The 228,049-nt window shown below is 69.0% G+C and carries 207 protein-coding genes and 1 pseudogene (1 of these 208 running past the window's edge); 78 read left to right on the forward strand and 130 right to left on the reverse strand.

Annotated elements, in window-relative coordinates; all coding sequences use genetic code 11:
- Window positions 1–38: 38 nt before the first annotated feature.
- Both E6C64_RS05455 and E6C64_RS05460 read left to right on the forward strand, forming a co-directional pair.
- Window positions 39–365, forward strand: a complete 327-nt coding sequence (locus E6C64_RS05455) for a PadR family transcriptional regulator (RefSeq protein ID WP_136426643.1) — start codon at window positions 39–41, stop codon at window positions 363–365.
- Window positions 366–367: 2 nt separating this feature from the next.
- Window positions 368–979, forward strand: a complete 612-nt coding sequence (locus E6C64_RS05460) for a tripartite tricarboxylate transporter TctB family protein (protein ID WP_136426644.1) — start codon at window positions 368–370, stop codon at window positions 977–979.
- Between the two features lie 45 nt (window positions 980–1,024).
- Here E6C64_RS05460 and E6C64_RS05465 read toward each other — a convergent pair whose 3' ends face one another.
- Together E6C64_RS05465 and E6C64_RS05470 are read right to left on the reverse strand one after the other, a co-directional pair.
- A complete protein-coding gene (locus E6C64_RS05465; RefSeq protein WP_136426645.1) occupies window positions 1,025–1,498 on the reverse strand; it encodes a GNAT family N-acetyltransferase in 474 nt (157 codons plus the stop codon).
- Between the two features lie 199 nt (window positions 1,499–1,697).
- Entirely contained in the window at window positions 1,698–1,994 is a 297-nt protein-coding gene (locus E6C64_RS05470; protein WP_136426646.1) for a putative quinol monooxygenase, read from the reverse strand.
- Window positions 1,995–2,108: 114 nt separating this feature from the next.
- Here E6C64_RS05470 and E6C64_RS05475 point away from each other — a divergent pair, with 114 nt between their 5' ends.
- A complete protein-coding gene (locus E6C64_RS05475) occupies window positions 2,109–3,170 on the forward strand; it encodes an LLM class flavin-dependent oxidoreductase (protein ID WP_136426647.1) in 1,062 nt (353 codons plus the stop codon).
- Window positions 3,171–3,236: 66 nt separating this feature from the next.
- Here the strand turns inward: E6C64_RS05475 and E6C64_RS05480 are convergent, their stop codons facing one another.
- From E6C64_RS05480 to E6C64_RS05535, 12 genes are all read right to left on the reverse strand, one after another.
- Window positions 3,237–4,754: an NAD-dependent succinate-semialdehyde dehydrogenase gene (locus E6C64_RS05480; protein ID WP_136426648.1), complete on the reverse strand. Its 1,518-nt coding sequence runs from the start codon at window positions 4,752–4,754 to the stop codon at window positions 3,237–3,239.
- A gap of 191 nt (window positions 4,755–4,945) precedes the next feature.
- Window positions 4,946–5,653 carry a GntR family transcriptional regulator gene (locus E6C64_RS05485; RefSeq protein WP_136426649.1) on the reverse strand — a complete coding sequence of 236 codons (708 nt, stop codon included), beginning with the start codon at window positions 5,651–5,653 and terminating at the stop codon, window positions 4,946–4,948.
- A gap of 57 nt (window positions 5,654–5,710) precedes the next feature.
- Window positions 5,711–6,658, reverse strand: a complete 948-nt coding sequence (locus E6C64_RS05490; RefSeq protein ID WP_136426650.1) for an NAD(P)-dependent oxidoreductase — start codon at window positions 6,656–6,658, stop codon at window positions 5,711–5,713.
- Window positions 6,651–7,073 (reverse strand): carboxymuconolactone decarboxylase family protein, encoded by a 423-nt coding sequence (locus E6C64_RS05495; RefSeq protein WP_136426651.1) that lies wholly within the window; start codon window positions 7,071–7,073, stop codon window positions 6,651–6,653. Before E6C64_RS05495 ends, E6C64_RS05490 begins: the two co-directional genes overlap by 8 nt.
- Window positions 7,070–7,474 carry a cupin domain-containing protein gene (locus E6C64_RS05500; RefSeq protein WP_136426652.1) on the reverse strand — a complete coding sequence of 135 codons (405 nt, stop codon included), beginning with the start codon at window positions 7,472–7,474 and terminating at the stop codon, window positions 7,070–7,072. The genes E6C64_RS05495 and E6C64_RS05500 overlap by 4 nt, the downstream gene beginning before the upstream one ends.
- Window positions 7,471–8,382 carry an NAD(P)-dependent oxidoreductase gene (locus E6C64_RS05505; protein WP_136426653.1) on the reverse strand — a complete coding sequence of 304 codons (912 nt, stop codon included), beginning with the start codon at window positions 8,380–8,382 and terminating at the stop codon, window positions 7,471–7,473. Before E6C64_RS05505 ends, E6C64_RS05500 begins: the two co-directional genes overlap by 4 nt.
- On the reverse strand, window positions 8,379–9,236 hold the full coding sequence (locus tag E6C64_RS05510; protein ID WP_136426654.1) for an SDR family NAD(P)-dependent oxidoreductase: 858 nt from the start codon (window positions 9,234–9,236) through the stop codon (window positions 8,379–8,381). Before E6C64_RS05510 ends, E6C64_RS05505 begins: the two co-directional genes overlap by 4 nt.
- The gene (locus tag E6C64_RS05515; protein ID WP_136426655.1) at window positions 9,233–10,087 is read right to left on the reverse strand and encodes an N-acyl homoserine lactonase family protein; all 855 of its coding nucleotides are present in this window, start codon (window positions 10,085–10,087) and stop codon (window positions 9,233–9,235) included. Before E6C64_RS05515 ends, E6C64_RS05510 begins: the two co-directional genes overlap by 4 nt.
- A gap of 22 nt (window positions 10,088–10,109) precedes the next feature.
- A complete protein-coding gene (locus tag E6C64_RS05520; RefSeq protein WP_136426656.1) occupies window positions 10,110–11,762 on the reverse strand; it encodes a GMC family oxidoreductase in 1,653 nt (550 codons plus the stop codon).
- Window positions 11,759–12,322: a gluconate 2-dehydrogenase subunit 3 family protein gene (locus E6C64_RS05525; protein ID WP_136426657.1), complete on the reverse strand. Its 564-nt coding sequence runs from the start codon at window positions 12,320–12,322 to the stop codon at window positions 11,759–11,761. Before E6C64_RS05525 ends, E6C64_RS05520 begins: the two co-directional genes overlap by 4 nt.
- A 131-nt stretch (window positions 12,323–12,453) precedes the next feature.
- Window positions 12,454–12,933: a gluconate 2-dehydrogenase subunit 3 family protein gene (locus E6C64_RS05530; protein WP_158437749.1), complete on the reverse strand. Its 480-nt coding sequence runs from the start codon at window positions 12,931–12,933 to the stop codon at window positions 12,454–12,456.
- Window positions 12,930–14,555, reverse strand: a complete 1,626-nt coding sequence (locus tag E6C64_RS05535) for a GMC family oxidoreductase (RefSeq protein ID WP_136426659.1) — start codon at window positions 14,553–14,555, stop codon at window positions 12,930–12,932. The genes E6C64_RS05530 and E6C64_RS05535 overlap by 4 nt, the downstream gene beginning before the upstream one ends.
- A gap of 160 nt (window positions 14,556–14,715) precedes the next feature.
- On the opposite strand from E6C64_RS05535, the gene E6C64_RS05540 reads away from it, so the two are divergent.
- The 6 genes from E6C64_RS05540 to E6C64_RS05565 all read left to right on the forward strand — a co-directional run bounded on the left by E6C64_RS05540 (window position 14,716) and on the right by E6C64_RS05565 (window position 21,061).
- On the forward strand, window positions 14,716–15,165 hold the full coding sequence (locus E6C64_RS05540; protein WP_136426660.1) for a GlcG/HbpS family heme-binding protein: 450 nt from the start codon (window positions 14,716–14,718) through the stop codon (window positions 15,163–15,165).
- The gene (locus E6C64_RS05545; protein ID WP_136426661.1) at window positions 15,162–15,920 is read left to right on the forward strand and encodes an SDR family NAD(P)-dependent oxidoreductase; all 759 of its coding nucleotides are present in this window, start codon (window positions 15,162–15,164) and stop codon (window positions 15,918–15,920) included. The genes E6C64_RS05540 and E6C64_RS05545 overlap by 4 nt, the downstream gene beginning before the upstream one ends.
- Before the next feature lie 403 nt (window positions 15,921–16,323).
- Window positions 16,324–17,460, forward strand: coding sequence for a substrate-binding domain-containing protein (locus E6C64_RS05550; protein ID WP_136426662.1), 1,137 nt, complete (start codon window positions 16,324–16,326; stop codon window positions 17,458–17,460).
- A 36-nt stretch (window positions 17,461–17,496) separates the two neighbouring features.
- A complete protein-coding gene (locus tag E6C64_RS05555) occupies window positions 17,497–19,062 on the forward strand; it encodes an ATP-binding cassette domain-containing protein (protein WP_136426663.1) in 1,566 nt (521 codons plus the stop codon).
- Window positions 19,059–20,057, forward strand: coding sequence for an ABC transporter permease (locus E6C64_RS05560; RefSeq protein WP_136426664.1), 999 nt, complete (start codon window positions 19,059–19,061; stop codon window positions 20,055–20,057). The genes E6C64_RS05555 and E6C64_RS05560 overlap by 4 nt, the downstream gene beginning before the upstream one ends.
- The gene (locus E6C64_RS05565) at window positions 20,054–21,061 is read left to right on the forward strand and encodes an ABC transporter permease (RefSeq protein WP_136426665.1); all 1,008 of its coding nucleotides are present in this window, start codon (window positions 20,054–20,056) and stop codon (window positions 21,059–21,061) included. Before E6C64_RS05560 ends, E6C64_RS05565 begins: the two co-directional genes overlap by 4 nt.
- 59 nt (window positions 21,062–21,120) lie before the next feature.
- Here E6C64_RS05565 and E6C64_RS05570 read toward each other — a convergent pair whose 3' ends face one another.
- From E6C64_RS05570 to E6C64_RS05585, 4 genes are all read right to left on the reverse strand, one after another.
- Window positions 21,121–21,981 (reverse strand): SMP-30/gluconolactonase/LRE family protein, encoded by an 861-nt coding sequence (locus tag E6C64_RS05570; protein ID WP_136426666.1) that lies wholly within the window; start codon window positions 21,979–21,981, stop codon window positions 21,121–21,123.
- Window positions 21,982–22,180: 199 nt separating this feature from the next.
- Window positions 22,181–22,540: a hypothetical protein gene (locus E6C64_RS05575; protein ID WP_136426667.1), complete on the reverse strand. Its 360-nt coding sequence runs from the start codon at window positions 22,538–22,540 to the stop codon at window positions 22,181–22,183.
- Window positions 22,541–23,051: 511 nt separating this feature from the next.
- A complete protein-coding gene (locus E6C64_RS05580; RefSeq protein ID WP_158437750.1) occupies window positions 23,052–23,885 on the reverse strand; it encodes an SGNH/GDSL hydrolase family protein in 834 nt (277 codons plus the stop codon).
- 20 nt (window positions 23,886–23,905) lie between these two features.
- On the reverse strand, window positions 23,906–24,967 hold the full coding sequence (locus tag E6C64_RS05585) for a TolB family protein (protein WP_158437751.1): 1,062 nt from the start codon (window positions 24,965–24,967) through the stop codon (window positions 23,906–23,908).
- 239 nt (window positions 24,968–25,206) lie between these two features.
- Between E6C64_RS05585 and E6C64_RS05590 the strand changes: the two genes are divergently transcribed.
- Together E6C64_RS05590 and E6C64_RS05595 are read left to right on the forward strand one after the other, a co-directional pair.
- Window positions 25,207–26,826, forward strand: a complete 1,620-nt coding sequence (locus E6C64_RS05590) for a sensor histidine kinase (RefSeq protein WP_158437752.1) — start codon at window positions 25,207–25,209, stop codon at window positions 26,824–26,826.
- A complete protein-coding gene (locus E6C64_RS05595) occupies window positions 26,823–27,488 on the forward strand; it encodes a response regulator transcription factor (RefSeq protein WP_233255489.1) in 666 nt (221 codons plus the stop codon). The genes E6C64_RS05590 and E6C64_RS05595 overlap by 4 nt, the downstream gene beginning before the upstream one ends.
- A gap of 156 nt (window positions 27,489–27,644) precedes the next feature.
- Here E6C64_RS05595 and E6C64_RS05600 read toward each other — a convergent pair whose 3' ends face one another.
- From E6C64_RS05600 to E6C64_RS05615, 4 genes are all read right to left on the reverse strand, one after another.
- Window positions 27,645–28,481, reverse strand: a complete 837-nt coding sequence (locus E6C64_RS05600; RefSeq protein WP_136426671.1) for an alpha/beta fold hydrolase — start codon at window positions 28,479–28,481, stop codon at window positions 27,645–27,647.
- Window positions 28,482–28,506: 25 nt separating this feature from the next.
- Window positions 28,507–29,220, reverse strand: a complete 714-nt coding sequence (locus tag E6C64_RS05605) for an alpha/beta hydrolase (RefSeq protein ID WP_136427160.1) — start codon at window positions 29,218–29,220, stop codon at window positions 28,507–28,509.
- Window positions 29,221–29,422: 202 nt separating this feature from the next.
- The gene (locus E6C64_RS05610; protein ID WP_158437753.1) at window positions 29,423–30,244 is read right to left on the reverse strand and encodes a helix-turn-helix domain-containing protein; all 822 of its coding nucleotides are present in this window, start codon (window positions 30,242–30,244) and stop codon (window positions 29,423–29,425) included.
- 91 nt (window positions 30,245–30,335) lie between these two features.
- Complete coding sequence (locus E6C64_RS05615; RefSeq protein WP_136426673.1) at window positions 30,336–30,908, reverse strand: TetR/AcrR family transcriptional regulator; 573 nt, start codon at window positions 30,906–30,908, stop codon at window positions 30,336–30,338.
- A gap of 65 nt (window positions 30,909–30,973) precedes the next feature.
- Between E6C64_RS05615 and E6C64_RS05620 the strand changes: the two genes are divergently transcribed.
- Window positions 30,974–31,279: a hypothetical protein gene (locus tag E6C64_RS05620; protein ID WP_136426674.1), complete on the forward strand. Its 306-nt coding sequence runs from the start codon at window positions 30,974–30,976 to the stop codon at window positions 31,277–31,279.
- Window positions 31,280–31,497: 218 nt separating this feature from the next.
- Here the strand turns inward: E6C64_RS05620 and E6C64_RS05625 are convergent, their stop codons facing one another.
- The gene (locus E6C64_RS05625; RefSeq protein ID WP_158437754.1) at window positions 31,498–31,962 is read right to left on the reverse strand and encodes a GNAT family N-acetyltransferase; all 465 of its coding nucleotides are present in this window, start codon (window positions 31,960–31,962) and stop codon (window positions 31,498–31,500) included.
- 204 nt (window positions 31,963–32,166) lie between these two features.
- On the opposite strand from E6C64_RS05625, the gene E6C64_RS05630 reads away from it, so the two are divergent.
- Window positions 32,167–32,796, forward strand: coding sequence for an alpha/beta hydrolase (locus tag E6C64_RS05630; RefSeq protein ID WP_158437755.1), 630 nt, complete (start codon window positions 32,167–32,169; stop codon window positions 32,794–32,796).
- A gap of 80 nt (window positions 32,797–32,876) precedes the next feature.
- Here the strand turns inward: E6C64_RS05630 and E6C64_RS05635 are convergent, their stop codons facing one another.
- The 10 genes from E6C64_RS05635 to E6C64_RS05680 form a co-directional block, all read right to left on the reverse strand.
- Window positions 32,877–33,830, reverse strand: a complete 954-nt coding sequence (locus E6C64_RS05635; protein WP_136426677.1) for a VOC family protein — start codon at window positions 33,828–33,830, stop codon at window positions 32,877–32,879.
- Window positions 33,831–33,903: 73 nt separating this feature from the next.
- A complete protein-coding gene (locus E6C64_RS05640) occupies window positions 33,904–34,944 on the reverse strand; it encodes a branched-chain amino acid ABC transporter permease (protein WP_136426678.1) in 1,041 nt (346 codons plus the stop codon).
- Window positions 34,941–35,810, reverse strand: a complete 870-nt coding sequence (locus E6C64_RS05645) for a branched-chain amino acid ABC transporter permease (protein ID WP_136426679.1) — start codon at window positions 35,808–35,810, stop codon at window positions 34,941–34,943. Before E6C64_RS05645 ends, E6C64_RS05640 begins: the two co-directional genes overlap by 4 nt.
- Window positions 35,807–36,505 carry an ABC transporter ATP-binding protein gene (locus E6C64_RS05650; RefSeq protein WP_136426680.1) on the reverse strand — a complete coding sequence of 233 codons (699 nt, stop codon included), beginning with the start codon at window positions 36,503–36,505 and terminating at the stop codon, window positions 35,807–35,809. Before E6C64_RS05650 ends, E6C64_RS05645 begins: the two co-directional genes overlap by 4 nt.
- Window positions 36,498–37,259 (reverse strand): ABC transporter ATP-binding protein, encoded by a 762-nt coding sequence (locus E6C64_RS05655; RefSeq protein ID WP_136426681.1) that lies wholly within the window; start codon window positions 37,257–37,259, stop codon window positions 36,498–36,500. The genes E6C64_RS05650 and E6C64_RS05655 overlap by 8 nt, the downstream gene beginning before the upstream one ends.
- Window positions 37,259–38,587, reverse strand: a complete 1,329-nt coding sequence (locus E6C64_RS05660; protein WP_136426682.1) for an ABC transporter substrate-binding protein — start codon at window positions 38,585–38,587, stop codon at window positions 37,259–37,261. Before E6C64_RS05660 ends, E6C64_RS05655 begins: the two co-directional genes overlap by 1 nt.
- Window positions 38,588–38,700: 113 nt before the next feature.
- Window positions 38,701–39,600, reverse strand: a complete 900-nt coding sequence (locus E6C64_RS05665) for a dioxygenase family protein (protein ID WP_136426683.1) — start codon at window positions 39,598–39,600, stop codon at window positions 38,701–38,703.
- Window positions 39,597–40,682: a maleylacetate reductase gene (locus E6C64_RS05670; protein WP_136426684.1), complete on the reverse strand. Its 1,086-nt coding sequence runs from the start codon at window positions 40,680–40,682 to the stop codon at window positions 39,597–39,599. The genes E6C64_RS05665 and E6C64_RS05670 overlap by 4 nt, the downstream gene beginning before the upstream one ends.
- A complete protein-coding gene (locus E6C64_RS05675; RefSeq protein WP_438941842.1) occupies window positions 40,679–42,493 on the reverse strand; it encodes an FAD-dependent oxidoreductase in 1,815 nt (604 codons plus the stop codon). Before E6C64_RS05675 ends, E6C64_RS05670 begins: the two co-directional genes overlap by 4 nt.
- A gap of 100 nt (window positions 42,494–42,593) precedes the next feature.
- Window positions 42,594–43,634 (reverse strand): helix-turn-helix domain-containing protein, encoded by a 1,041-nt coding sequence (locus E6C64_RS05680; protein WP_136426685.1) that lies wholly within the window; start codon window positions 43,632–43,634, stop codon window positions 42,594–42,596.
- 169 nt (window positions 43,635–43,803) lie between these two features.
- Here E6C64_RS05680 and E6C64_RS05685 point away from each other — a divergent pair, with 169 nt between their 5' ends.
- The 4 genes from E6C64_RS05685 (at window position 43,804) to E6C64_RS05700 (ending at window position 49,119) form a co-directional block, all read left to right on the forward strand.
- Window positions 43,804–44,781 carry a ring-cleaving dioxygenase gene (locus tag E6C64_RS05685; protein ID WP_136426686.1) on the forward strand — a complete coding sequence of 326 codons (978 nt, stop codon included), beginning with the start codon at window positions 43,804–43,806 and terminating at the stop codon, window positions 44,779–44,781.
- Entirely contained in the window at window positions 44,778–45,422 is a 645-nt protein-coding gene (locus E6C64_RS05690) for an alpha/beta hydrolase (protein WP_136426687.1), read from the forward strand. The genes E6C64_RS05685 and E6C64_RS05690 overlap by 4 nt, the downstream gene beginning before the upstream one ends.
- Window positions 45,423–45,643: 221 nt before the next feature.
- On the forward strand, window positions 45,644–48,013 hold the full coding sequence (locus E6C64_RS05695) for a putative Ig domain-containing protein (protein ID WP_158437756.1): 2,370 nt from the start codon (window positions 45,644–45,646) through the stop codon (window positions 48,011–48,013).
- A gap of 140 nt (window positions 48,014–48,153) precedes the next feature.
- A complete protein-coding gene (locus E6C64_RS05700) occupies window positions 48,154–49,119 on the forward strand; it encodes a S66 peptidase family protein (RefSeq protein WP_136426689.1) in 966 nt (321 codons plus the stop codon).
- Between the two features lie 48 nt (window positions 49,120–49,167).
- Here E6C64_RS05700 and E6C64_RS05705 read toward each other — a convergent pair whose 3' ends face one another.
- The 5 genes from E6C64_RS05705 to E6C64_RS05725 form a co-directional block, all read right to left on the reverse strand.
- Entirely contained in the window at window positions 49,168–49,386 is a 219-nt protein-coding gene (locus tag E6C64_RS05705; protein ID WP_199240967.1) for a hypothetical protein, read from the reverse strand.
- Between the two features lie 98 nt (window positions 49,387–49,484).
- Window positions 49,485–52,379 carry an FAD-binding and (Fe-S)-binding domain-containing protein gene (locus tag E6C64_RS05710; protein ID WP_136426690.1) on the reverse strand — a complete coding sequence of 965 codons (2,895 nt, stop codon included), beginning with the start codon at window positions 52,377–52,379 and terminating at the stop codon, window positions 49,485–49,487.
- Between the two features lie 89 nt (window positions 52,380–52,468).
- Window positions 52,469–53,638 carry a substrate-binding domain-containing protein gene (locus E6C64_RS05715; RefSeq protein ID WP_136426691.1) on the reverse strand — a complete coding sequence of 390 codons (1,170 nt, stop codon included), beginning with the start codon at window positions 53,636–53,638 and terminating at the stop codon, window positions 52,469–52,471.
- A gap of 113 nt (window positions 53,639–53,751) precedes the next feature.
- Complete coding sequence (locus E6C64_RS05720; RefSeq protein ID WP_136426692.1) at window positions 53,752–54,864, reverse strand: ABC transporter permease; 1,113 nt, start codon at window positions 54,862–54,864, stop codon at window positions 53,752–53,754.
- Window positions 54,857–56,371 carry a sugar ABC transporter ATP-binding protein gene (locus E6C64_RS05725; protein ID WP_136426693.1) on the reverse strand — a complete coding sequence of 505 codons (1,515 nt, stop codon included), beginning with the start codon at window positions 56,369–56,371 and terminating at the stop codon, window positions 54,857–54,859. The genes E6C64_RS05720 and E6C64_RS05725 overlap by 8 nt, the downstream gene beginning before the upstream one ends.
- A gap of 196 nt (window positions 56,372–56,567) precedes the next feature.
- Here E6C64_RS05725 and E6C64_RS05730 point away from each other — a divergent pair, with 196 nt between their 5' ends.
- Together E6C64_RS05730 and E6C64_RS05735 are read left to right on the forward strand one after the other, a co-directional pair.
- The gene (locus tag E6C64_RS05730) at window positions 56,568–57,812 is read left to right on the forward strand and encodes an LVIVD repeat-containing protein (RefSeq protein WP_136426694.1); all 1,245 of its coding nucleotides are present in this window, start codon (window positions 56,568–56,570) and stop codon (window positions 57,810–57,812) included.
- Window positions 57,813–57,842: 30 nt separating this feature from the next.
- Window positions 57,843–59,013: pseudogene (locus tag E6C64_RS05735) on the forward strand (MFS transporter).
- A gap of 29 nt (window positions 59,014–59,042) precedes the next feature.
- Here E6C64_RS05735 and E6C64_RS05740 read toward each other — a convergent pair.
- Complete coding sequence (locus E6C64_RS05740; protein ID WP_332908218.1) at window positions 59,043–59,837, reverse strand: GntR family transcriptional regulator; 795 nt, start codon at window positions 59,835–59,837, stop codon at window positions 59,043–59,045.
- A gap of 103 nt (window positions 59,838–59,940) precedes the next feature.
- Here E6C64_RS05740 and E6C64_RS05745 point away from each other — a divergent pair, with 103 nt between their 5' ends.
- The 6 genes from E6C64_RS05745 (at window position 59,941) to E6C64_RS05770 (ending at window position 65,956) form a co-directional block, all read left to right on the forward strand.
- Complete coding sequence (locus tag E6C64_RS05745) at window positions 59,941–60,489, forward strand: TetR/AcrR family transcriptional regulator (RefSeq protein ID WP_136426696.1); 549 nt, start codon at window positions 59,941–59,943, stop codon at window positions 60,487–60,489.
- Between the two features lie 75 nt (window positions 60,490–60,564).
- The gene (locus tag E6C64_RS05750) at window positions 60,565–61,989 is read left to right on the forward strand and encodes an MFS transporter (protein ID WP_136426697.1); all 1,425 of its coding nucleotides are present in this window, start codon (window positions 60,565–60,567) and stop codon (window positions 61,987–61,989) included.
- A 62-nt stretch (window positions 61,990–62,051) separates the two neighbouring features.
- Window positions 62,052–62,471 carry a hypothetical protein gene (locus tag E6C64_RS05755; protein ID WP_199240968.1) on the forward strand — a complete coding sequence of 140 codons (420 nt, stop codon included), beginning with the start codon at window positions 62,052–62,054 and terminating at the stop codon, window positions 62,469–62,471.
- A 145-nt stretch (window positions 62,472–62,616) separates the two neighbouring features.
- Entirely contained in the window at window positions 62,617–63,729 is a 1,113-nt protein-coding gene (gene nagA / locus E6C64_RS05760) for an N-acetylglucosamine-6-phosphate deacetylase (protein WP_136427164.1), read from the forward strand.
- Window positions 63,730–63,811: 82 nt separating this feature from the next.
- On the forward strand, window positions 63,812–65,458 hold the full coding sequence (locus E6C64_RS05765; protein WP_158437757.1) for a beta-N-acetylhexosaminidase: 1,647 nt from the start codon (window positions 63,812–63,814) through the stop codon (window positions 65,456–65,458).
- Between the two features lie 267 nt (window positions 65,459–65,725).
- Window positions 65,726–65,956 (forward strand): hypothetical protein, encoded by a 231-nt coding sequence (locus tag E6C64_RS05770; RefSeq protein ID WP_136426699.1) that lies wholly within the window; start codon window positions 65,726–65,728, stop codon window positions 65,954–65,956.
- Between the two features lie 36 nt (window positions 65,957–65,992).
- On the opposite strand, the gene E6C64_RS05775 is transcribed toward E6C64_RS05770, so the two are convergent.
- The 7 genes from E6C64_RS05775 to E6C64_RS05805 all read right to left on the reverse strand — a co-directional run bounded on the left by E6C64_RS05775 (window position 65,993) and on the right by E6C64_RS05805 (window position 75,923).
- Window positions 65,993–67,873 carry a CASTOR/POLLUX-related putative ion channel gene (locus E6C64_RS05775; RefSeq protein WP_136427165.1) on the reverse strand — a complete coding sequence of 627 codons (1,881 nt, stop codon included), beginning with the start codon at window positions 67,871–67,873 and terminating at the stop codon, window positions 65,993–65,995.
- Window positions 67,874–67,997: 124 nt separating this feature from the next.
- Entirely contained in the window at window positions 67,998–68,915 is a 918-nt protein-coding gene (locus E6C64_RS05780; protein WP_136426700.1) for a LysR family transcriptional regulator, read from the reverse strand.
- A 41-nt stretch (window positions 68,916–68,956) separates the two neighbouring features.
- A complete protein-coding gene (locus tag E6C64_RS05785; RefSeq protein WP_136426701.1) occupies window positions 68,957–69,796 on the reverse strand; it encodes an ATP-binding cassette domain-containing protein in 840 nt (279 codons plus the stop codon).
- Complete coding sequence (locus E6C64_RS05790; RefSeq protein WP_136426702.1) at window positions 69,793–71,505, reverse strand: dipeptide/oligopeptide/nickel ABC transporter permease/ATP-binding protein; 1,713 nt, start codon at window positions 71,503–71,505, stop codon at window positions 69,793–69,795. The genes E6C64_RS05785 and E6C64_RS05790 overlap by 4 nt, the downstream gene beginning before the upstream one ends.
- Window positions 71,502–72,443 carry an ABC transporter permease gene (locus E6C64_RS05795; protein WP_136426703.1) on the reverse strand — a complete coding sequence of 314 codons (942 nt, stop codon included), beginning with the start codon at window positions 72,441–72,443 and terminating at the stop codon, window positions 71,502–71,504. The genes E6C64_RS05790 and E6C64_RS05795 overlap by 4 nt, the downstream gene beginning before the upstream one ends.
- A 78-nt stretch (window positions 72,444–72,521) precedes the next feature.
- The gene (locus E6C64_RS05800) at window positions 72,522–74,084 is read right to left on the reverse strand and encodes an ABC transporter substrate-binding protein (RefSeq protein ID WP_136426704.1); all 1,563 of its coding nucleotides are present in this window, start codon (window positions 74,082–74,084) and stop codon (window positions 72,522–72,524) included.
- A gap of 63 nt (window positions 74,085–74,147) precedes the next feature.
- Window positions 74,148–75,923, reverse strand: a complete 1,776-nt coding sequence (locus E6C64_RS05805; protein ID WP_199240970.1) for a CocE/NonD family hydrolase — start codon at window positions 75,921–75,923, stop codon at window positions 74,148–74,150.
- Window positions 75,924–76,103: 180 nt separating this feature from the next.
- Here E6C64_RS05805 and E6C64_RS05810 point away from each other — a divergent pair, with 180 nt between their 5' ends.
- On the forward strand, window positions 76,104–76,574 hold the full coding sequence (locus tag E6C64_RS05810) for a DUF3237 domain-containing protein (RefSeq protein WP_233255491.1): 471 nt from the start codon (window positions 76,104–76,106) through the stop codon (window positions 76,572–76,574).
- Between the two features lie 39 nt (window positions 76,575–76,613).
- On the opposite strand, the gene E6C64_RS05815 is transcribed toward E6C64_RS05810, so the two are convergent.
- The 11 genes from E6C64_RS05815 to E6C64_RS05865 all read right to left on the reverse strand — a co-directional run bounded on the left by E6C64_RS05815 (window position 76,614) and on the right by E6C64_RS05865 (window position 89,554).
- Window positions 76,614–77,912, reverse strand: a complete 1,299-nt coding sequence (locus E6C64_RS05815) for a low temperature requirement protein A (protein ID WP_136426706.1) — start codon at window positions 77,910–77,912, stop codon at window positions 76,614–76,616.
- Window positions 77,913–77,999: 87 nt separating this feature from the next.
- Window positions 78,000–78,470 carry a MarR family winged helix-turn-helix transcriptional regulator gene (locus E6C64_RS05820; RefSeq protein ID WP_199240971.1) on the reverse strand — a complete coding sequence of 157 codons (471 nt, stop codon included), beginning with the start codon at window positions 78,468–78,470 and terminating at the stop codon, window positions 78,000–78,002.
- Window positions 78,471–78,487: 17 nt separating this feature from the next.
- Window positions 78,488–79,720 (reverse strand): 2-hydroxyacyl-CoA dehydratase family protein, encoded by a 1,233-nt coding sequence (locus E6C64_RS05825; RefSeq protein ID WP_136426708.1) that lies wholly within the window; start codon window positions 79,718–79,720, stop codon window positions 78,488–78,490.
- Entirely contained in the window at window positions 79,717–80,847 is a 1,131-nt protein-coding gene (locus E6C64_RS05830; protein WP_158437758.1) for a 2-hydroxyacyl-CoA dehydratase family protein, read from the reverse strand. Before E6C64_RS05830 ends, E6C64_RS05825 begins: the two co-directional genes overlap by 4 nt.
- Complete coding sequence (locus tag E6C64_RS05835; protein WP_136426710.1) at window positions 80,844–82,088, reverse strand: CaiB/BaiF CoA transferase family protein; 1,245 nt, start codon at window positions 82,086–82,088, stop codon at window positions 80,844–80,846. The genes E6C64_RS05830 and E6C64_RS05835 overlap by 4 nt, the downstream gene beginning before the upstream one ends.
- Window positions 82,085–83,266 carry a CapA family protein gene (locus E6C64_RS05840; RefSeq protein ID WP_136426711.1) on the reverse strand — a complete coding sequence of 394 codons (1,182 nt, stop codon included), beginning with the start codon at window positions 83,264–83,266 and terminating at the stop codon, window positions 82,085–82,087. Before E6C64_RS05840 ends, E6C64_RS05835 begins: the two co-directional genes overlap by 4 nt.
- Window positions 83,263–84,114, reverse strand: a complete 852-nt coding sequence (locus tag E6C64_RS05845; protein WP_136426712.1) for an alpha/beta fold hydrolase — start codon at window positions 84,112–84,114, stop codon at window positions 83,263–83,265. Before E6C64_RS05845 ends, E6C64_RS05840 begins: the two co-directional genes overlap by 4 nt.
- Window positions 84,111–84,974, reverse strand: a complete 864-nt coding sequence (locus E6C64_RS05850; RefSeq protein ID WP_136426713.1) for an ATP-binding cassette domain-containing protein — start codon at window positions 84,972–84,974, stop codon at window positions 84,111–84,113. Before E6C64_RS05850 ends, E6C64_RS05845 begins: the two co-directional genes overlap by 4 nt.
- Window positions 84,971–86,926, reverse strand: a complete 1,956-nt coding sequence (locus E6C64_RS05855; protein WP_136426714.1) for a dipeptide/oligopeptide/nickel ABC transporter permease/ATP-binding protein — start codon at window positions 86,924–86,926, stop codon at window positions 84,971–84,973. The genes E6C64_RS05850 and E6C64_RS05855 overlap by 4 nt, the downstream gene beginning before the upstream one ends.
- Window positions 86,923–87,864 (reverse strand): ABC transporter permease, encoded by a 942-nt coding sequence (locus E6C64_RS05860; protein ID WP_136426715.1) that lies wholly within the window; start codon window positions 87,862–87,864, stop codon window positions 86,923–86,925. Before E6C64_RS05860 ends, E6C64_RS05855 begins: the two co-directional genes overlap by 4 nt.
- 109 nt (window positions 87,865–87,973) lie before the next feature.
- Window positions 87,974–89,554: an ABC transporter substrate-binding protein gene (locus E6C64_RS05865; protein ID WP_158437759.1), complete on the reverse strand. Its 1,581-nt coding sequence runs from the start codon at window positions 89,552–89,554 to the stop codon at window positions 87,974–87,976.
- A gap of 108 nt (window positions 89,555–89,662) precedes the next feature.
- On the opposite strand from E6C64_RS05865, the gene E6C64_RS05870 reads away from it, so the two are divergent.
- A complete protein-coding gene (locus tag E6C64_RS05870) occupies window positions 89,663–91,078 on the forward strand; it encodes an alpha/beta hydrolase domain-containing protein (protein WP_158437760.1) in 1,416 nt (471 codons plus the stop codon).
- An 84-nt stretch (window positions 91,079–91,162) separates the two neighbouring features.
- On the opposite strand, the gene E6C64_RS05875 is transcribed toward E6C64_RS05870, so the two are convergent.
- Window positions 91,163–91,723: a MarR family winged helix-turn-helix transcriptional regulator gene (locus tag E6C64_RS05875; protein ID WP_136426718.1), complete on the reverse strand. Its 561-nt coding sequence runs from the start codon at window positions 91,721–91,723 to the stop codon at window positions 91,163–91,165.
- Window positions 91,724–91,922: 199 nt separating this feature from the next.
- On the opposite strand from E6C64_RS05875, the gene arfA reads away from it, so the two are divergent.
- Window positions 91,923–93,437, forward strand: coding sequence for an arabinosylfuranosidase ArfA (gene arfA / locus E6C64_RS05880; RefSeq protein ID WP_136426719.1), 1,515 nt, complete (start codon window positions 91,923–91,925; stop codon window positions 93,435–93,437).
- Window positions 93,438–93,485: 48 nt separating this feature from the next.
- On the opposite strand, the gene E6C64_RS05885 is transcribed toward arfA, so the two are convergent.
- Window positions 93,486–93,791, reverse strand: a complete 306-nt coding sequence (locus E6C64_RS05885; protein ID WP_136426720.1) for a hypothetical protein — start codon at window positions 93,789–93,791, stop codon at window positions 93,486–93,488.
- Between the two features lie 14 nt (window positions 93,792–93,805).
- Window positions 93,806–94,243, reverse strand: coding sequence for an Hsp20/alpha crystallin family protein (locus E6C64_RS05890; protein WP_136426721.1), 438 nt, complete (start codon window positions 94,241–94,243; stop codon window positions 93,806–93,808).
- Between the two features lie 124 nt (window positions 94,244–94,367).
- Between E6C64_RS05890 and E6C64_RS05895 the strand changes: the two genes are divergently transcribed.
- Window positions 94,368–94,682: a MerR family transcriptional regulator gene (locus E6C64_RS05895; protein WP_136426722.1), complete on the forward strand. Its 315-nt coding sequence runs from the start codon at window positions 94,368–94,370 to the stop codon at window positions 94,680–94,682.
- Here the strand turns inward: E6C64_RS05895 and E6C64_RS05900 are convergent.
- Window positions 94,636–95,325, reverse strand: coding sequence for an NAD(P)-dependent oxidoreductase (locus tag E6C64_RS05900; protein WP_136426723.1), 690 nt, complete (start codon window positions 95,323–95,325; stop codon window positions 94,636–94,638). The genes E6C64_RS05895 and E6C64_RS05900 overlap by 47 nt on opposite strands.
- A 340-nt stretch (window positions 95,326–95,665) precedes the next feature.
- On the opposite strand from E6C64_RS05900, the gene E6C64_RS05905 reads away from it, so the two are divergent.
- From E6C64_RS05905 to E6C64_RS05915, 3 genes are all read left to right on the forward strand, one after another.
- Window positions 95,666–96,493: an HpcH/HpaI aldolase/citrate lyase family protein gene (locus tag E6C64_RS05905; protein WP_136426724.1), complete on the forward strand. Its 828-nt coding sequence runs from the start codon at window positions 95,666–95,668 to the stop codon at window positions 96,491–96,493.
- Between the two features lie 170 nt (window positions 96,494–96,663).
- Complete coding sequence (locus E6C64_RS05910) at window positions 96,664–97,293, forward strand: PadR family transcriptional regulator (protein WP_199240972.1); 630 nt, start codon at window positions 96,664–96,666, stop codon at window positions 97,291–97,293.
- Window positions 97,294–97,525: 232 nt separating this feature from the next.
- On the forward strand, window positions 97,526–98,749 hold the full coding sequence (locus E6C64_RS05915; RefSeq protein WP_136426725.1) for an FAD-dependent oxidoreductase: 1,224 nt from the start codon (window positions 97,526–97,528) through the stop codon (window positions 98,747–98,749).
- Window positions 98,750–98,796: 47 nt separating this feature from the next.
- Here the strand turns inward: E6C64_RS05915 and E6C64_RS05920 are convergent, their stop codons facing one another.
- Both E6C64_RS05920 and E6C64_RS05925 read right to left on the reverse strand, forming a co-directional pair.
- On the reverse strand, window positions 98,797–99,378 hold the full coding sequence (locus E6C64_RS05920; protein WP_199240973.1) for a VanZ family protein: 582 nt from the start codon (window positions 99,376–99,378) through the stop codon (window positions 98,797–98,799).
- A 103-nt stretch (window positions 99,379–99,481) separates the two neighbouring features.
- The gene (locus E6C64_RS05925; RefSeq protein WP_136426726.1) at window positions 99,482–100,141 is read right to left on the reverse strand and encodes an SDR family NAD(P)-dependent oxidoreductase; all 660 of its coding nucleotides are present in this window, start codon (window positions 100,139–100,141) and stop codon (window positions 99,482–99,484) included.
- Window positions 100,142–100,240: 99 nt separating this feature from the next.
- Here E6C64_RS05925 and E6C64_RS05930 point away from each other — a divergent pair, with 99 nt between their 5' ends.
- Both E6C64_RS05930 and E6C64_RS05935 read left to right on the forward strand, forming a co-directional pair.
- Window positions 100,241–100,696, forward strand: a complete 456-nt coding sequence (locus E6C64_RS05930; protein ID WP_136426727.1) for an NUDIX hydrolase — start codon at window positions 100,241–100,243, stop codon at window positions 100,694–100,696.
- Entirely contained in the window at window positions 100,693–101,796 is a 1,104-nt protein-coding gene (locus tag E6C64_RS05935) for a 5-methyltetrahydropteroyltriglutamate--homocysteine S-methyltransferase (protein ID WP_136426728.1), read from the forward strand. The genes E6C64_RS05930 and E6C64_RS05935 overlap by 4 nt, the downstream gene beginning before the upstream one ends.
- Before the next feature lie 49 nt (window positions 101,797–101,845).
- On the opposite strand, the gene E6C64_RS05940 is transcribed toward E6C64_RS05935, so the two are convergent.
- A complete protein-coding gene (locus tag E6C64_RS05940; protein WP_158437761.1) occupies window positions 101,846–103,297 on the reverse strand; it encodes an HNH endonuclease signature motif containing protein in 1,452 nt (483 codons plus the stop codon).
- A gap of 302 nt (window positions 103,298–103,599) precedes the next feature.
- Here E6C64_RS05940 and E6C64_RS05945 point away from each other — a divergent pair, with 302 nt between their 5' ends.
- Entirely contained in the window at window positions 103,600–104,235 is a 636-nt protein-coding gene (locus E6C64_RS05945) for a hypothetical protein (protein WP_136426730.1), read from the forward strand.
- A 206-nt stretch (window positions 104,236–104,441) separates the two neighbouring features.
- Here the strand turns inward: E6C64_RS05945 and E6C64_RS05950 are convergent, their stop codons facing one another.
- The 8 genes from E6C64_RS05950 to E6C64_RS05985 all read right to left on the reverse strand — a co-directional run bounded on the left by E6C64_RS05950 (window position 104,442) and on the right by E6C64_RS05985 (window position 114,386).
- The gene (locus E6C64_RS05950) at window positions 104,442–107,171 is read right to left on the reverse strand and encodes a family 78 glycoside hydrolase catalytic domain (RefSeq protein ID WP_136426731.1); all 2,730 of its coding nucleotides are present in this window, start codon (window positions 107,169–107,171) and stop codon (window positions 104,442–104,444) included.
- A gap of 31 nt (window positions 107,172–107,202) precedes the next feature.
- Window positions 107,203–108,441, reverse strand: coding sequence for a family 1 glycosylhydrolase (locus E6C64_RS05955; RefSeq protein ID WP_136426732.1), 1,239 nt, complete (start codon window positions 108,439–108,441; stop codon window positions 107,203–107,205).
- Window positions 108,442–108,494: 53 nt separating this feature from the next.
- Window positions 108,495–109,403, reverse strand: coding sequence for an alpha/beta hydrolase fold domain-containing protein (locus tag E6C64_RS05960; RefSeq protein ID WP_233255492.1), 909 nt, complete (start codon window positions 109,401–109,403; stop codon window positions 108,495–108,497).
- The gene (locus tag E6C64_RS05965; RefSeq protein WP_136426733.1) at window positions 109,396–110,346 is read right to left on the reverse strand and encodes a flavodoxin family protein; all 951 of its coding nucleotides are present in this window, start codon (window positions 110,344–110,346) and stop codon (window positions 109,396–109,398) included. Before E6C64_RS05965 ends, E6C64_RS05960 begins: the two co-directional genes overlap by 8 nt.
- The gene (locus E6C64_RS05970) at window positions 110,343–111,155 is read right to left on the reverse strand and encodes an ATP-binding cassette domain-containing protein (protein ID WP_158437762.1); all 813 of its coding nucleotides are present in this window, start codon (window positions 111,153–111,155) and stop codon (window positions 110,343–110,345) included. Before E6C64_RS05970 ends, E6C64_RS05965 begins: the two co-directional genes overlap by 4 nt.
- A 1-nt stretch (window position 111,156) precedes the next feature.
- Complete coding sequence (locus E6C64_RS05975) at window positions 111,157–112,266, reverse strand: ABC transporter permease (protein ID WP_136426735.1); 1,110 nt, start codon at window positions 112,264–112,266, stop codon at window positions 111,157–111,159.
- A gap of 86 nt (window positions 112,267–112,352) precedes the next feature.
- Window positions 112,353–113,357, reverse strand: coding sequence for a sugar ABC transporter substrate-binding protein (locus tag E6C64_RS05980; RefSeq protein WP_136426736.1), 1,005 nt, complete (start codon window positions 113,355–113,357; stop codon window positions 112,353–112,355).
- Between the two features lie 138 nt (window positions 113,358–113,495).
- On the reverse strand, window positions 113,496–114,386 hold the full coding sequence (locus tag E6C64_RS05985) for a LysR family transcriptional regulator (RefSeq protein WP_136426737.1): 891 nt from the start codon (window positions 114,384–114,386) through the stop codon (window positions 113,496–113,498).
- Between the two features lie 107 nt (window positions 114,387–114,493).
- Between E6C64_RS05985 and E6C64_RS05990 the strand changes: the two genes are divergently transcribed.
- Together E6C64_RS05990 and E6C64_RS05995 are read left to right on the forward strand one after the other, a co-directional pair.
- Window positions 114,494–115,081: a quercetin 2,3-dioxygenase gene (locus tag E6C64_RS05990; RefSeq protein WP_136426738.1), complete on the forward strand. Its 588-nt coding sequence runs from the start codon at window positions 114,494–114,496 to the stop codon at window positions 115,079–115,081.
- 11 nt (window positions 115,082–115,092) lie between these two features.
- Window positions 115,093–115,947, forward strand: a complete 855-nt coding sequence (locus tag E6C64_RS05995; RefSeq protein WP_136426739.1) for an alpha/beta hydrolase — start codon at window positions 115,093–115,095, stop codon at window positions 115,945–115,947.
- Window positions 115,948–116,199: 252 nt separating this feature from the next.
- On the opposite strand, the gene E6C64_RS06000 is transcribed toward E6C64_RS05995, so the two are convergent.
- Genes E6C64_RS06000 through E6C64_RS06015 form a run of 4 tightly spaced genes read right to left on the reverse strand, consistent with a single transcriptional unit; the run spans window position 116,200 to window position 119,647 of the window.
- Window positions 116,200–117,045 (reverse strand): fumarylacetoacetate hydrolase family protein, encoded by an 846-nt coding sequence (locus E6C64_RS06000; RefSeq protein ID WP_136426740.1) that lies wholly within the window; start codon window positions 117,043–117,045, stop codon window positions 116,200–116,202.
- 10 nt (window positions 117,046–117,055) lie between these two features.
- Complete coding sequence (locus tag E6C64_RS06005) at window positions 117,056–117,931, reverse strand: fumarylacetoacetate hydrolase family protein (protein ID WP_136426741.1); 876 nt, start codon at window positions 117,929–117,931, stop codon at window positions 117,056–117,058.
- A gap of 49 nt (window positions 117,932–117,980) precedes the next feature.
- Window positions 117,981–118,778: an SDR family NAD(P)-dependent oxidoreductase gene (locus tag E6C64_RS06010; RefSeq protein ID WP_136426742.1), complete on the reverse strand. Its 798-nt coding sequence runs from the start codon at window positions 118,776–118,778 to the stop codon at window positions 117,981–117,983.
- A gap of 56 nt (window positions 118,779–118,834) precedes the next feature.
- Window positions 118,835–119,647 carry an SDR family NAD(P)-dependent oxidoreductase gene (locus E6C64_RS06015; protein WP_199240974.1) on the reverse strand — a complete coding sequence of 271 codons (813 nt, stop codon included), beginning with the start codon at window positions 119,645–119,647 and terminating at the stop codon, window positions 118,835–118,837.
- A gap of 115 nt (window positions 119,648–119,762) precedes the next feature.
- Here E6C64_RS06015 and E6C64_RS06020 point away from each other — a divergent pair, with 115 nt between their 5' ends.
- From E6C64_RS06020 to E6C64_RS06030, 3 genes are all read left to right on the forward strand, one after another.
- Window positions 119,763–120,560: an IclR family transcriptional regulator gene (locus tag E6C64_RS06020; protein WP_136426743.1), complete on the forward strand. Its 798-nt coding sequence runs from the start codon at window positions 119,763–119,765 to the stop codon at window positions 120,558–120,560.
- A complete protein-coding gene (locus E6C64_RS06025; RefSeq protein WP_136426744.1) occupies window positions 120,557–121,108 on the forward strand; it encodes a carboxymuconolactone decarboxylase family protein in 552 nt (183 codons plus the stop codon). The genes E6C64_RS06020 and E6C64_RS06025 overlap by 4 nt, the downstream gene beginning before the upstream one ends.
- A 101-nt stretch (window positions 121,109–121,209) precedes the next feature.
- Window positions 121,210–121,983, forward strand: coding sequence for an IclR family transcriptional regulator (locus E6C64_RS06030; protein WP_199240975.1), 774 nt, complete (start codon window positions 121,210–121,212; stop codon window positions 121,981–121,983).
- Window positions 121,984–122,024: 41 nt separating this feature from the next.
- Here the strand turns inward: E6C64_RS06030 and E6C64_RS06035 are convergent, their stop codons facing one another.
- The 4 genes from E6C64_RS06035 to E6C64_RS06050 all read right to left on the reverse strand — a co-directional run bounded on the left by E6C64_RS06035 (window position 122,025) and on the right by E6C64_RS06050 (window position 127,040).
- Window positions 122,025–123,518 carry a GH39 family glycosyl hydrolase gene (locus tag E6C64_RS06035; protein WP_136426746.1) on the reverse strand — a complete coding sequence of 498 codons (1,494 nt, stop codon included), beginning with the start codon at window positions 123,516–123,518 and terminating at the stop codon, window positions 122,025–122,027.
- A gap of 37 nt (window positions 123,519–123,555) precedes the next feature.
- Window positions 123,556–124,719, reverse strand: coding sequence for an FAD-dependent monooxygenase (locus tag E6C64_RS06040; RefSeq protein ID WP_136426747.1), 1,164 nt, complete (start codon window positions 124,717–124,719; stop codon window positions 123,556–123,558).
- Window positions 124,720–124,839: 120 nt separating this feature from the next.
- Window positions 124,840–126,141, reverse strand: coding sequence for a C-glycoside deglycosidase beta subunit domain-containing protein (locus E6C64_RS06045; protein ID WP_136426748.1), 1,302 nt, complete (start codon window positions 126,139–126,141; stop codon window positions 124,840–124,842).
- A gap of 116 nt (window positions 126,142–126,257) precedes the next feature.
- Window positions 126,258–127,040: a nuclear transport factor 2 family protein gene (locus tag E6C64_RS06050; RefSeq protein WP_136426749.1), complete on the reverse strand. Its 783-nt coding sequence runs from the start codon at window positions 127,038–127,040 to the stop codon at window positions 126,258–126,260.
- Between the two features lie 121 nt (window positions 127,041–127,161).
- Here E6C64_RS06050 and E6C64_RS06055 point away from each other — a divergent pair, with 121 nt between their 5' ends.
- Entirely contained in the window at window positions 127,162–127,773 is a 612-nt protein-coding gene (locus tag E6C64_RS06055) for a TetR/AcrR family transcriptional regulator (RefSeq protein ID WP_136426750.1), read from the forward strand.
- 2 nt (window positions 127,774–127,775) lie between these two features.
- Here E6C64_RS06055 and E6C64_RS06060 read toward each other — a convergent pair whose 3' ends face one another.
- The 5 genes from E6C64_RS06060 to E6C64_RS06080 all read right to left on the reverse strand — a co-directional run bounded on the left by E6C64_RS06060 (window position 127,776) and on the right by E6C64_RS06080 (window position 134,032).
- Complete coding sequence (locus E6C64_RS06060; protein WP_136426751.1) at window positions 127,776–128,666, reverse strand: ThuA domain-containing protein; 891 nt, start codon at window positions 128,664–128,666, stop codon at window positions 127,776–127,778.
- Window positions 128,667–128,737: 71 nt separating this feature from the next.
- Window positions 128,738–130,351 (reverse strand): GMC oxidoreductase, encoded by a 1,614-nt coding sequence (locus tag E6C64_RS06065; protein ID WP_136426752.1) that lies wholly within the window; start codon window positions 130,349–130,351, stop codon window positions 128,738–128,740.
- Complete coding sequence (locus tag E6C64_RS06070) at window positions 130,348–131,967, reverse strand: MFS transporter (RefSeq protein WP_136426753.1); 1,620 nt, start codon at window positions 131,965–131,967, stop codon at window positions 130,348–130,350. The genes E6C64_RS06065 and E6C64_RS06070 overlap by 4 nt, the downstream gene beginning before the upstream one ends.
- Before the next feature lie 167 nt (window positions 131,968–132,134).
- Entirely contained in the window at window positions 132,135–132,971 is an 837-nt protein-coding gene (locus E6C64_RS06075) for a hypothetical protein (protein WP_136426754.1), read from the reverse strand.
- The gene (locus E6C64_RS06080) at window positions 132,968–134,032 is read right to left on the reverse strand and encodes a Gfo/Idh/MocA family protein (RefSeq protein WP_136426755.1); all 1,065 of its coding nucleotides are present in this window, start codon (window positions 134,030–134,032) and stop codon (window positions 132,968–132,970) included. Before E6C64_RS06080 ends, E6C64_RS06075 begins: the two co-directional genes overlap by 4 nt.
- Window positions 134,033–134,161: 129 nt before the next feature.
- On the opposite strand from E6C64_RS06080, the gene E6C64_RS06085 reads away from it, so the two are divergent.
- Window positions 134,162–135,427 (forward strand): ROK family protein, encoded by a 1,266-nt coding sequence (locus E6C64_RS06085; RefSeq protein ID WP_136426756.1) that lies wholly within the window; start codon window positions 134,162–134,164, stop codon window positions 135,425–135,427.
- Window positions 135,428–135,459: 32 nt separating this feature from the next.
- Here the strand turns inward: E6C64_RS06085 and E6C64_RS06090 are convergent, their stop codons facing one another.
- The gene (locus tag E6C64_RS06090; protein ID WP_136426757.1) at window positions 135,460–135,870 is read right to left on the reverse strand and encodes a hypothetical protein; all 411 of its coding nucleotides are present in this window, start codon (window positions 135,868–135,870) and stop codon (window positions 135,460–135,462) included.
- A gap of 74 nt (window positions 135,871–135,944) precedes the next feature.
- Between E6C64_RS06090 and E6C64_RS06095 the strand changes: the two genes are divergently transcribed.
- A complete protein-coding gene (locus tag E6C64_RS06095; protein WP_136426758.1) occupies window positions 135,945–136,931 on the forward strand; it encodes an apurinic/apyrimidinic endonuclease family protein in 987 nt (328 codons plus the stop codon).
- Between the two features lie 33 nt (window positions 136,932–136,964).
- Here the strand turns inward: E6C64_RS06095 and E6C64_RS06100 are convergent, their stop codons facing one another.
- The 9 genes from E6C64_RS06100 to E6C64_RS06140 form a co-directional block, all read right to left on the reverse strand.
- Window positions 136,965–137,969 (reverse strand): Gfo/Idh/MocA family protein, encoded by a 1,005-nt coding sequence (locus E6C64_RS06100; protein WP_136426759.1) that lies wholly within the window; start codon window positions 137,967–137,969, stop codon window positions 136,965–136,967.
- Window positions 137,970–138,105: 136 nt separating this feature from the next.
- Window positions 138,106–139,113, reverse strand: a complete 1,008-nt coding sequence (locus E6C64_RS06105) for a sugar phosphate isomerase/epimerase family protein (RefSeq protein ID WP_136426760.1) — start codon at window positions 139,111–139,113, stop codon at window positions 138,106–138,108.
- 70 nt (window positions 139,114–139,183) lie between these two features.
- Window positions 139,184–140,371, reverse strand: coding sequence for a Gfo/Idh/MocA family protein (locus E6C64_RS06110; RefSeq protein WP_438941843.1), 1,188 nt, complete (start codon window positions 140,369–140,371; stop codon window positions 139,184–139,186).
- Window positions 140,368–140,766 carry a C-glycoside deglycosidase beta subunit domain-containing protein gene (locus E6C64_RS06115; RefSeq protein WP_136426761.1) on the reverse strand — a complete coding sequence of 133 codons (399 nt, stop codon included), beginning with the start codon at window positions 140,764–140,766 and terminating at the stop codon, window positions 140,368–140,370. The genes E6C64_RS06110 and E6C64_RS06115 overlap by 4 nt, the downstream gene beginning before the upstream one ends.
- A gap of 25 nt (window positions 140,767–140,791) precedes the next feature.
- Window positions 140,792–141,877, reverse strand: coding sequence for a sugar phosphate isomerase/epimerase family protein (locus E6C64_RS06120; protein WP_136426762.1), 1,086 nt, complete (start codon window positions 141,875–141,877; stop codon window positions 140,792–140,794).
- Window positions 141,878–141,918: 41 nt separating this feature from the next.
- Window positions 141,919–143,055, reverse strand: a complete 1,137-nt coding sequence (locus E6C64_RS06125; RefSeq protein ID WP_136426763.1) for a sugar phosphate isomerase/epimerase family protein — start codon at window positions 143,053–143,055, stop codon at window positions 141,919–141,921.
- The gene (locus tag E6C64_RS06130) at window positions 143,052–143,447 is read right to left on the reverse strand and encodes a C-glycoside deglycosidase beta subunit domain-containing protein (RefSeq protein WP_136426764.1); all 396 of its coding nucleotides are present in this window, start codon (window positions 143,445–143,447) and stop codon (window positions 143,052–143,054) included. The genes E6C64_RS06125 and E6C64_RS06130 overlap by 4 nt, the downstream gene beginning before the upstream one ends.
- A 96-nt stretch (window positions 143,448–143,543) precedes the next feature.
- Complete coding sequence (gene carA / locus E6C64_RS06135) at window positions 143,544–145,058, reverse strand: c-glycoside 3-oxidase CarA (protein WP_136426765.1); 1,515 nt, start codon at window positions 145,056–145,058, stop codon at window positions 143,544–143,546.
- Window positions 145,055–145,849 carry a TIM barrel protein gene (locus tag E6C64_RS06140; RefSeq protein ID WP_136426766.1) on the reverse strand — a complete coding sequence of 265 codons (795 nt, stop codon included), beginning with the start codon at window positions 145,847–145,849 and terminating at the stop codon, window positions 145,055–145,057. Before E6C64_RS06140 ends, carA begins: the two co-directional genes overlap by 4 nt.
- A gap of 182 nt (window positions 145,850–146,031) precedes the next feature.
- On the opposite strand from E6C64_RS06140, the gene E6C64_RS06145 reads away from it, so the two are divergent.
- Window positions 146,032–146,964, forward strand: a complete 933-nt coding sequence (locus tag E6C64_RS06145) for a LysR family transcriptional regulator (protein WP_233255493.1) — start codon at window positions 146,032–146,034, stop codon at window positions 146,962–146,964.
- Between the two features lie 43 nt (window positions 146,965–147,007).
- On the opposite strand, the gene E6C64_RS06150 is transcribed toward E6C64_RS06145, so the two are convergent.
- From E6C64_RS06150 to E6C64_RS06205, 12 genes are all read right to left on the reverse strand, one after another.
- Window positions 147,008–147,952 (reverse strand): alpha/beta hydrolase, encoded by a 945-nt coding sequence (locus E6C64_RS06150; protein WP_136426768.1) that lies wholly within the window; start codon window positions 147,950–147,952, stop codon window positions 147,008–147,010.
- A complete protein-coding gene (locus tag E6C64_RS06155; protein ID WP_136426769.1) occupies window positions 147,949–148,965 on the reverse strand; it encodes a Gfo/Idh/MocA family protein in 1,017 nt (338 codons plus the stop codon). Before E6C64_RS06155 ends, E6C64_RS06150 begins: the two co-directional genes overlap by 4 nt.
- Window positions 148,962–150,593: a DUF5597 domain-containing protein gene (locus E6C64_RS06160; RefSeq protein ID WP_136426770.1), complete on the reverse strand. Its 1,632-nt coding sequence runs from the start codon at window positions 150,591–150,593 to the stop codon at window positions 148,962–148,964. The genes E6C64_RS06155 and E6C64_RS06160 overlap by 4 nt, the downstream gene beginning before the upstream one ends.
- An 11-nt stretch (window positions 150,594–150,604) precedes the next feature.
- Window positions 150,605–152,077, reverse strand: a complete 1,473-nt coding sequence (locus E6C64_RS06165) for a C-glycoside deglycosidase beta subunit domain-containing protein (RefSeq protein WP_136426771.1) — start codon at window positions 152,075–152,077, stop codon at window positions 150,605–150,607.
- Between the two features lie 74 nt (window positions 152,078–152,151).
- Entirely contained in the window at window positions 152,152–152,988 is an 837-nt protein-coding gene (locus E6C64_RS06170) for a carbohydrate ABC transporter permease (RefSeq protein WP_136426772.1), read from the reverse strand.
- Between the two features lie 2 nt (window positions 152,989–152,990).
- Window positions 152,991–153,944 carry a carbohydrate ABC transporter permease gene (locus tag E6C64_RS06175; RefSeq protein WP_136426773.1) on the reverse strand — a complete coding sequence of 318 codons (954 nt, stop codon included), beginning with the start codon at window positions 153,942–153,944 and terminating at the stop codon, window positions 152,991–152,993.
- A gap of 68 nt (window positions 153,945–154,012) precedes the next feature.
- A complete protein-coding gene (locus E6C64_RS06180) occupies window positions 154,013–155,308 on the reverse strand; it encodes an ABC transporter substrate-binding protein (RefSeq protein ID WP_136426774.1) in 1,296 nt (431 codons plus the stop codon).
- Between the two features lie 163 nt (window positions 155,309–155,471).
- A complete protein-coding gene (locus E6C64_RS06185; protein ID WP_136426775.1) occupies window positions 155,472–158,684 on the reverse strand; it encodes a glycosyl hydrolase in 3,213 nt (1,070 codons plus the stop codon).
- A gap of 14 nt (window positions 158,685–158,698) precedes the next feature.
- On the reverse strand, window positions 158,699–160,894 hold the full coding sequence (locus tag E6C64_RS06190) for a glycoside hydrolase family 3 N-terminal domain-containing protein (RefSeq protein WP_136426776.1): 2,196 nt from the start codon (window positions 160,892–160,894) through the stop codon (window positions 158,699–158,701).
- Between the two features lie 13 nt (window positions 160,895–160,907).
- Window positions 160,908–162,500 (reverse strand): family 43 glycosylhydrolase, encoded by a 1,593-nt coding sequence (locus E6C64_RS06195; protein ID WP_136426777.1) that lies wholly within the window; start codon window positions 162,498–162,500, stop codon window positions 160,908–160,910.
- Entirely contained in the window at window positions 162,500–162,877 is a 378-nt protein-coding gene (locus tag E6C64_RS06200; RefSeq protein WP_136426778.1) for a nuclear transport factor 2 family protein, read from the reverse strand. Before E6C64_RS06200 ends, E6C64_RS06195 begins: the two co-directional genes overlap by 1 nt.
- A gap of 91 nt (window positions 162,878–162,968) precedes the next feature.
- Window positions 162,969–163,988, reverse strand: a complete 1,020-nt coding sequence (locus E6C64_RS06205) for a VOC family protein (RefSeq protein WP_136426779.1) — start codon at window positions 163,986–163,988, stop codon at window positions 162,969–162,971.
- A gap of 326 nt (window positions 163,989–164,314) precedes the next feature.
- Here E6C64_RS06205 and E6C64_RS06210 point away from each other — a divergent pair, with 326 nt between their 5' ends.
- Entirely contained in the window at window positions 164,315–165,544 is a 1,230-nt protein-coding gene (locus E6C64_RS06210) for an MFS transporter (protein ID WP_233255494.1), read from the forward strand.
- Between the two features lie 77 nt (window positions 165,545–165,621).
- On the opposite strand, the gene E6C64_RS06215 is transcribed toward E6C64_RS06210, so the two are convergent.
- Window positions 165,622–166,503 carry a LysR family transcriptional regulator gene (locus tag E6C64_RS06215; protein ID WP_233255495.1) on the reverse strand — a complete coding sequence of 294 codons (882 nt, stop codon included), beginning with the start codon at window positions 166,501–166,503 and terminating at the stop codon, window positions 165,622–165,624.
- A gap of 230 nt (window positions 166,504–166,733) precedes the next feature.
- Between E6C64_RS06215 and E6C64_RS06220 the strand changes: the two genes are divergently transcribed.
- The 4 genes from E6C64_RS06220 to E6C64_RS06235 all read left to right on the forward strand — a co-directional run bounded on the left by E6C64_RS06220 (window position 166,734) and on the right by E6C64_RS06235 (window position 171,044).
- A complete protein-coding gene (locus tag E6C64_RS06220) occupies window positions 166,734–167,744 on the forward strand; it encodes a VOC family protein (protein ID WP_136426780.1) in 1,011 nt (336 codons plus the stop codon).
- A gap of 73 nt (window positions 167,745–167,817) precedes the next feature.
- Entirely contained in the window at window positions 167,818–168,834 is a 1,017-nt protein-coding gene (locus E6C64_RS06225) for a cyclase family protein (RefSeq protein ID WP_438941844.1), read from the forward strand.
- A gap of 81 nt (window positions 168,835–168,915) precedes the next feature.
- The gene (locus E6C64_RS06230) at window positions 168,916–170,049 is read left to right on the forward strand and encodes an FAD-dependent monooxygenase (RefSeq protein WP_136426782.1); all 1,134 of its coding nucleotides are present in this window, start codon (window positions 168,916–168,918) and stop codon (window positions 170,047–170,049) included.
- Complete coding sequence (locus E6C64_RS06235; protein ID WP_136426783.1) at window positions 170,046–171,044, forward strand: fumarylacetoacetate hydrolase family protein; 999 nt, start codon at window positions 170,046–170,048, stop codon at window positions 171,042–171,044. The genes E6C64_RS06230 and E6C64_RS06235 overlap by 4 nt, the downstream gene beginning before the upstream one ends.
- Window positions 171,045–171,136: 92 nt before the next feature.
- Here E6C64_RS06235 and E6C64_RS06240 read toward each other — a convergent pair whose 3' ends face one another.
- The 3 genes from E6C64_RS06240 to E6C64_RS06250 form a co-directional block, all read right to left on the reverse strand.
- The gene (locus E6C64_RS06240) at window positions 171,137–172,315 is read right to left on the reverse strand and encodes an alpha/beta hydrolase family protein (protein ID WP_136426784.1); all 1,179 of its coding nucleotides are present in this window, start codon (window positions 172,313–172,315) and stop codon (window positions 171,137–171,139) included.
- A 208-nt stretch (window positions 172,316–172,523) separates the two neighbouring features.
- Entirely contained in the window at window positions 172,524–173,360 is an 837-nt protein-coding gene (locus E6C64_RS06245; RefSeq protein ID WP_136426785.1) for an SDR family NAD(P)-dependent oxidoreductase, read from the reverse strand.
- Window positions 173,357–174,193: an SDR family NAD(P)-dependent oxidoreductase gene (locus tag E6C64_RS06250; protein WP_136426786.1), complete on the reverse strand. Its 837-nt coding sequence runs from the start codon at window positions 174,191–174,193 to the stop codon at window positions 173,357–173,359. The genes E6C64_RS06245 and E6C64_RS06250 overlap by 4 nt, the downstream gene beginning before the upstream one ends.
- Before the next feature lie 261 nt (window positions 174,194–174,454).
- Between E6C64_RS06250 and E6C64_RS06255 the strand changes: the two genes are divergently transcribed.
- The 10 genes from E6C64_RS06255 (at window position 174,455) to E6C64_RS06300 (ending at window position 183,926) form a co-directional block, all read left to right on the forward strand.
- Window positions 174,455–175,642: a 4-hydroxybenzoate 3-monooxygenase gene (locus E6C64_RS06255; protein ID WP_136426787.1), complete on the forward strand. Its 1,188-nt coding sequence runs from the start codon at window positions 174,455–174,457 to the stop codon at window positions 175,640–175,642.
- Entirely contained in the window at window positions 175,639–176,493 is an 855-nt protein-coding gene (gene pcaH, locus E6C64_RS06260) for a protocatechuate 3,4-dioxygenase subunit beta (RefSeq protein ID WP_136426788.1), read from the forward strand. Before E6C64_RS06255 ends, pcaH begins: the two co-directional genes overlap by 4 nt.
- On the forward strand, window positions 176,486–177,160 hold the full coding sequence (gene pcaG / locus E6C64_RS06265; RefSeq protein ID WP_136426789.1) for a protocatechuate 3,4-dioxygenase subunit alpha: 675 nt from the start codon (window positions 176,486–176,488) through the stop codon (window positions 177,158–177,160). Before pcaH ends, pcaG begins: the two co-directional genes overlap by 8 nt.
- On the forward strand, window positions 177,157–178,527 hold the full coding sequence (locus tag E6C64_RS06270; RefSeq protein WP_136426790.1) for a lyase family protein: 1,371 nt from the start codon (window positions 177,157–177,159) through the stop codon (window positions 178,525–178,527). The genes pcaG and E6C64_RS06270 overlap by 4 nt, the downstream gene beginning before the upstream one ends.
- Window positions 178,524–179,720 (forward strand): bifunctional 3-oxoadipate enol-lactonase/4-carboxymuconolactone decarboxylase PcaDC, encoded by a 1,197-nt coding sequence (gene pcaDC / locus E6C64_RS19555; protein ID WP_136426791.1) that lies wholly within the window; start codon window positions 178,524–178,526, stop codon window positions 179,718–179,720. Before E6C64_RS06270 ends, pcaDC begins: the two co-directional genes overlap by 4 nt.
- Window positions 179,720–180,523, forward strand: coding sequence for a CoA transferase subunit A (locus E6C64_RS06280; protein ID WP_136426792.1), 804 nt, complete (start codon window positions 179,720–179,722; stop codon window positions 180,521–180,523). Before pcaDC ends, E6C64_RS06280 begins: the two co-directional genes overlap by 1 nt.
- Complete coding sequence (locus tag E6C64_RS06285; RefSeq protein WP_136426793.1) at window positions 180,523–181,185, forward strand: CoA transferase subunit B; 663 nt, start codon at window positions 180,523–180,525, stop codon at window positions 181,183–181,185. The genes E6C64_RS06280 and E6C64_RS06285 overlap by 1 nt, the downstream gene beginning before the upstream one ends.
- The gene (locus E6C64_RS06290) at window positions 181,182–182,396 is read left to right on the forward strand and encodes an acetyl-CoA C-acetyltransferase (RefSeq protein WP_233255496.1); all 1,215 of its coding nucleotides are present in this window, start codon (window positions 181,182–181,184) and stop codon (window positions 182,394–182,396) included. The genes E6C64_RS06285 and E6C64_RS06290 overlap by 4 nt, the downstream gene beginning before the upstream one ends.
- Window positions 182,397–182,489: 93 nt before the next feature.
- On the forward strand, window positions 182,490–183,392 hold the full coding sequence (locus E6C64_RS06295; RefSeq protein ID WP_158437763.1) for a DMT family transporter: 903 nt from the start codon (window positions 182,490–182,492) through the stop codon (window positions 183,390–183,392).
- Between the two features lie 45 nt (window positions 183,393–183,437).
- Entirely contained in the window at window positions 183,438–183,926 is a 489-nt protein-coding gene (locus tag E6C64_RS06300; protein ID WP_136426795.1) for a hypothetical protein, read from the forward strand.
- 193 nt (window positions 183,927–184,119) lie between these two features.
- Here the strand turns inward: E6C64_RS06300 and E6C64_RS06305 are convergent, their stop codons facing one another.
- The 3 genes from E6C64_RS06305 to E6C64_RS06315 all read right to left on the reverse strand — a co-directional run bounded on the left by E6C64_RS06305 (window position 184,120) and on the right by E6C64_RS06315 (window position 186,945).
- Window positions 184,120–185,580 (reverse strand): HNH endonuclease signature motif containing protein, encoded by a 1,461-nt coding sequence (locus tag E6C64_RS06305; protein ID WP_136426796.1) that lies wholly within the window; start codon window positions 185,578–185,580, stop codon window positions 184,120–184,122.
- A 133-nt stretch (window positions 185,581–185,713) separates the two neighbouring features.
- Window positions 185,714–186,064 (reverse strand): gamma-glutamylcyclotransferase family protein, encoded by a 351-nt coding sequence (locus E6C64_RS06310; protein WP_136426797.1) that lies wholly within the window; start codon window positions 186,062–186,064, stop codon window positions 185,714–185,716.
- A 29-nt stretch (window positions 186,065–186,093) separates the two neighbouring features.
- Window positions 186,094–186,945, reverse strand: a complete 852-nt coding sequence (locus E6C64_RS06315) for an SDR family oxidoreductase (RefSeq protein ID WP_136426798.1) — start codon at window positions 186,943–186,945, stop codon at window positions 186,094–186,096.
- Window positions 186,946–187,071: 126 nt separating this feature from the next.
- Here E6C64_RS06315 and E6C64_RS19195 point away from each other — a divergent pair, with 126 nt between their 5' ends.
- Both E6C64_RS19195 and E6C64_RS06330 read left to right on the forward strand, forming a co-directional pair.
- A complete protein-coding gene (locus E6C64_RS19195) occupies window positions 187,072–188,049 on the forward strand; it encodes a helix-turn-helix transcriptional regulator (protein WP_199240976.1) in 978 nt (325 codons plus the stop codon).
- Window positions 188,050–188,129: 80 nt separating this feature from the next.
- Window positions 188,130–188,735 carry a nucleoside deaminase gene (locus E6C64_RS06330; RefSeq protein ID WP_136426800.1) on the forward strand — a complete coding sequence of 202 codons (606 nt, stop codon included), beginning with the start codon at window positions 188,130–188,132 and terminating at the stop codon, window positions 188,733–188,735.
- On the opposite strand, the gene E6C64_RS06335 is transcribed toward E6C64_RS06330, so the two are convergent.
- Window positions 188,732–189,613 carry a helix-turn-helix transcriptional regulator gene (locus E6C64_RS06335; RefSeq protein ID WP_136426801.1) on the reverse strand — a complete coding sequence of 294 codons (882 nt, stop codon included), beginning with the start codon at window positions 189,611–189,613 and terminating at the stop codon, window positions 188,732–188,734. The genes E6C64_RS06330 and E6C64_RS06335 overlap by 4 nt on opposite strands.
- A gap of 100 nt (window positions 189,614–189,713) precedes the next feature.
- Between E6C64_RS06335 and E6C64_RS06340 the strand changes: the two genes are divergently transcribed.
- From E6C64_RS06340 to ectB, 3 genes are all read left to right on the forward strand, one after another.
- A complete protein-coding gene (locus E6C64_RS06340; RefSeq protein ID WP_136426802.1) occupies window positions 189,714–190,457 on the forward strand; it encodes an SDR family oxidoreductase in 744 nt (247 codons plus the stop codon).
- 5 nt (window positions 190,458–190,462) lie between these two features.
- Window positions 190,463–191,110, forward strand: a complete 648-nt coding sequence (locus E6C64_RS06345; protein ID WP_199240977.1) for an MBL fold metallo-hydrolase — start codon at window positions 190,463–190,465, stop codon at window positions 191,108–191,110.
- 117 nt (window positions 191,111–191,227) lie between these two features.
- Window positions 191,228–192,532, forward strand: a complete 1,305-nt coding sequence (ectB, locus tag E6C64_RS06350; protein ID WP_136426803.1) for a diaminobutyrate--2-oxoglutarate transaminase — start codon at window positions 191,228–191,230, stop codon at window positions 192,530–192,532.
- A 106-nt stretch (window positions 192,533–192,638) separates the two neighbouring features.
- Here ectB and E6C64_RS06355 read toward each other — a convergent pair whose 3' ends face one another.
- Entirely contained in the window at window positions 192,639–192,992 is a 354-nt protein-coding gene (locus E6C64_RS06355; protein ID WP_136426804.1) for a biopolymer transporter Tol, read from the reverse strand.
- 57 nt (window positions 192,993–193,049) lie between these two features.
- On the opposite strand from E6C64_RS06355, the gene E6C64_RS06360 reads away from it, so the two are divergent.
- From E6C64_RS06360 to E6C64_RS06375, 4 genes are all read left to right on the forward strand, one after another.
- Complete coding sequence (locus tag E6C64_RS06360; protein WP_136426805.1) at window positions 193,050–193,427, forward strand: RidA family protein; 378 nt, start codon at window positions 193,050–193,052, stop codon at window positions 193,425–193,427.
- Between the two features lie 84 nt (window positions 193,428–193,511).
- Window positions 193,512–195,026, forward strand: a complete 1,515-nt coding sequence (locus tag E6C64_RS06365; protein WP_136426806.1) for a cryptochrome/photolyase family protein — start codon at window positions 193,512–193,514, stop codon at window positions 195,024–195,026.
- 26 nt (window positions 195,027–195,052) lie between these two features.
- A complete protein-coding gene (locus tag E6C64_RS06370; RefSeq protein ID WP_136426807.1) occupies window positions 195,053–195,367 on the forward strand; it encodes a hypothetical protein in 315 nt (104 codons plus the stop codon).
- Window positions 195,368–195,424: 57 nt separating this feature from the next.
- Entirely contained in the window at window positions 195,425–196,309 is an 885-nt protein-coding gene (locus tag E6C64_RS06375; protein WP_136426808.1) for a helix-turn-helix transcriptional regulator, read from the forward strand.
- Window positions 196,310–196,329: 20 nt separating this feature from the next.
- Here the strand turns inward: E6C64_RS06375 and E6C64_RS06380 are convergent, their stop codons facing one another.
- Window positions 196,330–196,707 (reverse strand): DUF2255 family protein, encoded by a 378-nt coding sequence (locus tag E6C64_RS06380; protein WP_136426809.1) that lies wholly within the window; start codon window positions 196,705–196,707, stop codon window positions 196,330–196,332.
- Complete coding sequence (locus E6C64_RS06385; RefSeq protein ID WP_136426810.1) at window positions 196,704–197,690, reverse strand: aldo/keto reductase; 987 nt, start codon at window positions 197,688–197,690, stop codon at window positions 196,704–196,706. The genes E6C64_RS06380 and E6C64_RS06385 overlap by 4 nt, the downstream gene beginning before the upstream one ends.
- A 220-nt stretch (window positions 197,691–197,910) precedes the next feature.
- Between E6C64_RS06385 and E6C64_RS06390 the strand changes: the two genes are divergently transcribed.
- Together E6C64_RS06390 and E6C64_RS06395 are read left to right on the forward strand one after the other, a co-directional pair.
- The gene (locus E6C64_RS06390; RefSeq protein ID WP_136426811.1) at window positions 197,911–199,206 is read left to right on the forward strand and encodes an O-acetylhomoserine aminocarboxypropyltransferase/cysteine synthase family protein; all 1,296 of its coding nucleotides are present in this window, start codon (window positions 197,911–197,913) and stop codon (window positions 199,204–199,206) included.
- On the forward strand, window positions 199,203–199,802 hold the full coding sequence (locus E6C64_RS06395) for a CoA-binding protein (RefSeq protein ID WP_136426812.1): 600 nt from the start codon (window positions 199,203–199,205) through the stop codon (window positions 199,800–199,802). Before E6C64_RS06390 ends, E6C64_RS06395 begins: the two co-directional genes overlap by 4 nt.
- Before the next feature lie 82 nt (window positions 199,803–199,884).
- On the opposite strand, the gene E6C64_RS06400 is transcribed toward E6C64_RS06395, so the two are convergent.
- Entirely contained in the window at window positions 199,885–200,799 is a 915-nt protein-coding gene (locus E6C64_RS06400; protein ID WP_136426813.1) for a sulfurtransferase, read from the reverse strand.
- A 215-nt stretch (window positions 200,800–201,014) separates the two neighbouring features.
- Between E6C64_RS06400 and E6C64_RS06405 the strand changes: the two genes are divergently transcribed.
- On the forward strand, window positions 201,015–201,581 hold the full coding sequence (locus E6C64_RS06405) for a hypothetical protein (protein ID WP_136426814.1): 567 nt from the start codon (window positions 201,015–201,017) through the stop codon (window positions 201,579–201,581).
- Between the two features lie 115 nt (window positions 201,582–201,696).
- Here the strand turns inward: E6C64_RS06405 and E6C64_RS06410 are convergent, their stop codons facing one another.
- Entirely contained in the window at window positions 201,697–203,076 is a 1,380-nt protein-coding gene (locus E6C64_RS06410; RefSeq protein WP_136426815.1) for an NAD-dependent succinate-semialdehyde dehydrogenase, read from the reverse strand.
- Window positions 203,073–204,467 carry a flavin monoamine oxidase family protein gene (locus E6C64_RS06415; RefSeq protein WP_136426816.1) on the reverse strand — a complete coding sequence of 465 codons (1,395 nt, stop codon included), beginning with the start codon at window positions 204,465–204,467 and terminating at the stop codon, window positions 203,073–203,075. Before E6C64_RS06415 ends, E6C64_RS06410 begins: the two co-directional genes overlap by 4 nt.
- 167 nt (window positions 204,468–204,634) lie before the next feature.
- Here E6C64_RS06415 and E6C64_RS06420 point away from each other — a divergent pair, with 167 nt between their 5' ends.
- Window positions 204,635–205,384 (forward strand): class I SAM-dependent methyltransferase, encoded by a 750-nt coding sequence (locus E6C64_RS06420; protein ID WP_136426817.1) that lies wholly within the window; start codon window positions 204,635–204,637, stop codon window positions 205,382–205,384.
- Between the two features lie 54 nt (window positions 205,385–205,438).
- On the opposite strand, the gene E6C64_RS06425 is transcribed toward E6C64_RS06420, so the two are convergent.
- Together E6C64_RS06425 and E6C64_RS06430 are read right to left on the reverse strand one after the other, a co-directional pair.
- Window positions 205,439–206,659 (reverse strand): MFS transporter, encoded by a 1,221-nt coding sequence (locus tag E6C64_RS06425; RefSeq protein ID WP_136426818.1) that lies wholly within the window; start codon window positions 206,657–206,659, stop codon window positions 205,439–205,441.
- An 85-nt stretch (window positions 206,660–206,744) separates the two neighbouring features.
- Window positions 206,745–209,351, reverse strand: a complete 2,607-nt coding sequence (locus E6C64_RS06430) for a phosphoenolpyruvate carboxylase (RefSeq protein WP_233255530.1) — start codon at window positions 209,349–209,351, stop codon at window positions 206,745–206,747.
- A 241-nt stretch (window positions 209,352–209,592) separates the two neighbouring features.
- Here E6C64_RS06430 and E6C64_RS06435 point away from each other — a divergent pair, with 241 nt between their 5' ends.
- Complete coding sequence (locus E6C64_RS06435) at window positions 209,593–210,528, forward strand: aldose 1-epimerase family protein (RefSeq protein ID WP_233255497.1); 936 nt, start codon at window positions 209,593–209,595, stop codon at window positions 210,526–210,528.
- Window positions 210,529–210,557: 29 nt separating this feature from the next.
- Here E6C64_RS06435 and E6C64_RS06440 read toward each other — a convergent pair whose 3' ends face one another.
- Window positions 210,558–210,905 (reverse strand): hypothetical protein, encoded by a 348-nt coding sequence (locus E6C64_RS06440; protein ID WP_136426820.1) that lies wholly within the window; start codon window positions 210,903–210,905, stop codon window positions 210,558–210,560.
- Between the two features lie 219 nt (window positions 210,906–211,124).
- Here E6C64_RS06440 and E6C64_RS06445 point away from each other — a divergent pair, with 219 nt between their 5' ends.
- Complete coding sequence (locus E6C64_RS06445) at window positions 211,125–211,394, forward strand: CBU_0592 family membrane protein (RefSeq protein ID WP_199240978.1); 270 nt, start codon at window positions 211,125–211,127, stop codon at window positions 211,392–211,394.
- 61 nt (window positions 211,395–211,455) lie between these two features.
- A complete protein-coding gene (locus E6C64_RS06450) occupies window positions 211,456–214,467 on the forward strand; it encodes an aminotransferase (protein WP_136426821.1) in 3,012 nt (1,003 codons plus the stop codon).
- A gap of 110 nt (window positions 214,468–214,577) precedes the next feature.
- On the opposite strand, the gene E6C64_RS06455 is transcribed toward E6C64_RS06450, so the two are convergent.
- A complete protein-coding gene (locus tag E6C64_RS06455) occupies window positions 214,578–214,874 on the reverse strand; it encodes a Dabb family protein (RefSeq protein WP_136426822.1) in 297 nt (98 codons plus the stop codon).
- An 80-nt stretch (window positions 214,875–214,954) separates the two neighbouring features.
- On the opposite strand from E6C64_RS06455, the gene E6C64_RS06460 reads away from it, so the two are divergent.
- Window positions 214,955–215,485, forward strand: coding sequence for a hypothetical protein (locus E6C64_RS06460; protein ID WP_136426823.1), 531 nt, complete (start codon window positions 214,955–214,957; stop codon window positions 215,483–215,485).
- A gap of 76 nt (window positions 215,486–215,561) precedes the next feature.
- On the opposite strand, the gene E6C64_RS06465 is transcribed toward E6C64_RS06460, so the two are convergent.
- From E6C64_RS06465 to E6C64_RS06480, 4 genes are all read right to left on the reverse strand, one after another.
- A complete protein-coding gene (locus tag E6C64_RS06465; protein ID WP_136426824.1) occupies window positions 215,562–217,133 on the reverse strand; it encodes an alpha/beta hydrolase in 1,572 nt (523 codons plus the stop codon).
- A gap of 149 nt (window positions 217,134–217,282) precedes the next feature.
- Window positions 217,283–219,679 carry an NAD-dependent DNA ligase LigA gene (gene ligA, locus E6C64_RS06470; RefSeq protein WP_136426825.1) on the reverse strand — a complete coding sequence of 799 codons (2,397 nt, stop codon included), beginning with the start codon at window positions 219,677–219,679 and terminating at the stop codon, window positions 217,283–217,285.
- A gap of 83 nt (window positions 219,680–219,762) precedes the next feature.
- A complete protein-coding gene (mnmA, locus tag E6C64_RS06475) occupies window positions 219,763–220,884 on the reverse strand; it encodes a tRNA 2-thiouridine(34) synthase MnmA (protein WP_136426826.1) in 1,122 nt (373 codons plus the stop codon).
- Window positions 220,885–221,148: 264 nt separating this feature from the next.
- A complete protein-coding gene (locus tag E6C64_RS06480; RefSeq protein ID WP_136426827.1) occupies window positions 221,149–222,348 on the reverse strand; it encodes a cysteine desulfurase family protein in 1,200 nt (399 codons plus the stop codon).
- A 20-nt stretch (window positions 222,349–222,368) separates the two neighbouring features.
- Here E6C64_RS06480 and glgX point away from each other — a divergent pair, with 20 nt between their 5' ends.
- Window positions 222,369–224,438 carry a glycogen debranching protein GlgX gene (glgX, locus tag E6C64_RS06485; protein ID WP_136426828.1) on the forward strand — a complete coding sequence of 690 codons (2,070 nt, stop codon included), beginning with the start codon at window positions 222,369–222,371 and terminating at the stop codon, window positions 224,436–224,438.
- A gap of 83 nt (window positions 224,439–224,521) precedes the next feature.
- Entirely contained in the window at window positions 224,522–226,639 is a 2,118-nt protein-coding gene (locus tag E6C64_RS06490) for an alpha/beta hydrolase (protein WP_136426829.1), read from the forward strand.
- A 97-nt stretch (window positions 226,640–226,736) separates the two neighbouring features.
- Here E6C64_RS06490 and glgP read toward each other — a convergent pair whose 3' ends face one another.
- Window positions 226,737–228,049, reverse strand: partial view of an alpha-glucan family phosphorylase gene (gene glgP / locus E6C64_RS06495; RefSeq protein ID WP_136426830.1) — the 3' portion only. 1,258 nt of this gene lie beyond the right edge of the window; 1,313 of the gene's 2,571 nt are visible here — the last part of the coding sequence; the start codon falls outside the window, past its right edge — the gene reads right to left on this strand; it ends in the stop codon at window positions 226,737–226,739.

Below are 228,049 nucleotides of genomic sequence, written 5' to 3' on the forward strand. Positions count from 1 at the left end.
AACTGCACTAGCGTGCATCGCATGCTATCTTGCAATGCATGACAGCCGAGCTGAGTCCGCAGCTGCGAAAGGGCGTGGTCGAGTACTGCGTGCTCGGCCTCATCAGCACACGACCGATGTACGGCTGGGAGCTGGCGGATCAACTGCAGACCGCGGGTCTCATCTCCAGCATCGGCACCCTCTATCCCGTCCTCTCCCGCCTCCGCGAGCGAGGAGACATCACCATGACGGAACTGCAACAGGGCCCAGGTCCCGCCCGCAAGTACTACGTGCCCACCAAGACGGGCGCGCAGCGACTATCCACCTTTCGTGCTGACTGGGGTCAGCTCGTTCACCAGATCAACCTGATCGTCGGCGAGGAATAGACATGGAATCCGACAGAACATCCACGGCCGTCAGCGACTACCTTCGCCGGCTCGACGAAGAACTCGAGCGCGTCCCGGAGCCACTTGCGTCGCAGATCCGCGAGGGCGTTGCCGAGGAGCTGCGATCGGTCAGTGACGAGGACGCGCTGACTCGGATCGAGCAGCTCGGCGATCCCGCGCACATCGCCGCGGAAGCGAGCAGCGACCTAACCGCGCCCACGCCTACCGCGAACGGCAGGGGAAGTTCGCGGGCCTACGTGGCGGCCACAGTGGCGCTGCTGACGGTCGGCGGATTGATCTTCCCCATCCTCGGCTGGATCGTGGGCCTGATCCTCCTGTGGAGCGGCGCCGCGTGGAAGACGTACGAGAAGGTGATTGCCACCCTGTCGCCGCTGATAGCCGTAGGCCTGATCTACGCGATGTTCTGGCTCTTCAGCTTGAGCTCTTCCGGTAGCGAGCCGGCCCCCGACAACTCAGGAAGCAATCCCCTCCTTCCCGCATCCACGTTCGCCCACTGGAATGCCTTGATAGTTGCCGTCGTCGTCAACGTGGCCGTGGCCGCCTGGCTGCTCATCGTCGGATTGCGGCGAACGGGCCATATTGAACCTCGATAGATCACTCCCAACAACAAAGTCGTCACTGATCGGTCCGGCGGCTTGCTACTTCGGGATGTTCAGGTCCCGGGACCGAAGCAGCTCTGAGGCTTTCAGCCCGGCACGGTCATAGGCCGAGACGGCTCCCGGGCTGCTGTGCACCGTCAGCCGTTCTGCTCCACTGGATGCTGCAGCTCGAACGACCGCCTCGATGAGGAGCGATCCGATGCCCTGATTACGCAGCTCTGGTGACACGTAGACGCTCTGGATGCCCGCGGTTCGCCGATTCAACGAACGCGGGCTCGGCACCCGGTCCGTGACCGCAAGCCAGGCCATGCCTACGACCGCACCCTCCACCTCCGCTACGAAGCACTGGTGAGTGGCCGCATGCTGATCGGCCCAGTCCACGAATTCGGCTATGAAATCGTCGCGTGACAACGAGCTGGAGCCCGCCTGCTCCTCCATGACCCACGCCCACCTCAAGGCCGCGGCCAGGCGGACATCCGCGAGATTGGCCTGTCGAACAGTCGCTCCGCTCATCGCTCAGAGCACCCTTCTCTCTACCGTCCGCAATTTTCGTGCGTCACCTGAGAGCAGCAGTAGCCTCGGCTGTTGAAGGCCGCGCTGCTCCCAGATTCGCGCCGCGGGCCATGGACGCAGGAGCCGTGCGACGCCCAGCATCACCGTCGCTGTCTCAGCTGGGCGGAGCGGCGAGCGCCGTCGTCATGGGCGCCCGGCGCTAGAAGGTGGCGCTCGTGTCGCAACGCCAGAGCCGCGGCGGCTCGGAAAGGATCTCCGCTAGGCCGGATGATCCCTCGGGCGTCGCCCGCCAAGCGCGGTAGGCATCGTCGTCGGCAATGCTCTCCCAACGCTCCACCAGGGTGAGGTGGGTTGGGTCGGTGATGTCATTCAGCACCTCGACTCCGAGCGATCCAGGACGATTCCGGGTCACCCTCAAAATGCGGTCGAGCACCCCTGCTGCCGTCTCGACGGACTCGGCGCGCAGGCGCAGGTCGAGTAAGGCGGTGATTGCCACGAGGGCTCCTTCATTCGTTGTTCCGGGTGACGTCGGCGGCTTTCTTGTCGCCACCGTCTTCGTCCGCGGCTACGCTCGATTCTGACAGATCGTCATACATTCGAAGGAGAATGCATGCAATTCGGAATCGCCTTCCCAGCCTCGCCTGCAGCGCGAGACGATGTCGCCGCGGCAGAAGCTCTTGGCTTCAGTCACGCCTGGCTGGACGACTCGCAGATGCTGTTCTCGGACCCCTACATCAGCCTCGCACTGTGCGCCGAGCGCACGTCCACCATTCGCCTCGGCGTCGGAGTGACCAATCCCGCCTCTCGAATCGCCCCCTCGACAGCCAACTCCATCGCCACCGTCAACAAGCTCGCACCCGGCAGGACGATGCTCGGCATCGGCACCGGGAACACGGCGCGGCGCACTCTGGGCATGCCCGCTGCACGGCTGAGCGCCCTGGAGGACCATGTGCGGATCGTCCGCGCCCTCTTGGCAGGCGAGACGACGGAGTACACCGAGGGGGATCGCACGCGTGACATCCGCTTCCTGTCAGATGGCGACCGGTGGATCGACCTGAAGACCCCCATTCCCACCTACATCGCAGGGAGTGGGCCGAAGGTCCTGGAACTGGCCGGTCGGATGGCGGACGGAGTGATCCTCTTCGGCACTGTCGACCCCGACCTGATCGCCATGGCGCTGAAGCGAGTCCGCATCGGGGCGGAGCAGGCGGGCCGCGATCCAGATTCGCTGTCCATCATGTGCATGACGGCCTTCTGCCTCACCGAGCCCGGAGAGAGTCTCGAGAGTGCGAGGGTTCGATCGATGGTCGGCCCGTTTGTCTCGTCATGCGCGAATATCTTCGCCCTGTCCACTTCAGACCCGGCGTTCTTCCCCGATCATCTTCGGCGCGACATCCTCGCCTTCCGAGACATTTTCGTGACACCCGACGGCCCGGTCCGGTCGCGTCACCTGGAGCTCTACGGCGGTTACGCGGTAGCGCTCCGAGACGACGTGGCTCCCCTGGTGACCGAACGGATGATCCGCGCCACGACCCTCACCGGTACGTCGTCCGAGATCGCCGCGTCCGTAGCGGCGATGGAGGAAGCGGGGATCGACATGGTGGCGATCAGGCCGGTGATCGATCACCGAGAGACGATGGAGACGTTCTCTCGCGAGATCATCCGCGGGTGACCTGCTCCCAGAGCGAAAGCCCGGGGAGCAGGTCGGTCGGTCCCGATCAACCCGGCTCCGTCTTCGTCACACTCCGTTCATCGCTACATACTTGATCTCCAGGTACTCGTCGATGCCCTCGCTGCCTCCCTCGCGGCCGAAGCCGCTGGCCTTGATACCGCCGAACGGCGCGGCGGGGTTCGACAGCACACCGCGGTTGAGGCCGACCATGCCCGATTCGAGCCGCTCGTACACCCAACGCGCGCGGCGCTCGTCTGCGGTGAAGACATAGGAGGCCAGTCCGTACTCCGACGAGTTGGCGATCTCCATCGCCTCCGCATCGGTGTCGAAGGCGACGATGGGCGCGACCGGGCCGAAGATCTCCTCAGTGACCACGCGCGAGTCGCGGCCGACGCCGGTGAGCACGGTGGGCGCGGACCAGTGGCCCGGCCCGGTGGGGACCTCTCCTCGATAGGCGACCGTCGCACCCGCCTCGACAGCCGCGTCGACGAGCTCCTGCACCTTGTCGACGGCTACGCGATCGATGAGGGGGCCGAGCGTGACGCCGCTCTCAGAGCCGCGGCCCACTCGTACCCGCTCGAAGCGCTCGACGAGCGCTGCCGAGAATTGCTCGACCACCGAGCTGTGCACGAGGAACCGGTTGGCTGCCGTGCACGCCTCCCCGTTGTTGCGCAGCTTCGCAAGCATGGCCTGATCGGCGGCATGCTCGATGTCCGCGTCATCGAAGACGATGAACGGTGCATTGCCGCCGAGCTCCATCGAGACCCGCAGAAGCGAGGCCGCCGACTGCTGGATGAGCACTCGGCCGACCTCGGTTGACCCGGTGAACGAGAGCTTGCGCAGTCGAGGGTCGTCGATGATGGCCGAGACGATCTTCGAGGACCTCGAGGTGGTGATCAGAGACAGGACGCCGGCGGGGAGTCCTGCCTCCTGCATGATTCTGGCGACGGCATGCATCGACAGCGGCGTCTGCTTCGCGGCCTTGACGATGACCGTGCAGCCGGCGGCGATGGCAGGCCCGACCTTCCGTGCGGCCATGGCGAGCGGGAAGTTCCACGGCGTCACGAGCAGCACCGGGCCGACCGGCTGCTTCAAGGTGAGAATGCGGGCGGCTCCGTCGGGCGAGGAGCTGAAGCGGCCGCCGAAGCGCACCGCTTCCTCGGCGAACCAGCGGAAGTAGTCAGCGGCATAGGCGACCTCCGCCCGGGATTCGGCGAGCGGCTTTCCCATCTCGAGCGTCATCAGCAGGCTGAGTCGGTCGATGTCCGCCATCATCAGCTCGTAGGTGCGACGCAGGATCTCGGATCGCTCGCGTGGCGCCGACCTTCCCCACTCCCCCTGCACGCGCACCGCCGTGTCGAGCGCCCGCCGGGCGTCATCCTCAGAAGCGTCAGCGACGTGCGCGAGCGTCGCTCCGGTCGAGGGGTCCTCGACGGGGAACGATCCACCTGTCGAGGACCCGGTCCATGTGCCGTCGAGCAGCAGGTCGGTCGGCGCCGCGCTCAGCGCGTCCCGCTCGGCGGCGGTCAGCTCGGGGACGCTGTCGGTCTCTGGGGCGTCGGCACCGGGGAGTGTTGTCGTCATCGGTCGTTCTCCTTCTCGATCAAGTAGGGCTGCCAGGTTCGTGCAGAACATATTTCGTGCAGAGCGGGGTGCGCGGAGCGGGTTCACGCGAGGTCCGGTGGGTGTAGAGGGCCCTCAGGGTGTGCTGAGGGTGCACGGAACGACTCCGTCCGACAGGACGGGCTCGTGCCCACAGCCGGGCTGGTGGGGCGTCAGGCCTGCTGCTCGGCGCGCAGGTGCGACAGAGCGGTGACGGATGCGGCGCGAATGTGCGCCGCGCAGCGTGCGGATGCTTCCTCAACGTCGCGGCGACGGACTGCCTCCACGATGCCGCGGAGCTCGCGCACGACCTCGAGAGGTCGGCCCGCCTCGGACATCGAGGTCGCGCGAAGCACCTGGACCCGTGCCTGGATGCTTTCGAGCAGCTGCTGCAGCGCGGCGCTGCGAGCGCCCTCGATCAGCACGACGTAGAAGCGGTCTTTGGCCCGCAGCACCTCGCGGATTGCCGTGGTCGCGGTAGTGACCGACTCGAGGTAGTCGACCGCACCCGAGAGGCGCTCGACCTGATCGTCTGACGCACGCTCGACGAAGCGCTGGACCACCAGCGATTCGAGCGACGCTCGAACCTCGTAGAGGTCGACGGCGTCCTCGAGAGACGGCGCCGTGACGATCGCGCCCTTCTGGGGCACCACGGTGACGAGTCCTTCGGCGGAGAGCTCCCGGATCGCTTCGCGGATGGTCGTGCGCGACACGGCAAGGCGCTCGATGAGCTCGCGCTCGACCAGGCGCTGGCCTGGCTGGAGGGAGAAGTCGAGGATCGCCTGTCGGATCGAGTCGGTCACCTGCTCGCGCAGAGGCGCAGCGACGCGGCCGAGTGGCTCGGCCGTCCAGGAACCGGACAGCGAGTTAGTCGTCGTCATGGGGTTCTCCCTCGAATCCGGCGCGGCAGCCTGGCCCGTAACCTACACCGTCCGCGATCACGCATCGGCATCCGCGCCTCCCCACGGGCGGGGCGCGGCGTATCCAGCCCGCTCCCCCGATCCCATGGCCGCGACCCAGCGGGCGACCTCCGTGTGGTCGGCGCCCGGGGGCAGCTCGGCAGCCGCCGTCGACCAGAGCTCGACGGCGCGCGAGCTGAGAGCATGCGGCGCGTGGGTGGAGTCGGCGAGGCCGAGGGCGATCTTCATGTCCTTGAGCATCAGCGCCAGGCCGAAGCCCGAGTCGTAGCTCCCGGGGAGCACGAAGTTCGGCCACTTGTTCTGGGTCGATCCGCTGCGTCCACTCGAGGTGTTGAACACCGCGAGCATGACCTCGGGATCGAGGCCGAAGGCGACACCCGTCTCCATCGCCTCGGAAGTCGCCCAGAGGTGCGTTGCCGAGAGCAGATTGTTGAGCGCCTTGATCGCATGTCCCGAGCCGACGGATCCGGTGCGGACGGGCTTGCCAAGCTCGGAGACGATGGGAAGAACCTGCTCGACGGCCGCGTCGTCGCCCCCGACCATGATCGTCAGAGTGCCGTTCACAGCGCCGGTCACGCCGCCCGAGACGGGTGCGTCGACGAGAGCGATGTCGAAATCGGCCAGTCGCGCAGCCAGTGCACGGGTGGCGAGCGGCTCGGACGAGCTCATGTCGACGATCACCGACCCGGCGACGGCGTCGGCGGCCAGCAGGTCGTCGACCACGGACTGCACGATCGCCGAGTTGGGCAGCATCAGGATGATGACCCCCGCGTCCGCGGCGGCGGCCGCGGCACTCGCCGCTCCCGACGCGCCTATGCCCTCGAGCCGTTCCACCGCGTCGGGCGACACGTCGAAACCGTGAACGTCGTAACCGGCGGAAACAAGGCGCGACACCATAGGGAAGCCCATGTTGCCGAGGCCCACGAAGGCGACGGAGGGCAGCGCGCCCGCTGTCGGCTCAGCCATGGGCGGGAATCGCCTCGAGCTCGGTGAGCACCTTTTCGGCGACGCGGAAGGACTCGAGAGCAGCGGGCACTCCGACGTAGATCGCGGTCTGCATCAGCGCCTCCTGGATCTCATCAACCGTGACGCCGTTGGTGATCGCGCCGCGCACGTGCACTCCGAGCTCGTGCGAGCGGTTGAGCGCGGTGAGCATGACGATGTTGAGCAGGCTGCGCGTCTTCGGCGGCAGGCCGTCCCGGGTCCAGACCTCACCCCAGCAGTACTCGGTGACGAGCTCCTGGATCGGTCGGGAGAACTCGGTGACCTTGCCGAGGCTGCGGTTCACGTGCTCGGCTCCGAGCACCTGGCGCCGCATCGCGAGCCCGGCCTCGTAGGTCTCCGAGTGGGTCGTCTCGCCGTGGGTGGAGTCCTGTGTCATCGCTGTTCCGTTTCGTCGGTGCGGGGGTCGTACTCGGAGTCCGCGACTTCCTGATCCCAGTTGGTGGGGCCGAGCGAGATGGCGGTATGGGTCATGAACGAGTCGGGGGCGGCTCCGTGCCAGTGGCGCTCTCCGGCGGGCACCCAGACGGTGTCGCCCGCGACGATCGAGACGGCTGGGCCGCCCTCGGACTGGACCAGCCCGCAGCCGGCTACGACCTCGAGGATCTGGCCGTCGGTGTGGCTGTGCCAGAACGTGCGGGCGCCGGGATTGAACGTCACCGTGTTGATGACGATGCCGTCGGTTGCGGGCATCGTCAGGTAGTTGAAGACCTGCCCGGTGAACTGCGAGCCTGTCTTACCCGAAGTGCCGGAGCGCTCTGCGGCGCGGATGAGCCTCATGCCGCGTCCCCTTCCGCTCCGTTGTGCACGCGCACACCGCCGGAGAGATCGCCCAGCACGTCGACGACGGTGTTGCTGATCTCGGTCGTGCGGCCTGTCGCCATCGCTGCGCCGAAGCTCGCGAGCGGGCCCGCGGCGTGGACCCCGGCGACGCCGAGCCCCGCGATCAGCTCGGTGTAGAGCAGCACATCCTTCATCATCAGCGCGTTGGTGAGACCGCCCTTGAGGTAGTCGCCGTGCACGATCTTCGGGAACCGGTTGAGGGTGGCGAAGTTGACGCCCGAGCTGGTGTTGAGGACACCGAGAAGGGCGTCCATGTCGAGACCGGCCTTGCGTCCGGCGACCATCACCTCGGAGGTCGCCGAGAGGGCGACGGCGTTGAGGAAGTTGTTGAGCAGCTTCGTGGTGTGACCTGCGCCGGACGCCCCCATGAAGAAGACGTTCGAGGCGAAGTGCGCCATCGCGGGACGGACCGCGTCGAGAGCCGCCTCATCGCCGCCCACCATCAGGGTGAGCACGCCCTTCTCCGCGGCGGCAGCTCCGCCGGAGATGCCTGCGTCGAGGTAGAGGGCGCCCTTCTCCGCGAGCGCCGCGGCGATGCCGCGGGTCGACTCGGGATTGGCGGTGCTCAGGTCGACGATGATCTGTCCGCTCCTGGCGTGCGCCAGCAGGCCGTCGTCGCCGAGCACGACCGCCTCGACGACGCGGCTGTCGGGCAGCGAGAGGAATATCACGTCGGCTCGGTCGGCGACGTCGCCGGCGGATGCGGCCGCAAGAGCGCCCGCGCCCTCGATGTTCGGCGCGTGCGCGTCGAAGCCGAGGACCTCGATCCCCTTGCCTGTGATGCAGCGGGTCATCCGCCCGCCCATGTTGCCGAGGCCGATGAATCCGATGGTCGGTTCCGTCATCGTGTCGCTCCCTTCCAGTTGTCTCCGTAGAGACCGCGATCGACGCGGTCCGTGTCCCATGCACCGGCGCCGCCCGAGGGGCGGACGGTGTTGACGATCGTCGCTCCGCCGTCGGCCGAGACGATCTGCCCCGTCATGTACGAGGCGTCGCTCGAGAGCAGGAAGGCGGCGACCGCCGCGATCTCCTCCGGTGCCCCTGCCCGCCGCAGCGGTGTGGTCGCCGCACGCTGGACCATGTCGTTCTTGCCGCCCGACGCGCTCGCCGCCGCGGCGAACAGGTCGGTCGGCACGATGCCGGGCGCGACGCCGTTTACGCGGATGCCGAGAGGGCCGCCATACATGGCCGCGCTGTGGATGAGGCCGGCGACGGCGTGCTTCGAGGTGACGTACGGCAGCAGGTCGGCGCTGCCGGTCAGGCTGGCGATGGATGCCGTGACGACGATCGAGCCGACGCTCTGCTGCTCGCGGAAGAGCCGGAAGGCGGCGCGCAGGCCGAGGAATTGGCCGCGCACGTTGACGGACATGACCTTCTCGAAGTCCTCGAGGGCGAGGTCGGGCAGGGCGTCGAAGCTGCCGAAGATGCCGGCGTTGAGATGATGCAGGTCGATCCGGCCGTACTCGGCCAGTGCCGCGTCGATGTATGACTGCACGCCGTCCTCGGTCGAGATGTCGGCGTGCACCGCGATCGACGGTCCGGCGAGGCCGGCAGATACCTGTTTCGCGGACTCGCCGTTGATGTCGACGAGGACGACGGACGCGCCCTCTTCGGAGAGGCGTTGCGCCGACGCGCGGCCGAGGCCGTTGCCTGCTCCCGTTACGACGGCGATCGCGCCGTCGAATCTCCTGCTGGTCATCGTGCGGACTCCTTCTGAGCGTCGCTGTGCGCGCCGGATGCGGGTGGATGGGCGGCCCCGATGGTCGCGGCGATCCCCTCGAGGGCGCCCGTGGCCGGGGTGAAGCGGCCGAGGGTGGACGGGTCGTGGCCCGAGACCACGTGGTCGACCTCACCGGATGCGACGAGCTCGCGGATCAGGGCGAAGCTGTCGTACATCTCGACGAGGTCGGCGACCGAGGTAAAGATCTTGTCGGTCTCGTACTCCTCGTAATAATGCACGGCGTCCGACGCGAGCAGCACCGTGCCCTCGCTCGTCTCGACGAAGATGATGCACTGGCCGGGCGTGTGCCCGCCGATCTCGAGCAGCCGGATGCCGGGCGCGATGTGCGCCTCGCCCTCGATGAAGGTGACCCTGCCCCGCTCGACCGCATCACGGAGGTGGGCGAGCTCGTCGGCCTCGACCGAGTGCGCGAACAGCGCCTTGTCGGCGTGCGGGCCGTTCCAGAAGTCGTACTCCTTGCGCGACATGGTGAGGTCGGCATCCGGGAAGACGCTGAGGTTGCCGATGTGGTCGAAGTGGCCGTGGGTCACGATGATGCGCGGCGCACTGCCGGGCTCGATACCCGCGAGCCGGAAGGCGTCGGCGGGCTCGGTGAGCATCGTTCGACGGCGGCGGTCACCGCCGATCCGCGAGAACCCGGTGTCGACGAGGATCGTCTCCTCCTCGCTGCGGAGCACCCAGAAGAAGTAGTCCATGTCGATCGGGCCGTCTTCCTGGTGGTACGCGTGGTAGTTGAGGAAGACCTCGGCGCGGCGGGTGCTGCGGGTGCCGTACTTGACGATCGTCACCTCCCACACACGATCGGACACGGCGGCATCGGACTCTGGTGCGTCAGGCACTGCGCGCCTCCCAGATCTTGTCGGCGGCGCGGAGCGCAAGCGCCTGGATCGTGTGCGTCGGGTTGACTGCGCCGCCAGTGGAGAAGCTCGATCCATCGACCACATAGAGGTTCGGCACGTCGTGAGCGCGGTTGTTGGCGTCGACCACCGAGTTCGCCGGGTCGGAGCCCATCCGAGCGGTGCCGAGCAGGTGCCAGCCGAGGATCGAGTCGAATCCCGTCGTCCGCACCGAATCGGCGCCCGCCGCGTACGCGAGCTCCGTCGCCCTGCGCACGCCGTCCGCACCGAGACGCTTCGAGTTCTCGCTCAGCGTGTAGTAGGTCCGAACGCCCGGCAGGCCGAAGTCGTCGAGGTTCTCCTCATCGAGCTCGATCCGGTTGTGCTCCTCCGGTGCGTCATCGCCGCAGACCCAGATGGTCGCCTCGTGATTGAGGTGGTGCTCGAGCGCCTCGTGATGGCCCTCGCCCCACGGTGCGGTCGCGAGGGCCGTGTTGAGCGGCGAGTAGCCGCGCATGGCGACCATGGTGAAGCCGCGCTTGTAGTCGTTGTCGGGGTCGGTCTCGTAGAAGTGCCGTGACGAGACCGTGCCGCCCCACGCGCCGTGGTCCGCGTCGGTGGGGTCCTCGAAGTGGCCGATCACCATCGTCTGCACGTGCGGCATGAAGTTCCTGCCGACCTGGCCGCTGCTATTGGCGAGCCCGTTCGGGAACCTCGGCGACTTCGACATCAGCAGCAGACGCGGGGTTCCGACACCGTTTCCGCTGATCACGACGGTCTTCGCCGTGACGGAGCGCAACCGCCCATCCTCGTCGTAGTAGCGGGCGCCCGTCGCCTCGCCGTCCTCGCCGACGGTGACCTCCCGCACCCGGGCGTGCGTGCGCAGCCGGGCACCGGCGGCGATCGCCTCGGGCCAGTAGGTGTTGGAGGGCAGGGCCATGGCGCCGCTCGGGCAGCCGAAGGCGCAGAAGCCGCGGTTGACGCAGGCGGGGCGGCCCTTCCAGTCCTCGGACAGAATGGCCTGGCTCTGCGCCCACCAGTACCAGCCGAGCTTGTCGAACCCGTCGATCCAGCGATCGCCCTGGCGGCCGATCGGCATCGGCTTCAGCGGTACGGAGGGCCGTCCGGGCTGCACAGGGTCTCCCCCGGCGCCCGACATGCCCATCATCTGCTCGTTGATCTCGTAGTAGGGGATTAGATCCTCGTACTCGATCGGCCAGTCCACGCCGAAGTCGTCGATCGTCTTGGCCTTGAAATCCGACGGCTCGAATCGCCAGAAGTGCGCGCCGTAGCCGATGGCGCTGCCGCCGACCGCCGAATACATGTAGACGTCGACGGGGTTCTCGCCGAGGTTGGTCACCGGGTAGTCGGCCGGGCCGCGGCGCTTGCCGGGGCTCGGGTTCCAGTAGTGACGGCCGCGGACCTCCCAGTCGGCGTGGTTCTTCGGGATCTCCTGCTGGGGAACCCAGTCGCCCTGCTCGAGGCAGAGCACGTCGAGGCCTCGACGGGCCAGGCTCCAGACGAGGGCGGCGCCCGCGGCGCCCGCGCCGATGACGAGCACGTCAGCGCTGTCTGAGCCGCTGTCGTCGATGCCGACCGGACCGGAGGTGCCCGGGATCTCGGCACCGGGGATGTACTGCGCGCTCATGCGCTCAAGCTCCTGAAGTGATCGGGGCGGGTGCTGATGGTCGCGAGACGTTCGACCGGGAAGGGCTTCATGGGCTTGCCGACCACCGTGTTGCGCACGTCGAAGCCCGTCCGCTCCTTCACGATGGCCTGCACGCCCGGGTCCCTGTAGTAGGCCTCGTAGGTGAGCTCGAAGACGACGGAGAACGCCTCCGGGGCGCCGGTGGCCTCGATGCCGCGCATGAGCTCGACCTGCTGGTCGCCGCCGAGCGCCGTGAACGCGGCGCCATGCGCCGATCGGGCTGCGGCGTCGAGTGCGTCGATACCGCCGAGGATGACGGGTCGCAGGGTCGGCGCTTTGCGGAGGATCGCGTCGATGTAGGCGACCGTGTCGAGCTCGGCCGCGGACGGCCACGACGCGTTGCCGGGGATCAGACGGGCCACCCAGCCGCCGAGCGTCGCAGCGCGGTCCTCGTCGAGGACGGTGACGGCGCCGGTCTCGTCGAGGTCGACGAAGGTGCGTCCCATGAGTGGGGCGTAGGGATTGGTGGCGGGTCCCCCCTCGCGGTGGTCGAATGCCATGTCAGCGCCTCCCGTCGAGACGGTGAGGGGCTGCTGCCGAAGTGGTGTGGGACATCAGCGTCTCCTTGTCAGAACGTCGCCCGAGGCGAGCGTGGTGCGGTCGTGGATCGGTGTGGAAGCAGTTGTAGGGGTCAGGAGTTTGCATGGGATGGGCCCAGACCGGGGGTCGGGCGGTAGATGGGTCCGCGACCTGTGACACTGGCGACCAGGTCGTCGAGGTCTTCGTCGAAGCGGATCGGGATGGCGGACCGTTTGCGGTAGCCGACAAGCTTCGCGACGTCGGGGTTCAAGAAGTAGGCGGCAGTGACGGCTTCGGCGAGCGCGCGGAGCCCCGAAAGACCCCGGGCGTCGAGCTCGGCGAAGTCGGCCGGCAGAGGCTCCTCGACCTGGGCCAGACCGGTACGCACGGCGTCGAGCAGGTCGGGGCGCACAGAGAGCACGCGATCGATGAACTCGCCCTGCACGTCGGCCTCCGAGCCGCTGGGCATCTGGTCCGTGTGCGGGATGAGCAGGTCGGCGACTGCGGCCAGCGACGCACGCTCATCGGCGCGCAGCAGGTCCGGAAGCGCGTCGCGGGCGGAGTCGGTGAAGCCGAGGGAGACGGCGGTCACGAGGCCACCGCCTGACTGCCGCGCTGGGCGACGGCGTGCTCGGCAGCGCGGAGCGAGAACGCCGCGATGGTGGGGGTCGGGTTCATGCCCGATGAGGTGGGCCAGGTGCTCCCGTCGACGATGATCAGATTCGGCACCTCGTGGGCGCGGCCGTAGCCGTCCACGACGGAGGATCCGGGATCGTTACCCATCGTCGCAGTGCCGAGGATGTGCCAGCCGGTCTCGCGGATCATGGGGGCGACGATGGTCTGGGACGCGCCTGCCTCGCGCAGCGACTCGGCGGCGCGGTCCACGTTGAAGGCGAGCAGATCCTTCGTATTCTTCGAGGTGCGGTAGATCATCTTGACGCCGGGCAGGCCCGAGCCGTCGCGGGTCGAGTGGTCGAGCTCGACCCGGTTGTGCTCCTCGGGAAGGTCCTCGGCCACGATCCCCCAGGCGAGGGAGTGGCCGAGGCGCTCGCGCACGGTCTCGTGGAAGCGCTCGCCCCAGATCGACTTTCCGCCCCATGGGAATGCGGCGGTCATCGACTGCGGACCACCGGTCGGGGTGACGTTCCACTTCGCGCCGCGAACGAAGCCGCGCTCCTTGACCGTCTCGTAGAACTCGAGCGAGTAGATCGGCTGCCCCCAGACGCTCTTCCACGGGTCGAGCTTCTCGTCGAAGACTCCGACGACGGTGGCGAACGGGTGCATCATCAGGCGCTTGCCCACCATTCCCGAGCCGTTGGCCAGGCCGTTCGGGAACCGCTTGCTCGTGGAGAGCTGGAGCAGGCGGGGGGTGCCGAGTCCGTTGGCGGCGAGCACGACCAGGTCGGCTTCCTGGCGACGGGTGACTCCGTCGCCGTCCACATAGACGACCGCGGTTGCGAGACCCCGCGAATCGGTCTCGATCTCCTGTGCGGTCGCTCGGGTGACGAGCCGGACGCCCTGATTCAGCAGATCGGGCCAGTGGGTGACGTCGGGCGACGCCTTGGACTTGTTGATGCAGCCCCACATGCAGGCTCCGCGCTGCACGCAGGCACCCTGGTTTCGGTAGTCCTCGGTGGCGATGGCGTTGCTGCCCGGCCACCAGTGCCAGCCGAGGCGGTTATGCGCCTCCGCCATCATCCGGCCGGCCGCACCGATCGGGGCGGGCTTCATCGGATAGGCGTCGATGTCGGGGAAGGCGGGGTCGCCCGGGTACCCGGAGACGCCGAAGTCGCGCTCGATCTGCTCGTAGTACGGCGCCAGGTCCTCATAGCTGAGCGGCCAGTCGTCGGCGACGCCGTCGAGGCTGCGCACGCGGAAGTCGGATGGCATCAGCCGCATCCAGATGCCCGCGTACATCACCGTGCTGCCGCCCACGCCGTTCCAGATCAACGGCTCCACATCCGATTCGGTCGTATCGATCGGGTAGTCGCTGAATGCCTGCCGCACCGAGGGCTGAGGGTTCCACTGCTTGCCTGCGCTGAGCTCGAGATATTCGTCGGCGACGTGGGATTCGGTGTAATCCGGCCAATCGCCTTGCTCGATGCAGACGACCCGGTAGCCGTCTTCGACGAATTTCCGTGCCGCGACGGCTCCTGCCGGTCCGGCCCCGACGATGACGACGTCGGCCTTTTCGGAGGCTGCGGAATGCTGCATCTGATGAACACCTTCGTTCGAGAGCTTTTCTGAGAAGAATATGAGGGGCGTTGCCGCCCGGCTCGTCTTCTGTACGATCGTATGACGAAAAACTGTCACAGGTCAACGGCACGGGCGCCTCATCTCGAAGCGCCCGTCCAGGCCCCGAGAAAGGACGTCGATGACGACGAACACCCCACCCGCAGCGCGAACCGCCCGGGTGCTCAGCTATGACGAAGCGCGCCTCCTGCTTGACGCAGCGCTCTCCCGGGCGACCGAGATCGGCGTCCCGGCCAGTGTGGCCGTCCTCGACGTCAGCCGCGAGATCGTGGCCTTCGGCCGACAGGATCGGGCTCCTGTTCTCACCGGCGAAGTGGCCACCGCCAAGGCGTTCACGGCTGCATCGCTGCGCCAGCCATCCGGGGCCCTCTCGGCGGCCACCGCCCCTGACGGCCCCTTTGCCGGGCTGGCCCACGGCTCGACACGGGGTCTGATCACGTTCGGCGGCGGCTACCCGCTGATCGTCGACGGCGAGGTCCTCGGAGCGGTCGGCGCCAGCGGCGGCTCGCTCGACGAGGACGAGGCGATCGTCTCGGCAGCCGTTGAATTGTTCGAGAGCTGGAACCGATGAGCGGCCGAATGGCCGGACGGCGCGTTGTCCTGACGGGCGCCGCGGCCAACATCGGCGCAGCAGCCGCCACGCTATTCGCCGCGGAAGGCGCGTCCATCGTGATCGGCGACATCGATCCGCGGGCATCGGCGACGGCGGAGCGCATCGTCGCGGCCGGTGGACGGGCATGGTTCATCCAGACCGACGTCTCCGACGGCGCTGCGATGCAGGAGCTCTTCCGCTCGGCATCCGAGCTCATGGGCGGCATCGACGTCATTGCCAACAACGCCGGCATCCAGCGCTCGTCGCCCATCACCGAGATGGCCGAGTCCGATTGGGATCTGCACATGTCGGTGAATGCGCGATCATGCTTCCTCGCGGCGAAGTATGGCGTGCCCTACCTGCGCGACGGCGTTGCGCCGGCCATCGTCAACATGGCGTCGGTCGGCGGCTTCAAAGCTCCTGCAGGGCTCGCGGGATACTCGGCGTCCAAGGGCGCGATCATCGCATTCACCCGCACCCTCGCCTCGGAGCTCGGACCCGAGGGCATCCGGGTGAACTGCGTGGCGCCCGGCTGGGTCGACACCCCGTTCAACGACCCGATCGTGTCGCACATGGGCGGCCGTGAAGCGCAGAACGCCGCCGTGCGCGCTGGTGTGCCGCTGCAGCGGCAGGGACGCTCCGACGAGATCGCCGAAGCCTTCGTGTTCCTCGCCTCTGAAGCGTCATCCTTCGTCACCGGGCACGCCCTGGTCGTGGACGGGGGCGCGTCCTAGCACGCGGCTCCGGCGCCTCCGATTGACGACTCGCGTCGGATCGGTTGCGCCGAGTCGAGCGATGTGTATAGCTTTGTCACGTCGGTTGTCCGACAATCTTACAATGAGGTGAGCATGCGATTCAGTCGAGCTTTCCCGTCCTCGGACGGTGCGTTCGCACCGCGCATGCACACCGCCTCCGAGAGGTCTCTCGGACCCGACGGAGTCGTCGAGGTCTCCGAGTCCTCGCCCCCGCCGACACCCGCTCATCGAGGCGATCCCTCGTCGAGCGCACCGGCTCCCTGAGCGGCCCACGCGCCGATCACCGTCCGAACCGCCGATCGCATCCCGACCGGCGGGACGGTTCTCCCCGGGCCCAGGCCCTGCACCAATCACAGTTCCACTCAACGAGGAGACACGAGAAATGATGATCCCCCTTCGCACGGCGTACCGCCGTCGGCTCGCCATCGGTGCGCTGATAGTTGCCGCCGCGGCGGTTCTGACCGGCTGCTCCAACAGCGGCACCGACGCCGGATCCACCGGCGACACAGGTACTGACGGCGTCAAGCCCATCAAGATCGCACTGAGCAACTACTTCAACGGCAACATCTGGCGCAAGCAGATGGAGGCCAGCTTCGAGGCGACCGCAAAGGCCAACCCCGACTACGTGAGCGACTTCAAGGTCGTCAACTCCGACGGATCCGCGCCGCAGCAGGCGCAGCAGATCCAGTCGCTTGTGCTCGAGGGCTACGACGCCATCATCATCGACGCCGCCTCGCCGACCGCCCTCAACGGCGCGATCCAGGAGGCGTGCGACGTGGGCGTCACAGTCGTCGTCTTCGATTCGCTCGCCACGGCCGACTGCGCCTACAAGGTCGCATTCGACTACGAGACCTACGGCGAGGTGGAGGCCCAGTTCCTGGCCGACCAGCTCGGCGGCAAGGGCAACGTGCTGTTCGTCCGCGGCATCGCGGGCATCACCGTGGACGACGACATCTACCGCGGCGCAACCTCGGTGCTGTCGAAGTACCCCGATATGAAGATCGTCGGCGAGGTCTACGGCGAGTTCACCGAGTCCACCGCGCAGCAGGAGGTCGCCAAGATCCTCCCCTCGCTCCCCCAGGTCGACGGCGTGCTCACCGAGGGCAATGACGGCGGCGGCACACTCGACGCGTTCCTGCAGGCCGGCACCTCCCCGCTGCCCGTGATAATCCAGGGCAACTCAGGCCAGGGCCTGGAAGGCTGGGTCAAGGTCGCACAGGAGAATCCCGACTACAAGACGATGTCGATCTCATCTCAGCCCAGCATCTCCTCGACAGCGCTCTGGCTGTCGTGGATGCTGATCAACGACCAGAACGACGCCTCGACCCTCCCGGACAAGACGGTCTACGCACCGCTCCTGATCATCCCCGAAGAGAACCGGGACGCATGGGCCGATGCGCTGGACTACACCCAGATTGCTGAAAACCCGACGACGCTCGAGCAGGCGCAGTCGTACGTCAAGTCGGCCATCGACGGAGACCCAGTACTCCAGGACGAGCCGCTGCCACCGACCAGCTGATCGCAGCACCCCAAGGAAGCGGATAGGAAGAGCGCGATGTCAGACCAGTCCCCCGACACCCTGGTAGTCCAGGGCGTCTCGAAGAGATTCGGCTCGACCCTTGCCGTGAACGACGCGTCGTTCACGGTGAGGCGAGGCGAGCTCATCGGAATCGCAGGTCACAACGGCGCCGGTAAGAGCACGATCCTTAAGGTCGTCAACGGCACCATCGCGGGCGACTCAGGGACGGTCACGGTCAACGGCATCGCGCGATCCGCCGATACAACGGTCGCGCACCCCGAGAAGCTCGGGGTGCGCACCGTCTACCAGGAGCTCTCGCTGTGCGCGAGCCTCCGCGTCGACGAGACCGCCGCGATCTTCGATCACTCCGCGCGGGGACTGTCTTGGCGCAGCACCGCGTGGCACAACCTCCGCACGGTGCTCGACGAGATGTTCCCCGGTCACGGTATCCGCAAGGACGCCAAGATCAGCGAACTGTCCATAGCCCGCCGCCAGATGATCGAGTGCGCGAGCACCATGATCGACAGCACCGTGCGACCCGCGCTCGTCATCCTCGACGAGCCAACCTCTTCGCTCGACGCTGCCTCGACCGCAAGCTTCTACGCCTACCTGAAGAAGCGCGCGGCCGAGGGGGTATCGGTCATCATCACCACCCACCGCCTGCACGAGATGATCGACAACCTTTCGCGGATCTACGTGATGCGCGACGGCCAGGTGCTCAGCGAGCAGCGCGCGGAAGGCGCGACCAAGGAGTCGATCGTCACCGCGATGGGGCTTGCAGCTCATGAGAGCTCACGAGTCGCTCCCATCGCGGACAGCTCGACCGTGACCACCACGGACGCCCGCCCCACCACTGCGAGCGAGGTGATCGTGCGGCTCGAGCAGCCAGGCGACGACGGCGCCTCCGAAGTCTTCGAGATCCGAAAGGGCGAGATCATCGGCTTCGCCGGGCTCGAAGGCCACGGACAGCTGCTCGCCCTCGAGGCCGTCTACCGCGCGTCGGCTCGACGCTCGGGCGCCGTCAGAGCACCGCGGCGGACCGCCCACCACGCCGTCTCCGTGACCGGCGACAGCGCGTACGTCAGCGGTGATCGCGGCGTACGCGGCATCTTCCCGCTCTGGGACGTCGCCACCAACATCAGCTTCTCCAGCCTCGGCAAGCTCACCGCCGGCGGCCTGGTCAAGCCCAAGGCCGAGGCCGCGCTCGTGCACGAGTGGTACTCACGGCTCGGCATCAAGGGCCAGTCCACCGACCCCATCACGAGCCTCAGCGGCGGAACCCAGCAGAAGGCGCTGATGGCCCGCGCCATGGCGGTCGGCTCCGATCTCCTCCTGCTCGAGGACCCCACCCGCGGCGTCGACCAGGCCACCAAGAGCGAGGTCTACGAACTGCTCCGCGGCCAGGCAGCAGAGGGCCAGACCATCGTCTGGTACTCGACGGAGAATGAAGAGCTGCGCAACTGCGACCGCGTCTTCGTCTTCCGCGTAGGCAAGATCGTCGCCACCATCACGGGTGCGGATGCCACCGAGGACGCCGTGATCGCGCTGTCCTTCGGCGGACAGGACGTCGCCCCCATCGACCTCGAGGGAGCCGTCCGATGACGACCACCCAGCCCGTCACCGAGCCACCCCGCTCCCTGGGCCAGGCGGCTCGCGAGCGCCTGGGCACCGCGTTCGGCCCCTGGTTCCTTCCGACTCTGGCGGCGGTGATCATCTTCGGACTGATGGTCGCACTCCGACCCCTCGTCGCGTCGCCAACCGGCCTCAACCTGGTGCTGGCGCCCCTCATCCCGCTGATCTTCGCCGTCCTCGCCCAGATGTTCATCATCGCCGCGGGCGACATCGACCTCGGCATCGGCTCGTTCATCGGGCTCGCCAACGTGGTGATCGCCGTGATCATCCCAGACAGTCCGGTCGCCGGCATCCTGTTCCTGATCGGCATGGTCGTCGCCTACGCGGCGATGGGTGTGCTGATCGCGGTGCGCGGGCTCCCGTCGATCGTCGTCACCCTCGGCATGTCCTTCGTCTGGCTGGGGGTTGCCATCCTCATCCTTCCGACTCCAGGAGGCGTCGTCCCCGAGGGCATAGTCAGCTTCGTGCGCTTCAACCCGCAGGTCGTGCCGGGCGTCATCATTGTGCTGACCGTCGTGACGGTGGCAGTCGCCCTGTTCCTCAGCCGCAGCAAGTACGGCGCGGTACTCCGCGGATCGGGCTCGAACGCCGAAGGCGTGCGTCGGGCCGGATGGTCGGTCATCCGCGCGAAGGTCAGCCTCTACGTCCTGGCGGCCGTATTCGGGTTGCTGTCGGGTCTCTACCTCAGCGGGCAAACTGGCGGCGGCGACCCATACATCGCCCAGAGCTACGTGCTGCTGAGCATCGCCGGAGTGATTGTGGGCGGCGGCAGCTTCAAGGGTGGCGAGGTCTCGGCCGTCGGTGCAGTGGCCGGTGCACTCGTGGTCGGGCTGCTTGGCTCACTGCTGCAGTTCATCGGTGTGCAATCGAGCTTCCAGGCCGCGGCGCAGGGCCTCGTGCTCGTGCTCGTCCTGGTGCTGCGCGCACTCGTCAATTGGATTCAGAAGGTGCGGAGGACGCTGTGACCAACCTCGAGACGCGGCCGGAGACCACGCTCTCCGCGCCGACGACGAACCGCACCGCCGGCACGGTCGCGCTCCGGGTGCTCAAGCACCCCGCGCTGCCCGCCTTCGTCGGCATGATCGCCATCTGGCTTGCGATTGGCGCCATCGCCGGCCGCGGCCTGGTCGAGACGATCAGCGCCGGCATCATCATCGCCACGTTCCTCGTCATCGTCGGGATCGGCCAGCTCTTCGTCATCACGGTCGGCAACGGCGGCATCGACCTCTCCGTGTCGTATGTGATGACCCTCAGCGCTTTCCTTGCCTGCCAGATCATGGCGGGCAACGACGCGAACATCGCGACCGGCATCATCGTCGCGGTGATCGCTGGTGTGGTCGCTGGTGCCGTGAGCGCAGCACTCATCGAGTTCGTCGGCATGCCGCCGCTCGTCGGAACCCTGGCCGTCGGCTTCGCACTGCAGACGATCACGCTCATTTATTCGGGCAGCGTCGTCGGCGTCGCCAGCCCCGCACTCTCCGACTTCACCACAGCTCAGATCGGCCCCTTCCCGATCTTCGGCATCGTCGGCATCGTCATCGCCGTCGCGTTCGCGGTGATCCTCAAGCGCACCAGCTACGGCCGTCGGATCGAGGCGGTCGGGCAGAAGCCGGTCGCGGCGAGCTTCGCGAACGCCCGTCCGGCGCTCATCCGCGCCTCCGCCTACGTGCTGTCTGGCGGCATGGCCGGACTGGCCGGGGTCTTCCTCGCGGCCTACAGCGGAGGTCCGTCGCTCGGCCTCGGCACGAGCTACCAGCTCGCGTCGATCGCCGTCGTGGTGCTCGGCGGCTCCCTGATCGCGGGCGGTCGGGGCATCATTTCAGGCCTCTGGGCCGGTGCTGTGCTGCTTACCCTGCTCACCACCCTGGCGAACATCACTCGCCTCAGCGGCGGCTGGCAGTTCATCATCCAGGGCGCGCTCATCGTGCTGGTGCTCGCACTCTCACGCAACCCGCTCGCGCGCCGCTAGTCGCGGCACGCGTACGAAGGCTCCGCCGGATCGCTCCGGCGGAGCCTTCGTCGTCGCGGTCAGGGGCGCTGGATGCCGATCGTGTTGAGGAAGATCGCGTACAGCGAGGTCGTCGCCGCGATGTAGAGACGGTTGCGCTTGGGGCCGCCGAAGGCGAGGTTGGCCGCCGCCTCGGGAACACGGACCTTGCCGAGCAAGGTGCCGTCAGGATGTACGCAGTGCACGCCATCACCCGCGCCGATCCACAGCCGACCTGCGTCGTCGACACGCAGTCCGTCGGGAATGCCCGGCTTCACCTCGGTCAGCACGTCGCCGCCCGAGATCGCGTTATTCGTATCCACATCGAAGACTCGTACATAACGCGGGCCGGCGGGGTCAGGCAGGTAGCCGGAATCCACGATGTAGAGCTTCGATTCGTCTGGAGAGAAGGCCAGTCCGTTCGGCTTCCAGAAGTCCTCCGCGATGCGGTCGAGCGCCCCGGTCACCGGGTCGAGTCGGTAGACGCCATCGACTTCCTGCTCCTTTTCGCGCGGGGTACCCACGAAGTGGGTCGCGATTCCGTACGACGGATCGGTGAACCAGATGGTGCCGTCCGACTTCACCACCACGTCGTTCGGCGCGTTGAGCCTGCCTCCCCGGAACGAGTCGGCGAGCACGGTGATCGAGCCGTCGGGCTCGGTGCGCGTCACCCGGCCGACACCCTGCTCGCATGTGATGAGCCGTCCCTCGCGGTCCCGAGTATTGCCATTGGCGTTGTTCGACGTACCGCGGAACAGAGTGACGGCGCCGGAGACCTCGTCGTAGCGCAGGATCCGCTCATTAGGGATGTCGCTGAAGACCAGCGCGTGCTGATCGGCGAAGTAGACGGGCCCCTCCGCCCAACGCATGCCGCCATGGAGCTTCTCTAGTTCGGCCGTCATGTCGATGCATTCGCGGAAGCGGGGGTCGATGATCTCTAGGACTGGCTCTCCCGATTCCAAGCAGGTGACCGAATCGGTCGCCGTCGCGGGACCTGCGGGAGCGGGCAGCGAATAGCTCACGGAACCTCCATTGGCTCAACACTTGTATAACAATCATACGAGCTGGAGGTCGTCACCGAGCGACGTCGGCCGGAGCGGCTCATCGAGCGGACTCGGATCGTGGCCCGATGCTCACGACGACTCGGTTCTCCTCGAGCCGGAACTTGAGCACTGTTCCAGATGGGTGCTCGCGCTGGAGGGCGCCAGGCATCGAGTCCGTCACGACGAGAACGGTCTCGGCGGTGACAGCACTCGATCCACAGCCCCCTGCGTAGGCTCCCTGCGTCTCGTCGAGGAGGAGGTAGATGCAGGCGATGCTGCTCCCCCCGACGTCGGTGCGAAGTGAGACCACCGTGACACCCGCAAAGTCCTGATAGCGCACCCGACCGAAGGACTGGGCGAAGCCGGAGCTCAGCTGGGTCGGCCACGCCAGGTCGGAGTCGGCTTGGAGCGTTGCCACCTCACGCTCTTCTCGAGACTCGCCGATGGTGTGACCGAGCGGCGACACGACTGCAATGGAGCCGCCCGCCAGACACCCGAGCGCGATCACCGCCGCCAGCAAGCGTCTGCGCCACCGGGGTGGCCGAAGGACGGGCTGAGTTTCACTGTCGAGGGCCAGGGCATCGGCTCTCGTCTGCTCCACACCCGAAGCGTTCACCCGGCGCTGCGCCTCGAGTGCGTTCAAGCGCTCGATTGCAACGACATCGCCGACGATATCGGCATCGGATCCGTATGCTCGCCGCTGCAGTGTCCGGAGCTCGTCTCCTCAGCCGCAGTCACCAGGACATTGTCGGCCTAGATCGTCCCGGCTGGAGGCCCATGCAATGAGGTCAGCGCGAATGCATTCGAGTTCCCTGTGCAGTCGGCGCGACACGACTAGGCCCTTCGGATTCTGCAACCTCCCCGATGATGTCGCCTCGATGGAGAGCTACCGACGCTCAGACGCTCGCGAAGGTGTCCCGCCACCCGATTCACACGGCGCAGTTCCGAGATTTCCGATCGCCCCAGCCGAGGCTGACCTCCACCGACTCGAGCAGGTGCGCGACCGCCTCGTGGCCCGCCTGGGAGAGGTGGGTGAAGTCGGGGCCAACGGATGATGTGACCGGCTCGCGTCCGTCCATGCCGTTGATCAGGTGGTAGGTATCGATGCAGGCGAACCCGTTGGCCTCGGCGGAGGCGCACTGGGTCGCGTTCCATGCGTCGTAGATCGGGACCACCAGGTCGTTGATGGCCTGCAGTCGCTCCGGCGGGAAGGCGTCTCCGACGAAAGCGGGATTGTCCCGCCAGTTGTCGTAGGTCGCCAGCGCGAACCGAGCCGACGCATCCGGACTGAGGTCGTGCACCGCCTCGAAGAGGCCCGCATACCGCCGGCCGTAGAGCCGCATCGTGGCCTCGATGCAGGACGCGTCGTAGCCCTCGACACCCATTGCCTGCGCTTTGGCGGAATCTCCGGGCACGGGGCCGCACGGCGTAGCGGGGTTGTACGGCGGGCCGTCGTTGTTGCCGACCCAGACGAGAACGACGTCGGCCCCCGCGAGATCAGCGACCACCTCGGGCCGAGTTACGGCGGCTGCAACATCGGCGAGCTGGGCTCCGTCAACCGCGTCCGCATGCAGTTCGACCTCGACGCCCACGGAGGTGCCGAGCCACTCCGCATACAGCTCGGGATAGGCCGTGCACCCGGGGCACGCACGTGCGGGGACGCCGGAGAGCGAGTCCCCGAGGACCACGAGGCTGGCCGTCTCCGGCTCGGTGGCCGGAGCTCTCGGTCCCGCCGAGCACCCGGTGAGAGTGATGGCCAGCAAAGCCACCAGCATGACGCGGATCACGGCGAGACGACCGGTTGCAGTCTGACCTCGGCACCCTGGATGCCGGTCTCGCTGATCTCACCCGATACCGGATCGACGTACACGATCAGCGCATTCTGGATGGCCTTGCCCGACGGGCTGAGCGGAGCGCGGGTCGCGACGATCCGCGATCCATCCGGAGTCCAAGCTGGTTCGCCGATCCGCTCGAGGCCATCGAGGGTGAGGTCGGTCAGCTGCCGCAGATTCGAGCCGTCCGGGTTCATCAGGTAGAGGTTCGAATCCCCTGGCGCGGCCGGGAAGAAAGCGGACAGGTCGAAGGAGTCGAACACGATCGTCGACCCGTCGGGACTCCAATCGGCGTGGCCGGCGAAGAGCGAGGCATCGGTGAGAGGCGTCGGTGGCGCCGAGCCGTCGGACGGCATGACCACGATCTCGCTGGACACGATCTCGAGGTCCTCCGCCTCGGAGTAGGTCTCGTGCTGCGCGATGACTCGTGTCCCGTCGGGCGACCAGCGCGGCGTGTAATAGGCACTGAGCCCGTCGGCCGTCTCGACCAGCGTGCGTCGATCTCTGCTGTCGAGATCGACGACCTCGATCCTCACCTTGCCCCACACGTCCCCGGTTTTGTCGGCACCGAGGAACAGGATCGACTTCCCGTCCGGCGACCAGGCCGGATATGCCTGCTGCAAGCAGTCCGGGGTCTCACAGGTGATCGCCTCGACAGCGTCCGATCCGTCGGCATCGGCGATCCAGATGCTGTCGACGTCGTCACGCCCGAGCGCTTCGAACGCGATCCGCATGCCATCGGGCGACCAGTCGCTGTGCACCTTCTCGGCGCCGATCGCCACGTCGGCGGTGATCTCGGCCGGTGAGCTTCCATCCGCACCGGCGATGAACTGCGACTTCTGGTCGGCGCCCGCCGGGTACCACTCGTAGAGCAGCCATGGCTGGGCGGGCAGATCGGATCCCGAAGTAGGAGTCGCCACTGGCGCCGAGGGCGCTGGGCCCCCAGCACATCCGGACATCAGCAGCGCGACGACGACGACTGCGAACCAGTGACCCGCTGGTCGGACTGTCATGGCACGACCATCGCAGTCATTCACCGCATCCGGAATCGGGGTATTCCCCATTCCGTCGACGTCGAAGGCGCCTCACAATGCTTTATGCCCACCCCTCCGGTCCGCCCGCCCGCGTGGATCGGAACGACCCTTCTCGGCGGGGCTGTCGTAGTCGCCGTGGCGCTCAACTGCTGGCGCAGGCTGTATCGAGTGTCGGCGTCGACCTGTTCTCGAATCTCGGCGGATACATCATCGACGCCATGGTCGGAATCGGCTTCGCCCTGGCGGCGATCGCAGCCCGACGATGGGGCGCGAGCAAGTCGATGCCGTGGCTGCTGGTGTTCGCCGCACTGACCTGGACCTTCGGGACGATGAGCGACGGACTGGGGCGGGAATCGGGGTGGTGGGTTCCGCTGGCCGGGTTCCAGATGGGATATGTCGTGGTCGTCGTCGTGACCGTCGTCGGCTACCCGACCGGGCGCGTCACATCCTGGCCGGGTCGCATCGCCGTCGCCGCGGCCGCCTTCCTCTATCTGAGCAACATCGTCGTGCATCTCTTCTTCGTCGACCCGGCCGCCGACCGTGCCTGCCTGTGCGCGGAGAACCCGCTCGCGCTCGTGTCGGACGTCGACCTGAACTATCGCGTCGCCTGGTGGCCCGCGCAGTGGCATGGGCTTGTCGCGATCGTGCTGCTCGTCACGGTGGCAGTCCGATGGATCCGGGGCACTCAGCCGTGGAAGTCGATCAACCTGCTGATGACTGTCGCCGTCCTGGGGCTCGCCATCGCCTGGCTCTACCTGGCGATCACGGAATTCATCGGCGGCAGCCGCCCGAGCCCGGTCCTGTTCTACCTGGTGACGCTCTCCCATCTGGCGATCGCCGTCATCTACGCGGCCGGGCTCTTTCAGCTGACGCAGACTCGCGCCCGCGTGGCCGACGTCATGATCGCCGCACGCGACGGAATCGATCGGACCACCTGGGATCGCTTGACGCGTCAGGCGCTCGACGACCGCAGCGCCCAGGTGCTGTGGCGCAGTGGCAGCCGCGGCTTGGTGGATGCGGACGGTGCGGTGACGCCGCGCCCCGCCAGCGCCTTCGCGGTGACATCGGACCGTGAGGAGGTCGCCCTCATCGCGCACGATCCCGCCACTGCGGCCAAGCGCGACCTGCTCGCGTCGCTCGCCGAGTCGATCAGGCTGACGTCGGAGAACGACCGGCTGGCCGGCGAATTGGAGCGGAGCCTGGCGCAGGTTCGCGAGTCCCGCCAGCGGCTGGTCGGCGCAGCGGACGACACCCGACGCAGGATCGAGCGCGACCTGCACGACGGCGCGCAGCAGCTGCTGCTGACCGCGGCGCTCAGCGTCGAGAACGCAAGCCGCCGGGCGGCATCCTCGGACGACCCGGAACTCGCGCGCATGCTGGCGACCGCGACGGAGCAGCTCGTCCTCGCACGGCGCGAGCTGCGGGAGCTGGCGCGCGGCATCACGCCCGCCGTGCTGAATCACGGAGGCCTGGACGCAGCGCTCGAGGAGTTGGCGCTGCGGTGCCCGGTCCCTACGTCGGTGACGGTCGTCGGCGACGGTCGGCCGAGCGAGCTCGCCGAGACGACGGTGTATTTCAGCGTGGCCGAGGGGCTCACCAACATCGCCAAGCACTCCGGAGCCACGAGCGCCTCGGTGGAGGTGCAGCTCGGCCATCCGCTGCACCTGACGATCACCGACGATGGCATCGGAGGTGCGACCGCGGCCGCCGGCGGAGGGCTGGCGGGACTCGCCGACCGGATCGAGGCCGTCGGCGGCGAGCTCACCGTGTGGTCGCCCGTGGGACGCGGCACGATCATCCGGGCCAGTGTGCCGTCGCTCGAGCACGAGCCCGCGTGAGCCGCGAACATCCCCGAGTGCTCGTCGTCGACGACGGGCTGCTCATCCGGGAGGGCATCCGGCAGGTGCTGGTCGCGGCCGGGTGCGACGTGGTCGCCGTGGCAGGCGACGTCGCCGAGATGATGGAGACGCTGACCCGCGAATCGGACGTCGATGCGGTCGTCCTCGACATCCGGATGCCGCCCACCCACACCGATGAGGGCCTGAAGGCTCTGGAGGATCTGCGCGCGTCGGGCTCCCACCTCGGTGTCGTGCTGCTCTCCATGTACGGCAGCCCCACCCTCGCGATTCGCGCGACGGCCGCCGGTGCGGGCACCGGCTATCTGCTGAAGGATCGAGTGACGGATGCCGACATGCTCGTGCGGGCCGTCCGCACCGTGATGGGCGGAGGAACCGTCGTCGATCCGGAGGTCGTGGCGCAACTGGTCTCCCCCGCGCATCCGCGCTCCGACCTGCGGCGGCTCACCGACCGCGAGCGGGAGGTGCTGAGGCTCATGGCGGAGGGCAGCTCGAACCTCGGGATCGCGGGGCGCCTGGTCCTCAGCCCCAAGACCGTCGAATCGCACGTCGCGGCCATCATGACCAAACTGCGCATCGAAAGCGTCCGCGAAGAGCACCGACGCGTGCTTGCCGTGCTGCGGCTTCTGCGCGCGTCCGAGTGATCGCGGTCCTGCGCGTTCGCCATCTTCAGCGGCCCGCGAGGATGTGCCGGGTTCGCTCGGCCAGGCGGTCCCCGCGCTGAAATCGGACGAACGACCCGACCCCGATGCACAGCGGAAGGCCCCGAACGATGTCCGAGGCCCCCCGAACCGGAACCACTACCCCCGGATGAACGCCAGGATGTCGGGGTTGATCACGTCAGCATGGGTGGTCAGCATGCCGTGCGGGTACCCCTCGTAGATCTTCAGGGTCGCGTTCTGGAGCAATTCGGCCTGCTTGACGGCTGCGTCCTTGTATGGCACGACCTGGTCGTCGTCGCCCTGGAGAACCAGGACGGGAACGGAGATCGCCCTGAGGTCGTCGGTCTGATCGGTCTCCGAGAACGCCTTGATGCCCTCGTAGTGAGCCAGAGCGCTGCCCATCATGCCCTGCCGCCACCAGTTGTCGATGACCGGCCGGGATGGTGTCGCGCCGTCGCGATTGAACCCGTAGAACGGGCCGGAGGCGACGGCCTGGAAGAACTCGGCGCGATTCGCGGCAAGCGCGCTGCGGAACCCGTCGAACACCTCGATAGGTGTCCCTTCCGGGTTGCTGTCGGACTTGACCATGATCGGCGGGACCGCGGAGACCAGCACTGCTTTCGCAACACGACCCTGCGGCTGACCATGGCGAGCCACGTAGCGGGCGACCTGGCCGCCGCCGGTGGAGTGACCGATATGGATGGCGTTGCGCAGGTCGAGGTGCTCGGCCACGGCGGATGCGTCACTGGCGTAGTGATCCATGTCGTGCCCGATGCTCGTCTGGGACGAGCGGCCGTGACCTCGCCGGTCGCTGGCGATGACGCGGAAGCCCTGGGAGTGGAAGTAGAGCATCTGGGCGTCCCAGTCGTCGGCGGACAGAGGCCAGCCGTGGTGGAACATGATGGGCTGCGCGTCCCGGCTGCCCCAGTCCCTGAAGTAGATCTCCGTGCCGTCGTCGGTGGTGATGAATGTCATGGTGTCTTCTCTCTTTATCTCTTGATCAGCTGAGCTCGGCGATGGCGTCGGTGATGAAGGCGACGACCTCGGATGGGTGGGACCTCATGACCAGATGCGGCGCATCGATCTCGATGACCTTGCGCAACCCTGCGCGCGTGTAGCCGAAGCGCTCGACGTCCGGGTTGATGGTGTGGTCGGAGGACGACACGATGCCCCAAGCGGGCTTGGTCTTCCATGCGGCAACGGGCGCGGTCTCGCTGAACGCGAGGGCGGCGAGGGGACGCTGGGAGACGGCGAGCACCTCGGCCTCGGCCGGGTCGATGCCGGCGGCGAACACCTGGGGGAACGCGTCGATCTTGACCGACACGTCGGTGCCCGGCTCGGCGTCCTGGATCGGGAACGTCGTGTAGACGAGGTTCTCCGCGAGGTCGGAGTCGGGGAAGCCGCCCTGCAGCTGACCGAGGCTCTCACCCTCGGCGAGCGCGTAGCCCGCGAGGTAGACGAGGCCGACGACGTTGTCCGCAGCGCCGGCCACCGTGATGACCGCCCCGCCGTACGAGTGGCCGACGAGCAGGACCGGACCGTCGATCTGCTCGACCACCGAGCGGATGTAGGCCGAGTCGCCGAGGAGGCTGCGGTTGGGCACTGCGGGGACGCGCACGGTGTACCCGGCGTCGAGCAGCTGACGTGTCACGGGGCCGAAGCTCGCCGAATCGGCGAAGGCACCGTGGATCAGCACGATGGTGGGGGCAGAAATGGGAGTTCTCCTGACATTGAGCGCCGTGAGCAGTGAATGGAGCCCCATGTGGAGCCCACGATCCAGAAAGTATCGGCGCAGCCATCCGGCCGGGTAGGCGCGGTAGTACTACCCAGATCCGCGGGATCCAATCAATGGCAGAGCGGCATTCGCGACCGGGAGCAGCGAGGGCGGAAGGCGATGCGGGCGGTGCCGACGACCGCTACTCGGAGGTTTCGAGCGACCGCTGCAGGCTGCCGAAGACACGGGCCGCGATGCTCTGAGGAGGAGCGGACAGGACGGTGAGCAGGTATCCCGGCATGCTCCTGACCGCCAGGTTCTGCAGATCGATCGAGATGCGGCCGACTCCTTCGATCTGCATGGAGATGCGAGCGTCCTCAGCGCCCGACACGTCGTAGCGCGACCACATGCGGACGAAGTCCTCGTCGCCGGACAGCTCGTCGACGATCTCCTTCAACCGCGGCGAGAACGGATCGGCGTCCCGACGGAGGCTCGCGAGTGCGGACCTCGTCATCGGCTCCCACTCGGCGAGCTGGATCTTCATCCGATCGTTGAACAGGTCCGTGACCACGTTGCGACCGGCGGACAGTCCTCCGTGCCCGAGGACCGTGGCGAGCGGGTTCGCCGCGACGATGTCGCGATTGCTGTCCGAGACATACGCGGGAGTGTGGGTCCACTGGCTGAGGATCTGCGCGATCCGATCTGCGGAGTCCTGAGCGGGAAGCGACGGCTGGGTGTGCTGTCCGCTGGCCAGCTTGAACAGGTACTCGTGCGATTCGGCATCCAGGTTGAGTGCCCTGCCCAGTGCTTGGAGGACCTGGTCCGACGGTCGTGCTCCGCGGCCTTGCTCGAGCCGCAGGTAGTACTCGGCGCTGATGTTCGCCAGGATCGCGACCTCATCCCTGCGCAAGCCCGGCACGCGGCGGCCGGACTCCCGAGTCAGACCGACTTCTTCAGGCTGGCAGACATCCCGTCGCGCTCGAAGGTACTCGCCGAGCGCAGCCGATTCGGAGGCCATGACCATCCCTCTCATCCGCCGCGAGGCGGTTTCTGGAGCGTTCGGTCCAGAATAGCTTCACGGCTGCACCCCAGGCGCCCCGACTCGATGCGTCAGGTCACGCTGCGTCGAGCGTCGACGAGTACGCCTCGGCGATGCCCGTCAGCTCGTGGCTGGGGGTGTTCAGTCGGCTGAGGCTGATGAGGCCCTGTGACACGAGGAGGATCTGGGCCGCGACCGTGTGCTCCCGCTCCGCTGCGAACTTCGCGCCGCGGATGCGGTCCTCGATGACGTCCGTCATGGCGAGGTTGGTGCGGCGGGCGAGTGCCATGACGTCGCTCTTGGAGCTGCCGAACTCGGAGATCGTGTTCACGAGCAGGCATCCGCGTCGGCCGGGCTGGTTCGCGCAGTCGGCGATGACGACGGCCAGGAACTCCCGCACGGAGTCGATGGGCTCTCGGCCCGTCGCCATGGCGTGGGTGACGATCTGCACTCGGGACTCGCAGTAGGACTCGAAGATCGACATGAACAGGCCGTGCTTGCTGCCGTAGGCGGCGTAGATGCTGCCGTTCCCGACGCCGCTCGCCTTGGAGATCTCCCCGAGGGAGGTCTTCTCGTAACCGGACGACCAGAAGAACCCGAGCGCCGTCGCGCGCAGGAGCTCATCGTCGAACTCGCGAGACCTCGCCATCCCGCCATCGTAGTTATTGCGTGCGCAAGGACTGCATTTCGAGCCTTCGGAACGAGACTGGATCCATGGACACGATCACCGCTCTTCGGAAGACCATCCGCTGGACGACCACAACGGCGATGCTCCTCATCGGGCTGGGAGTACTCGACGTCGTCTTTGGTGGTGCATCCCTCTTCACCGAGTCGCGGCAGGTCGACGATCCGCGCGCTGCGTCATGGGGAGCGATCGTCCAGGGTGGGGTCCTCATCGCTTGGGGCGTTTGGGGCATGACTCGGTCGCCGAAGATCGCGGCGATGGACGAACTGGCGGAACAGCAGAGGGCCACGGCAGAAGGCTCTACGACGAGCCCGTCTCCTACCGCGCAGGGATAGCTGTGCGGATCATCCGTCTCATCGCGCGCATGGCCGCACGAGCCGCCGGCACTCTGGGGCTCGTTCTCGATGTCCAGAATCGGCCGATCGCACCTCCAGAGAATCCCCATGATGGGCGGGAGCAGTACCGACCCTGACGATGACTCTTTCCCGGCCGCGGAAGATCTGCGGGGTCACCGCCGACTTGGCAGAACGCGGCAGGTGCAGAAGCGCCTTCCTCAGGCGAGCCTTCTCCGCCACACGTCGTAGGTGCACGGTCCAGCGAGCAGCGGGACGAGCTCCGGAAGGTGGTCCTCGACCGCATCGCTTCGGTCGAGTGCGTATCCGCGGGCCGCGTACCAGCGCTGCAGCCGAGCCTTGTTCGGGTTCACGGCATCCGTCGGAGTGAGGATCTCCAGCTGCATGGTCGCCGCTCCTCCTTCTCGCGCGTGCTCCTCCGCCGCATCGACGAGGGCGCCTCCGGTTCCCCCGCCCTGGTTGTCCGGAGCCACCGCCAGCATTCCGAAGCCCCAGGTCGCGTCGTCGAGAGGCTGAACGCGAACGCACCCCAACGCATCTCCGCGCCTGTGGGCTACCAGCAGCTCTCCGGCCGCGATCAGCTCGGCAATGTCGTCGGGGGTCGTCCGGGGGGTGTCCGGACGCCACATTCCCGCCTCGCCTACGGCATATGCCGCGTTCACCATCTGAGCTATCCGAGCGCAGAACGCGCCATCGTCGGTTCGTTCTGGGCGGGCGATATGGACGGACGGCTGCATCTCGACATTGTGGCAAAACGTCGCGGTCCGTGTGACGGGCGAGGGACGTGGGTCGGGATGAGGACATGGAGAGCGACTGTCGCTTGGTATCCTCAGGCACTGCCCGGCGCCATCGAAGAGGACGACGCACTCATGGCCCCCACCGCCAACCCGCACCTCGTGATCCCGCCCCTGCAGCTGGGCCCTGCGGATGCTGACACGGTCGTGATCGGCGTGCACGGCCGGGGTCAGGACCCGTCCTTCATCGCCGACCTGCGCGACCGGCTGCAGGATCGGTCGTCGCGATGGATCGTCCCCTCCGCCGCGGATCAGGAATGGTACGGACACCGCTTCATGGATCGGCCCGCGGACGACCCGGCGGTCGTGCTGGCGCTCGAGGCGATCGACTCGCTGATCGCGACCCTGGAGCACGACGGTGTCCCGGCAGAGCGCATCACCCTGGTGGGGTTCTCGCAGGGCGCGTGCCTGCTCGCTCACCACCTGCTCACCCGGCCGCGACGCTATGCGGGGGTGCTGCTCTTCACCGGCGGCTATCTCGGACGCCCATCCGACCCGGTCGAGTTCGCCGGGGACCTCGCGGGCACCCCTGTCCTGCTCGGGACCATCGACGCGGACCCGTGGGTGCCCCTTCCCCGCACCCAGGAGACGGACGCCGAACTGCGGCGGATAGGCGCCGCCGTGACGCTGCTCGTCGAGTCGGGATCGGACCACGGCATCACCGCTGCCGCAGTCGAGCTGGGCTCCACGATGCTCCTGGCATAGGCAGCCTGCCAGCCTCGAACAGACCCGAGAGCGTTCGGGGACGACGCAGCAATGCCGCGTCATCCCCGGGACGGACCAGCTCAGCTCTCGATGGGCTCGAGCTTGGCCATGATGCCCTCACGCTCGGACTCGAACTGCGGCGGCAGCATGAAGGCGCGGCCGAGCTCCTCCGGCGACTCGTCGCAGTCCCAGCCGCCCTCGTTGTGCGTGACGGCCAGCTCGAACAGCGCACCGCCCGGCGTGCGGACGTAGTGCGACTTGAAGTAGGTGCGGTCCTTCAGCTCCGAGATGTCCGTGTAGCCGGCGCCCTCGATGTCGAACTTGATCTCGTTCTGGTTCTCGAGGTTGTCCAGGTTCCAGGCGAAGTGGTGGTACGCGCCCGCTCCGTAGCGCCAGGTGCCCTGCGCGTCGGTGCGGTTGCCGGTCAGCTCGACCCAGTTGCCCTGCCCCGCGTCGCCGACGGCGAATCTCACCCGGTCGCCCTCCTCCGAGACCTCACCCGTGGCGTAGAACGCCTCCTTGCCGAAGTCGACCATCCGGTCCTGGTCGTAGACGTGGATCCCGATGCCGTTCAGCCCGTGGATGGCGCTCTCGATCGGCACGCCTCCGCCGGTGAAGCCGACGCGGGGATCGTCCTCGTTCTCGACGAAGACGTACTCGATCCCGCACGGGTGGGCGAAGTTGATGCGCCGCTGCCCGAAGACGTCCTCGAAGCTCCGGTCGACCCCGTGCTCGTCGAGCCGCTTGGCCCAGTAGTCGAGCGAGCCTGCGGGGATGGACAGCATCACCTCGCGGGCCTGATTGGTGCCGCGCGTGCCGAACAGCCCGGCCTGCGCCCAGGGGAAGGTCGTGACCACGGAGGACGGATCCCCCGCGGCGTTCGAGTAGTAGAGGTGGTACACCGGGGCCGAGCCGTCGTACAGCACGGTCTTCTTGATGAAGCGCATGCCGAGGACCTTGGTGTGGAAGTCGACGTCCTCCTGTGCGTGTCCCACCGAGAGCGTGACGTGGTGCGAGCCGGCGATGAATGCCATCTGGATCTCCTGTGATCATTGGGTCATCCCGGGCGGGATACCCGGAAGTGGAACGTAGGTGCGGGCGGTGCGGCTACTGCTTCCGCCTGGTCTGGTCGGGCAGTCGGAGCCGGTAGCCGACGGGGAACAGGTCGACCCTCCCTCGGCGGGACACGAGCCCCCAGATGCCCCGTCGTGCGAAGAGCACGAACAGCACCCCGAGGATGCCGAGGCCGATCAGGTAGGCGGATCCGTATTCGGCGAGGGCCTGCTTGAGCAGCCAGAAGATCACGGCGCCGATGATGGGTCCTTCGAGGGTGCCCACTCCCCCGATGACGACCATGAAGATCATGAACGCCGACCACTGCACGTCGTACACGCCGGAGGGCTGCACGCGCAGCGTCGAGATGGCGATGAGCGTGCCGGCGACACCGGCTCCGGCCGCGGAGATGAGGTAGACCAGTCGCTTGGACGCGTCGACGTTGACCCCCGAGGTCGCCGCGGCGGTCGGGTCGTCGCGCAGCGCGGTGAGGGCGAGCCCGAACCGGGACCGCACGAGCAGGACGCAGGACCCCACGACGACGACGACGCAGACCAGCGCTACCCAGTAGCCGACCGCGATGCGCAGGTCGCGGGGGAAGCCGCTCATCGCGCTGATGGAGACGCCGGCCCCTCCTCCCACCTGCGGGATCTGGATGGTGACGAGTCTGAATACCTCCGCGATGACCCAGGTGCCGACCGCGAAGTAGCCTCCCACCAGGCGGAACGCGAGGTAGGAGACGGGGATCGCGACGAGCGCGCTGACGATGGCCGCGATCGGGATGGCGAGGAAGACGTTGACGCCCAACAGGTCCGCCAGCGTCACGAGCGAATAGGCGCCGAGTCCGATGTAGGCCTGCTGTCCGACCGAGACCATGCCGCCGAACCCGGCGAGCAGGTTCCAGGTCGAGGCGAGGATGAGCAGGACGAAGAGGTCGATCATCGCGTAGATCGTCGCGAGGTTGATCAGGTACGGCAGCGCGGCGAGCGCCACGATCAGCACCGCTCCGGCCGAAGTGCCCACCGCGGACGAGGGCGTCCATCGGCTCACCCGCTGCGTGCTCGATGCCGATCGACGGCTGAGCAGATCGGTCATCGGAGCGCCTTCTGTCGAGTGATGCCGCCGGGCAGGAAGGCCAGGAAGACGAGGAACACGAGGTGCCCGATGAGGATCTGCTGGGCCGGCGCGATGGCGGCTCCGACGGTCTGCGCGATCCCGAGCACGACGGCGCCGAGCATGGTCCCCCACAGGCTGCCGAGACCCCCGATGATGACCGCCTCGAACGCGAAGATGAGGAAGAGCGATCCCGACGATGGACTGAACGAGGTCTGGACCCCCGAGGCCACGCCTGCGACCGCCACGAGGCCGAACGCGATCGCGGCGGCGAAGCCGTAGATCAGCTTGGGGTCGGCGCCATTCAGCTGGACCGTTCCCGGGTCGTCGCTGACGGCACGGACGAGCCGCCCGTACTGGGTGCGGGAGAGGACCAGGGAGAGCAGGGCGAGCACGACCAGGGCGAACACGAACACGGCGAGCGGGAACGCGCCGATCCGGATGCCGCCGGGAAGGGCGATGGCAGCGGTGTCGAAGGACCCGAGGTTCAGCCGCTGCTGATCCGCGGTGACCGTCAGCAGGAGCGTGTTCTCGATGATGATCGACAGTCCGAAGGTCACCAGGAGCGCGGGCAGCGGTGAGGTGCCGAGGGTGCGCTGAAGGATGAATCGCTGCACGACGAAGCCCAGCACCGCCATCGCCGGGACGATGATCAGCAGCGCCGCGATCGGGTTGAGCGCCCCCGTCCGCACGATGAGCAGGGCGCCGTATGCGGCGAGCACGGCGAATGCCCCGTGGGCGAGGTTGACCAGCCGCATGACGCCGAACATCAGGGACAGGCCTGCGGCGAAGAGTGCGTAGAGACCGCCGAGCAGGATGCCCTGGATGACGGCGTTCACGATGCTCATGCGGTGGCCTCCGCTCCGAAGTAGGCGCGGGAGATGTCGGCGAGGTCGAGGTCCTTGCCGGCGAGCGAGGTGCGCCCCTGCAGCAGGCAGTGCACCTCGTCGGACACTCGCCTGGCCTGTGCCACGTCCTGCTCGACGAGCAGGATGGCGGTGCCCTGCTCGAGGATGAGCGGCAGCCGGTCGTAGAGCTGGCCGACGATGGCGGGAGCGAGCCCGAGGCTCACCTCGTCGAGCAGCAGCACGGCGGGGTTCGCGATGAGGGCGCGGGCGATGGCAGTGGCCTGCTGCTCGCCGCCCGACAGGTCGCCGGCCCGGCGGCGGCGCCGCTCGGCGACGAGGGGGAACAGCTCGTAGACGCTCTCGAGGCTCCAGACGCCGGAACGCTTGGCGGACAGCGCGATCTGGAGGTTCTCGTGCACGGTGAGCGAGCCGAAGAGGCGGCGGCCCTCGGGCACGAGGACGATGCCGCGGCGCGCGCGCTCGTGGGTGCTGAGCGCGGTCACGTCGGCACCGTCGAATCGGATGCTGCCCGTCGTCGCCTTCAGCTGGCCGGCGATCGTCTTCAGCAGCGTCGACTTTCCGGCCCCGTTGGCGCCGATGACCGCGAGGATGCCGCCCGACTCCACCGTCAGCGAGATGTCGCGGATCGCGGTGAGCTGCCCGTACGCGGCGGACAAGCCGGAGATCTCAAGCATCCGGGCCTCCCGCGGGTGCGGCCACCTCGGGGTCGAGGCCGAGGTAGATCCGGCGCACCTCGGGCGAGGCGAGCACGGCGGCGGGCTCGCCCTCGGCGAGGACCCGCCCGTAGCTGAGGCAGAGCAGTCGCGTGGCGACAGCGGTCAGCGCGTGCACGACGTGCTCGATCCAGATGACGGTGACGCCGGACGCCGCGACCGACCGCACCAGCTCGACCAGCTCGGGCACCTCCTGCTCGGTGAGACCGCCGGCGATCTCATCGAGGAGGAGCAGCCGGGGCCCGGAGGCGAGGGCGCGCGCCACCTCGAGCCGCTTGCGGTCGAGCAGCCGCAGGGAGCTCGCCTCCGCGTTGGCGAAGCGCTCGAGGTTGGTGCGCTGCAGGGAGTCGACCGCCGCCGCCTGGGCGCGGTGGCCGCGCGATCCTGCAGCGAAGGTGGCGGCGACCAGCAGGTTCTCCAGGACGCTCATGCCGAGGAACGGCCTGGGCACCTGGTAGCTGGTCGCGATGCCGTGCCGGGCCCGCCAGTGCGACGGGCGGCGCGTGACGTCGACGCCGTCGAGCAGGATGGTGCCGGTCGTCGGCGGGATCGCGCCGCCGAGCACCGCAAGGAGGGTGGACTTGCCGGCGCCGTTCGGTCCGATGATCCCGAGGACCTCTCCGGCTTCGACCTTCAGGTCGAAGCCGGAGAGCACCTCCAGCCGCCCGAAGGAGCGACCCACGGATCGCGTCTCCACGAGTGGCTCAGGGGTCATCAGCGGCCGGTCCAGTCGATCTTCTCGGGCGTTCCGCCGGTCGGGATGTCGGGGTGCTCGCTGTTGGAGACGATGACGAGCTCGTAGGAGCCGTCGTCCTGCAGCCGCCACTGCCCGCCGACGAGCGGGGTCTTGGAGACGTTGGGCACGGGTCCGCTGGTCCAGTCGACCGTTCCGACGATGGTGTCGACCTTCAGGGTGGCGACGGCCTCCTTGATGTCGGCGGCGTCGGAGCTCGCCGACTTTTCGAGGGCGGCGTTCGCCACCTCGAAGAGTGCTTCCGCGAAGCCGAGGGGCTGCGTCCACTGCTGTCCGGTCGACTCGGTGAAGGCCGCCGCGTACTCCTCGGAGCTCTGACCGGTGAGGGAGCTGGAGTAGGGGTAGCTCGGCGCCCACCAGACCTCGGTGGAGAGGTTGTTGCCGAGATCGCCCAGCGCCTCGACGGCGGAGGGGAACAGGATGGCCTTCGCGACGGTCGCCACCTCGGGCTGGTAGCCCTGCTGCACGGCCTGCTTCCAGAAGGTCGTGAAGTCGGGCGGGATGGGGACTGCGGTCAGGATCGAGTCGCCCGAGTTCTTGAACTGGGTGATCTGCGCCGTGAAGTCCGTCGTCCCGTTCGGGTAGGCGCCGGGGTTGTCGGGGGTCAGGCCCTGGTCCGTGATGAAGGGTGGGAAGCCCGTGGCCTCGTCCGCCCACGCGCCGCCGTCGGAGTCGTTGGGAAGCAGGAGCGCGACGCCCTTGGCATCGGTCGCGACCTTCCAGATGTCCGAGTACACCGCCTCGGCATCCTCGAGGCCCCAGAAGAAGTGATAGGTCCAGTCGAAACCCTTGTCGGGGGTGCCGCCGCGCCCGAAGTACCAGGCCTGCCAGGGAGCGACCGTGGAGATGCAGACCACCTGGTTCGCCTCGCACTGGTCGGAGACGGGGTTGGTGGTCTCGGGCGTCGAGGACACGAGGATGAGGTCGACGCCGTCCTGGAGGATGAGCTCGGCGGCCACGTCGCCGGCGCGCTTCGGGTCCGACTGGGTGTCCTTCGAGATGATCTCGACGTCGTGCTTGGTCCCGTCGGCGAGGGTGACGCCGTTCTCCTCGAAGTAGTCCTTCATCTGCTCGAGGACGAAGGCGTCCGCTTCGCCGAACGCGGCGAGGGGGCCGGTCTGCGGCGTCACGTAGCCGATCTTGATGGTGTCGGTCCCGGTCGACTCGCCACCTCCCCCGCCGCCTCCGAGGGTGGGAGCGCTGCAGCCGGCGAGCGCTATCGCGGTGGCGGCTGTGAGGCTCAGTGCGAGGATCCGCCGCGTCGTGCGAGCGGAGCGTGCTGTGTCCATGAGGGCACTCCTTAGAACGTCGTCGTTGCTGTGAGGCACTGCAGTTGTGGAGGGTGAAGCGAGGAGCGGTGGAGCGAGGTGCGGTGGAGTCGGCTGTGCTGCCTGGTGAGCTGTCAGAGGTCGGACGGGGCGAGCACGATGTCGAAGCGCGTGCGCGACCAGGTGCGACCCCCGAGGTCGCGGCCGTCCGGCGTGGGCGCGTCGGCGGGCTGCTCGTGGAAGTCGAGGATGAGCGAGTCCTTCACTCCGAAGACGGAATCGCTGGTCAGCAGCTCGTCTCCGCGGACGAAGATGTGGGTCACCAGGGTGCGTGCGCCCTCGGCGGCGACCATGAAGTGCAGGTGGGAGGCGCGCATCGGGGAACGCCCGACCGCTTCGAGCATCTGGCCGACGGGTCCGTCGTGCGGGATGGGGTACGGCGTGGGGGTGAGCCCCCAGAAGGCGTAGCCGCCGTCGTCGTCAGCGAATAGATGTGCGCGGCCGCCGACCCGGTCGTCGGTGTACTGCACGTCGTAGAAGCCGTCCTCGTCCGCCTCCCAGACCTCGATCCGCGCTCCGGCGATGGGCGCACCCTGCGTGTCACGGACGGTGCCCTCGACCCAGCAGGGCTGTCCCGGGCTGCCGAACGCGATGTCGCCGCCGGTCTCCACCAGGGGCGCGTCGCCCACGAAGAACGGGCCGAAGACCGTCGCCTCGGTGGCATCGGCGTACGCCTCGTTGTTCACGGCGACGGTCTGCATCGAGAGGCCGAGCACGTCGGAGAGCAGGATGAACTCCTGACGGCGATCGTCAGTGATGTGGCCGCACGCGGTGAGGAAGGCGATCGCCGAGCTCCACTCCGCCTCCGTGAGCCGGACGTCCCGGACGAAGGCGTGGCTGTGGCGCACGAGCGCCTGCATGATCTCTCGGAGCCGATCGTCCGCCGCACCGTCGAAGGATGCGACGACCGTCTGGACCAGCTCGTCCTCGCGGCGGATCTGCTCCTCGGTGAGCGGGTGGTGGACCGACGTCATCGTCCGGCTCCCTTCGTTGCGGCTGCGGAGGGTTCGCCCGCCCAGGCGGCGAGCAGGAGAGCTTCGAGGCCCGCCTGATCGACCGGGGCAGGATTGGATTCGGGGATCGCTTCGAGGCACAGTCGCGCGGCCTCGGGGATGGAGTCCTGATCGAAGCCGAAGTCGCGCAGCGCACGGGGCGCCTCAAGATCGAGGCGGAGCGCCTCCATGCCATCGATCGCATCCGCCGCGTCGAATGCCGCCTCGAGGCGAGCGGCCGCCTGCGGGTCGAACGGCACGTTGAAGGCGGTGACGTAGGGCAGGATCACGGCGTGCGTCTGCGCGTGCGGCAGGTTGTAGGTGCCGCCGAGCACATGGCAGATCTTGTGATGCATGCCGGATCCCGCGGAGGCGAAGGCCACCGCGGCGAGATAGGTGCCGTAGAGCGCCTGCTCTCGGGCCTCGAGATCGTGGAGATCGGCATGGATTCCGCGGAGCCCCGCTGCGAGTGCGCGGATGCCCTCACCGGCCAGCGCCTGATTGATCGGGTCAGTGCGCGGTGCCCACAGCGAGTCGACGCAGTGCGCGATCGCGTTGAGTCCCGACGCCACGGACAGCTCGACGGGCAGCGTCAGGGTGAGCTCGGCGTCGTAGATCACCGTGCCGGGCAGCACCCGGTCGTCGACGCCCGTCGTCTTGCGCGACGCCTCGGTGAGGCCCCAGACATTGGTCGCCTCCGAGCCGGCGTAGGTGGTGGGGATCGCGACGATGGGGATGCCGGTCGTCATGGCGATCGCTTTCGCAAGCCCCGTGGTGGACCCTCCGCCGATGGAGACGATGAGGTCGACATCCGCTGCCGTCGCGGCAGCACGAGCGCGCTCCGCGACCTCGATCGGCACATGCTGGACGACCTCGTCGAAGCGGAGCGCATCGGTGAGGCCCGAGGTAAGCCGATCGGCGATGTCCTTCTCGAACGGAGCGGCGATCACCATGGCGCGTTGGGCGTCGCGGGAGGACACTTCGTCTTCGAGGAGGCGACGCGCGCCACCGCTGCCGAAGCGCACCCGTTGGCCGAGCGTCGTGTGATCGAACTCCCGCGTCACCGCTCGCTCCTGCTCAGCACCGTCGAGAGCGCGTCGAGCAGTGCGCCCTCCGGATCCGCTGCAAGGTGGTGCGAGCGCCAGGCGACGATCTTGTCGGGGCGGACCAGCACGACGCCGTCCTCCCCCACCTCGCGGACCCGGGACCAGTCGAAGTAGAGGTCGGTCACCTCGCACCCGGGTCCGATCACGACGGCCCCCAGCGAGATGCCGAGCTGGGCCGCGACCGAGGCCGCGGCCTCGGCCCACGCCCGGCCGGCGATGCCCGTGAAGATCGTGAACTGCGTGCTCGGAGCGAGATCGAGGGTGGACAGCTTGCGAGTTGCGTCGCCCAGCCAGACATGCGGGAGCGGCGAGCCAGGGACTGTCGAGGCCTCGTAATACAGCTCGGGATCGCGATCGGACGTGCGACGCGGAGAGCCGTCGGACTGGACGGCGCTCGACGTGTAGAACTGCCCGAGCTCGACCCCGTGCGCATTGAACTCGTAGTTCTTGATCTCCATGGCGGCCTCGACCGCGGCGCGCTTCGCGACTCCGGCGGGGGTGTCGGCCTTCCGCTCCTCGATGCGCTCCACCATCTCGGCCTCTGACCCGGCGGTCGTGACCCCGAGCGCCTCGAACAGCTGGCCGAATTCCCGCGACGAGCGGTTGGCGCGAGTGACGATCTGCCGGGCGACGGGGGCGCGCTCGTCGCTGTAGGTGTCGAGCAGGGCCGCGCCCGCCTGCCCCCGCAGCACGGCGGCGAGCTTCCAGGCGAGGTTGTACGAGTCCTGGATCGACGTGTTCGAGCCGAGGCCGTTGCTCGGCGGATGACGGTGGATGGCATCCCCTGCGCAGAACACCCGCCCCTTCTGCAGGGTGGTCGCGTACATCTCGTTGTTGCCCCACAGCGAGATGCCCGTGATCTCCGGCTCGAGATCAGGCATGCCGAGCAGGTTGCGGACGATGACCTTGGCCGCCTCGACGTCCACGACGGGCGGCGGCTGGCTGATGTCGTAGCCCCAGACGATCAGCCACTGATTCCACGGTCGGACCATCCGCACCAGGCCGGCGCCGATGCCCCCGACGTTGGATCCGGGCTGAACGACCCAGTAGAGGACCGACGGACGGTGTCCGACCAGCTCCTCGATGTCGGCGGTGAAGGTGATGTTCATGGAGCCGGCGATGTCCATGGCGCCCTCCATCGGGAGGCCGATGTCCGATGCGACCAGGGACCGCGCTCCATCGCAGCCGATGAGGTACCTGGCGCGCACGGTGTACGGCCGGCCCGTGAACCTGTCGAGGACCTGGACCGTCACGCCGTCGGCGTCCTGGGTGTGCGAGACGTACTCGCTGGAGAAGCGGGCCTGCGTTCCGCGCATGGTGGCGTTGCGCACCAGGATCGGCTCGAGGTAGTTCTGCGGGATGTCGCAGTTGAGGGTCGGGGACGCCAGCACATAGTCGGCGTGCCGCGCGGGGTGGGTGCCCCAGGTGAGGATGCGGCCGAGCTCCTCGCCGGCGATGGAGGTGCAGAAGACCGTGTCGCCGATGAGGTGGTGGGGCGTGGCCTCGGCGAGCACCTGCTGCTCGATGCCCATGTCGCGGAAGAACTCCATGGCGCGCTGGTTCGTGATGTGCGCCCGCGGTGTGTTCGCCGTCCACCGGTACTTGGTGATCATGATGTTCGGGATGCCGAGGGTGGACAGCGCGAGGGCCATCGACGATCCGCTGGGTCCCGACCCGACGATCAGGACATCGGTCTCGATGACGTCGAGGGTGGGTACCGCCGTGTCTGCGATGCCATCGTCGAATGCGGCCATGAGCAAGATCTCCATCCGCGCCCACGTCGTCGTGGGTCGCTCGGGGAGAGTGTCCTCCGCACCAGCCGCCTCGGGCCGGGGACGTCCGAAACGGACTAGAAGTCGGCGGCCAGAGTCAAACGCTCGTGCGGGAGGCCGTGGATCGCGCCCGGGTCTGGGCAGGGGTCTCCTCGAAGCGCTCGCGGAAGACCCGTGTGAAGTGCGCGTGCGAGGAGAAGCCGCACTGGCCCGCCACCTCGCCGACGGGCGGCGCCCCCGCCTGCGACAGGATCCGTCGGGCGAGGGTCAGGCGTCGCTCGAGGATCGTCCGGCTGATGCCGCTCCCCGAGTCGCTGAAGATCCGGGACAGGTGACGCTCACTGATGCCGATGCTGTGCGCGATGGACGAGACGGACAGTCGGGGGTCGCGGAGGTGGACATCGATGTAGGAGAGAGCGGATAGCCGGTATCCGGCCGAGTTCCGAGAGGTGTCGGCGCAGAAGATCGCCTGCAGCAGGTCGAGGGCGCTCGACTCGGCCGCGAGCTGCCCTTCGGGACACGGCTCGGACAGGGTGGTCTTGATGAGTCGTGCGAGGGCGGCGGCCTGGGTGTTCGCGCCGGGGATCCGAGCGAAGTCCATCGTGATGGGCGCTCGCGGCACCGTTCCGCCGGTGATGCGCTCGAAGACCGCCCGCGGAACCGTCAGCGCGAACTCCTGCAGACCCTGCGCGAAGCCGCGCATGAAGGGCTCGTTGACATCGCAGACGAGCAGTCCTCCGGGGCGCTGGAGGTGCACTCCGTCGCGATGGTAGAAGAACGACTCACCCCACAGCGTGAAGTAGAGCGCCACCGCCTCGCCGGGGGTGCGGGCGACCTCCCGCGAATCCCGCTCCACGATGTGGGCGTTGGCGACGACGTGGGCGAACTGCAGCTCGCTCAGCTGCAGGTTCAGCTCCGTGGCCTCGAGCGGATTCCCGTTCAGGGTGCGGGCCTGGAGACCGACGAGCGCGCGTGCGTTGTGCTGCTCCCACAGGGCGATGCGGTCCGGCTCGTGCAGACCGCGAGTGGAGAAGCGGACGATGGCCGGCGACGAGGCCGTGGGGGCGGGGTGCGGCCGCGAGGGGAACTCCGAGGTCGTCCAAAGCGGACTCGCCTCGGATTCTGCAGCAAGCTCCATCGCGCCTCCAGACCGTGCCGGTCATCCTATGTTCGTGCAGCCAGGCTGGCAACGAGACCCGCGGCCGCCACTCCTGCGACTGGGGGCGGTCTCCACGAACCTGGGGAATAGCACGTAGATCTATGCGTTTGCATATACATTGAAGGCTGGTCCCGCACAGGAGGAAACCATGACTGCCACCCAAGGTCTGCACCACGTCACCGCGATCGCCGGCGATCCCCAGGCGAACATCGACTTCTACATCCAGGGTCTCGGGCTGCGACTGGTCAAGAAGACCGTCAACTTCGACGACCCCGGCACCTACCACCTGTACTACGGCGACGCCCAGGGCCGTCCCGGATCGCTGATCACCTTCTTCCCATGGAAGGGCGTGCAGCAGGGACGCGTGGGCTCGGGGCAGTCCACCACGACCGCGCTCTCCGTTCCGGCAGGCAGCCTCGGCTGGTGGGCGAAGCACTTCGAGGCGCTGGACATCGAGGCCACGGCGAGCTCGTCGTCCTCGACTGAGGAGCGCCTGTTCGTCCGCGATCCCGACGGCCTCCAGCTGGAGCTTGTCGCGAGCTCTCTCGAGGATCCTCGCGACCCATGGGATTCGGCGTCGGTCCCTGCCGAGTTCGCCATCCGCGGGCAGCATTCCTCGGTCCTGACCGTTCGCGATCCCGATGCGACCATCCGCGTCCTCACCGAGGACCTGGGTCTGCGGATCGTCTCCCAGACCGGCGGGATCACGCGCCTGGCGGCCGGTGACGGCCTGCCGGGAGACATCGTGGACGTGGCCGCGAGCGGCGATCTCGCACCCGGCCTCACCGCCGGCGGAACCGTGCACCACATCGCCTTCCGCGTCCCGGATGGCGCAGCCCAGGAGCAGTGGCGGGCGGAGCTCGTGGATCGAGGCTTCGACGTGACACCCATCCTCGACCGTCAGTACTTCACGTCGATCTACTTCCGCGAGCCCGGGGGCGTGCTGTTCGAGATCGCGACGGACACACCCGGCTTCAACACCGACGAGCCGCTGCTCGAGCTGGGCCGGTCCCTCAAGCTGCCGCCGTGGCTCGAGCCCTCTCGCGAGGCCATCGAGGCGCGCGTGATCCCCATCGTCGTTCCCGAGGAGAACAACCCCGGCCTCGTGCTCGGACAGCCGGAATGACGGACGATCTGCTCGAGTCCTGGCCGCATCTGCACCTCCCTGGACCCGACGGGGTGACCGAATCAGCGCCCGTCCTCCTGATGCTCCACGGCACCGGGAGCGACGAGCGGGAGATCTCCCGCCTCGCTCCCCTGCTATCGGCTGAGTCGACCGTGCTGGCGCCGCGCGGACGCCTCTCCGAGAACGGGGCGCGCAGGTGGTTCCGACGATTCGCGGAGGGAGTGTTCGACGTCGACAGCGTCGTCACCGAGGCAGCAGCGCTCGCCTCCTTCCTCGACGCCGCACGGTCGGAGTACGACCTCGATGGCCGGACCATCGTCGCGGTCGGCCTGTCGAACGGGGCGAACATCGCGCTGGCCACGGCGATGCTGCATCCCCAATCGCTGGATCGGGTGATCGCGTTCTCCGGGATGCATCCCCTCGCCGGCTTGGAGGCGACGTCGTCGCTCTCGGGCAGCGAGTTCCTTCTGCTCAACGGTTCCGACGATCCGATGGCGCCGTCGGACAGCGTCGACGCTCTCGAGACGGCCCTGCGCTCCGCGGGAGCCACGGTCGACCGGATCGTCCGGCCGGGAGGCCACGGCATCGCACAGAGCGAGCTCGAAGCGGCGAAGGGCTGGCTCGAGTCGATGAGCGTCTGACCCGAGGATGCGGTCGATGCCTGTCCCCCTCTCTGGGGACCACGACCCACCCCGACCTGTCCCCCGATGTCCCCTCATCTACGGACCCGTGCGCATAGCGTTGGCGGGTAGCCATGGGGGTAGTTCAGGTGTCACAAGCAAGTCTGGGACGGGTCGCGCACGAGCGGAAGAGAGCTTCCGCAGGCAGGCCATCACGTCCTCTCAGCCGTCTTCTGCTGGTCATGATGCTTCTCGCATCGATCGGCACGGCGGGTGCGTTCATCGCGATCGCACCCGAGTCCGCGCAGGCATCCACGCTGGATGCGACAGGCGTCTCACTCAAGTTCAAGCAGGCCAACCGGGTGCCGGTGGTGACCGGCGCGACGGGGCGGACAGCCGGCGACCTGATGAAGTACACCTCGGTCGCCACGATCAACGGAACCGTGATCGATGCGGTCGTCCGCACGGCGGAGATCACCGGCGCCACGGTGACGAAGTTCGACGAGGGATCGGCCGTCACCAGCCCGCCGCCCGGCTCCTCGCAGAGCGTGGACGACCTGCTGCTCACCGACATCTCCGGTTCGGCCGCCGAGGCCCGCGCGACCCTGGAGTTCACCTTCTACGAGGGCGGGACCTACACCGGCCCGGGATCCGGCGTGCCGGTCACCCTGTCCAACGTGATCATCAACACGTACGACATCGACGGCAACGCCGGCGTCAAGCAGTTCACCGACTTCCGCGGCTTCCAGTCGTACAACTACTTCACGGCCTCGCCGACCCAGGGCCTCGACGTGATCGACAAGGGCTCGGGTCTCGTGCGCTTCCAGAGCCGCGACGGCTCGACCAACGTCGGTGCCACCTCGGGCTCCTACTCCTTCGCTCGACTGCAGGTGAACTACGACCAGGTCTCGACCCTCACGGTCCGGATCGGCGAGCTCGGCAGCCAGACCGCCTATTACGCGCTCGACTTCAGCGCCGGCGGCATCTGGACCACGAACGGCACCACCGCTCTGACGCCCAGCACTGCCGTCAACCCGTTCAACACTCCCCCGACGACGTCTGACATCACCACGTTCTACGCCGCGCAGGGCACCGGATACGCATTCCGCAGCGCGGACTTCCCGTACTCCGACCTCGACCGCAACCCGTTCAGCAGCCTGACGATCGTCTCCCTGCCGGCCTCTGGAGCCGGATCACTGCAGTACGACGGCGGCACCGGCTGGGCTCCGGCGACGGCGGGACAGCCGATCAGCACGAGCGACCTCGACCTCGGACGACTCCGACTCATCCCGACTGCGGCGGGCGGAAGCTTCGCCTTCTCGGTCAACGACGGGCTCGACGACAGCTCGACGTCGACCCTCGCCTTCACGGCTCCCATCTCCGCCCAGACGATCACGTTCCCGACCCAGCCGACGCAGTCAGGGTCGACGAGCCACACCTTCGCGTCGGGCGCCACCGCATCCTCTGGGCTCCCCCCTGTGCTCGAATCCCAGACGCCCGGCGTCTGCACGGTCAGCGGCCTGGACATCACCACGCTCGCGCTCCCGGTCGGGACCATGACCGCGACGTGCGTCGTCACGGCGACCCAGGCGGGCGACTCCGACTTCGGACGAGCGGCCTCGGTGACCCAGCAGTTCCCCGTCAGCAACCTGCTCGCGCAGACCATCACCTTCACCGACCCGGGTGATCGCACCTTCTCCTCGTCCACCATCACCACGGACGCGCAGACCACGGCGCCCGCGCGCTCGGTCACGCTCGCCTCGTCGACGCCATCGGTCTGCACGATCTCGGGAACCTCCATCGTTCCCGTCAGCCCGGGGCTGTGCAGCGTTCGCGCCACCCAGGCGGGCGACGCGACGTACAGCCCGGCCTCGCCGGTCTCGCGCGCCTTCACCCTCGCGAAGATCCCGCAGACGATCACCTTCGTCCAGCCCGGAACGCAGCCGATCGACGCGACGGGCATGAGCGTGAGTCCCGCGACGTCGGCGACCGGGCTCAGCGCGTCGGTCGCCTCGACCACGACCTCCGTCTGCACCGTGTCGGGATCTTCCGTGACGCTGCACTCCACCGGCCTGTGCACCCTCGTCGCAAGCCAGAGCGGCGATGCCACCCGTGCTGCTGCCACCAGCGTCGCGCGATCCTTCCGGGTGCTCGCGGTGACCACCACCTCGCTCGATCAGGGCGACGTCGGCACCGCGTACAGCCAGACGCTGACGGAGGCAGGCGGCATCGGCGGAGGCACCTGGTCGGTGGCCGGAGCGCTGCCTGCCGGCCTGTCCCTCGATGCGGCGACCGGCGTTCTCTCGGGGACCCCGACGGCCGCGTTCAGCGGTCGGCTCGTCGTCGGCTACACCGAGAACGGCGCCACGCACACGAGGGATCTCGGACTGAGCATCCGCGCCGCGACCACCGTCACAGCGACAGGATCGACCGCCGCCCCATCTGCCGCCTCGCTGCCCGCATCGAACGCACCGACCGACGGCGGCCTCGCCGGAACGGGCATCGACGCGTCGTGGCCGCTGCTGATCGGCGCGAGCCTGCTGACAGTCGGCGCCATCTCGTTCTGGATCGCGCGACGTCGACGGCCATCGAGCGCACTCAGGGGCGAATGAGCGTCCTCGACGCGCCCTTCTAGATCGAGCTGCTTCTCGGCGGGCCTCGTCGACCGGCAGAATGGCCGCAGCGCGGAAACCCTCACCGACAGGGACCACGCCAAGTCCGCTTGCGATCCAGTTCGAGCAGGAGACACGCCATGCAGCTCCTTCGACCACCCGCTGTCCGGCCCGGCGACGTCGTCGCCGTGGCGGCGCTCTCCGGCGGACTCGATGCGGACGAAGCGGAGATCGCGACGGCCGGCATCGCCGCCCTCGAGTCGCTCGGGTTCACGGTCCGGACGGCACCGCTCGTCGAGCTCGGCCGCGGCAACTGGTGGTCCGCGGGCACCCCGCGGGAGATCGCCGCCGATCTGAACGCACTGCTGGCGGATAGAGAGGTCCGCGCCATATTCGCGTTGACCGGCGGACGGACCACGTTCTCGTATCTCGACCTGGTGGACCTCGACGCTGTCCGATCCGATCCGAAGCCTCTGCTCGGCTTCAGCGACATCACGGCTCTGCAGCTCGCGCTGCACGCCAAGACCGGACTGGTCACCGTGCACTCCGATCTGGTCACGCACGGGCTCGGGTACTGGCACGAGCTCGAGGACGACCGCCGGGATGCGTTGGCGGCCGCTCTGCTGGCCGTGCTCGACGGGACCGCACCGCACGCTCTGCCCACCAGCGGGTCGTGGGAGACCTGGCGATCAGGCACGGCCGACGGGCCTCTCGTCGGCGGCCTCCTCAACCGCCTCGTGAAGCTCCAAGCGACCCCGTTCGCGCTGCCTCCAGAGCGATTCGACGGTGCGATCCTGTTCTGGGAGGACGTGAGCGCATCGACGTCCTCGGTGTGGAACGACCTGCACGTGCTCCGTCTCGGCGGCCACCTCGACCGCATCGCCGGGATGATCGTCGGGCCGACCAGCACCATCGAGGAGACGGACGGCGGGCCCGACCTGCGCGCCGTGGTGCTCGATGTGCTCGGGGACCGCGAGATACCGGTGCTGGGAAATGTCGAGATCGGCCACAATCCGCCGAATCTGCCGCTGCCGCTCGGCATCCGGGCCCGACTCGACTCTTCGGCCCCGTCCCTCACTCTCCTCGAACCCGCCGTCGTCAGCTGACGCGCCGGCAACGGACGTTCCAGCTCGCAGGAGAACGAGCGAATCGGATCACCCGGATCGGCGACCGGTCGCCAGCCGACGCCCGGCGAGGACCAGCATGACGATTCCGGCGAGACCAACGACGATGCCGATGAAGAACCACATGCGGTTGCCCGTCATGAAGCTTCCCGGGATCAGGTTGAGGCCCTGACCGACCCACACCGCGCCGACGACCAGCGCGACGAGCCCGAGAAGGAGGAGGACGGAATTGCTCACGCGGCTGGTCACCCGGCACAACCTACCCGCCGCGGCCTGCGACTGAGGTCCATGCCTGCTCCGCGGGGCCTATCGTCCACTCGTCGCAGCGTCTCCGCCGTCGATCCGGCTCACCGACCCAGGGTCTGGGACACAGCGCGTCGGGCGTCCCCTGGCGCTCGAAGGTGGTCCGCGAGGAGTTCGGCCAGGCTTCGTCCCTGGACTCCTGCGAGCTGGTCGGCCTGCGTGCGGCATGAGAATCCATCGGCGAGGAAGACCGTCGACGAATCGGCCGAGCGCAGAGCCGGAAGCAGGGCGTTTTCCGCGACCGCGACGGAGGTCTCGTAGTGCCCCTTCTCCATGCCGAAGTTTCCCGCCAGCCCGCAACAGCCGGCCAGCGTCGTGATGGTCGCCCCACCCGCCGCGAGGATGCTCGTGTCGGCGTCGAACCCCATGACAGCGTGCTGGTGGCAGTGCGGCTGCACGACCGCGGTCACATCGCTCAGGTCGGGAGGCGTCCAGCCGTTCATGGCCGCGCTGCTGGTGCCGGTCAGCATCTCCGCGAGGGTACGGGTCGCGTCGGACACCTGGTGGGAGCGCGGATCCTCCGGTAAGAGGTCGACGAGGTCGGATCGCAGGACCGCGGTGCACGACGGCTCCAGCCCGATGATCGGGATTCCCGCAGCCGCGAATGGGCCGAACACATCGAGGAGACCGCGCAGCTTCGTCTTCGCGGCAGTCAGCTGGCCCGTGCTGATCCACGTCAGCCCGCAGCATGCCTCCTGATCCGGGATCAGGACCTGATAACCGGCATCCTCGAGGACCGCGATGGCCGCCCGAGGGATGTCGGGAGAGAAGGCATCGCTGAACGAGTCCACCCAGAGCACCACCTTGGGACGGGCAGGGTCCTGCTTCGGGATGACACCCGACCGGCGGCCAGTGCGACGCTCGGATCGCAGGAACGGCTTGGCGGCGAACTTCGGGATGGAGCGGCGCGGGTCCATTCCGCCGAGGCGGAGCACGAGGGGCTGCACGAAGGGGATGCGTGTGATGGCGTTCACCACGGACGGCGCCACACCGGCCAGCCGTGACCAGCGGGGAAGCCACCCGAGGACGTAATGGTTGATGGGGCGCACCTTGCCCTCGTAGGTGCGGTGGAGGACCTCCGACTTGTACTTGGCCATGTCGACCCCGGCCGGGCAATCGCTCGCGCACGCCTTGCAGCTCAGGCAGAGATCGAGGGCGTCGTGGACCTCCTCGGCCTTCCAGGCCTGGGGGCCGAAGGTTCCGCTGGAGAGCTCCTGCAGCACGCGCGCGCGGCCTCGGGTGACGTGCGTCTCGTCCTTCGTCGCGAGGAACGATGGGCACATGAACCCGCCGCTCGCACTGTTATCCGCGCGGCACTTCCCGACTCCCACGCAGCGATGGATCGCCTTCGTGAAGTCTCCTTCGTCCTCTCCGAACGCGAATCCGGACGTCCGCAGGATCGGCAGCGCAGTCGGCCTCCGCAGGTCGACGTCCAGCGCGCGCGGGGCGACGATGATCCCCGGATTGAGCAGGTTCTCGGGGTCGAAAAGATGCTTGAAGGCCTCGAAGATGCGGAGCGCTTCGGGCGAGTACATCTGACCGAGGAGCTCGCTCCTCGCCCGTCCATCCCCATGCTCGCCGGACAGCGAGCCGCCATGACTCACCACCAGCTCCGCCGCCCGCGTGGTGAATGCACGAAGGGCATCGCCGTCGCGCTCAAGCGGGAGGTCGATCCGCACGTGCACGCAGCCGTCCCCGAAATGGCCGTAGGCAAGCCCTTCGACGCCGAACTCGTCCATCAGCGCATCGAACTCGCGGAGATAGACCCCGAGGCTCGCCGGGGGCACTGCCGCATCCTCCCAGCCCGGCCAGGCCTGACGGCCTCCGGCCGTCCGCCCCGCGAGTCCAGCGCCGTCGGCACGCATCCTCCAGATCGCGGCCGCCTCCGGCCCGGCCGGCACGATCCGCACCGAACGGGTCGCAGCGTCGGCCGCGAGGAGCTCCGCGGCACGGATCGCCTCTGCGGGCGTCTCGCCGCCGATCTCGATCATCAGCCAGCCTCCGCCAGGTGGGAGCACCGGGAAGTTCTGTCCTCGGGAGTGGGTGCGGACCACATCGACCAGGCGGGCGTCCATTCCCTCCATCGCCAAAGGATGATGCGTGAGCAGTGCGGGGACGTCGTCGGCCGCGGCCGCCATGTCGGCGTAGCCGAGCACCACGAGAACGGGTGACGGCGAGATGGGCACCAGTCGGACCGTCGACTCGAGAACGGTGGCCACGGTGCCCTCCGTGCCCACGAGAGCACGAGCGAGGTTGCGGCCGTTCTCCGGTAGGAGGTGCTCCAGCGAGTAGCCGCTGACCTGTCGGCCGAAGGTTCCGAGCTCGGTGCGCAGCACGGCCAGATTCTTCGAGACCAGTTCCTCGAGGCCGGGAACGACCGTCAGGTCCTTACCTGCGAGGAATCGCCGCCCCCGCCCATCGACCACGTCGAGGTCGATGACGTTGTCCGAGGTGCGGCCGTAGGCCACTGCGTGCGGTCCGCAGGCGTTGTTCCCGATCATGCCCCCCAGGGTCGCCCGCGACTGGGTGGACGGATCCGGCCCGAATCGCAGGCCGAACGGTGCAGCCGCCGCCTGGAGCGTGCTCATCACGGTGCCCGGCTCGACGCGCGCCGTTCGGGCTGAAGGGTCGATATCCAGGACGCGGTTCATGTGCACGGAGGTGTCCACGAGGATTCCGGTGCCGATGGCGTTGCCCGCGACGGAGGTGCCGCCTCCGCGCAGAGTCATCGGGACGGCGAGCTCGCGAGAGATCTGCGTGATCGTAGCGAGGTCCGATGCGTCGGTCGGGTAGACGACCACTGAGGGCGGCACTCGGTAGTTGGAGGCATCCGTCGAGTACTGCGCGCGTCGGATGGGTGCCTCGGAGACCTCGCCGCGAACGGATCCGCTGAGAGCCGTGAGGAGGGAGCTGGACTGCTGCACGTGGGCTTCCTGCATTCGTCGTCGTGCACCGTAGGGCGACACGTTACATGTGACCTAGGTCCACAGATGTGGCGTCGCCACATCTGTGGACCTAGGGGATGGGGCTATTTGCCCCAGATCTCTCGGTAGACGTCCCGGTATCCGCTTTCCGGATCGAAGACGTCTCCGGTCTGAGGGACGTTAGATGCATCGATCAGTCCAGGAGCCGCGACGAAGTCGGGGATCTCGGTGCCGGCGAGACTGTCGTTGACCGCGTCGATCAGCTGCCACGCCTGCAGGTACAGAGGCTCGGCCACCGTCGCCTTCTGGTACTGCCCGGTGCGGATGCGCTGCAGTTCCGCCGCATCGCCATTGCCGGCCGCGATCCCGTTCGGAGGACCTGCCGGGTCCTTGCCCGCCGACTGAAGGGCCGGAGCAGCTCCGGTGAAGTAGTTGCCGTTGATGCCCAGGAGGTAGGTCAGCTTGTCGCCGTTCTCCTGCAGCAGGCTCGAGATGAGACCAGGCATGCGCTGGGCTGTCGCCGAGATGGGCGAGTCTTCGACGCTCAGCACGGAGCAGCCGGTGCACGCCTCGAGATACGCCTTCATCGCGTCGGACTTGGCGATTGCCACCGCGTACTGGCTGTCGGTGAAGATCACCGCGCCCGCCGTGCCGTCCGAATCGGCGACCGCGTACGCCGCCGCGAGCTGAGCGACCTGCAGCGGGTCCGTCGAGATGTTCGTCTCGAGCCCTTCACCGGGGCCAGGTTCGGCGTTCGAGTGCCATCCGAATACGGGGATGCCTGCCGCGGTGGCCGCCTTGATGGTGCTCGCCTGCTCGATCGCGTCGACGCTGCCGAGGATGATGGCATCGGGGATGGAGGCGATCGCGTTGTTGATGGCGTCCGTGTGCCCCTGCGCGGTGCCCTGGCCGTCGTAGACGTCGACGGTCCATCCGATCACCGCGGCCGCCTCGGCCAGTCCGACGCCGACCCCGTTGGGGCCGCCGTCTGTGAGGTCGGCGGCGACGTACGCGATCTTCGCTCCTGGCTTCTGGGCCTCGGCGCCGGTCGACGGCGGGGTGAATCCCTCACTGGCGGTGAGGCTCGTCTCGACGATCTCCTTCGAGGCGGCGACGATGTCGCCCGAGGGGATGATGGACGAATAGTCGGTCGATGCGGCCGTCGCGTCTCCCGTCGATCCTTCCGCCTCGCCTACGGTTCCTGACGAGCATGCGCTCACGGTGAGGATGGTGAGGCCGACGGCGACAATGCCGAGGCGTTTCTTCAGATGCATGCGATGCATTCCTTTCTTGGTGGGGTGTTCGCGTGTCATCGCCGGATGGGATGACCGCAGGGGTGGTCCTGGTCGGAGCTGCCGCCATCGAGCGGCCTCGGTGTCCGGAGCGATCAGCTGCTTGCCCGTGCCGGCGTCTCGACCGCGCTCGGCGATTGGTCGACTGGGGGTGCAGATGGTGGGTCCGCCGCGACCGGTGTCACAGGCGCATTCGCCTTCGCGATCCGCCGGCGGCTTGCGAGCGATGCGATGGTGATGGCCGCGACCAGGGTGAGGCCGTTGAAGAGCGGTTCCAGATAGAACTGCCCGGGCAGCAGCTGCATGAGTCCGGAGATGCCGATGGTGGCGATGAAGACGCCGATGATCGTGCCCAGAGCGTTGACCCGGCCGGGACGGATGGTAGTGGATCCGAGGAATGCGGCGGTGAGCGCCGGCAGCAGGTACTCCGGCCCGATGTTGCTCTGAGCGACGCCGCCCTGCCTCGCCGACAGCAGGATCCCGGCGAGACCCGTCAGCATCCCCGACGCGATCATCGCTCCGAAGATGAATCGACGCCTCTTGATCCCGGTGAGCTCTGCGGCGCGCGGGTTGGCTCCGATGGCATAGAGGTAACGGCCGACCGGGAGGTAGTCCAAGACCAGCCAGAGGGCGACGGCGATGAGGAGGCCGATGATGAAGGGCCCGGGTACCGGACCCAGCGACCAGTTGGCGAGCTGGTCGAATGCCGCCGCCCGCCGCCCGCCTGCATCCGTGATCTGACGGCCACCCGTCACCCAGTAGGTGATGGCGAAGATCACCTGGCCGGTCGCGAGGGTAGCGATGAAAGCGTCGACACGGGCGGCTTCTATGAGCAGCGCGTTGAGGAAGCCGACGACCGCGCCTCCCAGAAGCACGAGCACGATGACGATCCGATAGTCGAGCCCCTGCAGCTGCCACTGCAGAGCCATCACCTGCCACAGTCCGACCCCGTACCCGAAGGACAGGTCGATCTTGCCGGCGACCATGGGGATCGTGGCGGCCAGCGCGAGGATGAAGAGCGTCGCGTTGCCCGATGCGAGCACCTGGAAGTTCGTCAGGGTCGGGAACGTCGTGGGACGGGCGATCGCGAAGATGACGAACAGCACGACGGTCAGGGCGACCATCCCGTAGATGGTGAGGAACTTCCGGTACCAGGGTGCCGATGCCGGCGGTTCCAGCGCCGTCGATTTGAGAGATGTGTCACTCATTGCTTCCTCCGGATGCGGTCGTCGATGCGAGATTCGAGGCGGCGGCCACGAGGCTGCCGATGGACAGGTCTTCTCGGTGGATCTCCGCGACCATCCGGCCGCGTCCGAACACGATCGCCCGATGCGCCACCTTCGCGACCTCCTCCATGTCCGTGGACACGACGATCACCGACGTCCCTGCGCGGGTCACGTCGCGGAGCAGGGCATAGATGTCGGCCTTCGCCCCAACGTCGACGCCCATCGTCGGCTCTTCGAGCACGATCACCTTCCGGCCCACGCCGAACCAACGAGCGAGGATGACCTTCTGCTGGTTGCCGCCGGAGAGCGTGTCGAGGGCGATCTCCGGATCGCGCGGCCGGACGCCGAAGGAGTCGATGTGCGGCATCGTCTCCAGGCGCTCGCTCTTTGCGCCGCGAAACTGCCATAGCCGTCGACCCCACACGGCGGGGTTCAGGAAGAGGTTCTCTCGAACCGACATGCCGGGCGCTACCGCTTCCGTCTCGCGGTTGGACGTGCTGAAGCCGATCCCGTGATCGATCGCCGACGCCACCGAGCGGATCCGAGCGACCTCGCCGTCGATCTCGTAGGTCCCCGCGGTTGCGATCAGGTCGCCGGCGATCGAGCGCCCGATCTGCTCCTGCCCGGCTCCGCGGAGACCGCATAGGGCGAGCACTTCACCCTCGCGGACGGAGAGGTCCACGGGGCCCACCCCCGCTACGACGAGTCCCTCGATGCTGAGGCGGACCCGGTCCCTCGGCGGATCGAACACCGTCTCCTTGGTGGCCGACCCGACGATCAGGTCTACCAGTTCGAAGTGCGACAGGTCCGCGACGGCCCTGTCGGCCACTACCTCGCCATTGCGCATGACGACCGCGCGGGTCGAGATCTCGTAGATCTCGTCGAGCCGATGCGAGACGTAGATCATCCCGACACCCGTATCCCGCAGTCTCCGGAGCACATCGAAGAGGCGCTGCACGTCCGCGGCAGGCAGCGAAGCGGTCGGCTCGTCCAGCACGAGCACCTTCGGCCGATTGATCAGGCCTCGCGCGATGGCGAGCAGGCTGCGTTCGGTACGGGGAAGGCTGAAGACACGGGCATCGGGGTCGATCCCTCCTCCGATGAGATCGAGCACCTCGAGCGCTCGCTCACGCATGCGGGAGGGGCTGATCAGTCCGAGCCGGGTGGGATATCCGATCGTCTGCGCGATGTTCTCCGCGACGGTCATCCACTCGACGAGCCCGAGATTCTGGTGCACGAAGGAGATGCCCTTGCGAGAGTCGGCGTTGCCGAGCTCGGCCCCGTTGAGGAGGATCTGACCCGCGTCGGGACGGTAGACACCGGCGAGCATCTTGATCACCGTCGACTTGCCGGCGCCGTTCTCGCCGAGGAGGGAGACAATCTCGCCCTGATGGACATCGAAGCTGACCTGGTGCGCCGCACGGGTGGCGAAGAAGGTCTTGTCCAGGCCGCTGAGGCGCAGCAGCGGGAAGTCTGTCGCCGAGCTCATGAGGCCGTCATCGACGCGTAGGGCGGTTCGTGCATCGTCGCACCTGTCTCTCTTCCGGCGCCTTGTCGACGCCCGAGGCCGATAGTAATATGTTACCTGTTACGAGCGCTACACCGATTCGGAGTGGCGCGGAACTGACCGCGGCACGGCCTGAGAGCTCTGCTGCGGAACGCATACACGCAAGGGAGCGCACCACATGCAGTCGCCTATCCAGCCCGATCACGCCTCCAACTTCTCGTTCCTCGGATACTCGGATCAGGGAGGCAGGGGTGACGGGCTTCAGGTGATGGTCAACCGTGGTCACGCATACGTCGCGCACATGTTCTCGAACGGCTTCTCCGTCATCGACGTTCGCGACCCCCGAACTCCGGAGCCCCGGACCTACGTCGCCGCTCCCCCGGGCACATGGAACCTCCACCTGCAGGCCGCCGACGACCTCCTGCTCGTGGTCAACGCCGCCAACCTCTTCGCGACCGACGCCTTCGCCGACGAGGCCAACTACTACGGCAAATCGGTCGGAGAGGTCTTCGCGAATCGACCGATCGACTACACAGCCGGACTCCGGGTCTTCGACATCAGCCGCCCCGACGAGCCCCGCGAGATCGGCTTCACGCCGGTGGACGGCGTGGGACTGCACCGCATCTGGTACACCGGAGGCCGCTGGGCATACGCCTCCGTGCTCCTGACGGGCTTCACCGACTACACCTTCATCACCATCGACATGGCGGACCCCTCGCATCCGCAGATGGTGGGCCAGTGGTGGATCCCCGGCCAGAATCTCGCGGCCGGCGAGACGCCGACATGGGATGCGAAGAGGTGGCGCTACGGCCTCCACCATGCTCTCGTCGCCGGCGACACCGCATACGGGGCATGGCGCGACGGCGGCCTGACGATCCTCGACGTATCGGATCGCGCGAAACCGGAGCTGATCGTCCACAAGAACTGGTCGCCGCCATTCGAAGGCGGCACGCACAGTCCGCTGCCCCTCCCCGACCGCGATCTGCTCGTCGTGGCCGACGAGGGGATCGCCGACAATGCGGAAGACGGCATCAAGCGCACCTGGATCTTCGACATCCGCGACCCCGCCAACCCCATCTCCCTGTCCACCCTGCCGATTCCGGACGACGCCGACTACGTCGCGAAGGGCGGCCACTTCGGCCCGCACAATCTGCACGAGAACCGGCCGGGATCGTTCGTCAGCAGCACGACCATCTTCGCGACCCAGCAGAATGCGGGTCTGCGCGCCTACGACATCTCGGACCCGTTCGCACCGCGGGAGAGCGGCGCGTGGGTGCCGCCGCAACCCGAGACGATGTTCGACGTCCGCCCGAATCGCCCGCGAGTGATTCAGAGCGCCGATGTGTTCGTCGACGCGAACGGCGTCGCGTACATGACGGACTACAACGCCGGGCTGTACATCCTGCAGTTCGACGGCGAATAGGTCGTGCGACAGACCGCTGACCACGCACGTCTGGCTCTCGTCGCCCTCGCTCTCGGCGGCTTCGGCATCGGGTTGACCGAGTTCTCGATCGTCGGCCTGCTGCCGGAGATCGCCGCTGACTTCGTCGTCGACGAGGCGGCGGCCGGATTCCTGGTGACCGGCTATGCCCTCAGCGTGGCGATCGGCGGAGTGGCCATCACGATCGCCGTGACACGGCTCGACCGGAAGAGGGTGCTGCTGGCGCTGATGAGCCTGTTCGTCATCGGGAATCTGATGTCGGGCCTCGCACCCGCCTACGGCGCGATGCTCGCCGGAAGGGTCGTGGCGGCGCTCTGCCACGGCGCCTTCTTCGGGATCGGCGCCGTGCTGGCCGCCGACATCGTCGCGCCGGCCAAGCGCGCATCCGCCATCTCCATCATGTTCGGCGGACTGACGCTGGCCAACGTGCTCGGCGTCCCACTCGGCACGTGGCTGGGGCAGTCGTTCGGATGGCGGTCGACGTTCGTGGTGATCTCGGGGATCGGCGTCCTGGCGCTGCTGGGAATCCTGGTACTGGTGCCTGGCACGAGTGGAGGTCCGGAAGGCGCCCCGGTCCGCTCGATGAGGGATGAGCTCCGCGTCTTCTCCCACGGCCAGCTGTGGTTGTCCCTGGTGGTCACGGCGCTCGGCTTCGGCGGGATGTTCGGCGGATTCACCTACATCGCGTACACGCTCACCGAGGTCAGCGGCGTCGAGAGGTCCGCGGTCCCATTGCTCCTCCTCCTCTTCGGAGGAGGCCTGTTCGTCGGCAACCTGATCGGCGCCAGGATGGCCGACCGCCGTCTGGACGCCACGCTGATCGGTCTGCTGTCGGCTCTGAGCGTGATCCTGGCCGTCTTCGCGCTGACCGCTGCGAATCCGGTCGCTGCGACCGTCTGCCTGGTGCTGATGGGCGCGGTGGGGTTCGCTACCGTCCCCGGTCTGCAGCTGAGAGTCCTCAGCCATGCGAGCGCGGCGCCCACGCTGGCGTCCGGAAGCAACATCGCCGCGTTCAATCTCGGCAACGCGCTCGGCGCGTGTGGGCGGCCTGACGATCACCGCCGGACTCGGCTACACATCTCCGCTCTGGGATGCCGCCGTCATCACGCTGCTGGCGCTGGCGGTGCTGCTCGTGGCACGATTCGCTGCCAGCCGGCGAACGCCTGCTCTCTCACAGCTGTGAACGGCACCTGGCAGCTGAGCGGATCGGACTCAGCTGTCGGGCCCGGCCACCAGTTCATCCCAGAGCCTCTGACTCGCGTCGACGGCATCGGTGCCCTCTCCGCCGATCGACTTCTGGATGAGCAGCAATCCGGTCTGCCGGAGATGGAATGCCATCGCGGCAGCCGCCGCGTCGGCAGATCGACGCGTCATGGCATCGATGATCGGCATGTGCTCCTCGTACACCTCGACCAAGCTCCGGTAGTTCTCGATCGTGGAGGCGCCGACGAGACGGGTCGCGTCCCTGATGTTGTCGATGATGGCCCGCGCGTACTGGTTGCCGGCGAAGTCGAGCACCAGGCCGTGCAGGCGCTGGTCGTGGAACATGAAATCAGGCTCGTCGTCTGCCGCGGCCGCCGCCTGCAGCGAGCTGCGCTCCACTTCGATCGCGGCCAGCTGCTCGTCCGTAGCCCGAGCCGCCGCCTTGCGCGCCGCGGGGATCTCCAGTGCCACCCGCACGGCGAAGAGCTCCGCCAGCTCGCGGGGGCCAGGCATCTGCAGCCGGAATCCCCGGTAGCGCTCGAACTTGACGACACCCGTCTCCTCGAGTCGGAGGAGTGCATCCCGCACGGGACTGCGTGACACCCCCAGTTCGCTCGCGAGCTGGTTGATCGTATAGAGCTCTCCGGGGATCATCGTGCCGTTGCGGATCGATAGCCGGATGGCCTGGATGGCACGCTCCGTGAGCGACGGCGCGTCGTCGGCGATCGGGCCGACGAAGATCGGCGTCGGCGATGTCATTTCCCAAGAATACAGGCCGAATGTCACATGTTGTAGGTAACACATCAAGTCCAGAGTCGAGAGTGGGGAGCCTGAGCCTCGACCACGGCCCCGGAGCCGAACAGCTCACTCTTGCCCGTGCGAGAAGAGTGAGTGTACAGTCACTCTTATGTCCACCCTTTCGACCGCAGAACTCCGCCGGCCTCTCATCGCGGGAGCCGCCGTGCGCGAATTCGCCAAGGGCGGCTACCACCGGACCACGATTGCGGATGTCGCACGCGAGGCGGGAATCTCCCCCGCCTACGTGTTCAAGCTCTTCCCTGGCAAGGAGCGACTTTTCGTTACCGCCCTCGAGGAGTGCTTCGCCCAGATCCTCGACGCGCTCGCCGTTGGCGCCGACGCTTCGCCCGACCAGGGTGCGGATGCGGTGCTCGACGCGATGGGCGAGGCATATGCCGAGCTCATAGCCGACCGCTCCCTGCTCGCACTGCAGGTCCACGCCCAGTCGGCCGCCGACATCCCTGAGGTAAAGCAGGCTCTGCGCAACGGCATCGGCGAGGTCACCACGTTCGCGAAGACACGCTCCGGAGCCAGCGATGAGAACGTGCAGCGCTTCATCGCATTCGGCCAGCTCTGTCACCTCATCGTCACCACCGGGGTGGAGGACATGCCGCAGTCCTGGGCAAAGCTCCTCTCCCGGGGCATCCGCCACCCCTGACCGAATCGAATGACGGACTCGCCGTCGTTCTGTCCAAACTAGTGAGTGATCAATCACTCTATTGAAAGGAAGATCATGTCCACATCCGCCCTGGCAGCCATGCCGGTCACCACTCCACGAAGCACCCGGCGATGGCTCGCACTCGTGTTCCTCGCACTCGCGCAGTTCCTCGTAATCCTCGACGCATCGATCGTGAACATCGCCCTGCCCGTCATCGGGAAGGAACTCGGGCTCGGCACCGCAACCCTCGCCTGGGTCATCACCGCGTACGTCCTGCCATTCGGAGGGCTCCTGCTTCTCGGCGGACGCCTCGCCGATCGGTACGGCCACCGTCGACTCGTCCTCGTCGGCACGGCCATCTTCGTCGCCGCCTCTGCCATCGCCGGGCTCTCCGTGAGCGGCGAGATGCTGCTGGCGGCTCGGGCCGTGCAGGGCGCTTCGGCAGCACTTCTGGCGCCCGCCGCCCTGGCACTGCTCACCCAGCTTTTCCCCGCACCGGCAGATCGGACCAAGGCATTGGGCATCTGGGGCGGCGTCGCAGGCATCGGGGCGGTCGCGGGCGTTCTGCTCGGCGGGGTCCTGACCGCGACGCTCGGCTGGCAGGCCGTGTTCTTCGTGAATGTGCCGGTCGGCGTCATCGTGCTCGTCGCTCTTCCGCTCCTCGTAACGCGCGACGCCGCCGCCGTCTCGGGAAAGCTCGACCTCCCCGGAGCGGCGACCATCACCGGGGCCCTCGTCAGCACTGTGGGTGCCCTGTCTGCGATCGAGCAGGTCGGGTTCGTCCACCCGCTGACCCTCGCGCTGCTCACCGGCGCTCTCGTCCTCGGCGCGGCCTTCGTCCTCATCGAGCGGCGCGCTGCCGCACCGCTGCTTCCTCTCGACATCTTCCGTTCGCGCAACCTCACCGTCGGCAACGTCGTCGCTCTGCTGATCGGCGCCGCGATGGTGGCCATGTTCTTCGCCCTGTCCGTTTACCTGCAGGCGGTGCTCGGCTACGACGCCCTCTCGGCCGGGCTGTCCCAGCTGCCGCTCGCCGGAGCACTGGTCGTGGTGGCGGGCCTCATCCCCGCGATCGTCGCCCGCTTCGGCGCCAAGCCGACCCTGGTGGTGTCCCTGGTGATCCTCGCCGGTGGGCTCGTCTGGCTCGCGGCCGCGCCGAGTGATGCGGACTTCGTCGCCCACCTGCTGGGACCGAGCCTGCTCATCGGCGTCGGAATCGGCGGAGCGCTCGTCACCGCCACCCAGTTCGCCGTCGACGGGGTCGACGACGCGGACGCAGGAATCGCCGGCGGCCTCGTCAACACGAGTCAGCAGATCGGCGGCGCACTCGGACTCGCCGTGCTCGCCTCCGTCGCCGTCGCTCGCACCGATGCACTGACCGGAGGCGGCACACCGGCGGCCGACGCTCTCACCGGCGGATTCTCTTGGCTCTTCCTCGGCGCAGCCGCGCTGAGCCTGGTGGCAGCGGGAGTGACATCCATCGTCGCCCGCCGACCATGAGCCGCCACCCAGCGCTCCCTCAGCAGCAACCGACCAGTCGCATCGAATCGAAAGCAGTCATCATGTCGTCGAACTCCCCCGCCCGCACCTCTCTCGCCAGCTCCCCCGCCAGCACGTCCACCGACCAGCAGGGCTCCGTCTCGGCAGGCCCAGGAAGCGATCCACGGCCCCGCCGCCGCACTCCCCTCCATGTTCAGATCGCCGCCTGGTCGGTTCCGCTGCTTGTACTCGGGCAGTTCGCGATGCTGGCGATCGTCCCCGTGCTGATCGTGCTGATCGCATCCGTCGCAGATGCCCGGGTGCGAGCGCTCCGCTGGTACGCGGGGCTGCTCGCAGCGCTCTACGCGACGCCGCTCATCATCTGGGTGGCACGGCCCGATGGCGCTCAGAGCCTCTCGAAGGACATCGACCCGGTCTTCGTGGCGCTGATCGTCGCCGCCTCGGCCGCCCTGATCGTCAAGATCGCCACCCGCCGCCGCTGATCCGCTCGTCACGACTGCTCGTTCGGACTCCGGTCCGAGCGGGCCGTCCACCGCGTCACCGCCTCGGTAGGGTCGTCCCGTGAGCGACTCCCACCTGCGTGACTCGGGGCGCTGACCGGTGCGTCACCTGTTCGTGCGCGCACACATGATCGACGTCGACTCCGAGACGCCCGACGGCTGGCTGCTCGTCGAGGACTCGGTGATCCGAGCGCGCGGCGCGGGAGCGGTTCCTTCCTCACTCGGTGAGGGCGCGATCGAGCACGATCTCGACGGCCTGCGACTCACGCCCGGCTTCATCGACCTGCACGTTCATGGCGGCGGTGGGCAGAGCTTCGACGACGGCATGGATGCGATGTCGGCCGCACTCGCGTCGCATCGCGCCGCCGGCACGACGCGCTCGCTCATCTCCCTGGTCTCGGCTTCGATCGAGGAGCTCGCCGCACGCCTGTCCGAGGTGGCGGAGCTGACCGATCGTGACCCGACCGTGCTCGGATCGCACCTCGAGGGTCCGTTCCTCGCACCCGCACGGTCAGGCGCGCACGCTCACGAACGGCTCATCGAGCCGTCCCCGCGCGCGATCGATGCCCTGCTGAGCGCTGCCCGCGGCACGCTCCGCCAGATCACGCTCGCTCCCGAGCTCCCGGGCGCGCTCCACCTCGTCGAACGGCTCGCGGGCAACGGCGTGACGGTCGCGATCGGCCACACGGCCGCCGACTACGCGACCGCGGGTGCGGCGTTCGAACGCGGGGCGACCGTGCTCACGCACGCGTTCAATGCCATGCCCGGCCTCGACGCTCGCGCGCCCGGACCGGTCGGAGCCGCCATCGACGATCCGCGCGTGACGCTCGAGCTCATCGTCGATGGCCGGCACCTCCATCCCGCCATCGTGCGACTCGCCTTCGCCGCGGCGCCGGATCGGATCGCGCTCGTCACCGACGCCATGGCCGCCGCCGGGGCGGGCGACGGCGTCTACCGGCTCGGATCCCGCAGCGTCACCGTTCGGGCCGGACGCGCGGTGCTCACCGGCACGGACACCCTCGCGGGATCGACCCTCACCCAGGACGCCGCCCTGCGCTTCGCGCTCGACGCCGGGATTCCACCGACATCTGCAGTCGCAGCCCTGACCGCCACGCCCGCCCGGGTGCTCGGGCTCTCCGGTCGACACGGCTCACTGGATGCCGGCTGCATCGCGGATCTCGTGGTGCTCGACGGCCAGTGGCGAGTGCGGCAGGTCTGGATCGCCGGCCGCCAGATCTGAACCGTGCGCACCGAGGAAAGCCGGAGGATCGGCCGGCGCGCTCGGCTTACGTTGGTATGGACAGCGTTCCCAAGGAGCTGACATGCCGATGATCCCCGCGCCCGCGATCGACGAACTGCGTGCGGGCACGCCGTTCCCGTTCTCCGCCCGAGTCGCCCTGACGTGGACCGACGCCGCCATCGAGCCGGTCGCCCGCGCGTTTCTCCGCGAACTGCACGCGCTCGCCGGGATCTCCATGGATAGGGCCTCGGAGTTCGATGCGCCGCGCATCGAGCTCGCTCTCACGAGCGATGCCGGCGACGCCGATGGTTTGGGGCAGGTCCCGCGGCCGTTCGGGGTCAGCCCGCTCGGCGACAGCGGGTCCGACGAGCGGCACTCGATTGTCATTGACTCCACCGTGATCGCTGTCACCGCGCGATCGCCGGAGGGGATATTCCGAGCGCTGACGACGCTGCGCCAGCTGATCGAAGAGCAGCTCGACGATGCGGGCGAGGCCGCGCTGGCACCTCGCCGCATCGTCGACGGACCGAGGATCGCGTGGCGCGGCCTGTCGTTCGACGTCGTCCGGACGTTCTTCGGCCCGGCCGAGGTGCGCAGCGTCATCGATGTGCTCGCGCTGTACAAGCTGAACGTGCTCCATCTGCACCTCACCGACAATCAGGGCTGGCGCATCGAGATCGCGAGCTGGCCCAAGCTCGCGACCGTCGGCGGTGCCGGAGCCGTGGGTGATCGCCCCGGCGGCTTCTTCACTCAGCGGGAGTACGTCGACCTCGTGGCCTACGCCCGAGCGCGCTTCGTGACGATCGTCCCGGAGATCGATGTCCCCGGTCACACCTCGGCGATCTTCGCGGCGTACCCCGACCTGAACACCACTGAGCCCGAGCTGCGCAGCAGTCGGCCCGACATCGTCTCGGACTACCTCGATCCGCGTGGCCCGCGCACCTTCGAGTTCCTCGCCGACGTCCTCGGCGAGATCGCTGCGCTCACCCCGACGCCCTATCTGCACATCGGCGGCGACGAGCCGTACGGCATGCCGCCGGAGCTGTATCGGGAGTTCGTCGAGCGAGCCACGACCATCGTGCGTGGACTCGGCAAGCGGGTGGCGGGGTGGCAGGAGATCGCCCGCAGCGACCTCGAGCCCGGCGACCTGATCCAGTACTGGATCGAGCCCCACGAGCCTGAGACGAGCCCGACGCCAGATGGAGACGCGGATGCGGCCTCGGACACCTCCCCGTCGTCGATCTCGGACGACATCCGCGCGACGATGGAGGAGACGTTCGCACAGGCGGGCGGCGACCTCGGACTCGCCCGCGCACAGGGGGCGCAGATCATCCTCTCCCCCTCGAGCATCGCCTACTTCGACACCCCCTACGCCGAACCGTCGGCCGAGCACGGGCAGGAGTCCGCGCGCAGCCGACTGGGGCTGCGCCAATACCAACCTGTATCCGTCGAGCGCTCGTTCGACTGGGATCCCGCCACGATCGTCCCCGGCCTCGATCTCGCCGAGCAGCTCGCGGGGGTCGAGGCCGCCATCTGGTGCGAGACGGTTCAGGACCTCGCCGACCTGCAGTTCCTGCTTCTTCCGAGGATCCCCGGCTTCGCGGAGCGCGCCTGGTCGAGCCCGCGATCATCGTGGCCGGAGTACGTCCAGCGTCTCGCCGCCCACGCGCCGATCTGGCGCCGCGCCGGCTGGAACTATTTCCGCTCGTCCCTCGTCGACTGGCGCTGATGGTCCTCGGGCGGTCGGCCCGGCCGACCGGCGGACGGCGGAAATAGCCCGGATTTCCTCAGCGATAAATTCGGGCGATCTTGAGCGTTCCGATCAGAGCAAGGACCTCCCTATGCCGCTCACACTGGGCGAACCGGGAGATTCCCTCCACCTGCGCGCGCAATGAAGCAGCGCTGTCGGGAGGGGAGGTCGCCGGCCAACCGCCCACCAGATCACCGACCGCTGTCTCGGCTTCGCCGACTCGGGTCGTGGGTCTCGTCACCCCGAATGGACCAGCTCATGCAGCTCGACATCTGGACCAAGGATCTCGCCGACCTCCGCCAGCGCCTGGCGGTCGCGATCGCCGTGCTCGCCGTGACCCAGGCGACGCGCGCCGCCCAGGCGCACGCCCGGCTGTCGGGCGCCGTCGCGAGGTTCGAGGCCAGCGCGATCCCACCCGAGGTCTTCGCCTCGGAGCTGCAGGCGATCCAGCACTCGCTTGTCCCGCAGCCGCGCTAGCAGCCACTGACGCGGAGCCGAGGCGCCTACCTCCGCTCAGGCGTCGGCGAGCACGATGATGCGGTCGTCCACGCCGAAGCGGACCATGTCGGACTTCGTCGGGTTCACCGTGACTCCGTAGGAGTGCTCGCTGCTGCGCGCGTGCGCGGCGAGGCGGTATCCGATGGCGGTCTCCCCACGCTGACGCGCGGCCTCGACGACGGTGTAGAACGACACGTCCGCCCCGTCGCGGATGTAGCGGTCGGCCGGGCGGAGGTAGATCTCGCTGCCCTGGCTCGAGAAGAGCGTGCTGAACACCTCGGTGAGCTTCTGGTTCTCGGAGGTCTGCGACAGCATCAGGCTGATCAGCTTGTCGCTGACGATGAAGTCGTCGGCCTTGGTGACCTCCGCCAGCTCCCGGTTGCTGTCGTCGAGCATCTCGCTCACCACCGCGAAGTCCACCCCGGCCCGGTCGGCCATGTCGCGCAGGTGCAGCAGGGTGATGAGGGTCTTGGCGTCGGCGCGGTGCGGGTCGAGCGTCTCCTTGTAGGCGAGGACGATCACGTGGTCGTACGACGCGACGTCGAGCGACTCGAGCACGGCGCGGCTGGTGGTGTCGCCACGCCGGAACTCGACCTCGAGGGCCGGGAAGGAGTCGAGCAGCGGTGTCTCCATGTCCGCCACGATCATCACGGTGGAGCCGGCGGTCACGTACTCGTCCAGCTCGCTGAGGATGGTGTGCAGGCCGGCGTTGTAGCCGAGCACCAGGGTCCGTTCGGGTGCCTGCTCGATCGGCTTGGCCACGCTGATCGCGGACAGGTCTGTCGTCGCAGCGCCGCCGAGCCGGATCTCGCTGTCGTCCTCGGCGATCAGGATGAGCTGGTCGCCGGCGGCGTAGACGAGGTCGGCGGACGGGTTGAGCAGGACCGTGCCGCTGGACACGATGCCGATCACGGTGCAGTCCGCGTAGGCCAGCTGCGCGTCGAGGTAGGTGCGGCCGACCAGGCTCGGCTCCGAGCTGAAGTAGATCTCGTCGCCGTCGAAGTCGAGCAGCTCGGTGTAGACCACGCTGAGGCCGCTCTGCCGACAGCTCTGCACCGTGATGCGGCTGATCAGATCGCTGGCGACGACCCAGTGCACCTCGTCGCGGCCCACGAGCCGGGCGGCCTCGAGGTTGCCCCGGTCCTGGATCTCCGCCACCACGTGGTACTTGCCGGTGCGGCGGTTCGGGTTGTTGGTGATGGCGAGAGCCGTCTTGATCACGGCGGAGTCGCTGTCGGTGCTGTCCTCCGGGGCGAGGAGCACGATGCTGCGCGCGGTGTGCGGGCTGGCGATCTCGAGGTCGGCCAGGTTCATCGGCTCTCCGCTGCGGCAGACGATCTTCGTGCGGCCGGTCTTGCCGACCTGGGTGCGGATGTCGTCCTCCATCTCGACCTTGTCGCGATCGGCGAGGATGACGATGGTGGCGGATCGGCGGGACTCGTTGGCGATGCAGAGCTCGCGAATGATCGGGAACACCTTCGAGTTCCAGCCGAGGATCAGCGTGTGGTCCGACTCGAGCACCTTGGAGCGGCCCTTGCGCAGGGACTCCACGCGGGCGTCGAACGCGCCGGAGATGATGCCGATCAGGCTGGCTACGATGATGACGCCTCCGACGGTGACGACGAGCATCGCGACGCGGAAGCCCCAGCCCTCGTCGCCGCCCATGGTGCCGCTGTCGAGAGTGCGCATCAGGTTGCCCCAGAGCGTCTCCCAGAAGTCGGGGGCGTCCGGTCCCGTCGCGCCTGCGGGGAAGAGGCCGAAGACCTGCACCGCGAGCGCCACGATGGCGATGAAGAGGACGGTCACGATCGCCAGGAGCACCATCAGAGCCCCGGTGCCCCGGGCCATCACGCCATCGAACCAGTACCGGAAGCGCTCGCGCGCAGACGTCTTCATCACGTCCTCATGATGGTGGACACGGGGGCGCGAGCCCGGTCAATTCGATCCGCCGATCAGCGTGTCCGCCTCGGCGTCGAGGCGCGGCCAGACAGGCGCCACTCAGCGGCTGAGTCTCGGGGGCTCAGTCGTACAGCGACTCGGGCGAGATGTGCTCGGCCTCGGCGAGGGCGATGCGCACGAACTCCCGCGACTTGGCGTTGAGCCGACGGGCCTTCGGCCAGGCGATCGCCACCCGCTGCACCGGCGGGGGCGGATCCATCGGCAGCGTCACGATCGGCAGCCCGTCGTAGGTGTTGTTGTTCTTGGGACGCTGGATGAAGAGCGAGTAGCCGAGCCCGGAGGCCACAAGGGATCGGGCCAGCTCGAAGTGGGTGATCTGGAAGCGCACGTTGGGCCGCAGGTCCAGGCGGGCGAAGTAGCCGAGCACCTCGTTGGTGCTCGGGGGCGTCATCATCAGCACGAGCGGCTCGTCGACGAGCTCGCGGACGGAGACGGATGCGTTGCCCGCCAGCCGATGGTCGGCCGGGAGGATGAGGTGCATCCGGGTGTCGAACAGCTGCTCGAAGGCGAGCGTGGGATCCAGGTGCGGGTTGTAGGAGATGATCAGGTCGAGATGTCCGGCCCGCAGCCGCTCGTCGAGCACGTCGGCGGTCTCGACCACGATGCTGGTGCGCACCTCGGGGTGCTCAGCGGCGTACCGCGCGAGCAGCCGGGGCAGCACCGTCGGCGCCAGCGAGGAGAAGCAGCCGATGACGAGCTCGCCCGTCAGCCGGCGATCGCTGCCGATGTTCTCGAGGTCGTCGACCTCGCCGAGGATCGTCACCGCGGTGTCGAGAACGGCGCGCCCGGCCTCCGTCAGCTCGATGCCGTGCGACTTGTAGCGCACGCAGAGCTGGGAGCCGAGCGCCCGCTCGAGCTCGTCGAGGGCCGACGCCATCGTTGATCGCGACACGTGCCGATTCTCGGCGGCAGCCGACAGGCTGCCGGTGACGGCGATGGCGCGGAAGTACTCGAGCTGCCGCAGGGAGATGCGCGTCACCGCGACTCCCGTCCGCCATCGCTCGAGCTCATCCGGGCAGTCTACGAGTCGGCGTCGACCTCTCCCCCGCCCGCCAGCCGAGCCGCGCGACGCACCCGCTGCAGCACGGGATCGGGCACCGGCGCCGCCGCGACGAGCTGCCGCGTGTACGGATGGCGTGGTGCGTCGCAGACCTCCTCCGCGTCGCCCGACTCCACGATCTCCCCCGAGCGCAGCACGCCCACGCGCGCCGCGAACTCTCGGACGATCGCCAGATCGTGGGTGATGAAGAGGTAGGCGATGCCGAGGTCGTCCTGCAGCTCGCGGAGCAGCCGGAGGACGGCGGCCTGGGTCAGGACGTCCAGCGCGCTGGTGGGCTCGTCGCAGACCACGAGCCGCGGCTCGAGCGCGATGGCACGGGCGATGGCGATCCGCTGCCGCTGGCCGCCGCTGAACTCGCTCGGGTACCGGTCGAGGGCGTCCTGCGGCAGGCGCACGCGCTCGAGCAGCCAGCGGAGCCGATCCGCGATCTCCGCTCGAGACCGGCCCGCGACCTTCAACGGCTCGGCGAGTGTCTGGCCGACGGTGATCCATGGGTTCAGGGAGCCGTAGGGGTTCTGGAAGATGGCCTGCACCGTGCGGGACATCTCCCGGCGCCCCCGGCGAGACAATCCGGCGACGTCGGTCCCGTCGATCAGCACCGAGCCGCTCTCGATCGGCACCAGGCCGAGGATGGCGTTGCCGATCGTCGACTTGCCGGACCCCGACTCGCCGACCAGGGCGAGGGTCTCCCCCGCCTGCACGGCGAGGTCGACGCCGTGGATCACCGAGCGCGGGCGCGAGCCGATGCCCCGGGTGCGGTAGGAGACGTGCAGGTCCACGACCCGCAGGACCTCGCTCATCGTCCGTCCACCAGACGGGGCGTGCTGGCGATGAGCTCCCGCGTGTACGGCTCCCTCGGATCGGCGAACAGATCATCCACCAGGCCGCTCTCCACGATGACGCCCTTCTCCATGACGATCACCCGATCGCAGATGTCCGCGACGACCGCAAGGTCGTGCGTGACGAACAGCACCGCGAGTCCGCGCTCGCGGCGCAGTTCGCGCAGCAGGTCGAGGATGCCCGCCTGCACCGTGACATCGAGTGCGGTGGTCGGCTCGTCGGCGATCAGCAGCTCGGGGTCTCCCGCCAGCGCGGTCGCGATGACCACCCGCTGCGCCATGCCGCCGGACAGCTCGTGCGGGAACCGGCGCATGACGGCCTCCGGATCGGGGAGATGCACGAGGGACAGCAGCTGCATGGCCCGGGCGCGGCGCTGGGAGGCCGGCACGTCCGAGGCGTACTTCAGCACCTCGAGCAGCTGAGAGCCCACGGTGAACAGGGGGTCGAGGGCCACCATCGGCTCCTGGGAGATGAGTCCGGTCCTGCGTCCGCGGATCCCGGCGAAGCCGCGGTCGTCGAGCTCGGTGACGTCGTCCTGTCCGATCAGGATCCTGCCCGCGGTGATCGCCGCGTTGCCGGGCAGCAGGCCCAGGGTGGCGAGAGTGGTCACCGTCTTGCCGCTGCCGGACTCCCCCACGAGGCCGAGGATCTCACCGGGCTGGACCTCGAAGCTGACGCCGCGCACGACCGCGACGGGTGGGCTGTCGCCGAACGAGATCTCGAGGTCCTGCACGCGGAGCACGGCATCCGACGGCTCGGGGGGCGTTCCGCCATCGGCACGAGACGTTCGCGCGGCGATCGGTGCCCTGCCCCTGTCGCTGCGACGGCGGGCGGCATCGACGTCGCGCAGCCCGTCGCCGATCAAGGCGAGTGCCAGAGAGACGAGGGTGATGATGCCGCCGGACACCACCAGCAGCCACGGCGCCTTCGCGAGGTTCGCAGCCGCCTCGCCGACCATGCTCCCCCAGGTGGGCAGGGGCGGGTGCACTCCGAGCCCGAGGAAGCCGAGGCCGGACTGGACGGCGAGCGCGGCACCGGCGAAGAGCGAGGCCTGGATGACGACCGGTCCCACGACAGCGGGCAGGATGTGGCGCGCCATGAGGCGGACCGATCCGAGGCCGGAGACGATCGCGGCAGAGACGAACAGCTCGCCGCGGACGCCGAGGACCGTGGCGCGGACGACGCGCACGAGGCTGCCCGACCCGAGGAAGCCGAGGGTGATCATGGCCGGCGTCAGGTCCTGATCGAAGATGGCGAGCACGGCGAAGATGAGCACCACGCCCGGCAGCGACATCAGGATGTCCGCGATGCCGCTGATCAGCGCGTCGACCCAGCCGCCGAGGGTTCCGGCGACGATGCCGAGCAGCACGCCGACGACCACGAAGGTGAGCACGGCCACGAGGACTCCGAGCAGCGTCGGCTGCCCGCCCCAGAGCAGCCGGGTGAGGATGTCCCGTCCGAGGCTGTCTGTGCCGAGGAGATGGTCGGCGCTCGGCCATTCGAGGAAGCGGGCGAGGTCCTGGTCGTTGTAGCCATACGGCGAGATCACGGGCGCGAGCGCCACCGCGATCGCCACGAGCACGACGAAGGCGAGGGCCACGATGGCCAGCGCGTTGGTGCCGAGGCGTCCGCCGCGGACGCGGGTGTCGACGATCTGGGTGACGGTCATCGGGTTCGCACCTTCGGGTTGAGCAGGCCGTAGCTGACGTCGACCAGCAGGTTGACGACGATCGTCACGATGGTGAATGCCAGGGCGACCCCCTGGATGACGGGGATGTCCTGCCGAGAGGTGGCGGTGACGGCGAGCGAGCCGAGTCCGGGGAGGACGAACACGTTCTCGACGAGGATCGTGCCCGAGAGCGAGGCGACGAAGATGACGCCGACCACCGTGACGAGAGACACGGCGGAGTTGCGGAGCGCGTGCCGCCAGATCAGCACCCGGCGCGGGACTCCGGCCGCGCGCAGCGTGCGGATGAAGTCCTGGGTCATGGCCGTCGAGATGCCGTCGCGGACGACCTTGGCGATCGTCGCGATGCCGCTCAGCGAGAGAGCGGCCACGGGGAGGATGAGGCTGCTCGCCCACAGTGACGGCGAGAACTCGAACGGCACATAGCCGGTCGCCGGGAGCAGCAGCAGGGTGACGGCGAAGAACGACGCCAGGATCAGTCCGACCCAGAAGTTGGGCAGGGCGCCCCCCACCAGGGAGAAGACGTCGACGAACCGGGCGACGGCGCGACCCCGGGTCGCGCTGAGCACGCCGAGCAGGATGCCGATCAGCAGGGCGACGACCGTGCCGCCGATGATCAGCGAGAGCGAGACGGGCAGGCGGTTCGCCAGGGTCTGGCCGACATCCTCTCCGGTGAAGATCGACCGGCCGAGATCGCCGTGCAGCACACCGGCGAGGTAGTCCCGGTATTGGATGAGCACCGGCTGGTCGAGGTGCAGGGTCTGGCGGAGGGCGTCCAGCTGCTCCTGCGTCGCCGACCCGCCGAGCAGGGATCTCGCGGGGTCGCCCGGGATCAGGCTCTGCAGGAAGAAGGTGATCGCGGTCACCGCCACGAGCAGGGGGATGGAGAGCAGGACGCGTCTCGCGATGAGGCGGAGCATGGGACCTTCCGGGAATGAGGGGCGGGGCCGGATGGTCGGTGTGCACCGATTCCGGCCCCGCTCCGCGAGGGACGAGCGCTACTGCTTGGGCCACGACTCGATCGGCGCGACCTCGCCGGTCGCCCCGAGGTAGAACGGCTTCACCTTCTTGCTGTTGAAGATGATGATCGAGTCGTTGGACGCGATCGGCAGGGCGAGCGCCTGCTTGACGATGACGGCGTTCACGGCCTGAGCCGCCGCCTTGAGGTCGTCGGGGCCGGCCGAGGCGAACTTCTCGAACGCCGCGTTCACATCGTCGTTGACCACTCCGTACTGGTTCATGACCGCGTTCTGGGTGAAGCCGAACTGGGCGTTGGTGTACATCTGCGCGCCGTCGCCGGTGAGCAGGGTCGCGCCGAAGGTGTTCGACACCAGGTCGTTCACCCACGATCCGAAGTCCGGCTCGGCCTTGAGGGTCATGGTGACCCCGACCTCGGCCAGCTGGGCCGCGACGGCCTCCGCGATCTTCGTGTCGGTCGGGCTGAAGCCGAGGTAGGTGGCGGGGATGGTGAAGCCGTCGGCGTAGCCCGCCTCGGAGAGCAGCTGCTTGGCCTTCGCCGGGTCGTAGCTGTACACGTCGTCGAGGGAAGCGTCGTAGCCCGATGCGTCTCCCGCGTCGATGGCCGGCTGATCCGTCGCCTTGCCGTAGTCGCCGAGGGCGGCAGTGGCGATCGCCTCGCGGTCGACGGCGTAGTTGAGCGCCTGGCGCACCTTCTCCTCGGCGAGCGCGGGAACGACCTTGCCGTCGCGGTCCATCAGGTAGAAGTTGTAGACCGTTCCGGGCTGGTGGATCTCGGTCAGTCCGTCACCGGTGACCGTGCCGCCGATGGAGGGATCGCCGACGATCGCGTCGACCTGTCCGGTCTTCAGCGCCTGGACCTGCTGCTGGGCATTGGGGATGACCCGCACCTCGATCTCCGAGTAGGCGATCGAGTCCTGGTCCCAGTACTGCTTGTTCGGCACGTACACGTAGTGGTCGCCGGACACCGTCTGCTTGGTGTCTAGGACGTACTGGCCTGCGCCGTAGGTCGCGCCGGCGCGAGCGGTCTCGTCGGCGATGCCTGCCGGGCTGATGGCCATCCCGCCCAGCAGACCGGTGGTGAGCAGGTCGGGGATGATCGGGTTCGGCACCGATGTGCTGATGTGCACGGTCTTGTCGTCCGTCGCAGTGAAGGTCATCGGAGCGAAGTAGGCCTTGCTCGGACCGGTGGTCGTGGCGGCGAAGTAGGTCAGCGACGCCGCTGCGGCGGTCGCGTCGAGCGGCGTGCCGTCGGCGAACTTCAGTCCGTCGCGGAGGGTGAAGTCGAACTCGGTGTTGCCGTCGCCGTCGTACTGCCAGCTCTCGGCGAGGCCGGGCTGGATCGCACCGTCTGCGTCCCGCGTGAGGATGGCTGCGTAGGCGGGTGTCTCGAACCAGGTGCCGGGTACGCCTCCGGCCGCCTTGAGGGTGTCCAGGCTGACGGGCGGGGTGCCGACCGCGACCACGAGCCGGTCGTCGGCGGCGCCGCCGGTCGATGAGCCGGCGCCCGAGCAGCCGGCGAGGGCGATCGCGGCGACGGCGGCTATCGCCGACGCGGCGAGGAGGGAGGAGCGATGCTTCATGGGACGAGCCTCATTCTGTGCGGTGGTGAGTGCGTGCGGAGTGCGTATGAGTGCGTGTGGCGGTCAGGTCGTGCGGGGCGCGGTGGTCGCCGGCGGGATGGAGAGGAGCAGTCGGCTGGGATGCTCCCCGCCGAAGGCGATCGTCAGGGTGGCCGCGTCGACGCCGGGCTCATGGACGTCGCCCTGGCTCGGGTTCGAGCCGAGGAAGCGGTTGGTCCCCACCTCCCATCGCGGCGACGAGGTCGAGGTGACGTCGACGCGGATGCGGTGGCCGGCCCGGAACGCGTGCGCGGTCGACCACAGATCGACGCGGAACTCCTCGGTCCGGCCCGGGGTGAGCGGCGCCACGGGTCCCGCACCGGTGATCGGGTCGACGCCGCGGGCCGAGCCGCGCTGGATCCCGTCAGCGAGGACGACGGTGCGCCCGTCGGGGTGCTCGTCGCAGAGGCGCACGACGAGGTTGGCGTCCGTGCCGGTCGTCGCGACGTGGAGAACCGCGCTCACCTGCCCCATCACGACGAGCTCATCGGCGAGCGGAGCGGTGCGCCACGAGAGGACATCGGGTCGGCTCTCGAGCTCTGTCTGGTCGAGGGGCCCCGGCTCGTACGGTGGGAAGAGCAGGGTCGCGCCACCGCGCGTCGGCACGGGGTCGGCGGGATCGCTGTCGAAGCTCGCGCTGCCTGCAGCGGCGGGCTCGCGATCGAGCTGCTCGTCGGCTCCCAGATGCAGGGCGAGCTCGGTCGAACCGGCGGGAGGGAACTCGGCGAGCTGCACCCATCGGTCGGCACCCATGAGGAAGATCCGCACGGGAGCGACGCCGTCGAGTGTGTTCCGACCGCGCAGCGTGGCGTCGTACCACCGGAGGTGCTGCGCCGTGAGGTCGCCGTCTCCCCCGAGGTCGTCGATCGAGGAGCTCGGCCCGAAGTCCGCTCCGCCGATGCGGCCGGTCATGTTGTCATGCGACCACGGGCCGACGATCAGGTGCGGCCCCGGAGTGCCGGAGTCGGCGGCGCGGGCGCGAAGCCGGCGGTACATGGCGAGGGTCGAGCCGAGGAAGACGTCGTACCAGCCTCCGACCAGGAAGGCGGGCGCGTCGATCCCGTGAGCGTCCGCTCCGACCTTGCCGACCGAGTGCGCGGGAGAGTCGTATGGCTCTCGCAGGCGATCGCGCATCCACGCGACGGTGGCGTCGGCATCCAGGTCGGCATCGAGGGCACCGGGGCGGAAGAGCTCGCCGCTCATCAGGCGGCGGTCGACCTCGGCCCATCTGGCCTGTTCTGCGCTGCGCGCGTCGGCATCGACGATGCGCGCGACGGCGTTCGGGGCGATGGCGAAGTGCGACCAGGCGAACATGCTGCCGAGCTCGCGCACCCCGCCGCGGAAGCGGAAGCCGTCGAGTCCGGACGCGACCGGGGTGACCGAGGGGACCATCGACCGGAGCGCAGGGCTCCCGCCCAGCGCGGCACTGAACTGGGTCTCGGACGCGTAGGACGCTCCCCACATCCCGACCAGGCCGTCGCATTCCGGCAGCGCGGCGAGCCAGGCGACCGCGTCGGCGCCGTCCTCCCGCTCCTGGGCCGACGGATCGAAGAGGCCCTCTGAGGCGTAGCGACCGCGGACGTCCTGCAGCGCGACCAGGTAGCCCGCGCCGACGAGCCGGTCGACGGACACCGGCCCGCCGGTCTCATCGCGGGTGACGTCGTACGGGTGGCGCAGGAGGAGGGCCGGCCATGGGCCCGAGCCGACGGGCAGACGCAGGATGGTCCGAAGGCGGGTGCCGTCCCGGAGGGTGCACCACACCTCGCGCCGCTCGGCGCCTGCGGTCGTGCGTTCTGGCAACGTCGCCACCCTGTGTCTCGTATGGATCGGTCGGCACGTCTCCGCTGAGAGCAGCGGGCGACGACGCCCCGCGGTCATTCTCAAGAGCATTGATGGAAGGTGTCAACGATGCGTTCCCGGCCTGTGATGCCGGTATTTCCGGCGTTCCCGCGGCGCGATCGTCTGGATACGATCACCTCCGTGCCCGACATCGGCGTCGCTCCGACGCTCACCTTCATCGCCCGCATCGAAGTGGATGTGGCGGCTCCCATCGACCTCGGAAGCGGGGACGGCCTGCACCGACGCATCGTGCCCATCCTCGGCGGGCGGGTCATCGGCCCCGAGTTCAACGGCAAGGTCCTTCCCGGCGGTGCCGACTTCCAGATCCTCCGCTCGGGCACCGTGACCGAGCTCGAGGCGCGCTACGCCATCGAGACGGACGACGGCGACCGCGTCTACGTCGAGAACTTCGGCCTGCGCTCCGGCAGCGCCGAGGACATCGCCCGGATCATCGCCGGCGAGACGGTCGATCCGGGACGCATCTACTTCCACTCGAGCCCCCGGATGTCCGCGGCCGGATCGCGCTGGTCGTGGCTGGGCGAGCGGATCCTCGTCGCCCGCGGCGAGCGCCGACCCGACAGCGTGTGCCTGGAGGTCTTCGTCGTCGAGTGAGGCGAGGGCCCACCGCTGATCCGCCCGCGGTGTCCGCCGTCAGGCGTGGCCCTCCAACGCCCGCAGGGTATGCCGATAGCCGACCCGTTCGTGGCCGACCACATCGAGGACACAGCCGAGGGTCACCAGCCCGACGGTCACCACCAGAATCGTCAGATCCCCGTTCCGCTCGGCATCGAAGGGTCGCCAGCCGTCGACGAGGCCGACGACCGCCGCCGCGACCATCGGTGACCCCGCCAACGCGAAGAGCGGGACGTGGCTGAGATCGCGGGCGCCCATCAGCACCGACCAGGTCACGAAGATGAGCAGCAGAACCACTGCCACCGGGATCGTGAATGCCAGCACGAGGACGGCGATGTCGACCTCCGGCTCCCCCACCGCCGAGGCCATGATCCGCAGCCCTGCCCCTATCGCGGCGATGGCGCCGAACATCGGCAGATGCGCGTAGCGCCAGGCCATCGTCCTCTGCGGGAACAGCGGGAGCACGAGCCGCGACGGGATGAGGAAGTGGGCCCACCACAGGGCAGCTGCGACGAGGATCCCTCCGGCCGTCACCACGATCGCAGGCAGCGACCAGCCCTGCTGGGTGACGAGGGCGCCGACCGCTGCCGCGGTCGCCGCGATCACCTCTCCCAGGGTGATCAACGTGAGGAGGCTGAACCTCTCCGCGACGTGGGCCGGATTCCACGGAAGGCGGCCGAGTCGCTGCTCGACCACCGCGGGAGCCACGAGCTCGGCGAGCGCGATGACGACGATGGCCGCGACGATCGCCTCCGTCGGCCATGGCAGGAACAGGGTGGAGGCCCAGGCGGTCTGTCCGACCGCGATCATCGCGACGTAGGCCAAGGAGATGCGGCGATGGTCGGAATCATGGCGGGCGGCGCGAATCCAGAGCGCCAGCTGCGGCAGCCGCATGACGGTGTAGCCGACGACGAGGAGCGCGTTGTTGGGGCTCTCGCCCTCTGCCGCACCGGCGAAGCTGCCGGGGAGTCCGAACACGACGATGATGACTCCAATCATCTGCACGAAGGTCGCCACCCGGAAGAGCGCGTCGTCATTGCCGTACGCCGAGGACAGCCAGGTGAAGCTGATCCACGCCCAGCTCACGGTGAAGAGCGCGAACGCGTAGGCGCCGATGGAGGACCCGATGTCTCCATGCTCGATCCCTGCCGCGAGCTGCTCTGCGGCCACTCCGAAGGCGACCACGTACGTCAGGTCGTAGAGGAGCTCGAGAGAGGTCGACGACCGAGTGCGATCATCGGGGTCGCGACCTGCCATCGGTCGGATGCGGTGCCGAAGGCTTTCGGCCAGCTGAGACTGCAGCTGCGATGAGCTCATGGCGGTTCGACTCCTCACCTGCGAGGAGTTCCATCCTCCTGGCTCAGCGCTACCCTCCTCCTGCTCGGCCCGGGATGGCAACAGACCTCAGCGCGGCCAGCCTCCGCCGAGCGCGAATCGGCACTGCTCGAGGATCTGACGCAGGCCGTCGGCGTCCTTCACCGAGATGGCCGAGACCATCTGCTCCTCGATCCACGAGACGTCGGGGCGCAGCCGCTCGAGCAGCCCGTGTCCGCTCGTGGTGACCGACAGCAGCTGACGGCGCTGATGGGCGGGGTCCTGCTCGCGCTCCACCAGCAGGCGCTCCTCCAGCTCGGCGGTGACGACCGACATGGACTGGGCGGTGACGAACGAGTTGCGGGCGAGCTCCGCGGAGGTGAGTCCCGGCCGACGCTCCAAGACGGTGAGCGCGGTGTACTGGGTCACCGTGAGGCCGACCTCCCGCGTCACCGCCTCCAGTCGGGAGCGGATCGCCAGCTCGACCTGCTTGATCAGGTACAGCAGGGTCACCCCGTGCTGCGAGCGCGCAGGTCCGGAGACCTGGGCCGGGGATGGCACGGAGGATGCGCCGGGGTTCATCCGAGCCCGCCGATGAAGTCGGCCATCATCGCTTCGATCGCTCCCGGATCGAGGGTCCGAGGGTCGGCGTTGCTGGCGCGGATCTCGAGCACCGGGATGCCCGCCTCCTGCAGCGCGAGCGTGATGAAGGACGCACCGGGGACATCGTCCGCGACGAGATGCACGACGCCGTCGACACCGTGGCCCTTCGCCTCCTTGACGTACCACTGGGGTGCGAGGGGCGGCGCGTAGAGCAGGTCGGTGATGCCGACGAAGCGAGCGGCCAGTGTCTCGATGGGGTCGGATCCGTAGCGGATGTAGCCGTCCGCGGCGATCGCCAGGTACATCGACCAGACGAAGACGGCCCCGTGCTCCTCCTCGAAGCGGCGGTAGAGCGACGTGTCGCCCCACAACCCTCTGCCCACCCACATCAGCCGCAGGCGCTCATCCTGCGCGACCGTCGAGCCGTCGGCGATCAGTGCGGCCACCTCGTCGCGCAGCTCCCGGGCGGCGTCGCGTGCCCACTCGCTGCCGCGGTGCCACTGCGGGATCATCACGGCGGGGATGGTGTCCGAGACCCGGACGGGAGTGGGTCGAGCCGCAGCGATAAGATCGCGCGTCTGCCGGTTGAGCTCCTCCTGCTCGTTGATGAGGTCCATCACCTGCTCCAGGCGCGCCGGCTCGAAGCGTCGTCCGGTGCGCTCCTCGAGCCATTCGATCAGCAGCCGGTTCTCCTCCGCCATCAGCTCGATGCGCTCGCGGCCGAACACGCGATCCCACTCGTGGGGCACCAGGTCCCACCAGGGACCCTCGGGAGGGATGGCGACGGTGCGCTCGTAGGCGAAGAACTCGATCGCGGGATCGTCCGTCCACGCCTCGAAGACCTTGCCGGTGGCGTCACCGCTCAGCTCGGCGATCACGAAGCGGGGCTTGGGCAGGCCGCCCCACGGCGCCCGGTCCGCTTCGAGCGAGCGGGAGCCGAGGGCGAGCACGTCGTACTGCCTGCTGTCGTCGGGATAGCCCAGCTCGGCGACCCCCTCGAGGCTCTGCGCCGCGGCCTGCTTGGCGGTGACGATCGACGCCCACCACTGGTTGACGACGTACGGGATGTCCATGGCGCGGAGGATCTCCTGCGGCGCATCCGCGTTGACGAGGGCGAAGTCCTGACCGTCGGCCGCGGCCTGCTGCAGGTCGCGGAACCATGCGCGCTGGTGCGCGAGCGCGGCGGAGGCGGACGCGAGGCGGGTCATGACGCCGCCCGCAGCTCGCCGATCGCTGCGGCGACGGCGCTCGGGTCCTCCGCGGCCTCACCACGCACCTCCAGGTGCGGGACGCCAGCGAGTTCGCGCTGCCGCTTCCAGTCCCAGAGCGGCGCCTCGTCATGCGGCCTCACGATGCTGAGCAGCGCCCTCGCCCGCGTGGCTTCGACGCCGGATCGGGTCGCGGCCGCACGTGCCGCCATCGTCGAGGAGGCCGATGCGGGGTCGCCGTGCAGGCGGGAGAGCGCCAGCTCGCGGAGCGCGTCGGGCAGCTCGGCGGGCAGGCGCTCGGGGAGCAGATCGGACAGGATCGGGTCTCCCCAGTCGTGGTCCTCGCCCACGACGACCGCACCCGCGTCCTCGATGGCGCGGTACAGCTCGTCGCCGATCGGAGCGCTGCCCGTCAGGAAGACAGGCAGCGCATCGGCGGTATCCGCGCCTCGCTCGCGACCTTCGAGCAGGGCGAGCGCGGCGGCCGGAGAAGATCCCACGCCGACCGCGTAGGCGTGCAAGGCGCTGAGTCCCGACATCCGGCGGGTTCGGCGAGCGACCTGCACGTCGGACAGCGATGCGCGGACCATGGAGTGCTCCGCGTGCGCCGATTCGAGCGCGTCCCGCGTGATCCCGCTCCCCGTCCAGGAGCGCAGGACGTCCGTCATCGCCTCAAGCTGATGCGTGTTGAAGCGCAGCGTCGAGGGCCGGTCGAGGTGGACCTGATCGACGAGATGCACCGGGATGGTGCTGCTGCCCCTGCGATACAGCTCCTGCAGGGCGAAGTGCAGCCGCACCGACGCCTCGCAGTCGTGCGCGATCAGGATGCCCGCGAGGAAGTCGAGGGAGCCGGAGAGGATCTCCGCGAGCAGCACCAGCGCAGCCCTGTCCACGGCTCCGCCCATGATCGCGGTGGCCTCTGCGGCGGACTGCGCAGCGGATGGGGCAGCGGATGGAGCAGCGGCCTGCCTGCCTGCGCCCAGTCGGTAGGGCTGGGCGCCGGCCGCCGACACGAGCACGGCGGGCACATCGCGGCCGACGATGCCGACGACCGGCTGTCCCGATTCCGCGCGCTGCCGGGCGGACGGCAGCAGCTCGAGGTACGCGCGCTCGAGGGCCGCGGTCACAGCGCCCCGGCCTCGCTCAGCGCGTCGAGCTCCTCGTCGCCATAGCCGAGGAACTCGCCGAGCACCGACGCGGTGTGCTCGCCGAGCCACGGCGCAGGGCGGTCGAGCGACGTGCTGCTGCCGGACATGACGATGGGCACGCCCGATCCGAACAGCTCGTCGGCGACGCCGTAGATGGGGTGGCGCAGCTGCTCGACCTCGCCCCGGCTGAGCACCAGCGGGTCGCGGACCGCCTCTCCCGTGTCGCGGACCGGGGCTGCCGGCACGCCGTTGTCCTCGAGGCGCCGGACGGCCTCGTCGACGGTCAGGTGCTGGGCCCAGCCGGCGATCATGGCGTGCAGCTCGTCGGCGTGGTGCACCCGATGGTCGCGGCGGGAGAAGCGCTCGTCGTCGGCGAGCTCCGGAGTGCCGAGCGCGGCCATGACCCCGGCGCTGAACGAGTCGGTGGGCCCGCACAGCGCGAACCAGCCGTCCTGCGTCGCGAAGACTCCGAACGGCGCCAGGCGCGGGACGTAGGAGCCGGTGCGCAGCGGCATGCCGATCTTCTCGAAGGCGTCGAATGGCTCGCAGGCGACGAGCGAGGTGAGCGCTCCGAGCATGGAGACGTCGACATGCTGTCCGATGCCGGTCTTCTCGCTCTGCAGCACGGCGGCGAGCACTCCGATGACGCCGAACAGCGGAGCGACGAGGTCGGCGATCGGCAGTCCGAAGCGCACGGGCGGGTCGCCGGGGTCGCCGGCGGTCATCATCGTGCCGCTGAGGGCCTGGATGATCGTGTCCATCGCCTTGCCGCTGCCGGGCACGCCCTGCGCGCCGAAGCCGCTGATCGACGCGTAGACCAGCCGCGGATTGAGCTCGTGGACCACGGCGAAGTCGATGCCGAGCCGCTGGGTGACCCCGGCGCTGAAGTTCTCGACGATCACGTCGGCGGAGGCGGCGAGCTCCCGGAAGACCTTCTGCCCCTCGGGAGTCTTGAGGTTGAGCGTGATGCTCTCCTTGTTCCGTCCGCGGAGCATCATCGACACCGACATGTCCTGGTCGCTCGTGCGACGGGCCTGCAGGCCGTTCTCGCTGTAGTACGGCGAGTTGTTGCGCGAGCTGTCTCCTCCGAGCTCGGGGTTCTCGACCTTGATCACCCGTGCGCCGAGTCCGGCGAGCAGCAGGGTGGCGTAGGGCCCGGAGAGCGCGGTCGTCAGGTCGAGCACCGTCTTTCCAGCCAGGGGGCGGGATGCGTCGGTCATAGAAGATCTCCTCGTTCGTCGTTCTCGCTGATCCGGACCACGTCGCCCTCCCAGGCGAGTCCGGTGCTGAAGCCCTCTTCGGCGGTGATCCGCCGGATGTACTCGAGGACCGCATGCCCTCGTTCGTCCTGGCCGTGCGGCACGGGCGCGCCCTCGGCGTCGATCCAGCACGGGATGAGCGCCGGCCTGAGTCCGCCGTCGGACGCGACATCGAGGACGGCGATCGCCGTGTTGCGGCTCTCGGGGTGGAAGGGGTACCACGACGGCATATCTGGATCGACGTCGAAGCCGAACAGCGTGCGGCGCCGCTGGGCCCAGCGGAGCTGCTCCGGTCCGCTGGCCGAGGCAGGGGTGAGGGCATCCGTCACCGTCACGAAGTTGCCGAGGCCGTGGAAGATGACGCGTCCGCGATACACCTCGACGCCTCGGAGGATGTGCGCGTGATGCCCGATCACCAGGTCGGCCCCGGCGTCGACGGCCGCGTGGGACACCTCGAGCTCATAGGCCGCGAGCTCGGCGGGCGTGTGCACGAGTCCCTTGTGCAGGGCGACGACGAGCAGGTCCACTTCCGCCGCCGCATCGGCGATCCGGCGGCGCATCAGCTCCAGCGAACGCGGATCCGCGAAGGTGTGCACGCTCGGCGGACCGCCGGGGTTGGCCCCGATGGCCTCGTAGTGCGAGAGCACCTGGACGTACGCACCACCCGGGCGTCGGCTCGTGGCCCAGCTGTCGGTGGGACCGACGCAGTTGAAGGAGAGTACGCCGACCCGGCGCCCCTGCACCTCGACCACAACGGGGCTCGACGCCGACTCCAGGTCGGGCCCGGCACCAGCCGTGCGCATGCCGGCGGCCTCCGCTGCCGCGATGGTCTCAGCGATCCCCTCGCCGCCCGCGTCGGCGACGTGGTTGCCCGCCATGGTGAGCACATCGAAGCCGGCCCTGGCGACCGAAGCGAGATGCGCGGGGTCGGCAGGCGGCGCCGGGACGTCGACGGTCGCGACTGCACGTGTGGTCGCGTGCGGCACCTCGAGCTGGCCGATGGTCAGGTCGGCCGCGCGCAGGACGGGTGCCGACGGCGCGAAGAAGCGATCCGGCTCGGGACGGTCGACGATCAGATCGCCGACGGCGGCGATCCGGAATCCGACGGTGCGGTCGGCCTGGCCGGTGGCCGCCGTCATGAGCGCATCGGGGGCTCCGCCACGCCATTCAGCTCGTCGACGAAGACCCGCACCTCACGGGCGAGGCGCTCGGGCGACTCCTCCCCCATCATGTGGCCCTCGTCCTCGAACAGCACGGCCTTCGCGCCGCGCACGTTGACGGCCGCTCGAAGGGCGGATTGCGGCGAGATCACGCCGTCGCGCAGCGCGGCGAAGATCAGCACGGGAAGGCGGATGCCGCGGTAGACCTCGGCGAGCTCCTCATCGGTCTGCGCCTCCGGGAACGGCTTGCCCTGATTGATCTGGGCCTCGTCGTCGGGCCGGTTCGCGGCCTCCTCGGCGGACGACGCGAAGCGGCGGGCCCGCGCCTCCTGGCGCGCGGAATCGTCCGTCCAGCCGGCCATGTGCTCGAACATGGCCACCGTCTTCGCACGGTCGTGCCGCTCCTCGATGAAGCGGCGTCGGCCCTCGGAGGACTGGGTGCCGCCCGCACGATCATGCGGAGTGCCCACGACGGAGATGAGCGCCTTGAGCCGCTCGGGGTGGCGGCGGGCGATGTGCCAGCCGATTCCCCCGCCGTGGGAGATGCCGGTGTAGATGAAGCGGTCGACGCCCAGCCTGTCGGCGAAGGCGCAGACGTCGTCGGCCCACTGATCCAGCCAGCCGATCGCGGGCGGGCTCGCGGGGTGGTCGGACTGCCCGAAGCCCCGGGCTTGGATCGTGTACACGTGGTATCCGGTCGGCGGAGCGGCGAGAAGCTCGGGATAGGTGCCCGCGGCGAATCCCATCGCCGAGGACAGCACGACCTCGTCGCCGGAGCCGAACTCCTCGTACCAGAGCTCGCCGTTCCCTATGTCCATCAGGCTCATCTGCTGTCGTCCTCCATCCGGCGTCGGTGACGCTCGTCGCGGCGGGCCTGCTGCTCGGCGGGGTCGGGGACCGGCGCCGCCGCGAGCAGGCTGCGGGTGTACTGATCGGCCGGCTCGTCGTAGACCCGGCCGGCGGGGCCCTGCTCCACCACCGCGCCGTTGCGCAGCACCACGATCGAATGCGAGATGTGGCGCACCACGGACAGGTCGTGGGAGATGAAGAGCAGGCTGAGGCCGAGGTCGCGCTGCAGCTCGACGAGCAGGTTGAGCACCTCGGCCTGGACCGAGAGATCGAGGGCGCTGACCGGCTCGTCGCAGACGATGAGTCGCGGCGAGAGCATCAGTGCCCGGGCGATGGCGATCCGCTGGCGCTGACCACCCGAGAACTGCGCGGGATAGCGGCGGGCGGCATCGGGGCTGAGGCCGACCCGCTGCAGGAGCATCGCCTGCCGCTCGGCGATCTGCGCGGCCGACATGCGGTCCGCGCGGGCGGCGATCCGACACGGCTCCGCCAGCGTGTAGCCGATCGTCTTGGTCGGATCGAGCGAGCTGTACGGGTCCTGGAAGATGACCTGCCGTCGCGCCCCGAGCGCGCGCTGCTCGCCACGCGGGATGGCCGTGATGTCGCGCCCCTCGAAGAGCACTCGACCGGAGGCGATCGGGAGCATGCCGAGGATGGCCATGCCCGTCGTGGTCTTGCCCGAACCGGACTCTCCGACCAGGCCCAGGGTGCTGCCGGTCGGGATGGAGAAGGAGACGCCGTTGACGGCGCGCTTGCGCTTGCGGCCGACGCCGTGGTCGACAGCGAGGTCCTCGACCTCCAGGATGTCGGGGACCTGGAGGGTGTCCGGGGCGCTCACGAGGCGACCTCGCTCAGCTCTGCGGCGAGCGCGTCGATGCGGATGCAGCGGCTGGAGCGGTGGCCCGGCAGGTGCGCCATGTCGATCGGCGCCTGCCGGCAGGCCTCGGTCGCCAGCGGGCAGCGTGCGGCGAAGTGGCAGCCGACGGGCCACTCGTGCGGCGGAGGCACTGCTCCCCCGATGGTCGGCAGCGGCTCACCGGGGCGCGCACCGTGCGGATTCGAGCGCAGCAGCGCCGCCGTATAGGGGTGCCTCGGCGCCGCGAAGATCTCGCTGACGGCTGCGCGCTCGACGACCTCGCCCGCGTACATCACGATGGCTCGGCTGCAGAGGTCGGCGACGACCCCCCAGTCGTGGCTGACCAGGATGATGGCCATCCCTGTCTCCTCCTGCAGGGTGCGCAGGAGGTCGAGGATGTCCGCTTGCACGGTGACGTCGAGGGCGGTCGTCGGCTCGTCGGCGATGAGCAGCTCGGGACGGCCGGCGAGCGCCATCGCGATGGCGATGCGCTGGGCCATCCCGCCCGAGATCTCATGCGGATAGCGGTCCGCGACTGCCGGGTCGAGCCGCACGGAGGCCAGCAGCTCACGGGTGCGCCGCTGCGTCTCGGCTCGACCGACCCGCTCATGCGCGCGGATGGCCTCGCCGATCTGGTAGCCGACCCGGAACGAGGGGTCGAGCGAGACCATCGGCTCCTGCGAGATCATCGCGATCCGGGCGCCGCGCACCGTGCGCAGCTCGGCGTTCGACATGCCGACGAGCTCCTCGCCCGCGAGCCGGATGGATCCGCCGGTGATCCGGCCGTTCCCGGCAAGCAGCCCGAGCAGCGCGAGCGCGGTCACCGTCTTGCCGCTGCCCGACTCACCGACCAGGCCGACGACCTCGCCCGGTCGGATGTCGAAGTCGACGCGCTGGATGGCCGTGGTTTCGCGTCCGGGCGCGCCGAAGCCGACCGTGAGGCCTCGAACGGAGAGGAGCGCGTCGGGGTTGGGCGCGAGCGCCTCCTCGCGGTCGGCGTCGGGGACGGTGGCCGCGTCAGGGACGAGCACGGCACCCGCTCCGGCCCGCACGGGACGCGCGCCTCGCTCGAGGCCCGCGAGGGTGAACCGCTCCTGGTTGGCGTCGCGGAGCGCGTCGCCGAGCAGGCAGAGGGCGAGCGTGGTGACGGCGATGATCCCGCCCGACGGGACGAGCAGCCACGGACTGCTCTGGATCAGGGATGCCGCCTCGGCCACCATGCCGCCCCAGGTGGGCGCGGGTGGCGGCGGTCCGAACGCGAGGAAGGCGAGTCCGGTCTGGATGCCGAGCGTCGCGGCCGAGAACAGGGTGACCTGCACGAGGAGCACACCGCGGATCTGGGGCAGCACGTGCGCGGCCATGATGCGCAGCCGGCCGAGACCGGCCACCCGGGCCGCGCCGATGTAGAGCTCCTGCCGCACGGACAGCGCGGCACTGCGGAAGACCCGGATGAACGCGCCGCTGGCGAGGACGCCGACGCTCACCATGGCCACGAACATGCTGTTGTTGAAGATGGCCAGAACCGCGAGGGTGATGATCGTGCCGGGGATGGACAGCAGCACGTCGACCACCCGCAGGATGATCCGGTCGGCCAGGCCGCCGACGTAGCCCGCGAGGATGCCGAGCGGGATCGCGATGATCAGCATGGTGACGACTGCGACGAGCACTCCCCCGAGGGACTCCTGGCCGCCGAACAGCAGCCTGCTGAGGATGTCGCGACCGAGCGAGTCGGTGCCCAGCAGGTGCGCCGCGGACGGGCCCTGCTTGACGATGGAGAAGTCCTGGGCGAGCGGGTCGTACGGGGCGATCCACCGGGCGGCGAGCGATCCCCCGACGATGAGGATCAGGACGACGCCCGAGACCACGCCGAGCGGCTTGCGCAGCACTCGGCGGAAGAGCCCGGTGGACATGGCTCGGGGCGACTTGGCGCTCATGAGACTCGCACCTTGGGGTTGAGCACTCCGTAGAGCAGGTCGATCGCCAGGTTGACGACGATCACGAACAGCGTGAAGAAGACGCCGACGCCGAGGACGACCGGCAGGTCGTGCGACGTGGTCGCCTGGGTCACCAGGGTGCCGAGGCCGGGGAGCACGAACACGTTCTCGACGAAGACCGCACCGGTGAGCGATCCGACCACGGTCAATCCGACGACGGTGAGCGATGGCAGGGCGGAGTTGCGCAGCACGTGCTTGAGCACGATCGAGCTCTCGCGCACCCCCGTGGCGCGGAGCACCCGGATGTAGTCGCGGGCGAGCACGTCCATGGCCGAGTCGCGCATCTGCTTGGCCACGATCGTGACCCCGCCGAGCGAGAGTGCGGCGACCGGCAGGATGAGGCCGAGCAGCCAGCGGCCCGGGTCGTCGGCGAAGGCGAAGTAGCCGGTTGCCGGGAAGATCCGCAGCGCCACGGCGACGAGCGCGACGAGCAGGATGGCCACCCAGTAGCTCGGCAGCGCGAGGCCGACGAGCGAGACGACGTCGAGGACCTTGCCGAGCACTCCCCCGCGCACGGCGCTGAGCAGTCCGAGGGCCGTGCCGAGCGCGGCGATCACCAGCGTCGACAGCAGGATGAGCGACGCGGTGACCGGGACGCGGGCGAGGATCAGGGTGACGACCTGGTCGCCGGTGAAGACGCTCTCGCCGAGGTCACCGCGCAGCGCGCCGAGCAGCCAGCTGCCGTACTGCGCGAGCAGCGGCTGATCGAGGCCGAGCTGCTGGCGGAGGCGCTCGATGCTGTCTGGCGTCGCGGCCGCGCCGAGGATGCTCCGGGCCGGGTCGCCGGGCACCAGGGACATCAGGAAGAAGATGGCGATCGAGGAGATCACCACGAGGACGATCGACAGCAGCAATCGGTTGACGATGAGTCGGACCATGAGAAGAGGCTCCCAGGTGGGGACCCGGCCAGCGCTGGCCGGGTCCCGCTGTAGTGGTTGTGGTGCTCTGGATGTGCGCCGAGCCTGTGCCGGGCTGCGCTGCGCTGCGCTACTCGGCGGCGTGCTTCCAGGCGTACTGCGCGTCCGGTGCCTGGGGCATCGGGTTGGGGTTCAGCGCGGATGCGGTGACGTTCTCCACCTTGCTGCCGACCACGAAGATGTTGTCCGTGGAGATCACCGGGGCGAACCATGCGACATCGTTGGCCGCCTTGGTGATCTGCTCGTACAGCTCGCTGCGGGCGGCGGCATCCGTGGAGGACTGGGCCTGACCGTACAGATCATCCAGCGTCGGATCGGTGTTGCCGAACGGGTTCGTCACACCGGGCTGGGTGAAGTTGGTGAGCACCTGAGCCGAGTTGGTGCCGACGACCGGCCAGATGAGCGCCGGGTACTCCTTGCTCAGCGCAGCCTGGATGAAGTCGGGCACGGAGTTCTTGACCTCGAGGTTGACCGTGATGCCGATCTTGCCGAGGTCGCCGGCGATCGCCTGGGAGATCGTCGTCTGGCTGTCCAGGATGTTCTCGGTCAGCACCGTCAGCTCGAACCCGTTCGGGTAGCCGGCGTCGGCCAGCAGCGACTTGGCCTTCGCCACGTCGTACTCGAACCCGAAGCCGTCGACGTATCCGTCGATGCCGTCGGCGCCGATCTGCCCGTTCGGGTGGGTGAAGTCGGCGTCCAGCGCGTTAGCGAGGGAGTCGCGGTCGATCGCCATGGCGATGGCCTTGCGGACGTCCGGGTCCTTCAGCTCGGGGCTGATCGCGCCCTGCGTGTCGGCCATCGTCAGTCCCCAGGTGAAGAAGGGGGCGGTGACGAGGTCGAGTCCGGCCGCGGTGGCTGAGCCCGCGGTGGTGGGCGATGCGCTGCCGAAGTCGACCTGGCCCGTCGTGATGGCGGACGAGACGGCGCTCGGGTCGCCGATGACCTTCACGACGACCTTGTCGTATTGGATGGCGTCGGGGTTGAAGTAGTCGTCGTTGCGCACGTAGGTGTAGGTCGAGCCGGTGACGGAGTCGGAGGCCGAGTAGGAGTACTGCCCGGTGCCGTCGGACGAGGTCAGCAGGCTGTCGGGGTCGGCGAGCCCGTCGGGACCGATGATCTGCCCGACGCTCCAGTACTGGGTCAGGTAGTAGGGCGCGTCAGGGTATGCCGAGGAGTAGGTGATCTCGACGGTGTCGTCGGCCGTGGCCTCGATGCTGTCGACAGGTCCGGCGTAGCGGGCATTGCCGCCGCCCGCGTCGATCGCGTACTCGAGGGAGGCCTTGACGGCGTCCGCGTCCATGACCTCGCCGCTGGCGAACTTCACGCCGTCCCGAAGGGTGAGCGTGAGCTTGGTGTTGTCGTCGGAGAGCGTCCAGTCCGTGGCGAGGTCGGGGATGAGCTCACCATCGCCGGTCTGGTAGATGAGGGAGTCGTAGGGCAGCGAGGTGAAGATGGCGCTGCCGCCGGAGCCGCCGAGGGCGGGGTTCAGGCTGATCGGCACGCCGGCGAACTGGGTGGTGAGGGTGCCGCCGGTGGAGCCGGATCCCTCAGGGGCGGGCGAGGCCGACGAGCATGCCGTCATCCCTCCGATGACAGCGAGGACAGCGACGGCCAGCGCGACTTTTCGCGTCGGTCGGGTAACTGCAGACATGATGCTCCTTTGCAATGTGCACTGCTGGTCGGCGCAAGGGCGCCGCGGAAAAAGTATCAGGAAACTTGATACTCTGACAACAGCTGAAACCGTGGAAAGGTCGTTGCAATGTCGCACACCCAGCCTGAGCCGATTCCGCACGACCACGACGGCGAGCCGTTCGGAACCGCCCTCCTGCCCGAGCTCCAGATGGGCGTCGACCTGGCCGCGGCCGGCTACGTCGAGGTGGAGCTCTTCGTGGAGGGAACCGCCTCCACGTGGAAGCACGACGGCTCGAGTGGTCGGGTGGCGGTGCGCTCCGACCTGCCGTTCCGCACGCGAGTGCTCATCCGCCGTCCCTCCGACGCCGACAGCTCGTCGGGCCTGATCCAGGTGGAGCCCCTGCACCCGGATCTCGACTCCGCACTGATCTGGAACGCGGCCCATCCGTGGCTCATGCGCGGTGGCCACACCTGGGTAGGGGTGACGGTCTTCCCCTCGAGCGCGCGACTGCTGCGCGAGGACATCGACCCCGACCGCTACGCGTCGCTCGAGATCGCCGAGGACGGACTCCAGTACGACGTCCTCGGCTCAGCCATCAGTCAGCTCATCCAGGGCTCGTTGGGCGAGAAGGCGCTCGGCGGAGCGCGGGCGGATCGTGTTCTCCTCTCCGGGATGTCGGCCACCGGCAGCTTCACGCGGATCTTCCTGCAGGAGGGCTTCCACGAGAGGTGGACCCGATCCGACGGGCGAGCGCTGATCGACGGCTATCTGATCGGGATCTCCTCCGGCGGAGCGGGCGCGGCCGGCTACCCTCCGCTGTCCGCCGACGACCACGAGCTGTCCGCCGACGATCCACGCCGCACGGTCCGCGGACACGGCGCGGTCGTCTTCGAGGTCCTCAGCGAGACGGAGGCCGAGACCCACCAGCCTGTGACCCGGCCAGACTCGGACGAGGCCGGGGACCGGTACCGCCTCTACGAGATCGCCGGCACCGCGCACATCGAAGCTCGCCCGAGCGTGCTGACCAACCTGGAGCAGTTCGAGCGCGGCGGGGGCAGTCGGCCGGCCTTCGACGTGCAGGAGGCGCGCAGCGATGCGCGATTCGACGTCTACCTGAGGGGCGCCTTCGAGGCGATGGATCGCTGGATCGCGGCCGGCGAGCCTGCGCCGCGAGCGGAGTGCTTCACCCACGTGGACGGCGCGGAGGAGCTCCAGAGGGATGCCGACGGCAATGTGCTCGGGGGCGTCCGGGCGCCGTGGCTCGATGTGCCGACGGCGGTCTACTCGCCGCACAGCACCTCCTCCCCCGAGTCCGAGCCGCCGCCCCCGTGGATGCCCTTCGGCGATCCCGAGATGCTGGCGTGGCTGGTCGGCAGCATGCGCCTGCTGCCGCTGTCCGAGCTCCGTCGGCGCTACGGCAATCGGTCCGCCTATCTCCGCCGGTTCGCGGAGTCCGTCGCCGCAGAGCGCGCGCGGGGCCTGCTGCTGGACGAGGAGGCGCGGGAGCTGCTCCGCGAGGCGCCGTCGCGCTGGCGCGGCTGACGGCGCTCGAACGTCAGCCCGAATGTGGATCCGGACCGTGGATACGGACGGTGGATACGGTCGGGAACGCGAACCGAGCGCCGCTCAGTCGCCCGCCGCTCTCATGCCACGGCCGGATTCGCCGCGACGCCGATCCGTGCGTCTGGAGGCGGCTTCCGCCTCCGCCTCGGGATCGCCGAACCAGCCGCCGAGCACGGTATCCGCGACGGTCAGCAGGTTGCCCTCCAGGGCTGCGCGATCGCGAGCACTCAACCGCGAGGTGGCACGATCCTGCATCTCGCGGAGCAGGGCGCGGCTGCGCTCCACTACGCCCCAGCCCTCCTCGGTCGGGCTGACGAGCAGGACCCGGCGGTTCGTCGGGTGAGGCAGCGACTCGACGAGCCGACGGGTGAGAAGGCCGCTGACCAGTTGATGGCTGGCCTGGGGTGTCATGAACGCGCGACGCGCCAGCTGGGCCGACGACAGGGGCGCCCCTTCGCCGAGCACGAGCAGGATGCTGAACTCGGCGACCGAGATGTCGGCATGCCAGGCGATGTCCTCCGCCGCGCGACTGAACGATCGGGCCAGCCGCATCACGAGGTAGTAGAGCTCGCCGGCGGCGGGAGCGGAGTGGGGCGGCGGCGTCTCGGGCGGCGTCTCGGTCATCGTCTCGACACCTCATCCATCTCGCTGGTTTCCGCCCGACGTCTGCACCGACGGTCTGGCCATCGTTCCACAGGGTCCGACGTCGATGCGCCCCGGTGCCCCGCGCAGTCCTCGGAGCGGCTCGGCTCGGCTCGGCTCGGCTCGGCTCGGCTCGGCTCGGCTCGCTATCTTTCTGACAGGCCACACCGGACGGAGCTGAATGCACCACGCACGACTCACCATCGACCCCACCCGAGTGCGATCGACGCTCGATCGCCGATTGTTCGGCGGCTTCGTCGAGCACCTCGGGCGCCACATCCACACCGGGATCTTCGAACCCGGACATCCGACGGCCGATGATCGGGGCTTCCGGCGCGACGTCGTCGACCTGGTCCGCGAGCTCGGCGTCACCACCATCCGCTACCCCGGCGGCAACTTCGTCTCGGGGTTCCGCTGGGAGGACAGCGTGGGTCCACAGGACGAGCGTCCCCGCCGATTGGACCTCGCCTGGCACTCCACGGAAACCAACGAGGTCGGGCTGCACGAGTTCGCCGACTGGCTGGAGCTGGTCGGCAGCGACATGATGCTCGCGGTGAACCTCGGGACGCGGGGCACACTCGAAGCGCTCGATCTCATGGAGTACACGCGGGTGCCGGGTGGCACGGCGACCTCTGACCGTCGGATCGCGAACGGCCGAACGGCACCCTTCGATGTCGGCATGTGGTGCCTCGGCAACGAGATGGACGGGCCGTGGCAGCTCGGACATCGGAACGCCGAGGACTACGGCAAGATCGCCGCGATGACCGCGCGGGCGATGCGGCAGGTGGAGCCCGAGGCGGAGCTGGTGGTCTGCGGATCCTCCGGCGCGCAGATGCCCACCTTCGGGGAGTGGGAGCGGACCGTGCTGCGGCACACGTACGACCTCGTCGACTTCATCTCCTGCCACGCCTACTACGAGGAGCGGGCCGGAGACCTGGCGACCTTCCTCGCCTCGCCCGTCGACATGGATCGCTTCATCGAAACGGTGAGCGGCATCGCCGACGAGGTCGGCCGTGAGATCGGCAGCGAGAAGACGATGCTGATCTCGTTCGACGAGTGGAACGTCTGGTACCAGGAGCGCTTCCGCGACGTGAACACCATCACAGGGGCCGGCAACTGGCCGGTCGCGCCGAGACTGCTCGAGGACGTCTACTCGGTGGCGGACGCCGTGGTCGTCGGCGGCCTGCTCATCTCGCTGCTGCGCCATTCGGACCGGGTCCGGTCCGCCTCGCTCGCTCAGCTCGTCAACGTCATCGCCCCGATCATGACGACCCCCGGCGGCGATTCCTGGCGCCAGACGACCTTCCTCCCGTTCGCCACGACATCGCGCCTGGCGCATGGAACGGTGCTCGACCTCGAGGTGGACAGCGACCAGGTGACGACGGCCGGCTACGGCGACATCCCCGCAGTGGACGCGGCATGCACCGCCGACGGGGATCGAGCCTCGGTCTTCGTCGTGAACAGATCGGCGACTGAGGGTGCGCGCTTCGAGCTGGTGCTCAGCGCGTTCGGAGGCCGGGTGGTGGGGGCCAGCGTCCTGTCCGACGCGGACGTCTATGCCGTGAACACCGAGGCCGACCCGCTTCGGGTCACCCTCCAGGAGCTGGCGCCGGTCGAGACCGCCGACGGTGTCGCGGTCTTCGAGCTGCCGGCGGCGTCGTGGGCGGCGATCGAGATCGAGCGCTCCCCCGCCTGAACGGGATGCCGCACGACGCTCACGCGTCGTGCGGCATCTGGTCGTCCGCTAGCTGTCTGATCCGGGGCGCGAAGGCGGTGATCGGACCCTCCCCTGCGTGCCGTCGGACTCTTCCGTGGCGGCATGCCTGCCCGCGAGCCGGCTCGCCCACCGGCTTCGGCCGTGTCCGACGGGCGGGTTCACGCCCGCAGCGGTGACTCGGGCGGGCGAGTCGTCCGCGGCCGAGCCGCCAGGGGCCGGGTCGGCCGGGTCGGCCATCGAGGCGACGATCCGGCGGAACTCGGCTTCGACCCAGCTCCGGTCGTCGAGCAGGACCTCGAGCAGGTCCTCGTCGACCTCAACACTCATCGACATGGCGCGTCCTCAGATCATGACTGCAGGATCTTGGTGTCGGCCCCCTCCTGCTTGTCGCGGCTGAGGATGTTGATCTTCCGCGGCTTGGCCTTCTCGGCGACCGGAATGCGCAGGCTGAGCACGCCTGCGGTGTAGTCCGCTTCGACGCGCTCCGTGTCCAGCGCGTCACCGAGGACGAGCTGGCGGCTGAACAGACCCCAGGGGCGCTCGGTGGCGACGGCGTTCGCGGCGTCGGGCATGCGACTGACCCGCTCGGCTCGGATGGTCAGGATGTTGCGCTCCACATCGATGTCGAGCCTGTCGGGATCGATGCCCGGAAGGTCGAGCTCGACGACGAAGTCGTCGCCGTCGCGCCAGGCGTCGAGGGGCATGCTCGTCGGTCGTGCCAGTGTGCCGAAGACCTGCTGAGTGAGCCGGTCGAGGTCGCGGAACGGGTCGTGCTGCATCAGCATTTCTGGAACTCCTCCATTTCACTTGAGAGTCTCAATCGACCTGATCTGTGTCGATTGACATAGATTTTATAACTCCACTGCGGCAGACTTCGCCAGGGGATCCCGCAATTTTCTCGGAGGACGGATGACACAGCGCAACGAGGACGACAAGGGCGTCTACGGCATCGCCGTCGCAGCCGAGATGGCCGGCATCGGCGAGCAGGCCCTGCGGCTCTACGAGCGCCGGGGACTGCTGACTCCGGACCGCACAGCCGGTGGCACGCGACGCTACAGCGTCGACGACGTGACGATCCTGCGTCGAGTGGCGCAGCTGCTCGGCGAGGGCCTCAACCTGGCAGGCGCGCGACGGGTCCTCGAGCTGGAGGAGGACAACCGCCGGCTCGAGGCGAAGATCACCCGGCTGATGCGCCGCGAGGTCCGGGGGCCCGATAGGAGCTGACGTCGCAGGTGTGCACGGCATCCGCGTCCATCACCGTCCGCAGGTTGTAGGCCGCGCAGTCCTGGAAGGTTGCGATGCTGATCGCCTTCTGCGATCGACGCAGCACCCCCTTCGACGGCCCGTCGGAGCCGATGCCGGCACGGTGGACCATCCACTCGATGTCGGCGGCGTCCTCGGTCAGATACCGCATGACCGCCTCGTTGTCCCGGTGCTGACCGTCGTAGCCGCGAGCGACCGTCGATCGGACCAGCCGCAGCACCGGAGACAGCGCCCGGTCGGGCGGCGCGCTCAGTCCGCCCGCCTGATAGAGGAACCGCGAGACACCCTGCCTGCGCATCGCAGGGACCAGTTGGCGGACGAACCCGTCGTTGATCCTGCGCTCCCGCTGCGCTTCCGCATCGCCCAGCATCGACACGACGAAGTCCACTCCGCCGAGGAGCGCATCCAGGTCGGGGTGCTCGGTGATGGAGCCCCTGATCACCTCGAGGTCGGCATGCGCGAACGCGAACTTGTCGGGATTGCGGGCGAGGGCTCGCACGCGATGTCCCTGCCCGAGAGCCTGCCGCACGAAGTGCTGGCCGGTCTGTCCGGTGCCGCCGAACACCAGGAACGTCTTCTGTGGCGCTCCATCGGGTGCAGCCATGATCTCGTCCTGTCCACACGGAGGTCCGGGAAATCGCGGCGGCTCCACGGCGGTTCCGCTCCGCACTCACGCTAGGCGCTATTCGCACGGGATCCGGCTGCCTCGGGGAGTTGGATACCCTCGAAGCGAAGGACTGTCGGGGATCAAGCGCCTCGACGTCGGAGAGAACGGCTCACGAGACTCGCGCAGCAGCGAGCGGGCACGCTCACGTGAGACGGATCGCGTGCGGGCGCCGACTGGGTCGAAAGACGAAAGAGACCACGTGTCGGACATCAACCCTCGGGGACCCGAGGCAGAGCACGCCCCCCAGTCGACGACCGCGAGCGGGAGGGCTGCGTCGGTGCGCGACTCCCCCTCGGCCGAGATCTCGCGATCCTGGCTGCTCGTCGCCGCCACCCGCCCCGAGACCTTCGACAGCGCCGCCTCATCGCGGGCGGATCAGATCATCCTCGACATCGAAGACGCCGTCGATCCCCGCCTCAAGCAGGCCGCTCGCGACGACGTCGTCAACTGGTTGAACGGCGGCGGCCAGGGCTGGGTGCGGATCAATGACCGTGCCAGCGACTTCTGGTCCGACGACGTCGATGCCCTCGTCGGCCTGCCCGGTCTGCAGGGCGTCATGCTCGCCAAGACCGAGGAACCCGCTCACGTCACCGAGACCTTCGACCGGCTCCGGGGCGCGAAGCCCGTCATCGCCCTCGTCGAGTCCGCGCTCGGCATCGAGGACGCGGCGCACATCGCCCGCGCTCGCGGCGCGTACCGGCTGGCCTTCGGCAGCGGCGACTACCGCCGCGACACCGGCGCGAGTGCCGACGACATGGCCATGGCCTATCCGCGCTCCCGCCTCGTGATTGCCAGCCGCGTCGGCAACCTGCCCGGCCCCATCGACGGCCCCACCGTGGGCACCAGCCACCCCGTGCTGCGCGAGCAGGGCGGGATCGCAGTCGCCCTCGGCATGACGGGCAAGCTCTGCCTCGATGTCGACCAGCTGCCGATCATCAACGAGGTCATCTCGCCGACCCGCTCCGATGTGGCGTGGGCACGCGACTTCCTCGACGACTTCGAGGCGCGCGGCCGGATCATCCGCGACGGCTCCGACCTGCCCCGGCTCGGACGTGCGCAGAAGATCGACAAGCTGGCCCGGGCGTTCGGGGTCGAGCCCGCCTGATCCACGGCTGACGCCTGCCGCCCCCGCCCCGGCACTCGATCGAGATGCCACTTTCCGTCCCTACGACCGCCGTATAGGGACGGAAAGTGGCATCTCGATTCATTTGCGGCGGTGCTCTGGTGCGGAGCTATTCGTAGGCGTATATTCGTGCACGAGTGAGAGGAGCCGAGGTGCCGGATCGCCCCGTATCGAACCTGCTCGGTCTCGCGGTGCTCGGCGTGCTCGCGCAGCGCCCGATGCATCGCTACGAGATCGCGACAACCATCCGCGAGCAGGGCAAGGACGACGACATGCCCATCAAGTGGGGCTCGCTCTACACGGTCGTCAGCTCGCTCGAGCGTCACGGCTTCGTCGAAGCGACGGGCGTGGACCGGGATGGCGCCCGCCCGGAGCGCACCACCTACCGGATCACTCCTTCAGGGCTGCGGGAGATGGCGGATTGGACGAGGGAGCTGCTCGCCGGACCCGACACCGACCGATCCCGCTTCGCTATAGGGCTGTCGATGCTCGGAGCGATAGGCCCCGACGAGGCCCAGACCCTGCTGCGCCTGCGGGCCGATCGGGTGCGATCCCGACTAGCCCAGCTGGAGCGCGACCTCGCGGGATGGTCTGAGACCGTGCCTCGGCTGTTCCTGCTCGAGGACGACTACACACTCGCCGTCATGCGCGCCGAGGTCGCCTGGCTGCAGGGCATCACGGCCGACTTCGAGGCGGGCGTGTTCCCAGGAGTCGCCGAGTGGCGCACCCATCACGAGTCGACGACGCCCATCGCTGAGGAGGCACTCGACGGCGACCACTGACGACGTCGGCTGAGACCTCCAGCCGCAGACATGCGTCTGAGTGGGAACGGCCCCGGGGGCGCGGCAACGCCGCCCGGGACCCCACTCGAACGAAGCCCCGGAGGGCTGATCCCGTTGCGAGGTGGCAACCGAACGCTAGTCGGGATCTCCTTCCGGTCCAAACATCGACGTCGAACATCGACAGTCGGACATCGACCGTCCCGCGGCACCGCCGTGGGATCGAAGGAGAACCATGCCCAGCATCAGCTCAGCCCTCGTGATCGGCGGCGGCATCGCCGGCCCCGTCACCGCGACCGCCCTCCGTCTCGCCGGCGTCGACGCCCACGTCGTCGAGGCCTATCCCGACGCCGACAGCGGGGCAGGCGGCAGCCTCGCCCTCGCCGCCAACGGCCAGACCGCCCTCGATGTGCTCGGCCTCGGCGACGCGGTCCGCGCGATCGGCATCCCGATCGCGCATTCGCGGATGACCGTTGGCACCAAGGATCTCGGCGCCCTGCCCTCGATCGCGGGTGTCGAGCCGATGCGCATGGTCCGCCGCGGGCAGCTCCAGCGGGTGCTCCACGACGGCGCCGTGCGCGCCGGTGCGACCTACTCCTACGGCCGACGACTTGTCCGCGTCGAAGGGGCCGCAAGCGGCGTCACCGCCATCTTCGACGACGGCGGGACCGAGAGCGCGGACGTGATCATCGGCGCCGATGGAGCCCGCTCCACCATCCGCAGCATCATCGATCCCGCTGCGCCGGGCCCGCACTACACCGGCCTGCTCAGCTTCGAGGGTCGCGCGGACGCCGGCCTTTCGGGTGCCCGCGTGCCCGGTGCTGAGGCCGACTTCGACGGGATGACCTTCGCCTTCGGGTCGCGGGCCTACTACCTCTACTGGCCGGAGCCCGACGACACGATCGTGTGGGGCGCGAATCTCCCCTCGAAGGCCTACCTCTCGCTGACCGACGCCCGGAAGACGCCGAATGAGGAGTGGCTGCGGATCCTACGCGCCACATACGCCGGCGATCGGCCGGGAGAACGGCTCGTCGAGTCCACGACCGTCGAGGGTCTGGATGCGACCGGCGCAATCCACATCATGCCGAGCGTGCCGAACTGGCATCGCGATCGGCTCGTGCTCGTCGGGGACGCGGTCCACGCGCCCTCCAACAGCACGGGACAGGGCGCGTCCCTCGCCATCGAGAGCGCGATCGAGCTGGCCCGTGCGCTGCGCGACGCACCGGATCCGACGAGCGCCTTCGCGGCGTATGAGCGAGCACGCCGTCCTCGAGTGGAAGCGATCACGCGACGCGGCGCCCGGGTCAACTCCACGAAGAATCCCGGGCCGATGGCCCAGCGCATGATGGGCGTCGTGATGCCGCTGATGATGCGGTTCATGGACTTCGAGAAGACGATGGGCCCCGAGCAGCGCTTCCGGATCGACTGGGAGCAGCCGTTCCCGCTCGGATCCCGCTGACGAGGCGGTTCAGCCGATGCGGACTGATGACGACGGCGAGGGGAAGATCACGTCGTGCGGGGGTGAATAGCGCAGAGGCGAGGCGAGGCGATGACGATCACGACCGCCGCGACGGCGAGCGCCGTTCCTATGGTCAGAGCCCGCACCATGACAGGCGCCGTCGCCGGTCCGAGCCGGCGACGGATCATGACCAGCAGGCCGAATCCGAGCATGCCGCCCGCGGTGTTCACGATGACGTCGGTGGTGTCGAAGCTGCCGATCGACAGCAGGTGCTGGGTGACTTCGAGGATCAGGCTCGATGCGCTGAGGATGATCGCCGCCGGCCAGACCTTCGAACCGAGCGCCCCGGGAAGGAGCAGACCCAGGTAGGCGCCGAATGGCACGAAGAGCGCAAGATTGACGAGCAGTTCGAGAGGAGTGCTCGCTCCGTCGTCCTCCGTGGACACGAAGGGGACGAGCTTGAGAGGACGGGGCAGTCCAGCAGCCGCTCCGATGTACGGCGGCTCGAGCTTCCAGAGGATGATCCAGGCGAGCAGCAGCAGGTAGGTCACGAAGAGCACGGTCAGCAGCGGACGCGGATCCGCCATTCGGGTGCTCGTGAGCGGCGGACCGGAACGCGGGATGGACACGTCGTCATCGTCGGCCAGCACTGCCCGACCCACAACCGACACGCCACGCCGTTCGGCTCGGGTCATCCTCGCGGTGGACCGATTCCCATCGGAAGTCGTACGGTCAGCCGGCGAATGCCGAGCTCGGCAGATCGCGCTCGCCGTCGACGACGGCCTTCACGATGCGCTCGGCGACGGCGTCCGGCGACAGCCCCGCGCGGAGACGAGGCGCACTGCCCGCGATGGGATGCGTCGACAGCTCGGTCTCGATGTGGCCGGGGCGGGCGTCGAGCAGGCGGACGCCCGCGCGGCGAAGCTCGCGCGACGCCGCGGAGACGAATGCGGCGAGGGCGGCCTTCGAGGCGGAGTACGCCGCCATCCCGGCGGTGGGCGACTCGGCGACGACTCCGCTGAGCGTCACGACGAAGGGCGATCGTCCCTCGGCCGACGAGGCCTTCAGCAGCGCTGAGGCGGCCCGGATCAATCGGATCGGGCCCGCGGCGTTGACCGCGAAGAGCTCGTCGACCGTCTCATCGGACACCTCATCCGCCGCGCCGAACGCGACCACTCCCGCGGTGATCACCAGCCCGTCGAGCCGACCGTGCTCGCGTTCGACGACGCCGACGAGGGACGTCGGCATCGCGCCGTCGCGCAGATCCCATCCGGACGCGCGGCTCGCCGTGATCACCGTCGCGCCCGCGGCAGAGAGAAGGGCCGTGATCCTCGACCCGAGACCGCCGGACGCTCCGACGACCAGGACGACGGCACCACTGAGATCGGTCATGGCGAAAGGCTAGGGCGCTCGACCTGGATGCGGCCCTGAGCGAGGGCGGATGCGATCCTGGTTCGGTTCGAGCGTCGCCCGCCGTCGAGAGGAGCAGCAGTGGCACAGCCGGTCGTCGTGAGTGCCGTCGTGTTCCGCGACGACGAAGGTCGGGTGCTGACCGTCCGCAAGCAGGGCACCTCCTCCTTTATGTTTCCGGGCGGCAAGCCGGAGCCCGGTGAGGATGCGGTCGCCGCCGCGGTCCGCGAATGCCACGAAGAGCTCGGTGCGGTTCTGGATCCCGACGCGCTGGTGCTGGTCGGCGTCTTCGATGCGCGGGCCGCGAATGAGGACGGCCGGATCGTCGCGACCGTGTTCGAGCATCCGCCTGTGCGCGGCGGCTACGCGCCGCACGGCGAGATCGCCGAGCTCGCCTGGTCCCGACTCGACGACCGCACCGTCGCTCCCCTGCTGCGCGACCATGTGTTCCCCGCGCTCGAGCTTCAGGGCTCGACAAGTCTTTCCGTTACGACCGAATCGGCTGGCGACCGACGTCCGGATACATTGCTGGAGTGAGTGTCAATCCGCCGTTCCGCGCCGACATCGTCGGCAGCTTCCTCCGCACCCCCGCCCTCAAGCAGGCCCGGGCTCAGCACGAGTCCGGGGTCCTCGATGCCGACGGGCTCCGGGCGGTGGAGGACGCGGAGATCGCCCTGGTCGTCGCGAAGCAGGCCGATGCCGGGCTTCAGCTCGCGACCGACGGCGAGTTCCGGCGCTCGTGGTGGCATTTCGACTTCTTCGACGGGCTCGACGGAGTGTCCGTCGTCGATCAGGATCACGGCATCCAGTTCACCGGAGTCGAGACCCGCAAGCGCGGTCTCCGCGTCGACGGGTCCATCGGGTTCCCCTCGGATCACCCGATGCTCGAGCACTACCGCTTCCTGGCCCGGACCACCTCGGTGCAGCCGAAGATCAGCATCCCGGCCCCGACCGTGCTGCATTTCCGACTCGAGAGCGGCGCCGTCGACCACAGCGTCTACGACGATGCCGAGGACACCTTCGCCGATCTGGCCCGCACCTACCGCGAGGCGATCGCCGCCTTCTATGCCGAGGGCGCCCGCTACCTGCAGTTCGATGACACGGCCTGGGCGTACCTGTGCTCCGAGGCCGAGCTCGCGAAGGCGCGGCAGCGCGGCATCCGGACGGACGGCTTGGCGGAGCGCTACGCGGCGCTGCTCAACGACTGTTTGGCGGAGAAGCCCGATGATCTCGTCGTCACCACGCATGTCTGTCGCGGCAACTTCCGGTCCACCTGGATCTCCTCCGGCGGCTACGAGCCGGTGGCCGAGCAGCTGCTCGATGTCGTGGATTACGACGGCTACTTCCTCGAGTACGACAGCGAGCGGGCGGGCACGTTCGAGCCGCTTCGCTTCCTGCCCGAAGGCGACAAGGTCGTGGTGCTGGGACTCATCACCACGAAGAGCGGCGAGCTCGAAGACACCGACCTCGTCGCCAAGCGCATCGACGAGGCCGCCACGATCGTTCCGCTCGACCAGCTGGCCCTGAGCCCGCAGTGCGGCTTCGCCTCGACCGAGGACGGCAACGATCTCAGCGACGAGCAGCAGTGGGCGAAGATCCGCGAGGTCGTCGACGTCGCGGCCAAGGTCTGGGGCTGATCGGAGCCCCCTTCACCCGACGGACCCGAGGGCATCAGCCCCGCCGGTGTCAGTTGTTGGGTGGTGGAGTGCCGCCGCGTCGGAACGGCAGCGGTCCTGAGAGGTCGCTCGGGTTCCACCACGCCTCGAGAGGGTCGACGACTTTGGGCGGTGGTTTCGGGGTCGGGTTCTGATCGGGGAGCTCGACCGGATTGTCGGGGTGAGTCACGTCGACCCGGCCGGACGGGCTGGTCCAGGTGACCAAACCCTCGGCGTCGAGGATGCTGTTCCATCCGCCGAGATGGCGAAGTCGGTGATGCTTCCGACACAGCGCGATGAGGTTGTCGGCCGCCGTGTATCCGGAATCGGCATAGTCGTCCACGTGGTCGAGGTCCAGGCCGACCGCGGTGCGGTTGCAGCCCGGGAAACGGCATGTCCCGTCGCGAAGGGTGACCAGGCGCCGCACTGACTCCGGGATGTGCCGTGCGGTGGTGTCGATATCGACCACCTTGCCGGTGGTCGGGCTGATCAGCACCCGATAGAAGCCCGATGCCAGCTCGATCAGCTTCCGTGCGGTCTCGGCATCGATGGGCCCCTGGCCTTGCAGCTCCGCAGGTGCGTCGCCGCCGACGGCCGTCGCCGCGGGGGCGGTGAGGAAGACCACAGGGCGGATGTTGCGCATGCCGGAGTCGTCGTTCAGGATCAGATCGACCAGGACATCGGCGCGCAGCTGTGAGGCGGTGCGGCCGTCCTCTCCGCCGGCGTTCTTGATGGAGCGGACGCAGGCATCGAGCTTCGCGTCGATCGCGACAGTGTCCTCCCCGGACAGCGAGGCCCAGAGCTCACCCATCCCATCCTGGTTCGGGGCGATTCGGACCTGCCGGTCGAGCAGCGCATCCTTGTGGCGCTCGATGGCGTCCTCAGGCTGCAGGCGCTCACGGAGCTTGACGAGGGCGGGCTTGAGCTTCGTCGGTGTCATCCGCAGCGCGAGATCGATCGCCTCGCGCTCGAATCGCTCCGCGAGCTCGACGAACAGGTCGAGCCCCGCGTCGGCGATGACTTCCGCATGACCGAGCGTCATGAGGCCGTTCTCTACCGCAGCCAACGTCAAATGCCGCTCGCTGGTGAGGATCTTCGACCGCTCGATCAGATTCAGAGCGGCCCGCTCGGTGATCCCCAGGGTGAGGGCGACTTCTGTCATGAAGACGCGGTCCTGGATGCTCTCCTGAATCGGATTAGGAGCTTGCCGCGCGTAGGTGGCGGCCTCGGCGGCGATCCATTTGATCTGCCTCACCTGGGCACCTTGGATGTCACTGCGGTACCCGGCGATGCCCTCAAGGAACTGCTGCCGACGACGGCGCGGAGCCACCTCGACCTGCTCGACCGGCTCGCCCGCGTAGGGTTCCGGGTTCGCCTCGAGCCAGGCGAGCACCTCGTGATTGGACATCGATGGGGTCTGAATGAAGTCCTCTGCGAGCTCGTCGAGGTGTGCGATGTCCTCCGCCGTGCGCACCTCGTCCATACCTGCACTCAACCACCACCCACCGACATTGGAAGGGTGTTTCCGACCTGATCCGGACCGAGTTTCAACCATTGGTTGAAGCGAGTTTCGGGGTCCCTCGCGTGGGCTTCGACACGGGCGCTGAGCGCCCGGCTCAGCCACCGGATGCAGGGCTTCGACACGGGCGTGCAGCGCCCGGCTCAGCCACCGGAAACTCGAGTGGCCCGGTGGCTGAGCCGGCCGGAGGCCGTGTCGAAGCCCGCCCGCGAAGGTCCAGCGCAGTGGACGGTTTCGGTGGGAGCGATTCGCTGTCACCATGAGCCGTGTTCGCCGTCACTCCCCCACTCCGTGTGCTCGGCTCGATCGCGTCCTGGCTGCTCTTCTCGCTCGCCTTCACCCTGCTGTTCCAGGTCTCCCTCGCCGTCCTCGCCATCGGCGGCTCATGCGCCAGCGGCGGCCCCTACGAGATCGAGGTGCAGTGCCCAGCCGGGGTCGAGCTCTTCGCGCCGCTGAGCATCTTCGCCGGTCTGGCGGCCGTCGCGATCGGCCTCTTCCTCGCCCGTGGGTTCGGATCCGCTTTAGAACTGCTCAGCTGGCCGATCCTCTTCGTGGGGCTCGGACTCGCCTTCCTGTTCGCCGGAGCGCAGGGCGCGGGCGGCGGTGCGTACCTGATCGCCGGGCTGTTCATCCTGATGGGCGTCGTCCCTCTCATCTGGGCGATCCGGGTGAGCGCACTGCGCTTCCTCCTCGGCTCGAGATCGGCAGCGGGCGTCGACTTCGCCGCTCCGAGGAATGGCCGCGCGTCGCCGTTCTCGTCGGCTGCGTGGACTTCGTCGGACCCTCGCACTCCTCGTGCGGCGGATTGGCTGGCGAGCCTGTCGATCTCCGTCCTGTCGTCAGCAATCGGTGCGCTGCTCGCGCTGGCCTGGTTCGGCGCGGTGGCCCACGCCCGCACCTGAACGCACAGCGGTCGACTCGACGACGTGACCGTGCGGACACACCCACATCCAGTGGACCTCGCCGACCCACGCGTCGCGAACCGCGCGCGCCAGCAGCATGGGCTCGTCGTGCTCGGGGCATCGCTCTGCGGTCACAGCGCCACCCTGGTTGGGACCCCCGACATCCGCGTCCCGACACTGCGTCCTCACATCGCCGTTCGCCGGCCCTAGGACTCCCCGGGTCCGGACGGCGTGGGCATGAGATGGACGCTGTGCCCAGCGTCGAGGGCCTCTTCGCGGCCGCCGATGCAGAGCACGGCATCGATCCCGCCCGGCAGCACCGTCTCGACCTCCACCTCGCCGCCGCGCCGGGTCCAGCTGACCTCGACAGGGCCGAAGGGCGTGCCGAGCTTCGCGCGCACCCAGTCGAGATGGGGATCGAGGTCCGGTTCGACGCGGAGGGCGCGGTAGCCGGGCGCCGTGGACCTGATGCCCGCTATGCGGCCGAAGAGCCAGTCGTCCACGCAGCCGAAGGCGTAGTGGTTGAGCGAGACCTCCCGGACGGATCCGTCCGGCGCGATCGCATCCCATGACTCCCAGATGGTGGTGGCGCCGTGATCCACCTCGTACAGCCATGACGGCATCTCGGTCTGCCACAGCACCCGCCGAGCCAGCTCGGTGTGGCCGGTCGCATCCAGCACGTTCAGCAGGTGCGGAACGGAGAGGAAGCCGGTGTCCAGGCGATCACCGTTGTCCGCGACGAGTGCCGCGAGCCGGTCGGCTGCACGAGAGCGCAGCGCCTCCGGGACGAGGTCGAAGGCGAGCGCGATGGCGTAGACGCCCTGCAGCTGGACGGGCAGCTCACCGTCGTCTGACACGTATTCGGCGATGAAGGCCGCACGCACGGAGGCCGCATGTGCGGCGAGCGCCTCAGCCTGCTCGGGCAGGTCGAGGATCGCCGCGATCCGCGCCGCGAGCCCAAGGGAATGCGCCTGGAACATCGGCGCGATCAGCTCTTTGGTCAACTCGGGCGCGATGCCGATCGCCTCGTGCAGCGGCCTGCCCGCGAGAGTGGACGGGGTGAGCCAGTCGCCGAAGTGGTCCCCTGTGTTGTAGAGCAGGGCCTGCGCGGCGGCGCGCTCGGACGAGAGCTCGACCCCGTCCAGCGCGTTCGGCAGCTCCATGGCGGCCGTCCGGGTCTGATACTCGATCCAGCGCAGCATCGCGCCGAGGTTCTCCGCGAGGACGCGCCGATCGCCGGTGCGCTCGTAGAGGGTCCACGGCACGAGCACGATGGCGTCGCTCCACCCCGCCGCGACCGTGATGGCGCCGATGCCGCGCGCTGCCGCCTGCGACTCGATGTCGTGCGGCGACCTCGGAGAGTAGATCGGCACTCCCCCGTCGGCGAGCTGGTCCGCACGCAGATTGGCGAGCCAGCGGGAGAGGAACGGCACCACCTGCGCGTTGTTGGCCGCGGCAGCCGCGAACACCTGGGCGTCCCCCGTCCAGCCGGCCCGCTCGCGCTGCGGGCAGTCGGTCGGCACGGACAGGAAGTTGGCGCGCTGACTCCACAGCACGTTCTGGTGCAGCTGATCGAGGCGCGGATCGGAGCACTCGAAGGATCCGGTCTGTTCGAGATCGCTCGAGAGGACGACGGCAACGACATCGGCGGTGGCGGGGGCGGCGTCGAGTCCGGTGATCCTGGCGTAGCGGAAACCGTGGAAGGCGAAGGTCGGCTCGTAGGCCTCCTCCTGGTCGCCGGCCGCTCGGTAGACGTCGATCTGCTCCTTGTTGATGCCGGAGATGTTCGCGAACCACGCGCCGTCGGCGGTGAGGGTCTCGGTGTGCTGGATCCTCACCTCCTGACCGGCTCGCAGGCCGCGAAGCGTCAGCCGCAGCCGTCCGGCGACGACCTGGCCGAAGTCGACGATCCAGCCCGCGGCAGGATCGCCGCTCACGCTCACGGCGGCCAGCTCACCCACCCGCCGGATGGGCTCGCCCGCGAACGGGACGAGGGTGGATCGGTCTTCGCCGCTCAGCTCGACGGCGGTCCACTCGCCGTCGTCGAAGCCGGGCGTGTCCCAGCCGATCCGCTGTGCACCGGCATCGAAGAGCTCTCCGATGAACAGATCCGCGTAGCGCCACGGCCCCGGCGCGCTTCGCACGTCGCCGTCCGAGTCGACGGTCTCGACGCGCCCGTCCGAGAAGTGCAGCTGCAGCTGCCAGATGGCGCTGGTCCGATCGCCCCACTGGGCACTAGACCCGCTGAGCCCGATGCGGCCCGCCCACCATCCGTCCGCAAGGGCGATGCCGAGCACGTTCTCCCCCGCGACGAGCTGATCGGTCACGTCGTAGCACTGCACCGAGACCCGGTGCGCGTAGCTGTCGAAGCCGGGCGCGAGCACCTCATCGCCGACTGCCCGGCCGTTCAGCTGCGCCGTGTAGACGCCGTGCGCTGTGGCGGAGAGCCGGGCGCGCACGACTTCCCCGTCGATATCGAAGCTCTGCCGCAGCAGCTGGACGGGCCGCAGCCGATCCTCGATCGGCGCCTCTGGGCGCTTGCCGACGATCCAGTCGAACAGCGTCCAGCGCTCGACGGCGGTGGCCTGCTGAACGGGACGGATCCACTCGGCGGTCCAGTCGTCGGCACCCAGCGCCGTCTCGAAGCGGCCGTCGGTCCACGCTCCGGGGTTCGCCTCGCCCTCCGACCAGGCGCGGACCCTCCAGTCGACCACGGCGTCCGACGGAAGCGCGGGGCCGGCGTATCCGACCTGCGGGATGTCAGGACGGACGCGGCCGCTCGTCCACAGCGTCTGATCGCCGACGCGCACGTCGACCTCGGCCGCGTTCTGCCGGATCGCACCGGTGGTCCAGGAGAACCGGGGGTGCGCGGCACCCACCCCGATCGGCGACGCGAGGTATTCCACCCGCAGGTCCTGACACACGATCTCGCTCACGCCGAGCCTTCCGCTGGATCTCCGAGCTGGATCAGACCGACTGCGACGCGGCGCGCACGAGCCGCGCGTACTCGGCGGCACTCGGCTTCGGGGTGCGCTCGAAGCTCTCCCGATCGACCGAGTGCAGGCCGAGGAAGCTGCCGAAGCCCGCGATCCACTCGAAGTTGTCCATCAGCGTCCAGTGGATGTAGCCGACCACGGGGACTCCGTCATCCATCGCCTCCTGCAGGCTCTGCAGAGCAGGCTCGAGCACACCGAGGCGCACGGAGTCGTCGGCCGTGCCCACGCCGTGCTCGGTCACGAACACTGGCACCTGGGCGACCTCGTAGGCGTAGCGGACCGCGCCGCCGAGCGAGTCGGGCTCGACCGCGCTGCCCATCTCGTTGAGCACGCTGCCCTCGGCGACGGGCATCAGCCCGTCTGCGTCGTAGTGCAGGCGCTCGTAGTTCTGCACCCCGACGAAGTCGTCGTCCCGCGCGAGCTTGAGCCAGTGCCCGTAGCACTCGGCGCGCTTGCGATCGCGGACGGTGGGTTCACCGTGCGCGACGTCGTCGATGATGGCGATCGAGAGCCCGACCGGCAGATCGGAGCGGCGCGCCTTGATGGCCGCCTTGCCGGCGAGGTGGGCGCGGGTCAGCCCCTCCTCCATCGCGTCGTAGTCCTCGGGCTGGACCACGTTGCTCGAGCGGTAGCGCTCGACGCCCGCCTTCGTCGAGGCGGCGGCCAGGGTCTCGCGCGTGAGCTGGTTGACGAACTCCGGCACGATCCACGACAGCAGGCGGGGCAGGTTCGGCTCGTTCAGAGTGACCGCATAGGCGATCCGATCGCCGAAGCGCTGCATGAGGGCATCCGCGTAGTCGGCGAACCGATCGGCCGCATTCGCCGCCAGCATGCCGCCGCGCGCCGCGAACCAGTGCGGCGCGGTGAAGTGGTTGAACGTCACGATAGGAGCGAGCCCGCGCGCGAGCGCGCCATCGACGATGGCCTCGTAGTGGTCGAGCGCCGCGGAGTCGTAGCTGCCCTGCTCCGGCTCGACCCGGGCCCATTCCACCGAGAAGCGATCGGCATCGAGCCCCATGCCCGCGATGAGGTCCAGGTCGGACTCCCAGAGTTCGTAGCCGTTCGCGGCGCGGCCGGACGGCTCGCGGAAGATCGTCGGCGTCACGTGCTCGAGGTACCAGGTGTCGCTGTTCGAGTTGTCGCCCTCGTTCTGATGTCCGGCGGTGGCGACGCCCCAGACGAAGTCGGCGGGGAAGGGTCGGATGGGCATGATGCTCCTCAGGGAGACGGTCGAGCTGAACGGAACGAAGTCGGAGCGGGGATTCAGGCGACGCTGAGGGCCGCGATGAATCGCCGGATGGTGTCCGTGGCCGCGGCATCGCCGATCTCGTTGAGGTAGCCGTGCAGCGCACCGCGCTCTGCGCTGATCGACACATCGACGCCGGCGAGGGCCAGCTCCGCGGCGAAGGCCTCCGCCGAGGCGCGCAGACGATCCCGCTCCGCCGTGACGATCGTCATCGGGGCGAGGCCGCGCTGATCGTGCCCGGCGGGGAAGGCGGCCGGGTCGTCGAGCACCGCCTCGTCGCCCACGTAGTTGAGGTTGAAGCTCCGCACGTCCTCCGGTGGGAAGGTCATCATCGCCGGCAGACCCTCGAGCAGCGCGATCAGCTCGGGTGAGGCGTCGGGCAGGACCTTGTGCAGCACCGGGTAGGCCATCAGAACCGCGACGGGCTGATGGGCTGCACGGTCGCGCAGGCGCACGGCCGCTCCGCCCGCGAGGTTGCCGCCGGCGGACGCGCCGCCGATGGCGATCCGCTCGGGATCGGCGCCGAGGGCCGCCGCATTCTCGACGGCCCAGTCGAAGGCGGCGACGACCTGCAGCGAGGCGACGGGGAACCGCGCCCGCGGACCGGCCGCCTCCATCTCGGCGCGGATCTGCTCCGGAGACGGCATGCCCTCCGGCACGCCATCGGCTCCGAAGTCGGCCGCGAAGTCGGGCATCGCGTCGAGCGGCGCCAGGGTGTAGTCCACGGCGACGACCGAGACGCCCTGGCTCGCGAGCATGCGCGCGACGGCATCCGACTCGGGCATCTCGATGCTGCCCATCATGAACGCGCCGCCGTGCATCCAGACGACGGCCGCCCCGGTGGGCGAGGCCGCCGGGTAGACGCGCACGCGGAACGGGTGCTCAGCCGCTTCGAGGGCGACGTCGTAGATCTCTGCTTCAGCCAATTCGGGCCTCCTGGGGTCGGATGGATGGATCCCACGCTGCGGATCGTTCGCGTTCGCGCTCGATCTCGATGCGGCGTGGAGCGTGCGCGGCGGCGGTCGCCTGCACTTCGTGGAAGTGATCGAGCTTCTCGGCGATCGAGAGCACGGACTGCGCCAGTCCTGCCTCATCGAAGCGCGGGACGGGTCGGCCGTCCACCAGCTCGAGCGCGCCGACGGCGCCGCAGCTGGCGCATTCGATGCCATCCGGGCGCAGCACGATGACGGAGAGGTGGCAGAGCGGGCAGGCGCCGGGGTCGCCGACGTAGCGGGCGTCCTCCCAGGTGCGACCGGCCTGCTCTCCTACCGCCGCGCCGAGCCGATGCGCGCGCTCGAGGGCGGGGACGTCGAGCACGATGGACGCGGGGCTGCCCGCCCCGGCGAACTCGACCTGATCGACGACCGCGATCTGCGCGGAGGCGGTGAGGGTGTGCAGGAGCGGAAGCGCGAGCGTCTTCCAGCGCGGTGGGATGGACCCGCCCACGGCGATGAACCCGGCGACCCGTGGGCGCAGCACGCGCTCGTCGATCGCGAAGTCGACGGGGACGGGCGCGCCCTCGCCGCGCATGCGGAGCAGCTCGGACGTGAAGACGACGTCGGCCTGAGGACCGGAGATCTTGTCGCCCAGCAGCCGCAGCCTGCCCGGAACGGTGCGCGAGTAGATGGGGGTCGAGACGATGAGCGCGTCGCTGTCCATGAGTCGGTCCCAGAACCACTGCGCGTCATCCGGTCCGGCGTTCGGCCCGACGGAGAGCTCGAGGTCGTCGATCCGGACGAGCTCGACCGACGCACCGGACTCGACGGCGCCCGCGAGCGCCGCCTTGAGGGCGATCTCGGCACTGCCGCCGGGGTTGCCCGCCGACAGGCCCAGGACGCGGCGCGGACCGGCCGCGCTCGGCGAGATCATGCGACGGGTCGCAGGTGCTCCTGCGCCGCCTTGGCTCCCGTGATCCAGCCGACGACCGAGTCGTTGTCCGTCTCGGAGGTCGCGACGTCGGCGACCTTGCGGCCGCGGTTCATCACAACGATCCGGTCGGCCACCTGGAAGCAGAGCGGCAGGTTGTGGGTGACCACGACGACGGCGATGCCGTTCTGCGCCATCCGTCGGATGAGGTCCTCGACCTGCCGGGTCTGCGCGTAGCCGAGAGCCGCGGTGGGCTCGTCGAGCAGCAGGACTCCGTGCTCGCGCGAGGCGACCCGGACGGCGGATCGGGCGATGGCGACCACCTGTCGCTGGCCTCCGGAGAGCATCTCGACGGCCCGCGTGACGGGTGCGGTCGTGACGCCGAGGGCATCGAGCTCGCGGGCGGCCTCGCGCCGCATGGCCCGCTTGTCGAGCACGCCGAGCCAGCCGAGCGGGCCCTTCATCAGCGGTTCGCGGCCGAGGGTGAGATTGGTGGCGATGTCCGCCGCGTCGACGAGGGCGAGGTCCTGGTAGACCATCTGCACTCCCGCGTCGGAAGCCGCCTTGGGGCTCGAGAACTCGGTGGGCGTGCCGCCGATCTCGATGGCTCCGGAGGAGGGTCGATGTGCTCCGGACATGACCTTCAGCAGAGTGGACTTGCCGGCGCCGTTGTCGCCGAGCACGGCCACGACTTCGCCGGGGCGCACCTCGAAGTCGACCGAGTCGAGCGCCTTGACGAACCCGTAGTGCAGATCGATGCCGCTGAGACGCAGCGCCGGAATGGCGGGCGTGCCGATGGATGAAGTAGTCATCTCAGCGCTCCGTTGCAGTGGTCGCGGCCGCGGGCACGGCATCGATGGCGGGCGGCCCCACCGGTTCGGGATCCGCCGAGGCGGACGTCGGGACGAGCCTCTTGGCGACCGCCGAGGACATGACGCGATCGAATGCCAGCGCCGCGACGAGCAGGACGCCGGTGACGATCGTCGCGACGTAGGGCGGGACGCCCTTGATCACCAGGGCGCTGCTGATCGTCGCGATGATGAGCGCGCCGACGAGCACGCGGGGCAGGCTGCCGCGACCTCCCGTCAGCGGCATGCCCGACAGGGCGACCGCGGTGAGGGCGGAGAAGAGCAGCGCGACGCTGGGATTGGGCGAGGCCTGGGTGGTGGTCGCCGTGACGGTCAGCCCTCCGACCGCCGCCACGGTGGCCGACAGGATGAAGCCGATGATGCGGTACTTGTTGGCGCTGACGCCGACGCGGCGGACGGCCTCGGCGTTGGTGCCGACCGCCATGAGCCGGCCGCCGGCACGGGTCTGTGTCAAGAACAGCGTGCCGATCAGGAAGATGATCGCGACGACGATGACCGGTGCCGGTATCCCGAAGTAGGAGATGCTGCCCATGAAGTTGAGCTGGGTGATGCCGTTGATCGGTACGCCGCCGGCCACCACCTGGGCGAGGCCGCCGAGCACGGTCAGCATGCCGATGGTCACGACGAGTGGGTTGAGCCCCCTCTGGACCAGCACGCCGTTGACGGTGCCGATCACGACGCCCGTCGCCAGCGCTGCGGCGATCCCGACGACGGCGGGTGCGCCCGCGGTGAGGACGGTCGCTCCGACGACCGACCCCATCGTCGCCGAACCCGGCACGGAGAGATCGAGAGCCCCGCTCAGCACGCCGAACGCCACTGCGGCCGCGAAGATCGCCGTCAGTGCCGCGGCATTCGCGACGAGCGCCGCATTGGCCAGCGAGAAGAAGTAGGGCGCCGCCCAGATGCTGAATACCAGCACGAGGAAGAGCCAGAGCACGATGATCCCGCGATCCCGCAGGAACACCAGGGCCCGCACGCTGCTGCTCTGGGTGTCGTCGCCGACGGCCCGGGGCGTCACCGTCCTGGCGCTCTGAGAGATCGAGCGTGTCGCCATCTTGATTCCTGTTCTTCGTATGGAGCCTGGACCGCGGTCGGATGATCCTCACGGCCCCGCTGTGCGGGGCCGTGAGGGCAGGTCGACTACTGGGTGACGACGTTCAGCGGAATGGTGAGCTGCGATCCATCGGCGGTGGGATCTGCGGCGAGCTTGTGCAGCTCGGCGAGGTTCTGGCCGAGGTCCGCCTGGAAGTCGAAGGCGACCTCCGAGTAGAGCTCGCCGCTCTTCACGGCGGCCTGCGCCTCGTCGTTGCCACCGGCGCCGAGCACGCAGGTCGCGTCCGCGGCCTTGCCCGCCTGGGTGAAGGCCGCCAGCCCGCCGAGGGTGGACTCGTCGTCGGTGCCCACCATCACGTTGGCATCGGGCGCACCCTGCAGGGCGCTGGATACCGTCTGCTGCGAGGTGAGGCGGTCTCCCGCATCCTGCTCGTTCACGATCTTCGAGTCGGGGGCCCCCTTGGCCAGCGCGTCGCGGAAGGCGGTGTTGATGGCCTCGCTGCTCTGTGCGCCCTGGGGGCTGGTGAGGAAGATGACGTTGCCGACGCCGTCGAGCTTCTCGGTGATGCACTGCGCGGCCAGCTCGCCGAGCTTTCCGCCGTACGCCTCGTTGTCGGCGACCGTGAATGTGATGCCCGCCTGAGGTCCGTCGAAGCCGTAGTCGGCGGGAACACCGGAGGCGATGATGACGATGCCCTTGGCCTGCGCCTGGGTGAGGGCGGATGCGATCGCCTTGCCGTCGGCCGGGATCACCCAGATGGCGTCGACCTGGTCCAGCTGGATCCACTGCTGCAGCTGCTGCAGCTGAGTCGAGGGATCGTTGTTCGCGTCAGCGGTGACGACGGAATCGCCCTGCGAGCCCGCCACAGCGGTGAGAGCGTCGGCGAGCCCCTTGAGGGCTGGTGCCTGGAGCGTGAAGGGCGAGAAGCCGATCTTCAGGCCCTCGGCCGCCGCGCTCGATCCTCCGCCGGCGCCGGCGCCGCTGGTCGAATCGGTGGTGGGTGTTCCGCTGCACGCGGCGAGGGTGACGGCCGCGGTCAGGGCGAGGGCTGCGGCAAGCGGCCGGATGGCCGAACGGGCTGTGGTCTTCATGGCACGGGCACCTTTGCGTCGTGGTCGGCGTCCTCGCCGACTCTCGAGCACGTTTGTAGCACGGTTTGCGCCTAATGAAAAGCGCTTTCAAAGAGTGAAAGTGGTTGGCGTGTCATCAGAGCGGAAGTCGAGGGATGGTCACCCGCCCATCGCGTGGACGGCGACCGCCTCGAACGATCGCACCGCGGGGTTGGCACTCGTCTCGAGGCTGCAGAGCAGGATCCTGCACGGCTCCACGTCGCTGATCGGCACGAACGCGAGGCCGTCCCGTCGGTAGTTCGCGGCGGCCGATTCGGCGGCGATGTTGACTCCCGCTCCCGCGGCGCAGAGCTCGAGGATGCCCTCGATGTCGTCGGCGGTCGGTCCGCGCCGGGGGCTGGATCCGTCGGGGCGGGGGTCGACGACCCACCAGTCCATGACGACCTGATCGCCCGACGACGGCGTGATGAAGGTCTCCCCGGTCGTCTCCAGGATCGAGATCGACTCCCGTCCCGCGAGCGGGTGATCGGCCCGCATCACGAGGACCCGCTGCTCGACGGCCACCGTCGCGACGCGGATGCCCTGCGCATCCGGCAGCGGAGCGGGGGCGAAGGCCACATCGATGAGCCCGGCACGCAGCGCGGGCAGCGCCTCGAAGAACCCGAGCCGGCGCATCTCGAGCCGCAGCTGCGGCATCTGATGGATGGCCGCGGTCAGGGCGCTGGTCGTGAGCTCGCCGGCTCCGGCCGCGACGACGCCGACGCGCAGCTGCAGCTCGTCATCGGGGCGACGGGATCGGGCCCAGTCGATCACCGCCTGATGCGCCTGACGGGTCCCCCGAGCCAGAGGCAGCAGCTCGCGTCCGGCGGCGGTGAGCTCGACCTTGCGAGGCGTCCGATCGAAGAGCACGACGCCGAGCAGCGTTTCGAGCCGGGAGATCTGCTGACTGAGCGACGGCGAGGAGATCCGGAGCTTCCGCGCCGCGTTGCCGTAGTGCAGCTCGTCGGCCAGGACGCAGAAGTAGTTCAACATCGAGAGGGGCACATCCATGCAGGTACGTTAGCCCACGCCTAACGCTCGATAGGAAAGTCGAACTGGCGGAGGCCGTCGATCGTGGCGCACAGTGGCTCCCGACTCGTCACACAAGGAGGTTGACCATGTCCATCGACAGCCCGCACCAGGTCTCGACCGCGGTTCCGATCCAGTCGGCAGACCAGAGCAGCGATCCGTTCGCCGGCATCCTGCCCGGCGCAGCGAAGCCCTACTACCTCGAGAAGGGCGAGGGCGAGAAGTCGGTCGTCTTCGACACGCTGTTCACCATCCTGCTCACGGGCGACGAGACCGACGGCCAGTACGACGTCTTCACCACCGAGGGCGGCGCCGGGGACATCATCCCCGCGCACCTGCACCCGGTCACCCACGAGATCTTCTTCATCCTCGACGGTGCTGTGCACCTCTGGATGGATGACGAGAAGGGCAACAAGACCGACCGCGTGCTGCAGCAGGGCGCCTTCGGCTACGTGCCGATGGGCACCATCCACGCCTTCCGCATCGAGTCCACCGCCAAGGTGCTCGGTGTGAGCTCGGGCGGCTTCGCGCGCTTCTTCCACGACATGGGCACGCCGACCGAGAAGGCCGGCATCCCGCAGCCGAGCGAGTTCTACGCACCCTCGATCCAGCAGATGATGGCGGCCGGGCAGAAGTACGGGACGATCTTCCGCCCCGACTACAAGTTCCTGGATTGACGGTCGCCTCAATGGCTGAGCCGGCGCGGAGCGCCGAGTCGAAGCCCGTTTCGGCGGCTGACTCCCGGTCGCAGGTCCTCCGTGACATCGTCTTCTCGGAGAACCTGGGCTTCCGGCCCCTGACGCTCGACCTGCATTCCCCTTCCGGCTCCGACGTCTCGCTGCCCACGATCGTGTTCGTGCACGGCGGCGGCTGGCGCCTGGGCAGCAGGCGGATGTTCGTGCCCGGACTCGATCCGGCGGAGTCGTTCGGCCGGCTGACCGGCGCGGGATTCGCGGTGGCGGCGATCGACTACCGGCTGAGCGGCGAGAGCAGGTTCCCGGCACCGGTCGATGACGTCGTCGCGGCGGTCGACTGGATCCGCCGTGAGGGCGGCGACCGCGGCCTCGATGCGTCTCGAGTGCTGCTCTGGGGCGAGTCGTCCGGTGCGCACCTTGGGGCGCTCGCCGCCTTCCGGCAGCCGACCTGGGTGCGCGGGGTCGTGGACTGGTATGGGCCGAGCGACCTCACGACGCTCGGCGCACAGCTCTTGCCGGACTCCCCCGGCACGTTCGACGATGACCCGAGCACCCGCGAGGCGGGCCTGCTGGGCGGGGCGGTCGGGTCCCTGCCTGAGCTGGCCCGTGCGGCCAGTCCAGCGCTGCAGGTCCCGACGGACGCTCCTCCGTTCCACATCGCGCACGGCACAGCCGACGCGCTGATGCCGTTCGCGCAGAGTGAGGAGCTCGCCGCAGCGCTGCGGGCAGCTGGCGTGGATGTGGAGTTCACCGCGGTTCCGGGAGCTTCGCACTTCTGGAAGGGCGCCGAGGACACCCCGTCCCTGTTCGACGCCGCGCTGCGATTCGCGACCCGCGTCACTGCCTGAAGGACTGATCGACCTCGCTTCGTTGGTCGAGCAGCGCCGTCTACGGCGCGTATCGAGGCCGTCCATGTTCAAGGGCCTCGATACGGGCGCGGGGCGCCCTACTCGACCAACGAGCAAGCATCCAATGGTCAAGCAGCGACGCCGTCCACGTCCGAGGGCCTCGATACGGGCGCAGGGCGCCCTACTCGACCGACGAAGAAGCGGTCGTTGGTCGAGTAGGCGCGCCAGCGCCGTATCGAGGCCCTCGCGGAGCTACGCCCGGCGGAAGGTCTGGGTGATGGACCCGATGCCCTCGATGGTGCTCACCAGGACGTCGTCCGGATTCAGGAAGCGCGGCGGGTTCATCCGATTGCCGACGCCCTCGGGGGTGCCCGAGAAGATCAGGTCGCCCGGGTAGAGCGTGCATACCGCGGACAGCCGCTCGATCAGCACCGGGACGGAGTAGATCATCTTCGAGGTGCGGGAGCTCTGCATCTGCTGTCCCGAGACGGTGTCCGAGATCGCGAGATCGTCGCGGTCCGGCAGCTCGTCCGGCGTGACCAGCCACGGACCGGTCGGCCCGAAGCCCTCATGCGACTTGGCGAGGCTGAACTGCGGCCGGTCCCCCGCCATCTGCGCGAGGCGCTCCGAGATATCCTGCCCGATGGTGACGCCGGCGACGTGTCGCCAGCCGTCGGCGGCCGGCACATTGCGGGCCTCCTCGCCGATCACGACGACGAGCTCGACCTCCCAGTCGTTGTTGCCCTCGGGCAGCGGAACGACCGCGTTGGGCCCGACGATGCAGGACGGGAACTTCGTGAAGACGACAGGCATCGTGTCGGGCGCCCAGCCGCCCTCGGCGGCGTGAGCGGCGTAGTTCACCCCGATCGCGAAGACCTGGCGCGGGCGCGGAACGGGCGCCTGCAGGTCGGCGGGATCGAACGACTCGCCCTCATCCGCGAGCCCTGAGGCCCAGGCGGAGAATCCCGCCCAGTCCTCGTAGGCGCGCTGAGGGTCGGAGGAGAACCCCCCGTCGCTCGCCCGCTCGACATCGATCGCCCGGTCGCCGCCCGCGCCGACGACGACGACCGCACGGCCCGCCAGATTCGCCAGTCTCATCGGATCCGGCTCACCAGTCGACGCGGGTCGGCGCCGGGCTGCCCCACGCCTCTTCCCACGACACGACGTGGTTCTTGAGGGTGCCGATCCCGGCGATCTCCGCCTCGATCTGGTCGCCCGGCTGCAGGTAGAACTGGAACGGGTCGGGCTGCACGGCGGCGACCCCCGAGATCGTGCCGGTGGTGATGATGTCGCCGGCGCTGTAGATCTGCGGCGAGTGGTACGCCACCAGATGCGGGAACGAGACGCGCGTCTGGTTGGTGTTGCCCTTCTGGCGCACCTCGCCGTTCACGCGCAACTCCATGGCGAGCTCGTGCATGTCGGGCACCTCGTCGGCCGTGACGATCCAGGGGCCGATCGGGCAGAAGGTATCGATGCCCTTGCTGAAGGAGAAGACGCCCGACTCCATCTCCTTGCGCTGGATGTCGCGCGCGGTGATGTCGTTGAAGACGGTGAAGCCGGCGATGTAGTCGTTCGCCTCGTCGGGGCCGAAGAACTTGCCCGACTTGCCGATGATGATCGCCAGCTCGAGCTCGTAGTCGAGCTCCTTCGTGAGGCCCTCGGGGTAGACGATCGCGTCGTCCGGGCCGATGATGGCGTCGATGTTCTGGAAGAACACGATGCCCTTGTGCACGGGGTGCGACCAGTCGACGGCCTCGAGCTCCGTGTGGTGATCGGCGAAGTTGCCCGCCGTGTGGAAGAACTTCTTCGGCGTGATCGGGGCGCGCAGCCGGACATCGCTGTAGGCGAGCCGCTCGCCGGTCTCCGTGACGTTCCCGCCGCGCTCGAAGTACTCGCGGGTGGACGGGACATCGAGCTCGATGACGACGTTCTCCTCGAGCTCGAGGCGGCCGACGCGGCCGTCGTCGAAGGTGATGAGCTTCATTGCTGGGTCCTATCTGTGTTCTGGTGAGGTGTCGAGGGATGGAGGGCGCTCAGGCGCCGACCATGTTGAAGCCGCCGTCGGCCAGCAGGTAGCCGCCGGTCAGGTGCGCCGACTCCTCGGTCGCGAGCCACAGGCAGGTGCCGGCCACGAACTCGGGCGGCGGGATGTGCCCCATGGGCGTCTGGGAGATGAGCGTCTCGCGGCGGCCCGCCTTCCAGTCCGCGCGGTTCAGGAGCTTCTCGGTCTCCATGAAGCCGGGCGCGAAGGTGTTGACCCGCACCTTGGGTGCGAGCACCTTGGCGTAGGACTTGGTGATGCCGACGATGGCGTACTTCGCGGCGGCGTACTGCGGGGCGCGAGGCGATCCGCGCACGATGACGGTGGAGCCGACGTTGATGATGTTGCCGCCGTTCGGCTGCTCGAGCATCCGCTCGCCGAACTCGTGGGTCATCAGCAGGGTGCCCTTGACGTCGATGTCGATGACGGCGTCGAGCGCCTCCTGGGTCAGGTCCCTCCAGGACATCTGGTCACTCGAGACGTCGCCCACGTTGTTGACGAGCACGTCGAGCGTGCCGAACGCGGCCCACACCTCGTCCGCCATCCCCTTGATGGCCTCCCAGGTGCCGATGTCGGCCTGCACGGTGATGGCCTCGCCGCCGATCGCCTCGATCCGGGCGACCGTCGCCTCGGCTCCCGCTTTGGACGAGCGGTAGTGCACGGCGACCTTGGCGCCCTCCTGGGCGGCGCGGAAGGCGATCTCGGCGCCGAAGCCGGTGCCGGCTCCGGTGACGAGCACCGTCTTGCCGGCGAAGCGCGGGTAGATCTGCGGGCTGTATGGCTCGGCCATGATGTTCCTCTTCCGTTCCTTACTTATTGGGCTGCTGCTGAAGCATCGGCCAGCGGCTAGACGAGCGTGCGTCCGCCGTCGATGTAGAGCACGTGACCGGTGATGAACGCGGCGCGTGGCGACGACAGGAAGAGCGCCGCGTCCACCACGTCGGACGGGATGCCGAGTCGGCCGGCGGGCACGAGACGCTCGAGATCCTCGCGGATGCCGGGCTTCGCGAGGTAGGCCTCGGTGAGCGGCGTCTCGATGTAGCCGGGGGCGAGCGTGTTCACGGTGACGCCGGACGAGGCCCACTCGGCGGCCATGACGCGGGCCATCTGATTCATGCCGCCCTTGGACGCGGCGTATGGCGCGTGGTTCTTGTGGGCCAGCAGGCCGGAGACCGAGGAGAGCAGCACGATTCGACCCGACCGCTGCGCGACCATGTGCCGGCCGGCGGCCTGGGCGACCGCGAAGGCCGTGGTCAGGTTGATGTCGAGCACCCGATCCCACTCGTCGTCGGTGAAGTCGAGGATCGGCCTGCGGTCGTTCACGCCGACGCAGTGCAGGACCACGTCGAGGCCGCCGAGACGCTCGATCGCTTCGCCGACCACCGCGGCGCCAGCACCTCGGACTCGGAGGTCCGCCTGGATGGTGGAGAGCCGAGCGCCTGCGTCCCCGCTGTCGCTCTCGGCAGCGATCTCCGCGGCGACCGTGTCGAGCCGGGACTGATCGAGGTCGACGAGCACGACCCGAGCACCGGCATCGAGATAGCCGCGCACCGCGGTGGCGCCTATCCCTCCGGATCCGACGACGAGCACCCGTGCTCCGTCGAGACCCAGCCAGTCGGTGGTGCTCGCATCAGCGCGAGCCTCGCTCGATACTTGCACGACGGCTCCGTCCAGGTTAGGCTTTCACTTGGTGAAAGTAACTTTTACCAAGTGAACTCTATCCCCGATCGCGGCGATAGGTCAACGTCACGGCGACGACGCCGGAAGGAGCGCCATGAGCTCGGAACCCAGTGAGCCCGGGCAGCGCCCGCGCAGCCGCTATCGCATCGAGGCGCTGGCCAAGGGCCTGCAGGTGCTATCCCTCTTCGACGAGACGACGACCGCGCTCCGACTCGGCGACATCGTCGAGCGAACGGGCATCCCGATGCCCACCGCGTTCCGGATCGTCGCCACCCTCGAGGACGACGGCTACATCGACCGCACCTCCGACGGGCTCATCCAGCCCGGTCTCGCCGTGCTCGCCCTCGGTTCCGCCGCCCTGCGCGGATCGAGCCTCACCCAGCTGAGCGAGCAGCCTCTGCGGCGCCTCGCCGAAGCCACCGGCGAGACGGTGAACCTCGGGACCCTCACCGGCGATCGAGTGCTCTACCTGCTGCGCTTCCGCAACGCGGACCTCGTCACGGCCACGATCCAGGTCGGCTCCACGCTTCCGGCGATCTACACCTCGATGGGCAAGCTGCTGCTGGCCTCCCTCGATCCCGCCGACCTCGACGAGCGGATCGCGGACAGCTTCGACGGCTCCGCGGGCCCTAACGCCACGGGGAGCCGGGCAGACCTCGACCGTCGCCTGGCCGTGATCCGACGCGACGGCTACGCCCTGCAGGACGAAGAGCTCGCCGCTGGACTCCGCTCTGTCGCCGTGGGCGTGACGGGAGCCGACGGCAGGGTCGTCGCCGCGATCAACGTCGCCGTGTCATCGGCGCGAGCCAGCACCGAGCGTCTCGTGCAGGAGATCCTGCCCGAGGTGCAGCGGGCCGCTCGATCCATCTCCGACCGACTGCGCGCGCTATGAGCAGGCTTCCGCGACTGAGCCCCGACAGGCTCGACGAGGACCAGCGCGCGCTGTACGCCTCGATCGCCGGCGGTCCACGCGCCGCCGGTCCGCAGCACTTCGCCCTCACCGCCGACGACGGCAGCCTCAACGGCCCGTTCAACGCGATGCTCGTCGCGCCGCGCGTGGGCGCCGCCCTGCAGGCGCTCGGCAGCGAGATCCGCTATGGGACCTCGCTCAGCGCGCGGGTGCGGGAGCTCGCGATCCTCCTCGTCGCCGCGCGCTGGGACAGCGCCTTCGAGCGCTCGTCGCACGAGGCAGTGGGGCGAGCGATCGGCCTCACCGAGCATGAGCTCGACGAGGTCCGGTCGGGAGTCGTCCCCCAGCTCGCCGATCCCGTCGAGGCGGCTGCCGTGCAGCTGGCGCACGCGATGGCGGCAGGCGACGTCGCCGACGACGATTGGAACCGTCTGGCGCCGATCGTCGGCGAGCGGGCGGCCTTCGAGCTCGCCACCCTGGTCGGCTACTACGCGACGCTCGCCCTGCAGCTGCGGGTGTTCCGCGTCTGAGCGCTGCACGGTTGCGCGAGCTGCCCAGTTCTGCCGCTCGGAAGCGCATTCGGGCGGCAGAAGTGGGCAGTTCGACATCCCCGATGCGGGATGCTGAGAGGGTGACCGACGAAGGACGCGGCGACGTCCGCAGCGTGGCGAGCAAGATCTTCGCCATCGCCGACGCATTCGATCGTCCGGGTGCCGATGCGCTGTCGCTGACCACGATCGCGCAGCGCGCCCAGCTGCCCGTGCCGACGGCGCATCGCCTCGTGGGCGAGTGGGTGCGCTGGGGCGGCCTCACCCGCGGCGACGACGGGCTCTACCGCGTCGGACTGCGATTCTGGATGCTCGGCGTCCGGGCGCCGAGCCCCCGCCGGCTGCGCGCGGTCGCGCTCCCCCACCTCGAGGACCTGTACGAGCTGACGCGGGAGAACGTGCACATGGCCGTGCTCGATCAGCAATCCGCGCTGTACATCGAGCGCCTGTCCGGCCATGCGGCGGTGCCGATCGTCTCGGAGGTGGGCAGCCGCCTGCCCCTGCACGCGACGGGCGTCGGCCTCGTGCTGCTCGCGCACGGCGGCGATGAGCTGTTCGCCTCGGTGCTCGCCGCACAGCCCGTGAAGTACCTGCCGGGCACCATGACCGACGAGGGAGCGCTGCGCCGCCGACTCGCGGAGATCCGCGCCACCGGCCACGCCCGGTCGGTCAACGAGATGACCGAGGACTCGTTCTCGGTGGCCGCCCCCGTGCGCGACCATACCGGGGAGGTCGTCGCCGCCATCTCGATCGTCGCCCACGCACGATCCTCGTCGGACGCCCGCCTGCCCCTCGCCGTGCAGATCGCCGGACGGGCGATCTCTCGAGCACTGGGCATGCGCGCGCCGCGCGACTGACGGTGGCCGGCATCGCGCCGCCGACCACCGGCTGAGCTCGACTAGCGCGCCTGGAGCTCCACGAGGAAGACCGACTGGGGTGCGAGGTCGACGTCGAGCTGGATGTCGCCGGCGTCCGACACCTGTGCCTCCGACACCTGTGCCTCATGGGGGCCGTCGACGGCTCCGGTCGTCGAGGTGCGCGTGACGCTCACCGTTCGCCCGGACCAGGGGAGGTTGCGGATGTCGATGCGGGCGGATGACACCCCTGCCGACGCCAGTTCACGCCGTTGCGGCGGCAGGGCGAAGCCGAGCTCGATGCGCTCAGCGCCGATCGGGATGCGGAAGGAGAAGCGATCCTCTGCCCGCTCGATGAGAGCCGAGTCGGGGGCGACGTAGTTGGCCACGAGCACGCGCACCACGTCTCCCTCGCGACCGGCCGCGCAGGCGAGACCCGATTCGTCCCCACCGGTGACCGCCAGGCGCTGACCCGTGAGGGCCCGTCCGGCGAGGGCGAGCGCGCGGGACCGCTCGTCGGGAGCGTCATCCGCCGTTCCGACACCGCCCGGATCGACGAAGCCGTAGTGCGGGTCGCGCCCACTGTCGGCGCGGAAGAAGAACGCATGGTCGATGACGGTGTCCTGCAGGTAGATCGACGTCGCGGCCTGGAACGCGCCCTTCTCCGCCGCCGGTGCGGAGCTGCTGGGAACGGCGAGGTAGTTCCAGTAGCAGAGAGTCAGGTCCGTGTCGGTGAAGCCGTGGCGGTCGAGCAGAGCGCGCAGATCAGCGGAGACGTAGCGGAAATCGAGCGGATCACGGCTGCCGTCGGTGAACCAGAGAAAGGAGAAGAAGTCCAACGGCAGCTCGTTCTCGCGCACGAACCGGAGGAAGCCCTCCCGGTACGGTGCATCGGCCTCGAGGGGGAATGCGTTGGCCGGACCGCCGACGGTCAGTGTCGGGTCGACGCGGCGCACCGCCTCGCAGAAGGCCCGATACATGGCGTAGAACTCCTCGGGGCGCCCCCCGAAGTGCAGCGGTCCGAGGTCGGGCTGATCCCCGAACTCGTAGATGCGGATGGGCGTCGACGGTCCACCCGCCCAGCCCTGGGAGTAGTGGCGCACGATGTGCTCGACGACGCGGCCGTATACGTCGTTGTCGAGCGCAGGGAGCTTGTTGGAGGGGATCGAGCTGGCCACCGTGAACATGACCTCGGCGTCGATCGAGTGCACGGCCTCCACCCACGCGTCCGTGGCCGCGAAGTTGTAGCTCGCGGGATCGTCGACGTCGGCGTCCCAGTTCGGGAACAGGCTCGTCGGGTTGTTGCGCGTGTCGAGCCGCGAGACCCAGTCGAACGACCGCACGACCGTGACTCCCGCTTCGCGCCACAGGGGGGTCATATCGGGGAACTGCGGGTAGCCCTCGACCGGCCCGGGAATGCCCCCGACCCCGTTCAGCGGCCGGAAGGCGGTCTCGTCGCCGGCGTCGACGACGAGCAGTCGAGGGGAGGGATCCGACGCGGGAGCGCCGGAGGGGGACGATTCGTCGATTGGCGACACGAGGATCTCCTTCAGAGTGGGGGGCCGGCTCGGCCGGTCAGTAGGGCATCCGCAGAAGGCGGTTCGCGTACTCGTTCGCGATCGGCTCGTCGCGGCGCAGGTGCTCGATGCGAGCGCGGTACGCCTCCGGAGTCACAGAGTCGAACTCCTCGAGCATCGACTCGATGGAGCGGTCGTGGACCGCGCGAACGCGGGGCAGGCGGCGCTTCATGAAGTTGAGCTGGGCATCGAGCAGAGACTGATCCTGGGCGAGCTCCTGAGCCAGGACAACTCCGTCTTCGATGCTCATGGCGGCTCCCGACCCCAGGTACGGCGTCATGGTGTGCGCCGCATCCCCCATGATCATCACGCGGCCGCGGAACCACGGGTACGGCACCCACACGGTCGAGTAGGGCGTGTAGGCGACGTTCTCGGCGTGGCGGACATCCTCCAGCGCGTCGGCGAGGAACTCGGCCCCTCCGGTGAGGGCGACCGCGCGGTCGTGCATGATCTGGGCCATGTTGGCCGCGTCGTACCGCGGCCGGCCCTCCTCCGCCACCGTGAGGACCATGTACATGGTGTCCTCCGACAGCGGGGTCAGCATGATCTTGCCGCCGTGGCCCTGGCAGATGATCGGCTGCATGATCTTGCGCCGGTTCGGGAGCCCGACGCGCCACGCAACCCCGCCCACCGGGCGGGCAGCGTGCTTCTCGCCGAAGTAGTCGCGACGGATCTGCGAGTTGAGGCCATCGAACCCCAGGACGAGGTCGAAGTCGCCCGTGTCGCCGCCGCTGAAGGTGACCACTGCCGTGTCGTCATCCTGCGTGATATCGCTGACGGTCGTGCTCATGCGGAAGGTGCAGCCGTTGTCGAGGGCGTGCTTCGCCGCCAGCTCGAGGAAGGCGATCCTGGACATCGTCACGCACCCAGGAAGACCTTCGTCCTCTGTGCCGTAGCTCATGGTGCTGAGCAGGTTTCCGTCGGAGTCGTAGTTGGAGATCCCCGGCGCCGGGTGGCCCATCTCGAGGACCCTCTCCAGCAGGCCGATCTCGCGCACCGCTCGGAGGCCGTTGATGCGCAGGCCGAAGCCGACGCCGGCGACGCTGATCTCGGGCTTGTCGTCGATGACGACGACCTGGGCGCCGATCCGGGCCAGGGCCGAGGCGGTCGTCAGACCGCCGATGCCGGCGCCGACGATCAGGATCTTCAGGGGCTCTGCCATGGTGTGCTCCTTACTGAGCAGCTCTGAGGAACGTGGGGCATCTAGCCCGAGGGTGGGACCGCATCACGGACCAGAGCTTCCGCTCTGGTCCGTGAGCTGGTGACGAGAAGAGGGCCGGCCTCAGAGCCTGTCGGCGGTCTGGCGCATGAGGGAGTGCTGACGGCGCACCTGCTCGATGGAGCGCCACGGCTCGCGCACGCCCTCGTACTCGCTGGAGAGATAGCCGGTGTAGCCGGCGTCCTTCATCGCCTTGAGGACGGGCTCCCACGGGATCTGCTGATCCTCGAGGTTCTCGTCGATGTCGTGGAACTTCGCCTGCACGAAGACCGTGTATGGGGCGACGGCGGCGAAGTCGGCCGGGTCGACGTGGATGCCGTCCATGAATGCGGGCCGACGGCCGGGCAGCTCACCCGGAGCGAGCGCGATCGGACGGTCCTGGAAGATGCCGGTATCGATCAGGATGCCGAAGTGCTTGGTGCCGGTGCGCTTGATGAACTCGATGTACTCGTCGACGACCTCGTGCTTGATCGGGGTCGGCGAGTGGATCTCGGGGCAGATGATGACGTCAAGCTCCTCGGCCAGCGGCAGGCTGGCCTCGACGACCTCGGTCCAGATCGGATGCGGGACGAGGTCGCTGGAGACGACGCCGATCTTCGGGCGCACGAACTTGAAGCCCAGGCGCTTGGCAAGCCGGAGGTCGCGCTGCAGAGCGTCGGTGCCCTCCTCGACGGTCATGTCGTGGCCGTTCTCCCCGCTGGAGTGCAGGCGGGTGTCGATCCACGAGCCGTAGTTCGTCGGCTCGAGCCCGTACTGGTCGAGGAGCCGGAACCATTCGTCCACCCACTCCTGTGACGGGTTCGGGTAGTTCGGCACGTGTCCCTCGCCGAGGATCTCGATGCCCGTCGCGCCGAGGTCGGCGATGCCGGCCATCGCGGTCTCGAGGTCGAGGACGGTGCCGTAGTCGCTCATGAAGCTGTAGAGCGAGACGCCGTAGCGGAACGGCGATCCGGCTGCCTCGGGCGCCAGCGTCACGTGCTTGGTGACCTGGTAGCGGCTGGGCTGGTGCTCTGCCGGGATGTAGGACATCCGGAGCCGGAGGTCGATCGAGAGCTCGTGGACGCCGTCGGGCAGACCGCCCGCGAGGGGCACGGTGATGATCGCCGCATCCTCCAGCGGCCAGCGCAGCCCGTCGCTCTCCCACAGCTCGGCGAGCGTATGGGTCTCACCCTGCAGGGTCCAGACGGGCACGTCGGGCTCGACATCGACGATGCCGGGGATGCTCACGCCGATGCCGTCGATGAGGCTGGCGGACATGCCGCGGTAGGACGGCATGCGAACCCGGAACTGGAACCCCGTGACCTCACCGCCTTCTCGAACGTTCCGGAAGCCGACGGATTGGATGAGGTCGCGTTCGAGAAGCATCAGTGCTTGTCCTTCGATGAGTAGGGAGGTGAGCGTCAGCGTCGCCGCTGACGCTCACCCCACTCGTTAGTGGTTGTCAGAGTAAAGGAGCCCGGGGAGAGTCGGCAGGAGCAGTTTCACGCGAAGGTGTCGGTGAACGTCTCGTGCGGCACCGGCGGCACGGGCTCGAGCTTCTGCACGGTCTCGGGGCTGTACGGGTGGTTGGTGTCGGGCACCGGCTCGTCCGCAGGCGGCATGAAGACGGGCTTGCCGTCGTCGCCGAAGTACATGAGGTCGAGGTCGAATGCGCCCTGGTTCTTCAGGCCGAAGCTGACCCAGTTCTCCTCGAACGGCGCACGGGCGAGCTCGTAGCAGCGGAACTTCCAGAACTTCCACTCACCGTCCTGCTTGAGGAAGTCGATCGCGTACTTGCACCAGACCCAGTGGGCCCACACCTTCTTGCCGAGCACCTCGGAGGGCGAGTACATGTCGGGGAACGCCTCGGCCACCTGGGGGTCGGTGAGGCCGGACTCCGTGCCCGACATCAGCCACACGCCCTTGGCGGTCTGGCCATCGGCGGCCACCTCGATCACCGGCGTGTTGGTCGTGTGCAGGATCAGCTTGCCGACGGGGTGCGGACGCCCGCGGTGGTAGTCCGTCACGCTCTGCCAGGTCGTGTACTGGCCGGCGTTCGTGTAGCGAGCGCGGATGCCCTCCGTGCCCTCCTTGACCCACATCGGGATGATCTGCTCGTCCTCGAAGGCGTTGTGCAGATGCATGTAGCGGTTGAACAGATTCTCGACCGCACCGCGGTCTTCAGCCCGCTGCCCGAGAGCGCGCGCGGAGGCGATCTCTTCGCGAAGACGGGCGAGTTCGGCGGTGATCTCCTCGAGGGATGCCGCTGGGGTGGTGTCCGACACGGTGTAGCTCCTTTGCATAGCGGGTGGTCGACGGCGTGACGCTAGCACGAAGACTTGCACCTTCGTAAGTATTCGTCGCGGGTCAGTCGGTGTGGGTGGTTCGTTGTGGTTAGGTAATGGCGTGTCAACGGGAAACGGGTACGCCCCCGGCCGTGCTCGCCAGCAGCAGATCCTGGCGGAAGCGACCCGCGCCTTCGGCCGCGGGGGTTTCGACGGAGTCTCGGTGCAGGAGATCGCTGAGGCATGCGGCATCTCTCGACAGGGCCTCCTCCACCATTTCGGGAGCAAGGAGGGCCTTCTGATGGCGCTGCTGCGCCAACGAGATGGTGCCGACGAGGAGCTGTTCCGGCAGACGATGTCGGAGTCGGGCTCCCCGTTCCGAGCGATCGTCGCCGTCACGCGCGCCAATGCGGCCACACCGGGCATCACGGCCATGTTCACCCAGCTCGCCGCGGAGGCGATCCGTCCTGAACATCCTGCCCATGACTTCTTTCGAGGGGTCTACACGCGGATCCATCAGGACCTCCGCGGGACCTTGGCGGATATGCAGCGCCGCGGAACCCTGGTCGCCAGCGTCGACCCCGACCAGCTCGCATCGGGCCTCATCGCGCTGCGCGACGGACTCGCACTCCAGCTCTTCCTCCGGTCGGAGACGCAGAGCGCCGACGAGATGACGAGCACGCTCGAGACGATGTTCAGCCTTCTCGTCGCTCAGGACCCGGAACACGCCTGACCTCAGCCCTCGTGGTTGTAGTACGGCCACGGCAGGAAGCGTCGTTCGCCTCGGCGGTTGGGACCTTCGAGCGTCACCTCGCCGATCGCCGCCCACTCCACGCCGCGCGGGAACATCCGGATGAACTCGATCCGCCGGAACGTGTCGATGTCGTGGCCGATCGTGATGGTGAACGATCGCCCGGCTCCGTACTCGTTGATCCAGGCGATCGGCTGCTCCGTGTTCATGCCGGGAAGCGCGGGGATGCCCTCTGGCGGGATCGCGACCGGATAGTGCGACATCGGCCAGACCGGCGCCTTCTCATACGCCTCGAGGTCGTCGAAGGTGGTCAGCAGCACCTGTGCGCCGTCGAGGATCTCGACGCCCACGAGGATGTCGTCGCCCGTCACGGTCCAGGTGTCGTTGATGCCGTCGGTGATCGCGTGCCGCGGCTGCGTGGTGCGCAGCAGCGCCTCACCCCATGGCCGCGGGCGCAGCCCTCCGGCGACAGTCATCCGCGAGCCGCGCATGATGTTGTACTCGTCGGGGATGTCCCAGTCGGGCTCCTGGGCGGCGGAGCCGTGGAACCAGACGATGCCCTTGCCGTCGTCGTGCACGAACTTGAGCAGCGCAGCGTCGGTCTCCGCACCGAAGCCCTCTGCCGTGTCGAAGTAGCCGTCGCGGCCCTCGAAGATGACGATGATCACGTCGTACCTGTCGATGATGCTCGAGGTGAGCCCGCGGGGGTCCTCGGTGACGCGCACCTTGAAGCGGCCGGTGTCCTCGAGGACGGTGGTCAGCCACTGGTTGTGCAGGCGGAAGCTGCGGTACACGTTGTCGTGCTCGATGGTCATGTGTCCCGAGAGGATCAGGACGTTGAGGATGCCGGTCGTGGTGTCGGTGGAATCAGTCATGGGGGATTCGCTTTCTCGCATCGTTGCGTAGGTGGGGTGATCGGGTGAGGTGCCCGGTTCGGATCAGGTGATCAGGAGGTGAGGCGTTCGGCCAGTGCGCGGGCGCCGCGGACGGCGATCGCGACGCTCATCAGGGTGGGGTTCATCGTCGTCGCCGTCGGGATGAGCGCATTGCCGCCGACCACGAGGTTGTCGAAGCCCCAGACCCGCGAGTAGCCGTCTGCCACCGAGGTGCCGTCATCGGTCTCCCCCATCCGCATGGTGCCCTGGAAGTGCAGGCTCGAGCCGTTCGGCAGGAGTCGCGGCTGGGCGATGAACGTGCCGAGCGCCTCGCCGGCCCGCTTCAGCAGCTCGGTGCCCTGGGCGATCTCGGCCTTCTCACTGTCCGTCAGCTCGTAGCGGATCGTCATGTTCGGGAATCCGCGGTAGTCGAGCTCGCCGTCGTCGAAGGTGACGCCGTCCTCGAACCTCGGCTGCTTGCGCATGCCGTATCCCATGTTGACGTAGCCCCACTTGTTGCCCGCGTGGGGGCTGGACGGGTCGAGGGGGAACGGCGGCTTCTCGGCGTACATGACCTGCAGCGAGAAGGTGTGGTCTGGCTCGGAGTAGGGAATGCGATTGACGGCGGCCACCGGGTCGACCGGGTTGGCGGAGCGACGGAGCAGCTCGGCCTGCAAGTCCTCCTCAGTGGCGTAGCGGGACATCCCCTCGCCATCGAGCGAGACGGTGGAGATCACCACGGGGTGCTCGGTCAGGTAATGGCCGAGTGCGGTGGGTCGGATCCCGGACGCCCAGAGAAGCTGCGGCGACCGGAAGGTGTCGGCGGCCACGACGACCGCGTCGACCTGCTCGGTGTACCTGGAGCCGGTGCGCAGATCCTGCACCGTGACGGCGGTGACGTGGCCGTCGGCATGCTCGATGCGGCGGACGAGCGACAGGTCGCGCAGCTCGAACCGCGCGGCGAGCGGCGACGACGGATCGAGGATCGGGCCGAGGACCACGTCGGCCCCTGCCCAGCGCATGCTTCCGTCGGGTTGGGGGTCGCCGGCGACGGGGAGGGTGCTGGGGCCGGCCGCGTCGGGCAGTTCGGCGCCGAACTCCTCCTGCAGCAGTGATCGGATGGCGCCGCCGATGGGCGAATCCCCGAAGGCGGTGGTGTTGACGTGCAGCAGTTCCTCCGCCTCGACGATGAGCTCGTCCCACTCGGCGTCGTCGATGAACGCGACTCGTTCGGCGCCCGCCGGCCGTGGCGTCGCACACGTCCAGTGCGCACCCATCCCACCGACGTTGGTGGAGGCCGCAGCGGCCGGGAAGGTCTCGGCGTGAGCCGATCCCTCGCCGCCGAAGTCGAGGAGATGGGTGCCTTCGCGGGCGGTGAACATGCCCTCGACCCGCGCGTTCGCGGGCAGTCCGAAGGAAGCGCGATGCTCGCCCGCCTGCGGACCCTGCGACCTCTCACGCGCCTTCGCCTTCTCATCGGGATCGGGGATGTTGCGCACGCTCTCGCCCGGGATGTCCGTGAGCTGTGGGCCCGCTTCGAGCATGAGCACGCGGAGGTCCGGCGATGCCTCCAGCAGCTCGCGCGCGTAGGCGGAGCCGATGGGGCCGCTGCCGACGATCGCGACGATCGGGCCAGATCGGGTGTCGGGAGCGGATTCGGAAGAAGTGCTGTCGGGGGTGGTCATGGTCTCTCCTTCGAGGTCAGACTGCGGGGCGCTGAGCGTGGATCGGGGGTAGCCGTGGGCTGAGATTCGAGGGCGGAGTCGCGCGCGGCGTCGAGGGTCGCATTGATGGCGGGATCGACTTCGGCCTCGGCTGACACCTCATGTTCGGGAAGACGTCCGGCGGGCAGCAGGATCGCGGCGACGATGCCGATGCCGTAGATGATCGCGAGGACCAGGAAGACGGGGCTCAGCACCTCGGCGTAGACGGTCGCGATCTGCACCTGGGTCGCCTCGGACGACTGGCGCGCGACCTGCGGGGTGAGCGTGTTGGGATCGAGGGCCGCGGGGAGCCGCGCCACGACGCCGCTGCCGATGACACCGCCGATGACCGCCGTGCCGACCGTCGCACCGACCTGGCGCGTGAGGTTGGTCGTCGCCGTGATGGCGCCGATGCTGTCGCGGGAGACGGCGCTTTGCACGACCGCGACGATGAGGCTCATGAACGCCCCGGTGCCCAGCCCGACGGCACCCATCGCGATCATGGGGACGCAGAGCGGCAGTCCGGGCGGCAGAAGCGACATGGCGAGCAGGCCAGCGGCTGCCAGCGCAGTTCCGGCGATGGTGAACGGCCGGTACAGCCCCGTGCGGCTCACGACGAACCCCGAGAACAGACTGCTGATCAGCATTCCGAACACGGTGGCGATCGGCACCAGGCCCGAGACGGTCGCCGTGGTCCGATAGGCCATCTGCACGTAGGTGGGGATGTAGGAGACGATCGAGAACAGGCCGATCCCTATGATCGCGCCGAGCGTGACGCAGGCCGCCACGGTCCGGTTCCGGAGGAGCCCGAGCGGCACGAACGGATCGGTCACGCGCCGCTCGATCACGAAGAAGACGCCGAACGCGACAGCTGCGACCACGAACAGCACGGTGGCGCCGAGGCGGGTCTCCGGCTGGGCGACCCAGGTCACCGCGAGCACGAGGGCCACCATGGCGAACGTGAAGCTGACGGCGCCGCCGAAATCGAAGGGCTTGCGTCCTGCGCCATCGATGTGCGGGATGGCCGCGACCGCGAGCGCGAGCGCCACGACCCCCAGCGGGATGTTGATCCAGAAGACCCAGTGCCAGCCGAGATTGTCGGCGATCAGTCCGCCGAGCAGAGGTCCGACCAGGATGGCGACCGGGAATGCCGCTCCGATGATGCTCAGCAGCTTGGGGCGCTCGCGCGGCGTCGTGACCGTCGCGATGATCGTCTGCGACATCAGCTGCAGGCCTGCGGAGCCGAGGCCCTGGAAGGCCCGGGCGATGACGAGCTGGACCATGTCCTGCGCGAAGCCGCAGGCCAGAGACGCGACGAGGAACAGGACCAGGGAGGTGAGGAAGACGCTGCGCGGGCCCAGGCCGTCGGCCAGCTTGCCGAGCAGCGGAAGGAGCACGGTGGCCGACAGCGTGTAGGAGACGATCACCCAGCTGAGCTGATCCAGGGCACCCAGCTCGCCGGCGATGGTCGACAGCGACGTCGAGACGATCGTGTGGTCGAGCGCTCCGAGGAACGAGACGGTGAGCAGGGACACCACCAGGAGGCGGAGCCGGACCGGCGAGAGATGAGAAGCGAGAGCGGTCGGAGAGGAGGTCATGGAGCATCCACCCGTACGAACGGGCCGTCGACGAGACGGGCTGTGCCCCGCTGCGGGAAGCCGCAACGGGAACGGGCTCCAGCGAACCCCAACGTCCCCACCAGTCTACCGGTCCTTATGTCGATATTCAACGAAAGAACGCGGGGGCGAGTCGTCGGACCGAGCGGTCAGCGCGGTCCGTCGAGGAAGTCGCCGACCAGTCGCGCGTCGTGGCGCAGCTCGTCGGCGTCCGTCGGCAGCACCTGATCCCGCACGGCCTCGAGCACCCGTCGAAGGGCGAGCCGCTCGCCGGATTCAAACCGGGTCGGCAACCGCAGCCGGCCCTCAGCGTCGGCGCGTTCGACCTCGGCGGAGCGCATCCGCCCCTGCACCGCGACCTCTGTTCGAGTCGCTCCCACGATCGCGGCCCGCAGCCATTCCGCGCCGGCGTCCCGTCGAGCGCCCAGGATCGTCACTGCGTGGGACGATGCGCCCTGATCCGCGACGAGGAGAGCGGCGACGGACTGCCCGGTGTCTCCGGCGGAGGCGAGCGAGAGCGTGCCGCCGGCCAGCGTTCGAGCCCAGCCGACCGCGTCGCACAGCATGGCCCTGTAGCCGGCGGTCGATGCAGCGCACTCGACGGCGATGATCGCTGCTCCCCTGTCGCCTCGCCGGGTCGCGAGCGCGTCGGAGGCCACGTCCGGACGGAGGCGCGGACGGGCGAGCACCAACGGGACTCGGGAGGCCAGCTCGACGACGAGACCGAGATCCAGCCCGACGCTCCCGATGGCAGGCGAATCCACGATCATGGCGACTGCGCCGGCAGCGCACGCCTGCTCGACACCCAGATCCCATCTTCCGTGGCCGCCGAGGGTCACGATCGCGCCGGACACGGAATCGGCGATCCGTGCGCTTCTCGGCAGCTCGGCGACGGCGATCGCGTAGGGCGCACTGCCGGCGTGCACGGCGACTCGGAGGTCCGACTCGTCGACCGCTCGCACGTGAGGGCCGATGGCTGTGCTCATCGGACGCCCCCACCGATCAGAGCATCGGCGCCCGTGACCGCGTCGCGGGCGGCATCCGCCAGTCGGATGGCGAAGATCGCGTCGTCGAGGATGCTGTCGTATTCGACAGGCTCTCCGCCATCCAGCAGGGCGGCGAGTGCCAGCCACTCCTCGAGGTAGCCGTCGTTTCGCTCACGGGGGTATTCGGTGAGGTGCTCGTTCGGACCCCAGACCCGCACCCGGGCGCTGCCGTCGTGCACGAAGGCCGGAGGGAACTCGACCTCCACTCGGTCGAGCTCGGTGATCACCGTGATCCGCCAGAGCGCATCGGCCCCGTCCGGGAGCATCACCGCTGACAGCTGGACGGCGACATCGCCGGCGACCGCGCCGAGCACGTAGCCGATGGGCGACAGCGGGCGTGCGTACACGACCCGGTCGATCATTGGGACGATGTCCCGCAGCGCAGGAAGGTCGTGCACCCCCAGGCCGATCACGAGCTGACGCACGATGGCGCCGGCTACGTGCGGATTCGACCAGTCCGGCGCGGGCCGCCCGCCGCCCGGCCCGGCTGAGGCGTCGAGCTCGGAGACGAGCTCGTGGTAGCGCCCGTTGGGCGGCAGGGCGAGCGAGATGTTCACGCTCCGCACCGGTCCGCCCGAGGCCGAGAGGTGGTGCTTCGCCCTGCCCCACGCCGGGTCGAAGAGATGGTTGGTGCCGACGATCAGAGAGGTGCCGGCGACCCGGCAGGCTTCGACGACGCGACGCGCGTCATCCTCCGTCAGCGCGATCGGCTTCTCGCACATGATCGCTCCGACACCCGCGGCGACGGCGTCGAGCACCTGCTGCGCATGCCGATCGGGCGGGCTGCAGATGGCCACGACCGTGACGTCGGGATCCGCGAGCAGGTCAGCGGAGCCGGAAGAGGAGCGCGCGCCGACTCGTGCGGCGATCTCTTGCGCACGCCCGGAGCCCGAGTCTGCGATGTGGACGGGCCGGAAGTCGGTGGCGAGGCGTGCCAACGTGGGCAGGTGCAGTGCTGCAACACCCGGGCCGGCCCCGATCAGGCCCACTCCGTGAACCATGAGACTCCTGTCGTGGATTGCACCGTCGCAACCTGCTCTTGAGTTCGAAGTCAACTAAAGCTGGTGCGAAAGAGTCAATACTTCCTCCCATCACTGTCGGTTATGCGCGTAGTTGTGTCAGAATTGGCCATGGCAACTGAATCAGCCCTGCGCTTCGGCGCGCAGACCGATGAGATGACGAGCCTCCTGCGCATCGTCAACATGGTGCGCACCGGCGAGGCGATGACCCGTCCCGAGATCGGGAGGGTGACCGGCCTGGGTCGCGGCGTGGTGACTCAGCGCGTCGACTACGCCATCCAGCTCGGCTACCTCGAAGACGGTGAATTCGGCCCATCGTCCGGAGGTCGCGCTCCTCGAACGCTGCGCTTCCGCGGTGAGCGGGGCACCATCATCATCTGCGCGTTGGGCGCCCTGCACATCCACGTCGGAGTCGCCGCGCTCGACGGCGATCTGATCGATCAGACCCACCGCAAGTGGGACATCGCCCGCGGACCGGCCGATACGCTGGCCGCCGCGATGGAGATGATCGACGGCCTGCTCGAGCGCACGCCCGCCGACTCGGTATGGGGAGTGGCGGTCGGCATCCCGGGCCCGGTCGACTTCGATTCCGGACGGCCCGTGGCGCCGCCGATCATGCCCGGCTGGAACGGATTCGACATCCGCCGCGGATTCGAGCAGCGGTACGGCGCGCCCGTCTGGGTGGACAACGACGTCAACCTGCTCGCCTTCGGCGAGCGCGCCCGACGCCGCGACGAGATCCCCGACCTCATCTACTGCAAGGTGGGATCCGGAATCGGCGCGGGACTGATATCCCGCGGACGCATCCATCGCGGGGTCAACGGCGCCGCGGGCGACATCGGGCATGTGCGGGTGCGCGACTCCGACGCACTGTGCCGATGCGGCAAGATCGGCTGCCTCGAGGCGGTGGCCGGTGGCTGGGCTCTGGTGCGTGACGCGAAGATCGCCATCGCCGAGGGCGCGGGCGGCTTCCTGGCGGCACGCTCCGCAGCCGGCGAGGACCCAACGCCCGAGATGATCGCGCGGGCCGCCGAGAACGGCGACGCGCTCGCGATCAGCCTGATCCAGCGCGCGGCGCGCGACGTCGGAGAATCGATCGCCGCCCTGGTCAACATGTTCAACCCCGGCACGATCATCATCGGCGGTGCTGTGGCGGCGGCCGGAGAGCTCTTCCTCGCGGAGGTTCGCCAGCGGGTCTACGAGCTGTCGCTCCCCCTCGCCACCCGCGATCTGCACATCGTGCAGTCCATGGACGATCCACGCGAGCCGCTCCGCGGAGGCGCGGACATGGTGCGCGAGCAGCTCTTCGACGTCACGTTCCCGCGCTGGTTCGCCGAGGGACGGCCGGCACGCATCGAGGTGCCGGTCCCGGCGTAGCGAGCGACAGCGGCGTCCGCTGGTCGCGCAGCCTAGGCGACCGCTCGAGAGACGCTCGGCACCACGGCGTGATCCGTCTCGAGCACCCGCGCGACCCGCAGCGGAAGCGTCAGCGCTCCGCCGTCCGGGCCGGCGAGGAGGTACGGGATCATCGCCATGAAGGCGACCTCCACGGTGTGCGCCCCGGGTGCGAGCGTCCGGCGTCCGATCAGCGCGAGCCGGTCCTGGATGTACCACCAGCCGTCCTCATCGCGGAGATCCTCGACCTCCAGGACTCGATCCCCCAGCCCGATCTGCAGGTCGGTGAGCGGCTCGCCGTCGACCGTGACGGTGAAGCCCGAGGTGCAGGCCAGAGGCAGCGAGCGGATCCACGGAAGACCGACCCGGACCACCACCTGATCGCCGGCGATCGACAGGGCATCATCGCGAAGGGCTGATTGCATTGCGACTCCTCGTTACTTTATCCTCGAGCAGACAGAAGCCTGTCATGAACTGACAGAAGTGGGAAGAGTCGATGATGACGCTCGCGAATGCGGCCTGGACCCTGGCGGCCAGCGCCTTCAACTGGACGCCCGATGTCGTCCGCGCAGAGCGATCGGCACCGGCGATCGCCATCGCCATCGTCGCCGACGGTCTCACCGACACCATCGAGATCGAGCCGGGTCAGACGATGCGCAGCTTCCCCACGTCGTCCGACGATGAGGTCGACGCCTTCCGCCAGGGCCTCGAGGAGGCCGGAGGGGCGGTGAGCATCGTCGGCGCCAGCCTCGACGACGTGGATGCGCGAGGCGTGCGTCGATCGCTGGAGGAACGGGAGTCGTTCCTGCTGCCCCAGCTCCGAGCGGCGCAGCGCATGGGAGCGCTGGGCGTGCGGCTTCCGATCGGACAGGCGGGATCGGAGCTTCTGCAGCGAGTGCTTCCCGTCCTGCGAGACCTGGATCTCGTGCTCTTCGAGGAGATCCAGGGCCAGCAGACCCCCGACTCCCCTCACACCGCACCGGCTGTTGACGCCATCGCGACGATCGACGATCCGCACCTCCGACTGCTGGTGGACATCTCGATGCTGATGCCGAGTCTGCCGCCGTCGTACCTCGAGGAGCTCGGCCGGGCGGGCATCCCGGCGGACTTCATCGAACGTCTGGCATCGGACTGGCGCTCCCCCGACACGGCGGGCGCGGTCTTCGGCCTGCTCCGCTCGGGCGCCGTGCCACCGGCAGCGATGACGCTGTACATGGACATGATCGTCCGCTTCGGTCGATCGGACGCGTCGGTGCTGCGGGACATCCTGCCGATGGTCGGCGGCTTCCATCTGAAGTTCTGGGACCTGGACGACACCGACGGAAGAGTGTCCCAGCCGATCGCCGACCTCGCCGTGGAGCTGCGCGGGTCGGAGTTCGCCGGCACCCTCTGCAGCGAGTGGGGCGGCCACGAGTGGCTCGAGGACGACCCCACGGAGATGACCCGGCGTCACCTCGCCATCGCCCGCGAGGCGCTGTCGAGCTGACGCCCATCCGCGCGCCCGGGAAGTCCCGTTGCGCTAGCGGGCGTCCCGCTGGAGGATGAGCTCGTCGCGGACCCGCTCCATGATCTCGAGCACCTCGATGGTCACCGACATGGGGTGCAGCGGCTCCTCGAGCTCACCTCGGAGGATCGCCTCTCCGGCGGCGCGGAACATCGGCACGTACCCGGCGCCCTCCTTCTCGAACTCGAGGTTCTCCACCGTGGGCGGGGTGGGTGGCGTGCCGTAGGCGACTCGGAGCGTGGCGGGCGAGAACAGCGGCTCGCCGAACGAGATGCTGCCGCCCGTGCCGCCCAACGACCCGGCCGGCGGGATCCAGAAGGTGATCGACGTGGTGAGCTGGGCCTGCGCCCCCGATGGGTATCCGAGGATCACCGACTCGTAGAGGTCCACGCCATCGGCCCGCATCACGCCGGACGCCCGGACGCTGTCCGGCGTTCCGAGGAAGAGATGGGCGAGGGCGATCGTGTAGACGCCCATGTCGAAGAGTGCGCCGCCGCCCAGCTCGGCCACCCAGAACCGCTGCGGCCCGTCGGCCGGCACCGGATAGCCGAGGCCCGCCTGGACGAATCTCGGCTCGCCGATGGTGCCCGACTCGACCAGCTCGAGGGCCTTGCGCATGCTGGGCGTGTACTTCATCCACATGGCCTCCATGAGGAAGACGCCGTTCTCCCTCGCGAGCGCCTGGAGCTCACGAGCCTCGTCGGCGGTCATGGTGAGGGGCTTCTCGCAGAGCACGTGCTTGCCGGCCCGCAGCGCGCGCTGCGCGTACTCGAAGTGCTTGCCGTGCGGTATCCCGATGTAGAGGGCGTCGACGTCGTCATCGCCGAGAAGGGCGTCGAAGTCGCCGTACGCGCGCCCGATCCCCGTCTCAGCGGCGAAGGCGTCGGCGGTCTCCTGCTTGCGCGAGCAGACCGCGACGACCTCCGCGTTCTCGGTGAGCCGAAGGTCGCCCAGCGTGCGCCGGGCGATGCCGCCCGTCCCGACGATGGCCCAGCGGACGACGCTCTTCGTGGTGGTCATAGAAACCTCTTCACTGCGCGCTCTTCACTGCACGCTCGTTGGTCGAGTAGGTCCGCCAGGACCGTATCGAGGCCCTATCGGCTGCGAGGGCCTCCTTAGGGGCGCGAGGCGCCCTACTCGACCAACGAAGTCGGGGTCAGCTCTTGGTCGAGAAGGCGGCGTCGAACGCCGCGGCCGACGGCTCGTAGGTCGACAGCTTGCGGACGAAGCCGAGTGCCTCGGGCGCTCCGACGAGGCGATCCATGCCGGCGTCCTCCCACTCGACGGACAGCGGTCCGTCGTAGCCGATCGCGTTGAGCATCCGGAAGGCGTTCTCCCATGGCACGTCGCCGTGACCGGTCGAGATGAAGTCCCAGCCGCGACGCGGGTCCGCCCAGGGCAGGTGCGAGGACAGCCGCCCGTTGCGGCCGTTGCCGGTGCGACGCTTCGTGTCCTTGCAGTGCACGTGGTAGATCCGGTCCTTGAAGTCCCAGAGGAAGCCGACCGGGTCGATGTCCTGCCACACCATGTGCGAGGGGTCCCAGTTCAGCCCGAAGCTCGGGCGGTCGCCGATGGCCTCGAGCGTGCGGACGGTCGTCCAGTAGTCGTAGGCGATCTCGGACGGGTGCACCTCGTGCGCGAACCGGACGCCGACCTCCTCGAACACGTCGAGGATGGGGCTCCAGCGCTCGGCGAAGTCCTCGTAGCCCGCATCGACCATGGCCTCGGATGCCGGCGGAAACATCGCCACGTACTTCCAGATCGACGACCCGGTGAAGCCCGTGACCGTCGTCACGCCGAGGGCGGCGGCCATCCGGGCGGTGTTCTTGAGCTCCTCCGCGGCACGCTGACGCACACCTTCGGGATCGCCGTCGCCCCAGACGCGGTCGGAGAGGATGTCGCGATGGCGCTGATCGATGGGATCGTCGCAGACGGCCTGGCCGGCCAGGTGGTTCGAGATCGTCCAGACCTGCAGGCCGTTGCGCTCGAGGATCTCCTTGCGCCCGGCCACGTACGCGGCGTCATCGTGCCGCGCGACATCGAGGTGGTCGCCCCAGCTCGCGATCTCGAGGCCGTCGTAGCCCCACTCGCCCGCGAGGCGCGCCACCTCCTCGAACGGCAGGTCGGCCCACTGGCCGGTGAACAGGGTGATCGGACGCGCCATAGCGGTCTCCTTCTTCTTCTTCGAAGTCGTGTGTTTCCAGGTGTCGCTGGAAGGTGTTGCTGAACGAGAGCTAACTCCCGATCGGCACCGACGTCCAGGTGGAGCCGTTCTCCGAGCTCGTCTCGACCGCATCGAGCACGCGCTGCACCGTCAGCCCTTCGGCGAAGGTGGAGTGCGGATCGGTGCCGTCGACGATGCCCTCGACCAGGTCCTTCACCTGGTGGGAGAAGCCGTGCTCCCAGCCGAGGATGTGGCCGGCCGGCCACCAGGCGGCGACGTAGGGGTGCTCGGGCTCGGTGACGAGGATGTTCGTGAATCCCTGCAGCCCGGCCGGCGCGGTGCGGTCGTAGTACTGGATCGCATTGAGGTTCTCGAGGTCGAAGGCCAGCGCGCCGCGGTCGCCCGAGATCTCGATCGTGAGCGCATTCTTGCGACCGGTCGCGAAGCGGCTCGCCTCGAAGGAGGCGAGCGCTCCCCCATCGAGCCTGCCCGTGAAGATCGCGAGATCGTCGACCGTGACATCGCCGTAGCCTTCGCCGGCAGTGCCGCTCAGGCCGGAGCCCTCGCCCAGGAGCGGGCGCTGCTTCACGATGGTCTCCATCGTGCCGGTCACCGCCGTCACTCCGAGCCCGGTGACGAACTGGACCATGTCGATGATGTGGGCGCCGATGTCGCCGAGTGCACCCGATCCGGCGTGCTCCTTCTGCAGGCGCCAGGCCAGCGGCGTCTCGGGGTCCACCAGCCAGTCCTGCCGATAGGCGGCTCGCACCTGCTGCACGGTCCCGACCTTGCCCGCTGCGATGAGGTCGCGCAGGAAGGTGACGGCGGGCAGCCGCCGGTAGGTGAAGCCCACCATCGCTCGGATGCCGTCCGCCGCAGCGGCAGCGGCAGCGTCGACCATGGCCTCCGCCTCGGCGACGGTGTTGGCGAGCGGCTTCTCGACGAGGACGTGCTTGCCCGCCTTCAGCGCGGCGATCGCGATCTCGGCGTGCGAGTCGCCCGGCGTCACGATGTCGACGATGTCGATGTCGTCGCGCGCGATCACCTCGCGCCAGTCCGTCGCCGACTCGGCCCAGCCCCACTTGGCGGCGGCCTCGGCGACGGCCGTCGCGTTGCGGCCCACGACCACGGCCATCTCGACGTCGGCGGGCAGGCCGAAGACCCGCGGCGCCGTGCGCCAGCCCTGAGAGTGGGATGCGCCCATGAAGCCGTAGCCGATCATCGCGACGCGCAGCGTGGAGCGGGGCGCGGTGGTCATGCGAGCACGACCTCGCGCTCCACCTGCACCCGGTTGCCGACGTAGCGCATCGGGGCGATCTGCATGTAGAGCAGGCGCATCGTCAGCGTGACGTCGACGTCGATGGAGGCGCCCGCTTCGGGCACCGGGTCGATCGGGATGATGATCTGCGGCTTGTCGGCCACGAACCACAGCGTCTCGAACTGCTCGGGCAGCTCCGCGATCGTGTAGCTCCTGCCCTGGAGCTCGAATCGGAGCGACTCCTTGGGGATCTCGACACCGTTGATCTTGGCCGACACGTCGTCGACGGCCGAGAGCCAGAGGCTCCGATACCAGGGCAGCTGGATCGAGACCGCGATGCCTTCCGGATGACGGTGCACGTCGGTATCGGCGAAGAGGGAGTTGTGAGTTGCCATGTCGGTTACGTGTTCCTTGTCGAGATCAGGCGCCGGCAGGCGCGGGCTGGGCTGACGGCTGCGCCTCGGCGACGGTGTCCTCGATGGCCTTGCGCATGAGGACGTGCTGCTTCCTGACGAGGTCGATCGGGTCGGACTCTCCGAGGTCGGAGAAGGCGTGGCCCTCCCACTCGCTGGAGAGATATCCCGTGTAGCCGCCCTTGACGAACTGCTGCACGATCAGGGGGATGTCCATCGCCGGCTCGTCGCCGGCCTCATTGATGTCGTAGAACTTGGCGTGCACGTGGAAGATCTGCGGCATGATGTCCATCCACTCCTCCGCGGGTACCAGACCGTGCATGTTGAAGGCGAGCCGGGTGAACGGTCCGAGCCGGGCCCAGTCGAACCCCTCCGAAGTGAGGAACTCCTCGAACTCCCCGTTGCGCACGTACATGGGCGTCGGCCGGTGCCAGATCTCGTCCATGACCGGGAAGTACTCCTCGGGCATGCCCATCTGGCTGAGGGTGCGCAGCAGGGTCGGCGACAGGCTGTGCATCGTCGAGCTGAAGTCGGCGGTGAAGCCGAGGCGCTCCGACTGCAGCTCGTCGTACATCTCGCGCATCTGCAGCACCTGCGGGTCGTTCGGACCGGAGGGGGCGTGGATCTCGTAGCCGAGCTTCTGGTCGTACTTCTCGGCGAGCGGCAGGAGGCTGCGCAGCAGCTCCTTGCCGTGCGAGCGGATGACGACCTTCTTGAAGCCGAGCGTGTGCGCGGTCTTGAGCTGACGGGCGAGGAAGTCGTGCTCCTCGTCGGGCGTCATGTCCCGCTCCTTGCGACGGCCCATGTCGAGGTTGGTGCCGATCGCGCTGGGCTCGAGACCGTAGCGGTCCATGCTGTCGCGCCAGAGCTTGACGAACTCGTCGTCGACGTCGGGATAGGTCCTCAGCATCTGGGCGATGTTGAACTCGACCCCGGTGCCCAGCCCCTCGTCGTGCACCGCCTTGATCAGCGTCTCGGGCGTGTACAGCCCGGCCGCGAACTCGGAGGTGAGGGAGTAGAGGGTGATGCCGAGCTTGATGCCGGTGCCGGCGATGCCGTCCGTCTCGTTCAGCTGAGTGGTCGTGTCTGTCATGTCGTGTGCCTTCGGTGTCTTCTGGGAGATCGGTGGCGAGCTCAGGCGTGAGCCGTGGCGAGGTGGTTGTCGAGCGCGCGTCGCGCCTCGGCTGCGTCGGTGATCATCCGCGATCCGGCGTTCTCCGCGGCGGACCGCTGCACGGCCTGCTCGCCGCGGATGATGTCGAACGGGCTCTGCCAGTTGTTCCAGTGCCAGCCCTCGTACTCGGATGACACGGCGCCGCTGTACCCGTTCTCCACCAGGAGCGTGATGAGGTCCCGGACCGGGACGGACGGCTCTTCGCCGTTCTCGTCGATGCCGAAGAACTTGCCGTGCACGTGACGCACCCACGGCATGATCTCCAGCCAGTCGTCCACCCGCGCCGGACCGAACAGGCCCGTGCCGTTGATGCCGAAGTCGATGCCGAGGTCGGGTCGGCCGTTCTGCGCGGCGAGCCCGATGAACGATCCGAAGCGCTGACCGTGCTCCTGCTGGTCGGCGGGCGGGCCCTGCTGGTAGTAGCCGTTCCACAGGTCGACGACCTTGCCGAGCAGCTCCTCCGAGGCGCCGCGGCGCCGGTAGGCCTCGATGAGCGAGGGCGCGAAGCCGACGGTGGTGGCTCCCCAGTCCATCGTGAAGCCGAGGAGGGGCGAGCCGACCTTCTCGTAGCGGTCACGCAGGGCGAGGATCCGCGGGTGGCTGGCGTACTGGTCGGCATGAACCTCGAGAGCCAGGGTCACCCCGTACTTCTCGGCGACGGGGACGAGCGCCTCCATCGAGTCGGGCGTGATCGAGATCTGCACGCGGGCGATCGGGAAGCCGAGCACCGATGCCGCCTCGATCTGGCGGGTCATGTACTCGATCAGCTCGTCCTGGTTCAGCAGGCGATCGCGGTGGATGCCGATGTCGGCGTTGACGGCGAGTGAGGTCCGCACCAGACCGAGCTCGTCGACGAGGTCGTTGAACTCCCCGGCGAAGGCGGGCTCGATCTTCGGGAAGCCGCGGAAGCTGGAGAAGCCGATGATCTCCAGCCCGGGACCGTAGCCCTCGGCGGCGACCTTGCGCATCAGTCCTTCGAGGTCGTACTCGCGGCCGTGGAAGGCCCGCGTGAAGCTGTACAGGGTCACGCCCTGGATCGGGGTCCCCAGCTTCGTGCCGGTGGCAGTGGTCGTGCTGGTGGTCGTTTCGGTGCTCATGCGGAGACCGCCTTCATGGTCTTGCTGTCGTGCTCCTCGATGTGGAGCGTGCCGGCGTCGGTGATGATGTACGGGATGTAGAGAATGAGGTCGACATCGACCGTGTGCTCGGCCTGGTCGTCTCCGAGTTCCACATCGCCGGAGAGGATGGCCGAGTCGAGCGGGAACCACCACTCGTCGGTGTTGTCGGAGAGTTCGGCGAAGGTGAACTCCTTGCCGTTCATCCCCCAGCGGAGCGTGTCCTCAGGGACGGCCTGGCCATCGATGGTGAGCTTCGCTCCGGAGATGCAGGATCCGGGCAGGGCCCGGTACCAGGGCAGACGCACCTCGACGGCCGTCCGGCCGCCCGAGGTGGTGAGCGTGCCCTGCTCGATGATGCGGTCGGGGATCATTGATGTCTCCAGGTCCCGCTGTCGCCCTCGATGCGAGGCCCAGACAGCTTTGTCTTGATGTGAACAGCCTAATGTCTTTTTCCTACATAAGACAGGTCATGCGGCGAGTCGCGCCGCGATCTCCCGCGCACCACGGACGGCGAGAGCCACCGAGGTCAGCGTCGGGTTGCAGGCGATCGGTGTCGGGATGACGCCGTTGCCGGCGAGGAACAGGCCGTCGACCGACCAGACCTCGCTGTCCGAGCTGCACACGCTGAGCCCGTCGTCCTCCGCGCCCATGCGCGTGCTGCCCTGATAGTGCAGCGATGAGCCATAGGGAAGCGTGAACGGACGGTCTCCGATCGGGTCGCCGGCCGCCACGCCCATCCGGACGATGAACTCGCGTGCCCGGTCCAGCACCACATGATCTTTCTCGGTGAGCGTGTAGTGCAGGGTCATCGATGGCATGCCGTAGTAATCGACGGCGCTGTCGTCGAAGGCGACGCGGTCGTCCCACTGCAGATCCTTCGCGCAGAAGACTCCAAGTCCCACGATCGACCCGGGCACTACGGGATCGTCCTCGGCGATCGGGATGGGCGATGCGTCGAGCTGCATGACCTGCCCATGGAAGGGCATCTCGTCGGTGTACGGAACCCAGCTGACACCGGTCTGATCCGTCACGCTGCCGAACTCCGCGCCGACATTGCGGGGCTCGACGTCTCGAAGGCGCGTCGCGTAGACGATCTGGGTCTGGTCGTTGAGCATCCTGCCGAGGGCAGCGGGCCGCACTCCCGACGCCCACAGGACCTGCGGGGTGCGCAGCGCGTCGGCCGCGACGACCACGAAGCGAGAGCGTACCTCGTGCCGCGTTCCCGACCGCCGATCCTCGACCTCGACGCCCACGGCGCGACCGTCTTCAACGAGGACGCGGGTGACGAGGGACTCGTCGAAGAGCGAGAAGTTCCCGTTGGACCGGGTCACGTCGCCGAAGACGACGTCGGACCCGGTCCAGACAAGACGACCATCCTCCCGACGGCGGACCGCCAGCGGCATCGGCTGAACCCGCTGCTCCGGCTCGCGGTCGGCGTCGAGAGCCGCCGCGAGATGCTCGCGCACGACATCGCCGAATCCATAGCCGTCGAACGCATCCGTGCGCACGCCGAGCAGTCGCTCGCCCTCAGAGAGCAGCTCATCGAGGTCGTCGAGGAAGTCGGGTCGCTCCGCGCCTCCCGGTCGTGGGCAGGCGGCAGTCCAGTGCGCGCCCATGCCGCCGACGTTGCTCGAGAACGCCGCGACGGGCATGCCGTCCTCGCCCTCGACCTTGTAGCCGGACTGGAGCAGGAACGTCCCCGCGCGGCCCCTGCGCTCCCCGGCTTTGACCGCGCCCGGGGATGTCAGGGTGGCGGAGCCTTCGCCTGGACCTTCCGAGCGCGACTGCGCCTGGGCTCGCTCGGCCGGATCGAGGATGTTCTTGACGTGCGAGCCGGGCGGGTCCGAGACGATCGGACCCACCTCGAACATCGCTATCGTCGCGTTGGGAGCGGTCTCGCTGAGGATGCGCGCGTACGCCGCGCCCGTCGGTCCGCTGCCGACGATGACGACGTCGACCTGCGCGGGATACTCGCGGCTCACGCCGTGGCCGCCAGCTCGCGGATGAACTTCACCGACTCGCTCGACTCCTTGGTGGGGTAGTACTCGAGTCCGATCGGGCCGTCGTAGCCGGAGGCACGGAGGATGCTGAGGGTCGCCGGCCAGTCGATGTCCGCGGAGCCGGGCTCTCCACGGCCGGGCGCGTCGGCGATCTGGACGTAGCGGATGAGGTTGCCGGCGTTGGCCAGCTCTGCAGCGACATCCTCGCCCTCGACCGTCGAGTGGTAGATGTCGTAGAGGATCCCGAAGTTCGGGGAGTCGACGCCGCGCGCCACATAGACGCCCTCGCTCGTCCGATCGAGGAGTGAACCCGGGTGATCGACCCGCACGTTCACCGGCTCGAGGACGAGGGTGATGCCGGATCCGTCGATCTGCGCGATCGCCTTCTGATAGATCTCGATGAGCTTGTCCAGCTGCACCTGGCGCTTCCAGCCGCCGAAGCCGGTGCCGGATCCGACGACCATGCGCGGGCAGCCGAGGCCCTGCGCGATGGCGACACCTTCGTCGAGGCGACGGTAGAACTCGGAGTGATCCCACGGCGGGATCATGAACTGGGTGCGGGGCTCGGCGAGCTGTGCCGTGAGCTGCAGCCCGGTCTCGGTGAGCGCCGCCTTGAGGGCGGGCAGGTCCTTCGGGGTGGCCGGAGCATCGACTCCCATGGGACCCCACATCTCGACGGCGGTGAATCCCGCGGCCGCAGCGGCGCGAACCCGATCGTGGTAGTCCCCGGCCTCGGTGAAGAGCAGCTCGATGTTGGGCGCCAACTGGTACATGGTTCTCCTCGGTATCTCGCGCCGCATCGTCGCGACGAGCGCTCTCCGCCATGCTGGCACGTTTAGTCGGAATAGTACATAAGATCCTGGCGCGTCGACGTAAGCTGGAAGACCAAACGCGAACGATACGATCGGAATCCGATTTCAACGAGGTGCACACTGTCGTGACCAACAATCCATCGGTGCTTTCGCGCCTGGACCTGAACCTCCTCGTCGCCCTCGACGCTCTGCTCACCGAACAGAGCGTGACGCGCGCCGCGGAGCGCCTGCATCTGAGCCAGCCGGCGCTGAGCGCCTCCCTCGCGCGGCTGCGCACGCACTTCGGGGACCAGATCCTGGCCCGGCGCGGCAACGCCTACGAGCTGACCCCGTTCGCTCTGCGCCTCACCGAACACACTGCCACGGCGCTCGAGGCGGCCCGGCGGGTGTTCGAGAGTCAGGCGACCTGGGAGCCGGTCGAATCCACCCGCGAGTTCTCGATCTTCGGGTCCGACTATGGATTCGTCACCATCGGACGGGTGGTCTCGGAGCTCGCAGCGAAGCGAGCGCCCGGCGTTCGATTCCGCTTCATGCTGCACAACCCGTCGATCGTCGAGGATGTCAGCAACCGGCTTCGCTCCGTCGACGGCATGGTGATCCCCCACGGTCACATCTCCGACCTGCCCTACGTCGATCTCTGGCACGACACCTGGCTGGCAGTGGTGGCGGAAGAGAGCCCCGTCGAGAGCCGGCTGACGATGGAGCAGGCGGCGGAGATGCCGTGGGTGATGACCTTCCAGTCGCGCTCCGCCTACCAGTCGGCCGCCCGGCAGATCCAGCAGCTGGGCGTCGAGCAGCACATCGAGGTGGTCGTCGAGAGCTTCCTCTCGCTCTCCCACTTCGTCCGCGGCACCAACCGGGTCGGGCTCATCCAGGCCGCTCTCGCGCCGCTCGCGCTCACTGCGGGAGGGGTGCGCGTGGTTCAGCTCCCCTTCGAGCCCACTCCCCTGTCGAACGCTCTGTGGTGGCACCCGGTGCACGGTCGCGACCCCGAGCACGCCTGGATGCGCGACCTCTTCGTCGAGGCGGGGCGCATCGTCGAGTCGGAGCGGCACCGGGTGGACGACCCCGACTGACTGCCGCCGCGCTGAGCTCGTCGGCCGAGCCTGTCGGAAGCCGTCAGATGGAACGGGCGGCGATCCAGTCGGCGATCGCTCCGATCGTCCGCAGAGCTCCCTCGTCGCCGGGCTGATCGATGTGCCCGTGTCCGGCGTTCGGCTCGTCGTACAGGGTGACATCCCGGCTGGCCGCCTGGAGCGTCGCGGCGAAAGCCTCCCCCGAGGGACGGAGTCCGTCGTTTTCGCATGTCACGATGAGCGTCGGTGGGAAGCCGGCCCCGTCGCCCATACCGGCGAAGACATGCGGGTCGAGAAGTGCCTCATCCGACCCGGCGTAGTTGACGGAGAGTTGACCCTGGGGCGATTCGGCATCGATTCTCGGAGAGGCCTCCGGTCCGTTGGCGTGCAGGACCGGATAGACGAGCACGAGCCCCGCCGGCGAGGTCTCCCCTGCGTCGAGCAGCCGCTGCGTCGCTCCCGCGGTGAGGGCGCCACCCGCGCTCGCTCCGCCGAGGAGCAGATCGGACGGGGCGACACCGAGGAGCGCCTCGCTCTCGACAAGCGCGAACCGCCAGGCGGCGAGCACGTCGTCCGACGGGGCCGGGTAGTGGACGCCGCCGAGGCACTTCGTGTAGTCGACCGACAGCACGGGGATGCCGCGCGCGGCGAGCTCTCGAGCGACCCAGTTGGACTCGGGCATGTCGAGGTAGCCCCCGATGAACGCCCCGCCGTGCACCCAGACCAGCGCGGGGCCGGTGGTCGGCGCCGACGGGTCGCGGTAGGCGCGCACCGGGATGGGCCCGAGCGGCCCCTCGACGGTGCGATCCTCGGTGACGACCGAGCCGAGGCGTGGGAAGCGTCGTAGAAGCGATGCGGTGTCGATGTCCGGTCGGGGGTCGGCCGGTTCGCCGTGCTCCGCGAGCCAGCCAATGGCTTCGGGTACCGGCATCCGCCGGAAGTCGGGCAGCCCGGCGACGTCTGCTTCGAGGGGAGCGGAATCGGTCATGTGAGGGCCTTTCGATCGGGAGACGGCTCGGCAGCCCGTTCCGTGGTTGGAGCGGTGATCTGCCGCCGGATCTCGTCGAGGGTGTCGAATACCCGCACGGTGGCGTCGAGGGTGTGCAGCGGATGCTCGACCTCGCCGCGGAGGATCGCCTGGGTGGTCTCGCGGAGCATCGGCGTGTAGCCATGCCCCTGGCGCTGCGCCTCGTGCTCGGTGACCGTCTCCCCGGCCGGCATGCTGAAGCGGTGCACCGCGAGTTGCGAGGCGTACCAGAAGCCCGAGTCGATCGTGATCCATCCCTCGGTTCCCGACACGGACGCGGACTGATCAAGGAACTCCTCCATCGAGCTGGCGCCCTGCAGGAACCGAGCGTCGGGGTAGTGCAACGTGTAGGCCTGCCTCAGATCGACCCCGTCCTCGCGGACGGTTCCGGACGCCTCGATGCGCAGCGGCTCGCCGAGCAGCTCGTGTCCGAGCGTCACCGGGTAGATGCCCTGATCGAGCAACGTGCTGCCGCCTGGCTTCCACCGGCTCGAGCCGTCCTTCGGGAACGGGGCGCCGAACGCGGCACGCACGCTGCGCACCTCGCCGATCGCCCCGTCGTCGACGAGGGTCTTCAGCAGGCGATGCAGCGGACTGAACTTCATCCACATCGCCTCCATCAGGAAGACTCCAGAGGAGCGAGCGACCGCGGCCAGCTCGCGCACCTCCGCCGCGTTCAGTCCGATGGGCTTCTCGCAGAGCACATGGCGACCGCGGAGCAGCGCCTGGCGCGCGAGGCCGAAGTGGGTGACGTGGGGCGTGCCGATGTACACGGCATCGATGTCGGAGTCGAGCATGCGGGAGTAGTCGTCGAAGCGCTCGGGAATGTCGAAGTCGTCCGCGAAGGCGTCTGCGGTGGCCTGGGCGCGGCTCGAGACGGCGACCACATCGGCCTCGGCGACCAGCGCGAAGTCGGCCGTGATCTGCCGTGAGATGCCGCCGGTTCCGGCGACCCCCCAGCGGAGCGCGCTCATCGGCTGCGTCGCAGCAGCCCGACGCGGGCCGCGCCGATGCGGTCGCTGGGAAGGATGGTGAGGCGCTCGTCGCCGTTCAGGATCCGGCCCTCCTGCCAGCGTCCGTCGACGAGCCGGAGCTCGCGGACGTAGTCGATCTCGAGGTCGGCGCCTTCGGCGGCGAAGTCGAGGACCCCGCCCTGACCGATCACGAGGAAGGAGCCGTCGGGCATCCCGATCACGACACCGAAGGGCCGGCCATCGCCGGGGGTCGAGCCGTGAGCGGATCCCTCGGTCTCGTCCGGCAGGTCGGGCGCAGGAGGCACGACGACGCCGACGTCGAGGAGCATCGCCGAGAGCAGCTTGGGTCCATTGCGAACCGTCACTGTGACACCGTCGAGGACGGCCGACTCGAGGTCGTCGTCCGGGCCCAGCGCGAAGCCGAGGATGCTGCCTCGTGCGTGACCGTCAGCGATCTCGGTCGCCGCGCCGATGATGAGGCGTGCGGCCTGACTGAACTGGTTGCCGGGCCTGCCGTCGTCGAGTCCGAACGCGCAATAGCCGATGGCACCGAAGCGTCCGACCGCGAGGAACGCGTCCCCGGCGATGAACTTCGCCTCGGGGATGAACAGCGGGTTGTCCGCGGTCGCGTATTGCTCCATCACCGCACGTGCGCCGGGCACGTAGATGTCGGGGGCGAGGAAGTCGAGGTCGGGTGCTGCCGTTCGCCACACGCCGAGCATTCCGGCGGTCGGTCCGCCGCTCGGGTACATGCCGGGAACATCGCCGACCGCCTGCGGGCCGAGCCACGCGTTGGCGTAGGCCGGAAGCGCAAGGAGCTGCTTGCCCGCCGAGGCGAGGCTGCCGAGGTAGCTCGCGAACCCCCAGGACATGAAGGCCTCGTCCGCGACATGGTCGCCCTCGCCGAAGGCCTGCGCCCAGGTCACTGCCCTGTCCAGTGCAGTATTCAGGCGTTCTCGCGTCGCCGGGGCGAAGGTCTCGGGGTGCTCCGCCAACGCGGTCTTCAGCCGCTCGGGCACTGCGGAATTCCAGGCAGCGAGAGCGGGCTCGGACCTGTCACGGCTCGCGCCGAGCAGTCCGACCTCGTTCTCGATCTGGACGAAGATCACCGTGTGCTCGTGATCATTCTCGGCCAGGTGACTGATGAGTGCTGAGTAGGCGCGGCGATCGGCCTCGAGCAGCGCAGCCGAGAACACCGACAGGACCGGGCGGGGGGTCGCACCTTCGTAGGAGAACGGAGTGACGAGCCGAGGCTCGCTGAGCACCGCGCGCGGAAAGCTCTCAGTGTCCGCCCGCACCCAGGAGGGCGCATAGCTCGAGTTGGCGTTCTTGAACGCGCCGAACCAGAGCAGCACGAGGCGCACACCCGCGAAGCGCGCCCCGGCGAGCAGGTCGTCGACGACCGTGAGATCGAACTGCCCCTGGACCGGCTCCACCTGATCCCAGCCCACGCTGGCGATCACGGTGTTGTACCCCGAGCCACGCAGCCGGTCCCAGACCGGCTGCATGTAGGCGGCATCCGATGAGCTCGAGTTGTGCAGCTCCCCGCCGATCGCGAGGAACGGGCTCCCGTCGACCATGAGCCGAGTGTGGCCGCCGACACGCTCGAGATGCGGAAGTTCGGTCATCGCGTTGCCCTTCAAGCTCGAAGCGCGTGCATGCTCGACCGGATGAGGTCGTGCTGTCGTCGCACGAGGACCAGCGGGTCCACCTCGCCGAGCTCGGCGAACGCATGGCCCTCCCACTCGCTCGACCAGTAGCCGCGGTAACCGCCCTCGACGAAGACCTTCACCAGCTCCGGGTAGTCGATCGCCGGCTCCTGCCCCGAGTCGTCGATGTCGTAGAACTTGGCGTGCACGTGCTTGATCTGAGGCATGATGTCCGCCCACTCGTGCGGGTCGACGTGGCCATGCATGTTGAAGGCGAGATGGGCGAAGGAGCCGAGGCGTCCGGGGTCGAAGTCGCGCCCGCGGAGGTAGCCGATGAACTCCTCCTGCCGCTCTCGCATGGACGCATCGGTGGACCAGATCGCCTGCAGGCGCTCGATCGCCTCGTCGTCGAGCCCGGCGCGCCGGACCGCGCGCAGCAGCGTCGGCGACATGGCGTGCATGGTCGACGAGAAGTCGGCGACGAAGCCCAGCAGCGGCGAGTCGAGCGTCTCGTAGACCTCGCGCACCTTCATGATCTCGGGAGCGTTCGGCCCCATCGGCGCGTGGATCTCGTAGGCCAGGGTGAGCTCCAGCTGCTCGGCGATGGGCAGCAGCCGCTTCAGCAGGTCGGGCTTGGCCGACTGGATGCGCACGAGCGGGAATCCGAGCTTCTTCGCGCCCTCGAACAGGACGCGGCTGAACTCGAACTCCTCGTCGGGCGTCATGTCGCGGTCGCGCCGACGGCCCATGTCGAGGTTGGCGCCGAACGAGCTCTCGTCGAAGCCGTGGCGGTCGAACGCCGCACGCCAGGTGGTGACGAACTCGTCGCTCACCAGCGGATAAGTGGGCAGCACCTGCGAGGCGACGATCTCGATGCCTGGACCGATGCCGAGCTCGGCGACCCGGTCGAGCAGTCCGTCGAAGTCGAAGTAGCCAGCCCGGAACTCGGCGCTCGCGGAGTAGAGGGTGAGCCCGAGCTTGAACGGGTCCTCCTCAGCGGCGGGCGGCGGCGCGTCCACGTCGCTGACGAGCGCCGGCGGCGCTGCCGCCGTGTCGGTCGCCGTCAGCGAGAGGGTCTGCCGGACATGGTTGGGCACGTACATCCCCGGCCCGCCGTCCTGACCCGGCATGATCTGCATGTATGGCAGGCGCAGCTCGCCGACGATCGCCACGTCGTGGGTCTCGCCGAGAGCGATCGCCGGATCCCGGCGGACGATGAGCAGCGGATGCTGCTGCAGGTACCACAGCACCTCGCTCTGGGCGGCCAGGTCGTCCAACCGGTAGCGCGTCCCCTCGAGCTCGAAGGCGATGTCGTCCTGCGCGACCTCCTCGCCGTCGACGGTGAGCGTCAGCTTGACGACCGAGGACAGCCAGAGGCTGCGGTACCACGGGATCGTCAGCGAGATGGCGTAGCCGTCCGGGTGGATGCGGAGACTGTCGTCGGTGATCAGGCCATTGGGCACGGGATTGCCTTTCGTGGAGCGGAGGTCGGACGACCTGGCGCGGTGCGCCGGGTCGTCCGGAGTGCGAGAGCGAATCAGCTCTTCAAACCGCCGGTGAAGCCCTGGATGAAGCGCTTCTGCATGATGAGGAACAAGACGGTGATCGGCACCAGCGCGACGATCAGGATGGCGAAGATGTTGTTCCACTGGGTCACGAGGCCGGTGACGTAGCTGTAGACGACGACGGGCAGGGTCGCGGCGCTCGAGCCGTTGAGGAAGATCAGCGGCGTGAAGAAGTCGTTCCACACGATGAGGCCGGTCATGATCGAGATGGTGCCCGTGGCGGGTGCGAGGAGCGGGAAGACGATCTGCACGTAGGTGCGCAGCGGCGAGGCGCCGTCGATAGTCGCCGACTCCTCATACTCGACCGGGACGGCGCGCATGAAGCCGCCGTAGAGGAACACGGCGAGGGGCATCAGCATCGCCGTGTAGACGACCGCCATGCCGAAGGGGCTGCCGAGCAGGCCGATCGCTCGGGCACCGATGTAGAGGGGTACGAGTCCGAGCTGGGCGGGGACCACGATGCCGACCAGGACCATGTAGTACACCACTGTGCTCACCCGCGAGAGCCGCCGCGTCAGCACGTAAGCGCAGGCACTGCCGAACACGATGAGCCCGATGACTGCCCCCGCGGTGATGACCGCGCTGTTGAAGAGTCCGAGCAGCAGCGTCGCTGATCCCCCGCTCTGGAACACGTCGATGAAGCTGTTGAACGTGGGGTTGGTCGCCGGCTGGAAGGCCGGGGTGGCCAGCGCGTCGGCGGAGGTCTTCAGTGCCGTGTTGATGAGCAGGTAGAACGGCAGCAGCATGATGAGGGCGGCGACCCAGAGCAGCACCTCGCGCAGCAGAGTCCACTTCGAGTAACGGAACATGATTACTTCCCTGCATTCCGGTCGCGGGTGAGGAACAGCTGAGCAGCGGCCGCGATGACGACGATGACGGTGAAGACGAGCGACAGGGCGGCGCCGTAGCCGAACTGCCCGTTCGCGAAGGTCTGGCGGTAGATCACCGTCGAGAGGGTGTCGGTGGCGCCGTACGGCCCGCCTCCTGTCATGCCCTGCACCTGGTCGAACACCTTGAGGCCCTGCGTGAGGGTGAGCGTGGTCGAGATGGCGACCGCCGGCTGCAGAAGTGGAAGGGTGATGTTGCGGAAGCGCGCCCACGGCCCGGCACCGTCGATCGCCGCGGCCTCCTCGATCTCGAGGGGGACGGTGGCGAGGCCTGCCAGGTAGATGATCATCGCCATCCCGATGTTCTGCCAGACCATCACAGCGAGGATCGTGAAGATGGCCCAGGTCGGATCGGCCAGCCAGGCGTGCTGCCAGTCGGTGAGGCCGAGGCCGCCGAGGACGGCGTTGAGCGGGCCGTTCACCTGGAAGATGAAGCGGAAGATGTAGGAGACCGCGAGCGGGCTGAGCACGACCGGGAGGAAGAGCAGGGTCCGCAGGATGTATCGGCTGCGCACTCCACGGTTGAGGCCGAGCGCCAGGATCATGCCGACGACGTTGGTGATGATGAGGAACGCGATGGCGAGGAACAGCGTGTTGCCGATCGAGCCGAAGACCTTCTTGTCGCCGACGATCCTCGTGAAGTTGTCGAAGCCGATCCACTCGAAGGACCCGATGCCCTTGAAGTCGGTGAAGGCGTAGGCCCCGCCGATCGTGGTGGCGACGTAGTGCACACCGAGCACGGCGAGCAGAGCGGGCATGGCCCACCACCACGAGCCGTACCGGGTGAGGGCCCGGCGGGGCCGGGGCCTGGACTTGCGTCCAGGCTCCGGCCGCTCAGGAACGACGGAATCGAGCGGGATCTGCTGGGTTGCGGTCATTTCTCCGGTCGATTCGTCATTGAATGGATGGTGCTGTGCTGGGGTGCCTGGTCAGTCCGTGCCCAGGGCTACCACGCAGCGTCCATGGCCTCGAGGACATCCTTCACCGTGGCCTGCTTGGTGAACAGACCCTGCACACCGGTTCCGAGTGCGTTGTAGACCTCGGCCGAGTCCCACGACGAGTTCGGCAGCGGGTAGGTCTTGCCGTCCTGGAGGAGCGTGGCGACGCCGGCGAACTGCGGCGGCAGCTTGGTGAAGTCGGCGCCGACCGCGGGGAGGTTGCCCGAGACGCTGGGGTAGACGGTTGCGCCTTCGCTGCTCGTGGCGTACTCGAGGAACTTCTTCGCGGCAACCTGGTTGGGCGACTTCGCATTGATCGCCAACGCGTAGTTCACGCTTGCCGAGATGATGGTGTCGGACGCCTTGGGCGCCGGGAACGGCTCGACCACGAAGTTCGCGTTCGGGTTGGCACCACCGAGGCCGAAGGCCGCGCCGGAGGGGATCGCACCGGCGTAGGAGGTCTCGCCCACGAGAGCGTTGGTGATGGTGTCGAAGGTTCCTGCCTCAGGCGACTCCTGGAAGCAGCCTGCGTCCTGGAGCTCTGTGAAGCGGCCCAGGGCCTCCTGCCAGCCCTTGTCATCGGCGAAGGTCACCTTGTCCGCTTCGCGCTGTTCGTTCCAGTCCGGGGTGGGCCCGTAGACGGTGTCGCCCGAGAAGACCAGGGAGAAGAAGCCCGCGTTCGGCACCACCGATGCGGCGATGACGAAGAAGGAGTGACCCTTGTCCTTCGCGATGCCGCAGTCCTTGATCAGCTCGTCGTAGGTGGTCGGGAACTCAGCGATGCCGTCCTTCTGCATGAGCGCGAGGTTGGCGACGAGACCAGCAGTGGCGAAGTCCAGGCTCTGGCCGTACACCTTGTCGTCGACGGTGAACTGGCCCTCGGCGCCCGTGGGGATCGTGGTCTTGGCATCGGTGTCATCGAGCGGCAGCAGATAGCCGCCCTCGGCGAGCGTCAGGATGCTGTAGAGCTGACCGCGTCCGGGCTGCACCTCGAACACATCCGCGGCGTTGCCCGCCTGGAGCTTGGTGGTCAGACCTTGCCCGTAGCTGTCGCCGCCCGCCTCATCGAGGGTGACCTTGTAGTCGGGGTTCGCCTTCATGAATGCGTCGGCGAGCGCCTTGTACGGCGATTCTCCGGACTCGGTCACCGGCGCGTAGAGCGTGAACTCCTTGGTATCGGTGTTCTGAGTGGGCGCGGCGGCCGGGGTTGAGGAGCATCCGGCGAGCACGACGGCGCTCGCGGCGAGAAGGGCGATTGCGGCGGGTTTGATCCCGCGACGCAGAGTTCGGCTGTGCTGTGACATTGCGAACCTTTCTTGACGGCATTGTCAAGCTCCACGATCGCGGAGCAAGGGGGTTTGTCAGAACCAGGCTGACGTTTTGAGACTACCTACTTGCGCTAGAGTTCGACATAAGCATTGGCGTTCCGGACATTGAGGGCGCTGATGAGCACCTCGGCCCTTCAGGTCACGCCGACGAACCGTGGCGGCAGAGCGCCACCGGGCCGGCCAGGCCCCATGGCCGGGTCGGAGCGTCCGCCCGATAGACCGAGAGGTCGAACCCGTCCGAAGCGGCTCTGCCGTCCGCCGCCGCGCGCGCCTCTCCGATGAGGCGGTGGGACCAGGTGTTGGTCACCCCGATCTCCAGCAGGTTCACCCCAGGTCGGATGGCGCCGGAGATGTCCAGCTCGAACGGCTCCGTCCAGGTCACTCCGATGGCGGCGCCGTTGAGTCTCACCTCGGCCAGATCCCGGACCTCCCCCAGCCTGAGGGTGACGCTGTCGCCGGCGCTCCAATCCCCCTGAGCGTTGAATTCCGCGCTCCACCAGGCGGTCCCTGAGAAGACCGATTCCTCGGCCGCCGGCCCGAACAGCGCGAGCTCTGCGTGCTCGCGATCAGGAATGCCGGCGTTCTCAGGAAATCGGACGCTCCAGGGGCCGGCGATCGGCACCGATTCCCTGCGATGTCTGGCGACGGAGGCGCTGGCGGGCTCGTCGCTCAGCAGGAGGAACCCCGACTCGTGGGCCGCCAGCGCGAGGTCCACCTCGACCCATCCTCCGTCTCGCCGAGCATCGAGCTCCGAGCGACGGCAGCGCACCGCGTCCCACCACTGCACATGCGACGCCGCGGTCCGAAGACGGATGGCGGCCGAGACCGTCGACGCGGTCGGATTGCTGACGAAGAGGATCTCCCCCTCGTCGGCGACCCGTCGGGTGAGGGCGAGCGGACCTCCTGCGACGACCCACCGGGGCTCGATGCGCTCCGATGCGAGCGCGTCCTCCAGTGTTCCGGTCAGGACCGAGCTGCGACCGTTCCCGTTGGGCGCCCACAGCTCGTCGACGAGTCGGGCGAACTGGTCGTCGTCGTCGCTCAGGCTCGGCGAGCCGATCGGACGCTCCCCCACCAGCAATGCCCCGCCGGCGATCAGCTCGGCGATCCGCCGCAGCGTGCGGAGGGTCATCCGACGCGCGGTGCCGCCGAGGTAGAGCAGCCGATATGCCGCGCCTCCCCGGGAGCGGAGCATGCCGTCCTCGTCGACGGTCACGGCGGAGGCGAGCCCGTCCGCTCCGATGAAGTCGAACTCGAAGCCTGCCGGCACCTCGTCGACGAGGCGATCGCCGAAGATGGCGGTGAGCGGCGCCTCCTCGCCGAAGAAGTAGGCGATGTCCGCCCCCGGTGCGCCCGCGTTGAGCAGCCACGACGAGCGCGCCAGGTAGTCGATCCACGCACCTGCCTGCTCTGCCCACGTCTCGTGGCGGGTGAAGGTCTGGCCCAGGTGCGGCGCGAGCGAGACCCCGGGGGCGGGTGCCTCCGAGGGCTGGTGAGGGGACGTGTGGATGCAGAAGCGGGTCACTCCGAGCAGGAGCTCCAGGTCCACGACCTGCTTGAGATCCCGCGGCGCATACGCGTAGGGGTGGCCGAAGGCGCTCATCGACTCCGCGCCGGTGAACGCCTTGCCGTACACGTGGGCGACGGAGGAGGCGCCGCGGAGGTCGGCGATGTAGGTGGGCTTGAAGCCGCGCCCCTCTTCAGGCGTCCACATGGCTCCCATGGGGACGTCGGCGTGGCTGCGCATCTGCATGTCGTCGCCGAGCTGCGGACGGTGGTCCTCCAGCGCCTCGGCGTAGTAGACGAGACCGGCCTCGTGGGCGATCCGCTCGATCGTGCCGTAATAGGCGTCGGCATAGAGCTCGGCGATGGTCTGCCGGTAGTCCCAGAGGAACCTGTCGCTGCGCTCCGGGCTGTCGAGGACGAAGCCGGCGAGCGCCGGAAGCCATGCGGTGAGGCTGTAGCCGCGTCGCCGCTCGAACTCCTCAGGCAGGCGGTCCGTGCAGTTCTGCGGGCCGGACTCGATGCTGTCGCTCAGCAGGGCGCGGATGCCGCGCGCGCCCATCAGGTCGGCGCCGACGGCATCCCGGAAGATGCCGAGCCAATCGCGCAGATAGCGCTCGACCCGAGTCGGATCGAGCTTGTCCACCTCCAGCCCCGTCGCCTCCGCGGGAGCGGGTCCGTTGGTCTGTCCGGTGAGCGAGGAGCCGAACCGGAGGATCCGCCACCGCCCGGCGGGCGCGTCCCAGGTCAGCCGTTCGTCGCCGTCGACCGCGTCGGTGAGGTCGATGACCTCGCCGATCGGCACTCCGGAGACGCCCGTGGGGGTCGGCACCGCGTAGTAGTCGGGGGTCGTGGCGAACCCGGCCTTCACCTCGGCTGCGGCGATCCGTCCGTCCGACCAGAATTCGACCTCCGAGACGAGCATCTCCGCCGCGGGCGGCGGGAAGGGGAGCGGCAGGACGCCCTCGCCCATCGGAGGGATCGACGCTGCCGCGGGCTCGCCCGTGAGAACGAGCCGGAACCAGCGGGCGGTGACCGGAGCGAAGCTCTCGGAGCGGACCGGCGACGACGAGGCGGGAAGCTCGGCGACCGGCTGGAAGCGCTCGCCGTCCGCACTGCTCTCGAGGACAGCGCGCACGGGCGGGGGCGCTCCGAATCCCCGCCGTCCCGGCAGGCCCACGGTGATCGCGCCGACCGCGGTCGGCTCGTCGAAGGAGAACTCGATCCACTCCGTCGACGTGCGCTCGTTGTCGCGCGGCAGCACGACGGCAGGCCCGAACAGGCCGTCGGTCAGCGCGCCGAGGTCGTCCACCGGAGTGCTGCTGCGGATGGAGGTGGGCCGCAGACGCACGCCCTGCTCAGGAATGGCGAGGACACGGCTGGTCCTGCTCCAGCGCGGAGCCGCGCCAGGTCGCTCGACGTCCTGGTACGGGCCTGCCGCGTCCGGCAGTCCCGGGAGCCGCACGTCGAGCGCTGAGCCGCCGTCGACGATCAGCTCGCTCCAGACGAGCTTCCTCATCGCATCGGCCGCGTCCACCCACGGCCCGCCCGCCGCGCTCCACCCGGGAGACGTCGCGATGGTCAGCTCGAGGTCGAGCTCGTCGGCCTTCTGAACGGCCGCCCGCATGGCGCGCTTCCACTCGGGAGACATGAAGACGAGCCGCTCGGACACCACCTGCGGGTGGTTCATCCCGCCCTCGAACACCTGCGCTCCGCCGATGCCCACCCGCTTCATCCACTCGAGGTCGAGCATGATCCCGGCCTCGTCGATGTTGCCGTTCATCCAGTGCCACCAGACCCGCGGCCGCGCCTCGGGCGGAGGCGCCAGGAACTCGTCCCAGAGAGCCATATCAGCGACCCACGTCAGGATGCCGTCACGTGGACCGAGACGTCCGACTCATCGATGCCGTCCGTCAGGGTGAAGCGGAGCAGGCCGGGCTCGCGCCGCCGTCGCTGGTCGTCCCAGAAGCCGATCTCGTCGGCGCCGATCCTGAACGTGATGGAGGCCGTATCGCCCGTGGACACGTGCAGTCGGGCGAAGCCGCAGAGTCTCCGCACCGGCTGAGCGACGCTGGCGACCGGATCGCTGAGGAAGAGCATCAGCACGTTGTCCGCGGACCGGGGTCCGGCGTTCCGGGTCTGGGCCGACAGTTCGAGCGAGCCGCCCGCCGCCAGCTCGGCCAGCGAGATGGACGTGCGAGTGGCCTGCAGGCCCGGCCCATCGAAGGTCGTGTAGCCGAGGCCGTGACCGAACGGGAAGCGCGGACCGAGCGGCAGGTCGAGGTACTTCGACGTGAAGGAGTCGTCGAGGTTGTTGGGTCCCTCGAGCCCGACGTCGTGCTTCGTGGCCGACAGCGATCCGGAGGTGCTCGCCGGCCGACCCGTGCGCTCGTGCTCGGAGTAGATCGGGATCTGGCCCACCGAGCGGGGGAAGGTCATGGGCACGCGTCCCGCCGGACTCACGTCGCCGGCCAGGACACGGGCGAGCGCGTCTGGCCCCTCGGTGCCGAGGTGGAAGGCGAACAGCACGGAGTCGACCCGGTCGATCCAGCGCTCGACCACCAGCGGGCGGCCCGCGAGGAGCACGACCACCACCGGCACCCCGGTATCGACGATCGCCTCGATCAGCGCGTCCTGCTCACCGGGGAGCGAGATTTCGCTGCGCGAGCTCGCCTCGCCCGACAGATGGCTGGGCTCCCCCACGGCGAGGATCACCAGATCGGACTCCCGCGCCGCGTCGACCGCGGCGGAGAGCTGGCCTGGCTCGGAGGCGAGGAATCCGGCGCCGTCCTCGACCGTCCAGGTCGCCTGCCCGAATCGCTCCCTCAAGGTCTCCTCGAGGGATCGCGAGCCGACGCCGAACCTCTGGACCCAGGCGCCGAGATGGTCGGTGCTGCGCGCGTACGGTCCGGTGAGCAGGATCCGCTTCGTGGATTCGGGATCGAGCGGCAGCAGCTCGCCGGCATCCGCCGATCCGCCGTTCTTGAGCAGGATGACGCTCCGCTCGGCGGAGGCGCGCGCGTCGGCGCGGGACTGCTCCGTCGGCGCGGAGACCGCCTTCGAGGCATCGACATAGGGATCGTCGAAGAGGCCGAGGGATTCCTTCACCGCGAGGATCCGCAGGACCGCATCGTCCACGCGCGCGACATCGAGCGCGGACGGGTCGTGCAGTGAGCTGTCGTCGACGGCGTCGCCCATCGGCGGGCCGCCCATCACGATGTCGACTCCCGCCGTGATGGACAGCGCCAGAGCCTCCGCCTCGGTCTCGGCGACGCCGTGGACCGTCAGCTGCGACGCGCCCTCCGCGTCGCCGACGACGACCCCGGCGAAGCCGAGCTCATCCTTGAGGACCTCCGAGAGCATCCACGAGTTGGCATGCATGGGGACGCCGTTGAGGGAGTTGAACGACGCCATCACGCTCGCGGCACCGGCTCGCACGCCCGCCGCGAAGGGAGGCAGATAGACGTCCCGCAGCCGGCGATTCGAGACGTCGGTCGAGTTGTAGTCGCGACCCGCCTCCGCGGCGCCATAGGCGATGAAGTGCTTGAGGCAGGCGGCGATCGAGTCCGTCGCCGCCAGGCTCGAGCCTTGATATGCGGCGACCTTCGCGGCCGCGAACGCCGAAGCGAGGAAGGGGCTCTCGCCGAAGCCCTCGACCACCCTGCCCCACCTCGGGTCGACCGAGATGTCGACCATCGGGGAGAAGGTCCAGTTCACGCCGTTCGACCGGGCCTCGGTGGCGGAGGTGCGACCGTCGAGCGCGGCGACGGCCGGATCGAACGACGACGCCTGAGCGAGCGGCGTCGGGAAGATCGTGAACTGCCCGTGCACGACGTCGAGGCCGATCAGCAGCGGGATCCCCAGCCGGGTCTCCTCGACCGCGATCCGCTGCAGCTCGTTCGTCGCCTCGGCCGAGGGTGGCCAGAACATGGCTCCGATGCCTCTGCGGACCCGGTCGTGCTGAGCGACGGTGTCCGGGATCCAGACGATCTGCAGCTGGGCGAGCTTCTCCGCCCACGTCATCCGGGCGAGGATTCCGCGGATCCTGTCGTCCTTCATCTCGGATGCCCGCTCACAGCGCCCGATAGGCGAACCGTCGGAATCGCACGGCGCCCGGACCGGCGGCGAAGATCGCGGGGCGCAGACTGAGCAGGTCGTTCACGGTGTTCGCGTTGTAGCCGCTCGTCTCGAATCGGAGACCGTGTCTGGTCCAGGTCTCGCCATCCGGGCTGTGCCACATCGACACGATGTGCTCGTCATTCCGGATGCGCAGGTGCAACACGCCGGATCCGGGTACCTGCTCCCGCCAGTGGCTGCGCCGTCCGCCGCCGTAGGTCGTCATCGTCGATCCGCCCCAGCCCATGCCGAGGAACAGCGCGTTGTCGAAGAAGAGCAGGAGGCCTCCGATCGACTGATCGTCGGCGCCTACACCCCCACTCGCGTCCTCGCGCTGATCGAGCAGTTCGACGACGACCTCGATCTCGTACGAGCGGTCGCCTGTCGGCACGGCGAGCGGAGAGCTGTCGGCCGGCCCCGTGCCCTTTCCCGCGAGGACGAGCGCGTCGCCTTCCAGCGCCACTCGGCCGAGCTCGCCGGGCGCCGGCGCATGGAATGCCCACTGGCTGCCCAGCTCGAGGGCGGTGAAGTCGTCGGAGCGGGAGACCCCCCGCAGGGACCCGACATCGGGCGCCCCCGACGAACCCGAGGCAGTGGCCGTTCCGACGATCGGCATGGGCAACGGCTGGGAGAGGTCTCCGCCGAGCGCGCGCAGCCAGCCGTCATCGGTCCATTCGGCCGGCTCGAGCAGCACCTGCCTGCCCAGGGTCCGGAAGCCGTTCTCGTAGCCGTGGTAGACGAGCCACCAGTCGCCGCTCGGCCCTTCCACGGCAGTCGCGTGCCCGCGGGACCACCAGGCCTCGTCGCTGCTGCGGGTGCGCACGATCGGGTTGGCCGGGTCGTTCTCCCACGGTCCGTGGACCGAGCGGGAGCGCGCGACGGTGACCATGTGGCCCGTGGCCGGGCCCGCGGTGCCGCCGACGGCGCTGATCAGGTAGAACCACTCACCACGGCGCAGCAGCTTGGGCCCCTCCAGCGCGTACGCCTCGGTGATCCACTCGTCGGGGTAGCGCCAGCCGTCGTACACCTGCTCGATGGGGCCGTCGGTGGCGAGGCCGTCCTCCGTCAGCCGCACCCGCCGGATGCCGCTCAGGAAGAGGTACCTGCGTCCGTCCTCGCCGACGATGTGGCCCGGGTCGATCGCCCGCTCGATGTCGAGGAAGATCGGCGCGCTCCACGGCCCCGCCATCGAATCGGCGTGGATGACGGCGATCCGCGGCGTGCTGCCGAACTCCGGCGCCCATGCCGCGGGGATGAAGGGGATGTAGATGAAGAACCGGCCTTCATGCTTCACGATGTCGACGGCGAAGACGATGGCGGGCGGGTTCGGCAGGGCGAAGGTGAGCGGCTCCCAGTTGACGAGATCCCGCGAATACTGGATCAGCAGCCCGGGAGCGGCATCGAACGACGAGGTCGTGAGGTAGTAGTCCTCGCCGTCCTTCAGGACCGAAGGGTCGGGGAAGTCGCCGCTGATCACGGGATTCCGGTACGTTCCGTCGCCGAGGTCGGCGATCCGCCGCCCCTCCACCCCGATGCCCCAGCGGGACATCAGAACATCGCCTTCGGATTGACCGCGTCCGCAGGGACGGCCTGCAGGACGTCCCAGTGCTCGACGACCTTGCCGCCTTCGAGCCGGTAGATGTCGGCAACCGCGGCGGCCGGGGCACCGGGCCGCGTGGCACGGAGATGGATGAGCGCGAGGTCGTCGTCGACGAGGATGCGCATCACGTCGAAGCGCGCGCCGTCGGCGCTGAACTTGTCCTTCAGCGCGTCCACCGCCGCCTGCGGGCCGTCGAGGATGTTCGGGTTGTGCTGGATGTAGTCCGCGGAGACGTGCGCCGCGAACGCGCCGGCGACATCCCGCTCGGCGTAGAAGATCCGGGCGAAGTCTTCGACTATCGCGCGGTTGGTGCTGGTGTCGGTCATCGCACTCCTTCGTGGCGGATGACAGCGCGGCCGGCCGCGACGGATCGCGACCGGCCGGTGCCGGATGGTGTTGCTGCGGTAGTCGGCTCGCTCAGCCCTGACCGTGCTGGGCGTACGGGTTGAGCAGCTGCGCCTTGAGCTCGTCGGGCACGCCCTCTTCGGTCGCGCTCGGGCCGTCGGCGGCGGGGAACGACTCGGTCATCGACATCGGCATGGCGCCGTTGCGGTACAGGTTGTTCGAGCCGAGGGACGGCTTCCAGATGTTCGGCTCCCAGTCGGGCACGTAGTTGCGGTAGCCGCCGGTGTTCAGCTCGATCCGGAGGCTCGACGGCTCGCGGTAGTAGAGGAAGGTCTGCTCGCCGATGCCGTGGATGGACGGTCCGTACTCGATCGGGTAGCCGTGCTCCATGAGCACATCCGCCGCGATGAGCAGCTCTTCGCGGGTGTCGACCCAGAAGGCGTAGTGGTTGATGCGGCCCGCGCGGGTCGAGCCGTCGAGGACCACGCCGAGGTCGTGCGACTTCTCGTTGGTCGTCAGGACCGAGAAGACCGAGATGGGCGCCTCGTCGAGAACCGTCTTCGCCATGATCCGGAAGCCCAGCACGTCGTTGTACCACTTCGCGAATGCGTCGACATCGCTGGCCGCGATCGTGACGTGGTCGAGCTGGCGGGGTGCGCCGGCGACCTTGGAGCGCTTCTCGGGACGGTCGGGGTAGATCGAGGCGACGGCGCCCTGCGGGGCGTGGCGCTCGACGTCCCAGAACAGGGTCATCGAGTGGCCCCACGGCCCGACGAACTCGTAGGAGCGGCCGATGCCGACGCCCTTCTCCGACCAGGTGCCGGTGACGCCGGCGGCCTCGATGCGTCGAGCGGCCTCGTCCAGCGCCTCGTCGCTCGTGGTGCGCCAGGCCATGGTGGCGAGGCCCGGCTCGTCGCCCTTGCGCACGATCACGGAGTAGCGGTAGTAGTCACCCCAGCAGCGGAGGTACACGTCGCCGTCGATGCGGTCCGTGACGGTGAGCCCCACGTGCTCCTCGTAGAACTCGGTGGACTCCTCGACGTTCGGCGTCGTGATCGCGACGAAGGCGAGGTGGGAGAGCAGCTTGATCATCGTTGACCTTTCGAGGTGGATGCGGGTCCCACTTTGCGCGAGCGCCGGCTCATCAGGGAATACCGGAGTTCTAATGCGCTCCATCGGTGGCGTCGATGCGCGGGCGGCGACGGCCGGGCTTCCGGGCCGCTCGCCCGTTGGCCCGCTACTGGGTTATCAGCAAAGCGGATAGTGCGGATCAGCAACGGCTTGTTCCCGGATACCGTCTTCGTGGCTTCAATGAGACTGCTCCGCATCGCGCGGAGCGACTCGGATGCGCATCGTGGCCGTCCAGCGGGCTCTGCCCGCGGCTGCTCTGTCGCTCGGGAATCGATGGAGGTCGTTCAGTGTCGAATTCTTCCCTTACCGCTGAGGTGGCGACTGCCCGACAGGCAGGCGTCGGCCAGGGCGTGCTGCTGCTGGCCGGCAGCTGCATGCCGATCCTCGGTTCGGTCCTCATCACACCTGTGCTGCCGCAGCTGTCCGCGGAGTTCGCCGACGTGCCCGGCTCCGAGGTGCTCGTGCCGATGGTCGTCGCCATCCCGGCGCTGATGATCGCGATCTTCGCGCCGTTCGCCGGCCAGATCGTCGACCGCGTCGGACGCAAGGTGCTCCTGATCATCGCCATGATCGCCTACGCCTTCGTGGGCACGGCGCCGGCCTGGCTGCAGGGCCTGCCCGAGATCCTCGCGAGCCGAGTGCTCGTCGGCATCTGCGAGGCCGCCATCATGACGGTCTGCACGACGCTCATCGTCGACTACTTCCACGAGAAGCGGCGCAACCGCTATCTCGCGGCGCAGACCATCGCGACGACGCTCGCCGCGACCGTCTTCATCGCCCTCGGTGGTGCGCTCGGCACCGGCGGCTGGCACGCGCCGTTCTGGGTGTACGCCATCAGCCTGCTGATCGCCATCCCGATGATCTTCGCCCTCTGGGAGCCCCGTCGGTCGGAGGGCGACGCGAACGGCGCTGTCGCCGCCGCCCGGGTTCCGATCCCGTGGGGCCGGATCGCCGGTCCGCTCGCCGTGACCCTGTTCAGCGGCTTCAGCTTCTACGTGATCATCATCGAGGCGAGCTACCTCGTTGTCGGGACCGGCATCGCGGCCACCGACACGGCGGTCATCGGCGCGGTCGCCGCGGGCGCATCGCTCGCCACCGCCATCGGCGGCCTGACCTTCGTTCGCGCCATCCGGATCGGCGTCTCGCGCCTGCTGCCGATCGCCTTCGTGATCCAGGCCGTCGGGATGCTCGTGATCTGGTTCGTGCCGGGTCTCACCGGTGTCGCCATCGGAGCGATCATCGCCTCGTTCGGCTCCGGCTTCCTGCTGCCGTCGCTGCTGCGCTGGGTGATCGCGACGACCCAGTTCGCCGAGCGCGGGCGGGTGACGGGACTCTGGACCGCGGCCTTCTTCCTCGGCCAGTTCCTCACCCCGATCCTCATCGCCGTGATCGGCGCGGCGGCGGGATCGCTGACCGCAGCGGTCGGCGTCGTCGGCATCATCGCCGTCGTGATCGCCGTGCTCGTCGGCGTCTCGCTGCGCCGCAACACCGCGGGCGTCGAGGTCCAGGCCGCCTGAGCCCGGTCTGAGTCGCATGCGCGAGGGGCGGTCGTCGGCGAGAGCTGCGACCGCCCTTCTGCGTGCGGGGAGAAGCCTCAGCCCTGGGGCAGGAGCGCGGCCGCCTCGGCGAACTGCTGGCGCATCCAGATGTGCTCGGGGTCGTGCGTGTAGGCGGGATGCCACCAGAGCGCGTTGGTGATCGGCGTCGCATCGAAGGGCGGATCGAACACCTCGACTCCGCCCATCGCGAGCGCGAGATCGGCCAGACCCGCCTGGATCAGCCCCAGCCTGCGGGTGCCGGCGATGAAGGTGGGCAGGGTGACGAAGCTCTCGAGCACCGCCTCCACCCGCGGCTCGATGCCGAGCTGCTGGATCTGCCGTCCTGCCGAGGTGAACGCCGTCCGGGACTGGTAGGTGAACACCCAGGGCGATTCGGCGATCGTCGTCATGGTCATGCCGTGGCGCGTGTCGGGGTTCCCGGTGGCGGCGAGGATCACCCAGCTGTCCCGCCACAGGTCGATGAACGGCAGTCCGCTCATCGGCCCGTGCGGCATGAGGATGCCGTCCGCGGTGCGCAGGCGCTCATGGACGTCCTCGACGATCTGCGTCGTGTGCAGCATGAAGCGGAACTTGATCGACGGCGCCCGATCCATCGCGAGCAGCGAGACCGCTCGACCGGTCGTCGCGAAAGAGTAGTCCGAGCCGTAGATGGAGAACTCCCGCACCGCGGCCTCGGCACTCCAGTCGGCCTGGCTGTGGAATACCCGTCGCGACATCTCGAGGGCGGCGGTGGTGTGCTCGGCCAGGCGGACCGCCAGCGGGGTCAGGTCGTAGCTGTTCCCCCGCCGCGCGAGGATCGGGTCGCCGAAATGGGTGCGCAGACGGGCGAGAGCCGCCGAGAGCGCCGGCTGGCTGAGCTGCAGTCGCTCGGCCGCACGGGAGACGCTTCGTTCGGTGAGCAGGGCGTCGAGCGCCACCAGGAGGTTGAGATCGAGGCGCGCCAGAGAACGCTGATCAGCCGTCGTCGCCTCCTTCGCCGTCGATCGACATGGTCGATCGACCTGCCCTCCTCGAACCGGCGGCGGGCTGGCCAAAGTATAAGCACCATGGATTCACGGCATAGCCAGATAGGCATTCCTTAGGTCGCCGGGCGACCCGGATAGTGGAGAAGGCACCCGCGCTCCCCCGCGCCCCGAAAGGATCGACGATGATCAGCCTGCTCTCCCACCTCTCCTATGTGGCGATCACCGCTCCCGATGTCGAGGCGTCGGTCGAGTTCTACAAGAACGAGGTCGGCCTGACCGAGGTCGCCCGCAAGGACGGATCCGTCTACCTGCGCTGCTGGGGCGACTACTACGCCTACTCGGTCGTCGTCGCGCCCGGAGACGAGCCGACACTGCAGACCATGGCCTGGCGCACCACCTCGCCCGAGGCGCTCGAGGAGGCGGTCCGTCGCATCGAGGAGGCCGGCGTCGAGGGCGAGTGGTTCGACGGCTACCAGATCGGCCGCGCCTACCGCTTCACCGGCCCGTTCGGGCACTCGATGACCCTGCACTGGGATGTCGTCCGGCACCGCTCCGAGCCGCACGTCGCGTCGATCTACCCCGACCGCCCTGAGAAGCGCTCCAAGATCGCCGGCGCACCCCGCCAGCTCGACCACGTCACCATCGCGGCCAGCGATGTCGACGGCTTCGCCAAGTGGTACAACGAGGTGCTCGGCTTCCGCATCATGGCCCGCACCGTGCTCGACCAGGCGCCCATCTCGGTGTTCTCCGTGCTGACCACCAACGAGAAGTCCCATGACCTCGGCGTCGTGCTCGACGGCTCGACCCGCCCCGGTCGGATCAACCACTACGCGTTCTGGGTCGACACCCACGAGGAGCTGCTGATCGCGGCGGACACCCTCATGGAGCGGGACATCCCGATCGAGTACGGACCCTCCATCCACGGGATCGGCGAGCAGACGTTCCTCTACTACCGCGAGCCGTCCAGCATGCGCATCGAGCTGAACACGGGCGGCTACCGCAACTACGTCCCCGACTGGCAGCCCAACACCTGGAAGCCGTCGCTCGGCTCGAGCAACCTCTACCGCAACGGCGCCATGCCCATGTCGATGACCGAGTCGTTCCCCGCCGCCGACGGTCCGACCGCGACGGAGGAGGGCGTGCCGACCGAGCTCCAGGACGCCCTGCTCAACCCGTACACTCAGCACGGCTGAGCCCAGGCCCGTCTTCGGAGGCTCGCCCACGCGCCCTCCGGTACGACATCCGTCACGACTCGAGGAGGACATCTTGACGACACCAGCAGCCGGCAGCAAGCCGAGCGAGGATCCCGCGGACATCGATCGGCGGGACCCGGAGTCGGAGATCTACGCCCGCGCGACGGCGTACCGCAACTGGGGCCGCTGGGGCGACGACGACGTCCTCGGCACCCTGAACTTCATCGACGCGGCCAAGCGGATCGAGGCGGCAGGCCTCGTCCGCGAGGGCCGGGTCGTCTCGCTGTCCCTCGCGTTCAACACCGACGGACCGCAGAAGGGCTGGCGCCGACGCGTCAATCCGATCCACACCATGACCGACACCGGCTCCGACGCCGAGCTCGGCAACCAGGGCTTCCCGCACGGCATCGGCGGCGCGGACGACTACATCACCATGCCCCTGCAGAGCTCGACGCAGTGGGACGGCCTCGGCCACATCTTCGACCACGGCAAGGCCTGGAACGGTCGCCGTGCCGGAACCACCGTGACCAGCGACGGCGACCTGGTGACGGGCATCGAGCACGCCGCGGACGTGATCGTCTCGCGCGGCGTCCTGCTCGACGTCGGCCGCTTCCTCGCCCCTGAGACGGGCGAGCTGCCCAACGGCTACGGCGTCACGGCGGCAGACCTCGACGCGTGCATCGCCGCGCAGGGCACGTCGTCGACGGTCGGCCGAGGCGACATCGTCGTGGTTCGCACCGGCCGTCTGGCCCGCGCCCGCCGTGACGGCTGGGACGACTACGCGGGCGGCGAGGCCGCCGGCATCTCGCTCACCGCAGCGGGCTGGATCCACCGGACCGAGATCGCCGCCATCGCGACCGACACCTGGGGTTTCGAGGTGCGTCCGAACGAGTTCGACGTTCCCTCGTTCCAGCCGCTGCACCAGGTCGCGATCCCGAACATGGGGCTGACCATCGGCGAGATGTGGGACCTGGACGAGCTCGCCGTGGCCTGCGCGGAGCTCGGCCGGTTCGACTTCCTGCTCTCGGCACCGCCGCTGCCGATCACCGGCGCGGTCGGCTCGCCGGTCAATCCGGTCGCCATCCTCTGACGCGCACCCGCGCCGTCACGCACCAGCTCCATCAGCAGCAGATCCACACGAACAGATCTACAGGAACAGAGAGGTTCTGACATGACCGCAATCTCCTCAGCGGCGATCATCGGATCGGGAGTCGCCGGCTTGGCGGCCGGCATCCAGCTCGCCAAGGCGGGCGTCCGCGTCGACCTGTTCGAGGCCAAGCCCGAACTCGGGCTGGGCGGCTCCGGGATCTCCCTCCAGGGCAATGCGCTCCGGGTGTTCGACTCGCTCGGCGTCTGGGAGGAGATCCAGGCTGCCGGGTTCACCTTCGAGGGCCTCAACCTGCGCGCGCCCGGCCCGGGCGCGCCCGTCGTCGCCGCGCTGCCCGACGTCAAGTCCGGCGGCCCGGACTACCCCGCGGCGATGGGCATGCCCCGCGCCGAGCTCGCGCAGATCCTCTTCGCCCGTGCGGAGAGCGTCGGCGTCACCGTGCGCTTCGGCGCCCGGGTCACCGGCATCGAGCAGAGCGAGGACGGCGCCGAGCTGCTCGTCGACGGCGAGAGCGTCGGAACCTACGACCTCGTGATCGGCGCCGACGGGCTCAACTCGACCGTCCGCGACCTGATCGGCATCGACACCAAGCCGCAGCCGAACGGCATGGGCATCTGGCGGACCTTCGTCTCGCGCCCCGCCGAGGTCGAGCGGAGCGAGCTGTACTACGGCGGTCCGGTCTTCATCGCGGGCTACACGCCGACCGGCGAGAACAGCATGTACGCCTTCCTCGTCGAGCGGGCCCAGGACCGCACCGGGCTCGACGACGCGGAGGCCGCGCGCATCATGATCGAGGAGTCGCGCGCCTACCAGGGTCCGTGGAACGACATCCGTGCCGACCTCGAGAAGGGCGCGACGGCCAACTACACCTGGTTCACCAGCCACCTCGTGCCCGCTCCCTGGAACCGGGGCCGCGTGGTGATCATCGGCGATGCGGCGCACTCCTGCCCGCCCACGATCGCGCAGGGCGCGGCGCAGGGACTCGAGGACGCCTACGTGCTGACCGAGCTGCTCGTGAAGGCGGACGTCCTGGACGAGGCGCTCTGGGAGGAGTTCCACACCCGCCGCATCGTGCGCGCGCAGGCGGTCGTCGAGGCGTCGACCCAGCTGGCCCAGTGGCAGCTCGATGGCAACCGCGACGCGGACGCCGGCGCCCTCATCTTCGGCATCGCGCAGAAGATGGCCCTCCCCGCATGAGGATCGCCCGCTGGATCTCGGCCGACGGCAGCATCGGCGAGGGCTTCGTGGTCGGCGAGGCGGAGGCGACGAGAGTCGTGGACTTCCCGGACGCCGGCACCGTCGCGACGGTCCTCGCCGCCGGCCTGAGTGCGGCACGCACGCTGCACGATCGGGTCGGCTCGGCGCTCGACGTCGATGCGACGCTCGGCACCGAGCTGGCCGAGGTGCGGCTCATCGCACCCGTCGCTCCCCCGTCGGTGCGCGACTTCGTCACGTTCGAGGAGCACGTCGAGGGCGTCAGCGCCGGTGTCGAGGGGAAGAGCCACGTCGCGGACGAGTGGTACGAGGCGCCCACCTTCTACTTCACCAATCCGCACACCATCAGGGCCACCGGCGACGTCGTCGCGATCCCCGAGACGCGTCGACTCGACTTCGAGCTCGAGCTCGCCGTGGTCATCGGCGGCGTCGACGGATCCACCGGCGAGACCCTCGACACCGCTGCCGCCGCCGACCACATCTTCGGCTACACCGTGATGAACGACTGGTCGGCGCGGGACCTGCAGGCGCGCGAGATGAAGGTGCGCCTCGGGCCGTGCAAGGGCAAGGACTTCGGCACGACCCTCGGCCCGTGGATCGTGACGTCGGACGAGCTCGAGCAGTTCGTCGACTCCGACGGCTTCCTCGCCGTGCACGCCGAGGTCCACGTCAACGGGACCCTGGTCGGCGAGGACCTCGTCTCGAACATGGGCTGGACCTTCCCCGAGCTGGTCGCCTACGCGTCCCGCAACTCCGTCGTCGTGCCCGGTGACGTCCTGGGCTCGGGCACCGTCGGCAACGGCGGCTGCCTCGGCGAGCTGTGGGGCCGGGGCTCGTCCATCCCGCCGCTCGAACCGGGCGACGAGGTGCGGATGATCATCGAGGGCGTCGGCGAGATCGTCAACGTCGTCGGAGACCGCGTTCCGGCGCCGACCCTGCCCGCCGCCCGCACGCGCACCCGCCAGCGCACCCGCTGACCGCGGGCTGGCCCGCGGCCTGACAGCGCCGAATTGACGAAAATGGCTCCCAAAACTCAGATTTGGGAGCCATTTTCGGCAATTCGCGCGGGTCAGGCGGGCTGCTCGGCCGCCTGCAGCTCGTCGAAGGTCTCCGCCACCCAGTCGGCGATGATCCCGGCGACGTAGGTCAGATTGTCGATCGAGATGTGCTCCGTGCCGCCCTCGGGGTCGTCGAAGATGCGCAGCTCGCGCTTCGGGGAGTTGACGGCCTGGTCGTAGGACTGGTGCGCGTACTTCACGTTGATCTGCCGGTCGCCGGCTCCGTGCGTGATGAGGAACGGCACGGTGATCTTGTCGACCACGCCGTTGAGGTGCATGTTCTTCGTCTTCTCGATGAAGTCGTCCATGTCGGACGCTCCCCAGACCCAGAAGACGTGGTCCCAGTAGTGCGGCACGGGGTTCTCGCCCTCGCGCTGGCGGCGACCCTCCTGGACCTCGAACCAGTTGTGGTTCGCGCCCCATGCGACGCCGAGCTTGAGGCGCTTCTCGAAGGCGAGCGCGCGGGGGGCGTAGTAGCCTCCGAGCGACCAGCCGCTGATCCCGATCTGCTCGGTGTCCACGCCCAGCTCGTCGGCGTTCGCCTCGAGCCAGTCGATGATCGGGCCGGCCCAGACCTCGGTGTTGTACTGCGCGTGCAGGCCGCGCAGCCGCAGCGCCTCGCCGGATCCGGGGGTGTCCATCATCAGGGTCGAGATGCCGCGGACGGCGAGCATCTGCGGGAACCCGGAGTAGTACATCATCTCCTTGGTCGAGTCCAGGCCGTTGAACATGATGATGACCGGCTTGGGTCCGTCGCCCGGCGCGCGGTAGAAGTAGCCCGGCAGCAGAGCACCCTCGAAGGGCACATCGACGGTGATCAGCGGGGCGCCGCTGAGCTCGACGTGCTTGAGCAGCAGGTCGATCGACTTCTGGTAGGCGGCGTTGCGTCCCTCCCACTTCGGAGACTGCAGGCGCTCGGCCTGCGAGGTGTAGAGCGATGCGCGGTAGTAGGTCTCCCCCGCGCCGATGCGGCGGCCGCGGGCCTCGTCGTCCTGCGCCTTGGCGATGAGCCGGTCGGCGACGGCGGACCACGATGCGTAGAGCTCCTCGGTGCCGGCGTCGTCGCCGTTCTGAGCAGCGATCAGCACGGGCTTGCAGGCACGGTCGATCTCGTCGATGTAGCCGCCGTTGTTGAGACTGGCGACGACCGCCATGCTCCACACGTAGTTGGTCGGGAAGTACATGAACATCGGGGATGGTCCTCACGATCTCGTAGCTGGGCTGGCCGAGCTCCTGAATGGAGCTGAGCGCACGCGCGGAAGATCGAAGGACTCCCTCGTCACCGACGCACAGTTCGAACCCCTCCGACGCTACGGAGGTCGGCGCGATCACGGAAGAAGAGGTGGCTAATGCGGCCCATCGGTGCCAGTGATATCGGGCGGTCCTGATCGAGGTCGATCAGTCGGCGATGAGGGTGCCCCCGTCGACCACGATGGTCTGACCCGAGGTGAACGCGCCGGCCTCGGAGGCGAGCCACAGCACCGTGCCCGCCACATGCTGCGGGCTGCCGAAGCGGCGCAGCGGAGTCTTGGCGAGCCGCTGGTCGGCGATCGACGGATCGGAGGTGATGGGGCGGGCGAACGGGGTGTCGATGACACCTGGTGCGACGGCGTTGACCCGGATGTTCTGAGGACCCCACTGCACGGCCAGGTTGCGGGCGAGCTGCGCATTGGCCGCCTTCGTGATGCCGTACAGCCCGATCTGCCGGTTGCCGCGCAGCCCCGCGATGCTCGACATGACGATGAGGCTGCCGCCGCCCGCCTCCGCCATCCGCGGGAAGGCCGCTCCCGCGAGGTGCAGGATGCTGCGCACGTGCACGTCGAACATCACGTCGAGCTGCTCGTCGAGCTCGACGGGGGCGGTCGTCATGGGGTCCGTGTCGATCGCGAGCCCCGCGTTGCAGACGATGGAGTCGAGGCGACCGAAATGGGCGTAGACGGAGTCCACCAAATCCGCGAGCTCATCGGGGCGACGCACATCGCAGCCCCGCCCGCTGACAGGGAGTCCCTCGTCCGCCAGCTCGGCGGCGATCCGGACGGCGTCGTCCGCGACCAGGCCGGTCAGGATCGTCCGCGCCCCGGCGGAGGCGAGGAGGCGCGCGGTGGCGTAGCCGATCCCCGAGGTGGCGCCTGTCACGATGGCCACCCGGCCGTCGAGGGAGAACAGCTGCGCCGCCGAAAGCACGTCGGGTGCGGATGAGACCGGGGCTGCGGACGAGCCGGTCGGCTGAGTCATGGGTTCGGGACCTCCGGTGCGGGTGACGTCGTCGAGGCGGCTCGGGCGATGACATCGGACATGTACTTGACCCCGCCCGACGAGCTGTATCCGCCGTCGATGGGGATCTCCGCGCCGTTGACGTAGGAGGCCAGGTCGGAGAGAAGGAAGGCGACCACCGCCGCGACCTCATCGGGCTGGCCGGTGCGCTCGAGCGGGGTGAGCGCGAGCTGCGCCTCGGTCATGATCGCCGGCGCGGACGCCATCATCGGCGTCTCGATGTAGCCGGGATGCACGATGTTCGTCCGGATCCCCCGGGGCCCGAACTCCGTGGCGGCCACGGCGCTGAGGCCGCGCAGGCCCCACTTGGATGCCGTGTAGGCGACGGTGTGGTGCGGGGTCAGCGCCGCCGCCGACCCGACGTTGACGATGGATGCGCCCGAGGACATCAGCGGGACCATCGCCTGGATGCCGAGCATCGCGCCGGTGAGGTTGATGCCGATCACCCGGTTCCAATCGGTCAGCTCGATCTCGCCGAGCCTCGCCCGGAAGGCGATGCCTGCGTTGTTGACCAGCCCGTGCACGCCCTCGCCGATCCCCTGGGCCAGTGCCGACCACCCGTCGGCCGAGGCCACGTCGAGCTGCCGGTAGCGCACGGCATCGCCGTACTCGGCGGTCGCCGCCGCGAAGTCGTCCGATGCCTCCGCGGCGAGGTCGGTGGCGATCACCCGGGCTCCGCTCGCGGCGAGGATGCGCGTCTCGGCGATCCCCTGTCCGCCTGCAGCGCCCGTGACGACGACCAGCTTGCCGGCGAGGCCCGGAAGCCGGTGCTGCTCTGGGAGCTCTAGGGTCATGGATGCGACTCTCCTCCTGCGCCCGCCATCGCCGCGCATCGTTCCGCCAAGCATGGCCGATCCGTGGGCGACGGCCGAGCGCGGGAGGGCGTCGACGGCGCTCAGCCACCGACGGTTCGCTCCCACCCGGTGGCTGAGCCGTGCGGGAGGCGCGCGTCGAAGCTCGGTCGTCACGCGCGTCGCTTCCGCTGAACGGAAGCGGACTGGCGCCGGTTCTGCGCAGAGACCAGAGTGATCGGGAACGACCGGCGAAGGAGCCCCATGCGACACAGGACATCCGTGGCGATCGTGGGCGCCGGACCGGCAGGCCTCCTGCTCGGTCAGCTCCTGCACGCTCGGGGCATCGACTTCGTGATCGTCGAGAACCGCTCCCGCGAATACGCGCTCGCCCGCATCCGCGCCGGCGTGCTCGAGCAGTCCTCCGTCGATGTGCTTGAATCCGTGGGCCTTGCCGACAATCTGCACGAGCGCGGCCTGGTGCACGACGGCATCTACCTGCAGCACGAGGGCGTCCGCACCCACATCGACTTCCGGGACCTGGTCGGGCGCACCGTCACCGTCTACGGACAGCAGCAGGTCGTCCGCGATCTCATGGCCGCGCACGACGCGATCGGCTCGAGCGTCTACTACGAGGCGTCCGACGTGACGCCCTCCGGCGTCGAGACCCCGCGGCCCCTCCTGACCTTCAGCCACGGCGGGGAGTCGCATGAGGTCGAGGCCGACTTCATCGTCGGAGCCGACGGCTTCCACGGGGTCTGCCGCACGATCATCCCGGCGACCGAGATCAGCGTCTTCGAGCGCAACTACGAGTGCGCCTGGCTCGGCATCCTCGCCGATGTGGCCCCCAGCACCGACGAGCTGATCTACGCCCTGCACCCCGACGGCTTCGCCATGCACTCCATGCGCTCGACCACGGTGTCCCGCCTCTACTTGCAGGTGGAGCCTGACGACGACATCGCGAACTGGAGCGACGAGCGGATCTGGGACGGCCTGCACGAGCGGCTCGGCACGCCCGGCTGGACGCTCAACGAGGGGCCGATCACCGAGAAGTCGATCACCCCGATGCGCAGCAGCGTCGCCTCCACGCTCTCCTACGGACGGCTGTTCCTCGTCGGCGATGCCGGCCACATCGTTCCGCCCACGGGCGCCAAGGGGCTGAATTCGGCCATCTCTGATGTCGCGATGCTCGGCGCGGCCATCGGCGAGCACTACGACGGAACCTCGACGCGCCTCGCCGACTACAGCCGACGCGCACTGTCGCGCCAGTGGAAGACGCAGTACTTCTCCCAGTGGATGACCGACATGCTGCACACCCCCAGCATCCAGACCCCGAAGGACCTCGCGGCCTTCCGGTACCGCAGCCAGCTCGGACAGCTCGAGTTCGTGACCGGCTCCCAGCACGCACAACAGACCCTCGCCGAGCAGTACACGGGATTGAGCATCGAATGACAGACACCTCGAACAGCAGCAACGACGCAGCCGCCGCGCAGGACACGGCCGATGAGAACTCGGCGGCGCCGCTGCCTCCCGGAGTGCCGACCCAGGAGCAGATCAGCGCCGAGATCGCCGAGTCGCACGCCCGTTCCGCCCGCGACCACCGTCCCGGAGAGAACGCGCATCCGCTGCGGGACTTCGCGCCGTACCGCAGCGCGGTGCTGCGCCACCCCACGCACGAGCTGGTCAAGGTCGACCCCGAGGAGATCGAGCTCGCCTCCCCCGCCTTCGGCCACTCGGACGTGTCCGAGGACGAGAACGACCTGACCATCCAGCATGCCGGCGAGCCGCTCGGCGAGCGGATCGTCGTCACCGGCCATGTGCTCGACGGCGAGGGACGCCCCGTGGCGAACCAGCTCGTCGAGGTGTGGCAGGCCAACTCGTCCGGCCGCTACGTGCACAAGCGCGACCAGCACCCGGCTCCGCTCGACCCCAACTTCACGGGCGTCGGACGCACGATCACCGGTGCGGACGGCAGCTACCGCTTCGTGACGATCAAGCCCGGCCCGTATCCGTGGCGCAATCACCGCAACGCATGGCGGCCCGCGCACATCCACTTCTCGCTGTTCGGCCAGGCCTTCACTCAGCGGCTGATCACTCAGATGTACTTCCCGGGCGACCCTCTGTTCGCGCTCGACCCGATCTACCAGTCGATCCCCGACCAGCAGACCAGGGACGGCCTGATCTCGACCTACGACCACGGTGTTACCGTTCCCGAGTGGGCGACCGGATACCGGTGGGACATCGTGCTGACCGGCGCGACGGCGACCTGGCGCGAGAGCGACCATGAGGAGGACCATGCCTGACACGACTTCGCCGGCGACATCGGAACAGCAGAGCAATGACCAGCAGAGCGCTGGAAAGCTGCGGCAGACCGCGTCGCAGACCATCGGCCCGTTCTACGGGTTCGCGCTGCCCTACCCAGGCGGCCCCGAGCTGCTCCCCCCGCATGCTCACGGAACCGTGCGCCTGCACGGGACCGTGTACGACGGCAACGGCGCGGTGGTGCCGGACGCCCTCATCGAGCTCTGGCAGACGGATGCCGCGGGCGTCATCCCGACGGCGCTCGGCAGCCTGCACCGCGACGGCTACACCTTCACCGGCTTCGGCCGAGCTGCTGTCGACGGATGGGGGCACTTCACCTTCACGACCGTCCGGCCCGCGGCGACCGCCGAGGGCGACGCGGCCTTCGCCGTGATCGCGGTCTTCGCCCGCGGCCTGCTGCACCATCTCTACACGCGGGCGTACTTCGTAGATGCGGATGCGGATGCCGCGGCGCCGGCCGACGCGCTGCTCGACCGGGTCGGACCCGAACGGGCACGCACGCTCCTCGCGCTCGCGGACGGACCCGACAGCTACCGGTTCGACATCCGCCTGCAGGGCGAGGACGAGACGGTCTTCCTCGACTACCCCGCGCTCGGCGCCCCTCAGGCATCGGCATCGGCATCGGCATCGGCAGGAGGGTCTGAGTGAGCGATGACGGGGCTGCTGGACCCGTCGTCGACCTCGGCCTGCTCGATCCGCTGACCGGCCCGACGACCGCCGCAGTGGTCGGCGACGCCGCGTACCTCTCGGCGATGATCGAGGTCGAGGCCGCGCTCATCGGGGCCTTCGTCGACATCGACGTGGCACCCGTCGAGGCCGAGGTGGACGTCGCCGTCCTGGCCGCCGGTGTTGACCTCCTCAGCGTCGCGGCTGCCGCCCGAGGCGGCGGCAACCCCGTCATCCCACTGGTCGCGGCCCTCCGCTCGGCCGCTCCCCAGGCGTCGGCGCCGTGGCTGCACCGCGGCGCGACGAGCCAGGACATCCTCGACAGCGCGGCCATGCTCGTGGCGAGCCGCGCGCTGGCCGCCATCTCCGCAGATCTGCGTGCGACCGTCGGCACCCTCGCCGACCTGGCCGACGCGCACCGGCACACCCCGATGGCCGGCCGCACGCTCAGCCAGCAGGCGGCACCCACCACCTTCGGCCTTCGGGTCGCGTCCTGGCTGGACGCTGTTGTGACGGCGAGGACGAGCCTGCGCGGCGTCGCCACCCGCCTGCCCGCCCAGCTCGCCGGAGCCGTGGGCAGTGCGACGACGCTGGTGGACGCGGCCGGTGGCGTCGAACCCGCGGACCGGCTGCGGATCGAGTTCGCCGATCGCCTGGGCCTCGAGCACCGCGCGTCCGGCTGGCACACCGATCGCACCATCGTCGTCGAGCTCGGCTCGGCGCTCGCGCTCGTGATCGGCTCTCTCGGACGGATCGGGCTCGACGTGTCGCTGCTCTCCCGCACCGAGATCGCCGAGGTCTCCGAGGGCTTGGCGGAGGGCGAGGGCGGATCCTCCGCGATGCCGCAGAAGCGCAACCCCGTCGCGTCGGTGCTGCTCGTCGCCGCGGCCCGGCGCTCTCCCGGTCTGCTCGGCACCCTCGCCGGCTCGCTGCTCGCCGAGGACGACCGTCCGGTCGGCGCATGGCATGCCGAATGGCCGACGCTCCGTGAACTGCTGCGGATCGCCCTCGGCGCTGCGGCGGCTGCGCGCGGACTCGTCGCGGGACTCAGCGTCGATGCGGAGCGGATGCGCGACAACCTGGCGCTCACCGACGGCGCGATCCACGCCGAGCGGGCTACCGAGATCCTCACGGAGCAGGTCGGCCGCGCCCGCGCCGCCGAGCTGGTGAAGGCGGCGCTCGACGCCGACGGCGGCTTCTCCGAGGCGATCCTGTACCTCGCCGAGCAGGATTCCCAGCTGTCCGACACCGCCAGCGTCCTCGCGGCGACCACGGTCCACCGCGGACCGGTGGGCCTCAGCAACCAGATGATCGATGCGGCCATCGTCCGCGCGGGAGCCAGCACATGACGACCCCCATCCTCCGCGGCACCCTGACCCCGGTCGCGGCAGACGTCTCGGCGGCGCCCCTCCTCGTGCTCGGCCCGTCGCTCGGAACGACCTCCGCCCTCTGGGAGACCGCCGCCGCCGAGCTGTCCACACGCTTCCGCGTGCTCCGCTTCGACCTGCCGGGGCACGGACTCAGTGCTCCTGCGGCCGAGCCGTTCGAGCTGACCGACCTGGCCGACGCGGTGGTCGCCCTCGTCGACTCCGTCGGCGGAGGACGCTTCAGCTATGCGGGCGTCTCGATCGGCGGAGCGATCGGCATCGAGCTCGCCCTCTCCCCCGCCGGACGGCGCCTCGACGCGCTCGCGATCATCTGCTCCAACTCGCAGCTCGGCGGCCCGGACGGCTGGCTGGATCGCGCGGCAGCGGTCCGCGCTCAGGGCACCGCGTCGATGGTGACCGGCAGCTCGCAGCGCTGGTTCGCACCCGGCTTCCTGCCCCGACGTCCCGACCGCGCGTCGCAGGCGCTCGACGGACTGCTGACGATCGACGACGAGTCCTACGCGAAGTGCTGTGAGGCGCTGGCGCGGTACGACCGCACCTCTCGAGTCTCCGAGATCGGCACCCGGACCGCGGTCGTCACGGGCGACGTCGACCCCGTCGTCTCGATCGCCGAGGGGGACGCTCTGGCGGCGGCCATCCCCGGCAGCCGCCGCTACGTGCTCGCGGACACCGGCCATCAGGGCCACCTCGAGCGACCCGAGGACATCGCGGCCATCGTGGCCGAGCTCGTGCCGAGCCTGCGCACCCCGAGCGACATCCACGCCGGTGGCATGGCAGTGCGGCGCGCGGTGCTGGGCGACGCGCACGTCGATCGTGCGACCGCCGCCGCGACACCCGAGACCCGCGACTTCCAGGACCTGATCACCCGCTACGCCTGGGGCGACATCTGGACCCGCCCCGGCCTCGACCGGCGGATGCGCAGCGCCGTCACCCTGTCGTCGCTCGTCACCGCCGGGCACTGGCACGAGACCGGCCTGCATGTCGAGGCCGCCCTGCGCAACGGATTGAGCCGGGCGGAGATCAGCGAGATCCTGCTGCAGACGGCGATCTATGCGGGCGTGCCCGCCGCGAACTCGGCGTTCGGCGTGGCCCGCGAGGTCTTCGCCCGCCTCGACGCGGCCGACGAGACCGATCAAGCTCAGGAGGAGCACTGATGGACAAGCAGTACGCAACGGCGGCCGAAGCGGTCGCGGACATCCCCGACGGGTCGTCCATCGCAGTCGGCGGCTTCGGCCTGGTCGGCGTGCCGATCGTTCTGATCCGCGCCCTGCTGGAGAGCAAGACCACCGATCTCGAGGTCGTCTCGAACAACTGCGGCGTCGACGGCTGGGGGCTCGGGCTGCTGCTGTCCGCCGGGCGGATCCGGCGGATCATCGCGTCGTACATCGGGGAGAACAAGGAGTTCGCACGCCAGTACCTCGGCGGCGAGGTGGAGGTGGAGCTCACCCCGCAGGGCTCGCTGGCCGAGCGCCTCCGCGCGGGCGGCGTCGGCATCCCCGCCTTCTACACGGCCTCCGGCGTCGGCACCGTCGTCTCCGAGGGCGGCATGCCGTGGCGCTACGACTCCAACGGCGCGATCACGCTCGCCTCGCCCGCCAAGCCGACGGCGACCTTCGACTCGCTCGGCGATGCCAAGGAGTACGTGCTCGAGAAGGCGATCCGCACCGACTACGCCCTCGTGCGCGCCGCCAAGGGCGATCGGCACGGCAACCTGGTCTTCGAGAAGTCGACCCGCAACTTCAATCCCCTCGCGGCGATGGCGGGTCGGATCACGATCGCTGAGGTCGACGAGCTCGTCGAACCCGGTGCCCTGGATCCGGATGAGGTGCATCTGCCCGGCATCTACGTCGACCGGGTCGTCGTACTGAGCCGTGAAGAGGCCACCGACCTGCCGATCGAGAAGACGACGGTGCGCCCCCGGCCCGCCGACTCCAGCACCGGAACGGAGACGAACTGATGGCGCTCACCCGCAACGAGATGGCGGCTCGGGCCGCGCTCGAGCTCGAAGACGGCACCTACGTCAACCTCGGCATCGGCCTGCCCACCCTCATCCCCAACTACATTCCCGACGGGATGACCGTGATCCTGCACTCGGAGAACGGCATCCTCGGCGTCGGCCCCTATCCCTGGGAGGGCGAGGCCGATCCCAAGCTGATCAACGCGGGCAAGGAGACGGTCACCGTCCTTCCTGGGGCCGCGTACTTCGACTCCGCTGCGAGCTTCGGCATGATCCGCGGCGGCCGCGTGGCCACTGCCGTGCTCGGCGCGATGCAGGTGGCAGCGAACGGCGACATCGCCAACTGGGCCGTTCCCGGCAAGCTCGTCAAGGGCATGGGCGGCGCGATGGACCTCGTCGCGGGCGCCCGTCGGGTGATCGTGCTGATGGAGCACGTCACCAAGACCGGCGAGCACAAGATCCTCGACCTGTGCGAGCTGCCGCTCACCGGCAAGGGCTGCGTGGATCGGATCATCACCGACCTCGCCGTCTTCGACGTCACGCCCGACGGCCTGGTGCTGATCGAGCTGGCCCCCGGCGTCAGCCAGGACGAGGTGCGCGAGAAGACCGGCGCCGCGTACACCGTCGCCGATTCCCTCGGCACGGTGGAGGTGGCGTCGTGACCGAGCTGCGCGAAGCGGTCATCTGCTCCCCGCTGCGCACCCCGGTCGGCCGGTTCGGCGGCTCGCTCGCTCCGCTGTCCGCGATCCAGCTGGCGACCCACATCCTCACCGAGCTCGTCGCGCGCACCGGACTTCCGGGCGAAGCGGTCGACGACGTCATCCTGGCGCAGGGCTACCCGACGATGGAGGCCGCCCCGATCGCCCGGGTCGCGGCGCTGAACGCGGGGCTCCCGGTCACGGCGACCGGCTACCAGCTCGACCGTCGCTGCGGTTCGGGACTGCAGGCCGTGCTCAACGCGGCGATGCAGGTGCAGACCGGCGTCAGCGACCTGGTAATCGCCGGCGGTGTCGAGTCGATGAGCAACGCTCCCCTGTATACCGAGCACGGTCGCCGCGGCATCCCCGCCGGCGGGCTGATGCTGCACGACGCGCTCAGCCGCGGCCGCGAGACGGTCGGCGGCGTCAACTACCCCACCCCCGACGGCAACATCGGCGCGGCCGAAGTTCTTCGCCGCGAGTACGGGATCAGCCGGCAGGAGCAAGACGCGTTCGCCGTGCGATCCCACCGCCGGGCCGTCGCCGCGCAGGAGTCCGGCGCCTTCGCCCGCGAGCTGGTGCCGATCAGCGTTCCGGGTCGCAAGGGTGCGACGGTCGTCGACACCGACGAGCACCCGCGCGCGGACACCTCCGAGGAGGTGCTCGCAGGCCTCCGGGCCGTGATGCTGAAGGCCGACCCTGAATCGACCGTCACCGCAGGCAACTCGAGCGGCCAGAACGATGCGGCGGCCGCCAGCATCGTGACGACCCCCGAGCGCGCCGCCGAGCTCGGCCTCACTCCGATCGTGCGCCTCGTGACCTGGGCCGTTGCCGGAGTCGATCCGCTGCACTTCGGCGTCGGTCCCGTGCCCGCCGTCAATCGTGCGCTGTCGCGTGCCGGCATGTCCTTCGACGACATCGGCCTCATTGAGCTGAACGAGGCGTTCGCCGTGCAGGTGATCGCCTGCATGCGCGATTGGAACCTCGACCCGGAGGACCCGCGCCTCAATCCGCGCGGAAGCGGCATCTCGATCGGACATCCGATCGCCGCGACAGGGGCGCGCATGCTCGCGACCCTGTCCTCAGAGGTGGTCGACCTCGACGTGCAGTTCGCGATCGAGACGATGTGCATCGGTGGCGGCCAAGGCCTCGCCGCCATCTTCGAGCGCGTCTGACCCGCCGGCGGTCTGCCGCCGGTTGGCTGTTTCGGGTCGGCACGCGGCGGTGGACCGATGGACGCACCGTTCGCGCGCGACCAGCATGGTCAGGTGTCGCCTCGCTCCATCCTGCTGTTTCTCGCCCTCGGCGTCTTCTGGGGCATCCCCTACGCACTGATCAAGATCTCTGTCGGTGAGCTCGATCCGCTGATGCTGTGCTTCGCCCGCACCGCCATCGCGGCCATCGTCCTCATCCCGATCGCTCTGGTCCGGAAGGATCGGATCGATCTGCGCCGTCAGTGGAAGCCGCTGCTCGCGTACACGGTCGCCGAGATCGTCGTCCCCTGGTTCTTCTTGAACACGGCGGAGACGAAGCTCCCGAGCTCGACTCCCGGGCTGATGCTCGCCAGCATTCCGCTGGTCAGCCTGGCGATCGGCGTGCTCTTCGGACGACGCGAGCGGCTGAGTCCGCTCAACTGGGTCGGCATCCTGATCAGCACCATCGGGGTGGTGTCGATCGTCGGCGTGAACGTGGCCGGCAGCGATCCGGCGTCGGTCGCAGCGGTCGGGATCGTGGTGCTCGGCTACGCCGTAGGACCGATGGTCCTGTCGCGCTGGATGCCCGGCGCCTCGGGCGTGGCCGTCGCTGCCGCGTCGATGGCCGTTGCCGCAGTGGTCTACGGCCCGCTCACCTTCGCGACAGGGTCGTGGCCCGACCGATGGCCGAGCACTCCGGTGATCCTCAGCGTGCTCATCCTGGCGATCGTCTGCAGCGCTGCGGCGTTCATCCTCCTCGTGCACCTCACGTCGGTGATGGGTCCGATGCGGGTCACCACGGTCACGTACCTCAACCCGGTGGTGGCGGTGTTGACCGGCATCGTCCTTCTGCGCGAGCAGCTGACGATCGGCGCGGTGCTCGGATTCGTGCTGGTGACCGCGGGGGCGATCCTGTTCGGGCGGAGGGCGGCCCGCGTCGCGCCGCTGACACCGGTCGAGGCGGGGACGGCTCGCTGAACGGTCGGCTCGCTGAGCGGTCGGCAGCGCCGATAGCCTGCGGCCATGGAGATGGCGATTGCGATCGTGGGGTTCCTCGGCGGCTGGCTGCTGGTCGCGGGTCCGATCTATCAGGCGGCGACGGAGCTCGGGGCAGAGGCGGTCGATCGCGCCTCCATCTCGGCCGCCTATGAGGCGGTGCCCGCACCGGCACCGGATTCGCCGTGGTGGTGGCTGGTGCCGCCTGTCGCCATGTGGCGGCGTCAGCGGATATCGCGGGCGCATCACGAGGCGATGCTCAAGGTGATGACGGAGGAGCAGGTGACGCAGCTGCTGCGCTTCGGGGCGAAGGCGACGGGCTGGTTGATCGTGGCGTTGGGTGCCGCGTTCATCGCTGCCAAAGAGACGTGGGAACTGGTCGAGCTGCTCGAGTGGCGCACATGGACGTTCTTCGCGCTGGTCGTCGCCGGGGTGTTCGCGGCGGTGCTCTTCATGACCCTGCGGACCCGTCGCGACCAGCAGATGATCGAGCAGAGGTCGATGATCGGCCTCTGAGCCTTCGGAGGGTCGCGTGGGCTTCGACACGGGCGCGGGGCGCCCGGCTCAGCCACCGGTTGGAGACGAGATCCCGACACCCCGGTGGCTGAGCCGGCCGAAGGCCGCGTCGAAGCCTGCGTCGAAGCCCAGTCGCCCCGGTGGCTGAGCCGGCCGGAGGCCGCGTCGAAGCCCGCTCGTGTGCCTTCTCGAGTCAGAACGGCGGCGGGCCGATGAAGCGGGTGTAGGTGTCGCTGTTGGGTGGCACATTCCAGACGGACCCCGCCCACAACGGCGGGACCTGCGGCACCTGTGGCGGTTCCTTCTTCCGGATCGATGTCGGCTTGGGGACGCTGACCGGGTTCGCCGGATGGGTCACATCGACCCGGCCAGATGGGCTGGTCCAGGTGACGAGGCCCTCGGCATCGAGAATTCCGTTCCACCTGCCGAGGTGGCGGAGCCGGTGATGCTTTCTGCAGAGGGCGATGAGGTTGTCGGCCGCGGTGTATCCGGAGCGCGCGTAGTCGTCGACGTGGTCGAGGTCCAGGCCGACCGCTGAGCGATTGCAGCCCGGGAAGCGGCAGGTCCCGTCACGGAGGGTGACCAGGCGGCGCACGGATTCGGGGATGTGTCGGGCCGTGGTGTCGATATCGACGACCTTGCCTGTGGTCGGGCTGACCAGCACCCGATAGAAGCCGGATGAGAGGTCGATCAGCGCACGCGCGGTGTCGGCATCGATCGGCCCCTGGCCCTGCAGCTCCGCAGGTGCGTCGCCGCCGACTGCGGTCGCCGCCGGGGCGGTGAGAAGGACTACGGGGCGGATGCTGCGAACACCGGAGTCGTCGTTGAGGATCAGATCCACGAGGACATCAGCACGGAGCTGTGAGGCGGTGCGGCCGTCCTCACCTCCGGCGTTCTTGATCGAGCGGACGCAGGCGTCGAGCTTCGCGTCGATCGCGACAGTGTCCTCACCCGAGAGGCTTGCCCAGAGCTCACCCATCCCGTCGCGGTTCGGGGCGATGCGCACCTGACGGTCCAGCAGTGCGTCGGCATGGCGTTCGGCGGAATCGTCCGGCTGCAGGCGCTCCCGGAGCTTGCCCAGTTCGTTCTTCAACTTCGCCGGAGTCATGCCCTCCGCCATGATCAACGCCGCCCGCTCGAAGCGAGTACCGAGATCACCGAACAGGCCAGCGCCCTCATCAGCAATGTGCTCCGCGTGACGGAGAGTGATCCGGCCTGAGTCGACCGCGGCGAGGGTCTGCCGGCGGTCGGTGGTCAGGATCTTCGCCCGCGCGATCAACGCCTGGGCGCTGTACTCGGTGAGGCCCAACGTCAGCGCGAGTTCGGCGACGAAGACGCGGTCCTGGATGTTCTCCTGGATCGGGTTCTGCGCTTGGCGGGCGTAGGTGGTGGCTTCTGCGGCGATCCACTTGATCCGCTGGACCTGAAGGGCCTGCTCGTCGAGCTTCAGCAGGGTGATGCCCTCGAGGAACTGCTGCCGGCGGCGACGCGGTGCGATCTCGATGACCTCGGTGGATGGCTCATCGATTGGGCAGGGGTTGGTCTCCAGCCAGGCGAAGAACTCCTCGTCCGAAACCTGGATGGGAGCGATGAAGTCGTCGGCGAGCAGGGCGAGATGAGCCCCATCCCAACCGTCGTTCCACACCTCGTGCATACCTGCACTCAACCACTAGCCACCGACATCGCAAGGGCATGTTCGGGCTGATCGGAGGCAAGTTTCAACCAATGGTTGAGGTGAGTTTTCGGGGCGTCTCGGGTGGGCTTCGACACGGGCGCTGCGCGCCGGCTCAGCCACCGAGGGGGGCGGACCTCGGGACGTAGACCCATGCATCGCGGCCCGACTGGAGGGTCACCGAGATGCGCTCATAGGACACCCGCTCGTAGTGATCTGCGGCGGCAAGTTCGTCGTCCGTGACGTCGAGGATCGCACCCGGAACCACATCGTCTGGGGAGCCCGGCAGCAGCGCAGGATGGCGATCCGTGCCGCTCATCGCGATGACCTCGGGATCGAGGATCGTGATCTCCCCCACCGTCCAGCCCGCCAGCGAGTCCGGCGTGGTGGGCACCGCGCGCCCGAAGAGCGACGTCTGCACGGCCGCGAGCTGAAGGGTCCCGAAGGAGAAGATCGGCGAAGTCACCCTCGAATCGTCTCAGAACACCGGACGGTCTAGCCCGTGAAGTCGGACCGGTGGTCCTGTGCCCACCGAGCGAGCGGGGTTCCACCGCCGATCCGCGACGCCAACGCCTCGGGCAGCTGGGAGTGCAGCGGCACCTCGGGCTCATCCACGGTCTCGGACCAGTACCGGAGCAGCATCTCGACGATGCCGGACGGCATGTACTGAGCCATATCAGCGCGGAACTCATCCGGGCCGATCTCGATATGCGGGATCTCACGGCTGATCGCCGCGGAGATCGCGCCGAGCTGCTCGATCTTGGTGAGGCTTGCCGGGCCCGTCAGCTCCACGATCGGGCCGAAGGAATCGGGCGAGCTGAGCGCCTCGGCAGCCGCCGCAGCCACGTCCGCCTCATGGATGAGCACCTGCGAGGAGGTCGGATACGGGATGCGCACGGGATAGCCCGATCGGATGGGAAAGGCCCAGAAGAGCAGGTTCGTCGCGAAGTTGCCGGGACGCAGGATGATGTGCGCATCGGTCCTGCTGGTCACCGCGTGTTCGACTGCGCGGTGGTGGGCGGCCGTCGCCGAGCCACCGTCGCGTGCGTTGCGCTCTGAGACCGCAAGGGACGAGAGCACCACGAATCGCTGCACGCCGGCGTCGAGCGCGCGCTCGACGAAGCCGTCGACCCCCTCGTCGGCAGGGAAGACGAAGGCCGTGTCGACGCCGTCGAACACGGCGCCGCCTGCGCTCGACAGATCGCCCTCCGCCACCTCGACACCATCGGGCAGCGCGGCCTTCGTCGGGTCGCGGCTGAGCGCGCGGAGGTCGACGCCCCGCGCCACCAGGTCGGCGACCAGCAGTCTGCCGACGTTGCCGGTGGCGCCTGTGATGAGAGTGGTCATGGCTGCTCCTTCTGAGCGATTGCGTCCGGATTCCGAGCGATCGCATGCGGACTTCCGTGCGGTGATGCGCCACGGTATGACTCATATAGGTCTGATCCTGGCCTGATGATCTGCGATCATCTTTAGATGCCGGAGAACTCGACGACCTCGCGGGTGCTGCGGCTGTTGAGCCTGCTGCAGACGCGGCGATCGTGGCCCGGCGGTGAGCTCGCACGGAGAGTCGGCGTGAGCCCGCGCACGATCCGGCGGGACATCGATCGACTGCGAGAGCTCGGTTACCGGATCGAGGCGGAGCGCGGATCGATCGGCGGCTATCGGCTGGAGGCTGGATCCGACCTGCCTCCGCTGCTCTTCACCGACGACGAGGCGGTCGCTCTCGCCCTCGGGCTGCGCGCCGGCGCAGCGGATGGGGCCGTCCGCGGAATGGCGGAGCTGACGGTCTCCGTGCTCGCCAAGCTCGAGCAGGTGCTGCCGTCCGCGGTGCGCTCGCGAGTGCGGGCGACGCAGGCGGCGATCGTCGCCCCTGGACCGGTGCATTCCGACGACGCGGCGGATCCCGAGACCTTCGCCACCCTGGCGCTGGCCTGCCGCGACTCGGAGGTGATCCGCTTCGACTACGCCGCGGCCGATGGCGCCCAGACCGCGCGGCGGGTCGAGTCGGTGGCGCTCGTCCCGATCGGGCGGCGGTGGTACCTGCTCGCCTGGGACTCCGCGCGCGACGACTGGCGCACATTCCGCCTCGACCGGATCACCCGTCCGACCCGCACCCATCTCATCGTGGAGCGCCGCGCGGTGCCTTCCGCCGACGCGGCCTCCTACGTCGCCGAGCGATTCGCGACCTCAGCGGTCCCCCGCCTCTCGGCGACCGTGCGGATCGACGCACCGCACGACGAGGTCGAGGGCTACCTCGGCGCCTACACGAACGGGCTCACGCCGGACGGTCCCGAGCACACCCGGTGGCGGATCAGCGACGACCGGGTCGAGATCCTGATGGGCGCGCTGACCTGGCTGATCTGGCCGTTCACCGTGATCGAGGGCGCAGAGCTGCAGCGATTCGTCGGTGAGTTCGGTGAGCGCCTCCGAAGCGATCCGCCCGCCTCCTGACTCCGGGAGGACAGCGTGGTCCAGACGGCAGAATGGAGGCACGCGCCTGCATCGTCCGCCTCCCAGTCCGAAGAGAGCCCATGATCCTTCCCGCGATCGACTACACGATCTCCCTGCCCGACTGGGTGAGCTCGACGCTCGCCGACGTTCCCGAGATCCTGCCGACCATCGAGGATCGGATGCGGCTCGTCAACCGGCTCGCCGACCAGAACTGGCGCGAGGGCAACGGCGGACCGTTCGCGGCACTCGTCGCCGAGACCGATACCGGGCGGATCGTCTCCGTCGGGGTCAACGTCGTCCTCCGCACCGGCATCTCGTCGGGCCATGCGGAGGTCACCGCGCTGGGCCTCGCCCAGCGCGCGATCGGCGACTGGGACCTCGGCGGGGTCGGCCAGCCGAAGCACGAGCTCGTCGTCAACTGGCGGCCCTGCGTGCAGTGCTACGGCGCGACCCTCTGGTCCGGCGTCCGCAGGCTCGTCGTCGCCGGCTCCGGCCCTGAGCTCGAGGAGATCACCACCTTCGACGAGGGACCGATGCATCCGGAGTGGGCGGCACAGTTCGAGGCGCGAGGCATCGAGGTGGTCGACGGCGTGCTCCGCGACGACGCGATCGCCGTCTTCACCGCCTACCGGACGGCCGTCGATGCAGACGCCGTCACCGTCTACAACGCCCGCTCCGACTCCTAGCTCCCGTTCCAGTTGCCGTTCGAGTTCGAGTTCGAGTTCGAGGAGCTGAACTGCTGCTGCCCGAGGACGGCGAGCAGCGCCAGCTTCTCGGCGGCCTCCGAGCGCGGCGGCGCGGTCAGCACCAGCAACGCCTGGCCCTGGTCCTCCGTGAACAGGGCCTGGCAGTCGAGCTCGAGTTCACCGAGCTCCGGATGGATCAGGACCTTGTGGTCGTCGAAGCGGGCGCCGACGTCGTGCAGCGCCCAGATCTCGGAGAACTCCTGGCTCGCCTTCTGGAGGTCGCGGGCGAGCAGCGCCGCGCGAGAGCTCGCACCACCCATCCCGTAGGCCGCTCGGAGGCTGGCGACCTGAGCCCGGCTCTGGCGGGCGCGGTCCGCTTCGGGATAGGTCAGGCGCTCCGCCGGATCGGTGAACCAGCGGTAGACGCTGCTGCGCGCCGGGCCGACGTGGACAGAATGGTCGCCGAGCAGCGCCTTCGCCAGGCTGTTCTGGGCGAGCGTCTCCAACAGGCTGGACAGGATCAGCGCGGGGGTGTCCTCGAGCCGATCGAGCACCCGCAGCAGCTGCGGCGCCACATGGGTGTCGAGCGGCGTCCGGGCTGGCGCTCCATGACCCGCGAGGCGATACAGGTAGTCCCGCTCCTCGTTGCTCAGCCGCAGCGCACGCGCAAGGGATCCGAGCATCTGCTCCGACGGCTGCGGTCCGCGCTCCTGCTCGAGCCGCACGTAGTAGTCGGTGGACATGCCGGCGAGCACTGCGATCTCCTCGCGACGCAGCCCGCCGACCCTGCGACGCGGCCCCGACGACATGCCGACGTCGGACGGCTGCAGGCCGGCACGACGGGCGCGGAGGAATGCGGCGAGCGCGGGACGGTCCATCGCTCAAGTATCCGGCCTGATCACAGGCTCATCCAGGGATCGGCGATCCTACGACGACCGCTCTCTCCCCCACCGATCGGATAGGCGGAAGGCTGGCCGCATGAACATCTCCGGAAACACCGTCTTCCTGCCCGGCGCGACCTCGGGCATCGGCCTCGCCCTCGCCCTGCGCTTCCAGGCGGCAGGCAACACCGTCATCATCGGCGGCCGCCGCACCGACCGCCTCGAGCAGCTGGCCGAAGAGCACGGCTTCGCCACCGTGAGCATCGACACCACCGACCCCGCATCCGTCCTCGCCGCCCGCGACGAGGTGCTCGCAGCGCATCCGGACCTCGACGTGCTCATCGCCATGGCCGGCATCATGCAGACCGAGGACGTGTCGGGCGGCGACTTCCTGCAGGTCGCCGAGCAGATCGTCGACACCAACATCAACGGACCGCTGCGCCTGATCTCCGCCTTCATCGAGCACCTGACGAGCCGCCCGGATGCGACCCTGGTGACCGTCTCCTCGGGCCTCGCCCACGTTCCGCTCGCGGGAACGCCGACCTACAACGGCACGAAGGCGTTCATCCACCGCTTCAGCGAGAGCATCCGCCTGCAGCTCGCGGGCACCTCTGTGAAGGTGGTCGAGCTCGTGCCGCCCGCCGTGCAGACAGAGCTCACCCCCGGCCAGTCCACCCGCGAGGGCTACCTGCCGCTCGACGACTTCGCCGACGAGGTGATGAGCATCTTCGAGTCGCAGCCCGACGTGCGGGAGGTGCTCGTCGAGCGGGTCGGCTTCCTCCGCTACGCCGAGGTGGAGGGCCGCTACGACGCCGCGGTCGCCGCCGTCAACGCCCACTGATCCGCATGTCCGAACTGGAGAACCCGTTCGATCGGCTGCACGCCACGGCGCCGACCGTGCTGCCCTATCAGTCCAACGTGCTGGTGCGGTCGTTCGTGCTGACGCGCCCGACAGGCAACGTCATCGTCTACAACTCGCCGGGAATCGACGCGGACGCCGCGGGAATCGGGAGCCTGGGGGGCGCGACGCGGCTGCTGATCAATCACGCTCACGAGGCCATGTACGGGCAGCCGGCGCTCGACGTGCCGGTTTTCGTCCATGAGCGGGACCGGGCCGAAGCCGCACGCGCGCTGAGGATCGCGGGAACGTTCGAGCGTCGTTCGATGATCGACGACGACCTGGAGGTGATCCCCACGCCCGGGCACACCGCCGGCACCACCTCGTTCCTGTGGGACAGCGGCGAGCACAGGTTCCTCTTCACGGGCGACTTCCTCTGGATCGAGGAGGGCGAGTGGAAGGCCGTCGTGCTCGAGCCGAGCCTGCGCACCGCGTATCTCGACAGCCTGCGTCTCGTTCGCGATCTCGACTTCGATGTCCTGGTGCCGTGGGGCGTCACGGACGACGGCCCCTATCTGCAGGAGGTGGATCCGGTCGGGAAGCGCCAGCGGATCGACGCGATCCTCGAGCGTGTGCAGGCGGGCGCGAGCCGATAGCGCTCCACCCGCGCCCGACCTGACCCGAATGGCGGGTGTTCGCGACCAGCCTCCATCCGCCTGCCAGAGGGTTCACCTACGCTCGAAGGAGCGAAACCACGAGGGCAGGGGTGCGGCATGACGAACGTTGCGATCGATATCTCGAACGACCTTTCGGTCGACGACTCGTCGCTGGACACCTTCTCGCGACGCGAGTCAGAGGTCCGCGGCTACATCCGCTCGTTCCCGGTGCTCTTCGACAGCGCGCGCGGCTCGACCCTGACGGCGGCGGACGGCCGCGAGTTCCTCGACTTCTTCGCGGGAGCGGGAGCGCTCAACTACGGGCACAACAACCCCGCCTTCACGCGGGCGCTGATCCAGTACCTCGAGCGCGACGGCATCATCCACGGCCTCGACATGGCGACGTCGGCCAAGCGCGCGTTCATCGAGGCGTTCGAGGACCTGATCCTCACTCCCCGAGGGTTCGACTACAAGCTGCAGTTCACCGGGCCCACCGGAGCGAATGCCGTCGAGGCCGCACTCAAGGTGGCGCGCAAGAAGACGGGCCGCGCCAACGTCGTCGCCTTCACCAACGCCTTTCACGGCCTCAGCCTCGGTGGACTCGCCACCACCGGCAACAGCCACTATCGCGGCGCCGCGGGCATCTCGCTCGACAACGTGACCCGGCTGCCCTTCGACGGCTACCTCGGCGCCGGCGTCGACACGCTCGACCTCTTCGAGAAGATGCTCGCCGACCCCGGCAGCGGACTCGATCTGCCGGCCGCGGTCATCGTCGAGGCGGTCCAGGGCGAGGGCGGGATCAACGTCGCCAGCGCCGCCTGGCTGCAGCGCCTCCGCCAGCTCACGGCCGACAACGGCATCCTGCTGATCCTCGACGAGATCCAGTCGGGCATCGGCCGCACGGGAGCGTTCTTCGCGTTCGAGGAGTCGGGCATCGTGCCCGACATCGTCACGGTGTCCAAGTCGATCTCGGGCTCGGGGCTGCCGATGTCACTCGTCCTGCTGCGTCCCGATGTGGACGTCTGGGGTCCAGGCGACCACACGGGCACCTTCAGAGGCAACAATCTCGCCTTCGTCTCTGCTCGCGTCGCCCTCGAGACCTACTGGGCCGACGACGCGTTCACCGACGCGGTCGCCGCGAAGTCGACCCTGATCGACGCCTACCTGCGCGACCTCGCAGCGGACCACCCGAACCTCGGCGCCGTGGTGCGCGGACGCGGCCTGATGTACGGCTTCGCGGTGGACAGCGATCGCACGCTCGCCTCGCGCATCTCGAAGGCCGCCTTCGAGCGCGGCCTGATCATCGAGACCTCTGGGGCGTTCGACGAGGTGCTCAAGTTCCTCCCGGCGCTGACGATCACCGAGGACGAGCTCAATCGCGGGCTGGCGATAGTGCGTTCCAGCCTCGAGGCCCTGCTCTAGAAGCAACCTCCTTCACGGATCAGGCGATTCTGCGATTTCGATCACGGTTCAGGCGATTTTCACCTGAACGGTGATCGAAGGCCTGATCCGTGAAACGAGCGGGCCGTCACTGGTCGGCGTCGAGCTCGTCCAACCGACGCAACGCCTCACGGGCTCGCTCCGCGCGATCGGCTTCTGGCTCGTCCCACCAGTAGGGTCCCCGCTCACCCAGGCCGTGCTTGGCGAGACCCACCCGAACCCGGGCTGCGGCCACAGCATCGGCATCGCCGCGCTTCTTCGCGGCGCCGACCCCCGACCTGCCCCTGCCCAGGTGCGACTTCAGCGCGGCGACGACATCCTCCGGGAGGGACGGATCGGTGCGGCGCCAGCGGCGACCGTCGATCACCAGCCAGCGCTGGTCGTCGGAAGTGCTGTCCGCGGCGCTGTCGGCGGCGTCATCCTGATCCCGCGCTCCGGCCACCCGCCCACACTACAAAGGCCATAGACGCGCGATGCGCCGAGGGCAAGGATGAGGCGCATGAGGCAGATCATCAGCACCGACGCCGCTCCTCGCTCGGCGATGTACAGCCAGGGCGTGCGGGTCGGCAGCCACATCTCGGTGTCCGGTCTGGTCGGGATCGACGCGACGACCGGCCGCCTCGCCGGTCCGACCATCCAGGAGCAGACCCGTCAGGCCCTCGCCAACTGCCGTCATGTGCTGGAGGCCGCGGGGGCGACCCTGGATGACGTGGTCGAGGTCGGCATCCTGCTGAGCGATCCCGACGACTTCCCGGGGATGAACGAGGAGTACGCCACCTGGTTCCCGACCGATCCGCCCACCCGATACGCCGCGAAGCTGGGCGCGGTGCTGCCCGGCGTGCTCGTCTCGATCCGGATGATCGCGATCACCGCGTAGCACCGCGCAGCCGGACCGCCCTGCCGGACCGCGCTGCCCCAGCCGTCCAGCCTCGGGCCCCTCGCACCCATCTAGGGTGTCGGGATGACCGACCGGCGAGGCTCGAGCGACCGGCAGGCCCGCACCCGCTGGATCTTCGCCGGCCAGCTGGGCCCGCTGTTCGACGACGGCGGACCGATGATGCTGATCGAGGCGCGCTCGGTGTTCGGCCGTCGCCCCATGCATCGTGCCAAGGCCCACCTCATCCTGTCCGCGCTCCGGCATCGCGCGGCCGAGCTCGGCGACCGGGCGGAGTTCCATCAGGTGGAGCGCTACGCGGACGTGGTCGACGGTCGGGACGACCTCGAGGTCATCGATCCGACCTCGTGGAGGGCGCGCCGATTCGTGCGCTCGCGCGGCATGGCCGTGCTGCCGAGCCGCGGCTTCGTGACGAGCGAGGAGGAGTTCCGCGAGTGGGCGGACTCCCGCGGCGACGGGCGCCTGCTGATGGAGGATTTCTACCGCGCCGTCCGCGAGCGGACCGGCATCCTCATGCGCGGCGAGGATCCTCGCGGCAGGCAGAACCCCGAGGGCGGCCAGTGGAACTACGACCACGACAACCGCAATCCGCCGCCGAAGAGTGCAGCTACCCTCGGCCTGCCGCACCCGTGGTGGCCGGAGGAGGACGAGATCGACGCCGAGGTCCGGCGCGACCTCGACCGCTGGCAGAAGGAGGGGATCGTCCAGCTGGTCGGAGACGACGGGCCCCGTCGCTTCGCGGCCACCGCCGTAGAGGCGGAGCGGGCACTGGCCGACTTCGTCGAGTCCCGGCTCGGAGACTTCGGCCCGTTCGAGGACGCCATGCTCAGCGGCGACTGGACCATGTCCCACTCGCTGCTCAGCGCGCCGATGAACCTCGGGCTCATCGATCCGCGGCACGTCCTCGACACGGTGGTCGCCGAGTACCACGCGGGCAACGCGCCGCTGTCGAGCGTCGAGGGCTACGTCCGCCAGATCGCCGGCTGGCGCGACTACGTCTGGCACCTCTACTGGCATCTGGGCGAGAGCTACCCGACGCGCAGCAACGCACTGCGCGCGACGGCGCCGCTGCCCGACGCCTTCCTCCGACTGGATGCCGACGCGATCGAGTCGAACTGCCTGCGCGAGACCATCGACGGCATGCGTCGGCACGGCTGGGCGCACCACATCCAGCGGCTGATGGTCCTCGGCAACTGGGCCCTCCAGCACGGCTACGACCCGGCGGCGCTCAGCGACTGGTTCATCGACATGTTCGTCGACGGCACCCCGTGGGTGATGCCCGTCAACGTCGTCGGGATGTCCCAGCACGCCGACGGCGGGATCGTGGCGACCAAGCCCTACGCCTCAGGTGGCGCGTACATCAACCGGATGTCCGACTACTGCGGAGGCTGCCGGTTCGATCCGAAGGTGCGTCTGGGCGAGAACGCCTGCCCGTTCACCGCCGGCTACTGGGCGTTCCTCGACCGGACCGAGCCGCTGCTGCGCGGCAACCACCGGATGGCGCAGCCCCTCGCCGGGCTGCGGCGGCTCGCCGACCGCGACGCGGTGGTGGACCAGGAGCGGCATCGCGAGAGCTGGTGACCCCGAGCGCGCTGGGTGGATGCTCAGTGACCGGGAGCATCATGGGGCAGGCATACGCGCCCCCATCATGGGGCAGGAAAGAGGACACCGTGGCAGACCTCGGCAACGACGAGAAGGTCAACGTGGAGAAGGACAAGACCTACTCCCCTTCGAGTGAACGGGAGACCGAGGTGACCCAGGCCGATCCCCGATCCTCCTCGACTCTCGACGACCCCGAGGTCGACGGCGAGGCGGTGAAGTCACTGCCCGGCGTGGGCGGTGCAGACGATGTCGGTGAGATCGACGTCGACGAGGAGGCGATCCGCGAGTCGATCGCCCGCCGCAACGGCAGCATCGACTGATTTCCAGGTAGCGGCATTGCCTCCCTCGGTGCGACCTGCCGCCGTAGCCTGTCGGATATGAGCGATGTGCGGAGCGAGATCAAGGAGTTCCTGAGCTCTCGCCGCGCTCGGATCAGCCCCGACGAAGCCGGGTTGCCCGCCTACGGCGGCAATCGCCGCGTCAAAGGGCTGCGCCGAGAGGAGGTAGCCCTGCTCGCCGGTGTCTCCGTCGACTACTACGTCCGACTCGAACGCGGCGATCTGGCCGGTGCATCGGAGAGCGTGCTCGACTCGCTCGCCAGCACGCTCAAGCTCGACGATGCGGAGCGGGAGTACCTCTTCGACCTCGCCCGCACGGCAGGGCCGTCGCACCGGCGCCCGACCCGCGCGAAAGGCACCGTGCGCCCCGCCGTCCTCCAGGTGCTCGACGCGATCAGCGACGCACCGGCCTGGGTGAGGAACGGCCGGCACGACATCCTCGCCGCGAACCGCCTCGCGCGAGCGCTCTACTCCCCCGTCTTCGACGACCCGCACCGCCCCGTCAACACCACCCGATTCGCCTACCTCAATCCTGCCGCTCGCGACTTCTGGCGCGACTACGACCGGATCGTGCACGACGCGGCGGCGATGCTGCGATTGGAAGCGGGACGCAATCCGCACGACCCCGACCTCATCCGCCTGGTCGGCGAGCTCTCCACCCAGAGCGAGCCGTTCCGGCAGCACTGGGCGTCGCGGGATGTGAAGTTCCACCGCAGCGGGCTGAAGCGCCTGCACCATCCGGTGGTCGGCGACCTGGATCTGAACTTCGAGTCGATGCCGTTGCCAAGCGATCCCGACCTGACGCTCAACGTCTACACGGCCCCGGCCGATTCGGCCTCGGCGGACGCGCTGCGCCTGCTCGCCTCGTGGGCCGCCACACAGGAGCGCGAGTTCTCGGACACCCCGGCCGGACCCACCACCTAGCCTCGGCCCTCCCTCGGGGATCAGGCGCGCGGCATCACTCGCAGTGTGGTCTGCTCGACGTCGGATCCGGTGATCGCACCGACGGGGCCGGGTCCGTATCGGTCGTACTTCGCGTGCAGGGCGGCCGTGAGCTCGGCGGCGATCGACGGATCGGCGAGCTCGAAGGTCACGTCCCTCTCGACTCCGCCGGCGCTGATCCTGCCCAGCCCCGATCGGCGCGCGCGTCGGAACCAGCCGTTCTCGGGTCCGTGGGCGGAGCGCACATAGAGCGAATCGCCGAGGGCAGTGTGCCAGATCGGGATGTAGGCGCGCATCGTGCCGTCGTCGCGCTGGGAGGCGATCTTCAACTCGCTTGCGCCGTCGATCCGGCGCAGCTCGTCGTCGGTCCAGGCGCTCACAGCCCCACCATCGCCATCCCGGCGTCGTCGTAGCGGTTGCCCGCGACGCCGATCCGCTCGACGAGGAGGTCGAGATCGGAGATGTCGTCCGCCGACAGTGCGACCTCGGTCGACGCGGCGTTCTCAAAGATCCGCTCCCGGCGCCGGGTTCCTGGGATGGGCACGATGAACGGGTGCTGAGCGAGCAGCCAGGCCAGTGCGACCTGACCGGGCGTCGCGTCGCGCTCGGCAGCGAGGGCCCGGACGTGATCGATGAGCGCCTGATTGGCCGCGAGGTTCTCGGCGGCGAACCGGGGAACGCGTCCGCGGATCTCCCCCGCTGCGAACCGGGTGTCGGCCGAGATGGATCCGGTGAGGAATCCCTTGCCGAGCGGACTGAACGGCACGAAGCCGATGCCGAGCTCGGCGAGGGTCGGCAGCACGTCGGCTTCGGGGTCGCGCGTCCAGAGCGAGTACTCACTCTGGACGGCGGTCACGGGGTGCACGGCATGCGCTCGACGGATGGTCTCTGCGCCCGCTTCGGACAGGCCGAAGTGCTTCACCTTGCCCTCGGCGACGAGCTCGCCGACCGTGCCGGCGACGTCCTCGATCGGCACGGCCGGATCGACGCGGTGCTGGTAGAACAGCTCGATCGCGTCGACGCCGAGGCGCCTCAGCGAAGCGTCCGCCACGCGGCGGATCTGCTCCGGACGCGAATCGGTGCCCTGCATCGCCCCGTCGACGATGTTCCAGCCGAACTTGGTGGCCACCACGACCTGATCGCGCATCGGGGCGATGGCGTCGCCGACCAGCTGCTCGTTGTCGTAGGGGCCGTAGACCTCGGCGGTGTCGATAAAGGTGACGCCGCGCTCGACGGCGTAGCGGAGCACGCCGATCATGTCGTCCCGGTCGCCGGGATTCGGGCCATAGCTCATGGACATGCCCATGGCGCCCAGTCCGATGGCCGAGACCTCGAGTCCCTGGCCGAGCTTCCTCGTGTGCATAGCTGCTCCTCTGAGATTGGTGCGGTGGCCGGCGATCGCGCGCCTGATCCCATCCCACCTCCTCCAGCCTGGCGGCGGGAGTGCGTGACGTGCCAGGTACCGCCGCAACCCCCTTCGGCCGTCAGCAGCACAGATGGCAGATGGCACTGACCGCGAGGCATTCGTTACCTTCCGTGGCACGGGGCGACGCGGCTCGTCTGTCAGGCCGTAGCGTCGTCCTATGGCTGATCGCGAGTATGGCTTCCGGACGCGTGCGATCCACGCGGGCAACATCCCCGATGCGGTCACCGGTGCGCGCGCGCTGCCGATCTACCAGACATCGGCCTTCGTCTTCGACGACACAGCAGACGCCGCCGCCCGCTTCGCGCTGCAGAAGTACGGCAACATCTACTCCCGGCTCGCCAACCCGACGGTCGCGAGCTTCGAGGAGCGGATCGCCTCCCTCGAGGGCGGGCTCGGAGCGGTCGCGACCGGCAGCGGCCTTTCGGCGCAGTTCATCACCTTCGCCTCCCTCGCCGGAGCGGGCGACCACATCGTGGCCGGCGCAGCCCTGTACGGCGGCTCGATCACCCAGCTCGACGTCACGCTGCGCCGGTTCGGCATCGAGACGACGTTCGTGCGCGGCTCGGATCCCGCCGACTACGCGGCCGCGATCACCGAGAAGACGAAACTGATCTTCGTCGAGATCGTCTCCAATCCGTCCGGCGAGGTCGCCGATCTGGAGGGCCTCGCCGACGTGGCTCATGCCCACCACCTGCCGCTGATCGTCGACTCGACCATCGCCACCCCGTACCTCAACCGCCCGATCGAATGGGGCGCCGACGTGGTCATCCACTCGGCGACCAAGTTCCTGGGCGGCCACGGCACGACCCTCGGCGGCGTGGTCGTCGAGAGCGGCCGGTTCCACTGGGCCAATGAGCGCTTCCCGCTGTTCGATCAGCCGGTCCCCCACTACGGCGGCCTGAACTGGCACGGCAACTTCGGCGAGTACGCATTCCTCACCCGGCTGCGGGCCGAGCAGCTGCGTGACATCGGCCCCACCCTCGCTCCGCACTCCGCCTTCCTGCTCGCTCAGGGGGTCGAGACCCTGCCGTTCCGGCTGCAGGCGCACGTCGACAACGCCCGCATCGTCGCCGAATGGCTCGACGCGGATCCCCGTGTCGACTACGTCAACTGGGCGGGCCTTCCGGCCCATCCGCACTACGACCGGGCGCTGAAGTACCTGCCGAAGGGGCCGGGATCGGTCTTCAGCTTCGGCGTGAAGGGTGGTCGGGACGCCGGGCGCGACTTCATCGAGGGAGTCGACCTGGCCAGCCACCTCGCGAACATCGGCGATGCCAAGACCCTCGTCATCCACCCCGCATCGACCACGCATGCCCAGCTCTCGGAGCAGCAGCTCAGCGAAGCGGGCGTCGAGGCGGGACTTGTGCGGATCAGCGTCGGCATCGAGGATGTCGACGACATCATCTACGACCTCGATCAGGCGCTCGATGCCGCCGCAAGGAGTGCAGCATGACGATCACGGCTACGGAGGACACAGCACCCGAGAACGAGCTGGTCAGCACCCAGCTGGCGAACGGCCTCACCTGCGAGCTGCCCGCCGACTCCCCGCTCGCGAAGCTGCTCGCCTCGCAGCGCACCTGGGTCGGCCCGTCAGCCAAGGAGCGCCTCGCGATCCTGAGGAAGGCGAAGTCGATCGCCATCGTCGGCGCCTCGCCCAGCCCCGCGCGGTCCAGCTACTTCGTCGGCACCTACCTGCTGCAGTCGAGCGACTACCGGGTCTACTTCGTGAACCCGAACGCGACGGAGATCCTGGGGCAGAAGGCCTACCCGGATCTCGCCTCGCTGCCCGAGGTGCCCGACATCGTCGACGTGTTCCGCAAGGGCAGCGACATCCCGTCGGTCATTGACGATGTGCTCGCGATCGGCGCGACGACGGTCTGGGTGCAGCTCGGAATCTGGAATGAGGAGGCGGCGATCTACGGGGAGAGCAAGGGCCTCACCGTCGTGATGGACCGCTGCCTCAAGGTCGAGCACGCCCGCTTCCACGGCGGACTGCACCTGCTGGGCTTCGACACCGGACAGATCACCTCGCGCAAGACGCTCCGCTGAGCACACGGCGCGCCGAGTTGCCCAGTTCTGCCGCCTGAATCGAGGAACAGGCGGCAGAAGTGGGCAGTTCAGTCGATGGAGCTCAGGGGCGGACGTCACCGTCCGGAGTTGAGCCGACGGCGATCGGGAGCTCAGGGTGGTTCGACCACTGACTCCATGAGCCGGGGTAGAGCACCGGACGGAAGCCCGCGATGGTCAGCGCGGCTGCCTGATGCGCGGCGGTGACGCCCGATCCGCAGTAGACCGCGACCGGGCTGCCGTCTGCGATGCCGAGGGCGGCGAAGGCGGTGCGCAGCTCGTCCGCCGCCTGGAAGCGTCCATCCGAGGTGAGGTTCTCGGTCGTCGGCCGACTGACCGCGCCCGGAATGTGTCCGGCGCGAGGATCGATCGGCTCCACCTCGCCGCGATAGCGCTCCCCTGCGCGCGCGTCGAGGAGGACGCCATGGGCCGGGTACCCCGCGACCTCCTCGATCGTGAGGCTCTTCAGCTCGCCTTCCCCCGCCTCGACATCCAGCTCGACGTCGCCGGCCTCGGGCACGACGTCGCCCGTGGCGACGGGCAGGCCGGCCTCGGTCCACGCGCGGTAGCCGCCGTCGAGGATGCGGACGTCCTCGATGCCCGCCGCACGGAGCAGCCACCAGGCGCGCGCGGCGCTGAGGCCCGTGTGATCATCCGCCACCACGACACGGTCGCCCCGGCGGATGCCCCAGCGACGGGCGCTCGCCTGCAGCTGCGTCCGCGACGGCAGCGGGTGGCGACCGTCCAGCGGCGCGCCATGCGCGGCGAGCTCATCATCGAGCGACACATACACGGCTCCTGGGATGTGACCGAGGAGGTACTCGGGCCGCCCGTCGGGCCGGTCGAGTCGCCATCGGACATCGAGGACGACGGGAGGCTGGTCCGACGACAGCTGCTCGGCGAGGCGCTCGGAGTCGATCAGCACGCCCCGGCTCGGATCCTCCTGCTGGACGGGTACCGCGGGCGATGATTCGGACATCGGAACTCCATCCTCAGCACGGGGTCACCCTCCATTGAAGTCCATGGGACCGATCGCAGCCCCCAGACGACGACGGGGCGACCGTGAACTGAAGGCACCGTCCCCGAGATATGCCTGATGGGGTGCCCATCTCGGGGGATTGACCGGCCGGTCTCGAATGAGAGAGCCTGGCCTCCCGGGTCGCACGACCAGGACCCGACGAACGAAGGATCTCCATGACCGACCCGAATTCCGGATTCGCCGACGCGACACCGTATGGCTCGACCCCCTCCGGCCCCACCCCGTACGGCTCCACCCCGTACGGATCTCTCGTCGATGCCCCCGAGCCCACGCGTCCGGCCACCGTCACGGCCGCCTTCTGGCTGTGGATCGGCGCCGCGGCGCTGAGTCTCGTGAGCCTCATCATCACGATCGTCTCGTTCGATTCGGTCAGGCAGGAGGCGCTCTCGGTCGTCGATGCTCAGGGCAACTCCGACGTCCTCCCGGATGGCAGCGTCGACGCGATCCTCAATGCGACCTTCGGTGCCTCGATCGCCTTCGCGGTCATCGGCCTCGCGCTCTACGTGGTGTTCGCCATCCTCGTCCGACGAGGGATGGGCTGGGCCAGATGGGTCTTGCTCGCCTTCGCGGCCCTGTCCATCTTCGGCATCATCGGCCAGTACGGGGTGGGCGCCGCCCAGTTCGTCTGCCTGGCGCTGGGCACGGTGCTCGTGTTCCTGCCGCGCTCGCGCGAGTTCTTCGCCGCGGCTCGCGCAGCCAGGGCGGCTCGTCGCACCGTCTGATCACCTTCGAGCGCGACGGCCACCTCTTCCGTCGACGGCCACCGTTGCAACACGTGCCGTCGTCGGAAAGGGTGGCCGTCGTCGTGTGAGCCGTACTCGTCTGGCCCTTCGAGGATCAGGCGATGCGGATCAGCTTCTTGTTGACGAACTCCTCGATGGCGAAGCGGCCCATCTCGCGGCCGAAGCCCGAGCGCTTGACGCCGCCGAACGGCAGCTCCACGGAGTCGCCCAGCACGAGGTTGATCCAGACCATGCCCGCATCCATCGCATCGGCGACGCGGATGGCCTGCTCGGGATCGGTCGTGTACACGTACGAGCCGAGTCCGTAAGGCGTGTCGTTGGCGACCTGGATCGCCTCCTCCTCCGACGAGACGCGGTAGAGCGCGGCGACGGGACCGAAGAACTCCTCGCGGTAGGCGTCCATCGACTCCGTGACGTCGGCGAGCACGGCGGGCGGGAAGAAGTTGTCCACTCGGTCGCCCGTCGCCAGCACCGTGGCGCCCTGACGGATCGCGCGCTCGAGCTGCTCGCCGAGTCGCTCGGAGGCGGCCGACGAGGACAGGGGACCGAGCACGGTGCCGTCCGCCAGCGGGTCGGCAGGCTGCGATGCGGTGAAGACCTCCGTGAACTTGGCGGCGAACGCGTCGTAGAGGTCGTCGATGACGATGAAGCGCTTGGCGGCGTTGCAGGATTGTCCGTTGTTGTCGATGCGGGCGTTCACCGCGTCCTGCACGGCGGCGTCGAGGTCGTCGGTGGAGAGCAGGATGAACGGGTCGGATCCGCCGAGCTCGAGGACGACCTTCTTCAGGTTGCGGCCTGCGATCTCGGCGACGGCGGCACCCGCACGCTCGGAACCGGTGACCGATACGCCCTGCACGCGCGGGTCGGCGATGATCGTGGCGATCTGGTCGTTGTCCGCATAGATGTTGACGTAGGCCGAGTCGTGGGCGCCGACGGCCGCCTCGGCGTCGTCGAAGATCTGGGCGATCGCGGCCGCGGACTCGGGGCACTGCGGCGCGTGCTTGAGCAGGATGGTGTTGCCCGCGATGATGTTCGGGCCGGCGAACCGGGCCACCTGGTAGTACGGGAAGTTCCAGGGCATGATGCCGAGCAGGACCCCGAGGCCCACGCGGCGGATGAAGGCCGATCCGGTGCCGTCGCTCAGCTCGATGGGCTCATCGGCGAGGAACTTCTCGCCGTTGTCGACGTAGTACTGGTAGATCGCGGCGGCGAAGTCCACCTCGCCGTAGGCCTGCTCCAGCGGCTTGCCCATCTCGCGGACGATGATCGCGGCCAGGTCGTCGCGGCGCTCCGTGTGCAGCTCGGCGACCTTCTGAATCAGCGCGATCCGGTCGGTCACCGGCACCTTGCGAGACCAGTCGGAGTAGGCCGCATGCGCAGCCGCGACGTCGGCGGTGAGCTGGTCGTCGGTGGCCGTGGGGTACTCGCGGACCGTCTCGTTCGACGCCGGATTGATGACCGCGTAGTGGCTCATGTCAGTGCTCCTTGATGGGGTGTGGTGTGCTGCTGGAGGTCGTCGATGATCTCGTCGGCGAGCCGCCATCCGACCCGGATGCCGCCGTCGACGTGCTGGTAGCCGTGGCCCGCGACGTCGCTCGACCCGAACCGGATCGGGCCGACGGGCTCGAGCTGCAGAGCGCCGTAGCGGGTGAGCCCGCCCAGATCGAAGCTGCTGGCGTAGGCGCCGCGCGTCCACTCCTCCGCCGCCCAGTCGCTCTCGTAGTACACCGTCGGCTCGAGCGCCTGAGGCCCGAGATAGGCGGCCAGGGAGGCGAGGACCTCCGCCTTCCGCTCGTCCGCATCCAGCGAGAACACCCCGTCCGCCTTCTCGTCGGACACGAAGCCGACAAGGGTGCCCTGGGTCTCGCCGTGGTTGGTGTTGTCGTAGACCTCGTGGACCAGCTGATACGGGCTGAAGGCCGTCCCCGAGAGTCCGTCCGAACGCCAGAACGGCGTCGGGTAGGTGGCGTGCACCTTGATGACGAGGCCGAGCGACTGATGCTGCAGCGCCTGGTGACGCAGCCGCGGCAGTGGCGGCTCGTAGGCGATCACGGCCTGCAGGTTGGGCGCCACGGCGACGATCGCGGCCCGCGCGGTGACGGTGAGCTGCGCGCTCGAGGACACGATGCGGACCGAGTCGTCGGTCCATTCGATGGTGTCGACGGCGGCTCCGAGGACCACGTCATCGTCGAGCTCAGCCGCGAGTCGCAGCGGCACCTGCTGGAGGCCGCCGACGACCCGCTTGTCGAGGATGAAGTCGGCGTCGACGAGGTGGCTGAAGCTGCCCGCACTGGCCGCCATCAGCAGCGCCTGGAGCAGGGAGAAGGAGTGCGCCGGCTTGGTCAGCATGGCGTCGGCGATGAAGAGGGCGATGTTCTCGATCGTCTCCTCGTCGTCGGTCTGCTCGGACAGCCATTGCCGGAAGGAGATGCGGTCGTATTCGGCGGCGTTCGGATGCTCCCAGGGCGAGGCGGGATCTACCTCGGCGGTCAGCTCGTCCATGAGAGCGACGAGCCGGTCGAACTCCTGCTGCGTCGACTCCGAGGCGGGGAAGGTGGCCCCCACGTAGCGGTGGGTGACGCCGTCGGCTCCGATGTACACGCTCTCGCCCTCGCGGTAGCGCGAGTAGGTGTCCAGCCCGAGCTCGTCGAGGGTCTCGATGAGGGCGGTCTGATCGGGCGAGACCCACTGGCCGCCGATCTCGTAGAGCTGGCCGTCGATGGAATTCGTCCACAGCCGGCCTCCCACCCGATCGCGCGCCTCGAGCACGAGGACGGACAGTCCGGCGCGGCGCAGGCGACGAGCGGCGGTGAGCCCGGTCACCCCGGCGCCGACGATCACGACATCGCGGGAGAGGTCAGGCACCACAACTCTTTTCAGGGCTCGAGGAGGTCGTCGGCGAGCGTTTCCGAAGCACGGACGGCGATACGCAGACCTTTTCGCCACCGATCCTACATGGCAGGGTGCGCATGATCCGAGGCTCGGCGCCTCTCCCGTGCACCGAAATAGGCTGGCCCGATGGACGATCGCGGATGAACGGCGCCGAGCCCGATCGCTGGTCGGACGTCGCCGCAGACTGGTCCCGGCTGTGGGGCGATCATCCCCGCGCGGCCTGGCAGGCGATCGCGACCGCTGCTCGGATCGATGCGGACGTGCACGTGCTCGACGTGGGCTGCGGATCGGGCGAGTTCCTCCGGTTCGCCGCGTCGCTCGGCGCACGGGTCTCGGGCGTCGACCCCGCGGTGGGCATGCTCGAGCTGGCCCGGCGTGCGGCACCGGACGCCGACCTCTCGGCGGCCGGATGGGAGTCGCTTCCGTTCGACGACGGCAGCATCGATGTGGTCGTGGCGATCAATGCCCTCCAGTTCGCCGACGATCTCGACGCGGCCCTCGCCGAGGTCGAGCGGGTGCTGCGCCCGGGAGGTCGGATCGCGATAGCCAACTGGGCGGAGGCGGAGCGCAACGACATCGAGCGGATCGAGCAGGCGCTCGCCGAGGCAGACGGTGAGGAGCCGCTCCCCGACGATGATCTCCGCCTGCCCGGCGGCCTCGATAGGCTGCTCGGATCCGCCTGGCCGATCCTCGGCTCGGGCATCGTCGAAGCCGTCTGGACCCCCGCCGACGACGCCGACCTCCTGCTCGGTGTGCTGCTCGGCGAGGATGAGGCCGGTCTGGTAGAGCGCGGGCCGACGGTGCTCGCAGCGGCTGCGCGATTCCGCCGACCCGACGGCTCGTACCGAGTGGTCGACGCGTTCCGCTGGGTGGTCGCGGGCGGCCAGTGACACGGATGTCGAGGGGCCCGGATCAGCGGGATCCGTCGACGGGCCGCGGCTGTCTCAGGCGGGCGCGATTCGTCCCGGTCGACGGCCTTCGACGATGTAGCCGAGCTGGAACGCGAGGACCCCGACGAGGATGAGCAGCGCGCTGCCGATGGGGACGGCGTCGACGCCCGCTGCACCGATCGCGGCCCGTCCGAAGATGGGCGCGATCGCGATGCCGAGGTACAGCGCCGTCGAGTTCCAGGCCAGCGCGATGGGTGCGGTGAGGGGATCGATCAGCGTCTCGCGCAGTTGGACCGCGGGCTGCTGCGCGTTGGCGCAGAGGCCCCAGACCATGAAGGACACGACGGTCAGCGGCAGGCTCCACGCGGCGAACGGGAAGAGCAGCAGTGCCAACGCGAATAGCACGGGGACCGTGAGCATCACCCGCCGGCTGCCGTAGCGGTCGGCGAGCCGCCCGCCGGCCGCGTTGCCGACGAGGCCCGCGACGCCGAGGGAGAAGAGCACGAGCGCGAGCAGGGTGCCCGCTCCCCCGGTCGTCTGCTCGGTCAGCTGTGAGCTGAAGATGTACACCGTGTTGAAGGCCCCCGTGGCGCAGACCGTGGTGGCGAGCGCGAAGAGCAGCCGGGAGTCGAGGAGCGCTCGGAATCGGGTGCGGACGGGGATGCTGCCGGCGGCGGGCACCCGGCGCACGGCGAGCGGGGTGGCGACGGCGCAGACGACGGCGAGGATCGCGACGCCGAGCAGCGATCCGCGCCAGCCGACATAGCCGGCGGCGAGGGTTCCGAGCGGGGCGCCGAGGGCGGAGGCGGCCGCGAAGCCGCCGACCACGACCGCGATGGACCGCGCGCGCCGATGCGGCGGTGCGAGCAGGGCCGCGACGGCGGTCGCGGTCGGCACGAGAGCGGCTCCGCCGACCGCCGCGACGACCCGTCCGACGATGAACAGCTCGAGATCTGGCGCGACAACGACGATGCCGGTCCCCACGACCACGACGATCAGCCCGGCCACCATCAGGCCCGTGCGCGACACCCGCGCGAACGCGATCGAGAAGACCGGCGACAGGACCGCCACCACGGCCGCATACGCCGTGATCGACAGCGCGACGTCGTTGGGATGCACCCGGAGGTCGTCGGCGATGTGCGGAAGCAGTCCGGCGATCACGAAGGCATTGGTCGCCACCACGAACAGCCCGAGCGCCAGCACGAGCAGCGTGACCCGCAGGTGGGCCGGACCCTCGTCGAGCGGCTCGGCGGCTGGTACCCGGTCCTGCGTCATGACGCGCTCCTGCGGACGAAACGCGACCGGGTACCAGCGCGTTTCGTCCGCAGCACCGCGCTGTGTCCGGAGGAGAGCAGTGTGATCAGCCCGTGTTCTGCAGGCCGGCCGCGACGCCGCTCACCGAGAGCAGCAGCAGGCGCTGCAGATCGGGATCGGCGGGAGCGCCCTCGGGGGCCTCGCGGAGCGCGCGCAGGGCTCGCAGCTGGAGCAGCGACAGCGCATCGACGTATGGGCTGCGCATCTTGACCGCTCGCTGCAGCACCGGCTTGCCAGCGAGGAGCTCGCCGCCGCCGGCGATCCGGATGACCCAGGATCGGGTGAGCGCCATCTCCTCGCGGACGAGCGCGGCGAGATCGTCGCGGTCGCCCAGAGCGAGGTAGTGCCGCGCGATCCGGGTGTCCGCCTTCGCGAGGCCCATGGCGACGTTGTCGATGAGAGTGTGGAAGAGCGGCCACTCCCGATAGGCGGCGACGAGACGCTGCTCATCGCCGACGGATTCGAGGGCGGTGCCGAGCCCGAACCAGCCGGCCAGGTTCATCCGCGCCTGGGTCCACGAGAAGACCCACGGGATCGCCCGCAGGTCCTCCAGGGACTCGACGGACAGGCCGCGCCGCGCGGGCCGAGAGCCGAGGGCGAGCAGGCCGACCTCCTCCATCGGAGTGACCGTGGCGAACCACGGCGCGAAGCCCTCGGCCTTGACCAAGCTGAAGAACCGCTCGCGCGACGACAGATCCATGGTGGCGGCGACATCGGCGTAGCGCGCGGCCGCGTCCTCGTTGCGCTCCTCGGTCGAGGGCGCCGAGGCGAGCAGCACGGCGGCAGCCACCTGATCGATGTGCCGCATGGCGATGTCCCGGCCGCCGTAGCGGGCGAAGATGACCTCGCCCTGCTCGGTGAGCTTGAATCGGCCGTCGACCGAGTGCGGCGGCTGGGCGAGGATCGCGGAGTTGGCCGGTCCGCCGCCCCGACCGAGCGCTCCGCCGCGGCCGTGGAAGAGGGTCAGCTCGATGTCGTTGTCCTGCGCCCACGCGGAGATCTTGCGCTGCGCCTCGTAGAGGGCGAGGGTGGCGGCCACCGGTCCGACGTCCTTCGACGAGTCGGAGTATCCGAGCATCACCTCCATCCGACGCCCCGTGGCATCGAGACGGGCGGCGAACTCGGGGTGCTGCACGACTTCGGCGAGGATGCCGGGAGCGGCCTGCAGATCGGCGAAGGTCTCGAAGAGCGGGATGACATCGAGCACGGGCGCTGTCTCGTTCGGGCCGATCGCCGCGGCGGCGAGTCGGTGCACGTTGACCAGGTCCTCGGCGGACTGGGTGAACGAGACGATGTAGCGGCCGGCCGCGCGAGGACCGTAGCGGCGCTGGATCTGCGCGATCGCACGCACGACCTGCAGCGCCTCCTCCGCGAGCTCGCTGGGCTGCTCGCCGGTCGATGTGCCCTCGTCGAGCTCGGCGAGGACCTCGCGATGGATCGCGGAGTGCTGACGAACCTCCAGCTCGGCGAGGTGGAAGCCGAAGGTCTGCACCTGCCAGATGAACTCCTGCAGCTGCCCGTAGGCCTGCCGGACGGCACCGGCGGCGATCAGCGACTGCTGCACGACGGTCAGATCCGCGAGCAGCTGATCGGGATCCGCATAGGCGAGGTCGGCGTCGCGGGTGCGGGTCGCCGCGATCCGCCGCGCCAGCAGGAGCAGCACCCGACGGTGCGGCTCGTTCGGCGAGCGCTTCGCCACCTCGGCACCCGCCGCCTCGTCGGCCGCGCGCAGCCGGTGCCAGAGCGCTCGCAGCTCCGGGGACGGCGGGGTGGTCGACGCGTCAAGGGTGAGTCCGCGGCCCACACGGGCGGCGGTGCGCTCCAGCCCGAGCAGCGCGTGCTCGCTCGCGATGCCCGCCGCCTGCTTGGTGACCGACGCGGTGACGAATGGGTTGCCATCCCGATCGCCTCCGACCCAGGTTCCGAGGCGCACGAACGGACGGACGATGGGTGCCGCGTCGCCCGCCTTCTCGCCCTGCAGCACGTCGTCGACCTTGCGGTAGACGGCGGGGATCGTCGTGTAGAGGGTCTCGTCGAAGACGGCCATGATCGAGCGGACCTCGTCGACCGGCGACGGCTTCTCCGCACGGAGCGGCGCGGTGCGCCAGAGGGTGTCGATCTCTTCGAGCATGCTGCGCTCGTTGCGCTGCCGGGCGGTGCCGCCGAGCGCCTCGTCGTGCTCGTCGAGCAGGCCGGCGAGGCGACGGATGCTGTCCGACACCGCGCGGCGCCGCGCCTCTGTGGGGTGCGCGGTGAACACGGGATGGAACTTCAGCGACTGGAGGCGATCCATCGCGACATCCGGTCCGACCTCGTCGGTCAGCTGGCGGAAGGCGGCGCCGATCGAGTCGGCGCCGTCCTCATGCCGGGCGACGATCTCGCGCTCGCGGAGCGCCCGGACCCGCTGGTGCTCTTCGGCCGTGTTGACCAGGTGGAAGTATGCGGTGAACGCCCGCGCGACCTCGTCGGCGCGCTGGATCGAGAAGGACTCGGCGATGCTCGCGGCGTTAGCGAAGGCGCCGTCGGTCTCGTCGGTGTACGCCTGGATGGTGGCGATCCTCAGCCGTTCGACGTCTTCGAAGAGCTCGGGCGATCCGCTCTCACGGAGCACTCGTCCGAGCAGCTCGCCGAGGAGGTGCACATCGGAGCGCATCTGCTCCGGGATCCGCTGCTCGGCCTCGAATCGGCCGACGAGGTCGATCGATTCGGACTCGGCGCCTGCCTCCGTGCCTGCCTCGGTGCCTGCCTCGGTATCCGGGGTTGTGGGTTCAGCCATGCCTCGACGTTAGAGCCTGCGTGTTTCGCGCTCGTTCCAAACCCCCGAGTGAGGTCGCACCGTCCGCCCGGTTCTGACGTCTGAGCAGGGCAGCGGACGAGCTACTAGCGTTGACGCCGTGACCTCCACCTCGCCCCGCCCTCGATCCGGCACCCGCGTCGATCTGGCCTTCGGACCCTACGACGCCTCGTTCGCGAGCATCGGCGCCACCCTGCGCACCCTGAGGTACGAGGGCCGCGACCTCGTCGTGCCCTTCGAGGCGGACGAGGTGCGCCCGTACTACCGCGGCACCGTGCTCGCGCCATGGCCGAACCGCGTGGTCGACGGCCGATACACCGACGCGGACGGCCGGCTGCAGAAGCTCGCCATCACCGAGCCGGATCGCGGGCACGCGCTGCACGGGCTCACGCCGTGGCTCGACTTCGCCATCGTCGACAGCACGAGCACCTCGGTCATGTTCGCCGCGACCATCCCCGCGCAGGCGGGCTATCCGCATCAGATCGCCGTCACGGTGGAGTTCTGGCTGGATGCCGCCGGCCTGCATTCGACCACCCGCGCGCGCAACGACGACACGGTGGCTGCGCCGCTCGGGTTGAGCACCCACCCCTACCTGGTCGGCGGCCCCGGCAGGGTCGGCGAGTGGAGCCTCGAGCTGCCGGCCGTCCAGATCCTGGATGCGGACGAGCGCCTCACCCCCACCGAGCTCGGCTCCGTCGAGACGTCGGCGTTCTCGGCGTACGACTTCCGTTCCGCCCGGCCGATCGGCGACCTCGAGATCGACCATGCCTTCACCGGCTTGACCGACCAGGGCGCGGAGCACGTCGTGAAGGTGCTGGCATCCGATGGAACCGGTGTCCAGCTCAGCTGGCCGCACGGCGACTGGGTGCAGATCCACACCGCCGACCTGCCGGATCCGGCGATCAGCCGTCTCGGCGTCGCGGTCGAGCCGATGACCTGCCCGCCCGACGTCTTCAACTCCGATCTCGCGGCCGCGCTGGTGCAGCCCGACGAGACCCGCGAGCTGTCCTTCACCATCTCCGCGGTGAATGCCTGACGGCCTGACGGCCGAGACTCTCCCGAGCTTCAGCTGGTCGTGCCGACCCTGCTCGTCGCAGGATCGACGACCGGCGAATCGATGGCCTGGTGATACGCGGCACGCGCCTGGTCGCGGCGCTCGCGGGCCTGCTTCTTCGCGGCCTTCGCGGCCACGATCTCGGCTGCGGCCTCCCTCTTGGCGGTGCGCGCGTCGAGCCAGATCTTCCGATCGCCGGCGCTCGCAGACGCCCGCATGTTCGCATACGCAAGCGCGACCGCCGGCACCAGGCGGCGTCGCAGATCCTTCGCGTCCGCGACCCGCGTCTTCGCGGCGGCCAGGTCGTGCTGTCGGGCCTTCAGCTCTTCGGCGAGCGCGGTCGCGCGATCCTTCTCCATGCGTCCGAGCCTGGCACTCGCCAGGTCGACCGCGCACCATGACGGGCTCTTCTCGGATGCAGCGCTCAGGATCAGATCAGCGCTCAGCACTCGCTCGCCCGGTGCGCAGGCCGTGCACAGCCCTGCCCGATCCCGCGGCATTTGCTAGCGTCGGAGACAGAGCCCTCCTCCCGGCGGGCTCCGGACGAGCGGCAGCGTACCCGTGCAGACGACGGTGCCATGGGACTCCTCATGGGCATCGTCATCCAGGTCGCCGGTTCGCTCCTCATCCTCTGCGGCTTCGCGCTCGCTCAGTTCGGCGTGCTCGAGGTGAAGTCGCGGATCTATCTCATCGTGAACACCGTGGGCTCGGCGATCCTCGCGGTCGACGCCTGGCTCGGGCAGCAGTGGGGATTCCTGCTCCTCGAGGGCGTCTGGGCCATCGTCTCCGGAATCGGTCTGATCGCGGCGCTGTCCGGCCGGAGGCCCGCGTCTAAGGCTCCTCAGTGACAGCCGATCGAGGCTGGTCCACGGGCGCGGAGCGACGACGGCGATCCGCTAGACATGGAGCGTGGATCATCTCGATGGACTGCCCCGCCCCGATGTCGACATCGCGTGGGCGGAGCGGATCGCGGCGTCGGAGTTCGGCGTGGCCGGCGCGGCGCGGGAACTCGGGAGCCAGCAGGACCGCAACTTCCTGATCGACGAGCGCACGACCCCGGGTCGGAAGTTCCTGCTCAAGGTCAACAACCCGGTCTTCGCGCGCGCCGAGATCGACGCACAGAACGCGGTGATGGCCACCCTGGCCGCAGCGGGTCTGACGGTGCCCGAGCCGCAGCCGTCGCTCGACGGCGGTCTGGTCGCCTCGGTGCTGATCGACGGCGTCCCCCACGACGTGCGACTGCTCTCGTTCGTGCCGGGTGAGCCGCTGATCGACTCGGAGCACCTGTCGGACCGTGCGGCCGCCCAGCTCGGCGACCTGGCCGGTCGGGTGTCGAGAGCGCTCAGCGGAATCGAGCATCCCGGTCTCGACCGGTGGCTGCAGTGGGACCTGCGCAACGCGCAGCAGGTGGTGGCGGAGCTGGTCCGCTTCGTCGACGACCCTCCGCGCCGCGCAGTCATCGAGGAGGCCGTGGCCGAGGCATCGGCACGCCTCCAGCGCGTCGCCGCTGACCTAAGGGTGCAGGCGGTCCACGCCGATCTGACCGACGACAACGTGGTCGTCTCGCGCGACGAATCGGGTTCGCCGATCATCGACGGAGTCATCGACTTCGGCGACAGCTCCCTCGGATGGCGCGTCGCCGAGCTCGCGGTCGCCTGCAGTCCCGTCTTCCACCACAGCCCGTCGAGGCCGCTCGCCGTGCTGCCCGTCATCGCGGCGTTCGACGCCGTCCAGCCCCTGACCGATGCCGAGATCGACGCGCTGTGGCCGCTGATGGTGCTGCGCGGCGCGGTGCTCGTCGTGAGCGGCGCGCAGCAGGTCGCGATCGACCCGGGCAACGACTACGCGAGTTCGGCCGACGAGCGCGAGTGGCGGATGCTCGCCGTTCCCGCCGGCTTCGACGCCGACATCGCGACGGCCGCGATCCGTCGACGGCTCGGCCGCCCAATGCCGCCGCGGACCGATCTCGCCGCCGGCCTCGGTATCGGTCGGATGATCGATGCCTCCGCGGTTGAGATCGTCGATCTCGGCTACTCCAGCCGCGAGCTGCGCGACGGGGCGTGGCTCGATGATCCCGAAGGCGAGGAGAACCGTGTCCTCGCTATAGCTGCGGCGGAGGCCGGCACGGTGGCCGCGACCCGGTTCGCCGAAGCCCGTCTGACCCGCTCCGCCGTCAACGACCGGGAGGCGCCGCGGAACGTCGCGCTCGCTCTCGACGTCGCGCTTCCTGGCGGCAGCACGCTGGTCGCTCCCTTCGACGGCGAGCTGAAGCCGTTCGGCGACTCGGTGCTGCTGGTCGGCTCGGTCGATCCGTCCGCGGTCTCGTCAACGATCTCCCCACCGGCCGTTTCTGACCTCTCGGTACTGGTCTCGGTACTGATCTCGGGCATCGCCGATCCCGTGTTCGGGCCCGTGGCACGAGGCGAGGCGATCGGCGTCAGCGCTGCCCGCCTGCGCGTCTGGCTCGCGACCGGCGAGATCCGGTCCGCGCCTCCGAGGTTCGTGCCCCTGGAGGAGCTCGACGGCTGGGAGTCCCGCTTCCTCGATCCCGCTCCCCTGCTGGGGAGCGGCCGTCCCACCCGTCGACCGCGGCCGGATTCCGCGCGCGAACTGGCCCGACGGGATGCGGCCTACGACCCGCTGCAGGAGCACTACTACTCCGCGCCGCCGCAGATCGAGCGCGGCTGGCGCGAGCACCTGATCGACGTCGACGGCAGGCACTACCTCGACATGGTGAACAACGTGGCCACCCTCGGCCACGGCCACCCACGGATCGCCGAGGTCGCCGCCGATCAGTGGCGGATGCTCAACACGAACTCGCGCTTCCACTACTCCGCCGTGACCGAGCTCAGTGAACGGCTGCTCGCGACTCTGCCCGCGGAGGCGCGAGCTGCGGGCACCGGCCTGGACACCGTGCTGCTCGTCAACAGCGGCACGGAGGCGGTCGACCTGGCTCTGCGCCTGACGAAGGCGTTCAGCGGTCGGGACGACGTGCTCTGCCTCAGCGAGTCGTACCACGGCTGGTCGCTGGCCTCGGATGCCGTGTCGACGTCGGTGTCGGACAACCCGATCGCCGACGAGACCCGCGCCCCGTGGGTGCATGTCACGCCGACGCCCAACGCCTTCCGTGGCGCACATCGCGGCTCCGGTGCTGGCGCGGCCTACTCCGCCGAGGCGATCGCGCAGCTGCGCACGCTCGCCGAGGCCGGAACGCCGATCGGGACCTTCATCGCAGAACCGCGACAGGGCAACGCGGGCGCCATCGAGGTTCCCGGCGGATACTTCGCCGCGGTCTGGGACGAGGTCCGTCGCGGGGGCGGTGTGGTCATCTGCGACGAGGTGCAGGTCGGCTACGGCCGACAGGGGGACGTCTTCTGGGGTTTCCAGCAGCACACGGACCCAGAGGGCCGGATCCTCGTGCCCGATGTGATCACCGTCGCGAAGGCGATGGGCAATGGCCACCCGCTCGGTGCGGTGATCACGCGCCGCGAGATCGTGGACGCCCTGGCCGCGCAGGGCAGCTTCTTCTCATCGGCGGGCGGAAGCACGCTCAGCTCGCGGATCGGCGTCGCCGTGCTCGAGATCATGGAGGACGAGGCCCTGCAGGCGAACGCCGCCCGGATCGGCAGCCACCTGCGGACCCGCTTGGAAGGGCTCGCCGAGAGGCATCCGATGATCGGCGCGGTGCACGGCCGAGGGCTGTACATGGGCGCGGAGCTGGTGCGCGATCGCACGACGCTCGAGCCGGCCCCGGCGGAGACCGTGGCGATCTGCGAGCGCTTCCGTGAGCTCGGCGTGATCGTGCAGCCCACCGGAGACCGGCAGAACATCCTCAAGGTGAAGCCGCCGCTCTGCATCAGTCAGGACAGCGCCGACTTCTTCGTGGACACCCTCGACGAGATCCTCCGCGCCGGCTGGTGACCCCATTTCCTACGTGCCGGCTCGATGCCGGTTCCCCGGTGGCTGAGTAGGCCCCCGCCGAAGGCAGGGCCGTATCGAAGCCGGCGTTCGAAGGCGCAGCTCCGCTCAGCTCAGCTCGCGTAGGGGACGAAGTCGAACTCGGTGAAGTCGGCGACCTCGACCAGCCACCTCGTCTGCACGAAGTCCTGGTGGGCCGGTGCGGAGTCGTAGGCGTCGTAGTCCGCCTGGCTCTCGAAATCCATCGCGAACTGGAACTGCAGCGGGCTCTTGCCGACCTGGCGCGACACCGTGAAGTCGATCACGCCCGGGATGGCGGCGAGGATCGACCGGCCGTCGGCCAGGAATGCCGCCTCTGCGTCGGATCCCGCGGGATGGGCGAGCGTGAAGCACACGGTGTGACGGATCATCCCGCCAGCCTATTGAGCGCGCTGCGGACCTCCACACCTCGAACAGGGACGCCTGAGCCGCGCGGTCGTACGATCGCCAGGTGGAAGAGACCGACGAGGAGATCGCCGCCGGTGTCCGCCAACTGGTCGCCGCCGCCGTCCGCCGACTGGCCGAGGCGGAGGTGCGCGACGAGGCCCTGGCTCGGTACGTGGGGCCGCGTCGCGTGCTGCTCATCCCCCGACAGTCGACGATGGAGCCGATCGCCCGCGTGTGGCGGCTCGGGGTGCTCCTGCTCGCACGCGACGGCCGACTGTTCGCGACGGGATCGATCACCCGGGTGACGCCGCCCGGCCGCGCGGCCTACCAGTCCCAGTCGGCGGAGATCCGACGGGAGTACCGGGCGGCCGCTGGACGAGGTCCGTTCGAGCCGGGCGACACCGTCAACTACGACGCGGCGCCGATCGGCCTGGATGCCGCCTCGCTGCGGGCAGCGGTCGGACCGCTCTTCCTGCGCGGCGCGGAGCCCGTCGTCCGATGGAGTCCGCTGGCGCCCGACGAGGGTGCGATCCCGTTCGCGACGTATCTCGACGAACGCGTCGACCTGCTGCTGCATCCGCCGCAGGGCGCCTGAGCCGCGCAGCCGAGCCCGTTGCCGCCGACCATGCTGGTCGAGAAGGCGCCCGCACCGTATCGAGGCCCGCGCCCGACTACTCCGGTCCGGCGGGCGCCTCAGCGATGGAGCCGGGTTCCGCTGATGGAACCACAGCCTCGTCGGCAGCATCGGCGACCTCCGCGACCTCGTCGGCGGGATCGGCCTCGTCGAGCAGGGCGAGCGTCTTCGTCGAATCGGCGGAGGTGCCGTCGGTGACGAAGCGCCCCTCGTCGATGCCGATCAACGACAGGTTGCGCAGCGACTCCGTGCCGGGTTCCAGATACCAGTCGTGGCCGACCGACTCGCTGAGCTCCTGACCCGTCACCGGATCCAGTGCTCCCGTCACCTCCATCGGGTTCGCGCCGAACTCCGGCGATCCCGGGTCCACTCCGAAGAAGGCCGTGTTGACGACGGGATCCCAGGCTGCCTCGCCCACCCAGACGTGGCCGTCGGGCACCGCGAGCTCGCTCACGTTGTCGGCCACGCCGCCAGGCGAGCCGACCATGGCGAGGGCGTCGATCGACATGGTCTGCCGCTGCAGCGCGAGCATCGTCACGGTCGCGCCGTAGGAGTGGGCGAAGACGGACACATAGGGCTCGTCCCCCGCGCGCAGGTCGTCGAGTCCGTTGATGAGATTCGCGATCCGGACCGAACCGTCCTCGGCCAGGTCCGTCCCGAGCATGTTGGTGATGTCGGGCGTCTGATAGCCGATCCAGGAGATCGTGGCGACCGATCCCGTGCGGTCGAGGCGCCGCAGCCATTCGCTCTGGTCGTCCCACAGGTCGGCGGTGACCTTGGTCCACTCGGCCATGTGCGCCTTGATCGACAGCAGCGCGCCGGGCACGAGCACGCTGATGTAATCGGCGCTCTGCAGGTCGCCGATCGCGATCGCCGCGCGCCCGGGCATGGTGGTGTCGAGGCCGATCAGGCTGCGATGGAAGGACAGGTCGTTGCGCAGGGCCTCGTCGATGCGGTTGAGCACGATCAGACGCTGGCTGGCATCGAAGGCGGCACCCTTGCCGGCGGTGGACGCGGTGACCTTCACCGCCGCGATGTCCCGAGCGAGCAGAGCCCGGTTGGCGGTGTCCCGATCGGCGTAGGGGATCCCCTCGAGGTTGCCGAACAGCTCCGGAGCTCCCCTCAGCAGGCTGCGGCGGGCGCCGTCGCCCAACCCGCCCCACCACGTCTCGACGGTGGCGGTGGGAGGTGGCTGCTTGACGACCTCTTCGATCCGCGACCGGTTCGCCGAGACGAAGGCGACCAGCTGGGCGACATCGAGCGGCTCCAGCATCCCGATGAGGGTCGTCGGATCGACCGCCTCGGGCAGGGAGACGTCGGCGACCATCCGTCCGGTGCGATCCCTGCCCACGACGGATGGAAGGCAGTGGATTCGCGACGCGGCGGCAGAGGCAGGACCAGAGCCGATCTGGCGGCCGCCGATGTCACGGACCGGATCGGCGTGCGGCCCGCCCTCGGGCAGCACGACCACAGGAGCGGACGTCGAGGCGACGACGGAGTTCGAGCCCACGGCGACGGCCGCGGCCGGGTGGACCTCAGGGCTCGTAGCGATGAGGGTGGCGGCGCTCAGCGCGGCGACGAGCGCGAGCGCGGCGAGTCGCAGCTGCACGTCCGATCCCCTCCGCGCTCTCCCCCGATGCGCACGACAGGGAGCGCAGCCGTCGCGAGCGGGCGTACGGCATGCTCGCGCTGGGCCCCAGGCCTGCGCTCATGGTAGGGATGCACACCGCGATCGCCGCGATCCCGCGCCGCAGCGCGCTACTCCGCCGCCGGCTCCGATTCCACGGCATCACCGGCGGATTCGGCCGCGTCGCCGGACCTGACAGCATCCCCAGCCGACTCGTCCCCAGCCGACTCGTCCCCTGCCGACTCATCGGCGGGCGCCGCGGCCGCGAGAATCGCCCGGACCGCGTCGGGACCCTCGGAGAGCAGCAGAGCGAAGCCCTCGGCGTCGAGAATGGGCACGCCGAGCTGCTCGGCCTTGGTCAGCTTGGATCCCGCACCGGGGCCCGCAGCCACGAAATCGGTCTTCTTGCTGACGCTGCCGCCCGCCTTGCCGCCCGCGGCGAGGATGGCCTCGACGGCACCCTCGCGACTGAAGCCCTCGAGGCTGCCCGTCGGCACGACGGTGAGTCCGGAGAGGATGCCGCCTTCGACGACCGCGGCTCCCGGACCCGGGTGGCCGGGGGTGCTCAGCTGGACGCCGGCGGCGGCCCAGCGCTCGAGGATCTCCTGGTGCCAGTCGACGGAGAACCAGTCGATGAGGGCGTCGGCGATGATCGGGCCGACTCCGTCGACCGCGGCGAGCTCGTCGCGGCTCGCGGCTCGCATGGCGTCGATAGAGCCGAACCAGCCGGCGAGGGCGCGCGCGGCGACCGGTCCGACATTGCGGATGGAGAGGGCGACGAGGATCCGCCAGAGCAGCTGGGTCTTCGCCTTCTCGAGGTTGGCGATCAGCTCTGTGCCGTTCTTCGACGGCTCGCCGTTCTTCTTCTGGTACGGCGAGACGACCTTGACCTCCCCGTCGATCGTCTTCGGCATGCCGGTCTCGGAATCGCGGACGACCACTCGGATGGGCAGCAGATCGTCGAGGGTCAGCTCGAACAGCCCCGCCTCGGTGAGCAGCGGCGGATCCTCCGGGAAGAACGGCTGGGTGAGCGCGGCGGCGCCGACCTCGCCGAGCGCCTCGATGTCGAGCGCCCCCCGCGATCCGATGTGCTCGACCCGACCGCGCACCTGCGCCGGACAGCTGCGCGCGTTCGGGCAGCGGAGATCGATGTCGTCCTCGCGCGCCGGCGCGAGCTTCGTGCCGCACTCCGGGCAGTTCTCGGGCATCACGAACTCGCGCTCCGTGCCGTCGCGCAGCTCCACCACGGGGCCGAGCACCTCGGGGATGACGTCACCGGCCTTGCGCAGCACCACCGTGTCGCCGATCAGCACGCCCTTCTGCTTCACGACCTGCTGGTTGTGCAGGGTCGCCTGGCGCACGGTGGAGCCGGCGACCAGCGCGGGCGCCATCACCGCGAACGGCGTGGCGCGGCCGGTGCGTCCGACGGACACGACGATGTCGAGCAGCTTGGTGTGCACCTCTTCGGGCGGGTACTTGTAGGCGATCGCCCACTTCGGCGCACGGCTCGTGGCGCCCAGCTCGACATGGAGGTCGAGATCGTCGACCTTGACCACGACCCCGTCGATCTGATGCTCGACGCTCGCGCGGTGCTCGCCGTAGCGGCGGATGAAGTCGAGCACTCCTTCGAGGTCGTCGTAGACGCGGAAATGACTCGAGATCGGCAGCCCCCACTCGGCGAGCAGGCCGTACACCTCGGACTGCGCGGTGACGGGCGTCTCCCGCTCGATGGCCTTCACCGGCCAGGCGCCGATGCCGTGCACGAGCATGCGGAGCCGGCTGATCCGGTCGTGCATCAGCGCGAGGCGCTCGGGCGACTTGCCCTCCTCCTTCTGCCGCAGCGAGCCGCTCGCCGCGTTGCGGGGGTTCGCGAAGACCCGCTCCCCGGCGGCCGCCTGCTTGGCGTTGAGCTCGTCGAAGGACTCGACCGGGAAGAAGATCTCGCCGCGGACCTCGACGAGGTCGGGATGGCCGCTGCCGGAGAGCCGCTCGGGGATGGTGCCCATCGCCAGCACGTTGCCGGTGACGTCCTCCCCCACGACCCCGTCGCCACGGGTCGCCGCGGTGACGAGAACCCCGCGCTCGTAACGGAGGTTGATGGCGAGCCCGTCGATCTTGAGCTCTGTGAGATAGCGGACCTTGGAACGGCCGGAGTCGCGCTCGACCTTGGCGGCCCACTCGGCCAGCTCGTCGGCGCTGAAGACGTTGTCGAGGCTCAGCATCCGCTCGGCGTGCTCGACCGGAGCGAACTGGGTCGTCTCGGCGCGGCCGCCCACCGTCTGGGTGGGGCTGTCCTGGGTGAGGAGCTCGGGATGCAGCCGCTCGAGCTCCTCGAGCCGGCGCACCATGGCGTCGTACTCGGCATCGGTCACGGTGGAGGCGTCGCGGTCGTAGTAGGCGTCGCGCAGCTCGAGGATCTGCGTGCGCAGCCGATCGACCTCCGCCCGTGCCCCCTCAGCAGGGTCCGCCTCGACGGGGTCCGCCTCGAGATCGGGCCGGTCCTCGGAACTGGTGTCGCTGATCGCCATGGGCTGAGTTTATGACTCGCCACCGACACCCGCCTGGGGCGGATTCGTACTCCGATCAGGGATCGGGTCGCCGCGCCCTGCTCTCAGCCGACGGTGGCGGGAACCGCGCTGACCGTGCGATCGATCGTGCACTGGCCGAGCACACGGGTGCCGACGTAGACGACCGCCGTCTGACCGGGCGAGACGCCGATCAGCGGTGCATCGGGGACGACGACCAGCTCGGATCGTCCGCCCTCCGTGTGGACAAAGGCCTCGGCGGGCACCGGATCGGCGTGCGCGCGGATCTGCACCTCGCAGCGGAACGGCGTCGTCGGATCGGCGGGCGGGAGTCCGGCCCAGCTGAACCGCTCCCCCGAGATGCGGGCAAGAGCCAGGGCCTCGCGAGGACCGACGACGACCTCATTGGTGCGCGGCCGGACCTCGAGGACGAAGCGCGGCCGCCCGCCCGCATCCGGCACGCCGAGGGCGAGGCCTCGACGCTGGCCGACCGTGAAGCCGACGGCGCCGTCGTGGCTGCCGACGACAGCGCCATCCCGGTCCACGATCGAGCCGGGCGCGTGCTCGACGTGATCCGAGAGCCAGCCGCGGGTGTCTCCGTCGGAGATGAAGCAGATGTCGTGGCTGTCGGGCTTGGCGGCGACCGCGAGTCCGCGGGCGGCCGCCTCGGCACGCACCTCGGCCTTGGACGGAGTCGCGCCGAGCGGGAACATCGCGTGCGCGAGCTGCTCGGTCGTCAGCACTCCGAGCACGTAGGACTGGTCCTTCGCCCACGCCGCGGAGCGGTGCAGCTCGCGGTTGCCGTCGGCATCGGTGAGGATCGTGGCGTAGTGGCCGGTGCAGACCGCATCGAATCCGAGGCTGAGCGCCTTCTCGAGCAGCGCGGCGAACTTGATCCGCTCGTTGCAGCGCATGCACGGGTTGGGGGTGCGGCCGGCGGAGTACTCGGCGATGAAGTCGTCGACGACGTCGAGCTTGAAGCGCTCCGAGAAGTCCCACACGTAGTACGGGATCCCGATGACGTTCGCCGCGCGCTGCGCGTCCATCGAGTCCTCAATCGTGCAGCAGCCGCGGCTTCCGGTCCGCAGGGTGCCCGGCATCCGGCTCAGCGCGAGGTGCACCCCGACGACGTCGTGGCCGGCCTCCACCGCGCGGGCAGCGGCCACCGCGGAGTCGACTCCGCCGCTCATCGCCGCCAGTACACGCATCCGTCAAGTGTACGAGCGCGCCGCCGACCTCCTGCGGCGCACCGTCCGCGTGGGCACGCTCGGCCACCCTTCCTACCGTCGGCCACCAACCACTCCCGGTCGGCCACCCTTCCTACCGTCGGCCACCGTTCACTCCCGGTTGGCCACCCTTCCTACCGTCGGCCAGGTTTACACAGGTGGCCCTCGGTAGGAAAGGTGGCCGAGCAGGGAGACTGAGGAGAGCAGCGCCGCCCAGAACAGGGTCACGCAGCGCAGCGCGGAGGGTCAGTACATGGCGGGTTCGCGGCTGGAGTGGCCGGCCGCCCGCGCACGCTCGACCGCGGCGGGCAGCGCGGCGAGCACCGCGTCGATGTCGGCCTGCGTGGTCGAGGGGCCGAGGGTGAATCGCAGGGCCCCACGCGCCTCGTCCTCGGGGACGCCCATGTCGAGCAGGACGTGCGACACCTCGGGGACGCCCGCGGTGCAGGCGGATCCGGTGCTCACCGAGATGCCCGCCATGTCGAGCGCGAAGAGCAGGGAATCGCCGTCGCATCCGGCGAAGGTGATGTTCGCGTTGCTCGTCACCCGCTCGGGACCGGGCGCCGGGCCGCGCATTACGGATCCGTCGACGGCCGCGCGCACTCCCCCGACCAGCCGGTCGCGCAGCTCGCCCATCCGCCGAACATCGTCGTCGAGGCGTGCAGTGGCGACCTCGGCGGCGAGCGCGAAGGCGACCGCGCCGGCGACATCCTGCGTGCCCGATCGGACGGATCGCTGCTGGCCGCCGCCATGCAGGAGCGGCACCAGCGAGCTGCGGCGGCCGAGCACGAGCGCTCCGATCGACACCGGACCGCCGATCTTGTGGGCGGACAGGCTCATCGCCGAGGCCCCGCTCCTGGCGAAGTCGACTGGGACATGGCCGAGCGCGGCCACCGCGTCGACATGGAGCGGGATCGACCGGGCGGCCGCGACCTCGGCGAGCGCCGCGACCGGCTGGATGGTGCCGACCTCGTTGTTCACCCAGATCGCGCTGGTCAGCGCGACGGAGCCGGCGCCTGAGCCGGAGTCGAGTGCGGCGGCGAGGCGGTCGGGCAGGATCCGGCCGTCGGCGTCGAGGGGCACCTCAACGCGACGAGCGCCCTCCGCTCGGACGAGCCAGTCGACGGTGTCCGCGGTCGCGTGGTGCTCGCCACCGGGGATCACGACCGAGCTGCGCACGGGATCGGCAGCGCGCGCCGCCCAGAACAGCCCCTTGATGGCCGAGTTGATCGACTCGGTGCCTCCGGAGGTGAAGATGACCTCGACCGGCTCGCAGCCGACGACGGCCGCCAGGCGCTCCCGCGACTCCTCGAGTGCCTGCTTGGCGCGCTGCCCATGGCCGTGGATGGAGGACGGATTCCCGATCGTCCGCAGCGCCTCCGCGTAGGCCTCGAGCACTTCGGGCAGCAGCGGGGTGGAGGCGGCGTGATCCAGGTAGATCGCCATGACCCCATACTCTAGGTGCCATGACGGTCCCGGACCTCCTGGCAGACCCCCCGGCGGAGCACACGACCGATCCGCTCGCGGGCCTCGGGGTGAGGGCGAGCGCCGAGGGTGGAGAGCTCCGTGTCTGGAGCGAGCACGCGGATGCGATGGAGCTCGTCCTGTTCGATTCGGACCCCGATTGGATCGTCGGCACCATCCCGCTCGAGCGCGACGCGCACGACGTCTGGAGCGCACGGTCATCCCGCCTGGTGCCGGGTCGCCGCTACGGGCTGCGGGTCTCAGGCCCCGCTGCGGTGGGCAACACCTACAACCCGTCCACTGTGCTGCTGGACCCGTACGCCCGCGCGATCTCGCGCAACTCCCCGAGCAGCTGGCAGAGCGTGGTCGCTGACGACGGCTTCGACTGGGGCCACAGCGCCAAGCCGGGCACGCCGCTCGACCACACGGTCATCTACGAGGCGCATGTGCGCGGACTCACCAAGCTCAACCCCGCGATCCCCTCGGCGCTGCGCGGCACCTACGCCGGTCTGGCGCACGAGAGCACGATCGGATATCTGAAGGATCTCGGCGTCACCGCCGTCGAGCTGCTGCCGGTGCACGCCTTCTCGAGCGAGCGCCGCCTCGTCGGGCAGGGCCTGAGCAACTACTGGGGCTACAACTCGCTCGCCTTCTTCGCCCCGCACCCGCTCTACGCGTCGCGGGAGAACCAGCAGAAGGGACCGCAGGCCGTTCTCCGGGAGTTCAAGGGGATGGTGAAGCTGCTGCACGAGGCGGGCCTCGAGGTCATCCTCGACGTGGTCTACAACCACACGGCCGAAGAGGGCATCGGCGGTCCCCGCACCAGCTTCCGCGGCATCGACAATCGCGGCTACTACCGCCAGACCCCAAGCGGCGAGTACATCGACACCACGGGCTGCGGCAACACCCTCGATTTCGGCCGGCCGGTGCCTCAGCGCCTCGTGCGCGATTCGATCCGCTACTGGGCCAACGAGATGCAGATCGACGGGTTCCGCTTCGACCTCGCCGCAACGCTGGGCCGGGACGACCGGGCCCACTTCGATCCCGAGCATCCCCTGCTCTACGGGCTCCGCGACGATCCCGAGCTGGCGGGCGTCAAGCTCATCGCCGAGCCGTGGGACGTCGGGATGGGCGGCTGGCAGACGGGCAACTTCCCGTACGGCTGGTCGGAGTGGAACGACAGCTACCGCGGGACCGTCCGCGACTTCTGGCTGACGGACCTCGCCTCGATGCGCGGCGGCGGCGGCGCACGCAGCGGGATCGGCTCTCTGGCAGGAGCCCTGGCTGGCTCGGCGAACGTGTTCCGGGCGACCCGCGGTCCGCTCACCTCGGTCAACTTCGTCACCGCGCACGACGGCTTCACCATGGCCGATCTCACGAGCTTCAACTACAAGCACAACATCGGCAACGGCGAGCAGAACCGCGACGGCACCGACGACAACCGCTCCTTCAACTTCGGCATCGAAGGAGACACCCGCAGCCCGCGGATCCTCGCGGAGCGTCGGCGGACGATGCGCAACCTGATGGGAACGCTGCTGCTCTCGGCCGGCGTCCCGATGATCACGGCGGGCGATGAGCACGGCCGCACGCAGCGCGGCAACAACAACGCGTACTGCCACGACAGTGAGCTGACCTGGGTGTCCTGGAAGCATGCGGACTGGCAGCGCGAGCTGCACGCGGTGACCCGTCGCCTGATCCAGCTGCGCCGGGAGAACCCGGCCCTGCGGCCCGTCCGCTACGCCAAGCTCGACGCGAAGACGCCGAGCGCGACGGAGATGAACTGGTACTCGGCCTCCGGCATGGAGATGTCGACGGACGACTGGAACTCCACTCAGACCCGGTGCGTGCAGTACCTGGCGGCGTCCACTCCTGAGTTCGAGGACTTCAACCGCGTTCTCGTCGTCGTGCACGGAGCCGAGCAGGAGCTGGCCGTCGTCCTTCCCGCCCACGACGACGTGACCCGGTACGAACTGCTCTGGTCCAGCGGCGAGCACGACGAGGGCGCTCAGCACGCCCCAGGCGATGTCTTCGCCGCCAGCGGACCGACCCTGACGGTCTTCCGCGCGAGCTAGACCGGCGGGCGGGCCCTCCCGCCGAGCGGCGCCCCTCTGGACAGTCCGACATCGCGGGAGCAGGATGACGCGCATGAGGCCCGATGCGTGCACTGCTCCCTGACGAGTCCGGGGCAGTCGATCGCGACGGGGTGTCGATCGGCTACGACGTCTACGGCGACGCCGACGCGCCGGCGATCGTGTTGCTGCCCACCTGGGCGATCGCCGACGCCATGCACTGGAAGGCTCAGATCCCCGTGCTGGCCCGCCGCTTCCGGGTGATCACGGTGGACGGCCGCGGCACCCGGCGGTCGGATGGTCCTGCTGAGGCCGCCGGATACACGCTGCAGCAGCACGCGGACGACGTGCTCGCCGTGCTCGATGCGACCGGCACCGCGCACGCGGCCATCGCGGGGGTCTCGATCGGCGGCGTCCTCGCCTGTCTGCTGGCCGCCGTCAGCCCGGACCGAGTGACCGGCGCCATCCTCATCGCTCCGGCTCTGTGGTCCCTCAGCCCGGCGGATCCGCCTCGCCAGGTGTACTCCTTCGTCGACGTGGAGGCGGATCGGGACGGCTGGGCGACCTACAACCAGCACGTCTGGAGGAACGATCTGCCGAGCTTCGCCGAGTTCTTCTGGGGGCGGATCTTCTCCGAGCCGCACTCGACGAAGCAGATCGAGGACGGTGTGGGCTGGACCCTCGCGACCGGTGCGGAGACCCTGGTCTCGACCCAGTTCGCCGCCGAGCCGATCTTCGACGACGCCGATCGGACCGCTGCGCTGCTGAGGTCCATCCGGTGTCCGGTCCTGGTCGTCCAGGGCAGCGACGACGAGATCAGCCCGCCCCGGCGCAGCGAGATCGCCGCGGAGCTCACGCGGGCGGACCTGCTCGTCCTCGAAGGCGGCGGCCACTGCCCGCAGGCCCGTGATCCGATCCGGGTCAATCAGGCCATCCTCGCCTTCCTCGATCGGGTGACGCCCGCCGCCGACCGCCGTCCGGTCCGCACGACCTGGACGCGCGGCCTGGCGCGCCCGCCGCGCGTGCTCTACCTCTCCTCCCCCATCGGGCTCGGCCATGCGCGCCGCGACCTGGCCATCGCGCGCGGACTGCGACAGCTGCGACCCGACGTCGAGCTGGACTGGCTGGCGCAGGCGCCGGTGACGACGTTCCTCGGCGCGGCCGCGGAACGGATCCATTCCGCCAGCGACCATCTCGCGAGCGAGTCCGCGCACCTGCAGAGCGAGGCGCACGAGCATGACCTCAATGCCTTCCAGGCGATCAGGCGGATGGACGAGATCCTCGTCGCCAACTTCTCGGTCTTCCAGGACGTCGTCGACTCGGGCGCCTATGACCTCGTGGTCGGCGACGAGGCATGGGACGTCGATCACTTCTGGCACGAGAACCCCGAGCTGAAGCGCAGCGCGTTCGTCTGGATGACCGACTTCGTCGGCTGGCTGCCCGCGCCGGGCACCGACGAGCGGGAGGCGGCGCTCACCGCCGACTACAACGCCGAGATGATCGCCCACGTCGAGCGCTTCGGCCGGCAGCGGGATCGATCGATCTTCATCGGCGACCGCGAGGACATCGTGCCGCAGTCCTTCGGCCCGGGCCTGCCCGACATCGGCGAGTGGACGAGCCGCCACTTCGAGTTCAGCGGCTACGTCTCGGGCTTCGAGCCACCCGATCACGCCGAGGCCCGGGCGCGCCTGGGCTACCCGGTCGACGTCCCGGTCGTCATCGTGACGGTCGGCGGATCGGGAGTCGGTCGCGCGCTGCTGACCCGGATCATCGCGGCCTTCCCTGCGATGCGGAGGCAGATCAGCGATCTGCGGCTCATGGTCGTGGCCGGCCCGCGGATTGATCCGAGCTCGCTGCCGGGCCACGACGGCATCGAGATCGTCGGCTACCTCGACGATCTGCCGACGCACCTCGCCGCCTGCGATGCGGCGATCGTGCAGGGCGGCCTCACCACGACGATGGAGCTGGTCGCCTGCCGGCGCCCGTTCCTCTACTTCCCGCTCGGCCAGCACTTCGAACAGCAGCTCCACGTCCGACACCGACTCGACCGCTATCGGGCGGGCAGCTGCCTCGACTTCGCGACCAGCACCCCGGACAGCATCGCGGATGCGCTCGTCTCAGCGCTGGCCACCCCGGTCGATTATCGGGCGGTGGGCACGGACGGCGCGATGCGCGCCGCCCGATCCATCGCCGAGATCCTCTGACGCGGGCCGACGAGGGCACCAAGAGGAAACGAACTGCCCAGTTCTGCCGCTCGGAACGCAATCCAGGCGGCAGAACTGGGCAGCTCGGCTCAGAGAACTAATGCGCGACGGTCACCAGACCCAGCTCGGCGGAGCTGGCGAGGTAGGGGCTCTTCGGCACGACGCGGACGTTGTACCCGAACGATCCCGGGCGGGTCAGCGTGACCGTGCCCGCGAAGGTTGTCGACCCGTCGGCCGGGGCCGCCTCGGTGTCGTCCGCCAGCGGCACGAGCGCCGTCGACGTGGTGTCGGCGAGGGTGTCGTCACGGCTGGTGCCGTAGACGACCTCGACCGAGACGTCGTCGGGCGTCAGCGATCCGAGCTGGACCTGCGCGCGCACGTGCAGCTCGTCGCCGATCCGCGGGATCGCCGCGAGGCCACCGGACTCGACGTGCAGCACCTGCACTCCGGACCAGCCTCCGCTGACGGTGGCCTTCCATGCGGCGAGCTCCCGCCCGGCCGCGTAGTCGTCCTCGGCGATCACATCTGCCGCCTTGCCCGCCACCGTGTAGAGCTTGCCGACGTAGTCCTTGACCATCCGATCGGCCGAGAGCACGGGCGACATCGCCGCGAGGGTGTGCCGGATGGACTGCACCCAGCGAGCGGGCACGCCCTCCTTGTCGCGGGAGTTGTAGAACCGCGGCGCGACCTGGTGCTCGATGAGGTCGTAGAGGGCGTTCGCCTCGAGGGCGTCGCGCTCGGCGGCGTCTCCGGCGGCGTCGGAGGACGGGATGGCCCAGCCGTTCTCGCCGTCGTAGAACTCGTCCCACCAGCCGTCCATGATCGACAGGTTGAGCCCGCCGTTCAACGCCGCCTTCATGCCCGACGTGCCGCAGGCCTCGAGCGGACGCAGCGGGTTGTTCAGCCAGACGTCCGTTCCGGGGTAGAGCAGCTGCGCCATCGCGATGTCGTAGTTCGGCAGGAACACGATGCGGCCGCGGACCTCGGGGTCCTGGGTGAAGCGCACGAGCTTCTGGATCAGGCGCTTGCCCTCGTCGTCGGCGGGGTGGGACTTGCCGGCGATGATGAGCTGGATCGGGCGCTTCTTGCTCGTGAGCAGCGCCTTCAGCCGCACGGTGTCGTGCAGCATCAGGGTGAGGCGCTTGTAGGTCGGCACGCGACGCGCGAATCCGATCGTCAGCACCTCGGGGTCGAGCACCTCGTTGATCCAGGTCGGCACGACCACGCCGGGGTTCTGCTTCTGCCAGGCGTCCTTGATCCGGCTGCGAGCATCGGTCACCAGCTGCGCGCGCATGTCGTTGCGGACGGCCCAGAGCTCGGAATCGCTCACCGCAGGGGACGACCAGTCGGCCGCCGTGGTGTCCGACGTGCCGAGCTTCTCCTGGGCGAGCGCGATGAGCTTGGGGTCGG

The organism is Naasia lichenicola (genome assembly GCF_004801885.1).
GTDB lineage: Bacteria > Actinomycetota > Actinomycetes > Actinomycetales > Microbacteriaceae > Naasia > Naasia lichenicola.

Coding starts and splice junctions, on each gene's coding strand:
- E6C64_RS05870 (WP_158437760.1), top strand. CDS start 89,663: ATGTCGCACACCCAGCCTGAGCCGATTCCGCACGACCACGACGGCGAG.
- E6C64_RS05625 (WP_158437754.1), bottom strand. CDS start 31,962: ATGGTGAACGCGGCATATGCCGTAGGCGAGGCGGGAATGTGGCGTCCG.
- E6C64_RS06255 (WP_136426787.1), top strand. CDS start 174,455: ATGCGACACAGGACATCCGTGGCGATCGTGGGCGCCGGACCGGCAGGC.
- E6C64_RS06335 (WP_136426801.1), bottom strand. CDS start 189,613: ATGGACCGTCCCGCGCTCGCCGCATTCCTCCGCGCCCGTCGTGCCGGC.
- E6C64_RS06375 (WP_136426808.1), top strand. CDS start 195,425: ATGAGCGATGTGCGGAGCGAGATCAAGGAGTTCCTGAGCTCTCGCCGC.
- E6C64_RS05885 (WP_136426720.1), bottom strand. CDS start 93,791: ATGTCGATGAGTGTTGAGGTCGACGAGGACCTGCTCGAGGTCCTGCTC.
- E6C64_RS06205 (WP_136426779.1), bottom strand. CDS start 163,988: ATGATCAAGCTGCTCTCCCACCTCGCCTTCGTCGCGATCACGACGCCG.
- E6C64_RS05510 (WP_136426654.1), bottom strand. CDS start 9,236: ATGACCAGCAGGAGATTCGACGGCGCGATCGCCGTCGTAACGGGAGCA.
- E6C64_RS06155 (WP_136426769.1), bottom strand. CDS start 148,965: ATGAGCGCGCTCCGCTGGGGGGTCGCCGGAACCGGCGGCATCTCACGG.
- E6C64_RS06125 (WP_136426763.1), bottom strand. CDS start 143,055: ATGAGCACCGAAACGACCACCAGCACGACCACTGCCACCGGCACGAAG.
- E6C64_RS05495 (WP_136426651.1), bottom strand. CDS start 7,073: ATGACACAGGACTCCACCCACGGCGAGACGACCCACTCGGAGACCTAC.
- E6C64_RS06160 (WP_136426770.1), bottom strand. CDS start 150,593: ATGACCGAACTTCCGCATCTCGAGCGTGTCGGCGGCCACACTCGGCTC.
- E6C64_RS05795 (WP_136426703.1), bottom strand. CDS start 72,443: ATGCTCCGCCTCATCGCGAGACGCGTCCTGCTCTCCATCCCCCTGCTC.
- E6C64_RS05865 (WP_158437759.1), bottom strand. CDS start 89,554: ATGTCTGCAGTTACCCGACCGACGCGAAAAGTCGCGCTGGCCGTCGCT.
- E6C64_RS05590 (WP_158437752.1), top strand. CDS start 25,207: ATGGTCGGAATCGGCTTCGCCCTGGCGGCGATCGCAGCCCGACGATGG.
- E6C64_RS05690 (WP_136426687.1), top strand. CDS start 44,778: ATGACGGACGATCTGCTCGAGTCCTGGCCGCATCTGCACCTCCCTGGA.
- E6C64_RS05655 (WP_136426681.1), bottom strand. CDS start 37,259: ATGACCCCTGAGCCACTCGTGGAGACGCGATCCGTGGGTCGCTCCTTC.
- E6C64_RS05790 (WP_136426702.1), bottom strand. CDS start 71,505: ATGACCGTCACCCAGATCGTCGACACCCGCGTCCGCGGCGGACGCCTC.
- E6C64_RS05630 (WP_158437755.1), top strand. CDS start 32,167: ATGGCCCCCACCGCCAACCCGCACCTCGTGATCCCGCCCCTGCAGCTG.
- E6C64_RS05975 (WP_136426735.1), bottom strand. CDS start 112,266: ATGGCGACACGCTCGATCTCTCAGAGCGCCAGGACGGTGACGCCCCGG.
- E6C64_RS06005 (WP_136426741.1), bottom strand. CDS start 117,931: ATGAAGCTCATCACCTTCGACGACGGCCGCGTCGGCCGCCTCGAGCTC.
- mnmA (WP_136426826.1), bottom strand. CDS start 220,884: ATGCGTGTACTGGCGGCGATGAGCGGCGGAGTCGACTCCGCGGTGGCC.
- E6C64_RS06025 (WP_136426744.1), top strand. CDS start 120,557: ATGAGCAGGCTTCCGCGACTGAGCCCCGACAGGCTCGACGAGGACCAG.
- E6C64_RS05685 (WP_136426686.1), top strand. CDS start 43,804: ATGACTGCCACCCAAGGTCTGCACCACGTCACCGCGATCGCCGGCGAT.
- E6C64_RS05855 (WP_136426714.1), bottom strand. CDS start 86,926: ATGAGCGCCAAGTCGCCCCGAGCCATGTCCACCGGGCTCTTCCGCCGA.
- E6C64_RS05660 (WP_136426682.1), bottom strand. CDS start 38,587: ATGGACACAGCACGCTCCGCTCGCACGACGCGGCGGATCCTCGCACTG.
- E6C64_RS06045 (WP_136426748.1), bottom strand. CDS start 126,141: ATGCTTCTCGAACGCGACCTCATCCAATCCGTCGGCTTCCGGAACGTT.
- E6C64_RS05645 (WP_136426679.1), bottom strand. CDS start 35,810: ATGAGCATCGTGAACGCCGTCATCCAGGGCATCCTGCTCGGCGGTCTC.
- E6C64_RS05730 (WP_136426694.1), top strand. CDS start 56,568: ATGCAGTCGCCTATCCAGCCCGATCACGCCTCCAACTTCTCGTTCCTC.
- E6C64_RS06060 (WP_136426751.1), bottom strand. CDS start 128,666: ATGACTGATTCCACCGACACCACGACCGGCATCCTCAACGTCCTGATC.
- E6C64_RS05845 (WP_136426712.1), bottom strand. CDS start 84,114: ATGAGCCTGATGGACATAGGGAACGGCGAGCTCTGGTACGAGGAGTTC.
- E6C64_RS06480 (WP_136426827.1), bottom strand. CDS start 222,348: ATGGCGATCTACCTGGATCACGCCGCCTCCACCCCGCTGCTGCCCGAA.
- E6C64_RS05500 (WP_136426652.1), bottom strand. CDS start 7,474: ATGAGGCTCATCCGCGCCGCAGAGCGCTCCGGCACTTCGGGTAAGACA.
- E6C64_RS06410 (WP_136426815.1), bottom strand. CDS start 203,076: ATGAGCCACTACGCGGTCATCAATCCGGCGTCGAACGAGACGGTCCGC.
- E6C64_RS06420 (WP_136426817.1), top strand. CDS start 204,635: ATGAACGGCGCCGAGCCCGATCGCTGGTCGGACGTCGCCGCAGACTGG.
- E6C64_RS05600 (WP_136426671.1), bottom strand. CDS start 28,481: ATGACATTCATCACCACCGACGACGGCACGGAGATCTACTTCAGGGAC.
- E6C64_RS05955 (WP_136426732.1), bottom strand. CDS start 108,441: ATGCCCATCCGACCCTTCCCCGCCGACTTCGTCTGGGGCGTCGCCACC.
- E6C64_RS19195 (WP_199240976.1), top strand. CDS start 187,072: ATGCCGGAGAACTCGACGACCTCGCGGGTGCTGCGGCTGTTGAGCCTG.
- E6C64_RS06065 (WP_136426752.1), bottom strand. CDS start 130,351: ATGACCACCCCCGACAGCACTTCTTCCGAATCCGCTCCCGACACCCGA.
- E6C64_RS05815 (WP_136426706.1), bottom strand. CDS start 77,912: ATGAGCTCATCGCAGCTGCAGTCTCAGCTGGCCGAAAGCCTTCGGCAC.
- E6C64_RS05750 (WP_136426697.1), top strand. CDS start 60,565: ATGTCCACATCCGCCCTGGCAGCCATGCCGGTCACCACTCCACGAAGC.
- E6C64_RS06175 (WP_136426773.1), bottom strand. CDS start 153,944: ATGACCGCAACCCAGCAGATCCCGCTCGATTCCGTCGTTCCTGAGCGG.
- E6C64_RS06390 (WP_136426811.1), top strand. CDS start 197,911: ATGGCTGATCGCGAGTATGGCTTCCGGACGCGTGCGATCCACGCGGGC.
- E6C64_RS05620 (WP_136426674.1), top strand. CDS start 30,974: ATGGACACGATCACCGCTCTTCGGAAGACCATCCGCTGGACGACCACA.
- E6C64_RS05915 (WP_136426725.1), top strand. CDS start 97,526: ATGCCCAGCATCAGCTCAGCCCTCGTGATCGGCGGCGGCATCGCCGGC.
- ligA (WP_136426825.1), bottom strand. CDS start 219,679: ATGGCGATCAGCGACACCAGTTCCGAGGACCGGCCCGATCTCGAGGCG.
- E6C64_RS05520 (WP_136426656.1), bottom strand. CDS start 11,762: ATGAGCGCGCAGTACATCCCCGGTGCCGAGATCCCGGGCACCTCCGGT.
- E6C64_RS06430 (WP_233255530.1), bottom strand. CDS start 209,351: ATGCGCTCCGATGTGCACCTCCTCGGCGAGCTGCTCGGACGAGTGCTC.
- E6C64_RS05825 (WP_136426708.1), bottom strand. CDS start 79,720: ATGACCCGCCTCGCGTCCGCCTCCGCCGCGCTCGCGCACCAGCGCGCA.
- E6C64_RS06490 (WP_136426829.1), top strand. CDS start 224,522: ATGCGTGCACTGCTCCCTGACGAGTCCGGGGCAGTCGATCGCGACGGG.
- E6C64_RS05635 (WP_136426677.1), bottom strand. CDS start 33,830: ATGGCATTCATCGCCGGCTCGCACCACGTCACGCTCTCGGTGGGACAC.
- pcaG (WP_136426789.1), top strand. CDS start 176,486: ATGCCTGACACGACTTCGCCGGCGACATCGGAACAGCAGAGCAATGAC.
- E6C64_RS05985 (WP_136426737.1), bottom strand. CDS start 114,386: ATGGATGTGCCCCTCTCGATGTTGAACTACTTCTGCGTCCTGGCCGAC.
- E6C64_RS05560 (WP_136426664.1), top strand. CDS start 19,059: ATGACGACCACCCAGCCCGTCACCGAGCCACCCCGCTCCCTGGGCCAG.
- glgX (WP_136426828.1), top strand. CDS start 222,369: ATGACGGTCCCGGACCTCCTGGCAGACCCCCCGGCGGAGCACACGACC.
- E6C64_RS06200 (WP_136426778.1), bottom strand. CDS start 162,877: ATGACCGACACCAGCACCAACCGCGCGATAGTCGAAGACTTCGCCCGG.
- E6C64_RS05970 (WP_158437762.1), bottom strand. CDS start 111,155: ATGACTACTTCATCCATCGGCACGCCCGCCATTCCGGCGCTGCGTCTC.
- E6C64_RS05610 (WP_158437753.1), bottom strand. CDS start 30,244: ATGGTCATGGCCTCCGAATCGGCTGCGCTCGGCGAGTACCTTCGAGCG.
- E6C64_RS06440 (WP_136426820.1), bottom strand. CDS start 210,905: ATGGAGAAGGATCGCGCGACCGCGCTCGCCGAAGAGCTGAAGGCCCGA.
- E6C64_RS06300 (WP_136426795.1), top strand. CDS start 183,438: ATGGAGATGGCGATTGCGATCGTGGGGTTCCTCGGCGGCTGGCTGCTG.
- E6C64_RS05675 (WP_438941842.1), bottom strand. CDS start 42,493: ATGGAGATCTTGCTCATGGCCGCATTCGACGATGGCATCGCAGACACG.
- E6C64_RS06110 (WP_438941843.1), bottom strand. CDS start 140,371: ATGACCACCGCGCCCCGCTCCACGCTGCGCGTCGCGATGATCGGCTAC.
- E6C64_RS06395 (WP_136426812.1), top strand. CDS start 199,203: ATGACGATCACGGCTACGGAGGACACAGCACCCGAGAACGAGCTGGTC.
- E6C64_RS06090 (WP_136426757.1), bottom strand. CDS start 135,870: ATGCAATCAGCCCTTCGCGATGATGCCCTGTCGATCGCCGGCGATCAG.
- E6C64_RS05990 (WP_136426738.1), top strand. CDS start 114,494: ATGTCCATCGACAGCCCGCACCAGGTCTCGACCGCGGTTCCGATCCAG.
- E6C64_RS06360 (WP_136426805.1), top strand. CDS start 193,050: ATGAGGCAGATCATCAGCACCGACGCCGCTCCTCGCTCGGCGATGTAC.
- E6C64_RS05875 (WP_136426718.1), bottom strand. CDS start 91,723: ATGACCGAGACGCCGCCCGAGACGCCGCCGCCCCACTCCGCTCCCGCC.
- E6C64_RS06040 (WP_136426747.1), bottom strand. CDS start 124,719: ATGGCAGAGCCCCTGAAGATCCTGATCGTCGGCGCCGGCATCGGCGGT.
- E6C64_RS06340 (WP_136426802.1), top strand. CDS start 189,714: ATGAACATCTCCGGAAACACCGTCTTCCTGCCCGGCGCGACCTCGGGC.
- E6C64_RS05725 (WP_136426693.1), bottom strand. CDS start 56,371: ATGAGCTCGGCGACAGACTTCCCGCTGCTGCGCCTCAGCGGCCTGGAC.
- E6C64_RS05525 (WP_136426657.1), bottom strand. CDS start 12,322: ATGGCATTCGACCACCGCGAGGGGGGACCCGCCACCAATCCCTACGCC.
- E6C64_RS05835 (WP_136426710.1), bottom strand. CDS start 82,088: ATGACCGACGCATCCCGCCCCCTGGCTGGAAAGACGGTGCTCGACCTG.
- E6C64_RS06245 (WP_136426785.1), bottom strand. CDS start 173,360: ATGACTCAGCCGACCGGCTCGTCCGCAGCCCCGGTCTCATCCGCACCC.
- E6C64_RS05860 (WP_136426715.1), bottom strand. CDS start 87,864: ATGGTCCGACTCATCGTCAACCGATTGCTGCTGTCGATCGTCCTCGTG.
- E6C64_RS06130 (WP_136426764.1), bottom strand. CDS start 143,447: ATGATCCCCGACCGCATCATCGAGCAGGGCACGCTCACCACCTCGGGC.
- E6C64_RS06010 (WP_136426742.1), bottom strand. CDS start 118,778: ATGGCCGAGCCATACAGCCCGCAGATCTACCCGCGCTTCGCCGGCAAG.
- E6C64_RS06405 (WP_136426814.1), top strand. CDS start 201,015: ATGACCGACCCGAATTCCGGATTCGCCGACGCGACACCGTATGGCTCG.
- E6C64_RS06385 (WP_136426810.1), bottom strand. CDS start 197,690: ATGCACACGAGGAAGCTCGGCCAGGGACTCGAGGTCTCGGCCATCGGA.
- E6C64_RS06085 (WP_136426756.1), top strand. CDS start 134,162: ATGGCAACTGAATCAGCCCTGCGCTTCGGCGCGCAGACCGATGAGATG.
- E6C64_RS05900 (WP_136426723.1), bottom strand. CDS start 95,325: ATGGCTGCACCCGATGGAGCGCCACAGAAGACGTTCCTGGTGTTCGGC.
- nagA (WP_136427164.1), top strand. CDS start 62,617: ATGATCGACGTCGACTCCGAGACGCCCGACGGCTGGCTGCTCGTCGAG.
- E6C64_RS06095 (WP_136426758.1), top strand. CDS start 135,945: ATGACGCTCGCGAATGCGGCCTGGACCCTGGCGGCCAGCGCCTTCAAC.
- E6C64_RS05505 (WP_136426653.1), bottom strand. CDS start 8,382: ATGACGGAACCGACCATCGGATTCATCGGCCTCGGCAACATGGGCGGG.
- E6C64_RS06190 (WP_136426776.1), bottom strand. CDS start 160,894: ATGAAGGACGACAGGATCCGCGGAATCCTCGCCCGGATGACGTGGGCG.
- E6C64_RS06105 (WP_136426760.1), bottom strand. CDS start 139,113: ATGGCGCGTCCGATCACCCTGTTCACCGGCCAGTGGGCCGACCTGCCG.
- E6C64_RS06115 (WP_136426761.1), bottom strand. CDS start 140,766: ATGGCAACTCACAACTCCCTCTTCGCCGATACCGACGTGCACCGTCAT.
- E6C64_RS06345 (WP_199240977.1), top strand. CDS start 190,463: ATGTCCGAACTGGAGAACCCGTTCGATCGGCTGCACGCCACGGCGCCG.
- E6C64_RS05740 (WP_332908218.1), bottom strand. CDS start 59,837: ATGTGTTACCTACAACATGTGACATTCGGCCTGTATTCTTGGGAAATG.
- E6C64_RS05720 (WP_136426692.1), bottom strand. CDS start 54,864: ATGAGTGACACATCTCTCAAATCGACGGCGCTGGAACCGCCGGCATCG.
- E6C64_RS05480 (WP_136426648.1), bottom strand. CDS start 4,754: ATGACGACAACACTCCCCGGTGCCGACGCCCCAGAGACCGACAGCGTC.
- E6C64_RS06195 (WP_136426777.1), bottom strand. CDS start 162,500: ATGTCCCGCTGGGGCATCGGGGTGGAGGGGCGGCGGATCGCCGACCTC.
- E6C64_RS06185 (WP_136426775.1), bottom strand. CDS start 158,684: ATGGCTCTCTGGGACGAGTTCCTGGCGCCTCCGCCCGAGGCGCGGCCG.
- E6C64_RS05665 (WP_136426683.1), bottom strand. CDS start 39,600: ATGACGTCGGTCCACCACCCGCTCACCGAGGAGCAGATCCGCCGCGAG.
- E6C64_RS05540 (WP_136426660.1), top strand. CDS start 14,716: ATGACGACGAACACCCCACCCGCAGCGCGAACCGCCCGGGTGCTCAGC.
- E6C64_RS05475 (WP_136426647.1), top strand. CDS start 2,109: ATGCAATTCGGAATCGCCTTCCCAGCCTCGCCTGCAGCGCGAGACGAT.
- E6C64_RS05770 (WP_136426699.1), top strand. CDS start 65,726: ATGGACCAGCTCATGCAGCTCGACATCTGGACCAAGGATCTCGCCGAC.
- E6C64_RS05585 (WP_158437751.1), bottom strand. CDS start 24,967: ATGACAGTCCGACCAGCGGGTCACTGGTTCGCAGTCGTCGTCGTCGCG.
- E6C64_RS06140 (WP_136426766.1), bottom strand. CDS start 145,849: ATGTACCAGTTGGCGCCCAACATCGAGCTGCTCTTCACCGAGGCCGGG.
- E6C64_RS06250 (WP_136426786.1), bottom strand. CDS start 174,193: ATGACCCTAGAGCTCCCAGAGCAGCACCGGCTTCCGGGCCTCGCCGGC.
- E6C64_RS05755 (WP_199240968.1), top strand. CDS start 62,052: ATGTCGTCGAACTCCCCCGCCCGCACCTCTCTCGCCAGCTCCCCCGCC.
- E6C64_RS05995 (WP_136426739.1), top strand. CDS start 115,093: ATGGCTGAGCCGGCGCGGAGCGCCGAGTCGAAGCCCGTTTCGGCGGCT.
- E6C64_RS05695 (WP_158437756.1), top strand. CDS start 45,644: ATGATGCTTCTCGCATCGATCGGCACGGCGGGTGCGTTCATCGCGATC.
- E6C64_RS06425 (WP_136426818.1), bottom strand. CDS start 206,659: ATGACGCAGGACCGGGTACCAGCCGCCGAGCCGCTCGACGAGGGTCCG.
- E6C64_RS06330 (WP_136426800.1), top strand. CDS start 188,130: ATGATCCTTCCCGCGATCGACTACACGATCTCCCTGCCCGACTGGGTG.
- E6C64_RS05980 (WP_136426736.1), bottom strand. CDS start 113,357: ATGAAGACCACAGCCCGTTCGGCCATCCGGCCGCTTGCCGCAGCCCTC.
- E6C64_RS05765 (WP_158437757.1), top strand. CDS start 63,812: ATGCCGATGATCCCCGCGCCCGCGATCGACGAACTGCGTGCGGGCACG.
- E6C64_RS05895 (WP_136426722.1), top strand. CDS start 94,368: ATGACACAGCGCAACGAGGACGACAAGGGCGTCTACGGCATCGCCGTC.
- E6C64_RS05485 (WP_136426649.1), bottom strand. CDS start 5,653: ATGACGACGACTAACTCGCTGTCCGGTTCCTGGACGGCCGAGCCACTC.
- E6C64_RS06285 (WP_136426793.1), top strand. CDS start 180,523: ATGGCGCTCACCCGCAACGAGATGGCGGCTCGGGCCGCGCTCGAGCTC.
- E6C64_RS06000 (WP_136426740.1), bottom strand. CDS start 117,045: ATGAGACTGGCGAATCTGGCGGGCCGTGCGGTCGTCGTCGTCGGCGCG.
- E6C64_RS05455 (WP_136426643.1), top strand. CDS start 39: ATGACAGCCGAGCTGAGTCCGCAGCTGCGAAAGGGCGTGGTCGAGTAC.
- E6C64_RS06365 (WP_136426806.1), top strand. CDS start 193,512: ATGACCGACCGGCGAGGCTCGAGCGACCGGCAGGCCCGCACCCGCTGG.
- E6C64_RS06080 (WP_136426755.1), bottom strand. CDS start 134,032: ATGGTTCACGGAGTGGGCCTGATCGGGGCCGGCCCGGGTGTTGCAGCA.
- E6C64_RS05650 (WP_136426680.1), bottom strand. CDS start 36,505: ATGCTTGAGATCTCCGGCTTGTCCGCCGCGTACGGGCAGCTCACCGCG.
- pcaDC (WP_136426791.1), top strand. CDS start 178,524: ATGACGACCCCCATCCTCCGCGGCACCCTGACCCCGGTCGCGGCAGAC.
- E6C64_RS05840 (WP_136426711.1), bottom strand. CDS start 83,266: ATGACGGCGGCCACCGGCCAGGCCGACCGCACCGTCGGATTCCGGATC.
- E6C64_RS06230 (WP_136426782.1), top strand. CDS start 168,916: ATGACCGCAATCTCCTCAGCGGCGATCATCGGATCGGGAGTCGCCGGC.
- E6C64_RS06240 (WP_136426784.1), bottom strand. CDS start 172,315: ATGTTCATGTACTTCCCGACCAACTACGTGTGGAGCATGGCGGTCGTC.
- E6C64_RS05550 (WP_136426662.1), top strand. CDS start 16,324: ATGATGATCCCCCTTCGCACGGCGTACCGCCGTCGGCTCGCCATCGGT.
- E6C64_RS05715 (WP_136426691.1), bottom strand. CDS start 53,638: ATGCATCTGAAGAAACGCCTCGGCATTGTCGCCGTCGGCCTCACCATC.
- E6C64_RS05775 (WP_136427165.1), bottom strand. CDS start 67,873: ATGAAGACGTCTGCGCGCGAGCGCTTCCGGTACTGGTTCGATGGCGTG.
- E6C64_RS05460 (WP_136426644.1), top strand. CDS start 368: ATGGAATCCGACAGAACATCCACGGCCGTCAGCGACTACCTTCGCCGG.
- E6C64_RS06120 (WP_136426762.1), bottom strand. CDS start 141,877: ATGACAGACACGACCACTCAGCTGAACGAGACGGACGGCATCGCCGGC.
- E6C64_RS05680 (WP_136426685.1), bottom strand. CDS start 43,634: ATGGAGCTTGCTGCAGAATCCGAGGCGAGTCCGCTTTGGACGACCTCG.
- arfA (WP_136426719.1), top strand. CDS start 91,923: ATGCACCACGCACGACTCACCATCGACCCCACCCGAGTGCGATCGACG.
- E6C64_RS06075 (WP_136426754.1), bottom strand. CDS start 132,971: ATGAGCACAGCCATCGGCCCTCACGTGCGAGCGGTCGACGAGTCGGAC.
- E6C64_RS05700 (WP_136426689.1), top strand. CDS start 48,154: ATGCAGCTCCTTCGACCACCCGCTGTCCGGCCCGGCGACGTCGTCGCC.
- E6C64_RS05640 (WP_136426678.1), bottom strand. CDS start 34,944: ATGACCGATCTGCTCAGCCGTCGATCGGCATCGAGCACGCAGCGGGTG.
- E6C64_RS05615 (WP_136426673.1), bottom strand. CDS start 30,908: ATGGCGAGGTCTCGCGAGTTCGACGATGAGCTCCTGCGCGCGACGGCG.
- E6C64_RS05745 (WP_136426696.1), top strand. CDS start 59,941: ATGTCCACCCTTTCGACCGCAGAACTCCGCCGGCCTCTCATCGCGGGA.
- E6C64_RS06235 (WP_136426783.1), top strand. CDS start 170,046: ATGAGGATCGCCCGCTGGATCTCGGCCGACGGCAGCATCGGCGAGGGC.
- ectB (WP_136426803.1), top strand. CDS start 191,228: ATGACGAACGTTGCGATCGATATCTCGAACGACCTTTCGGTCGACGAC.
- E6C64_RS06070 (WP_136426753.1), bottom strand. CDS start 131,967: ATGACCTCCTCTCCGACCGCTCTCGCTTCTCATCTCTCGCCGGTCCGG.
- E6C64_RS05940 (WP_158437761.1), bottom strand. CDS start 103,297: ATGGACGAGGTGCGCACGGCGGAGGACATCGCACACCTCGACGAGCTC.
- E6C64_RS05545 (WP_136426661.1), top strand. CDS start 15,162: ATGAGCGGCCGAATGGCCGGACGGCGCGTTGTCCTGACGGGCGCCGCG.
- E6C64_RS06220 (WP_136426780.1), top strand. CDS start 166,734: ATGATCAGCCTGCTCTCCCACCTCTCCTATGTGGCGATCACCGCTCCC.
- pcaH (WP_136426788.1), top strand. CDS start 175,639: ATGACAGACACCTCGAACAGCAGCAACGACGCAGCCGCCGCGCAGGAC.
- E6C64_RS05800 (WP_136426704.1), bottom strand. CDS start 74,084: ATGAAGCATCGCTCCTCCCTCCTCGCCGCGTCGGCGATAGCCGCCGTC.
- E6C64_RS06150 (WP_136426768.1), bottom strand. CDS start 147,952: ATGACCGATTCCGCTCCCCTCGAAGCAGACGTCGCCGGGCTGCCCGAC.
- E6C64_RS05555 (WP_136426663.1), top strand. CDS start 17,497: ATGTCAGACCAGTCCCCCGACACCCTGGTAGTCCAGGGCGTCTCGAAG.
- E6C64_RS05925 (WP_136426726.1), bottom strand. CDS start 100,141: ATGACCGATCTCAGTGGTGCCGTCGTCCTGGTCGTCGGAGCGTCCGGC.
- E6C64_RS06180 (WP_136426774.1), bottom strand. CDS start 155,308: ATGTCACAGCACAGCCGAACTCTGCGTCGCGGGATCAAACCCGCCGCA.
- E6C64_RS06100 (WP_136426759.1), bottom strand. CDS start 137,969: ATGACCACCACGAAGAGCGTCGTCCGCTGGGCCATCGTCGGGACGGGC.
- E6C64_RS05785 (WP_136426701.1), bottom strand. CDS start 69,796: ATGAGCGAGGTCCTGCGGGTCGTGGACCTGCACGTCTCCTACCGCACC.
- E6C64_RS06455 (WP_136426822.1), bottom strand. CDS start 214,874: ATGATCCGTCACACCGTGTGCTTCACGCTCGCCCATCCCGCGGGATCC.
- E6C64_RS06305 (WP_136426796.1), bottom strand. CDS start 185,580: ATGCACGAGGTGTGGAACGACGGTTGGGATGGGGCTCATCTCGCCCTG.
- E6C64_RS05570 (WP_136426666.1), bottom strand. CDS start 21,981: ATGACGGCCGAACTAGAGAAGCTCCATGGCGGCATGCGTTGGGCGGAG.
- E6C64_RS06170 (WP_136426772.1), bottom strand. CDS start 152,988: ATGTTCCGTTACTCGAAGTGGACTCTGCTGCGCGAGGTGCTGCTCTGG.
- E6C64_RS05710 (WP_136426690.1), bottom strand. CDS start 52,379: ATGCAGGAAGCCCACGTGCAGCAGTCCAGCTCCCTCCTCACGGCTCTC.
- E6C64_RS06400 (WP_136426813.1), bottom strand. CDS start 200,799: ATGTCCGAATCATCGCCCGCGGTACCCGTCCAGCAGGAGGATCCGAGC.
- E6C64_RS05490 (WP_136426650.1), bottom strand. CDS start 6,658: ATGGCTGAGCCGACAGCGGGCGCGCTGCCCTCCGTCGCCTTCGTGGGC.
- E6C64_RS06280 (WP_136426792.1), top strand. CDS start 179,720: ATGGACAAGCAGTACGCAACGGCGGCCGAAGCGGTCGCGGACATCCCC.
- E6C64_RS06020 (WP_136426743.1), top strand. CDS start 119,763: ATGAGCTCGGAACCCAGTGAGCCCGGGCAGCGCCCGCGCAGCCGCTAT.
- E6C64_RS06315 (WP_136426798.1), bottom strand. CDS start 186,945: ATGACCACTCTCATCACAGGCGCCACCGGCAACGTCGGCAGACTGCTG.
- E6C64_RS05535 (WP_136426659.1), bottom strand. CDS start 14,555: ATGCAGCATTCCGCAGCCTCCGAAAAGGCCGACGTCGTCATCGTCGGG.
- E6C64_RS05890 (WP_136426721.1), bottom strand. CDS start 94,243: ATGCTGATGCAGCACGACCCGTTCCGCGACCTCGACCGGCTCACTCAG.
- E6C64_RS06445 (WP_199240978.1), top strand. CDS start 211,125: ATGGGACTCCTCATGGGCATCGTCATCCAGGTCGCCGGTTCGCTCCTC.
- E6C64_RS05965 (WP_136426733.1), bottom strand. CDS start 110,346: ATGATCTCGCCGAGCGCGGCCGGTCCGCGCCGCGTCCTGGGCCTGTCG.
- E6C64_RS05465 (WP_136426645.1), bottom strand. CDS start 1,498: ATGAGCGGAGCGACTGTTCGACAGGCCAATCTCGCGGATGTCCGCCTG.